The sequence below is a fragment of the Nocardia ninae NBRC 108245 genome (assembly GCF_007990755.1).
Lineage (GTDB): Bacteria > Actinomycetota > Actinomycetes > Mycobacteriales > Mycobacteriaceae > Nocardia > Nocardia ninae.
Map to the genome: position 1 here is coordinate 1 of NZ_BJXA01000004.1, position 198774 is coordinate 198774.

The window sequence follows — 198774 nt, forward strand, 5'->3', positions numbered from 1 at the left end:
GTACCCGGCGGGCCATACCCCGCACTTGTCGCGACTCGTCGTTTTTCCAGCATCCGCGCGGCGCACATGTCCGTACCGTGGTCCCATGCACGTCGCGCTGTTCACGGACTTCCATCCCGCGACTCTCGGCGGGATCCAGACCTCGGTACATGCCCAGCGTCGCGGGCTCGAGCGGCTCGGCCACCGCGTCACCGTGTTCACCGCGCCCACGCCGGAATCTACCGAACCGGACCCGGGCCTGGTGGTCCTTTCCGCACTCGGGGGCGTCGTGGTGAACGGTTTCGCCATGGTGCTGCCGACGCCGGCGAACAATCGGGCCATCGACGCGGCGTTCGCCGAGCGCGGCCCGATCGATGTCGTGCACACCCAGACCACCTACGGCGTCGCCATCGCCGGGCTGCGCGCGGCCCGGCGCCACGGCATTCCCGTGGTGCACACCGTGCACAGCCGCGACGACGTCTTCATCGCCAACACCTCGCCGGTCCCGTACCTGTCCGCGCTCACCATGCGGGCGTTGCACGGCCGCTTTGTCTCCCATCGCGGGCGCATGCCGCGCAACGACGAATCGCGGGCGGCGCGGCATGCCTGGCGCACCATGGTCGCCCAGGCCCAGGCCGCCGATCGGGTGATCGTGCCGACCGAGCATTTTGCCGAGCGCATCCTGGCGCACGGGCTGGCTCGGCCGATACGGGTGATCTCCAACGGAATCGATGACGAACTGCTCGACGCCGCACAGCCTTCGGTGCCGGAGTCCGGCCCGGTCAGCGGCCCACTGCGAATCCTGTGGTGCGCCAGGCTTTCCGGGGAGAAGCGGCTGCTCGAGGCAATCGATGCGGTGCGGCTCGTCGAGAACTGCGTGTTCGACGTCTATGGCACCGGCGAGCTGTGGGAGCGTGCGCGAGCGGCGATCGACGTCGGCGGGCTCAGTGGCCGGGTGCGGCTGCACGGTGCGGTCAGTCAGGCGGAGTGCCTGGCCGCGATGGCGACGCACGACGTATTGCTCTTCCCCTCTTCGGGTTTCGACACGCAGGGTATGGCGTTGCTGGAGGCGGTGGCCATGCGGCTGCCGGTGGTCTACTGCGATCCGGATCTGGCCGAGACGGTGCCCGAAGGCGGCGGTGTCTGTACCCACAATCCGTCGGTGGCGGCGATCGCCGACGCACTGCGCGAACTCGCCGACGACCCGGAACAATTGGCGCCGATGCGCAAGATCCTCGCCGATCATGCCGACTCCGCGCGGCAATCACGCCTCACCGAAGCGATTGCCGCGATATACACCGACCTGGTCGGAGGTGCGAAACAAACCATGCCGCAGCCTGTTCCGAATGTACCCACCGCGCCGGGGCGACTACCCCTGCTCGGCCACAGCGTGGTGGCGCTGCGCGACGGCCTGAAGTTCGTCACGTCACTGGCCGAGATCGCCCCGATCGTCCGGATCTATCTCGGCCCGCGACCGGCCTACGTGCTCACCACCCCGGACCTCATCCGTGCGGTGGGTTTCGGCGAGGCGGGCGAATTCCATCGCGAGGAGCTGCGCGACGCGATCCAGGAGGTCATTCGCGGCGCGTCCAACGTGCTCAGCGGCAAACCGCACGAGCTGCGCCGCCGGATGATCGCGCCCGCACTGCGGCAGCGCCGGTTGACCGAATACGCGGTGGTCGCCGCCGATCTCGCGAACGCATGGTCGGCGGCGCTGCCACCCGATCAACCGTTGAACCTGGTGGACGAGGCACACCGTCTCGTCCTCGACACGATCTCCTCGACGCTGTTCACTGCCGAGTTCGGCGCGGACGCGAAACATGAAGTCCAGCAGAACATCCCGTGGCTGCTCGGCCAGGTGATCCAACGCGCCGCGTTGCCGCCGCCGGTGCGCCGCCTGCGCCTCATCGCCAATCGCCGGTTCACCGCCAAGTCCCGTCGGTTGCGCGCCGAGATCGGCGCCGTGGTCGCCGAATACCGCCGCGCCGACCGCGATTTCCACGATGTGCTGTCCGCGCTGGTCCGGCACAGCGACCCGGAGACCGGCACCCGCCTGTCGGACGAGGAGATCATCGACGAGCTGTTGCTCATGCTCGCCGCGGGCGTCGGCTCGACCGCGTCCATCCTGGGCTGGGTCTGGCACGAGATCATGCGCAATCCGGACATCGCCGCCGAAGTACGCCGCGAGCTGGACGATTTCGTCGGCGCAGCCCAGGTCACCCCCGACCATGTCGCGGAACTGCCGTATCTGCGGCTGGTCATCCTGGAGACCCTGCGGTTCTGGGGCCCGTGGGTCAGCACGCACACCGCGGACGGACCGGTCACGCTGAGCGGCACCACGCTGCCCGACGGCGCCATGGTTGTGTTCAGCCCGTACATGATTCACCACAACCCGCACTACTACCCCAGCCCAGAGACCTTCGACCCGGACCGCTGGTTCCCCGGTCGCGTCGAGGAGATCGACAAGAAGGCGATCCTGCCGTTCGGCGTCGGCAGCAGGCACTGCCCGGGCAACAACTTCGCGCTGATGACCATCACCCTCGCCACCGCCGCCCTCTTCGCCCGCTGGCAGCCGGTCGCCGACCCCGGCTACCAAGTGAAACCGTCGAACCGCGATTTCGTCGCCGCCCCATCGCGGTTGCCGGTAGTCCTGCACGCCCGGACGTAGGGACGATGACTTTGGACCTCACCGTCAACGGCACGGCAGCCCAGGTCACCGACCCGGCGGCGGTGGCCGACGTCGCCGCGCGTTATGCCGCGGACGGCTGGCCTGCGCAGGTCGACGACACCGGTCTCGCGCTCACCGCCGAGTACAGCGCCCCGGCCGCGGGACCGCCGCCCTGGCACGTCTACCGCATCGCCGTCGAGACCGCGATGGCGCTCGCCACGGTGGAGCCCGGCGGCGCGACCCGCTGGCGATTCTGACCACGCCGACCGCGTCGATGGGCGGCCGTCGGTTCGGCCCATGACGAGCGGCAGGCCCGTACGCTGCTTGGTGGCATAGTGCCGGCCGTCGAGCGGATGGAGACTCCCATGGCACCCGACCACCCGAGAATGCCACCGCCAGCGCTGGTTCGAGCTGTCGAGCTGGTGCGCAACGGTCTGTCCGTCGCCTATCGCAAGCTGGTACCGGGGCAGCTCGCGGTGATGGAATTGCTGGCCGCCGGATGGTTGACACAGGCGATCCACGCGGCCGCCGAACTCGGCGTCGCCGACGCGCTGGCGGACGGACCGCGCAGCGGCGCTGAGCTGGCCGAGGCCATCGGAGCCGATGAGGACGCGCTGCACAGATTGCTGCGACTGCTCATCAGCCACGGCATATTCACCAGGCGCCGGGACGGTAGGTACGCCCTCACCTCGATGGCCAAGGCGCTGCAACGGGACACCGGCGTCACGCTGCGCGACGCCGCCCTGTTCTTCGGTTCGCCTATCCACCGGGACAATTGGTCGCATCTGGTCGACGCGGTCCGCACCGGCAAGCCGGTCGGCGAAGCGCTGCACGGCATGTCGTTCTTCGAGCACGCGCGGGTCGATCGTGAGCTCGGCACGCTGTTCGACAACGCGATGACCAGCATCGGCAGCCTGGCGCTCACCCCCTTGCTCGCGGCCTACGACTTCGGCGCATTCGACACCCTGGTCGATGTCGGCGGCGGCGAGGGTGCACTGATCACCGAAATCCTGCGCCGCGCACCACGATCCACGGGCATCCTGTTCGACCTGCCGGAGGTGCTCGAGTCGGCACCGAGCCGGCTGGCCGAGCTCGGACTGACCGACCGCTGCGCGATCGAGGCCGGTTCCTTCTTCGACGCTGTACCCCAGGGTGCCGACGCCTATCTGCTCAAGCACATCCTGCACGACTGGGCCGAGGACGACGCGGGGCGGATCCTCACGACGATCCGCGCGGCGATGAAACCCGATGCTCGCCTGCTGATCATCGAGCTCGTCGTCCCTGAGCACACTCGTCCGCATCCCGGCAAGTTCATCGATCTCGAGATGCTGGTGAATACCGGCGGGCGCGAGCGGACCGCCGCCGAGTACCGGGAGTTCCTGGCGCGCTTCGGTTTCAAGCTGACCCGAATTGTCCCGACGGTGTCACCGGACAACATTCTCGAGGCCGAGCCCGCCTAAGGTGCCAGTGCCGCCGCGATGACCGTGGTCACGACCTTACCGACGGCTTCGGCGGTCGGCGGTGTGCCTTTCCGGTCGGCGAACAGCAGGTGCCCGGCCCCGATCAGCGTGGGCGCCAACACTTCCACGTCGGCCTCGGCCAGGACGCGCCCCTGTTCACGCTCGGCGTCGAGGTAGTCGGCGATCATCGCGGTCGCTTCCGCCAGCAGCGGAATACCCGTCGGCCTGAACTGACGCAGCCTGGCACGCAACTCGTCCCGGAAGGTGACGAGGCTGACGATCGACACGGCGACCGTCCCGAACAGCTGGGTCAACGCGCCGCTGAGATTGCCGACGACGGTGCCGGTTCCCGCGGCTTCGCGCAACGCGGCCGCCTGCTGGTCGATCCGCGCGATGCGGTCGAGCACGAGCTCGGCCAGAAAGGCGTCGAAGTCGGTGAAATGCCGGTGCAGCACCCCCTTGGCGCAGCTTGCCTCGGTGGTGACCGCCCGGCTGGTCAGCGCGCTCGGCCCGTCCCGCAGCAGGATGCGTTCGGCGGCGTCGAACAACTGCTCGCGCACATCGCGCATGGCCACTCCGGTTGGCACCGTGTACTTCTCCCTTGTCTTCCAGCCCGAAACAGTTGAAGAGTGGGCATCCGCCCACTTATAGTGGGCACATGCCCACCATACCGTCGCCACCGCCCCCGGAGTCCCATCAGGCCCGCGAGATAGCCGAGTCGTTCGGCGTGGACACCGACCGCTACGACCGGTCCCGACCCCGCTATCCCGACGCGCTGATACAAGCGATCGTCGACGAAAGCCCGGGACGCGACTTCCTCGACGCCGGGGTCGGCACCGGCATCGTCGCCCGGCAATGCCGAGCCGCCGGTTGTGCCGTTCTCGGCGTCGAACCCGACGAACGGATGGCCGAATTCGCGCGCCGCCACGGCATCGAAGTCGAAGTGGCCACCTTCGAAGCATGGGACCCCGCGGGGCGAACCTTCGACACGGTCGTCTCCGGGCAGGCGTGGCACTGGGTGGACCCCGTCGCCGGCGCGGCCAAGGCGGCCGAGGCGCTACGGCCCGGCGGCCGACTTGCCTTGTTCTGGAACGTGAGTCAGCCACCGCCCGAACTCGGGGAGACCTTCGCCGAGGTCTACCGCCGTGCGGTTCCCGACTCCCCGTTCTCTCGGATGCCCGAGACCACTCCCGCTGCGATGTACGCGGCGATGTGCGACAAAGCCGCCGACGGCATGCGCGAGTCGGGCGCCTTCGGTGAGCCGCAGCGGCAGCAATTCGACTGGGAACAGCGATATACCCGCGATGAGTGGCTGGATTTCTCAGCGACCACCGGCGCCACCACCCGTCTGCCCCAGTCCGTGCTGGACGAGGTACTGGCCGGCCTCGGTGCCGCCGTCGACGCGGTGGGCGGCAGCTTCACCGTGCAGTACACGGCGATCATGGTCACCGCGGCGCGGATCGCCCCCTGAAGCTCGCGACCCGTCGGTCCATCGACCGAAGTTCCTAAGTGTCGGAAACGAAGGCGCGGGTGGTGATGCCGAGTGCGCTGCTCGTCATGCAGGAGGCGCGCATCGGCTGGCCGACCGCGGACGGCTCGGAATCGGTCCCGGAGTAGGGACCGAAGGTCGGGCCGTCAGGGCTCGAAGCGGCACTGATCCCGAGGCATTCGACCTGCAAGACCGAGGATCCGTGCCCCTCGTGGCACCGGGCGATGGCATCGGTCACCCCTCGATCGATGAAGCAGGCGCCCGGGTCGGCACCCGCGGCGTTCGCCGTGCCGATCACCATGCCACAGGTGAGCACGAGTAGGCAGCCGACCCCGATGGTTCGACGCAACAGGGTTCGTACGACTCGCCCTCGCTTACGCTCGCTCACATAGATCCCTTCCTCGCGGGTGTGCACAATCGTCCCGGTACCGGCCCGGTCGCCGCATCAGCGTGAAGCGTCCCCCGGCGTTATTCCACCAGACCCGAGGCGCATTCGCGCGGGACACGACGGTCGCATCGACCACCGTTTCCGCGTCAGGACAAGCTCAGAGCCTGGCCGATCAGGGTGAGGTAGAGCGCGAGGATGAAGACGACGGCGGGCAGGGCCGGATAGTCGACGCGGTCACCACGCAGGAACTTCAGCGCGCCGAAGGCCGGAATCAGCAGCAGCGGGACGGGGAGCCAGGCGAGCAGCGAGTGGTCCCACGGACGGACGAGAGCGATATCGCACAGCACCGCCGCGACCGCACACAGCAGCGACGCCGCGGTGCTTCCCTTGGCGCCCAGGGCATTCGAGTACAGCAGCTCGCCGGGGCGGCGTTCGCGCGAGGTCTTCCTGGCGAACTCGAACTGGAGGAACGCCCCGGCGAACACAACGGCGACCGCCGCGGCCTGCCACTGTGCGCGCACCTCGCCGGTATCGATCGCCGAGACGACCACGTAGCCGGTGACGAGTAGCTGCACCGGATAGGTGACGAACAGATTCACCATTATGTTGGTGCGCACTGTCGCGAAGAGCCACTCCAGCCCCCACAGGACCAGCCCGTAAGCCATTGCGACAGCGATCATTACGGCCGAACCCACCGACAGCGCCAGACTGCCCGCGATGGCTCCGAGCGCGATGAGCGCCATCGCCACGCGAAGTTCGACCGCACTCACCGCGCCGGTCACCAGCGGGCGGTCCGGGTTGTGCACGCGGTCGTACTCGAGATCCTTCTGCTCGTCGACCATGCGCAGATACAGCAGCACGAACGCGACGACCACTATCCGGACCAGCGTGTCGCCGGTTGGCCGCCAGGCTGATTCCGGCTGTGTCACAAGCGAAGCCGTGCCTTCGAGCGCCAGCACCCACAGCACGCCGTACAGCAGGTAGTGCGGCTTGTACATCACCGCGGTGAACCGGCCGATCCGCCCGGCGGACGCCAGCGGATTCCTCACGCCCACCGATCCCAGCTGGTCACCTCGGCCGCCGGTGTGCGCCGCCCCGGCCTGTCACTGCCCGGCAGCAGGTGCGCGACCGGGACCATGGCCACCTGGGTCACCTCGTCGAACGGGATGCCGAGCAGGTCGGCGACCTCGCGTTCGTAGGCCAGATGTGCCGTCGTCAGGCAGGATCCGAGTCCGCGCTCGCGCAGGGCGAGCATGAAGTTCCACACTGCGGGATAGATCGAGCCGTAGAAGCTCGCCGACCGCAGTGGCGGCGCGGACTCCGGCAGCCTGCCGAGCGAGCAGACAAGCACCAGCGCGGGCACCTCGGCCAGATGCTCCGCCAGGTACCGTCCGGAGGCGAGATCGCCGAGCTGATCCGGTCGCGGTGTGCGTCCGGACAGGTTGGTGGCGAAGCCTTTTCGGTAGTACTCCGCGATCTGTTGCTTGGCTTCCGGGTCCTGCACGACGAGGAAGCGCCATGGCTGCCGGTTGCTGCCGCTCGGTGCCTGAATCGCGATATCCAGGCACTGAAGCAGATCTCGACGCTCGACCGGCCGGGTGAGATCGAGGCGGCGGCGAAACGACCGGGTCGTGGTGAGCAGTTCGGTGCTCATCAGCGCTCGGCCGCAGGCAGTTCGGCGTCGAAACCCAGTTCGTCGTCGGCGAATTCGAGGTCGACCTCGGCCGCGACCGCGTCGCACTGCCGGATCTCGCAGTGGATCACCGTCCGGTCGGCCTGCTGCCCGGTGATCTCCGCAATGCATTCCGCAGGACGGTCCAGCTCCACGAATCGCTCGAAAGCGCTGCCGACGCACTGTAATCGGGGCGCCCGGTGCAGCACCATGGCCAGCGCGGTCTGCCTGCATGCCTCGATCAAAAGACTCCCCGGCGCATGATCGAGTTGGTGATCGAACAGAAACGGATGACCCAGGTCGGGCACCAGCGTGGCGCGGGCGGTGCTGCCGGACACCTGTGGCGCGGCGATCACGACATTGCGCCAGTTCTCCCGCCCCACCTCGGCCGCGACCGCGCGATCGGCGAGCGCCGACGCACCCAGATACTCGCCGAGGCCGAGGCTCTTGCGGAAGGCCGCGCGAAGCGAGGTCCACTGTCGCGACGTCATCCAGGAGAACGAGCCGTCGACGGTCATCATCGACTCCCCGCCGCAGTCGATTTCGAGCACCATGTCCAGACCCTGCACCCGCTCACCACGCACGTGCCGGCGCGGCACCCGCACCCGCATCACGAGATCGGCCGGCGCGGAGCCGATTTCCCACGCCGAGGTATCGGCGCCGGTGCCGTTGAAGGTCCGCACGATGAACGCCATATCGGCAGGGACGCCGTAGAACTCGTGGCTCAGCGCGATCGCCGCCTGCCTGGCAGCCTCCATCACCAGCAGCGGGTCGTGCCGCAGCGCAAGCGATCCGAGGTGGTCGCTGTAGTAGGCGTGCATCCTCGGTAATTGGGCGCCGACCACGAACTCGTCCTCGGCCACGGTGTCGAGCGAGGTGACGAACACCTCGGACACCGCGCACCGGTGCGCCAGTTCGCGCGAGATCGTGCGTAGATGAGTCGCGGTCTTCACCGTTTCCACGTTTGCCGTCACGGTTGTTCCTCCAGCCAATCTTTCGCGGACACCGGGCGCAGCGTCTGCGGCTGCGTGCCGATCCGCATCGGGAGTACATAGGACCCGAGCACGATCACCGACCACGGATCGAGGTCCCGGCCGTCGGCCCACGCGGCATACAGCAGCTGCGCGCAGTCCGGGTCGGCCGCGCGGTCGAATCCGGGTGCGACCGGGGCGCCGGCCGCTTCGAGGTCGCGCAGAATCCGCTCCACCGCGACCGCACGGTCGAAGCTGCGAGCGGGTGTCCACGCGTAGAGGTCGTTCGCGATCGCGAGGGCCTCGGACGAGCGGTCGATGCCCGCGCCCGCCTCCGCGATCACCGCCGCCCGGCGCTGTTCGTCCAGGTAGATGGCGAGCTCCCGCAGCACATCAGCGGGATCGTCGGGCGAATGCACCAGATTCAGCAGGTAGCTGTGCCGGCCGAGCAGATGGCGCAACTCGCCAGGCTGCCGTTTACGCGGGTCGGTCGGGCCCTTGGCCTCGGTGAGACGCACGGGGACCGGCAGTTCCGCGTCTTCACCGCGCACGACGAGCACCAGCACGTCGGAGATGCCGACGAGCAGGTCGGCCAGGCGGCGGCGTTCGGGTGAGGCGATGTTCCAGGCGAAGTACCACAGCGCGCGGGCGAAATGCCGGTCGACCGCAACCCGGAAGGCGGAGACGACTCGGAAGTCGTTGTCCGCCAGCCACTTCAGTGTCGGTTCGACGACTCTGGCAACGATGGCGTCCGGCTTGAGCAGCAGCATCGAGTGCGCCTTGGCGAACTTCGCGGCATCGACACCGAGGCGATCGAGTTGATCGACGGTCTCCTGCACATAGGTGTCGCCGACATAGGCCGCCACCTTTTCCCGCTGCGGCGTCAGCGCGGCGAGCAGCTCACCCAGCGGGGCCGTCACCGGTCGGCTCCGCCGAAGTCGTTGCCCGCCAGCACTTCTTCGATCGACGGCAAGGGCACGCCCAGGTATCCGGATTCCAGGCAGTAGTCCAGCAGCACCCGCAGATACTCCTTTCCGGTCGACGGCGACGATCTGCCGAGCAGCACTTCGGCATTCGATGTGACGAAGGCCAGCCGACGCTCGAAGTAGCTGGTGTACAGCGAGCCGATGCGCCGGTAGTACTCCCGCTCGATGGCGCCGAGATCGTCTTCGTGGAAGGTCGTCGCGGGCACGAAGGTCGCGACCTCGAACGACGGATACTCGGCGAACACGTCGGATACCTCGCGCAGCGACAGCGTGTCCCGGCCCAGCGCGTGAAAGGTGCGGCCGGTCGCCGAGTCGAAATCCAGCACGGCCGCGGCGATCACGTCGGCGACGTGGTCCACCGGCGCGAGCGAGAGCGTCGCGTCGTACCGGCCGGGCAGCGAGCGCAGTTTGCCCTCGACCATGAGCTTGACCACGGTGTAGAGGTTCTTGTACTCGCGGATCACGCCGGTGCCGCTCGCGCCGGTCACGATGCCGGGCCGCACGATCGCCCAGCGCAAGCCCTGCTCGCCCGCCGCACGCACCAGCTGTTCGGCGCGGAACTTGCTCTCCTCGTAGCCGTTTCCGAAGGATTGACCCGCGTCGAGTTCGTTCTCGGCGATGGTGCCGCCGCGTCTTCCGCACACGTACGCCGTGCTGACGTGTACGAGCGGAACGTCCCACGCCTGCGCGAGTGCGATCGCGTTGGCGGTGCCGCGGACATTGAGTTCGTCGTAGTCCTGCGCGGCGGCATCGAACGCCGTGGTGGCGGCGCAGTGCACGATCATGCCGACGCGTTCGGCCAGATCCGCCGAATCACGCTCGGACAGCCCGAATCCTGGGCTGCGGATGTCACCCGCGACCGGAGTGCCCGCGCCGAGCACCGTGCCGTCGTTACGGACGATGCACGAATTGCTGTGCAGCACAGCCGCGACCGGGCGGGTCGCGGCCGCCAGCCGGGCGACCACCTCCGCACCCACGAGGCCTGTTGCGCCGGTGACCAATACGGTGTCGCGCCCGCTCATGCCGCTGCCTCGCCGACGCTCGGTGCGGCTGTGCGCGAGAGTGCGCCGTGCCGCTGGTTCATTCGCGCGCTCATGACTGCTCCCCTGCGGCAAGCGCGGTAGCGACCAGCGCGATGACCTCACCGACCCGGCGCACGCCGACGAGTTGTTCCGGCTTGTAGCGCGGCAAACCGAACGACCGCTCCAGCACGACGGTCAGTTCCATCAACCGCAGCGAGTCGAAACCCAGGTCCTCGATGAGCCGTTGACTGTCCTCGGCCGGGCCCTGCGGGTCGGGCGCCATGGCGTACACCAGTTTGCGCACCCGCTCGGCCACTGCAGCATCGGCGGTCATGGCCGCACCGCCCCGTCGCCTAGGTCCTGTGTCGAAGTCCGGCCGGATCCAGCCCCCGGAGGCGCCGGATCGGACTTCGACACAGGGCCCAGGTGCGGTTGCTGCCCGCCGGAGGCCAGCAGGTCGCGGGCCTCGTCGAGCGGCAGGTCGGTGTCGAGATAGCCTGCGATGCGCAGCCAGTCGTAGCCGATGGCCAGGGTGCGCCGCCACTGTTCCCGCGAGTCGAATGAGGCCGGGAACCCCGTCGCGGACGGGTCGGCGGCGACGGAGCGCGCCAACGTCACGAAATCGTCAAGGACTGCGAGGCCGGCCACGGTGTCGCCGGATTCCGAGAAGCGCACCTGCCGAGCCGATTCCAGCCGCGCGAACAACTCCTCGCGGGACACGGCGTTGCCGGGCACGAGGCGGCGCAGGGTCGACGATGGCGCGACGTCCGCAGGCAATGGGTGAATGCCGAATGTGGACAACACCACCCGTACTCCCATAGCGATCATCCGATGCGCGGCGATGTCTGCGACAGCGCCCTGCCCGTTCTTGACCGCACCCGCCAAATCCTCGCGAGCGTTCTCCAGCACGATGTTCGACCACACCAAGTTCAGTGCGCACTCGGTGAACCGGCGGGCCGGCAGCGGTGAGAGTGTCGCGATCACGTCCTCGCGCGCAGCGCCGTTCACTCCGAGTGCCGGTGCCGAAGCGGACGGCACCGGCGTGTACGGCCGCACCGGCTTACACATGGCTAGGGCGGGTTTGAGGAGTTCGCCACGGCGCCACTGCAAGCCGACGAAGCCGAGCCGGACGAACTCGGCCAGCTCGGCGGTGTTGTCATGCGGTGCGCGAGCGAGAACCGCGGCGAGTGAATGGCGGAACACCACCGAACGCCAGGCGCGGGCACCGTTGTCCGAGAGCGCGAAAACCTCACTGTCGCCGCGCACTACGTGCACGCGCCCGCCGATGGTCCAGGTGGTGACGCCGGGCACCCTGGCGAACACGATCTGGTCGGGATCATCGACGACGCCCTCTACACCTAGTTCGGCGGCGAGTTCGAGCACCTGAATCCAGGTGGTCTGTTCGGACAACGCTCGCGCTGTCGCGTCGCCGAGCACGCCCTGCGGTGTGTCGCCGTAGCTCCGCTGCGTGTCGTCGCCCGCCCATGCGCCCGGATCGCTGAGATCGCGGTAGCGGTCAACGAGTTCGGCACTGCCGATCCGAACCAGTTGCTGCGGTAGCCATTTGGTCTCCAGGTAGCTCTCGCCCCGGCGGGCGGCCCACCCCTTCATGGCCTGGAGCAAGCCGTCGCGGGCCCAGTCGATCGCCTCGTCGCGCGCCTTCAGCGTGCGCAGCGCGACGGCGTAGCGCAGAGCCTGCACGGCGCGCGCGGTCCACCAGTCCGCGATCAGCGTCATGAACGTGGGGTGCGGCAACAGCGCCCGCAATCCGTCGACGTCGGGGCTACCCGGACGAATCACCGTCGCCCGCAGGAACCGCTGACACCGATTGAGCAGATCCTCGTCGAGCTCGGCCACGGTGGCGGCCTGCGCCACCTGGTCGAGCTGGCGGCGCAGCTGCGATTCCGAGCGCGTGCGCACCTCGACGCGACGGCCGTCGATGAACAGGACCGTCGGCAACGTGGGCAACTCCTCGTCGCCGGGCGCGAGCACCAGGAAGTCCACATCGGATCCCGCGTTCCCGAATCCTTCGGCGAGCGAACCCTCGAACAGGATGATCGAATCCACCGGCACCGCAACGATTTCCAGCGCTTGGTCGAGCAACTGGCGGACCCGCTCGGCCGCCAGGGTCGGCTCGGGGAGGTCGGTCGCGGGTGTGCTGCCCCGACTTTCCGGCGCGGCCTCGAGTCCGATCGCGCTGCTGGACGCATCGGTCGCCGCTCGCGCCAGGCCTTCGCCGGACTGCGGCGCCTCTCCGGCGTAACTACCGGCGTCGGAGTGGCGGGCAGCTTCCGGCTCGTGCACCACAGCGTCCGTCAGCGATCCGTCGCGGAACTGCTCCCACATATGACGTCTGCGCGGCTTACCGCTCGACGTGCGCCGAATGATGCCGCGCGGCCCGGTGACGATGACGACGGTCTGAGCAGGCCCGAGCTCGCTGCGAATGATCCTGCGCGCCTCGGCGATCCAGTCGCCCGCCTTGGCCTCGGCGAACAGCGAGATCCCTTGATCGCCGGGTCCGGTGATCGCGACGGCGGCGAGTTTGCCCTTGGTGATTCCGGTTTCCTGAGCGACGCGGGACTCGATGTCCTCCATGAACACCGAACGCCCGCGCACCTTCAGGCTCGACCCCATCCGGCCCAGCACGAATACCTCACCACGATGCAGGAATCCGGCGTCACCCGTATACAGCGCGCCGTCGATGATCCTGGTGGACGCGCCTTCGGACTCGTCGGAGTAGCCCAGCGCCACCGAATCGCCGACCACGACCATCTCGCCGAGCGTGCCGTCGGGTAGCTTGCGCCCGTCCTCGTCGACCACGGTGACGGTCGACTCCGGCGTCGAGTAACCGAGGCCCGTGATCCAGCCCGCGCCGTCCACGCGATGGGTGTCGTCGAGCAGTTCCCGGTCGAGGATGGTGACGGGTTCGCCGAAACGCAGCGTCGGGGTGTCGATGCGCAGGGCGGTGATCGGACGATGCCGCGCCGAGGAGGTCACCATCAGGGTCGACTCCGCCAACCCGTAGGCGAGCGTGTAGGCACTCATCGAAAAGCCGCGTGGCCCGGTGAGATTCGCGAACGACTGGAGATCGGCCACCTCGACGGGCTCGGAACCGACGGCGAGTGTGCGCCACCCGGATAGGTCGAGATCGGCGATCTCCTCGGGCGAAACCCGGTGCGCCACATAGCCGAGCGCGAACGACGGCGACGGCGAATGCTGGGCGTGCGCCATCGCGCGCAGCCAGCGCGCGGGGTCGCGGACGAACTGGTCCGGGCGCATCAGGTACAGATCGCCCTGGTTGGTGACGGTGGTGAGGAACGCGCCGACCAGCCCCATGTCGTGGTAGAGCGGCAGCCAGGACACCATCGCCTCGCCGCTGCGCCACTCGACCAGGGCGGAGATCATGGCGATGTTGTTCGCCAGGTTGTGCCAGCTCACCCGCACGCCACGCGGGGCGGCGGTGGAGCCGGAGGTGAATTGCAGCAGCGCGCACTCGTCGGGCTCGCCGAACACACGCTCCTCGGGGGCGCGCAGCGTGGCCGCGTCGATCACCACGGGTTCGTCGGTGCGCCCGGCCGCCGTCGCCGCCTGCCGCACCAACTGCTCGAACTCCGTCGAGGTGACCACCAACCGGGGTTTCGCCTGCGTCACAATGGCGGCGATGTGCGCGATGATCTGGTCGAGGTCGCCGAACATCGGCGGCGCAACCGGCGTGAACACGCCGCCGCACGCCCAGACCGCGTAGAACGCGGCGACGCAGGGAAATCCGGTGGGCATGATGACGCAGGCGCCGTCGCCGCTGCCCATCCCGTGCTGCCGCATCACCGCGGCGATCGACCAGGTCAGTTCGGCCAGTTCGGCGTAGCTCCGATACTCCCAGCCGTCGGCCTCGTCGGCCAGGTAGATTCCGGCCGCCTCGGCCGGGACGGCTAGCCAATCGCGGACGGCCGCAACGTCTTTGTCAGGATTCATCGCGGACATCTCCTTCGGCCAGCACCGTCACGGTCCCGTTCGTGCCATCGACCCGTATCCGCGCGCCGGTCCGCACCTTGGTGGTGACGTCCTTGACCTGGACCACCGTCGGCACCCCGAGTTCCCGCGCCACGATCGCGACATGGGTGAGCGGGCTGCCGCGCTCGATGACCAGCGCCGACGCCGAGGGCAGTGCGGCCACCCAGCCGGGATCGGTCCGATATGCCACCAGGATGCCACCCGCGACGTCGCGTGGCTCGTCCACCACGACGGCTGTCCCCTCGACGATCCCGGAGGCCGACGGTGTGCCCACGAGGACAGTCCCGGCTTCGGCCGCCGGGGTATCGGTGATGGGCACCCAACCCTGGGTTGCCAGTTCGGCTCGGCTGAAAGCCGACCCGGTGGTGACGAACCTGGCCGGAGCGACCAAGCCGGCGTCCCTGGCGCGCTGTGCCTTTCGCGCGCCGACGAGGTCACGCAGGTCGGTGGTGTCGGCCTCTTCGTAGCAGCCGCGCAGCTCCTGCACGGTCAGGTAGAACACGTCGGAGAACTCGTCGATGACGCCGCGCTCGGCCAGGTCGCGGCCCATCACCCGGATCATCCGCTTGACCATGCCGAAGGCTCTGGTTCGGCAGAACCGCAGCCGCTCACGATGCGCGGCGCAGCGGGAAACCTTGCCGCGCAAGCGTTCATAGATCTTGCGCCGGATTCCGTGCAGATGCGCGTCGAGGTATTCCTCGGCCTCGTCGCGGTGGCCGAGCGGCGCGTCCGGCAGGGCGCTGCGCAGCATGATGAACAGGCTCGCCGGATCTTCGCGCAGGTCAGGTGTTTCCAGTTTGAGTTCGTCCAGGCTTCGATAGCCGTAGCGGTCGATGTAGGCGTCGACCTCGGCGCGGAAGTCCGGATGGTTCGCCAGTGCCGGGTAGATCTGTTCCGGCGCAGTCGAATTCACCAGAGCGGTCAGTTCTGGGTCGGCGCGGGCCACGTCGGCGAGGGCCTTCATCGCGCGGGCGGGTTCGGCGGACTCGACGTCGGCGCCGGGGCCGACCACCGCGTACAGGAACCACTCCGGCGCTTTCGGCAGCAGCAGCTTGGTGAGCAGGAACATCAACCCGGTGCAGGTCAGCAGGATCGCGTCGAGCACCATCAGCGGGCCCCAGCGTTCGACCAGGTCGCGGTCCACCTTCCGGTACGCCGCATAGGCTTCGGCGCCGGATAGCCCGGTGTAGTCGATGGCTTCGTACTCGTCGTAGCCGCGGTAGAAGTCGGTCATGAACTGTTCGACGATGGTGTCGATGCCGAACAGCCGCCGCAGATAGGTCAGGGTGGTCACCGAGCGCGAGCGAAGCCGACTCAGCGGGTTCCCGAAGGTGAACGGGCGCAACGTCTTCGCGATGTCGTCGGGTAGCGGTTCGGCCACGCCGAGGGCAGCCTCCAGCACCTTGCGGTTCAGTGGGTAGCCCGGCGCGATGCCGACCATCCGATACCAGTGCAGCAGGTTGTAGTAGACGCGGCCGTGAAAGTAGCCGAGCAGCACCGGAGTCCAGCGCTCGGTCTGCCGCAGCTGCTTGTCGGGGACGCGGAGCGACTTCGCGTAGCCGTGGTACACCCGGCCGTAGATGTCGGCGGCGGTGGTGAAGGTCAGCGGCGAGGTGAGGCCGTTGAAGCTCTCGATGATGTTGGAGTTGTCCCAGATTCGCTGTTCGCCGTCGGGCACCACCTCGCCGGCGCCACGGATCAGCGCGCCGGGCGCGGCACCGAGCACCGTGGTGATGGGGCGCGACTGGAGGAACCAGAGTCCCGCGTCGTCGATCGCCCACTCCACATCCTGCGGGGCGCCGAACTCGACCTCCAGCTTGCGGCCCAGCTCGGTGATCTCGGTGATCTCGGCGTCGGTCAGTACGGGCAGCTCGCGTTGCCCCGCGTCGACCGGGCTGATCGCGTAACCCTGCTCGCCCTCGGCCACGTACGACCGGTCCTTATCCCCGAGCACGGTCTCCAGCACCGCGCCGGAGGACTTGTCGACCACGACGGAGTCGGCGTCCACCGCACCCGATACCAGGCCCTCACCGAGCCCGTAGACCGCGCTGATGACCAGTTCGTCGCGCGCACCGCTGATCGGATTCGCGGTGAACAGCACGCCGCTGGCTCGGGCCGCGACCAAACGTTGCAGCACCACGGCGATGGCGCCCGCTCGCGGCTGCTTGTTGGCGAAGGCGTAGCGCAGCGAACGCTCCGAGAAGGCCGACGCCCAGCAGTCGCGCACCCGGTCGAGCACCGCGTCGACCCCGTTGATGTTCAGAAAGGAGTCGAACTGGCCCGCGTACGAGTGCTCCGGCCCGTCCTCGGCGACCACCGACGACCGGACTGCGATGGGTCCGTCGCCGAGCCGCCCGCACGCCTCGGCGATCAGCTCGCGGAGCTCGCTGGGCAGCGGTGCCGCGGTGATCTCGGCCCGCAACGCGGCACCGGCGGCGAGCGCCGCGTCCAGATCCTCGAGAAGTGTGACCTCGGTCACTTTCCGTGCGAGGTCGGCTTCGACGGTGAACCGCGCGAAGACGTCGGTGCCGAGCACGGTCCAGTCGGGAACGCGAAAACCGCACTCCCCCAGACGGTGCAGACCGCGCGCTTTACCGCCACCGACGGCGGCGATCGTCGCGATATCGGTCCATGGTCCAAGCACCTGCACGGCATGCTCCCATCACCCCTGATCGTTACGCCGAGGCACCACGCACCGGCTCGTTCGGGCAGAGCACAACTAAGGGGTTGTATGGATATATCCGAGAATTCACCGCAGTGTTAGCCCACAATCCTAGGTGCTCGGTGCGGCGACCGCCGACGCGCGCGACGACCGTTAAGCTACAACCCAGTTTCGGTGGGTTCGGTGAGGATGTGATTCGGGCGGTGAGTTGGACGTTCACTCCGGACGGGTTCGCCCACCTTTGGCGCGAAACCGACCTCGATCGGCACCCGTATCCGCTGCGCATCCTGGAAACGCCGCGCACCGAGGACGAGGCCGACAAGCTGCGCGCGACGCTGGAGGAACGGCTGCCGCTCGGCGCAGACCCCGACCTGAGCGCCTGCCTGCGCATCCTGGCGGCACCGCACACCCGGATCGTGGCGATCGGCGGCACGCACACGCCGGGGAGTGAGATCCGGCTGCTCGCCGCGGCGATCTTCGATCGGGCCGTGCTCGCCGTGCAGGAACCCGGTTCGTCCCCCGATTTCGGCGGGCGCGTTCGACTGTCGATCGGGCACAGCGGCAAACTGGGCAATCGGATCGCCGGACTGCTGCCCGCCGCGCCGCCCGGCAAGGAGCCGGCCCGGGTGGCGCCGACCGACGCCGTCCGCGACGAGGAAGTGGTGGTCGCGCAGCAGCCGACCGCACCGCGCATCCGCAAACTGCTGCTGAAACCACATAGCGCCGAAGGCCATATCCGGATCGAGCCCGGTCTGGATCGGCCCGCTCCGCCGCCGCCGATTCACTACACCTGGTTCGACGTGAAGGGCGACGGACGGTATCTCCTGCGGGCGGGCAAAGAAGTTCACATCACTCCCGCCTCGGCCGAACAGATCGGCGCGCAACTGCAGAAGCGCATCGGAGCCTGACCCGGTTTGTCGATGCCGACGGATAACCACTGGTGCCCGCGAGCAGGGCTACGGGCTAGTCTGAGTCGGACCGACCATCTCAGGGGTGTGCGATGACGATCGAGACCAGCCGAGCCGATATCGTCCGGTTCAAGCAAGCGGCCCAGGCAGGCACCGTCCAATTCGATCCGGCGGCGGCCCGGCGCTGCGCCGAGATGTACGACCAGCAGGCCGAACGGCTCATTCATCTGCAACAACGCCTCGAAACCGCCTCGGAGCTGGGCGGATTCGGCGGATTCGTGTCGGCGCAGCAATTACAGGCTGGGTTCAATCACAAAGCGCGGGATGCCGCCACGTTGCTAGATCACTACATCGAGGCGGCGTACCGAATGAAAGAGGCGTTTCTCATCAGCGGTGGGTTACTGGAAGAAGCCGACGCCGCCAACGCCGCCGCCCTGCGCGCCGTCGCCTCGAGGATCCCGCGATGACCGGCACCGATCCCGACTACATCAGCTCGATGGAGCACTTCGAGTCGATGCGCCACGAAGAGATCTACGCCAAGACCCAGCAGATCGACGCCGCCGAGATACTGCGCGCCTCGGTCGCCTGGCTGGAAGCGGCGGGCACAGTCAGCACCTCGTTCCCGCTCACCCGCGGCAGCGTGGACCGGGTGATGAACTCGATGGAGTGGAAGGGTGCCGCCGCCGACGCCGCGTACGCCAGCATCCGCAGCTTCGCCGCCTCGGCCGACGAACTCGCCGCCGTCATGGGCCAGGTGGGTGCCCGGCTGGGCGGTGTCGCCGCCGCGGCCGAGGCCGTCAAGATCGCGGTCGCCCCGCCCGGCTCCTCCGGACCCATCGGCGCGGTGGCCCGACTACTCGAGGCGGCGCACGTCATCGACGCGAAGATGGCGGAGGAGGCGCTGCGCCAAGAAGCCGTGCTGGCCATGAACATGGTGTACAAGCCGGCCTACGGAATGGCAGGCAAAGCAGTTCCCGCACTCCCGCCGCCCCCGCAATTGCCCGCGGAAGTAGCGCCCGCGCCCACCATGCCGCAGCAGCGGCGGACGGTGCCGATCCAGCCGGAATACGTGCCGCCACAGCAGGATCAGCCGGACGGGCAGCGCCCCGACGGGCAGCAGCCGAACGGTCGTCCGTCGGCACCCGCGCCCTCGGTGCCGGAATCGCAAGCGCCGCCGAGTACTACGACACCCCCGCGGCCGGTGCCGGACCCGACACCGACGCCACCGCCGACAACGCAGGCACCACCGTCGACCCAACCTGCGCCACCGCCGACCACTGAGGCGCCGCCGACGCAGCAAGCGCCACCATCGACGCAATCGGCACCACCGACCACTCAGCAGGCACCTCCGCCGACCACCGAGGCACCACCGACCACGCAACCGGCGCCTGCCCCGTCAACTCAACAGGCACCCCCACCGGAGCCTCCCCCGACGCAACAGGCCCCACCCCCACCACCCCCCGCCCCGGCTCCGCCGAGCGAGCAAGCACCGCCGCCCCTACCCTCGCCACCACCCCAACAACAGATCCCAGACCCAGCCCAACCCCCCGTGCCGCTCCCGGATCCAGGTGGCCAGCCAGGTGTCACCGGCCCCATCCCCTCGGAAGACGAACAGCCACAACCCCCTTCGACCACCAACCAACCCGGCGTGGTCCCCTCCCAGAAGTAGCCCGCCTGGTTTCATGACCAACGGGACATGGTGGCGCGAACCCCGCCACCATGTCCCCGCTCTGCGCGCAGCCAGCCGACAAGGGGACATGTCGGCGGAGAAGTGCGAGTGGGAGCGCCACGATGCCCCGCTCGGCGCGCAGCCGGTCAACGAGGGGGACGTGGTGGCGAAGAAGTGCCAGCGGGAGCGCCATCACGTCCCGTTGACCATGAACGGCACCACAACTGGCAACTGCTGCACCATTTCTCGGGATCCGCACCGGCTATGACGCCCGCAGCGGGTGCAGATCCCGAGATACGGTGCGGATCTCGGCCCGCGCCGGACGGGCGGAGTCGGCGAGTGCGCGCCCGAAGTGTCGTCTAGCGGCGACCACCGCCCGGCCGCCGCGGTGTTGTCACCGTAGACCTCCGCTCGCCTGACGCAGAGTCGGGCACGGCGGCGAGCGCTCAGCCGCAGCGGTGTTGAGCGGCGGCAAGGGTTGCGGTAGGCCTGGGCGGGGTGCCTGGGTCAGACCTTGACGAGGTCGTCGGCGTGGATTACCGGGCGCTGCATGGTGTCCGGGAGTTCGGCGGTGGAGTGGCCGAGCATGGTGGACAGTTCGGTGCTGTCGTAGGCGACTACGCCGCGGGCCACGACGTGGTTGTCGGGGGCGACGAGGTCTACGACATCGCCGCCGTAGAAGCGGCCGCGTAGGCCGGTGATGCCTGCGGCGAGGAGGGAGCGGCGGGCTGCTACCGCGTGGGCCGCGCCTTCGTCGATGAGCAGGGCGCCGCGGCTGTCGGCGGCGTGCCGGACCCAGAACTTGCGTGCGGACAGGCGAACTGGGCGGGCGGCGAATGCGGTGCCGACCTTGCCGCTGGTCAAGGCCTCGTCCGCTGCGGTGGCGGCGGCCAGGAGCACGGGCACGCCCGCGTCGGCGGCGAGGCGGGCTGCGGACAACTTGGAGGCCATGCCGCCGGTGCCGAGTGCGCCTCCGCTGCCTGCGATCACGCCGTCCAGGTCGGCGCTGCTGCGCACCTCGGGGATGAAGCTGGCGGCACCTTTGCGCGGGTCGCCGTCGTAGAGGCCCTCCACATCCGAGAGCAGCACCAGCGCGTCGGCGCCGACGAGGTGGGCGACCAGCGCGGCCAGCCGGTCGTTGTCGCCGAAACGGATCTCTTCCGTTGCGACGGTGTCGTTTTCGTTCACCACGGCGACCGCGCCGAGTGAACGCAAGCGGTCGAGGGTGCGCTGCGCGTTGCGGTGATGCTCGCGGCGCGCGAAATCGTCCGCACTCAGCAGAACTTGGCCGACGGTGCGGCCGTAGCGCGCGAACGAAGTCCCCCACGCGTGCGCCAGCGCCAGCTGCCCGACACTCGCCGCAGCCTGCTTCGTCGCGAGATCACGTGGGCGCGTGGTCAATCCGAGCGGCGCGATGCCCGCGCCGATGGCGCCCGAGGACACCACCACCACATCAGATCCCGCGCGCATCCGCGCCTCCACCGCATCGGCGAGCCGATCGAGTCGTTCGGTATCCAACCCACCTTCCAGACTGGTGAGCGCCGACGAACCGATCTTCACCACCACCCGGCGCGCCGAAGCGATCGCCAGCCTGGCCTCACTCAACCCCGAATCCGCCGCCGCAGCACCCGAACTCACCGTCATCGCCCTCGAACTCCCTGCGCAACAACAACACTCGCCGACACCGAACCCACCATTACGAGCTCCCGCTCAACGACGCATCGAAACGCGGGCACGGCTACTCCTCGTCGTCCTGCACCAACCCGCGGCGCACGCGCGAGGCGTGCTTGCGCTCGGCGGCGCTGATCCGGTCGTCCTGCTCCAGTCGAATGTCGGTGCCTCGGCCGGTGGGCACCCTTTCGATGCCCGCGGTGATCTGCGGCTCCCATTCGAAGGTCACATTGCCGATGGTCACCGGAGCACCAGGTTCGGCACCCTGCTTGACCAGCTCGTCTTCGACGCCGAGGCGGGCCAGACGGTCCGCGAGGTAGCCGACGGCCTCGTCGTTGTCGAATTGCGTCTGCTTGACCCAGCGTTCCGGCTGTGCGCCGCGCACGATGAAGCCGCCCGGTTCGTGCGGATCCGCGATCACGCTGAAGCCGGACTCGTTGACCGCGATCGGCCGGATCACCGGACGTGCGGGCGCGGCCTTCGGATGCGCCGCGCGATACTGGAGCACCAGGTCGGCGAGCGCGAAGGTCAAGGGCCGCAAGCCTTCTCGGCTCACGGCCGAGATCTCGAAGACCGGCCAACCGCGTGCGGTGAATTCGGGGGTGACCATCTCGGCCAGCTCGGCGGCGTCCGGCACGTCGATCTTGTTCAGGATCACCACGCGCGGCCGGTCGGCCAGATCGCCGAGGTCGGCGTCGGCGCTCAGCGCGGGCTTGTAGGCGGCCAGTTCGGCTTCCAGCGCGTCCACATCGGAGACCGGGTCCCGGCCCGGCTCGAGGGTGGCGCAGTCCACCACGTGCGCGAGCACCGCGCAGCGTTCCAGGTGGCGCAGGAAGTCGAGGCCGAGGCCGCGCCCTTCGCTGGCACCCGGGATCAGACCGGGCACGTCGGCGACGGTGAAGGTGGTGTCGCCGCTGAGCACCACGCCGAGGTTGGGCACCAGGGTGGTGAACGGGTAGTCCGCGATCTTCGGCTTGGCCGCCGACAGCACCGACACCAGCGAGGACTTGCCCGCGGACGGGAAGCCGACCAGGCCGACATCGGCGACGGACTTGAGCTCGAGCACCAGATCGCACTCTTCGCCGTCCTCGCCGAGCAGCGCGAAGCCGGGGGCCTTGCGCGCCTTCGAGGCGAGTGCGGCATTGCCGAGTCCACCGCGGCCGCCGCGGGCGGCGATGAAGCGGTTGCCCGCGCCGACCAGGTCCATCAGGACCTTGCCGTCGCCGTCGAGCACCATGGTGCCGTCGGGCACCTTGAGCAGCAGGTCGATGCCCTGCTTGCCGTCGCGGTTGCTGCCCTCCCCCGGCTTGCCGTTGCCCGCCTTGGCGTGCGGGTGGAAGTGGAAGTCGAGCAGCGTGTGCACGTTGGGGTCGACCTCGAGGATCACATCCCCGCCGTGGCCACCGTTACCGCCGTTGGGTCCGCCGAGTGGCATGAACTTCTCACGAAGTACCGAAGCACACCCGTGTCCGCCTTTGCCGGCCCGCACATGCAGTACGACACGGTCGATGAACTTGGACATATGCCGAATCATCCTCCTTCAGGACTGGTCGATCGCAGAGGTACGTCTGGTGAAACGCGAAAACGGGCCAGGGTTGCGACCCTGACCCGCTCGGCTGTTGTCTGGAGAGGTAAGGCCTAAGCCTCCACCGGCTCCGGGACGACGATGTTGACGGTCTTGCGTCCGCGCTTGGTGCCGAACTCGACCGCGCCCGCCGCGAGGGCGAACAGGGTGTCGTCACCGCCACGGCCGACGTTCACGCCGGGGTGGAAGTGGGTTCCGCGCTGACGCACCAGGATCTCGCCTGCGTTGACCTTCTGGCCGCCGAACCGCTTGACGCCGAGGCGCTGGGCGTTGGAATCGCGACCGTTCCGGGAGCTGGACGCACCCTTCTTGTGTGCCATAGCTGAATCTCCTCGGGATGTCTTACTTGATGCCGGTGACCTTGATGACCGTCAGCGGCTGACGGTGACCCTGACGCTTGTGGTAGCCGGTCTTGTTCTTGAACTTGTGGATGCGGATCTTCGGGCCCTTGGTCTGCTCGACGACCTCTGCGGCCACGGAGACCTTGGCCAGCTTCGCGGCGTCGGTGGTCAGGTCGGCCCCGTCAACGACGAGAACCGGATCCAGGGCGACGGAAGTACCCGGCTTACCCTCGATCTTCTCGACCTTCACCAGGTCACCGACCGCGACCTTGTACTGCTTTCCGCCGGTCTTGACGATCGCGTACGTTGCCATCGGTCGGCTTCCTCCACTCGAATAAGTACAGTCATGTTTCTTCTCGCGACACAAGTGCGCGACGCGAGATGTGTTCTTGGCTGGCTTGCTGCGCGGGGCGTGGTATAACGCCCATCGCCAGGCAGCGACCGACCAAGGTTACCAGAGCACCCCTGCAACGACACAATCCGCCTGTCGGCAGCCTGCGAGCAACCTTTTGCCAGTGGGGTTTCGGGGCCTTCCGGCACTGCGGCGGACACCTCCGGTGCGCTCGTAAACGCCCCGTCCGTGGCCACCACCCGACGAAGCGGCCGACCGCACCAACAGGTGCGACCGGCCGCGTCGAAGCTGTCAGCGCAGCTGCTACGACTCCGCAGGCGGCGGGCCCGCCGGACGGCCCACAGCACGGCGCCGCGGCCGTCGCTGCGGCACCTCGACCGGGGCCGAGGCGGTGAAGTCGACAGCGGGGGCCGGAGCCTGGTCCGCGGTCGGCAGCACGAACACCGCACCGCTGCTGTCCGCGGCGGGGGCGGCGGCCGAACGGGCGACTCTGCGTCGCCGTCCGGTGCGGGCGGCCGGGGCCGGCGCACCGTTGGTTACCGCGCGATCGTCGGCAGCCGGTGCCGCCGATTCCGCAGGTGTTTCGGCGACCGGTGTCTCGGCGACCGGCACGGTCTCCGTGACGGTTTCGACCACCTCGACCACCTCGGCCGGTTCGGCGTCCACGTCATCGGCAGGCACGGCCACGGCAGCTTCGGTGACGACCTCGGTCTCCAGCGGCTCGATATCGGCCGACTCGTCCTCGGTGACGTCCGACTGGTGGCCGGTCACATCCGACTCGTCCTCGTCACCGTGGTGCGCGGCCATCGCCAAGGCGACCGGGTGCGCCCGCTTGACGGCGATGTCCTCCTCGGACTCGACCGGCGCGGTGCCGTTGCTCGCGGCAACAGGCGCAGCGGGGGCCGCGCTCTTGTCGCGGCCGCGACGCCGACGCGATCCGGTTTCCCGGGTCCCGCGTGCGGCACCGTCGTCGCCGGAGGACGGCTCCACCGGGTAGGCGTGCACCAGGATGCCGCGCCCATGGCAGTGCTCACAGGTGGTCGAGAAGGCCTCGACCAGACCGGTGCCCAGCTTCTTACGCGTCATCTGCACCAGGCCGAGCGAGGTCACCTCGGACACCTGATGGCGGGTGCGGTCGCGGCCGAGCGCCTCGGTCAGCCTGCGCAGCACCAGGTCACGGTTCGACTCGAGCACCATGTCGATGAAGTCGACCACGATCATGCCGCCGATATCGCGCAACCGCATCTGGCGCACGATCTCCTCGGCCGCCTCCAGGTTGTTGCGAGTGACCGTCTCTTCCAGGTTGCTGCCGCCGGAACCGGTGAACTTGCCGGTGTTCACGTCGACCACCGTCATCGCCTCGGTGCGGTCGATCACCAGGGTGCCGCCCGAGGGCAGCCACACCTTGCGATCGAGCGCCTTGGCCAGCTGTTCGTCGATCCGGTAGGCCTCGAACACGTCGACATTGTTGTTGTCGTGCCGGGAGACCCGGGCGAGCATCTCCGGTGCGACGGTGCCGATGTACTTCTCGACCGTGCTCCAGGCCCGGTCACCCTCGATGACGAGCTTGGAGAAGTCCTCGTTGAACAGGTCGCGGATGACCTTGACCAGCAGGTCGGGCTCTTCGTACAGGGTCTTGGGCTGACCGTCGTTCTTGCTTCCGGCGGCCTTCTCGATGGTGCGCCAGGTGGCCTGCAGCCGTTCCACGTCGCGGGCCAGCTCGTCCTCGGCGACACCCTCGGACGCGGTGCGGATGATCACACCGGCGTCGTTGGGGACGATGTCGCGCAGGATCTCCTTGAGCCGCTTGCGTTCGGTGTCGGGCAGCTTGCGGCTGATACCGGTGGAGGTGCCGCCCGGCACGTACACCAGGAAGCGTCCGGCCAGGCTGATCTGGGTGGTCAGCCGGGCGCCCTTGTGCCCGACCGGGTCCTTGGAGACCTGGACCAGCACCAGTTCGCCTGGCTTGAGCGCCTGTTCGATCTTGCGCTCTTTACCGCCGAGACCGGCGGCCTCCCAGTTCACCTCGCCTGCGTAGAGCACGCCGTTGCGGCCGCGGCCGATATCGACGAACGCCGCCTCCATGCTGGGCAGCACGTTCTGCACCTTGCCGAGGTAGACGTTGCCGACCATCGACGCGGACCCGGTGCTGGTGACGAAGTGCTCGACCAGGATGTTGTCCTCGAGCACGGCGACCTGGGTGGCGGTCGGGTGATCCGGGAACGCCTTCTCGCGCACCACCATCACCCGGTCCACCGCTTCGCGACGGGCCAGGAACTCCGACTCGGTCAGGATCGGCGGGCGACGCCGACCGGCCTCGCGGCCGTCGCGCCTGCGCTGCCGCTTGGCCTCGAGCCGGGTGGAGCCGGTGATGCCCTGCACCTCGTCGACCGTGGTGGCGCGGCTGCGGCTCTTGTTCCGCGGCTCGCGCTCGTGCACGACGGTGTTCGGCGGGTCGTCCTCGGTGGCGACGGCGGCCTCGGCCTCGGCGGGCTCGCCGGCCACCTTGCGACGGCGACGACGACGGCGGCGACGGCTCGCGCCCTCCGGCTCGTTCTCGTCGTCGTCGGAGTCGGTGTTGTCCTCGGCGGCGTCGGTCGAGTCCGTGGTGTCGGCGGTGGTGTCGCCGTTCTGCTCGTCCTCGGTGTCGTCCGAGTCGTTCTCGTCGTCGGCGTCGCTGTGCTGCTCGCCACGACCGCGGCCACGGCCACGACGACCCCGGCGCCTGCGACGCGGCTGACCGTCGGCATCGCTCTGGTCGGCCGATTCCTGGTCGTCCTCGACCGCCTCGGGCTCTTCCTCGGGCTCCGGCTCGACCACCGGCTCTTCGCGACGGACGTCGCGCTCGGTGCGGCGCTTACGGCGGGTCTGCTCGGCGGCCGCGGCATCCGGCGGCAGGAACAGCGGTGCCTGCACGACGGCGGCGGACTCGAAGACCACCGGCGCCGCGACGTGCGGCTCTTCCCGGACGGGATGGGTGAACAGCTGCACCGACGGCTGGTGCGCGACCTCGTTCGGGTTCTCCGACCCGGAGTGGCCGATCAGCGGTTCGGGTGCGGAAAAGACCAGTCCGCCATGGCCCCTGCTGGGCGCGGCGGCAGGCTCTTCCGGAGTCTCGGCCGGTCGCTCGGCCGCGGTCTCGGGCTGGTGTTCGACCGGCGTCGCGGCCTGCTGGGCGACCGGAGTCTCGGCCGCCTGCGCCGCCGGAGCGTCACCTTCCGGCGGGCCGAGCGCGTCGCGGACGGATTCCGCGATAGCCCGGTCGACATTCGATTGCGCGCTCCGCGCGTCGGACCCCAACTCGGTGAGCTTGGCCAGGATGCGCTTACTCGTTACCCCCAGCAGCTTGGCGAGTGCGTGAACTCGGATTCGCTCCGGCAATTGTTCGGCATCCTGTGGTGTTGTTTCCAATGGCTCTTTTTCGGCCACGAAGTCTCCTCGGACCCCCGGGCGCGTCCCTCCCGGTAAGGAGTGAAGCGGCCGACGCGGGGGCACTGTCCGTTCGCCTCACGCCGCTCAGCGCAAGGTCATATGGTCTCGCCCCGCATGTCCGGTTATCACCATGTTGTTCGTCGGTTTGGGCTAACTGGTCACGCGGCGCCTGGCTGTTGGCTGAACTCCGCAGTTGTGAGCGCTCATCCAGCGTGCCGACGCGAACAACAAGCCCAGCGACCGGGCCTTTTGTCCGTGGCAGCGATGATCGGCATCGAACCGCGGTGTGTCATCCGGCTGCGATGGCCCCGATAGTCCACGTACCTGCGCGAACAGTCGGCATCAAAAGCAGCCGATGTCAGTATCCCATACCGAGCGCCGCGGTCTCACCGCGGCGCACGACCGAGTCCAACTCGCAAACTATTTTCAGGCGGGAAACTCCGGGAACCACAGAGCAATCTCGCGCTTGGCCGATTCGGGCGAATCGGACCCGTGTACCAGGTTCTCTTGCGTCTCCAGGGCGAAGTCTCCGCGAATGCTGCCGGGCACCGCCTTTTCGACCGGATCGGTGCCGCCGGCGAGCTGCCGGAACGCCGCGATCGCGCGCGGCCCCTCCAGGATGGCCGCGACAACCGGGCCGGAGGTGATGAATTCGATCAGGGAGCCGAAGAACGGCTTCTCGGCGTGCTCGGCGTAGTGGCCCTTGGCCAGGTCCTCGGACACATGCTTCAGCTCGAGGGCCGCGATCTTCAGGCCCTTGCGCTCGATTCGTACCAGCACCTCGCCGACGAGGCCACGGGCCACACCGTCCGGCTTGATGAGTACCAACGTCTGCTCAGTCACGGCGCACACTCTAACCGGCACCCCCGCCGGGTACCGAACCAGCGTTCGTCTGGGGGTGCGTGCGTCATGGTTCGAGGGGCACGACGGTGCCCCGCCACCGTGAACGGGGCGGGGCACCGAGGTTGGATCAGGGGGTTCCGGTGCAGGTCAGCAGAGGAAGTTGCTGCCCGTCGGCGGCCTGCCACCGATTCCACAGTCCGCGGAACCCGAGAGCGTCGACAGCAGCTTGGTCAGCCCGGTCGCGGAACCGGTGTCACTCGCACCGACCGGCGCGGCAGGCGCCGGCCCAGCGGGCTCCAGGCGCAGGCCCTGTTCGGCGGTCGCCTGTCCCGCTCCGATCAACGTGCCCACCGCGATCGCCCCGAGCACAACACTATTCGCCACAATCCGCTTCATAAGCACTACTCCTTCGCTAGCCGTACGGCGCCCTCTTCGGCGCCGTATCAGCGGCCACGGTAGGGAGTAGCGGTGCAGTCGGGCAGACCGAAGTTGTCTCGACCCCAAGACTTTCGACCCCGACGACAGGGGCAGCGCGCGGGCGCAACGGAAGGCCGGTGCAGATAAGAATCAGGAGGAACGCTGGATCCGCTGACTCGGCAGCAGGCCCTTCTCCATCCGCCCGCGGACATCCGCGCGCAGCACCAGGATGAACCCCCACACCACCGCGAACACCACGCCGATGATCCCGATCGACAGATGGATGAAGGTACCGAGCAGCACGAAAACCTGCAGCCCGAGGTTGAACGACATTGCCCACGACCGGCGCTGCAATCCGGCACCGAGGAACATCACCACGGCGAGCACCACCAGATACGTCCCCGAAGCCCAGGTCACTCCGCCGCCGACCGAGCCGACGACCGGCAGCGCCAGCAGCACCACGATCGCCTCGAGGATCAGCGTGCCCGCCATCACCCCGCGGAAGCCCTTCCACGGATCGGTCGCGGGTTCGGGCACCGAATCGGGTTGTGCGGTGGGCTCTGTCATGCGGGGTCCTTTCCGAACAGCGCGCGCGTCGCGCCCGCCGTCACTACGGAGCCGGTCACCACGACCCCGGCGCCGGACACCATCTCGCCGGACTCGCCGACTTCCTCGGCGATGGCGATCGCGGTCTCCAGCGCGTCCGGCAGCGTCGGCGCCGTGATCACCCGCTCGTCGCCGAAGCGCTGCACGGCGAGGTCGGCGAGCAGGTCGACGTCCATCGCGCGCGGCGAACCGTTGGCGGTGACGACGATTTCGTCGAGCACCGGTTCCAGCGCGGTGAGGATGCCGTCGGCGTCCTTGTCGGCGAGCACGGAGACCACACCGACCAGCTTGCGGAAGTCGAACTCCGCGGTCAACGTCGAGGCCAGCGCCTGCGCGCCCGCCGGGTTGTGTGCAGCGTCGATGAAGATGGTCGGCGCGCTGCGCATCCGCTCGAGCCGGCCCGGGCTGGTCACGCTCGCGAAACCCGCACGGACGGCCTCGATGTCGAGCTGGCGGTCGGCGCCGGCGCCGAAGAACGCCTCGACCGCCGCGAGCGCCAGCACCGCGTTGCGCGCCTGATGCTCGCCGTGCAGCGGCAGGAAGATCTCGTCGTACACCCCGCCGAGGCCTTGCAGTTCGAGCTGCTGGCCGCCGATCGCGATCTGCCGGGCCAGCACCCGGAACTCGCCGCCTTCCCGCGCCACCGCGGCGTCTACTTCGACGGCGCGGCGCAGCAGCACCTCCATCGCCTCGGGGTCCTGTTCGGCGATCACCGCGACGGTGTCGCGCGGAATCAGGCTCTCCGGCGCGCGTTTGATGATCCCGGCCTTCTCCCCCGCGATGGAGGTGAGATCGGTGCCGAGGTAGTCGGTATGGTCCATCCCGATCGGGGTGATCACCGCGACCTGCCCGTCGATCACGTTGGTGGCGTCCCAGGTCCCACCGAGACCCGTCTCCACGACGGCCACATCGACCGGCGCTTCGGCGAAGGCCGCGAACGCCATTCCGGTGAGCACCTCGAACTTGCTCATCTTCGGCCCGCCCACCTCGGCCGACTGCGCGTCGATCATCTCGATGAACGGTTGCAGCTCGCGGTAGGTCTCCACATACCTGGCCGGCGTGATCGGCGCGTTGTCGATGCTGATCCGCTCGGTGGCCAGCTGCAGGTGCGGGCTGGTGATCCGGCCGGTGCGCCGGTGCAGCGCGGTGAGCAGGGCGTCGATCATCCTCGTCACCGAGGTCTTGCCGTTGGTGCCCGCGACGTGGATCGCGGGGTAGCTCTGCTGCGGCGAGCCGAGCAGATCCATCAGCGTGGCGATGCGGGTGAGCGACGGTTCGATCTTGGTTTCCGGCCAGCGGGTGTCGAGTTCGGCCTCCACCAGCGCCATTTCGGCCAGCTCGACCGGGGACGGCCCGGAGCTCAGCCGCGGCCCGGCGGCCGGGTGCCGGAGCTCGTCGCCGTACTGGGGTTCGGGTTCGTGGTTCATTTGCCGCTCAGTTCCGCGAGCCGGGCACCGATGCGCGCCACCTCGGCGGCGGCGACTTCCTGGCGGTCTTTGATCTTCACGACCACCGGCTCCGGCGCCTTGGCGAGGAAGGCCTCGTTGCCGAGTTTGGCGGTGGTGCCCGCCAATTCCTTCTCGGCGGCGGCCAGGTCCTTCTCCAAGCGGCGGCGTTCGGCGTCCAGGTCGACCGCGCCGGAGGTGTCCAGCTCGACGGTGACGGTGGCACCGCTCAGCCGGACCTCGACGGTCGCGGTCGCCGCGAAGTCGGCGCCGGGCTCGGTGAGCCGGGCCAGGTTCGCCACGGAGTCGTGCAGTTCGGTGAGGCCGGCGGTGTCGAGGCCGATGAGCTTGGCCGCGACCTTCTGCTTGTCGGCCAGGCCCTGATCGCCCCGGAACCGGCGGATCTCGGTGATTAACCGCTGGGTGTCCGCGATGCGCTGCGCCGACACCTGATCGGTCGGCACACCGGAGGCCTGCGGCCAAGCGGCGATCACGAGGGACTCGCCGCCCGTCAACGCCTGCCACAGCGACTCGGTGACGAACGGGATGACCGGATGCAGCAGCCGCAGCACCGCGTCGAGCACGGTGCCGAGCACCAGCTGGGTGTTGTCGGCGCGGGCGCCTTCCTCGGCGAACTGCACCTTGGTCAATTCCAGGTACCAGTCACACAATTCGTCCCAGGCGAAGTGGTACAGCGCCTCGCAGGCCTTACCGAACTCGTAGCCGTCCAGCGCCGAATCCACCTCGGCGCGCACCTCTTCGAGCCGATCCAGGATCCAGCGGTCGGCGTCGGTGAGCTGGGCGCGGTCGGGCAGCGCACCCGTGCGCGCGCCGTTCATCAGCGCGAACTTGGTGGCGTTGAACAGTTTCGTGACGAAGCTGCGTGAGGCCAGCGCGTGCTGCTCGCCGACCGAGAGGTCGCCGCCGGGCTGCGCGCCGCGGGCCAGGGTGAATCGCAGTGCGTCGGCACCGTATTCGTTGATCCAGCTCAGCGGGTCGATGCCGTTGCCGCGCGACTTCGACATCTTCTTGCCGTACTGGTCGCGAATCAGGCCGTGCAGGAACACATCCTTGAACGGAACCTGCGACCCTTCCTTGCCGGCGGGCCCACCCGTCGCCCGACCACCACCCCCCACGGAATCGCTTCGCGATGCGGTTAACACGGCGTCGTTGCCGACGTAGGTACCGAACATCATCATCCGGGCCACCCAGAAGAACAGGATGTCGTACCCGGTGACGAGAACGCTTGTCGGATAGAACTTCTCGAGTTCCGCGGTGGCGTCGGGCCAGCCCATGGTGGAGAACGGCCACAGGCCCGAGGAGAACCAGGTGTCGAGCACGTCCGGGTCCTGCACGTAACCCTCGGGCGCGGTCTCGCCGGGGCCGACGCAGATGACGTCGCCCTCGGGGCCGTACCAGATCGGAATGCGGTGACCCCACCAGAGCTGCCGGGAGATGCACCAGTCGTGCATGTTGTCGACCCAGTCGAACCAGCGCGGCTCCGAGCTGGCGGGGTGAATCACGGTGTCGCCGTTGCGCACCGCGTCGCCCGCCGCCTTGGCCAGCGTGTCCACCTTGACCCACCACTGCATGGACAGGCGAGGCTCGATCGGCTCACCGCTGCGCTCGGAATGCCCCACGCTGTGCACGTACGGGCGCTTCTCGGCGACCACGCGGCCCTCTGCGGCCAACCGCTCACGCACCGCGACGCGGGCCTCGAACCGGTCCATGCCGTCGAATTCGGTTCCGGTGTCGATGATCCGGCCGCGCTCGTCCATGATGTTGGGCATCGGCAGGTTGTGCCGCAGCCCCATCTCGAAGTCGTTCGGGTCGTGCGCGGGGGTGATCTTCACTGCGCCGGAACCGAACTCGGGGTCGACGTAGTCGTCGGCGATGATCGGGATCTGCCGCCCGGTGATCGGGTGCTCCAGGGTGGTGCCGATCAGCGCGCGGTAACGCGGGTCCTCCGGGTGCACGGCCACCGCGGTGTCGCCGAGCATTGTCTCCACCCGGGTGGTGGCCACGATCACGTGCGGCTCGTTGTCGTCGAGCGAGCCGTAGCGCAGCGAGACGAGCTCGCCGTCGACGTCCTCGTACTTGACCTCGATATCGGAGATGGCGGTGCGCAGCGCGGGCGACCAATTGACCAGTCGCTCGGCGCGGTAGATCAGCCCGGCGTCGTAGAGCCGCTTGAAGATCGTCTGCACGGCCTGGGAGAGGCCGTCGTCCATGGTGAACCGGTCGCGGCTCCAGTCGACGCCGTCGCCGAGCGCGCGCATCTGCCACTGGATGGCGCCGCCGGACTCACGCTTCCAGTCCCACACCTTGTCGATGAACAGCTCGCGGCCGAAGTCTTCCTTGGTCTTGCCGTCGACGGCGAGCTGCTTCTCCACGATGGTCTGGGTGGCGATGCCCGCGTGGTCCATGCCCGGCAGCCACAGCACCTCGTAGCCCTGCATGCGCTTGCGGCGGGTGAGGGCGTCCATGATCGTGTGGTCGAGGGCGTGGCCCATGTGCAGGTTGCCGGTGACGTTCGGCGGGGGCAGCACGATCGAGTAGGGCGGCTTGTCGCTGGTGGCGTCGGCCTCGAAATAGCCAGCGGCTACCCAGCGCTCGTACATCGAGGCCTCTACCTCGCCGGGGTTCCAGCTCTTGGGGAGGGCATCGGCACGATTACGCGAATTGTCAGGGGCTGCGCTGGTCACCCGACGATTCTAGTGGTCGGGCTCAACCGTTTTCCGCAGGGTGCGGGGCGACGCCGGAATCAATCCCGTCGTGCGGCGATTCGGTGCGCGGTGGCGGCCGGACGGCGGCTGAGCCCGGTGGCTCGCGGCGCGGTGGACAGGCCGAGCCCCGGGTCATGTGAAACTTGCCGACGTGAGTGAGCTCGGCGAATTCCTGAGGGGCAAGCGCGCGTCGATCGCGCCGGAGCAAGTCGGTCTGCCGCCCGTCGGCAATCCACGCCGGGTAAGCGGGCTGCGTCGCGAAGAGGTCGCCCAGTTGGCCGGGCTGAGCGTCGATCAGTACACCCGGCTCGAGCTCGGCCGGGTGACCCACGTCTCGGACGAGGTGCTCGCCGGGATCGCGCGGGCCCTGCTGCTGACCGAGGAGGAAGTGTCCTGCCTGCGGCGACTGGGGTCGCGGCATCGGTTGCCGCACAACGAGACTGCCCAGGATCCGGACAAAAAGTAAGGCGGAGTCTTCGGTGGATGAGGGACACCGAAGACTCCGCCTACACCAGAAAGCTTACCGTCCCAGCTGGAAGGGTTCTCGAATCCATAAGCAATTCTCAGCTTCCGGCATTTTCTACCCCTGATCTCCGGATTAACCGGTCGAAACGGGCATCTGGGCGGCCGCTTGCGCCAGGTCGACGTTGATCGCGACGGCCGCCGAATAGCCCGCCGACGCCGCGCCGACGACCTGGGCAGCTGGGTTCGCGACATTGCCCGCCGCCCAGACGCCCGGCACGCTGGTCCGCCCGGACGGGTCGCCGACCACCCAGCCCTTCTCGTCGAACTCACAATCCAGGGCGTGCAGCAGGTCGGCATTGGGCACGAAGGTAGGGGCGACGAACACGGCCGAGCAGGGCACCGCGCGCCCGTCGACCAGTTCCACGCCGCGCAAGGTGCCGTCGATGACGAGTCGAGCGACCTCGCCCTCGACGATCCGAACGCCGCGCGCCGTGAGCTGGGCCCGATCGGTGTCGGACAACTCCATCGTGTGCTGGAACAAGGTCACCTCGGCCGACCACTGCGGCAGCACCAGAGCCAGATGCGGCACCCGCGGGTCGACACCGCCGAGCAGACCGAGCGGCCGATTGCGCACCTCGTATCCGTGGCAGTACGGGCAGTGCAGCACGTCGATGCCCCACCGCTCGCGCACGCCGGGCAGGTCAGGCAGCTCATCACGCAGTCCCGTGGCGACCAGGATGCGCCGTGCGGTAAGGATCCGTCCGCTTGCCAGTCGAACGGTGAAATCATCTCCGGTGTCGGGGTTTTCGACGCCGGTCACTAAATCATCGATCAGCTCACCGCCGTATCCGGCGACCTCCGCCGCGCCTCGCTCCAGCAGCTCACCCGGCGGCATGCCGTCTCGGGTGAGGAATCCGTGCATGTGTTCGGCGGGCGCGTTGCGTGGCGCACCACCTCGCACTACCGCCACCGTGCGCATGGACCTGGTCAGCACCAGCGCCGCGGACAGTCCCGCCGCACCCCCACCGACGACCACTACGTCATATTTTTCGCTCATGCCTCCGCCTCGCTGACGCTCGGCTCCGGCACGAGCGAATGCTCGGCTGTGTCCATTGTTCGCTCGCTCATCTAGCGATCACCTCCGCTGAAGAGGTTGCCGGTCTCGTCGCGATTACAGCAACTTATATTGCCGTTTCCGGGAATTCGAGGTGCACTGGAGTCATGCAGAACCAGCCGACCATCGCCGCCGCGCTCGCCGATATCGGTCCGCGGCTCAAGGCGGCGCGCACGCACCGCAATGTCACGCTGACGGCCTTGGCGGAGTCCACCGGGATCTCCAAGAGCACCCTGTCCCGGCTGGAGTCCGGGCAGCGCCGCGCCAGTCTGGAATTACTGTTGCCGATCGCGCTCGCTCTACAGGTGCCGCTGGACGAACTCGTCGCCGCACCGAGGATCGCCGACCCCCGCGTGCATGCTCCGGCACGAAAGGTTAACGGTATCACCGTGTTTCCGCTCACTCGCCAGCCGGGACCGTTGCAAGCCTTCAAGATGGTGATGCCCGCCGATCGCACCGAGCCGGAGCCGCGGGTGCACGAAGGGTATGAGTGGCTGTACGTACTGTCCGGTCGGCTACGGATGGTGCTCGGCGAGCACGACATCGTCCTCGGACCTGGCGAAGCCGCCGAATTCGATACCCGGCAACCACATTGGTTCGGTTCCACCGGCCGTGGTCCGGTCGAAATTCTCAGCCTCTTCGGGAGTCAGGGCGAGCGCATGCACGTCCGCGCGCGCAGCCGCGGCGGCCGATCGGAATAGTCACGATTCGACCGCGCCCGTATTGTCCGTTGTTGCGATATCGGCCGCGGATGCGGAGGCTGGAGGATGTGAGTGAAAAATCAGGGTTTTCCCCGTTGCCGGAACAAGTCCGGCTAGGGACTCTGGAAGAGGTGAACCCTCCGCTCGTCGTGCTGCCACCACACTCCCCCGAGGCGATATCGTCTTTCCTCGCACCGGATGCCGTGCACGATCTGCGCGGCCGGGTCATCGATGAATTGCAGTATCCGCCCATGGCGGCGCTGGTCGTCGCCGGGATACCGGGGGCGGGCAAGAGCACGGTGCTGCGCCGGTTCTTCGGCGCCACCACCGAGGCGGAAGACCCGTCCGGCGGGCCGGAAGGATCGCTCGTGCTGGACTCGCTGCAAGCCCGGAATCGGTTGCGGCACCGGCTCGGCTGGCTGCCGTATTCGCTGTGGCGGCCGGTCGTCCACGTTGTGCACTTCGCGGGAATTCGTAGGGCACTGCGGGATACGGAGGGACCGGTGGTCATCCACGACTGTGCCACCACCGGCTGGGCGCGGTGGATCATCGCCCTCTGGGCCGCGGGGTACGGCAGGGAGCTGCACGTGATCCTGCTCGATGTGCCCGCCGCCGAGGCCCGCGCCGGGCAACAGTCGCGCGGACGGCGGTCCAATCGAATGACCTTCGTACTGCACTGCTTTCGCTGGCGGCGGTTGATGCAGCGACTGCGGGCGGGTGGCGGTCTGCGGCCCGCGCCGGAGTCACTGGTGATCGTCGACCGGAGCAACATCAATCAGATGAACCGGGTCACCTTCGCCGCTTAGGAAGTTCGCTCGCGCCATCCGAAAGAACGCCCGCACCGGTTCGCGCCGTGACGCCTTTGCCACTGAACGATTCCGTCAAGTGCCGTAACCGCGCGGCGTGGGCTCGTCCGGGGTCCGCCGGAATCGGGCGCATCCAGCAGTCACCGGAACTGGTAGGCGTGAGCAGGTCCGGCGGATACTGAACCGGCCGGCGTGGGGCGCCTCAGGGAACCAGCACCGTGAGCGCGCCGGGTACAGCGCGGATGGTGATCGGCAACGTGCCCGCAGGTTCACCGTCGGCAGTCGCCGGAGCGCCGGGCGCGGTCAGGGTGATCTCGGCGGCGCGATACTGCTTGACCTCAGGGTGATTCTGCCGTTTACCTGCGGACAGCGCGGGCAGCAGCCGCAGCATTTCTACCCGGGACAGTCCGCCGACCACGGTGAGATCGAGCAGGCCGTCGTCCAGCACCGCGTCCGGGCAGATCAGCATGCCGCCGCCGTAGGTGCGGGTATTGCCGACCGCGACCATCACCGCATTGGTGGCCACTTCCGAACCCGTCCCCGGGTTCGTCAGCCCTTCGGTGACCGCGCCGGCCAGCTCGACCCGATAGGGCACGGTGAACCGGCCGGAGATCTCGGCCAGCGCGGCGACGGTGTAGCGCAGCCGTCCCCTCGGCCAGCGCATAGCGTTGGCGCGCAAAGTAACTCGGGCGTCGAATCCGGTGCCGGTGACGGTGACGAACCACATCGGCGCCGATCCCGGTGCGGACGGTTCGATCCGGCCGAGGTCGATGGTCCGGATCTTCCCGTCGGCCACCAGGTCGGCCGCGGCGGCCGGATCCTCGCTGGGCACGCCCAGTTCCCTGGCGAGATCGTTGCCGGTACCCGCCGGAACCATGCCGAGCGGAACACCCGTGTGTGCGACGGCGTCGAGGGTCACGTTGATCAGTCCGTCGCCGCCGATGCAGACCACCGCGTCGCCGTTGCCCTGCGCGATCGAGTCCCGCACCAGCCGAACGGTTTCGGCGGCCGACGGCGCGCGCACCTCGGCGATCTCGACCCCGCGTGCCCGCAACCGTGCCATTGCCGCATCCGCGACGTCGTGTCCCGCGCGCGGGTTGGTCACCACGGTGACCGCACGCACGGTTCGAATCGAATTCTGCGTCACGGGATCAGCTTTCCAGGATTGAGGATGCCCGCCGGGTCCAATTCGGCTTTCACCGCGCGCAATACGCGGACCCCGAGTTCGCCGACCTCGGCGGGTAGCCACGGGCGGTGGTCGGTGCCGACCGCGTGATGGTGGGTGATGGTGCCGCCGTTGGCCACGATCGCGTCGCCGACAGCCTGCTTTGCCGTGTGCCACTGCGCGATCGGATCATCGAGCTGCTTGGCGACCACGGTGAAGTACAGCGACGCACCGGTCGGGTAGGTGTGCGAGATGTGGCACATGACCAGCGGCGGGGTGCCCTGCCCGGTGAGCGAATCGGTCAGCGCGGCAGTCACCTTCGCCTTGAGCACACCGAGGTTCGCCCAGGTAGTCGCGGTCTCCAGCGTTTCGCACAGCACGCCGACGTCCAGCAGCGCATCGCGCATGTAGGGCGCGCCGAACCGACCTTGTTCCCATTCCCTGGCCGGAGTTTCGCCGAGCGCGGTGCCACCCGCCGCGGTGAGCAAGGCGCTCGCCTCGGCGCTGCGTGCCGCGACATGCGCCGCAGTGCCCTCGAAGGTGGTGATGGCCAGGCAGCCGGCGATCGCGTTGCCGCCGATATCGCTGGCGCGGGCCAGATTGACCCCGGTCTCGGCCTCATCGGACAGGCGAAGCACCGTCGGTGCGGCACCGGCCTGCACGACCGAACGCAGTGCGGCGGCGCCGGTTTCGAAGTCGGGGAACGACCACCCTTGGTAGGCGGTGGTTTCCGGCATGGGGTGGACGCGCACGGTGACCTCGGTGATCACGCCGAGCGCGCCTTCCGAGCCGACGAACAGCTCACGCAGGTCCGGGCCCGCCGCCGAGGCGGGCGGACGGCCGAGTTCCAGTGTGCCGGTGGGGGTGGCGATCTTCAGCCGCTGCACCATGTCGTCGAACCGCCCGTACCCCGCCGAGGCCTGCCCGGACGACCGGGTGGCGGCGAACCCGCCGATGCTGGCGAATTCGAAGCTCTGCGGGAAATGTCCGAGCGAAAGCCCTTGCGCCCGAAGCAGTTCCTCCGCGCGCGGGCCGGTGAGCCCGGCACCGAGGGTGGCCATGCCGCTGACCGGGTCGATATCGGACACCCCGTCGAGCCTGCGCAGGTCCATCGCGACCACGGTGTCGAAGCGGCCGCGCACCGGATCGACGCCGCCGACCACGCTGGTGCCGCCGCCGAACGGCACGACCGCGATGGCGTGCTCGGCGCAGTAGGCCAGCACGGCGAGCACCTGCTCGTGATCGGCGGGGAAGACGATGGCGTCCGGGGCGTCCTGCGGGCCCTCGGCACGGCGACGCAGTAGGTCAGGGGTGCTCTTGCCGCCGGCATGCCGCAAGCGGTCGCGGTGGTCGGTCGAGACATTGTCCGGGCCGACCACCTCGACCAACCCGTCTCGTCGGGTAGGCGTCAGCGCCGACTCTCGAAGTGGCACTTCGCCCTCATCGCGGCGCGCCACCGGGTCGCCGGACACTCCGAACACCTGCGTGAGGAGGCCCCGGATCTGTGCCGACAACGGCTTGTGTCCGGCCGGAATGCCCCAGGCATCCCAGACCATACTCGCCACGGCCTCGGCTGCGCCCGAGTTTTCTGCCGGAGCCGATGCGTCGCCGGGGTACTTCTGCGTCTCGACCATGCGTTACAGTTTGACATAGAATGTCAAGCAGTAACGAGCCGACCTCACCGAGGTGAACCTTTGACCGCTCCCGACGACCCGCTCTCCGCCATCGATCTCGCGATCCTCGATGCCGCCCGCCGCTGCGTGGCGGAGTTCGGCGTGCGCCGCACCACGCTCACCGAGGTGGCCCGGCGTGCGGGCGTCAGCAGGCCGACCGTCTACCGACGCTGGTCCGACACCGGGGCGCTGGTCGCCGAGCTGCTGGTCCGTGAGCTGCGCGCGATCGTCGACGCCACCATGCCCACCGGAGGGCCCGGCCGCACCCGGCTGGTCACCGGCATCGTCGCGGGAGCCGCGAAGGTTCGCTCGAACCCGTTGTTCGGCAAGATCTTCCGTGCCGACACCGACCTGATGCTCACCTATGTCTTCGGCCGCCTCGGCCGCAACCAGCGTGCTTTGATCGAGCTGTTCGCTGCGGGCATTCGAGACGGCCAGCAGGACGGGTCAATTCGCGAAGGCGACCCCGAGCAGCTGGCCACCATGCTCCTGCTGATCGCGCAATCCGCGGTCCAGTCGGCAGGCACGGTCGAACCACTACTCGCCGGAGCCGGCCTGGACACGGAGCTGTCCCACGCACTCGACGGCTATCTCGTGCCGGCCGATCGGCACGGCACCGACCTCGGAAAGGCACTGCGATGAACCGGAATTCGGTTGTCACCGGAGACTCGGCCCTGAACGCGGAACGCCGCGCCAGGGAGCTGCGGCAGCTCGGTGACGGGGGCGAGATCGACGTCCTGGTGATCGGCGGCGGCGTCACCGGTGCCGGCGCCGCACTCGACGCGGTGGCCCGCGGACTGCGCACCGTGCTGGTGGAGCGGCACGACCTCGCGTTCGGTACCAGCCGGTGGAGTTCGAAGCTGGTGCACGGCGGGTTGCGGTATCTGGCCAGCGGCCAGGTGGGCATCGCGCACGAAAGTGCCGTGGAGCGCGGCATTCTGATCCGCACCACGGCACCGCATCTCGTCCGCCCGCTGCCGCAGCTGGTGCCGCTGCTGCCCGGCATCGGAGCCGCGCAGAGCGCGCTGGTACGGGTGGGTTTCCTGGCGGGTGACGCGCTGCGCCGCGGCGCGGGCACCCCGGGCGCGATCCTGCCCCGTTCCCGCCGGGTCGCGGCCGCCGAGGCATTGCGGCTCGCACCGACCGTGCGCCGCGACGGGCTGCGCGGCGGCCTCCAGTCGTGGGACGGTCAGCTCGTCGACGACGCCCGCCTGGTGGTCGCCTTGGCGCGCACCGCGGCCGCGCACGGCGCGACGGTGCTGACCCGCGTGGAAGCGCTTGACGTGAACGGCAATTCGGCACGCCTCCGGGACACCCTGACCGGTGAGACCCTGTCCGTGCGCGCCCGCGCCGTCGTCAACGCCACCGGTGTGTGGGCCGACGAGGTCGATCCCAGCATCGAGTTGCGCCCGAGCCGCGGCACCCACCTGGTGTTCGACGCCGCGTCGTTCGGCGGGCTCACCGCCTCGCTGACCGTCCCGGTGCCGGGCAGCACCAGCCGTTTCGTCTTCGCCTTCCCCGCCGCGCACGGCCGGGTGTACCTGGGCCTGACCGACGAGGACGCCCCCGGCCCGGTCCCGGACGAGCCGAAACCCACCGAGTCCGAGATCGATTTCCTGCTCGACACCATCAACACCGCGCTCCGTGAACCGTTGACCCGTGCCGACATTCGCGGCACCTACGCGGGCCTGCGTCCGCTGCTGAAGACCGCCGACGACAGCACCGCCGACATCTCCCGCAAGCATGCGGTCCTGCACTCCCCCACCGGAGTCATCACCATCGTCGGCGGCAAACTCACCACCTACCGTCAGATGGCCGAGGACGTCATCGACGCGGCCGTCACCCGCGCCGGACTGACCGCGGGCCCCTGCCGCACCAAACGACTTCCGTTGGTAGGCGCGGTTTCCGGCGCCGCGCGCGATCGCGTCGACGCGCCCCCGGTGCTGATCGACCGCTACGGCAGCGAAGCAGCGACCGTGCTCGCCGCCACCCAGCACAATCCGGCACTGGCCCAACCGGTGGCGCCCGGGATAGACGTCACCGCAGCGGAATTCCACTTCGCCGTCACCCACGAGGGCGCACTCGACGCCGACGACCTGCTCGACCGCCGCACCAGGATCGGCCTGATCGCCGAAGACCGCACGGCCGCCACCCCGGCCGCGATGGCCGCGCTCGCGCCGGCCACCTAGGTCCGGTCGCCCACGGAGGCGCCGGATGGGACTTTGGCGACAGCCCTAGGTTTCCGAGACGGACCCGTCGAACGTCCACGAGTCGATATCGGCGCACATGGTGGCCCGCGGCCAACCGTCGAGGCCGTGGGCGGCTTCGGCGGCGCGGATGGCGTGCAGACCCGGTGTCTGCTCCTCTTCGGACAGGTAGCGGAAGCCGAGGCGCTCGTAGTACGGGCCGTTCCAGGCGACGTCGACGAAGGTGGTGAGGGTGATCGACTGCATGCCATGGTCTTTGGCCCAGAACACGGCGTGGTCGATGAGCTGCTTGCCGATCCGGCGGCCCCGGTGGTCGGGGTGCACCGACACCTGATCGATGTGCGCCATCTGGTCGACGACGCCGAGGACCAGGTAACCGATCGGGTGGTCGCCGTCGTCGGTCCAGACCCACGCGCGTCCGGCGCGCTGGAATTCGCGCAATGTTTCTAACGGCGGCGGTTCATCCTCCGCCACGGCTGTCATACCGATTTCCGCGAACGGTCTACCCGCTGCGATCTCGATATCCTGCAGGACTGGCAAGTCGTCCTCGGTCGCCGGTCGGATCACGGACACCTTCGCATCATAGAGATCAGGTGGCGGGCGTGGCGAGAATGCCCTCGATCAACACCCGAAGTGCCCAGCGGGCACGCTGGTCTCCCTCGCCCGACATCATGGTGTCTCCCAGGGCCACGATCATCGGATAGCGCTCGGCCGGCAGCGCGGCGAAGCGCTCGCGGACCTCGGCGAGGTGCGCCTCGGCACGCATCCCTTTGGTGTTGTAGGCGCTCTGTTCGGCGGCGACCGCGGTGATGTGCAGGAACAGCAGGTCGACAGCCCACGAGTTGGTGCGCTCGTCCACGCCGCCCGCAGCGAGCAGCGCCAGCATCCGGTCGATGAGCACGAGTGCGTTCGTCCCGGTCGGGATCGCCCCGAGTGCGACGAGCGCCAGTCCCTCGTGCCGGCTCATCGCTACGACCGCCGCCTCGACCAGGGCGAACAGTCGTTCACGCCAGGTGCCGTCGGTCGGTTCCTCGATCGTGCCGAGCACGTGGTCGAGCATGGCGGCCATCAGGTCGTCGCGGTTGGCGACGTAGACGTAGAGCGAGGCCGCGCCGGTGTCGAGTTCCTGGGCGACGCGGCGCATGGTCAGCGCGGCCTGGCCGTCCTGATCGAGAACGCGCAGGCCGGTTTCGATGATCACGTCGCGGCTGAGCGGCGCCTTCGCGGGGCGAGCTCGGCGGCTGAGAGGTGCTGGGTTCATGACCACGCCTCGCTCGGCCGTGCCGAAACCACCTGGTCGCTTTCCGCGCTCGCTCATGGCGTCGAGCATACGCGTTGAACGAACACTGTTTGACACGAACAGCGTTCGTTTCGTACTGTCGCCCTCAACGAACAACGTTCGTAACGATCGAAGTTCGATCCCGCTCCACCTCGAAGGAGGTGTCCCATGTCCATCCCCACCTTGTCCACAGCGGCAAATCCGCAGGTCAACAGCCGCATGTGGGCAATACTCGCCGTCATCCTCGCGGCAGACATTCTCGACCTGTTAGACGCGACGATCACCAACATCGCCGCGCCGACGATCGCTGCGGACCTGCGCGGCGGCCAGGGCTTGATCCAGTGGCTCGGCGCGAGTTACGCCCTCGCCCTCGGCGTGCTGCTCGTCGTCGGCGGCCGGCTCGGCGATCGCTTCGGTAAGCGCCGCCTGTTCCTGATCGGGCTCGCCGGGTTCACCGTCGCCTCGGTCGCCTGCGGCCTGGCCTTCGATCCGGTCTCGATCATCGTGGCCCGCCTGGTCCAAGGCGCGTTCGGCGCGCTGCTCATCCCGCAGGGCTTCGGCATCCTCACCGCGGTGTTCCCGCGCGAACAACTGGGCAAGGCGTTCAGCGTCTTCGGACCTGCCCTTGGCCTGTCCGCGGTGGGCGGGCCGATCCTGGCCGGCTTGCTGATCGACGCCGATCTGTTCGACCTCGGTTGGCGCGCCATGTTCCTGATCAATATCGGGCTGGGCGGTGCCGCGTTCGCCGCCGCTTACCGCCTGCTGCCGCCCGACACCGGTGACCGCTCCGTCGCCATCGACGGGCTCGGCGCGGGACTGCTCGGTGTCGCCATGTTCGGTGCGCTGTTCGGGCTCATCGACGGTGCGGCCAGCGGCTGGACCGTGCTGCCCCTTGGCTGTCTCGTCGGCGGTCTGATCTGCTTCGGCCTGTTCATTCGGCGTCAGCTGACCGCCGCGGAACCGCTGGTCCGGCCGACGCTGTTCCAGAACCGGGGCTTCACCTCGGGACTGCTGCTCGGACTCGTGTTCTTCGCCGCGGTGTCCGGATTGCTCTACGTGCTGTCGCTGTTCCTGCAAACCGGGCTCGGCTACAGCCCGACCGGTGCCGCGCTCGGTCTCGCGCCGCTGGCCGTGGGGATCGTGCTCGCCTCGATCGCGGCGCATCAGTTCATCGCCCGGCTCGGTCGCGACCTCATCTTGATCGGCTTGCTGATCACACTGGTGGGCATCGGCTTGCTGCTCGTGCTCGCACTGACCGCCGGAACAACGGTCGGCCCCTGGGCGCTTGCGGTGCCCGTCTTGATCCTCGGGCTCGGCATGGGGACCTGCTTCGGCACCGTCTACCAGGTCACCGTCGGTGATATCGAGCAGGCTGAAACCGGCAGTGCCAGTGGGTCTCTCACTGCCGTGCAACAACTCGCGAATGCCATCGGCGCGGCCGCCGTCACCACGGTGTACTTCCACACCGTTGGCTCGGGGCAGGCGCACGCATTGATCGTCAGCCTGGTGCTGGTTGCCGTCAGCACCGTCGTCTGCTGCGCATTGGTTCGGCTGATGCCACGCAACGCACCGGCCGTGCACTGACCCGCCGCTGTGCCTGTCCGCCAGCGGCAGACCGGCACACCCCACCAATTCGCTACTCACCAAGGACTTCTCATGATTCTCGTTACCGGCGGCCGCGGCGCGGTCGCCACCAACCTGCTCGACCTGCTGCGCGCCGACGACCTTGCCGTCCGTGTCGGATCCGCCCACCCCGAGCAACTCCGAGTTCCCGCGGACGTGCCGACCGTCGCCTGTGACCTGACCGATCCGACCACTTTTCCCGCGGCCCTCGCCGATGTCACCTCGGTATTCCTATACGCGGAGGGCACAACCATCAGCGAATTCGTCACCGCCGCAACTGAAGCCGGTGTCGAGCACATCGTCCTGCTGTCCTCGTCCTCGGTGCTCGATCCCGACGCCGCGACCAACCCGGTCGCGAAATCGCACCTCGACGCCGAGCTCGGACTCGCCGACGCCCCGATGACCGTCAGCGTGCTGCGCCCGGGCGCCTTCGCCGGCAATGCCCGTGGTTGGGCCTGGGCGATCAAGGCGGGCCGGCCGATCAGCCTGCCGTACCCGAACGCCTACGGCGATCCGATCCACGAGCTCGATATCGCCGAGGCCGCGTATACCCTGCTCACCGAGCCGGGCTCGCGGGGCGGCCAGTACCACCTGACCGGACCCGAGACCCTCACCTTCACCGAGCAGCTCGGCCGCGTCGGCCAGGTCATCGGCCGCTCCATCGCCATCGACCACGTGACTCCCGAAGCATGGAAACAGCAGATGGCCGAGTACATTCCCGGCCACTTCGCCGACGGCCTGCTCGCGTACTGGCGCCGCTGCGACGGTGCGCCGAGTCCGATCACCGACGATGTCCGCACCCTGACCGGGCGACCGGCCCGTACCTTCACCAGCTGGCTCGTGGAGAATGCCGCCCTGTTCACCGGCTGAACTCGGGCACCTGATCCGTTTCCGACAGCCGCACATCCGGCTGTCGGAAACGTTTGCGCCGACCGGCGGCAAGGGCGACGCGCGGACCGGTACCCGAACCGGGTGTCGGCGAGACGGTCGCCACACTTGCGCTCTGGACCGAATAGGACGAACACCATCACCGCCTGTGGCGTGCCCGACGCCGACAGACCGACCAGAATCGTGGCGGCACTGGCGGATTCAGCGGTCGACAAATTCTTCCGATCGGTAGCGCCGATGTGCGCAGACGTAGCCCCGCAGCCCCTCGGCGCGCCGATCCACCCGGCGCACACGCTCTATGCTGGCTTCGAATGTCGGTAGTGCGCCGGGAAGGAGGGCGCGGATGCGCAGCAAATCATCCACCGTTGGTATCGCGCAGGGTGACGGCCTTGTCGCGCGCTTCGGTGGCGTAGTCGTCTATCTGGCGGGGGAAACCGCCTCCACGGACCGGATCCTCGGCGCGATCGAGGCGGTCGCGGAGGCGGCGCATCCCGGCGCGGCGCTCGCGCAGCGGCTGGCGGCCGTGGTTTTCGGCAGCACGTCCGAGACTCCGCCGTTCGGAGTGGTCGCCCCGACCGACGACGGCACCCTGATCCTGCTGCGCGGACCGGTCTTCGCTGAGATCAGCGGCGCGGAAGGGACCAGGCGGCTGGACGGTTCGCGCGCGTTCACCTGGGTGGACGAGATCGTGCGCGAACCACTGCGCCGGATCACCGTCGGCACGGACATCGGCAAACCGCTGAAAGCATTGCCGCGCACCGATCTGCGCGCCGGCGTGGTTCCCGGTGGTGGCTTCGTCCTGAATGTCGCGCTCAAGCGTGCGGGCAAAGCGGCCAAGAGTGCTGCGGCACCCCGCCCGCCGGCCGGCGGCTCGGCAGCCGAGCCGCCGCCGACCGCCGCCGCCGGATTCGCCGCGACACCCGAAACCACCGGTGCCGATGTGGCGGTCGACGCGTCGGCTGCCACGGTTTCTCCCTCCGATACCGCGGCGGCCGCGAGCGTGTCGTCGGTCGTCCGGGCATCGCCGGCCAACCGGACCCCCTCGGCTACCCGGTCCGGCGCGGCTCAGTCCTCGTCGGCACCCCCACCCACGTCCACCCGGGCCGCGACCTCCACCACGAGCCAGCCGTCGGAATCGGCGCGGCCACGCATGCGGCCACGGCCGCCGATCGGCAACCGTCCCGCGGCGGATCGTCCACTCGCCTGGTCGCAAACCCACCACCCCGGGCCACGACCCGAACCTGTTGCGCTGCACAAGACCTCGGCCGACCACGTGGCTCGCATCGTCCGCCCCGCCGCCGAGCAGGACCAGGCTGTCGGCAACCTGATCCTGGAGAACGGCGCGGCCTATCCCCTGGACCGCCCCTACGTCATCGGCCGCGGCCCGCAGGCCGACGACTCCGTCCGTTCCGCCACTGCAGCGCCCATCGTGATCCAACGCGACCGCCACGTCTCCCGTGTGCACGCCTACGTCTCGGTCGACCGCGGCAAGGTCTTCGTCCGCGATGCCACCGCCACCTCCGGCACCTTCATCGCCCCGCCCGGCACCGACCAGTGGACCCGAATCGGCACCTCCCCCACCGAACTCCGCCCCGGCTGGAGCGTCCGCATCAGCGATCGAGTGATCACCTACCGGGGCAGTGACGAGAAGGACGGCGACCGTCGAGAATCCGAGTGACGCACGCAGTGGCGTGAACCGCTGGGAATTATGTTCCGGCGCAATCGATTACGGCGACCAAGGCAGCTGACTCGGCGTTGATGGCGCACGGCGATCACCATCAGTCCACCAGCCGCCTCACCGTCGAGGGCGGGCGCAGCGACCTGCGACCGGCGACAGCCGACTCATCATTGGCAGCAGGCCCAGCGATCACGACCAATCCGGCAGCTCACTCATAGTCCACGGCGGGCGCAGCGACCTACGCCCGTCGGCAGCCGACGCATCATTGATAGGGGGCGTGGCGATCACCTCGACAGCCGACTGACCGTTGACAGCAGCCGCGGCGATTACGCCCCCTTCGGCAGCCGACTCGTCATCGACGCCCGGCGCGACGAATCCGACCCCCCGGCAGCCCACTCATCGTTGACGGCGGGCGCGGCGAAGATAGCGGCGGCGCTTGCCGATTCGGCGTGCGCCGACGGACGCTGCCAGGCCTGCGGCGGCGGCGAGGGCGGCGGCGCCTGCGGTGGTCGCTATTGCCGGTAGGTGGCCGAGGAGGATCCAGGCACCGCCGACGAGGGCGACGGCGAGCAGGGCAGCACTGATGATCAGGCCCACACTGTTGGCGAATCCACCGCGGCCCCTACGTAAGCGGCGCATGTTCGACTCGAGGTAGGCGAGGGAGAACAGGGCGAGCAGGACGACGCTCGCGGCGGTGACGGTGGTTGCCGGGCGCTGGACGGCCTGCATTTCCACTCGCTCGGTGGCGATTTCGCTGTTGTTCCGCAGCAGGACGAGCTCACCGGTGAGGTGCCCCGCCATCACGTACTGATTGATCGGCGCAGGCAGCGTGGCCCCTGGCTCACCCGGTATGAACGGCACGACTTCGCCGACGAGCGGCACACCGAGCAGCGTCACCTTCAGCGAAGCGGCGTCCGCGTCGATCCCATTGACGCGCAACGGGACCGGCTTCGTCAGATCGACTTCGACGGGCGTCGTGGCCGGATCGACCCCACCGAGGGTGACCGCGCCCGGTGCCAAGTCACCACCGATCGATGACTGACCGAACCCCGAGACCACCAGCGCCACCGCCGCAATCGCGAGGACCACCGCAACGGCGAACGGTACCCGTGGCGATTCGAAGGTGACGACCTCCTGGATGAGCACCAGGTCCCGTCGATCGATCTCGGCCAGCCGCGCCCCGTTGTCGGGCATCGGCTGCAACGGCCGCACCCGAGTCACCGGACCACGAAACGGCATCGCGCCCTGCGTCTGTGCCGGAGGCCGTATAGGTGGCCGAGTCCCAGCCGGAGGGTACGCACCTGGAGGCCGACCGCCCACTGGATGACCACCCACCGGTCGTGGATCAGTCGGCGGACGTGCACCACCCTCAGGCCGAGATCCGGCCGGATACCACTGCACGGTTGGCGGAGCATTCCCCGCCGACCCAGCCGTCGACCGCGGCGGCTCACTCTCCAGCGCAGGCCCGAACGGCGGCGCCACCCCCGATCCCTCGGACGGCGCAACGGATTTCGATGCCCCGCCAGGAAACCAGGGCGTGGTCGGCGGGGCGGCACCGAATGGCTGTGCCGCCGACAGGGACTCCGTGTCCGACGACGTACCTCGCTCCGAAGGTGTGTCAGACGCGGCCGATCCCGATGGAACGCTTGGCTCCTGTGGCCCGCTGGGCATTGCCGGTCGAAACGGCGGTGGGGTTCGATAGGCATTCGGAGGCACGTTATCGCCTGGGAGTGCGCCAGTCTTGCCAAAGGATGAGGCGGTTTCGCCAGTGGGCGAGCTGGTTCGACCAGAGACCGGGCCCGCTCCTCCAGGTGAGCCGGTTCCGCCCGAGGTCGGGCCAGTTCCGCCAGAAAGCGAGCCGATTGACCGAGTAGCTCCGCCGGCCTCGCCAGTTCCGCTGGGGGACAGCGCTGTTCCGCCCGCCGAATACGGTTGGATACCAGGTCGCGGCCCAGGGGTGACCGGTGGTGTGCGGCGGTGCCGAACAGATCCACGACTCGACATCCGCCCACTTCCAGTAGCGGCGGCAACAATCGTGTCCGCGCCGATCACCGGAATACCCACGGGTGTAAGCCAATCCTCGCCCCAGCAGTAGGCGGCGGGCTGGGCGAGCGCGATACCGAAGGACTCGGCGGTATCGAACCGATCCGCGGGATCGGTTGCCAACCCACGCATTACCACGGCGGCGATCGGTTCCGGCACGCCCGGAGCGACCGCACTCAGCGGGGTCGGCTCATCGAAGGCGTGCGCGAACAACATGGCCAGCGGTCCGTCACCCGGTGGAAACGGCAATACCCCCGACAGCAGCTGATAGAGCATCGTCGCCAGCGCGTACACATCGGTGGCGGGCGAAAGCTGTTGCCCTCGTGCCTGCTCAGGCGCGATGTAGGACGGCGTGCCGATGATGTCGCCCGCCTTGGTCACCCATGTCTCGTCGCCACCGACGATCTTGGCGATACCGAAGTCGGTGAGCTTGATCGCCCCGCCCGCCGCGAACATCAGATTCGCCGGCTTCACGTCACGGTGCAGCACCCGATGCCGGTGTGCGGCGGCCAATCCCGCCGCACAGGACAGCGCGATCGCGACGGCGGTCGCGGAATCGTAACCGTCCGTGGCGAATCGCTCGCCCACCGTGCCGCCCGGCAGATACTCCATCACCAGCAGGCAGAGCTCACCGTGCTCCAGATAGTCGAAAACCCGCACCACGTGCGGATGGTCGATCGCCGCGAGTACCCGAGCCTCCGCGACGAACCGGCGGCGGACCTGCTCGTCGTGCGCGAACTGCGGCGGAATCTGCTTGATCGCGACCGGCCTGCCCAGCCTCCGATGCGTGCCCGCGAGCACCACCCCGCAGCCGCCCCGACCGAGTTCGGCGCCGATGTCGTAGGCGGGCAAGGCAGCCCGCACCAGTTCGTCCTGCTCGGTCACGACGCCGATCCTTCGGCGGGCAGGCGGTAGGCAGGGGCGTCGGCGATCTCGTCGGTATCGACATCGGCATCCAGGTCGTCGTCCTCCTCCGGTTCCGGCGTCGGCGACGCGTAGCCGAGCAGGAAAGCCACGGCCGCTGTCGTTCCCGCGAACGCCAGCCACAAACTGGTATCCGGCACCCACCACCGCGCCACCGACGCGGTGAACGCGAACACCAGCCCGATCCCGAGTCCCGGCGCGAGCAACCGCAGCCCGCGCTGCCAGCGGTTGGCCGAGAGTCGGTGCCGGGCAATGGCCAACGCGGCGTCCGCAATGGCCAGTGCGGTCAAAACCGCCAATGCGATCCCGAACAACCCGTATACCGACCACAACGACCCGCGCACATCGGTGACCAAGGGAATCTCTGCCGCCGCAGCACCGCTCGCGCCGTACACCGCGAGTTCACCGCCGATCAGCCCGGTCGCCTGCCCAGCCAGCCCACGCAACTCCAGTCGATACCGCAGCGACTCGGATTTCCCTGGCGCAATGGTCAATTCGACAGCGGTAGAGTACGAGAAGAAGCTCAACCCGAGCACCCGCCCCGCGAGATCGACGTGCCGGATCTCCAACGGCTCACTCGTATTGTTCGTCAACTCGATCGCGACCCGAACCGTGCTGTCCGGCTCGAGCCGCAACGGCTTCTCCACCGACGTCCCCGCGATATCGCGCCCGTCGAAGTTCGCGGACATGTCGACCCCGTCGGGCTTCGCACCCGCCTGCGCCGCCGGCCACAGCAGCGCGATCAGCAACAGCACCGGCCAGACGACAGCCCGAATGCCTTGGAAACCACCGCTCATTCGCCCCTCCGAGCGGGTAGATGCGACACGAGGCGATGGCAGTAGTACCACCCGCCGAGCACAAGGAAGAACAGGATCACGGTCAGCGTCGACGTCCCCGACCCGACGGTGCCGACCAGCACCACATCCAACGGTGCCGCCAGGGTGCGCCCGCATTTCGCCGTCACCTGATGCCTGCCGATGTCCATCGCACCGGTGGCCAACGGCACCTCGAACGCACCGTCCACCCCGGCCACCGTCTTACCTACGGCGACATCACCGATCGCGACATCGACCGGTACCCCTGGCTCGCAGCCGTGACCACTGGCGGTGACACCGACCCCGGGGCCGACGGCCGACGGCGTGAGATCCATTGCGGCGGGAGGTAATCGAGGAGGTGGCGGGGGCAGCGGCTCGGGCACGGGCGGCACAACCGCCGGGGTACGGACCGGATTCCTCGGTGGCGCAACAACATCCGGCGTAGGCGGCGGATCGGCGACTTCCGGAGGCGGGGGCGGTGGGGGCGGCGGAGGAATCAAGACCTCGGGCAGCGGCGGGATCACCACCTCCGGCGGTGTGATCGGCGGCGTGGTGACCTCCGGCGGCGTGCTCGGCGGCGTCGTAATATCCGGCGGCCTCGGCCTACTCGACGGCGGCACCGGCGGACAGGTCGGCCCATCGGAGCCACCGCACGGATCGGGCGGCCGAGGCGGCGGCACCGCTCGGCCGGGCGAAACGGGCCCGTCATGCGTCCCACTGCCATCCTGTGGTGGCGGCGCGTCTCTGCCACCGCGGCCCTCCTGCCCCGGAGCGGGCGCACCCGTCCCGTCGCGGGTCCCACCGCCCTCATCCGTCGGCGGCGGTAGTGGGCTCGACGGCTGCCGCACCGGAACCACCGCCTGCGGCCGATCACCCGTCTCGACGCCCTCGTCTACCCCGCTATCCAGCAGCGCAGGCGCGTAACGCCCGACGAAGCCGTCCCACGGTCCCGATATCGGTGGCAGCCGTTGCGCGTCCCCTACCACCGCTACCGAATTCGAATCCCCCACCGCGGGCGCCCCCGGAAACCCGGCCAGCACACCCCCACACAGGATGGTCGCCAACAGCACCCGACCCGCACGCCGCTGTCTCACCTGCCGACGCGCTGCGCCGGCACGCGAAGCACCTGGTGCCAGCGTCCCCATCGGCCATGCTCTCGCTAGGCATACCGCCGCCGCGCGCCGACCCTGCCCGGTGCGCTGACGGACTCTGTACGACCGCGCCCATCGTGCGTGCGATCCCTAGCATCGTAAGGCCGTGTGCGCCAACGCGGAGCCAACTCCGACGAGCCGACCTCGGGGATTACCGTCCCGCGCCCGCTCGAGATCTGGGGATGCACGCGGACTCCGGACGCCCGTTATGGTCAGCGCGGGCAACCAGCGTGTTCCGCACCCGCATCGCCGCGAGTGCATACCATCGAAGTAGCTGGTCCCCTGCCCGACTCAGACACCGCGAAGAGGACAATACGAACTATGCACCGTAACGGTCCGACCGAGGACATCGACGAGTCCGCCCTGAGCGTGACCGCGCCGAAAGAGCAGGCTGCGGGTGTCACCGCGGTCGCGGTGTCGTTGCAGCGTGCGGTCGGCGAGATGGGCGTGATTCGCACCGCTCGCACCCTCGCGCGGGTCAATCAGGTGCACGGTTTCGACTGCCCCGGCTGTGCCTGGCCGGAGCCGACCGGTCATCGCCGCCCGGCAGAGTTCTGTGAGAACGGTGCGAAGGCGGTCGCCGAGGAGGCGACGCTGCGCACGGTCACCCCGGAGTTCTTCGCCGCGCACTCGATCGACGAGCTGGCGGACAAGTCGGGGTACTGGCTCGGCCAGCAGGGCAGGCTGACGCATCCGATGGTGCTGCGCCCCGGCGACAGCCACTACTCCCGCATCGCCTGGGACGACGCCTACCGCATCGTCGCGGATCACCTGGGCGCCTTGGCTTCTCCGGACGAGGCGGTCTTCTACACTTCCGGCCGCACCAGCAATGAAACCGCGTTCCTCTATCAGTTGCTGGTTCGTAGTTTCGGCACCAACAATCTGCCGGACTGTTCGAACATGTGCCACGAGTCCTCGGGCGCCGCGCTGACCAGCTCGATCGGCATCGGCAAGGGCTCGGTGTCGATCGACGACTTCGCCGCCGCGGACCTGATCATCGTCGCGGGTCAGAATCCGGGCACCAATCATCCACGCATGCTCAGCGCGCTGGCGAACGCCAAAACCGAAGGCGCCAAGATCATTGCGATCAACCCGCTGCCGGAGACCGGGCTGCTCGGCTTCCGTGATCCGCAGACGGTCAAGGGTTTCACCACCGGTGTCTCCATCGCCGACCACTTCCTGCAGATCCGCCTCGGCGGTGACATGGCGTTGTTCCAGGCCCTCGGCAGGCTGCTGTTCGAGGCCGAGGACCGCGCGCCGGGCACGGTGGTGGACCGGGAGTTCGTCGACGAGCATTGCGCCGGCTTCGCCGAGTACGAAAAGCAGGTTCGCGCGGTCGATTTCGACACCGTGCTGGCGGCGACGGGCCTGTCCCAGGCCGAATTGGACCGCACCGCAAAGCAAATGGCAGAGGCGAAAAGCATCATCATCTGCTGGGCCATGGGCCTCACCCAGCAGGCGCACGGCGTCGCCACCATCGAGGAGGCGACGAACCTGCTGCTGCTGCGCGGAATGATCGGCAAGCCGGGCGCGGGTGTCTGCCCGGTGCGCGGGCATTCGAACGTACAGGGCGACCGCACCATGGGCATCTGGGAGAAGATGCCGGATGCGTTCCTCGACGCCCTGGACCAGGAATTCGGCATCACCAGCCCGCGTAAGCACGGCCTCGACACGGTCGACGCCATCCGCGCCATGCGGGACGGACACGCGTCGGTGTTCGTCGGGATGGGTGGCAACTTCGTCTCGGCGACGCCGGATACCGCGGTGACCGAGGCCGCGTTGCGCAATTGCGCACTGACCGTGCAGATTTCCACCAAACTGAATCGCAGTCATGTCGTGCACGGCAAAACCGCGCTGATCCTGCCCACCCTCGGCCGCACCGATCAGGATCTGCGCGACGGCCGCAAACAGCAGGTGTCGGTGGAGGATTCGATGTCGATGGTGCACTTGTCGACCGGGCGGCTGACGCCGGTGAGCAAGCACCTGCGCAGCGAGGTCGCCATCGTCTGCGATCTGGCGCTGACCCTGTTCGGCGCGGACCACCCGGTCCCGTGGGCAAAGTTTCGGCGCGACTACGACACCATCCGCGACGCGATCTCCCGGGTCGTGCCCGGCTGCGCCGACTACAACACGCGGGTCCGCGCCCGCAACGGCTTCGTGCTACCGCACCCGCCCCGGGACAGCCGCGAATTCCGTACCAGCACCGGCAAAGCCAACTTCGCGGTGAACGAGCTCAGCTGGACCCCGGTTCCCGAGGGCAGGCTGGTCCTGCAGACGCTGCGCAGCCACGATCAGTACAACACCACTATCTACGGCCTGGACGACCGCTACCGCGGCGTACACGGCGGTCGCAAGGTGGTGCTCGTGCACCCCGAGGACATCACCGCGCTCGGTTTCGCGGAAGGCGAACTCGTCGATGTGATTTCGGAGTGGACCGACGGTACCGAGCGCAGCGTCAAGGGTTTCCGGCTCGTCGCGTACCCGACTCCGCGCGGTAATGCCGCGGCCTACTATCCCGAAACGAATCCCCTTGTCCCCCTTGACCATGTCGCGGCACGGTCGAACACCCCGGTGTCCAAGTCGGTCACCATCAGATTCGAGCGGACCACTGATGAGTAGAGTCACCGCCCGCCGCAGAACGCGCCGGATCTCCCCGTCGGGTGAGATCCAGCGCCCCGACACGCTCGCCGTGGAAGAGCCGCTGGAGATCCGGATCGGCGGCCAATCCCTGGCCGTCACCATGCGAACCCCCGGTAACGACGTCGACCTGGTGCACGGGTTCCTGTTGAGCGAGGGCATGATCGGCGTCGCCGAGGAGATCACGGCCGCCCGCTACTGCACGGGCACCGACGACGACGGCCGCCAAACCTACAACGTCCTCGACCTCACCCTGCGCACCGCGGTGCCGGTGCGCACCCGCGGTTTCCTGTCCACCGGTGCGTGCGGGCTGTGCGGCAAGACGGCGCTCGACGAGGTCCGCACGCTCTCCCGGTATCCGATCGCCGAGGGCGGACCGGTGGTGGACACCCAGGTGCTCGCGGGGATGCCGGATACGTTGCGCAGCAAGCAATCCCTGTTCGAGGCGACCGGCGGCCTGCACGCGGCCGGGCTGTTCACGCCGGACGGCACCGCGCTGGCGGTGCGCGAGGACATCGGCAGGCACAATGCCGTGGACAAGGTGATCGGCTGGGCGCTGCGCCAAAACCGGGTTCCCGCACGGGATCTGGTGCTCATCGTCAGCGGCCGCGCCTCCTTCGAGCTGGTGCAGAAGGCGGTGATGGCGGGCATCGGGATGCTCGGCGCCGTCTCCGCCCCCAGTTCACTCGCCGTCGATCTCGCCGCGGAGGCGGGACTGACACTGGCCGGTTTCCTGCGTGGCGAGACGATGAACGTCTACACCCACGGAGGCCGGATCACCGCCTCACCGAACAGGAAACCGCGGCTGGCCTGATCACCCCTTGCCCGGACCCGATGTCCGCTTTACCGTGACAGCACGTAGTCGGAGCAGTTCGGGCGGGAACGGAGAGACCGATGCGGTTCTCAGTGGAAGGTACCCAGGAGGGCCTACGCGTCCGGATGCGGTTCGAACAGCACCGCCGTCGCCTCCTGGCCACCCGGATCGTCTTGGCAGTCCTTGCCGTACAGGGTGCCGCCATCGGCCTGTGGGCGACCTTCGCGCCGCACTCCTGGTACACCAGCTTTCCAGGCTTCGGCATGCAGTGGATCTCCCCCGACGGCCCGTTCAACCATCATCTGGCGGCTGATGTCGGCGCGTTCTTCCTGGCACTCACCGCGGTGACCATCGGAGCGCTGGTCCTCAACAGCACCGCGGCGGCCCGCCTGGCTGGTATCGGCTGGCTGACCTTCAGCCTGCCGCACTTCGTCTACCACGCCTTCCACCGGCCCGAGGGGATGGGCGGGGTCAGTCTGACCCTCAGCCTGCTCGCCGCCGCGCTCTTGATCGCCCTCGGCCTCGCCTGCCTGGTACTACCGCCACGCGGCGATATCCCGATGACCGATCCCGCGCCCGTGCACGTCCGATTCCCGCGTCGCCGCCGCTGACCGACGACAACGCCCCACAACCCGGCTAGGCGTTGTGGGGCGTTTGCATTGTCTGTGCGGCTGGGGGCTGAGCTACGCCGTCCGGACCGCGAGCAGGCGGTCCTTCGCGAGGCAGAGCCGCGCCACCGACGTGAGTATTCGTTCCCCGGTTAGATCAACCGCGAACTGTTGCTGTTCAGTCCTTCAGTGCGTCGAGCAGCGCCGCACGCTGACGTGCGCCGAGCCCGCCGATCCGACGATCCTCCGGGATCTCCGCCTGATCCATCAGCTTGGCAGCCTTCACCGGTCCGACGCCGGGCAGAGCCTTGATCACCGCGGCGACCTTCGTCTTCTTGACCAGCTCATCAGAGTCGGCCTTCTTCAGCAGGTCGGCGACCGAAACCTTGCCCGCCTTCACCTTGCCGATCAGTTCGGAGCGCGCCTTGCGGACCGCTGCCGCTTTGGCCAACGCTTCAGTGCGCTGCTCCGCGGTCATGGTAGGCAGTGCCATGTCTCCTCCGCTTCCACTCGTCACTCGAACATCTGGTTGACCGGACCGAGTAAACAGCACTTCACCGGCAGCGCAAGGCCGACACACCGGGATCGGTTCGGCGGAGTTAGCGATGAGTTTCCTGGCTTCGCGCCGCCGAACGCAGTAATCAGCGGGCAAAAAGGACGAAATCCGACCCCGGTCCGCTGACCGGACCGAATGCGTCCAGTCGGTAACGCCCCGCCCGGTCAGAGCGACAGAATTAACGAAAGCATCAGCGCGGGATGAAGGTTCAACGGCGAGCCACGGGGGATCAAAGATGATCCCCGGCACCGGGCGCGAGCGGGTTTTCCGATCGTCACCGTGTCCTATTGCGCGGATGCTGACAACAGCACAGCGGAAACGGGGGCAGGTAACTTTCGGGGGGATTCCCCACGGCCCGAGCCACATCGATCGCCGTGGACAGCGCAACGAGAGCGCGGAACCGATCCTTGACCGCCCCCGCCGCTGTGCTGCTACGCTGCCGAACTAGAACAGGTTCCAATTCGGCAGGAGTTCCGATGGCCAAGCAGATCCGCGACGTGGTCGAGCAGTACGTGAAACTGGTCGGTTCCGGGCCGACCGAGGCCGTCGTCGAGCTCTACGCCCCCGACGCGACCGTCGAGGATCCCGTCGGCACCCCGGTCCGGCACGGGCACGCCGCCATCCGGGAGTTCTACGACGTGCTCGCCGCACTCGACCGGGAGACCGAACTGCGGCCCGAGACCATCCGCATCGCGGGCAACGAGGCGGCATTCATGTTCACCGTCGTCACCCGGGTCGGCGGTCAGCGCTTCACCCTCTCCCCCATCGACGTGATGGAATTCGACGACGAAGGCAAGATCGTGCGCATGCGCGCCTTCTGGAGTCAGGAAGACATGGCGATCGAACCCGAGTGACTCGCCGGGTTTTTCGGCGCAGATAGCGCTTCAGCGTGTCTTCGGCGCGCGGAATCGACTATGAAGAGTAGGTGTCGATGCCTCCTGTCCGCTACCCTCGCAGCGAGCTACTACCCAGCTCCCGGTGATCGGGCAGCCCGGCATCTCCCGATTTGTCGAGTTCCGTTCCGCCCATCCACTTTTGGAGCCGCATGCCCGAGGAACACCCCTTCGACGATGTCGCGCAGTTGGCCAGGCGGGTCGAGCGGGCCCGCGGCCGGCTGGCCTACCAGTTCGATCCCGCGCTCACCGAGGCCCTGGCCGAGGACGAGCTGGAGGCCGAGCGTGAACTGGCCGAACGCATCCGCACCCAGGACCGCGGGCAGCGCTGGAAGTACGCCGAAGCCGTCTCCGCCGCCGCCGACCGCGCCAGGCAGACCAAAGAAGCGATCGAAAAGGCCGACATCCGCGACCTGCTGATGGCCCGCAAAGCCATTGCCGCCCAGCGCCGCGAATCCAGCCCGCACGCCCAGCTCGCCTCGCTCTACCGGCATCGCGCCTGGTCGCTGCGCGCCCTCGCGGGCGTGGTGATCGCGGGCATGCTGTGGTCGGCCGTCAACGTGCAGCACAACATCGCGCCCGACGGCATCACCGACCCGCTGTACTGGTTCAGCTACCTGGTCGAGGCGATGATCAGCGTCTGCCTGGTCATCATCATGATCGGCACCACCAAACTCTCCGAATGGGGCGTGCTGAACAGCCGCCGCCAAGTCGTCTCCGCCGAAATCGTGCTGCTCGCACTGACTGTCGGGTTGAACACCTACCCGCACGTCAAGGACGCACGGTGGTTCGACGCCGGCGTGCACGCGGTCGCACCGATGATGATCGGTGTCGCGCTGCTGACACACAATGCGGCGAGTGCGCGGTACAGCCAAGCGATCACCCGGGCCACCGAGCACATCCGCGAGAATCCTGATCGGCCGCGGCCGATGCACGACAGCACGCTGCTCGGCGCTACGCGCGGGTAATCGTCAGGTAGACGGCGGTAGGGGGACCGCCGTGCCTGGTCGCTGTTATGAGGTACTGCCCCGGGTCGCCGAATCGGCACATGTTGTTGCGGGTCATGCGGGGTCGGCGGTACGGTTTGCGCAGGTAACGGGGGTGGGCACCGGGATACATCCACCTCGGATGGATTTCAGGCACCGGCGGTTAGGGGAACGGATGACCAGCAGGGGGAACAGACTGCGGGGGATCGCGCTGGTTGTGGGTGTCGGGTTGGTGTTGGCGGGGTGTGAGAAGTCGACGGATGGGGTGCCTACTAGTAGTGGGCAGAGTTCGGTGAGTTCCACTGCGAAGCCGTCGGGTTCCACAGATGCGGATGCTGCGATCTGGGATCCGTGTACCGCGTTGCCGGATGACGCGCTGCAGGCGAGCGGACTCAGCTTGGACACTCGGACCAAGGACGTCGCAGGTGTAGATCCAACTGGCTGGAAAGCTTGTAGTTGGCGATCTTCGGCCCGCTGGTACACCCTTGCTGTCCTCTCTGGTGATGTGCCTTTGGAACAGTTTCAGCAACGTCCCGACTACGAGGCGTTTACGCCAGTGACCGTCGGAAACCGCAAAGGGGTGCGTTTCCTGAAGGTCGGGGACGACAAGCGCCTGACTTGTAGCGTCGCTGTCGAGATACCGCAGGGCAGCAAGGCCGGCACCGTGAGTTTCCTCGTCAATACACGACTTTCGGTAGGCAAACTCGGCGAGCCGTGCGATGAGGCTCAGCGGCACGCCAATGATTTCGCAAAGTTCTTGCCTTGAGGAGGGGTTGACCATGGCTTCCGATGGAGCGCAGGAGTGGCAGAAGCTGCTAGAGCTTGCCAATGCGGGGGAACTTTCGCTCGACCCTGAAGTTGGCAAGAATCTCGACGCGCAATGCCAGACCTATCTCGACGGACTTGATGACCTCCGCGACATGAGGCTAGAAGTCGACCACGTCACTGGATTCGGTGCTATGCCGTCAGGCCCGGTCCTCGAGCAAAAGTTCTCGTTGAAAGCGGCCGGTGGCGGGACGTCCATCGAAGGATCACTCCAAACGCACATGGAGGAAGTCCAACTGATGCGCCAGGTCTTTGCCAAGGCCATCGCGAACTACCATGCCGTCGACGAAGCCACGGGCCAAAAGATCGCTGCAATCGACGTCCCTGGGGAGGGCGGCTCATGAGTCAGGACGACTACCGGGCCCGCATTATCGCGGCTCAACAGCAGTGGAACGACGAACGTACAGCCATCTACTCGCACCGCGGCAAACTCGCTCAGGATCTCGAGCAGGGCTACGATCCGCCGTCGATCACAAACCCTGGCGAGGACCTGTTCGCGATCGAGACTGGCACGCTGCAGGATCTCGTCAGCAAGGTCGAGGCGATGAAACCCGGGCAGGCGTGGGAAGCCTCGCGGATGTGGCAGAACATCAGCGCGTCATTCCGCGAGAAGTCGAATGCATTCGGTGACTCCATCAAGGCCACCGTCGCCAACGGCTGGCGAGGACAGGCTGCGAACCAGGCTGTGGAGTCCGTCGGCCGGTACGTCGACCAGTCCCGTCAGCTCACCCTCGCAACCGAACTCATCTCGGTGAAACTCAACGAGCTCTACACCGGTCTCCATCAAACGCAAGCGCTGATGCCTTGCGCCAGCGACAGCAGTCCCGACCTCCGCGGCAAGACACTGCCCAGCGAAGGCGTGCTGAAGGTCGACGACCACAACCAAACCGAGGCAACCGCGGAGGCGCGGCGAGTGCTGCGCACGGTGTACTGGCAGGTTGCGAACCAGACCGACAATGGTGTGCCGGTGGTGCCGAACTCGCCGACGCTGGTGAACAATCCGGATCAATCGGTGTCTCCCCCGTCGACTTCCTCCGGTCCGACGACGTCCTCTGCCACGGGCGATCCGTCGAAGCAGGAAAATCCGACGTCGGCCGAGAACCAGGCAGCGGATCCGAAGCAGGATCCGAACTCGTCCACCCAGCCCGCCGGCCAGAACTCACAGACCAATCCGGCCGGCACGACTACACCGCAATCCACCACGCAGGCAACCAATCCCACGTCGCCTTCGAATACCACTCCGGCCGGCACGCCGAACCCGAATACTCCGAGCACCACAACGACTCCGGGAACTCCAGTACCCAGCCGCAGCACCTCGCCCGGTAGCCCGGCAACTACGCGTTCGCCGGGCAGCCCCGGCAGCCCTGGAAGTCCCGGCACCCCAAGCACTCCCGGCACGCCCGCCCCTGGTCGCAGCGTCCCTGGCAGTCCCCAGCAGCCCGGGACCGTGGCCCCAGCAGCCGCCCGCACCGGGACAAGCACCGGCGCCGCCGGACGTCCCGGAATGAGCGGTATGCCGATGGCCGGTGCCGCCGGTAAGCAGGATGACGAGGAGAACACCCATCAGACCAAGGATTACTTGATCCGAGATTGGTCCGAAGAACTCCTCGGCGAACCGACCAAAGCTGTTCCCCCGGTGATCGGGGAAAACTGAGCGTGCGCAGTTGGAGATTCACCGGCCAGGAATTCGACATCCTCTGGTCGGCTTACGATCGCGATCGTCTGCCCTACCCGCTGGCCTTCCGCCCCACTACCGCAGTCGACTGGGACGACCTTGTGCGGCAACGAGAGTCGGCGGTCGAGGCGCTACTCGGCCAGTATTCGGAGAATCTGGAACTCGCCTTGTCGACGTTGCTGGAGCCCGAAGCACGCGTCGAATCCAAGGGTTTCGGCGGTTCCGGCCTCACCGCGGTGTTCCGATTCCACGGTGCGGTCCGAAACGGTTCCGGCGCCACTCTTGTTCAGCTGCCCGGCCCAGCCGAAGACACCGGCGGTGACGTGATCATGGGCTTGTGTGCACCGAGCGAGGTGGCCGCGGCGGCGGTGTCGGCATTGCCGAAGGCCCAGGCAGGCAAGCAACCTGCGGTCAGTTTTCGCAGGGACGAGATCGCCGCGGACCGTCAGCGCTACTCCCGTCGCGCGAACGAGGTGAGCATCAACGATCAGCTCAACCGGATGTTCAAGCGTGATCGTACCGCCGTCGGCGAGATCACCGTATTCCCCGGACCCGCAATGGATTCCAGACCGACAATCGACGGCCGCGGTTTCCTCTGGACCGACTACGCAGACGACGGTCGCTACTACATCAAATCCGGCGACCCGATTGTCGCCACTCCCATGAGCCCTACCTCGATGACCAACGAAATAGCCCGCCTCCTCGACCTGACCCGCCGCTATTACCGCATGGAAAACGAGCAGACCAAAGCCACGTGGTGAACGGGCTACGGTCCGCCAGGCAGGCGTCTGCGGCCAGCGCACACCTCAGCGGCCAAATCGTCGTAACCGACCGCTAATTCGGCTAGTTGCTCCCAAGCGTCGCCCAGCTCCCACTGCGATGCACTCGCCAAGGCTGCAAAGGCGCAGGCGGTGAATTGGGCAAGGCGGTCGATCACGGCTCCGACAGTCTCGGTATGGATGTATGCGGCACCGTGCGAGGGCGGTAGTTGCAGGGTGACCCAGCGATCGATGTCGCGCACCAATCTGGCGCGCCGCACGTCGATTTGATCGATATGCCTGCGGTCGGCAATGGTTTCCCGGGCGGCATACAACCGTTGTTCGTGTAGGTCCGATAGCTCGCGCGCCAAGCGCAGTAACGGGTGGTCCACCGCTTGATCACCCCGGCAAGCTTGTAGCAGTTGATGTTTCGGCGGCAACGGATCGGTCGGCATCGGGGGTTCCTTGTGGCACAGGAGCGCAGCGCGGTGAGGGTGCGCCCGGCCAACAACGAAACTGTTAGGTTTGAGGTGGACTCCCTAACCGCATCGACCGGGCGCACATCAACAAAACACCTGCCAGGGTGGCGATGTGTGCGGCTTCGGGCGGCCCGAATGAACTCCCCCGAATCCCCAGCAAACCTCCCGCGGCAGTTGCCATGATCTACCCGATGCGGGTCGAACGGCCCGCCCGAAGTGGGGAGGACTTCATGCCGGAAACCGGATCTACCCTGCCGCGAAGGCAACTCGGTCGATATCTGACGGAGTGGCGCAGTCGCGCGGGAATGAGCCAGCAGAAAGCCGCTGAGCTACTGGAGATGGGATCGAGCAGCCTGCAACGGCTGGAACGCGGACAGAACAGTCGGATCAAAGTCCGCGACATCCAGGCGGCGTGCGATCTGTACGGGGTGCCGAACGAACTGGCGGACGCGCTGACCGGGCTAGCCCGGCAGGCCAGCGTCAAAAGTTGGTGGCACGCGTACGGCGACCTCATTCCGAAAGACTTCGATGTGTATGTCGGACTGGAATCAGCGGCCGTCAAGTTGTGCTCACATCAGCCCGAATTGGTGCCTGGCCTCTTCCAAACAGCTGACTACGTTCGCGCCTTGTTTCGTCTCGTTCGCCCAGACGCCGTTCGGGCCGAAGAAGACCGATGGGTCGAGCTGAAGATGCAGCGGCAGAACATCGTCACCCGCAAAAACCGCCCCACCACCGTCGACGTGGTCATCGGCGAAGCAGTTGCACGCCGCATGAACGGCGGCCCGAACGTCATGGCCGCACAACTCCGGAGATTGGCCGACGTCAGCACGAGACCCAACGTCACGGTGCGTGTTCTCCCGTTCCGAGCGGGGTTCCCCGCCGGAATGTCGTTGGGACCATTCGTCATCCTGGACTTCGGCAAGACCGCAACCGGCGAGCCCACGGAGCCACCGGTCGTCTTCATCGAAGGCAGCTCTGTCGGCAACCTTTACCTCGAGGAGCCTGAAGACGTAGAACGCTACGATCGATCGTACGAGATCATTCGGCGGGCAGCGTTGGACGCTGAACACAGCAGGAATCTGCTCCGGCAGATAGCAAGGGAGTATCTAGCGTGAGTGCCGACCTTACTAGTACTCGCTGGTTCAAGAGCAGCCGCAGCGAGGCACAAGGCGAATGCGTAGAAGTCGCCTTCCTCGCCGACGGCATGGTCGGTGTCCGAGACTCCAAGAACCCCAACGGTTCCGCCCTGACCTTCACCCTCGGCGAGTGGAACGCTTTTACCACCGGAGTCGTCGATGGGGAGTTCGATCACCCTCAGCTCTGAACGCGTCCAGTGACCAGCCCTCGGATCGCTCAGTGAAATCTCCGAGGGCGCTTCACATTTGCGTCACTCTGCCACCCAAGTAGGCAGCGGCTCACGCGCCGCCAACCACTCCTCCGGCACCCCGCGCATCTCCCCTCGCCGCCCCACCCCCGTGTGTGCCGCCACAATCCCCCCAACGATCGCGGCCGTAGTGTCCACATCCCCACCAGCCGCCACACACGCGGTGACAGCCCCCGGATAGTCACCGAGAAAGCTAGCGGCCACCCACAACGTGAACGGCACCGTGTCCTGCGCACTGACCTCCGCACCATTCCCGAGCTCATACGCCGCTTCGGCCACCGACCGCCCCAACAGCTTCCGCGCGCGCCGCACACCATCCGCCGTCCGCCCGTCTACCAGATACGGCTCGACCGCCTCCAGCAATTCGTCTGGCGCACAACCTTTCCCACGAGTCACCGCAGCATGACCGGCCGCGACCGCAACCACCATCGCCCCCACGATCGCCTCCGGATGCCGATGCGTCACCTCCGCGGACAACGCCGCCTCCCCCGCCGCACGATCCAGATCTTCAGCGAAGTACACCCCGAGCGGAGCCACCCGCATCGCAGCCCCATTCCCCCAGGACCCGCGTCCACCGAAACCGGCCCCAGCCGCTTCCCGCCACGGCCGCCCATCCCGAATCTCATGCAGCACAACAACTGTGCCCCCACCGTAGCCCCGATACGGCTCACACCGATCAGCAAACACCGCTGCGAGCGCATCCTGATCAACCCGCCCAAGGCGACAGATTTCCGAGTACACCGAACAGGCCATCTCGGTATCGTCGGTCCATTCCCACGGCCCCGCCGGCGGTCGCCCGGCAATCAATTCACTGACAGACCGACCGGGCACAAAGAACTGCGCACCCAGCGCATCACCAACGGACAAACCCTCCAGGCTGTCCCGAACACAATCGAAATCCGGCATGCTGCCGCAATAGTGCCAACCCCGAACCCCCAACCGCAACTGTCGCGCGCGCCGGTACGTGCACCTCCGACGCGGCGTTCACCGCGACCCACAGGATGACGAGGGCGCACCTGTGCGCCCGCACGCATAGGGTTGTGCGCCAGCGCTGCCGCTACCGCACGATCGTTGGTCAGTTGATCACGAGGAAATCATGGTGGCATCGGCCGAGAGGCAACACCACCAGTTCCTCGTGATCGCTTGTCCAACAGAGCTTTTCGGGTGGTAGCGGGACTGACGCATCGCGGTAGGCGTTAGACGGAGGGCGCAGGCAAGCGGGAGGGCTGCCGGCCCGGCTATTCGGGATCGGTTGGCGGGTCGGGTTGTTCGTGCACGGTCAGGAGCAGGTGGTCGAACTGGGCACGCACCTTGACCGGTGCTCCATTGAACCCGTTGATGACGGCGATGAGTTTGGTGGCCAGGGTGCGGAGTTTGGTGTTGGTTTCCTGGGAGCGCCACTGCAGGACGCGGAAGGCTTGCTCGGCGTTGATGCCGTAGACGAACATCAGCACGCCCTTGGCCTGCTCGATCACCGCACGTGCTTCGACAACCTCGGGCAGACTGGTGTCGAGAGCTTCGCGGTGGTTCTGGTCGAGGCGGTCGGTCAGGTCGATGTAGTAGCCGATGGACCCGACGGTGGCGCCGGTGTCGTCGTGCAGGCGGTCGCCGACGACGAGGACGTGATGCATGGTCCCGGCGGTGTCGATGATGCGGTGCCGCGAGCAGAACGGGTCGCCGTGACGGACCGCGACGGCGAGGGTTTCCGCGACGGTGTCGCGGTCGTCTGGGTGTTTGTGTGCGAGCAGCAGTTCGGTGGTCGGGGTGACGGTGCCGGGTTCGTAGCCGTGGAGTTGGGCGACCTGGTCGGACCATTCCCAGCGTTGGTCGGCGAACCAGAATCGGAAGCTACCGATCAGGTACGGGCTGCTTGCGGCAATCTGCTCCAGACTCGGCTGGCCGTTGGTAGTAGATGCAACAGTCTCGGTCACTCGAAGATTATTACCCTTCACCAGCGGTGATGCCGAAATTTCGGCTCGATCGCCAGCGGGCCGGGTGCAGGACAGTTGTCGTCGCTGCGGCTCGCTACTTCTCCTGCCTGCGCACCATTTCCGTGATCCAGGTCGGCGCGAACGGGGACGTGCAGTTCGGTGGAGTCGGGTAGTCCTTCAACACCTGAAGGCGTTCGCCGATGTCGAGGGCGCGGGCCCGATACTCGGCGTGCTCGATGCCGATCTGCGCGAGGCAGTGGTTCATCGCCCACTGCAAGCGATCCGGGGCATCCTTCATCTCCGCATCGATGACGTCGAGCAGCCCAGCGAGGTCGATACCATCGGGTTGCTTGGCGACACGTTCGGTGGTGAGCGCCCAGCCCGCGCTCGCGACCACGGGCTCAGGGTCGGCGAGCCAGGCCAGGCGCAGTTCTTCGGCGTGTGGGTTCTTCTTCACGACGTAGTTCACAAGCCAGTCGTGCACCTTGGGTGTGCGCGCCTGGCGCACCATAGTGTCCAGCTCGGCGCGGTCGAAGGCTTTCGGGCGGCAGATCAAGGTCGCCAGTAGTTTTGCGGCCGTGTCGTCGGTCGCCCAGAGCTCGCGCGCCAGATCCTGCTGCGTTTTCAGCTGCTTCGCGAGCGCGCGCAGCTTGCTGAGATTCACACCGTGGTCGTCACCGTGCTTCTCGTTCACCGCGCGTGCTCGCGGATCCTCGAGCGCGGACAGCTCGGCCAGCACCTCGGCTACCGTCGTTTCGGCCACCGCCGCCTCCTGTCCGTCGCGTGGGAGGTTCAGCGTAGTTATCCGGTGGCGGTTTTGGTGTGCAGGTAGAGGTCGCGTAGCAAGCAGACCTCGGACAGGTGATGGATCAGTTCGCGGTGGACGTGCAGCACCAGAGCGGCCATGGGCAGCTCCGGGTAAGGCTCCTTCTCGCCGACCGGGACGCGGAGCCCGTCCGCACCGAGGCTGTGCACTCCGGTCAACCAGGTGTCGAGCTGGGTTTCGAGTTGGTCGAGCGCGGTGGCCGCGGTGCCCGCGTAGTCCCAGCTCTCGTAGGACGCCGCCGGTGCGCCGAAGTGTGCCGCGTTACGTGCGGCGAGCACGCCGACGATGACGTGACCGAGCCGCCAGGCGATCGCGGTGAACGGTGCGGGGGTCGGCTCGGGGAAGGCGTAGTCGATCGTGAAATCTCCGGCACCGGCCTGCACGGGCGCCGTCGAGGTGCCGCGCGGTCGCACGCTCCACGCGTTCGGGACCGGTGACCAGAAATACTCGTCATCGGTGAGGCCTTCGAGCCGGGCGCGGATCTGATGGTTCCAGTGGAACTCCCACTGCTCGCGCAGCGTCTGGTTCCAGTCGAGTTCGTCTGCGTTCATGCCGCCATCCTGACAGCGCTAGCGGACAGGATCGGTCCGCTGTCTTCGGTGTCGACTGCGCGTCTACTGGCTCAGGGATCGGGGGCTGTACCGCCACGCCCTGCCGGGACTGATGTCCGCCGGTTTCCCCACGCCCAGCGATTTGCGGACCTCGCCGATGAACCGGTCTCGGCACTCCTGCTGGTGTCGGCGCGCGACGTGCCACGTTTCGTCCGGTGGCACCGGGCCGTTGAACGCCACGGTCATCGCATCGACATCGGCAAAATGCAGTTGCTCGGCGGCGGCAACGACCTCGCGGGGTGCGATCAGACGCAGTCTGGTGAGGCTCGTCATCGCGCGCCTGCAGGCGGCGTCCGAACTCTCCTTCTGCTCGACCAGTCCGGCGTGGTCGTCCGCCGCACGTAGTTCCAGCGTCCGCGGGGAGCGCGTGGCGAAGCTCGCCTCGACGTACTCCACGTAGGCCTCCACCAGGGAGTCCCGCAGCCAGCGGCGATGTTCACGTCGACCGGTGACGTACAGCGTTCCGAACGACAGGATCGCCGCCAAGGTGGCGGCAATCGCACTGAGGATGGACGGAAGCTGTTCCATGAGGACCCTGCTGTCGGTCGAAACCGTTGCACTACAGCGTAATGCGAGCGTCGGGTTCTCGGAATTGCCAGTCGAGGCGACGATCACATGCCGGCCGAACTCGTGGGACCATCGGACGCGAGCCAGGCCGATCTCTGATTAGACTGGCGCCCGGCCCATTTGGGGCGGAGGGGGATACTATGCGCCGAACACGGCGACCTGTCATCATGCTGCCACTGCTGGCGGTTGTCCTGTCGCTCGCGGCCGGGCACACCTCGGCGGACAGCGGCTCATACAATCTCGAATTCCAACCGGCACCGGCACGATTTGCCGAATACCCCACTGGCGCACCACAGATCCCTGCGGCGATTGCCAATCAGCGCTTGGACTGGAAGCCGTGCACCGAGGCCGGGTTGATCGCCGCAGCGAACGGCAATCCGGAGGCCGGTGTTCGCGCTCCCCTGCTCGTCGGGCTCGATTGCGCGACGGTCCGCACCCCACTGGATTGGACGCAACCCGACGCCGGTCCGGTCGCGACCTTCGAGATCTCACGACTACCCGCCCGACAGCCAGCAGGCCGACCGCGTCAGTTGCTGACCAGCCCGGGCGGTCCGGGGGCCGGTTCGTTGATCAACCCGGCCGAGTGGGCGGCCGCGATTCCCGAACTGCTGGACACCTACGACCTGCTGGGCTTCGATCCGCGCGGCACCCGCCTGTCCAGCACCGACCAGGTCTGCGACGCAAACGTTTCGGGCGATCCCCTTTTGCTCGGCACCGGCCGCAACGACCGCACCGACATGCTGAACTTCTCGACCGAATCGGTGCGACTCCAACTGGGGCAGGCCCGCGATTGGGTGCGCTCATGTGTCGATCGCACCCCGGCCGGTACCTCCGGAACCATCACGTACTGGCAGACCGTCCGGGATCTGGACCTGGTACGCGAACTCTTGGGCACGCCGACCTGGAGCTACCTCGGCGTTTCCCAGGGCACCCTGCTCGGAGCCGAACTGGCCCGAACCTTCCCCGACCGCCTCGACCGCGTGGTCCTCGACTCGGTAGTCGACCCGACCGTGTCCAGCGCGGCAGCCTACGCCGAACGAGTCCTGCGCCAGCAGAACGTGATCGAGCAGCGGTTCGCACCGTGGCTAGCCGCACGCGGCACAGTATTCGGCGACAGCGCCGACGCAGTTCTCACGGCGCTGCGAAAGCTGCGCGGCGACCTCACCGCACACCCGATCCCGCTGCCGCTCGATCGAACCTTCAGCGGCAACGACCTCAACACCCTCTTTTTCGGCGTCGACAACAGCCCCTATGAGGCGCTGGAACGCAAACTCCTGACCTTGCGCACCGGCGTCGACAATCCCACGCCTGCCGCACAGCTCAACGCCGCCACGGCATTTCGGGTCCCGCGACTACTGGAGGAGCTCGCCCAGGACGTCTTGGCCGCCGGTTCACGCGTCGGCTGGTGGACCGCTCGCAACTGCAATATCGACGCATGGAGCCACGACCTCGACCACATCGTCGACACCGCACGACAACTCGCCGCTCGCGCGCCGTTGACCTACCTCGGGATGAACTTCACCGCCGCGTGCGCGTTCTGGCCCGAATCCCATACGGGCACAAGTCCGCTGGGCTACGACAAGATCGACTCCGCAGTGCTGATCGCCAATGAGAGGGACCCGGTGACGCCGATCTCGGGTGCCCACGCCGTCCGCGCGCTGATCCCCACCGCACGGCTGATCACGGTGGTCGGCACGCCCGGTCACCTCGTGCTGCCGCAACGACCCAAGGGATTTCCCGCCGCGATCCCCGGCACCAGTTCGTGCGCCCGCACCATCGCGGTGGACTATCTCGTCCACGGGCGAATCCCCGCGCTCGACACACCGTGCCAGCCGGGCTGACCGGGACATGAAACTGCCCCAAGGTTGCCGTCGAAGCCAACCTCGGGGCAGGGATCGCACGAACCGCGGATGCCTGCAGGTGTTGTCACCCGCGACCCTTTACCTACCGGAGGAAACCCGGAGCGCCCGCAACGCCGCCGACACAGTCGGAACCCGCGATATCCGCGGCAGCGAGGGACACCGAAAGAAACCCCACAACCAGTACATCGCCCCTCCCCCACAATCCGTTAACAAAATCTATCGGTGACTTTCCGCCGCCCCGCTGAACCCACTCGGCGCAGCTCACAGCAGGCGTTCCAGCAGGAGGAGGGTGCCGATGATGATCATGGCTATGCCGGAGATGCGCGTGACGAGGCGGGCTGCGGTGGGGCGGGCGCGGAGGACGGTGCGGGCGAGGGTGCCGACGCAGAGGTAGATGGCGGCGCAGCTGAGGGTGTGGATGAGGCCGAGGGTGCCGATTTGGGCGGCTAGCGGCCAGGAGCCGGTGCGGTCGGTGAACTGTGGGAGCAGGGCGAGGAAGAGGAGGATGGCTTTGGGGTTGAGGCCGCTGATGCCGATGCCGCGCAGTACGCTGGCGCCCCAGGGGGCGGGGTTCGTCTGCTCCGGGAGGGCGGCGGGAGTGCCGGCGGTGGCGAGGGTCGTTCCGCCGAGCCACATCAGGTAGAGGCCGCCGAAGACGGTAAGGGCGGTCAGCACCACGGGATTGCGGTCGACGACCGCGGCGACACCGGCCGCGACGACCGCGGTCAGTGCGACGTAACCGAGGAGCAGTCCCCCGACTGCGGGCAGCACCGAGCGTTCACGCAGACCTGCGGCGATCGCGTAGGCCCAGTCCGCGCCGGGCACGAGGATCAGCAGGACCGAGACGGTCCAGAACGCGGCGATGTACCCGACTGCCATGCGGAGCTGCTCCCTTCGATTGAATACCCGCAGGAAGAATAGGCGGGATCGACCGGGAGATGATTCCAAGTTTTCGCAGCTGAGCGGCTGTGTGTGGAAGGATCTTCTGCATGGATCGCGTGGACCGGAAGATTCTTGCCGAACTCCAGCAGAACGGGCGTTTGACGATCACCGAACTCGCCGCCCGGGTACGGCTGAGCCTGTCGCCGTGTCACCGTCGGCTGCGGGAGTTGGAACGAACGGGTGTGATCCGTGGTTACCGCGCACTGGTCGACGCGGCGGCCGTCGGGTTGACGTTCGAGGCGCTGGTTTTCGTCACCATGCGCCAGGAGGATCGCACGACGGTGGCCGCGTTCGAACAGGCCGTCGCGGAGATACCGCCTGTGTTGCAGGCGCAACGACTGTTCGGGGATCCGGATTTTCTGCTGCGCATCGTCGCGGCGGATCTGCCTGCGTTCCAACAGCTTTACGACGAGAAGCTGGCCACACTGCCCGGTGTACAGCATTTGACGTCGACACTGGTGATGAAACATGTGGTGCACGAGCGGCCGGTGCCGCTGTAGCGAGTATCACCGCGGCGGCCGTCGCCTGCGCGTCAGCTCAGTTCACTTGCGCGGCAGCTGAGTTAGCCTCCGCGCAGTCAGTACGGATAGCGCTGCTCGACAGCGTCCTTGGCTTCCTTGAGGCCACAGCCGGTCAGCTCTCGATACCGCTTGATCGCATGAATCTTCTTGCCATCAGCCAGAAGTGCGTCGATCTCAGCGAAGCTGAAGGATGCGGGTCGAGCATGAGTGGGCGCGACCCGCACTGGTTCGGCGGGCATGGGCGGCAGCCCCTGGATCCCCAGATGCTGGAGGATCAGGTCCGTTTTGAAGTGCAGCGCATCAATCTTCCGCTCGAGGCGGCGGCGGGCAAACATGATCGAATCGTAGTGACCGCCGCCGTGTCTCGATAGCTAGGCGGCGCCGAGCAGCGCTTCGGCGAGGTTGGCCGCGGTGTCGAAAGCGACGAAATCGCCGGCGACCGCCAGCAGTCGGTCAACGCAGCGCGGGCCGGTGACCAGGCGAACCCGGCGGTCGGTGTGCTCAGCCCAGGTACGCGCCTCGATCAGCACATGCAGGCCGACGATGCCGAAGAACGTCACCTGGGATAGATCGACGACCACCAGCGGTGCGGCCGTATTCAGCGAGCCGATCAGTTGGGACCGGAACTGGTCCGCAGTATAGAAATCCACTTCACCTGCGACGGCGCACAGCGTGACGGTATCGCTCGGCGCGGTCACGGAAACATGCAGTCGAGCTTCCGGTTCGGTACGACTCGGCAACACTGCTCGACTCGGTGCCACACCTCGACTCGCCATAGGGTCGGGTCTCGACGTGGTGGTTGCGGGGCTTGCAGGAGTAGCAAGAGTTGACGACATGCGGATCTCGGTCCTGTCGCGCACGGCAATTGACGTCTGTTGCCGGCAATGCGTTGCGTCCCGGGCTGACAATGAGCACCAGAACTAGGCTGTTCGCTCAACCCTGAACGTCGGTTACCCATTCCACACCCGATCTACACCTCATCGGTGCAGATTTATTTCCTGCTGGAACGAAAGAAGCCACCGCGCACTGCGCGATGGCTTCTCTCAGCTCTATCGAGCGGACTACGCCGACTTCTCCCGGCGTTCGGCCCGCTGCGCCTTGCGCGGCACGATGGTCGGCAGCACGTTCTCGGTGACGGTGTCGGAGTCGACGACCACCTTGGCGACGTCGTCGCGACTGGGGATGTCGTACATCACCGGCAGCAGGACTTCCTCCATGATGGCGCGCAGGCCACGAGCACCCGTGCCGCGCAGGATCGCCTGGTCGGCGATCGCCTCGAGGGCGTCGGTGGTGAACTCGAGGTCGACCCCGTCCATCTCGAACAGCCGGACGTACTGCTTGACCAGCGCGTTCTTCGGTTCGGAGAGGATCTTGACCAGCGATTCCTTGTCCAGGTTGGTCACCGAGGCGACGACCGGCAGCCGGCCGATGAACTCGGGGATCAGGCCGAACTTGATCAGATCCTCCGGCATCACCTCGGCGAAGTGATCGGCGGTGTCGATCTCGGACTTGGACCGGACCTCGGAGCCGAACCCGATGCCGCGATGGCCGGTGCGCTCGGAGACGATCCGCTCCAGACCCGCGAACGCGCCCGCCACTATGAACAGCACGTTGGTGGTGTCGATCTGGATGAACTCCTGGTGCGGGTGCTTGCGCCCACCCTGCGGCGGCACGCTCGCCTGGGTGCCCTCCAGGATCTTCAGCAGCGCCTGCTGCACGCCCTCGCCGGAGACATCGCGGGTGATCGACGGGTTCTCGCTCTTGCGGGCGATCTTGTCGACCTCGTCGATGTAGATGATGCCGGTCTCGGCGCGCTTCACGTCGTAATCCGCAGCCTGGATCAGCTTGAGCAGGATGTTCTCGACATCCTCGCCGACATACCCGGCCTCCGTCAGCGCTGTCGCGTCGGCGATGGCGAACGGGACGTTGAGCATCTTGGCCAGCGTCTGCGCGAGGTAGGTCTTGCCGCAGCCGGTGGGGCCGAGCATGAGGATGTTCGACTTGGTCAGCTCGACGACCTCGCCGCGGCTGTCGCGGCCCTTGTCGCCGGCCTGGATGCGCTTGTAATGGTTGTAGACGGCCACCGCGAGAGTGCGCTTGGCGGTGTCCTGCCCGATCACGTAGTTCTCCAGGAAGTCCCGGATCTCCGCGGGCTTGGGCAACTCATCGAGCTTGACCTCGCTGGACTCGGCGAGCTCCTCCTCGATGATCTCGTTGCATAGATCGATGCACTCGTCGCAGATGTACACCCCTGGTCCCGCAATGAGCTTCTTGACCTGCTTCTGGCTCTTTCCGCAGAACGAGCACTTGAGCAGATCGCCGCCATCTCCGATGCGCGCCATCTCGTGGGTCCCTACTTCCTTGTCCGCGTGCAACCGTCCGTCCAGGTTGCCAGCTATCTGCCGCCTTGCTTGTCCGCGCCACCGGCTGTGATCGCAAACGCATCGACCGATTCCGGTGGGTGAGGCAGTGCTGTCAACCGGGAGCAAAGGTCCCTAGGTTGACCGTACCTGGTGTGTGCGACGGAGGTCGACAACTCGAGCATGTTTCTCCGCCGGGTTGTGCGAGTTCTCACGACACCGGAGCACGTTACGTCCGTTCAGCAGCCATTTTGTGCGTCAGCCGCTTGTTTCATCGGGGCTGCGGACCCGAGTGTTTCCGGGCCTGCCGTGTCACTGGAGCAGTCCGGCCGGGTAGCACGCCACTTGGCGCACTTCCCGGCCGGAAATCCCTGGGGTACAGCAATTTACGAGCGAATCGCCGCCGGGGTCGGCGATTCGCACGACGCGATCACTTCTTCTGCGCGCTGAGCTTGCGGTAATCGAACACCTGGTCGATGATCCCGTATTCCTTGGCGTCTTCGGCCGTGAGGATCTTGTCGCGGTCGGTGTCCTTGCGGATCTGATCCGCGTCCTTACCGGTGTGGCGAGCCAGCGTGGTCTCCATCAGGCGACGCATGCGCTCGATCTCGGCGGCCTGGATCTCCAGATCCGACACCTGACCCTGGATGCCACCCTCGAGCGACGGCTGGTGGATCAGCACGCGGGCGTTGGGCAGGCAGGCGCGCTTGCCGGGGGTACCGGCGGCGAGCAGCACGGCGGCGGCCGAGGCGGCCTGGCCGAGGCAGACGGTCGCGACATCGGCACGCACGTACTGCATGGTGTCGTAGATGGCCATCAGCGAGGTGAACGAGCCACCGGGCGAGTTGATGTACATGGTGATGTCACGGTCGGGGTCGAGCGACTCCAGCACGAGCAGCTGCGCCATGACATCGTTCGCCGAGGCGTCGTCCACCTGCACGCCGAGGAAGATGATGCGCTCCTCGAACAGCTTGTTGTACGGGTTGGATTCCTTGACGCCGAAGCTCGAGTGCTCGATGAACGACGGCAGGATGTAGCGCGACTGGACGCCCTGCGGTGCCATACCGCCGAGGCCTGCGCGTGGGTCAAACTGGTTGGCCATCTTCGTCTCCAAAGTCTGTGTGGGAAAGCGGCTGATGCGCTGAACGGACGAAAGAGTCCGGATGGCGCCTAGTTGCCTGCGCCGTTGGCCTGGTTCGCATGGCCGATCACGTGATCGATGAAGCCGTACTCGAGCGCCTGCTTGGCGGTGAACCAGCGGTCGCGGTCGGCGTCGATGGTGACCTGTTCCACGGACTTGCCCGTGTGCAGCGCCTGCAGCTCGTTGAGCTCGCGCTTGGTGTGCGCGAACTGCTCGGCCATGATCGCGATGTCGGCGGCGGAACCACCGATGCCCGCCGACGGCTGGTGCATCATGATCCGCGCGTGCGGCAGTGCGTGGCGCTTGCCCTTGGTGCCTGCGGTGAGCAGGAACTGCCCCATCGACGCGGCCAGGCCCATGCCGAAGGTGGCGATATCGCACTCGGCGAACTGCATGGTGTCGTAGATGGCCATACCGGCGGTCACCGAACCACCGGGCGAGTTGATGTAGAGCTTGATGTCCTTGGACGCATCCTCCGCCGAGAGCAGCAGGATCTGCGCGCAGATCTTGTTCGCGATGTCGTCGTCGACCTGGGTGCCGAGGAAGATGATGCGCTCGCGAAGCAGTCGCTCGTACACCGAATCGCTGAGGTTGAGACCAGCAGTCGGGGATGTCATGACGACCCCTGCCTGATTGACTGTCACGGATACCTGCCTTTTCTTACCGGCTCGTTGGCCGACGGCCATCTCTGGTTCGTTGTCACAAACATTAACGAAGCAGGGCGGCACCGAACTCCCGGTACCGCCCTTCTTCGCTTACAGCGCAACTTCGCTAGCGCTCAGCTGCGCTTTCTGCACTTATTCAGCCTTCGCCGCGGCGGTCTCGGTCGACTCGACCTCGGCCACGCCTTCGGCCTCGACCTCGGGGGCGGAATCCTCAGGGGCACCGAACATTTCGGCGGTGTCCACCACGTTGCCCGCGGAGTCGGTGACCTTGACCTTGCCGACAACACCCGCAAGGGCCTTGCCGCGCCGGACGTCGGCGAAGATCGCGCCGAGCTGGCCGGCCTGCTGCACCTGCTGGATGAACTGCTCCGGCGCCAGGCCGTAGCGCTGCGACTGGAACAGGATCCGCTCGGTGAGCTCTTCCTGGCCGACCTGGGTGTTCTCTGCCTCGGCGATGGCGTCCAGCAGCAGCTGGGTGCGCACCGACTTCTCGGCGGACTCCTTGGCGTCCTTGTCGAACTCTTCACGGCTGGAGCCCTGGGCCTCCAGTGCCTCGGCGAGCTTGGCCTCGTCGTGGTCGAAGCCGTGCACCGCGTCGTGGGTGACGGCGTCGATCTCGGCCTGCACGACCGCCTCGGGGAGCGGCACCTCGACCTGCTCGAGCAGGGTCTCCAGCACCTTGTCCCGGATCTCGCCGGCCTGCTGCACCTTCTTGCTGCGCTCGACCCGGTTGCGCAGGTCTTCCTTCAGCTCGTCGAGGGTGTCGAATTCGCTTGCCAGCTGGGCGAAGTCGTCGTCGGCCTCGGGCAGCTCGCGCTCCTTGACCGACTGCACGGTGACCTTGATGACGGCTTCCTTGCCCGCGTGCTCGCCGGCCACCAGGGTCGAGGTGAAGTCCTTGGACTCACCGGCGGTCAGGCCGATCAGCGCCTCGTCGAGGCCCTCGATGAGCTGGCCGGAGCCGACCTCGTGGGACAGGCCGGTGGTGGCCGCCTCGGGCACGTCCTCGCCGTCGACGGTCGCCGACAGGTCGATCGAGACGAAGTCGCCGTCCTGGACCGGGCGCTCGACACCGGTGAGGGTGCCGAAGCGCTGGCGCAGCGACTGCAGCTGCTCCTCGATGTCCTCGTCGCCGATGGTGAAGGCGTCGACGGTCACCGCGATGTTCTCGTACTCCGGCAGCGTGATCTCCGGGCGCACGTCGACCTCGGCGGTGAACGCGAGCTCCTCGCCGTCCTCGATCTTCGTGATCTCGATCTCGGGCTGGCCGATGACCTTCACGTCGGCGGCGGTGACGGCCTCGCTGTAGCGGCCGGGCAGCACGTCGTTGACGACCTGCTCCAGCACCGCGCCGCGGCCCAGACGCGCCTCGAGCAACTTGGCCGGCGCCTTGCCCGGACGGAAGCCGGGGATCTTGACCTGCTTGGCGAGTGCCTTGTACGCGCGGTCGAAGTCCGGCTTCAGTTCCTCGAAGGGCACCTCGACATTGATCCGGACCCGGGTCGGGCTCAGCTGCTCGACGGTGCTCTTCACGGACATGCTCCTTGTTCGTCGTCTGTTCTGGTTGAGACGCGATCCCCCGTTGTCCCGGACTTCTACCGGGACCCCGGCACCCACCGGGCTGGCGAGGGACGCGGCGTACGCATCCCGACCAGGTTAGTTGACCGGCCGGGGCGGGCTGCACTCGGCCGCTTTTCGGGCCGCTACTTCCCCACCGATACCGCGTCGGTGACGAAGACCAGCGTCTCGTTCGGCGCGATACCGCGACCGCCCGCGCCGTAGCCGAGGTCCGGCGGCACGATCAGCAGCCTGCGGGTGCCCTCCTGCACGCCGACCAGTCCCTCGTCCCAGCCCTGGATGACCTGGCCGCCGCCGAGGGTGAGCTGGAAGGGGGTGCCGCGGTCGAACGAGCTGTCCTTCTTCTGCTTGTTCGACCAGGTGACGAGCGCGTAGTTCATGGTGAGCGGCTGGCCGGAGGCGGCGCCGGGGCCGCTGCCCTGGATCAAATCCTTGGTGATCAGCGTCTTGGGCGGATCGCAGTTGTCCGGGATGGTGATCTTCGGTGCGGAACCGAAGTCGCCGCTCACGCCGATGTCCTCCGCGGTGCATTCCCGGCCCTTGCTCTGGGTCGGCGCAGCCGGTGCCGTCGGGGAGAGGCTCTTCGCGGGGGCGGTAGTGGAAGGAGTAGAGGACGCCTTGTCGTCCGACCCACAGGCGACCAGAGTGAACGCTGCCGCGGCCATGGTGCCGATCCCGATGATCCTGCCGAGTGTGTGCATGCGGCGGACCCTAGACCATCCTCGCGGCGAATGTCCGAGTCGCCCGGCGCGCGTCGGACTGCCGTTACGCTGACAAGTGGAATCTCCCCCTACGACGAGGAGAGTCGGCGCATGACCCACATGGCGAGCGCGGGTGGCGATACCTCGGCCGACAATGTCGGCAGCGCGGGCGGCGAGAGCGTCGCCCCGCAGCCCTATCGGCTGACGGATATCGCGGGCCCGCTGGACCGCGACGAACTGACCTCGATCGACGCGTGGTGGCGAGCCGCGAACTACCTCGCCGTCGGGCAGATCTATCTGATGGCCAATCCGCTGCTGCGGGAGCCGCTACAGGCCGAACACATCAAACCGCGACTGCTCGGGCACTTCGGCACCGTGCCCGGTTTGAATCTGGTGTGGGTGCATGCCAATCGGGCGATCCGGCAGCGCGGGCTGAACGCGGTCTTCGTGGCGGGACCCGGGCACGGCGGGCCTGGGCCGAACGCCTGCGGCTGGTTGGAGGGCACGTACTCCGAGCTGTACAGCCATATTCCGCAGGACGCCGCGGGCATGGGCGCGCTGTTCGCACAGTTCTCCTTTCCCGGCGGAGTGCCCAGCCATTGCGCGCCGGAGACGCCCGGCTCGTTCCACGAGGGTGGCGAACTCGGCTACTCCCTGCTGCATGCCTTCGGCGCGGCGCTGGACAACCCGGACCTGACGGTGTTCTGCGTGATCGGTGACGGCGAGGCGGAGACCGGGCCGCTGGCCGGCAGCTGGCACGCCAACAAGTTCCTCAACCCGGCGCGCGACGGTGCGGTGCTGCCGATCCTCGCGCTGAACCAGTACAAGATCGCCAATCCGACCATCCTGGCGCGCATTCCGGAGCAGGAGCTGGTTTCGCTGATGCGCGGGTACGGCTACGAGGCGATCGTCGTCTCGGGCAGCGACCCCACCGCGGTGCACCAGGCGATGGCCGTCGCGGTGGACACCTGCATGGAACGCATCGCGCAGATCCAGCGTGCCGCGCGCGGCGGCAGCGATGGTGCGCGCCCGGTGTGGCCGATGATCGTGTTGCGCACCCCGAAGGGCTGGACCTGTCCGCCCGTGGTGGACGGCGATCCGGTCGAGGGCACGTTCCGCGCACATCAGGTGCCGCTGCCAGGGGCGCGTTCGGACGCGGGCCATCGAGCGGTGCTGGAGCAGTGGCTGCGGTCCTATCGCCCGGAGGAGTTGTTCGACGAGCTGGGCAGGCCGGTATCGGAGCTGCTCGACCAGGTGCCCGAGGGCGACCAGCGGATGAGCGCCAATCCGATTGCCAACGGCGGCATGCTCGTTCGTGATCTGAACCTGCCGGATTGGCGCGATTTCGGGGTCGAAGTCGCCACGCCGGGTGGGTCTTCGCACGAGGCGACCAGGGTGCTCGGCGCGTGGTTGCGCGAGGTCACCCGGAACAACCCGGACAATTTCATCACCTTCGCCCCCGACGAGCTGGCCAGCAACCGGCTCCAGGACATCCTGGAGGTGACCGGCCGCAACTGGCAGGCCGAGATCGGTGAGTACGACGAGAAACTCGACCGCACCGGACGGGTGATCGAGGTGCTGTCCGAGCACATGTGCCAGGGGCTGCTGGAGGGCTATCTGCTCACCGGCAGGCACGGGGTGTTCACCTGCTACGAGGCGTTCATCCACATTGTCGACGCCATGTTCAACCAGCATGCCAAGTGGCTCGACGCCAGCGCGGGGGTGCCGTGGCGGCGGCCCATCGCGAGCCTCAATTATCTACTGTCCTCACATGTTTGGCGGCAGGACCACAACGGGTTCACCCATCAGGACCCCGGCTTCCTCGACGTGGTGCTCAACAAGAAGCCCTCGATCGTGCGGGTCTATCTGCCGCCGGACGCCAACACGCTGTTGTCCTCCTACGACCACTGCCTGCGGTCCCGGCACTACGTCAACGTGGTGGTGGCGGGCAAACAGCCGCAGGCGGATTGGCTTTCGGTGACCGACGCGGCCGAGCACTGTGCCCGCGGCATCGGGATCTGGGACTGGGCGGGGCACAACGACGACCTCGGCACCGTCCCGGATGTCGTGCTGGCCTGCGCCGGTGACGTGCCGACACTGGAAACCCTTGCGGCGGCGGCGATTCTGCGGGATCGGCTGCCCGCCCTGCGGGTGCGGGTGGTCAACGTGGTCGATCTGATGCGGCTGCAACCGCAGGACGAACACCCACATGGGTTGCCCGACAGCGAGTTCGACACGTTGTTCACCCATGACCGGCCGGTGATCTTCGCGTTCCACGGCTACCCGTGGCTGGTGCACCGGCTCACCTACCGGCGGGCCAACCACGACGGGCTGCACGTGCGCGGCTACAAGGAACGCGGCACCACCACCACACCGTTCGACATGGTGATGCTCAACGATCTGGATCGATATCACCTGGTGATGGACGTCATCGATCGGGTGCCGAGCCTCGGCGAGCGGGCCGCCGGGTTGCGTCAGGAAATGGTGGACGCACGCTGGGAGGCGCGGGCCTGGACCCGCGAGCACGGCGAGGACATTCCCGAGGTCGCCGACTGGAGTTGGCCGTACTGACCCCAGCCTCGACCGCTGCGGAGTACGAACACTTTCGTATACTTCGCTGTCCGGGGGCGCCTTCAAAAGTATTGTGGTGAAGGATAGTTCGCGAAACGAGTCCGACGATGCGGTCGGGGCGGGACCGTCCACGTACTCGTTCCGCTCGATTGTGTCCTCGTCGAGGCCAAGGGGGAGTACCGATGTCGGCGTCAGCTGTACCTGCACGTAAGCCCGAGCTCGTCTCGGTCATCATCCCGGTGTTCAACGGACTGCCGGAATTGGACGAACAACTCGACGGCCTGGCCGAACAGGATTACCAGGGGCCCTACGAAGTGGTGATCAGCGACAACGGCTCCAGCGACGGCCTGGCCGAGCACATCGACGGACATCCGCTGACCGCGCGATTGCGGTTGCGCTACGTGGCCAGCTCCGCCACACCAGGTCCGTCGTACGCCCGCAACAATGGGGCGGCGCTGGCCCGCGGTGACTTCCTCGCCTTCGTCGACCAGGACGATCGCGTGCATCCCGGTTGGCTCAGCGCGATGGTGCGGACCGCCGCCGATTACGACGCGGTGAGCGGCGCCGTGGAGGTGACGACGCTCAACACCCCGGAGGTGGCCCGCTGGCGACCGATGCCCGCGCCGGAGGACGGCTTCCCCACTCATTACCTGCCCTATGCGCACGGCAACAACGCCGGATACTGGCGCGCCGCCTTCGACAAGATCGGCGGATACGACGAGAGCCTCTTCGGCGGCGACGACGTGGACATCAGCTGGCGTCTACAGGAAGCTGGGTTGCGCCTGGGCCATTCGGCGGATGCTCTCGTCGCATACCGGCTACGCACGACCTACCGCGACACCTGGCGGCAAGCGCTCAACTACGGGCGCGGCGCCGTCGAGGTGTACGTCAAGCATCGGGCCGCCGGCTGTCCCCGATTGCCGTTTCAGGCGACATGGTTCTCGATTGTGCTTGTGGTGCTGCACAATCCGTTTATCCCGCTCACCAGAAACCGCTTCCCTCGCGGTCTGTGGACCCTGCACGCGGGTGTGCTCGCCGGGCGGATCCAAGCCGGCCTGCGCCACCGCACCTACTACGGATAAACGGGAGCGAACTTGTCTGGGGCCTGCTACGGCAATGAAACTTCCTTGCGCAGGTCCCGGCACTGGGCGACGATCGCTGCATGCTCCTGACGATCACCTGCACACCACCGGAGGACGCCGACTGGCCGGCGACCGACCTGGGGTTCTTGCTGCACAAGAACCCCGACCGGGTGCAGGCGTTCGAACAGTCCTACGGCACAGCGCATGTCGTGTACCCCGAGGCGACCGCCGCCCGGTGCACGGTGGCACTGGTGCTGGAGATCGATCCGATCCGGCTGGTGCGCGGACGTTCGCGCGGGACACCGGATTTCAGTCTCGGCCAGTACGTCAACGATCGGCCGTACGCGGCGTCGTCGCTGCTGTCGGTCGCGATCGGGGCGGTGTTCCGCACCGCGCTGCACGGGCGCTGCACGCTGCGCCCGGAACTGGTGCAGACCGCGCTGCCGTTGCGCATCGAGCTGCCGACCGTACCGTGCCGAGGCGGCGCGGAGGTGGCGGAGCGGGTGTTCGCGCCGCTCGGCTGGGCGGTGACCGCCACTGCCCTGCCGTTGGATCCGGCGTTCCCGGAGTGGGGTGATTCGCACTACCTGCGGCTGCAGTTGTCCGGGACCGTGCGGTTGGCGGACGCGCTCTCACACCTGTACGTCTTGCTGCCTGTGCTGGATGGGGCGAAGCACTACTGGCTGGCCGCGGATGAGGTCGACAAGCTGATCCGGGCGGGTGGCGGATGGCTGGCCGAGCATCCGGAGCGTGGATGGATCACGCGACGTTATCTGGCGCGGCGGCAGTCGCTCGTACGGACGGCGTTGGCTCGGCTCGCCGAGTTGGACGAGGTGGAGCCGGAGTTGTTGGACGCGGTGGAGGAAGTGGACGACGCGGAGGAAGTCGGTTCCAGCGACCTTGCGGCGGGCGAGTCCGAACCCGGCTCCGCGCCAGCCCAAATGGCTGACGGCGATGGTGTTTCGGCCCAGGCACGGCCACCTTCGACCGAGATCGACGCTGCGGGAATGGCCGTAGCCGACGCGAGCAAGCAAGTCGATATGTCAGCGTCCGATCTGCCCGGTGGTGGCGAAATCGTCACAGGAGACGGGGCGGACCTCGCCTCAACAGTGGCCGGTGCGCACGACACGACCGTGGCTGATCCGATCGACGTGGCCGTGGCCGGTGCAGCCGCCACCGACGAGGCCGGTGTGCCAGACATCGCAGCCCCTGTTGTGCCTGACATGGCAGCGACAGGCGGGTCAGACCTGGCAGCGCCTCGTGCGTCCGAACTGGCTGAAACTCCCCCGGGCACAGTGTCGTTGGCAGTCACACGACGCGCTGCGGTGCGTGCCGCGCTGCACGAGGTCGGTGCTCGTCGAGTGCTCGACCTCGGTTGTGGCGAGGGCACGCTGCTGCGAGAGCTGTTGGCGGACAGAACATTCACCGAGATCGTCGGGGTGGACGTATCGATGCGGGCGCTGCATATCGCTGAACGCAAGTTGCGGCTCGAGCGCCTGCCAGAACCTGTGGCGCAGCGGCTGACCCTGCGGCAGGGCGCGCTCACCTACACCGACGCCCGGTTGCGCGGTTACGACGCCGCGGTGCTGATGGAGGTCATCGAGCACGTGGACCCGCCGCGTCTCGGTGCGCTGGAGCATGCGGTCTTCGCGGCGGCAGCGCCGAGGGCGGTGCTCGTCACGACGCCGAACGCGGAGGTCAATGTGCGCTTCGAGGGCTTGGCGGCCGGCGCTTTCCGGCATGCCGATCACCGGTTCGAGTGGACCCGTGCCGAATTCGCGGCGTGGGCCGACGGTGTGGCGGCCCGGCACGGGTATTCCGTGCGATTCGTGCCGATCGGCGTGGTGGACGCGGAGTTCGGCGCGCCCACCCAAATGGCAGTATTCAGCAAGATCGAATTCGACAACGCCACGGTAACCGTGGCTGCGGCCCGGGAAGGGGTGGCGTGATGGCAGAGCTCTCGGTGCCCGAGCTGTCCCTCGTGGTGTTGGTCGGCAGCACCGGCTCGGGTAAATCCACCTTCGCGCGCAAGCACTTTCGGTCGACCGCGGTGGTGTCCTCCGACGCGTGCCGCGGCATCGTCAGCGATGACGAGAACGATCAGTCGGCCACCGCAGAGGCGTTCGCGCTGCTGCACCACATCGCGGGCATCCGGTTGCGGCGTGGCCTGCGCACGGTGGTCGACGCGACCAACGTGCAGGCCAAGTCGCGGCAGGAACTGATCGCGGTGGCCCGCGCGCACGACGTACTGCCGGTGGCGATCGTGCTCGACGTGCCGGATTCGGTGTGCCTGGAACGCAATTCGGCGCGCCCGGACCGCGCCTCGCTCGGCGCGCACGTGGTGGTCCGGCAGCAGCGCGAGTTGCGGCGCAGCCTGCGCGGACTGGAGCGTGAGGGCTTCCGCAAGGTGTACGTGCTGCGCGGGGTGGCCGAGATCGAGGCGGCGACCATCGTCGACGAGAAGGCGTGGAACGACAAGCGTGAGCTCACCGGGCCGTTCGATGTGATCGGTGACGTGCACGGCTGCCGCAGCGAACTGGAAACGCTGCTCGGCGAGCTCGGCTATGTCCTCGAACGCGACGACGCGGGCCGGGCGATCGGCGCGCGGCACCCGGCGGGGCGCACCGCGGTGTTCGTCGGCGATCTGGTCGATCGCGGGCCGGACACCCCGGGCGTGCTGCGGCTCGTCATGGGCATGGTGGCGGCCGGAACGGCGCTGTGCGTCACCGGCAATCACGAGAACAAGCTCGTCCGCGCCCTCGACGGCAAGCAGGTGCGGGTGGCACACGGTCTCGCCGAGTCGCTGGCCCAGCTCGACGGCGAGGACGAGGTCTTCCGCAAGGCGGCCCACGAATTCTGTCGTGGGCTGGTCAGCCACTATGTGCTCGACGGCGGCAAGCTCGTCGTCGCGCACGCGGGGCTGAAGGAAGAGTTCCACGGGCGGGCATCGGGGCGAGTGCGGTCCTTCGCCATGTACGGCGAAACCACCGGGGAGACAGATGAATACGGCCTGCCGGTGCGTTATCCGTGGGCCAACGACTATCGCGGCCGGGCCACCGTGCTGTACGGGCACACTCCGGTGCTGGACCTGCAGTGGGTGAACAACACGCTGTGCCTGGACACCGGCGTGGTGTTCGGCGGCAGGCTGTCCGCGTTGCGCTATCCGGAGCGGGAGCCGGTTTCGGTTGCGGCGGAGACTGTTTGGTACGAGCCGACGCGGCCGCTGGAGCCCACCACAGCTGCGCCCGACGCGGTCGTGTCGGCCGCCACCGGGGGCGTGGTGCACCGGGATCCCGGTGTGCTCGACCTGGAAGATGTAATCGGCCGCCGCGTCGTGGAGACCCGTTATCACGGCCGGGTCGGCGTGCAGGAGGAAAACGCCTGCGCCGCACTGGAAGTGATGAGCCGATTCGCGATCGACCCGCGCTGGCTGGTGTACCTGCCGCCGACCATGTCGCCGTGTGCGACCTCGGAGCTGCCGGGCTATCTGGAACACCCTGCGGAGGCGTTCGCGTACTACCGCGCCGAAGGCGTCGACCGGCTGGTGTGCGAGGAGAAGCACATGGGGTCGCGGGCCGTGGTCCTGGTCGCCCGGTCGGCATCCGCCGCGCGGGACCGATTCGGCGTCGACGACGGCGGCACCGGCGTGATCTACACGCGCACCGGCCGGCCGTTCTTCGATGACCCGGTGCACACCGAGACACTGCTCGCCCGCGTGCGCGCGGCCGCCGAAACCGCGGGGCTCTTCGATGAGCTGCGCAGCGAGTGGCTACTGCTCGATACCGAGCTCATGCCGTGGTCGGCGAAGGCGATCGGCCTGCTGCGCAACCAGTACGCCGCCGTCGGCACGGCGGCCCGGGCGGCGCTCGGTGCCACCACCGAGGTGCTTTCGGCGGTGGCGGAACGCGGACTCGATGTCGCGGACCTGGCGGCACGCACAGGAGCGCGTAAGGACGATGCCGCGGCCTTCACCGACGCCTACGGCCGCTACTGCTGGCCGGTCGACGGCGTGGCCGGCCTGCGGCTCGCGCCGTTCCAGGTCCTCGCCGCCGAAGGATCGAATTACGCGGTGCGTGAGCATGATTGGCACCTTGCACTGATCGACCGGCTGGTCGCGGCCGACAGCGAGCTGTTCGCGCCGACCGGGCGGATGTTCGTCGATCTGACCGACGCGGACAGCGTGGCCGCCGCCACCGATTGGTGGACCGAGCTGACCGCAGCAGGCGGCGAAGGCATGGTGGTCAAGCCGCGGCAAGCGCTGGTGCGCGGGGCCAAGAAGGCCGAGGGTGCCAAGGGCGACGGCAGGCTCGTCCAGCCCGGCGTGAAATGCCGTGGCCCCGAATACCTTCGGATCATCTACGGACCGGAGTACCTGCGCGAGCACAACCTGGTTCGGCTGCGCACGCGCGGCCTCGGCCGTAAACGCTCGATGGCGTTGCGCGAGTACGCACTCGGACTGGAGGCATTGGACCGGCTGGCCGTGGGCGAACCACTATGGCGCGTGCACGAGGCCGTCTTCGCGGTGCTCGCACTGGAGTCCGAACCGGTGGATCCGCGCTTGTAAGACGCCGTGGGCGAATCATGGACCGGGACAGCTGGTAGTACGAATGCGCGCGGACGCCCCCGCCGCGCTGGGTGGTGTCAGCACTGTCCCCCCACACGGCAGACAGTCGTCATCGACAGCGCGGCGGCGATTGCGCGCGATCCATCGCTCGCCGGCGATGGTTGAAGCGCCGCCGAGTCGGGTAACCATCCTGTCGATGAGTCAGGATTCTGCCGCGGCATAGTTCCACGCCGCGATCTCTTCTGAATGTGTTCGGCGACCTGTTCCCGCTACGCAGAAGGACGAAGATCCATGGTGACTATTCGAAATTCCGTCCGCATCGCGACCGTCATCGGAGCCACCGCGCTGGCCATCGCCTCGGCCACTGCTGTGGCCGCAGCCGAGAACTCCATCGACGTCAGTGGTGTCGGGCCGGTCAATATCGGGGTCGACTATAGCTGTGAAGCCTCGGCCGGCGTGACCGCGATTCGGGCCATGGTGGGCGACCCGCAGGCCGACAGCCCCTCGGCCACCGGTACGCACACGGCGGTGACCTGCGACGGCAGCCGCCAAACCGCCGTTGTGCTGCTGACCGGAGCGAACGGCACGGACGCGCCGCTCTCGGCGGGGCAAACCGTCCAGGTTCGGGTTGCGCTGGTCGACAGCGCAGACACCGTCGTCACTGGTCAGGCCAAGGTGGTCTCGCTGGGCTAGTCCGAACTCGGGCTCCAACTGTCCCAGACCCATTGCACGCGGTAACTGATACACGTTACCGTGGGTGTTAGCAAGCTGCTTGCAACTGTTACCGCGGCGGCTTCGCAGGCGTACTGGACAAGGGAGTCTGACCATGCCGTTAGCGAGTTCCGACAGCACGCCCAGCACCGGGCACATGCTCATCGACGACCGCTTCACCGCCGTGGCCGCGAAGTTCTTCGCGATGTTCCGGCGCAAGCGGCAGGGTGGTGGTGCCCTCTCGGTATACCTGCACGGCGAACCCGTGCTGGACATCTGGGCGGGCTGGGCGGACCGGGACCGGCGGTGGCGCGCCGATACGATCGCGCTGTCGTACTCGACGGGCAAGGGCGTCGCCGCCACTATCGCGCACCGGCTGGCCGAGCGCGGCGTGCTCGACTTCGACGCACCGGTGGCGACGTACTGGCCGGAGTTCGCGGCAAATGGCAAGGAGGCCATCACCGTTCGCGACGTGCTCAACCATCGCGCGGGGCTGCAACGCACCCGAGGTCTGCTCGACGATCCGGCGGATCTGCTCGACCACGACGCCATGGCCGCCGCCATCGCCGCCTCCGCGCCGGATCCGTTGCGGCTGCGCGCATCCGGGTATCACGGGCTCACCTTCGGCACGATCGTCGCGGAGATCGCACAGCGGGCCACCGGGCGCGAGTTCCCCGAGCTGGTCCGAACCGAACTCGCGGAGCCCCTGGGCGACAACGACTTCTACTTCGGCGTCCCGCAGCACCAGCGGCACCGGCTAGCCAAGCTGTCACCGCGCCTCGGCATCGCACGCGTGCCGTTCGACCGGATGATCGCCCCGTTCGCCTCGATGCGGGCAGTGCACTCGGCGCGCGGCGCGGTGTACGACGGGTGGGCGGACATGACGCTCGGCGACCAGCCCTACGATGCGATGATGCCTGGCTGGAACGGGGTTTTCACGGCTCGGGCGCTCGGCAAGATGTACGGCGCGATCGCCAACGACGGCATGATCGGTCATCGGCGCCTGCTGCGGCCGGAGACCACCCGGCTGATCGCGCAGATGCCGCCGAACGGGCGGTTCGACTACGTGCTCGGCGCCGCACCACATTTCGCGCTCGGGTATCACCGTGGCATCGTCGGCACCAGACTGACCCGGCAAGCATTGGGGCACTTCGGTATCGGCGGCTCCGGCGGCATCGCCATGCCCGCGCTCGGGCTTTCGGTCGCCTTTGTCACCAATCACCTCGGCAACCACGCCATGTCACTGGGTGATGCGCGGCTGCCGGTGCTCGCCGCGCTCTCCCAGCGCGCCGCCAGAGGCGTGAAAGACACCAGCGGCCTGCCGGAGACCCTCGACGTCGCGGTCGGCTGAGACGTCAGCTCTCGCGTTTCAGCTTGCGCCAGCCGCCCGCGCGGTTGTTCGCGATGATCTGCTGGAACATCGCGAGCAGCGGTGCGGCAGGGACCTTTTCGCCCTCGCGCACGGCGACGGTTCGGGCGGTCTTGTTGTCGTGGCCCGCGGTGATGATGCCGTCGGGGTCGGCGACAATGGCTCCGTCGTAGAGGAAGATATTGACGTGGGTCTTCGCCGCGAGCAGGGCACAGATATTGCCGTCGAGCACGAAGTACGGCTGCACGGTGCGCTTGATGGTCTCGACGACTTCCGGATCGGCGGCGTGCACCAACTCGCGCACCTCCCGGCAGATTGCTTGCTGCCAGTTGGGTAGCGCGTCGATATAGGTGTCGACGCGCGGGTCGACCGCGTAGGACATGGGCCGATCCAAGCACAAATCCGGCGGTCCGATGACCGTTTCTCGCCAGCCTGAGTACGATCGACCGTATGGAAAGTGGCCCCGACTCTGCGCTCCTCACCCGGCGTGAGCCGGCCGAGATCACCGATAAACGCCTGCTCCGCGGTGCGAAGACGCGGCAGACCGTGCTACGGCATGCGGTGGACATCGCCTCGATCGATGGGCTCGCGGGTTTGAGTTTCGGCAGGCTCGCCACCGACGCGGGGCTGAGCAAAGCGGGCATCCAGACGCTGTTCAAGACCAAGGAAGCCTTGCAGCTGGCCGCCATCGACTACGCGCGCGACCTGTTCGTCGACGAGGTGATCGAACCGACCAGGTCAACACCGCACGGTATCGCCCGGCTGCGAGCGCTGATCGAGAGCTGGCTGGCCTACGCCGAGACTCCCCTGTTCCCGGGCGGCTGCTTCTGGGTCGCGAACATGCCGGAGCAGGACAGCAGGCCGGGACCGTTGCGCGACGCACTCCTGCGGGACCGGCGGGCGTGGGTGCGCATCCTCGAGCGGGAGTTGCGCGAGGCGGTGCGCACGGGCGACATCGTCGAGGTCGACCCGGAACTCGCCGCCTATCAGATCGATGCGGTGCTGTGCGCCACCAACACCGCGCTGCGCGTGGGCGAGCAGGACGCCATGAGCCGGGCTCGGCGCATCGTCGAGGGTTTCCTCACTTCGCCCTGACCGCAGGCAGTTGACGTACCAGCACCGAAATAACAATGGCGACAGCGAAATTCGCGATCGAAGACATCATGAAGGCGTGCCCCGACACAGCGGCGCCGGTGTCCGCGCCGGGTTGGAACGCGGCGAAGAAGACCGCGCCGATCACCGCGACGCCCAGCGCGCCACCAATCTGCTGGGCAGTCGACAGCGCCCCCGACGCCATGCCGACAGCCGCCGGGCCGACCCCGGACAGCACCGTGTTGAGCAGCGGCGTGATGAGCAGACCACCACCGGCGCATTGCAGCACGATAGTCGCAATCACCAGCGCCACAGGGAATCCCGAGCTCGACAGCAGCACCACCACGGTGCACAGATAACCGACCACCATCAAGATCGACCCGAGTTCCAATACGCGCCGACCATATTTCGGCACGACGCGGCTCGCGACCATGCCGAAGACGAAGAACGCCGCCGCACCGGGCGCGTACACCAGACCCGCGCGGAGGGCGGACATGCCGAGGCCCTCCTGTAGCGAAATCGACAGCGCCAGATAGTAAGACGTGAGCAGCGCATACACGCACAGCACGAGCAGGATGCCCACCGTGAACGAGCGCTGAGCGAACAGAGCGAGATCTACCAGCGGGTCGCCACCCGCCTCGGCGACGCGCCGTTCGATCACGGCGAACAGCACGAACGCGGCCGCGCTCGCCACGAAGCAGGCCCAGGTCCACCACGGCCAGCCCGCCTCGCGCCCTTGAATGAGCGGGAAGGTGAGCAGGAACAGCGCGGTACTCAATGCGAGTACGCCAGGAAGGTCCAGCCTGCGCGCCCCCGCCACGCGTGATTCCGGCACGAATTTCGCGGCGAGCAGGATCATCGCCACCCCGATCGGCACGTTCACCCAGAACACCGCGCGCCACTGCGCACCGAACAGATCCGCGCTGATCAGCAACCCGCCGATGAGCTGGCCGCCGATGCTGGCCATACCGATCACCACACCCAGCACGCCGAAGACCTGATGCCTGCCGCGTTCCGGCACCAGCACAGCGATCATCGCGAAGACCTGCGGAACCAGCAGCGCGGCACCGAGCCCCTGCACGACCCGCGCCGCGATCAACGTGCCAGGGCCCGGCGCGGCGGCACACACGATCGAGGACAGCGTGAACACCGCCGCGCCGAGCAGGAAGATCCGTTTGCGCCCATACATATCGGCGATGCGGCCGCCGGTGATCATCAGGACCGCGTAGCTCAGCTGGTAACCCGCCAGGATCCACTGGAGTTGCCCCTCGGTGGCACCGAGATCCGCGCGGATCGCGGGGCCGGCCACCACCACGATGTACGCGTCGAGGATGGCCATGAACATGCCGACCATGACCACCGACACCGCGGTCCACGGCACAACGGCCGGGCTGGTGCCGACAGATGGTTTCAACTCCGTCATGCTGGGAACAATACGGTCGACCGTATGTTTATTGCAACGGCCTCAGGACGAGGGCTTGTGCGCCACCGCGAAGATCCGGCGGAACGGGAACCACGTCGTGCCGTCGGACCTCGCCGGGTAGGCCATGCGCAGGCGGGCCGCCAGCTCGGTACGGAACTCGCGCCAATCTTCGTCGTCCAGCTCGGCGCGAATCGGTCGCAGCGCGGTGCCGGTTACCCACTCCAGCACGGGATCCGGGCCCGAAAGTCGTTGCAGGTAGGTGGTTTCCCAGACATCGACGATGGTGTCGTCGGTGGCCAGTGCCGTCGCATAGTCGGCGGGCGTGGACACCGCGTCGGCGCTGCGCAGCGCGATCTCGGCCAGCTGGGCTTGCCAGCGCGCCTCGGTCGCCAGCGCGCGGATCTCCCGGTGCGACGGCGCGTCGAAGTTGCCGGGCACCTGCATGGCGAACCAGGCGCCGGGCGACAGGGCGGGCAGCCACTCCGCGAGCAGGCTCAGGTGATCCGGAACCCATTGCAGGACAGCATTACTGACGACGACATCGGTCTCGGGGTCCGGCGCCCAGTCGTGCACGTCGAGGACCCTGGCGTTGATGCCACGCTCCTGCGCTTCTTGCACCATCTCCGGCGAGGAGTCGAGTGCGTCGAGTTCCGCGTCCGGCCATCGTGCGGCGAGCACACCGGTGAGGTTGCCCGGCCCGCAGCCCAAATCCACTACGCGGCGCGGCTTTTCGGCGTCGATCCGGCTGATCAACTCGAAGAACGGACGGGCACGGTGATCGGCGAAATCGAGGTACTTCTTCGGATCCCACATACGAAACCCTTCTCGTAAACAGTACGAGCGTACTTAGTACGATTGTACTGTAAGGCGGGTGCCTGGAGGTGGCACATCAGAAGCAAACCGACCAGTTTTGGCGTGTTATTTCCGGGTAGTCGATATATCAACACCTACCCCAGATGTCCGCTCTAATCTTCGTTGCCGCGCAGCAAACAGATGGCTGCCGACCCGATCGGCTTTGCGCCCCAGTCCCCGACTCCCCCGCCCGCCCCGACTCTCGTTCCTCAATGTTGTTGCACGCAAGACAGATACAGTGACCTGTATCGGAAAGGTGCGTGAATCATGACGGAAGCCAAATTCGCTGTCGGCGACCGAGTCCGCCACGTGTCCATCGGACGTCACGGTGTCGTCGTCGCAGTCGACACGGAGTACTCCCCCGCCCACGACGAAAACGACCTCAGCCTCAACCCCTCCGTCCGCGACAGCCCCTGGTACCGGGTGACGCTCGAGGACGAGAACGGCCAGCCCGTGGAGACCTACCTATCCGAGTCCCAGCTCGATTCCGAATAACCCCGACCCGCGCGAAACACAGCGGGATGGTTGGTGCCCGGTTTGTGTCGGTAGGTGCCGCTAGTCTGCTGAAGTGGTCGGACCGGATTCGGCGCTGCGCCGACTGATGCGCGAGGCAGGGAAGCTGCTGCAGCCCTATGGCTTCCAGGGCTCGGAAGACATGTGGGTGCGAGTCGTGCCCGGGGGTGTGGCGTCGGTCGGTCGCACCCGGGTACTGCGCACCTGGACCGAAGGGCAGCAGGTCCTGAAATTCGGCCTGACCCTCGACGCGACACCCGCCGCCTGGTGGGAATTCCGCAACTGGCGCAATACACAGCTCGGTCGCCCGCTCGTGCCGCTGGAGCAGGCGACCGGCCCCGGGCTGATCAGTGACCACGGCATGCCGGACGAGCTGACCCAGCCGTGGTCGCTGGGGGTCGACCCGGCAACGGCGGGCAGGCATGCGCTGGCGGCAGACGTCGACGCCATTCGTGCCGAGCTACCCAAGCGCGTGCACGCCTATGCGCGGCGCGCGCTACGACTACTGGAGCCGGACCGGTATCTGGACGAGTTGCTGGCCGACCCGGATCCGCAGGGTGAGGTTTGGGAGGTAATCGTCGTGCTGCTCGCTGATCGCGGACCTGGGCCCGAACTGGAAGACGCATGCACCCAATTGCGGGCGTACCTAGCGGCTCGAGACGAATCGGCCTACGCGGAGAGCCTCATCGAGTACGTGCAAGGCCGTGCCGCGCTCGTCTGAGCCCCCTGGTCGATGTGTGGTGCAGGACCGCAGCGCGGAGCTCGCTGAGCTGAACGGCCGAGATGAGCGCGCCGCCCAGCGTCGGCAGGAGCATCGCCGCATTCTCAACGCGTCGCGCCCAGTCGGACTCGTAGACCTTCCGCGAACGTGCGCGCCGCCTCGAGATCGGTGGCGTCGGGTCGCCCTTTCCGGATGCCGCCGACGAGCTTGAACGGTGCGTAGGTGTCGAACGCGCGGCACGAGAAGGTGTCGGCCACCTCGAATCCCTTCTGCTCGAGCAGGTGGATCATGGGGCGAGAGAAGCGCTGCATACCGGCATCCGGAAAGCCGCTGCTGGCGAAGACGAATGCGGCCCTTCGCGGCTCCTGCGGGAGCGACTCGACGAACTCCCGCAGCTCGGCGTGGAAGGAACCGAGGAAGATCCCCGAGCCGAACCCGACGAGGTCGTAGCCGGCCAGCTCGGCGGCATCGATGTGCTGCGGGTCGACAACCCGGGCTTGGAGCACCTGCCCCATGACGTCGGCGATCTTTTTCGTGTTGCCATGAGACACCGAGGTGCACACGATGATGGCTTTCATGACGACGCTCCCTTCAGGTTGCGTTGAACCGGACATGCTCTGAGCCACCACCCGATTCGCGACCGTGACATCTGGGCACCTGTGGTCTCCGCCACGCCGGGGGTTCTCTCAGACGTCCTGCGGCCGATCGAGCGGACGCAGCACGTCGGCGGAGCGCAACTTGTCCGGGTTGCGTACCGCGTACAGGCCGGTGATGCGGTCCCCGGCGATCTCGATCATCAGCACGGTGTCGAGCTGACCGCCCTCGGACCGGAGCAGGATCGCGGGCAGCGCGTTGAAGGTGCCGAACTCGGCGACCATGCCCGCCATGCTGTGCTGGGCGAGCTTGATGAGGAAGCCGGCCACTGCCGCGGCACCGGTGATCGGTCGACCGGCGACGATGGCTTTTCCGCCGCCGTCGGAGATCTGCACGACATCGGGGGCGAGCACGTCCATCAGATTCTGTACGTCACCGGTGCGCGCGGCGAGCAGGAACCGATCGAGTACTGCCCGATTGGTGTCCGCGTCGGGTTCGAAGCGTTTGCGGCGAGCCTGCACGTGTTCGCGGGCCCGGTGCGCGATCTGGCGCACGGTGGTGTCGGACTTGCCGATCATGTCGGCGATCTCGACGAGGCTGTGACCGAACACCTCCGACAGCAGGAACACCGCCCGCTCCGTCGGACTCAACGTCTCCAGGACGAGCAGCATCGCCATCGACACCGATTCGGCCAGCAGCACATCGTGACTGGCGTCGTGTTCGGTGCGGATCGGTTCGGGCAACCAGTTGCCCACATAGTCCTCGCGGCGGCGGCGCGCAGACCGCAGCTGGTTGAGCGATTGGCGCGTGACGATCTGCACGAGATAAGCGCGCGGGTGTTCCACCTCGTCCTGGTCGATGTCGCGCCAGCGAAGATAACTGTCCTGCAACACGTCTTCGGCGTCGGCCGCGCTGCCGAGGATCTCGTAGGCGATGGTGAACAGCAGCGGACGGAACCGGTCGAACACGTCCGGTTCGGTGGTGTCTTCGGTTCGCTCGATCATCGGGCCGCCGTCGGGGCCGGTGCGAGCACGGTCGGGCCGGGCAGCCACCGGTAGGCCCGCGGATACCGCATCGAAGTCAGCGTGCAGCGGCACACCCGTTCCTTGGCCATCGCCGCCACTCGTCCCGACAGCACGAACCCGCGAGCCGTGTCATCCAGGTGCGTCGCTTGAATGAACCCGTCGCGCCGCCCGAGACTGATCGCCTGTCCGACCATTCCGATAGACGACGGCTGCGGTCGTTCACCCCGAATCAACGCGAGCACCGTATCGGCGCCGTGCGCCCCCATCGGCATCGCCGCTTGGCAACTCATTCTCAGGTGCTCCCCCACATGTGCAGGCGGTGCGACAGCGTCCCCGACGCCGACGATCCGCCCATGATCGACACACACCAACGTATCGTCGGTGCGCAACCGCCCATCAGCGGCCACTGCCAGACCACTGCGCAACGCCAGGTCCGGCACCCCGAACGAGCCCGCCCACACCGTGCAATCGCTGGGCAGCACACCCGCATCGGTCACAACAGCGTCGGCACGGGTCGCGGTCACCCGCAACCCGGATCGCACCCGCACCCCAGCGTTCTCAAGCCTGTCCTCGATGCTCGCTCGGCTTGAATCGGGCAGGCACCCGGCCACCGACCCCGAAACCAGCTCGACCGCCAAAGCCGGATACCGGTAAGCGATTTCAGCGGACGTCTCGATCCCGGTCAGCCCGCCACCCACCACCACAACCCGAGCCCCCGCCGATAGTCGCCGCAGCCGCCCACGCAACAATTCGGCACCGTCGAGATCGGCGATATTGCACGCGTGTTCGGCACCGGCCAAGCCCGGCGCGGCGGTGCTGCCCACCGCGTACAGCAGATAGTCGAACTCGAGAACAGAACCATCATCGAGCGCTACCGACTCCGCACCGATCCGCGCCACCGTCGCCACCCGCAGCCGAACATCGCGATGCAACACACCCCGCCGAAGCTGCACCACCCTCGACACCCCAGCCGCCCGCTCATGCAACCGAATACGTTCCACGAACTGCGCCCGCGGGTTGACCACAGTGACACGGACATCCGACCCACCCACCGCCGCAAGCCGATTCGCAGCCATCACCCCCGCATAGCCCGCACCGACAACCACCACTCGACGCAACACAACCACCTCCGCTCAGCTCGACCCGATGTCTCGAAGACACCGCCGGAGTGGAGACCGTGACATCGGTGGAAGGTGGTAGCGATCACAACGGTTCGCCTGACTGCCCGGCGGCCGAAGGGCACGAAATGCCGACGGTGCCCCGACTAGTGGTGCGCGATGCAAGCCCGATGCCGGTTTGCTGCGTAGGCCGCACGCGCGGGAATCCGCCAGTTGAAACGGCACAGCCCCTGACCTTCGTACACAGGTCAGAGGCTGTTCGATGCTGTCGGGGTGACAGGATTTGAACCTGCGACCCTCCGCTCCCAAAGCGGATGCGCTACCAAGCTGCGCTACACCCCGTTGTTCCTCGCGGCGGTTGTCGGCCGCCGCCGAGGCTGAATTCCGTGTGGAGCGGGTGACGGGAATCGAACCCGCACCATCAGCTTGGAAGGCTGAGGTTCTACCATTGAACTACACCCGCAGGCATACGACATCGATGGGATCGCCACGATGTCGTGTGCGTTCCGACTGTACCGAACCCTGCTTCGTAATTGCCAATCAGCCCCCCGCGCAGCGGGTTAGCGCGGGGGTGTGTCCGGTTGTCGGCGCGATGCCGCTGATGCGTGCCGGATGGCAGCCGCCCCGGTCAGGGCGTGGCGCGCACAGCCCAGAACTAAATGAAATTAAAAGGCTTCTGTTCCTGGAAACTCGGGCGTGTCGGATGGGAAGCGGGGAGCATATGGGACGCGTGACGACTCCTGTCGGGGGGAGCCGTGGCCCACGGGGTGGCCAGCAGTCACGCCCGACCGGTCGCGGAGAGGATGCCACCCTTGGGGACATCACGACTCGCCGATATCGCACTAGCAGTAAATTGCGCTGTGCGACCGACCGCCGGGTGTGCTGTGGGCAGGAAAAACCGGCTCCACACCTCCAGTGGGCAGAAGACCCGCAGACTCTCGGCTACTCATACCGCTACTTCGGCACCACGACCAGGCGGGCGGCCCGGCAGGCCGAGCGCACGGCCACAGGGCGCCGAGGTATCGCGAGTGGCCGAGAGGACCCGCCTGACGCACCGCTACAGCGTGTCGTCAGCGTGTCACGGCGCGACTTCTCAGCGAACGAAATCCAGGTGTAACGCCGACGCGTCTGCAGCGATCACATACCCGATCGCCATTCGCGAGGCATCGAGAACACGTTGCAAAACAGCGTATTTTGATGCCGAGTGGCTTGCTAGGATCCTTTTTGCCGGACGGGGGTATCTGGAAAGGGGGCGGTGAGCGTGCGCCGAGCGAGGTGGACACAACCGCGTAGCAGTGCGAACGATCGGGGTGACGTCGGCACCTGTGTCAGCACAGGGCCTCTGGGTACCGACGCCACCTGCGTCGGGTGAGTTCGATGTCGATCGATATCGAGCCCCCCGTCGCCGCGATGGCCCGCGCCTGGGCCCGTGCGGTGTGCGCCGAGCCGGGTACCGGCGCGGCGCCCCAACAGCTGGAACCGGTACTGATCGACATCGTCGAGCGCCTGCTCAGGCTGGCCAGGTCCGAGCCGTTCCCGGTGCCGGAGGCCCGGGTGCTCGGGTCCAAGCTGGCCGAGGCACCGTTCGACCGGATACGCATGCTCGCGCAAGCCTCCCGGTGGCTACTCGGCTTCCCCTCCGGCGCGCCGGGCTCACTCGTCGCCACCCGCTGGCCGCTCGTCGCCAGCCAGGCCATCGACAGCTACGCCCAAGCGCTCCAGGAGCGCGCGCTGGCGCAGCAAGAACAAAACCTCTCGGCCAAGGTTTCGCTACGCGTACAGGAGATCGCCGCGCTGCAACACCGGCTGCGGCACGAGGCGACCCACGACGCCCTCACCGACCTGGCCAACCGGACGCTGCTGCAGGACCGGGTGCGGCTGATGGCGACCGACCCGAACCGCGGCGTCGGACTGCTGCTGATCGACCTGGACCGGTTCAAGCAGATCAACGACGGCTACGGCCACGCCATCGGCGACGAGGTACTGGTCGAACTGGCCAACCGCCTGCGCGAGGTGTGCCCGCCGGACACGGTCATCTGCCGCTACGGCGGCGACGAATTCGTGCTCGCCGTCAACCCGCCGCACAACACGCTCGGCGACCTCGCCCACCGGATCGTGTCCGCGCTACGCGACCCGGTGTGGTCGACCGCGGGCCCGGTGCCGGTCTCGGCGAGCGTCGGCACCGCGTTCTGTCCGCCCGGAAGTCCCTGCGACTTCAGCGATCTGCTGCGCCGGGCCGACCGTGCGATGTACTCGGCGAAGACGGCGGGCGGGCGGCGGTTCGCACTGGCCGACGAGCCGGTCATCGACGAGGCCGTCGCCGGTTGAGGGACTGATGCACCGCACAGCGCGGATACACCTGATCCCGCTGACCGCGACAGCCCGATCCGGCCGAACTGACCCCTGGACGCGCTATTCCGGCTGACAGGTGGGGCACCAGAAGAGGTTTCGCGCCTCCATGACGGCATGGGCGACCGGCGTGCCGCACACGCGGCACGGCGCACCCTGGCGGCGATAGACGTAGGTGCGCGGCCGGTCCGGAGCGTAGGACGGCTCCCCGTGGTCGTCCTCGGGCCGGACCACGACCATCTTGCCGACCCGCACGCCCACCTTCATCAACGCGACCAGATCGACCCACATCGCGTCCCACTCGCCGGCGGACAACGCGGTGCCCGGCCGGTACGGCGAAACATGGTGCCGGAACAGCAGTTCCGCCCGGTAGACGTTGCCGACACCGGCCACCACCTGCTGATCCATCAGCAACGCGCCGATCGGCCTGCGCGAGCGGTGGATGCGCTGCCAGGCGCGGTCACGGTCGGCGCCACGGCGCAGCGGATCGGGGCCGAGCCGATCGGTCAGCGCGGAAACCTCTGGGGCGAGCAGGACTTCGCACGCGGTCGGCCCACGCAGATCGGTGCCGAAGCCGGGCTGTCCGTCCGGCGCGCCGAGCATGCGCATCCGCACCTGCCCGATCGGCTCCCCCATCGGCAGCTCGGATTCGGTGAACTTCCCGTACAACCCGAGGTGCACGTGCACGACCAAGCCCGAGTCGTAGTGGTGCAGTAGATGTTTGCCCCACGCCTCGGCTCGCGTCAGCAGGTGACCGTCGACCCGGGCGGCCCCTGCCGCGAACTTGCCCTGCGGGCTCGACACGCGCACCACACCGCCCGCGAGGCGCTTCTGGTGCAGCCTCGCGAGCCGGTGCAGCGTATGACCTTCCGGCACAGCGTGTTCAGTACGCGGGAACCGCGGGGGCCTCGCCGGACTTCTCGTACTCGGCCAGGATGTCGATGCGCCGCTGGTGGCGATCCTCGCCCGACCACGGGGTGGTGACGAACGCGTCGACGATGGCCAGCGCCTCCTCGGTGGAGTGCATGCGGCCGCCGATGCCTGCCAGCTGGGCGTTGTTGTGCTGGCGGGCCAGCTGGGCGGTCTCCACGCTCCAGGTCAGCGCGCAGCGGGCGCCGGGCACCTTGTTGGCGGCGATCTGCTCGCCGTTGCCGCTGCCGCCGAAGACCAGCCCGAGGCTGCCCGGGTCGGCGACGGTGCGGCGGGCCGCCTCGATGCAGAAGGCCGGGTAGTCGTCGAGGGCGTCGTATTCGAGGGCGCCGCAGTCGACCACCTCGTGACCCGCCTTTTCCAGATGATCCTTGACGTGATTCTTGAGTTCGAAACCGGCATGGTCGGCACCGAGGTATACGCGCATGGCAGGCATTCTGTCAGGCCCGGCCGCGGCTAGTTGCGAAGGGGCACACGGCCCGATTAACACCGGAGATCGCACGCGCGAATCGAGATACGTCGGGAGCACCGCGGTCTCGCGACACCACGAGGTTCCGCTCCCGCTCCCAGCAACTGAATAGAGTTCATTCCATGCAGCCGCACGAACCCCAGCCCCCTCAGACGGGCCCGCACGCCGACCCGTATGCCCCGGCCGGGTGGGCGCAGGCGCAGGACGCGCCTTACGGCTCGCCGCCGCCCTACCCCGTTCCGCCCGCATACGGCCCGTACCCCGGCGTTCCCGTCCCGCCGAACCTGCCGCCACAGCAGCAGCCGCGTGGACTGTCGCCGTTCGGCATGCCTGCCCGGCACAGCTGGGAGATCCCGATGCTCATCGTGGTGGTCACCCTGACCGTCGTGGCCTACGCGATCGCGGTGCTGTTGCTGGTGACCGGCAGTGTCGATCAGTACGTGCTGCTGCTGGTGTTCGCGCCGCTGCTGATCTGGTTCGGCCGCGGCATTCTCTACTCGACCCAGCGCGTCAACGGCGTGAAGATGTCGCCGACTCAGTTCCCCGAAGGTCACCGGCTGGTGCTCGAGGCGGCCGCGCGATTCGGCATGGCCAAGGCGCCGGACGCCTACGTGGTGCTCGGCAACGGCCAGATCAACGCGTTCGCCAGCGGGCACGGGTTCCGCCGCTTCGTGGTGGTGTACAGCGACCTGTTCGAGATCGGCGGCGCCGCACGGGAACCCGACGCGTTGGCCTTCATCATCGGCCATGAGGTGGGCCATATCGCGGCGGGCCACGTCTCGTACTGGCGCCAGCTGGGCATGTTCCTGGTCCCGTTCCTGCCGATCATCGGCAACTCGCTGATCCGCGCGCAGGAGTTCACCGCCGACAATCACGGCTACTGCAACCGGCACGTCGGCGCGCCAGGGGCGATGAGCACGCTGGCCGCGGGCAAGTACCTGAACAAGCTGGTCGGCTTCGACGAGATGGCCGACCGGGCGGCGCTGGAGAAGGGCTTCTTCGTCTGGATGGTCAACGCCATGTCCTCGCACCCGGTGCTGACCTGGCGGATGTGGGCGCTGCGCGACCGGAGCCGGCACGGCAAGCTCTGGTTGCGGCCCACCCCGCCCGCGGGCGCCGTGCCTCCGGCATACCCGAGCTCCTTCGGCCAGACACCCGCGCTGCCGCCGAAACCCGTTCCGTAGCAAGCAGGTGCGAGTGCCGCACGTACGCGGCACTCGCACGATCGCTCAGTCGAACTCGGGATCTTCGGTGCGGGTGCGCTTGAGCTCGAAGAAGTGCGGGTAGTCCGCCAGCGTCACCGCGGCGTCCCACAGCTTGCCCGCCTGCTCACCGCGCGGGATCCGGGACAGCACTGGACCGAAGAACGCGGTGCCGTTGATGTGGATCGTCGGCGTGCCCACGTCGGTGCCGACCTTGTCCATGCCCTCGTGGTGGCTCTTGCGCAGCGCCTCGTCGTAGTCGGTGCTGTCGGCAGCCTTCGCCAGTTCGGCGGGCAGACCGACCTCGGCCAGCGAATCGGCGATCACCGCGGCGAGGGAGTCCTTGCGCGAGTCCCGCTCGTACTCGGCGCGACGGTTGTGGATGCGGGTGCCCATCGCGGTGTAGAGCGGCGACAGCATCTTGTCGCCGTGCTCCTGCGCGGCGGCGATAGCGACGCGGACCGGGCCCCAGCCGGAGGCGAGCAGTTCTTTGTACTGGTCGGGCAGGCCCTCCCGGTTCTCGTTCAGTACCGCCAGGCTCATCACGTGGAATCGCGCCTCGATGTCGCGCACCTGCTCGACCTCGAGGATCCAGCGCGAGGTGATCCAGCACCAGGGGCACAACGGGTCGAACCAGAAATCGGCAACGTCTTTCGCGGAGCCTTGATCACTCACGGCGGGTCCTCTCGACTCGGATATTCGACGGCGGTGGCGGTGGCGGATGATGTCGCTCGCTGCGCGCGCTGGTGCCCCGCCGCTATACCGAACCAACCACACCGGCTCCCGATTCGTTCCCATCCGGTGCCCGCGTTTTCGGGAGACGGCGCCGCCCACCCCAGTAGGGTCTATTCGCAGGAGTCCGGTTCCCTCTCGACAAGGAGTCCGAATGACCTCGGATGAGCATTTCGTCATCGTCGGCGGCGGACTGGCTGCGGCCAAGCTGGCGGAAGCATTGCGCGCCAACGACTTTCCCGGCTCGGTGACGCTCATCGGCGCGGAGGAGTGGCTGCCCTACGAGCGACCACCGCTGTCCAAGGACCATATGGCGGGCAAGAAACAGCTCGCCGAATTCACCTGCGAACCGCGTCAGTGGTACCGCGACCATCGCGTCGAGGTCCGGGTCGGCACGACCGTCGAAAGCCTCGATCGCGACGCGAAGACGGTCTCGCTGCCGGACGGTTCGACGGTGTCCTACGACAAGCTGGCGCTCGCCACCGGCTCGTCCCCGCGCACCCTGTCCATCCCGGGCGCCGACGCGCCCAACGTGTACACGCTGCGCACCATCGAGGACTCCGACACCCTGATCGAGCTCTTCGCGAGCGCCGCGCAGCGCATCGTGATCATCGGGGCAGGCTGGATCGGCTTGGAGGTCGCCGCGGCGGCCCGGGCCGCCGATCTCGAGGTGACCGTAGTCGAGAGCGCGGAGCAGCCACTGCTCGGGGCGCTCGGGCCGGAAATGGGCGAGGTGTTCGCCGACCTGCATCGGTCGCACGGGGTCGACCTACGCCTCGGGGTTCAGGTCAGCGAGATCACCACGAAGGAAGGGATCGGCACCAGGCTGGCGAGCGGGGTGAAACTCGCCGACGACACCGTGCTCGATGCCGAGGCCGTGCTGATCGCGGTGGGTGCCAAGCCGAATATCGAACTGGCCGCCGAGGCGGGGCTCGACGTCGACGGCGGCGTGCTCGTCGACGAACACCTGGCCACCAGCGACCCGGATATCGTCGCCGTCGGCGACATCGCCGAACAGCAGCATCCGGTGCTCAACCGCCGAATTCGCGTGGAGCACTGGGCCAACGCGCTCAACCAGCCCGCCGTGGCCGCCGCGACCATGCTCGGCAAGAAAGCCAGTTACGACCGACTGCCCTACTTCTTCACCGACCAGTACGACCTGGGCATGGAGTACACCGGCTACGCCGCCCCCGGCGACTACGACCGGGTGGTGACGCGCGGCGATGTCGGCAAACGCGAGTTCGTCGCGTTCTGGCTCGACTCGGACAACCGGATCCTCGCGGGCATGAATGTGAACGTCTGGGACGTGACCGACCGGATCAAGGAACTGATCCTCGCCGGCGAACCGGTCGACCCGGACGCGTTGGCCGACACCTCGAAACCCTTGTGATGCAGCTCACTTCGATGATCGGCGAGATGCGTCGAATCGATGGGCCAGGCTCCGACTACACCACGAGCGCGCCACACGGGCGCACCGCTCGGTAGCCGGAAAGAGGACCCGATGAAGTACATGCTGCTGAAGACCTACACCGCCCCCGCGTTCTGCGACACACCGATCAACGAATGGTCCCCCGAAGAAATCCAGGCGCACATAGACTTTCAGCGCGCCCTCGGCGAGCAATTGGCCAAGTCGGGTGAGCTGGTAGATGCGCAAGGGCTCGCCGGTCCGACCGAGGCCCGCATCGTCAGCTCCGACGGCCGCTCGGCGCCGGTGGTGACCGACGGACCGTTCCCGGAGACGAAGGAATTCCTGGCCGGGTACTGGATCGTCGACGTGGAAAGCCCGGAACGGGCCTACGAGATCGCCGCGAAAGCCTCGGCGGCACCGGGGCCGGGTGGCAAACCGATCGGCGAATACATCGAGGTGCGGCCGGTTATGAGCGTCCCGGCCAGCGACCTGTGACCAACCGGCGAGTGGTGCCCGACGACACACCGCTCCCGGCGAGGGCCGAGGACCTGTTGCGCGAGTTGGCGCCACAGGTCCTCGGTGCGTTGGTCCGCCGGTTCGGTGATTTCGATACTGCCGAGGACGCGCTGCAGGAGGCCATGCTCGCGGCCGCGACCCAGTGGCCGGTGGACGGTCTGCCGGACAACCCGCGCGGCTGGCTGATCCATGTGGCGCAGCGCCGAATGGCCGACGCGGTGCGCGCCGAGGTGGCCCGGCGGCGCAGGGAGACAACGGCCTTCGACCGCGACGTGCCCGACGCGATGCCGGTCGATCAGGACGACACCCTCGCGATGTTCTTCCTCTGCTGCCATCCCGCGCTGTCCTCGGCCAGCGCCATCGCGCTCACTCTGCGAGCGGTGGGCGGGCTCGGCACGGCGGAGATCGCGCATGCGTTCCTGCTGCCGGAAGCGACCATGGCGCAACGGATCACACGGGCGAAGAAGAAACTGGCGACGCTGGAGCGGCCGTTCGCCCAGCCGGGTGGTGCACCGACGGGCAGGAGCGAAGCGACCCGGGATTCGGCAGAATGGCATGCTCGGCTCGGAACGGTTCTGCATGTGCTGTATCTGATCTTCAACGAAGGCAATACCAGCACGACCGGCCCGGAATTACAGCGCGCGGACCTGTCGGCTGAAGCGATTCGGCTCACCCGCGCCGTGCATCGCATGCTGCCCGACGATACCGAGGTCACCGGCCTGCTCGCGCTCATGCTGCTCACCGATGCCCGGCGTGCGGCCCGCACCGGCGCCAAGGGCGAGCTGATTCCGCTCGCCGAGCAGAACCGTGCGCTGTGGGATCGCGCGCAGATCACCGAGGGCGTCACGTTGGCGACAAGCACACTCGCGCAGGGACTTTCCGGGCCGTATCAGATCCAAGCGGCCATTGCGGTGCTGCACGCGCAGGCCGGTAGCGCCGAGGAAACCGACTGGACCAAAATCCTCGCGCTGTACGACCTGCTCGAAAAGCTCTCGGACAACCCGATGGTCACGCTCAACCGGGCCGTCGCGATCGCGATGGTGCACGGGCCCGAGGCCGGGCTGGACCTCGCCGCGACCCTCGACGATCGGCTGGCAGGCAACCACCGGCTCGACGCTGTCCGCGGCCACCTGCACGAAATGGCAGGCAATCCCGACGCCGCCATCGCCTGCTACACCACCGCGGCGGGCCGCACCCCCAGCGCGCCGGAGAACCATTACCTCACCCTTCGCGCCGCCCAGCTCCGGCATCGCTGAGCGGCTCGCTCGACGGTTGCCGCGGTCGCTGCGACTCGTACGGCAGACTGCATGGGGTGACGGATAAGACCAGTGCGGGCGTTTTGGTGTTCCGGCGGCGCGACGGCGCGGACGTCGAGGTGCTGATCGGGCATATGGGTGGGCCGTTCTTCGCGCGCAAGGACAGCGGCGCGTGGTCCATTCCGAAGGGCGAGTACGAGCCGGAACTGGAGGACGCGCGGGCGGCGGCCAGTCGCGAGTTCCACGAGGAGCTCGGCCTGTTCGTGCCGCCCGGCGACTGGATTCCGCTCGGCGACGTGCGGTACGGCAGCGGTAAGGGCAAGAAGACGGTCACCGTCTGGGCGGTCGAGGGCGATCTGGACCCGGCCGACGTGGTACCGGGCACCTTCGAGATGGAGTGGCCGCCGCGGTCCGGCCGGATGGCGAGCTTTCCGGAGATCGACCGCGCCGACTGGTTCGACCTGGCCACCGCGCACGACAAGCTCGGCACCGGCCAGCGACCGTTCCTCGACCGGCTGCGGGACTACCTCGGCCAGGCCTGAGTTCGTCTACTGCGCGACACCCGTCCAGGCGCGGCCGGTGACGAGTTCGTAAGCCTCCCGGTACTTCTGGCGGGTGACCTCGACGATGTCGGCGGGGATCTCCGGGCCGGGCGGCTCCTTGTCCCAGCCGGTGGAGGTGGCCCAGTCGCGGACGAACTGCTTGTCGAAGGAGCGTTGCGCGCGGCCGGGTTCCCATTCGGCGGCGGGCCAGAAGCGCGACGAGTCGGAGGTCAAGACCTCGTCACCGAGGGTGAGAGTGTCACCGTCCCAGCCGAATTCGACCTTGGTGTCGGCGACGATGACGCCGCGATCGGCGGCGTGCGCCGCACCGCGGGAGTAGATGTGCAGGGTGAGGTCGCGGAGTTGCTCGGCGACCTCGCGGCCCTCCTGGTTCACCACATCCGCGAAGGTGATGGACTCGTCGTGCCCCTCGGACGCCTTGGTGGTCGGCGTGAAGATCGGCTCGGGCAGCTTGTCACCCTCGCGCAGTCCGGGCGGCAGCGCGACACCGGACACCGACCCTTCCCGCTGGTACTCCTTCAGCCCCGAGCCGACCAGGTAACCGCGGGCGATGCACTCGACCTGCACCATCTTCAACGGCTTGACCCGGATCGCGCGACCGGCGAACTCGGCGGGCACGTCGGTGGCGGAGACCACGTGGTTGGGCACGTCGGTGAAGTAGTCGAACCACCAGTTGGACAGCTGGGTCAGCAGCGCGCCCTTGTCCGGGATCGGCGTCGGCAGCACCACGTCGTAGACCGAGACCCGATCGGACGCGACGAGCAGCAGGGTGTCGCCGTCCTCGTAGAGGTCGCGCACCTTGCCGGCGTGCACATGCTTCACTCCGCAGCTCCGATCCTGGATAGGGTTCAGTAAAAAGTCCCGCGCGGGCAACCTTACCCAGGTGGCATCGTGGGGAACGCCCGAGCTAGTTCTTCGAACCCGAAGGAGCCCTATGTCCGCACCGAACCTGACTCGCGACCAGGCGATCGAACGCGCGTCGACAGTGACGGTCGATAACTACCGCATCGACCTGGACCTGACCGACGGTGCGGGCAAACCGGGCGAGCAGACCTTCTTCTCCCGGACCACGGTCACCTTCGCCGCGACGCCGGGCGCGAGCACCTTCATCGACCTGGTGGCCCGCGGCGTGCGGTCGGCGGTGCTCAACGGCACCCCGCTCGATGTCTCCGGCTACGACGAGTCCACCGGCATCACGCTGCCCGACCTGGCCGAGCGCAACGAGCTGGTGGTGGAGGCCGACTGCGAGTATTCGAACACCGGCGAGGGCCTGCACCGCTTCGTCGACCCGACCGACGACTCGGTCTACCTCTACTCACAGTTCGAAACCGCCGATGCCAAGCGGATGTTCGCGTGCTTCGACCAGCCGGACCTGAAGGCCACGTTCGACGTCAGCGTGACGGCGGCGCCGGAGTGGAAGGTCATCTCCAACGGCGCGGTCGTGGAAACCCTTGCGGCGGAACCGGGTAGGCATGTTTTCCGTACCACTCCGAAGATGAGCACCTACTTGGTCGCGCTCATCGCGGGCCCGTACGCGCAGTGGACCGACGTCTACACCGACGAGCACGGCAGCATCCCGCTCGGGATCTATTGCCGCGCTTCGCTGGCCGAGTTCATGGACGAACAGCGGCTGTTCACCGAGACCAAGCAGGGATTCGGCTTCTACCACAACAACTTCGGCGTTCCCTACGCGTTCGGCAAGTACGACCAGCTGTTCGTGCCGGAGTTCAACGCGGGCGCGATGGAGAACGCGGGGGCGGTGACCTTCCTGGAGGACTACGTCTTCCGCTCCAAGGTGACCCGCGCGTCCTACGAGCGGCGCGCCGAGACCGTGCTGCACGAGATGGCGCACATGTGGTTCGGCGACCTGGTCACCATGAAGTGGTGGGACGACCTGTGGCTGAACGAGTCGTTCGCCACCTTCGCGTCGGTGCTGTGCCAGGCCGAGGCGACCGAATACACCAGTGCCTGGACGACTTTCGCGAATGTGGAGAAGTCCTGGGCGTACCAGCAGGACCAGCTGCCCTCCACCCACCCGATCGCGGCGGACATCCCCGACCTGGCCGCCGTCGAGGTGAACTTCGACGGCATCACCTACGCCAAGGGCGCGAGCGTGCTGAAGCAGCTGGTCGCCTACGTGGGGCTGGAGCCGTTCCTGGCGGGTCTGCGGGCCTACTTCGCCGATCACGCCTACGGCAACGCCACCTTCGACGATCTGCTCGCGGCGCTGGAGAAGTCTTCCGGCCGTGACCTTTCCGGCTGGGGTGCGCAGTGGCTCAAGACCACCGGCCTGAACACTCTGCGCCCCGACTTCACGGTCGACGGCGACGGCAACTTCACCTCGTTCGCCGTCCTGCAGGGCGGCGCGGAGCCCGGCGCCGGTGAGCGCCGCGTACACCGGCTCGCCATCGGCGTCTACGACGACCAGGACGGAAAGCTGGTGCGCACCAAGCGCGTCGAGCTCGATGTCCAGGCGGCCGAGCGCACCGAGGTGCCCGAGTTGGTCGGCGTGGCGAGCGGGCAGTTCGTGCTGATCAACGACGACGACCTGACCTACTGCTCGGTGCGCCTCGACGCCGAATCGCTGGACGTGCTCGTCAACCGGATCGCCGATATCGCCGAGCCGTTGCCGCGCACCCTCGCCTGGTCGGCGGCTTGGGAGATGACCCGCCAGGCCGAGTTCCGGGCCCGCGACTTCCTCGCGCTGGTCCAGCGTGGCGTCGGCGCGGAATCGGAAATCGGTGTGGTGCAACGACTCCTGATGCAGGCGAACCTGGCGCTGCGCAGCTACGCCGACCCGGAATGGTCGGCGAGCACCGGCTGGACCGTGTACGCCGACCGGCTGCTCGAACTGGCTCGCGAGGCCGGGGGCGGCTCGGATCACCAGCTGGCCTTCGTCAACGCGCTCGCCGCGGCCAAGCTGTCCGCCTGGCACACCGAGGTGTTGCAGGAGCTGCTCGACGGCGACCCGGCGAAGGTCGGCCTGGCCGGGCTGGTCATCGATACCGACCTGCGCTGGCGCCTGGTGATCGCGCTGGCGGCGGCGGGCGAGATCGACGCCGACGGCCTCGATACCCCGTTCATCGACCAGGTGCTGGCCAAGGATCCGACCGCGGCGGGCAAGCGGCACGCAGCCACCGCGGCGACCGCGCGCCCCATCGCGGCGGTGAAGGAGCAGGCCTGGACCAAGGTGGTGGAGGACGACACCATCTCCAACATCACCGCCCGCGCGATCGCCGCGGGCTTCGCTCCGGCCGGTCAGGCCGAGCTGCTCGCGCCCTACGTGGATCGGTACTTCGCGGCGATCCCCGGCGTGTGGGAGCGGCGCTCCAGCGAGGTCGCCCAGACCGTGGTGGTCAACCTCTACCCGAGTTGGGCGATCAGTGACGACGCGGTCGCGGCGGCCGACAAGTTCCTGGCCGGTGAGCACCCGCCCGCCCTGCGCCGTTTGGTGATCGAGGGCAAGGCGGGCGTCGAACGTGCCCTGCGCGCACGGGTATTCGACAGCCGGTAGCGCACCATGATCAACGGGACATGACGGCTGATGTGGGCCGACATGTCCCGTTGATCATGAATGTCACTGGAAGAGAGCGGTATTGGCGGCGGCCCACTGGGCGAAGGTGGTGGCGGGGGCGCCGGTGAGGTCGGCGATGATGGTGTTCGCCTGCTGCGGGTGCTCGACCATGGTGGCGAGGCCGTCGACGTACCATTCGGCGTATTCGCCCATGGCCGGTGTCAGCTGTTGAATCGCCTCCTCCCGTGACACTTTCACCATCCTGAGGGGGCGGCCCAGTGCCGCGCCGAGCTGCTTGATCTTCTCGGCTCTGGTCAGCGTTTCCGGCCCGGTGAGTTCGTAAGCTTTGCCTGCGTGACCGTCGGACAGCAGGACGGCCGCGGCGACGCGGGCGATGTCGTCCATCACCAGCGGTGCGTTGGCGGCCTCCGGGTAGGCGTCCGGCAGCACGTCACCGGCCCGGATCTGGTCGGCCCAGATGGTGGCGTTCTCGGTGAATTCGCCGGCATAGAGATGCGTCCAGTCCAGCCCCGAGTTCTCCACGGCCCGCGCGATCGGTTGCCAGTCGGTGTACTCGTTGCCGGACAGATCGACGATGTGCCGGACGCCCGCGGCTTTCGCCGCCGCGACGACCTCGTCGATGGTTTCCAGGACCGGGGCGAGATACATCCGGTCCACCCCCTCGAACGCGGCGGGCAAAGACGACACCCGCTTCAGGTAACCCTTGACGACCTCCACTCCGGCCGGAAAGTTCGTCCGCTCCGGATGATTCGACAGCGCCCGTACGTCCTGTGCCCCCGCCGCGAGCAGGTGGTCGACCACCATCCGTCCGATATTTCCGGTAGCTCCGGTCACAAGAATTTTCATCCCACCACCCTGCGCGGCAGGCGCACCGAGCGGCAACCCCCAATTCTGGTACTAGCGAAGAGAAAATTTTCCGCGTCTGGACTTGTGACGACATAATCGCGATGCCACCGGCGCGCCCACGCGAGTAGGCCCGCAAACGCCACCGGCGCGCTCACCCAGTGGGTGAGCGCGCCGGAAGCAGCACTCGTGACTCCGCCGCAAGGGCGGGATGGTTCAGCGGCCGATCGCGGCGGCCATCACGCGAACCGCGGAAACCAGGCCGTCGATCAGCTGGCCCTGCCGGAACGAGCTCGATGCGGCGGTGACGCCGAGTTGGCAGACCCGGTCGTTCGCGCGGTCGGCGACGTCGCGGCCGGAGCGGACCTCGATCGCCTTGTCGTTGGGCGAGACCGCGATGAGCACCGAACGGGTCGCCTCGGGGGTCGAGGGGAAGATCGCGTCCGCACCCGCGGCCGGATCGGCGCCGAGATCGCCGATGTAGACGTTGAAGCGCACCTTGGTCGCGCGGGTCGCCTCGGTGAGCACGTTGTCCATGGCCAGCCGCTCTTCGTCGCTGAACGGGGCCTCCTTGAACACGTCACCCGCCTCGTGCACGCCGGAGACGCGTCCGCTGGTGGTGACCACATACCCGTGCGGCAGGTCGGACTCGACCACCGCGGGCCACTTAGAACTTGCCACTTGCCCGGCCTCCGATCAGCTCCGCCTTGGGGGCTTCGAGCGCCGCATGATGGCCATGCGACGACTCCGCGTGATGGCCGTGCGACTCCTCGGCCCTTTCGTGGTGAAATGCGTTCGTCACCTCGTCGGTCGCGCTCCACAGCACCGGCGCCGCCGTCCACTGCTGACCGAGGTCGTAGTGGGCAGGCTTCTCGCCGGGCAGTGGCTTACCGAGATACGACAATCCGGCAATCGCGCCGTAGACCACCAGCGGGATGCCGAGGAAGATCAGCACTGTCTCGAGAATGCTCACGGTCCAACGGTAGACGATGCTCTGTAGTAGTTCCTCTTCTGGTCGCACTGTGACTGTTTCGTGTCGGGTCGCGGCGACGACCCCGCCGGTCATGGGCGGGGAGGCCGAAACCGGACGCTGACTTGGATCTCTTCCGGCCCGCACCGCCGCCACAGGGCCCGGGCGGTCCGCCACCCGGTGCGGAGGGCGAACACGAGCGCGCAGCAGGCCAGTGTCCGATGCTCGACATCGTCAGGCCATCCGCTGCCGACCAGCTCGGCGAACGTCGCGGTCGTCATCACGCCGGCCACCGCAACCGGGATATCGAGCCGCAGCGTGCGACGGATCAGCCCGGCAGTCGCGGGGCGGGCACCGATCGGGCCTGCCGATACCGGGAACGACACAGGCAGCACAGGGCCGGACGGCACATCCGTCCGGACACTGTCGGCGGTGTCGTCCCGCGCGCTCGAGGTGACCGACCGGTCTCCGGTATCACCTGTGCGCGTGGCGTCCCCCGCGGGATCGCGGTGAGAATTCAGCATCTGCGTTTCGTCTTCCTAGGTGAGGAATCCGTGTTCGAGCACTGAATCAGCACGACGGAACACGAACTCAGGAATATTCAGGGAATGCGACCGACGCACGATTACGTGCAGTTCTTCTCTGGTATCCGCAGCGGGCCCGATTCGAGAGCCCGCCACCCTTCGCCAGCGAGAGGACGAATACGAGCATAGCCAAGACCGGCCGAGTTTCAACATTCCTTTTGCACCCTTGCAGCAGAAGCGACTCGGCCCATGGCGAAATCGGTCCGGTAGAGCGCAACTCTCGGCAGCTTCCAAAAAGCAGACACACCGATAGACGCGTTTGGAATTGGAATTCCAAATACGAATCGGCACCGTTCCAACCAAGCTCCGCCAGCCCTCGGAGGTCGTTCCAAACGGAGGGATTTGGACTCTGATGCATCGCTCTTACCTGTGCTTTTGGAAATTTGCACCAGAGGGAAGGCCGCACAAGGATGACGAACGACCGTCGAGGTTGCGTCGGCAACCAGTCCACCATGCACCGGGTTACGCGAGCACAGCAATCTGACTCCGGCCCTCCCGACTCGCGCACAGAGAATGCGCCCGAGAAGCAGTGTGAACCAGTGGACCGTCCCTGAACGCGATGGTCGGACCGCCGGGCAACGAGGCGTTATAGGCGCCACTACGAGAAAACTGCGCAGTACTCGACAACGGAAGTCTCGACAAACTGCATGCAGCAAAGTGTTTGAGCCGCCGATATACCTACCGCTCGAGATTGCAAATGCAAATACACCAGTGCAGATTGTACGGAAAAGCAGACGTTCGAGAATTTCGCGGCGCCGTAGTGGCGGCCAGCGAAAGCCCTGGTCCTACGCGACCCCCGGCCGATTCCGGGCAGACCACCGACCCGCGGCGGCCGTGGCCAACCGCGCCATCATCAACTCCGCGGCCGTCGCGGAGTCCGCGGGAGACACCGCTTGAATGTTGCGGAGCCGAGCGTCACGTGGATACACCGGTTCCCGCACCGGATCCCATGCGGTCGTCACCGAGGTGAACTCGACTCCGCCTCGAATCTTGGCCGCCGTGAACAACTCTCGTCCGCTCAACGGCACGGCGACCCCGCGCTGCTTCGCGCGCTCGACCACCTCGATCACCATGGCGACGACCTCGGCCGTTTCCGGAACCCGGCGATGACGGCCGCTACGTCGCTCACCGGCCCGGTAGATCCGCGCGAGGCGTCCGGTGCCGTCATGATCGACCACCGCCACCGAGCTCACCAGCCCATAGCCGGTCCGCGCAGGCACGGCGGTCACCCGCCACGCCGCCACATACAACGCGGGCTGCAGCACGCTGGTGGCCTTGGTGCCCGCCGGCCCCAGATATACGAGTTCACCTCGGCCACCGTAGATTCCGAGCACGCCGGATTCGGTGAACACGATATCGCCGGGGCGCAGGTCGACGTGGCGGACGGCGACCGCCATCACCGGCAACTCGAAGCGGATATCGGGTGGCAGCGGCAGGTCGATGGCCTTGAAGGCCTCGCGGACGAGCCATGCCTGCGATCCCGCGTACGGGAAGACCAGGCGGTCGATCGCCCGCAGCGCGGCCGGTCCCGGTTCGGCGGCCCGCGCCGCGGCCTCGACCCGTTCGGTCACCGCACCCATGACCGCCTCGTACTCCGATATGACGCGCTCGGTCGACGAGTCGGCCGGGCGCGACGGCATCGTTACCTGCTGCGCGGGTGCACCGTCTCGCGGGCCCGGCGGAATGTCGGTCGACGACGGCGGAACCGCATCGAAAACTGTTGGTGTGGGAGGACTCTGCGCAGGGCGGTCCGCCAGCAGTACAGACTCCCACGTGATGCGGCGTGTCGTCCGAACCTGATCCCGGGGGATCAGCCAGCCGTATGATCCGCCCACCGACGAGGCGAACAACAACGCGAGTCCATTGCCCGCATAAAGACATTCACGGCCATCGGCCAGGATGAGGATGTCGCCCGGCTCGGCGTTCTCGAACGGCACGTGCACGCCGGCCTCGGCCTGTTCGCCCGCGCGGGTCCGCAAGGTGATCCCCGCGGCACCATAAGCCTTGCGGATGAGCGACGCCGCGGTGAGATTCTCGAGGGAGCGCGGGTCAGCGAGTTCTTCGCGAACGAACCGCAATGCCATTCGACCTGGCGAGACCCGCACCCCCGAATCCCGCAGCACGCTGCCGACCCACCAACGGTGGCCCTGCGTTGCCGACTCTGCGCCTACTGCCCGCACCGCGGGATCGCGCGGCTGCCACGGTTCGTACGCGTGCGGCTCGTACTGTGTGGCCGGCAGGGGCGTGATGAACCGCGTGCCGACGGAGCCGTAGACATCAGCCGGCGAGAAGGTTCTTCTCGGCGAAAACCGTTGGGTAAGCCCACGCCACCACTCCGACCAGCCACCCGGCTGAGCAGACAACGGGGTGCCGGGACCGGCGTTCACGGTGTTCGGCAAAACGGTTTCCCGCTGCCCGGCAACCGGCCCGGAGCCGCTCACGTACCGTCCGGGAGAGTGCACACCGTCGGCCTGGGGCCGGGGCGACTCTTCTGTTCCGCGGAGCCCTGCCTTGCCCGCCTCCGGGAACCTGCGCCTGATCTCCGCGCAGCGGGCCACCGCGAACTCGATCTGCTCCGGTGGGAGTTCGCAGCTCTCCAAATACTTTTGGAGCAGCGCGGGCTTCGGGAAGCTCGTGTAGGTGGGGTTTCCGGCGTAGTTGTACACCGTCTGCCGTCCGGGCTTACCGGCGCAGCGTTTCGCGACAGCAGCCCTGGACAACCCCGATGAACGCTGCGCCTCGGTGGTCATCTCCAGGAACTCCGTGCGCAGTCGGTCGTAAGAGGCGCCGTCGAGATCGAGCGTGAGTTTCAGCTCGGTGCCTGCCTTCTCGGCCGCGGACACCTCGGCCCTCACCGCGGTGAACGGCAGTCAGCACCACCCGGAACCCGACGTAGTGCGCCATCGAGCCACGCGCCACAGCCAGCTCTCCGACGCCGCACGCACCTCGGCACTCCGGCGGACACGACAAAACCGGTCACGTCAACTCCTCAACCTGTGTAACGAAGGAGTCCGCGGGCCGCGATGCTGCGCGCCGACCACTGCGATCGGCGCTCGTGGTCCGGATCCACTATGAGGTGGGTACCAGCCGTTGAGCCTCGCGTGCCTCGCGAACCCCAAAGCATCGTGGGTGCAGCCGAATTCGGGACCATCGCGGCACTGCGCGCTACAGGCTGGTTAAGCCGAGCGCGGCCCCCCACTGCACTGGGGGCACCGACCAGTCTCCCATTCCGCGACCGCTCACGGCCAGTCCCCGCGAGCAAAAATCACAAATGTGTAACTTCGCTGAGAGCGAACCGCGTTCGGGTCGACGACAACCCCGTCGACCAGCGATTTGGACTAAAACGCAAGCCCCCTGAACGCCGATTTGGACCGCACGAACTAGTCCAATTGGAAAAATGCATCGCGCACATAGGCAAATTTCGGCGTGACGGGTGCGGCTTTCCGGCGGCATAGACGCGGCCGACTGGCTCGCAACGATCAATCGCTACGGGCGCAGCCCTCCCCACGCTGGGGTGTAGCCGCACACAGCAACACCCCAGCACAACTACGTGTACCTGTCCGAGTGGACGCCGCGGTCCCTATGCCTTCAGCATCGTTCTGCCGCAGCGGCTTCCGCAGTCTGCCCACCGAAAAGTTCCGCGGACAACCGCGCCCGCTAGACCAACCACGCGGCCGTGTTCGGCGGCAGCTGACCACCGTCGAGCGCGGCGCTGGCCAGCAGCACGTCACCGGGTGGCAGCTGGGTGGGTATGTTCGACGCGTTCAGCACACAGACCAGGCCACCTTCGCGGCGGAAGGCGAGGCACCCGGGCGGGCTGCCGTACCACTCGATCCGGTCACCGCTGAATTCCGGTCGCAGGCCGCGTAATTCGATGGCCATCCGGTAGAGCGAGAGAGTGGAGCCGAGTTCCTCGAGCTGCGCTTCCACGGTGCGTCCCGCCCAGTCGGCCGGCATCGGCAGCCACGGTGTGCCGGTGGTGAATCCGAACGGGGGTGTGGTGCCCTCCCACGGGATCGGCACCCGGCAGCCGTCGCGGCCGCGTTCGGTGTGCCCCGACCGTTCCCACGCCGGGTCTTGCAGTACCTCGTCGGGTAGGTCGTCCACGTTCGGCAAACCGAGTTCGGCGCCGTTGTAGATGAAGACCGTGCCGGGCAGCGCGAGCTCGACCAGCAGCATTGCGCGGGCCCGCGCCTCACCCACCGCACCGCCGCCGTAGCGGGTCACTTCCCGGGCGATGTCGTGGTTGGACAGCGTCCAGGTGGGTGCGGCCGCGACCGGCGCGACCGCGGCGAGCGAATTGTCGATCGCCGCACGGACGTGGTCGGCGTCGAAGTCGGTCTTGGCCAGCCGGAAATTGAAGGCCAGGTGTAGCTCGTCGGGGCGCAGGTACTCGCCGAATCGAGTGTTGTCGTTCACCCAGACCTCGCCGATCGACACCGCGTCCGGATAGTCGTCGAGCACCTTGCGGATGCGGCGGTGGATCTCGTGCACGGCGGGGTTGTTGAAGCGCGGATCATCGTCGTCGTTGGACAGCATGCTGGACTTGGCCACCGCCATATCGGGCAGCCCGGCCGGTTTCGCCATACCGTGCGCCACGTCGAGGCGGAAGCCGTCGACGCCGCGGTCGAGCCAGAACCGCAGGGTCTTCTCGAAATCGGCGGCAACCTCCGGGTTTTCCCAGTTCAGGTCGGGCTGTTCGGGCGCGAAGATGTGCAGGTACCACTGGCCCGGCGTGCCGTCGGGCTCGGTAATCCTGGTCCAGGCGGGGCCGCCGAAGATGCTCGGCCAGTTGTTCGGTGGGGCGTCGCCGCCGGGGCCACGTCCGTCCCGGAAGAGGTAGCGGGCCCGTTCCGGGCTGTCTGGTCCGGCTTCCAGCGCCGCGAGGAACCAGGGATGTTCGTTGCTGGTGTGGTTGGGCACCAGGTCCATCGTGATCTTGATGTGGCGCAGGTGCGCCTCGGCGATCAGCTCGTCCATGGCGGCGAGGCCACCGAACAGGGGGTCGATATCGCGCGGATCGGCCACGTCGTAGCCGCCGTCGGCCATCGGCGACGTCATCACCGGACACACCCAGAGTGCGTCGATGCCGAGCAGTTCGAGGTAGCCGAGTTTCTCCCGGACGCCACCGAGGTCACCGACCCCGTCGCCATCGAAGTCCGCGAATGATCGGGGATAAACCTGGTAGAAAACGGCCGACCGCCACCATGGTTGCTTGGCGCGATCCACCGGCACCAGCACGGCGGGTGTATCAGTCACACCTGCAATAGTGCCAAAGTTTTGCGGCAAAAACCCTTAGGCGGAGCAGTGATCTCAACTTCCGGCAAATCGCCAGCGTCCGCCGCGACGCGCCGAAAACCCTCGGCCCGTCTCGGCTCTGGCGCCAAACGCCCTCACCAGGGGGCGTTCATCAGCGAATTCGCCGCCATCTCCAGATAGTCCAGCAGCACCTTGCGGTGCTCGTCATCGAGTAGCTCGGGTTCTATCTCGGCTACGGCGATTCGCATGCAACGCAACCACGCGTCGCGCTCCAGCGGACCGATGGTGAACGGGTGATGCCGCATCCGCAGCCGAGGGTGCCCGCGCTCCTCGCCGTAGGTCCGCGGCCCACCCCAGTACTGCTCCAGGAACATGCGCAGTCGGCGCTCGGCCGGGCCGAGATCTTCCTCGGGATAGAGCGGGCGCAGCACCTCGTCGGTCGCCACCTCGCGGTAGAACGCCGCCACGATGCGCCGGAACGTCTCCGCCCCGCCGACCGCGTCATAGAACGACGTCGCCTGTTCTGCCGAAGCCGCTGCTGTCTGCTCGCCCGAAGTCATAGACCCTCTCGATTCGCTGGATGCGCCGACGTCCATTGTGCCCGCGCTCGGCATCGGCAGCCCACACCGCGGTTTCTCGGGACGGTAAATCGCGGGCCGGCGGCTCTTCAGCCACAGTTAACCGGACATTGTTGAAAATCACCGTGCAATAGCCGACGTTCCATGGTCAACTGGGTGGCAATCTCTGCCGAGCTAACAGCATGATCCTGCCAATCATGAAATTGAGGTCCAGATGAAGCAGCGGCACAGCGCCAGATCACACGAGGCGCGCACACACCGACAACTCCAGCCCGCCGACGTCCACAATCGTGGGTCGGGGGCTACTCCGCTGCACATCTTGTCCGATCATTATCCGGGCGCGCATCACGGTCACGCCGATCATGCGCACCGCTCCGCACCGCCGCACAGCGAGAGTCCGAGCTGGTTGAAGCGCCGGGTGCTGCTTCTGAACGCCACCTACGAGCCGCTCACCGCTCTGTCCGCGCGTCGCGCGATCGTCTTGCTCATCTGCGATAAAGCCGACACCGTCCATCACGACGTCGAAGGTCCGGTCGTCCATTCCGCCGAATCCGCCGTCACGATCCCCTCGGTGATCCGCCTGCGCACCTATGTCCACGTGCCGTATCGGGCCCGCGTCCCGATGACCCGCGCCGCACTCATGCACCGCGACCGCTATCGCTGCGGCTACTGCGGCGGCAAAGCCGAAACCATCGACCACGTCATCCCGCGCAGCCGGGGCGGGGAACACTCCTGGGAGAACTGCGTCGCCAGCTGTGCGCCGTGCAATCACCGCAAGGCCGACAAGATGCTGAGCGAACTGGGCTGGACCTTGCGCTCACCGCTGGTCTCGCCGAAGGGACCGCATTGGCGGCTGCTGTCCACGACAGCCGACCTGGACCCGGTGTGGTTGCAGTACCTGGGTGAAGGCGCCGCCTAGCCCCGGGTTCGATATAGGGGTTTAGGTGTATTCGATCACGAGGGTCGCCCAGGTGGCGGGCTCCAGTGCTTCGAAAACGTGTGGGAGATCGCCCGGGTAGGAGATGTAGTCGCCCGGGGATAGGTCGACGGGTTCGTCGATCAAGCCGACTTTGGCGCGACCGCTCGCGAGTAGTACGTGCTCGACCACACCTGGAATGTGCGGCTCGGAGCGGCGCGCGTGGCCTGGCTCGGCGGTGATCCGGAACAGGTCGCGGCGGGAGTTGGGTGGGCTCGCCGCCAGCAGGGTCGCGCGGTAGTCGGATTCCGCGGCAGCGACCACGGGGCCCTCCCCCGCGCGGATCACCTGAACGGTGGGGCGTGGCGGGTCGAGCAGGCCGGAGAAGGGCATGTCCAATGCGACGCACAATGCCCACAGGGTCTCCAGGCTCGGATTGCCGGTGCCCGATTCCAGTTGGGAGAGGGTGGATTTCGCGATGCCCGCGCGGTTCGCCACCTCGGTGAGGGACAAGCCGGCGCGGGTGCGTTCACGGCGCAAAGCGGCAGCGATCACCGCCTGGGGTGTCTGCGCCGGTGAGTCCCGCTGTGCCACTTGCCCTCCCATCGTGTGATCGAACACTCAACAGGAAACCATATTGACGGATCGGTTCGCTGTGTTCACTATAAGCTACATGCGTTCGATATGGCGAACACTCGGGCGGGATACGTTCTCCGGGATCGCGGCGGTGTGCCTTGCCGTCGCGGTGATCGGGGTGTCCTACGGCGCGACCGCGGTGACCACCGGCCTCCCTGCGTGGCTGCCCATTGCGCTCGGGATCGTGGTACTCGCCGGAGGTGCGGAGTTTCTGTTCATCGGGATCGTCGCGGCCGGCGGCAGTCCGATCGCGGCCGTGCTGGCCGGGCTGGTGGTCAATGCTCGGCATCTGCCGTACGGGTTGTCGGTGCCCGATGTGGTCGGCACCGGGTGGCGGCGGTTCCTCGGGGTGCACCTGATGAACGACGAGTCGGTGGCGATGTCGCTGGCCCAACCCGATGCCGAGCGGAAGCGGGCTGCCTACTGGGCGTGCGGTTTCGGCGTGCTGCTGGCCTGGCCAGTCGGTGCCGCGCTCGGTGCGCTGATCGGGTCCTTCGTACCGGATACCGCGGCGTTCGGGTTGGACGCGGTGTTCCCTGCTGTGCTGCTCGCGTTGATCATTCCGGCGTTGCGGGACATAGCGACACGGCGTGCGGCGTTGGTGGGAGCTGCGGCGGCGGTCGCCAGTGCGCCGTTCTTGCCTGCGGGAATGCCTGTGCTGGTGGCGCTTTCGGGGTTGTTCTTCGTGCGGCCTCGGGGTGGCAAAGGAACCACTGCCGAATCGGAAGCTGTTGCACCAGCGCCGAATTGCGAGCGGACCACATGCGAATCAGGTGTCGAATGATGCTGATCGCAGGCATGATCGCCCTCGCTCTCGGAACCTACGCCTTCCGCTGGTCCGGACCAGCGCTCCGCGACCGTATCCGCTTCCCCGCCCGCACAATTCAGCTCCTGGAGGTCGGCGCCGTCGTCCTGCTCGCCGCTCTGGTGGCAGTCACCGCGCTGCCCACCGCCTCCGGCCACTTCGGATTCGCGCTGCCCGCAGGCGTTCTCGTCGCCGCGTTGCTGGCCTGGCGCAAACAACCCATCCTGCTGGTAATCCTCGCCGCCGCAACAACCACCGCCCTCCTACGCCTACTCGGTCTCCCCTGACCCGCCCGTCCACCCTGCCCTGCTGAGCCGTCGGCGGTGGGTCAGCTCGGGGAGAGGGAGATGCCGCCGCCTCGGCGGCGGGCCACCGAACCGTAACGGGCGTCGATGCGCAGCCAGGTGTTGGTGGCGCGGACTCTGACGATTTCGGTGGGGAGGATGCGGGCGGGGTCGGCCTTGTCACCGGAGTGCGGGATGAAATCCATTGCGGTGAGGGCGAAGACGACACGCATCGGGACCTCCACCTCGATGTCGCCACCGGAGACGGTCAGTACGGGCTGGTCGAGCAGCGAGGCGGGCGGGCCGTGACTGCTGCCGTGTTCCTTGGCCAATCGCGCGCCTTGCTCGGCGAGTTCGACCAGGGTGCGCGCCGGGACGTCCTCGACGTGGGTGAAACCGTCCATCGGCGGCAAAGCGCCACGCCAGGCGGAGTCCATCGAAAAGCCGAGGTCGATGGGCAGGCCGGAGGCGAGGCCGGCCAGCACCATGTCGGCGCCCACGGTGACGTCGTCGACGCCGAGCTCGCCGACGATGGTGCGGACCGCGAGCGCCTCGAACCCCGTTGCCACCCAGGCCGAGACGTGCTGCTCCCCGCGGCGGCGGATGCGTACCACCACCGCGGGGTCCAGCCGCAGTGCCCGAGTCAGGAACGTCGCGAGATTCTCTCGCTCCGCCGGATCGGGCACGTGCAGCACACGTTGTTCCGGCATCACGGCTGTGCTGCCGTTCGCTTTACGTGACTACCGATGTGGATCAGTCCATCCACTCGGCGAGATAGTCGCGTTCGGCATCGGTGAGCCTGCGCAACCGCTGCGCGGACATGTCGAACGCGGCGATCTGGGTGGACGCGATCACCGCGGCCGGCGAGTCCGGCGCCGCACTCGCGGCACGCACCTCGTAGCCGATGGTGAAGTCGACCGCCCGCAGCTGCTCGATCCACATGGCGATATCGAGCGGCGTGTCCTCGTGCCGCAGCTGACCGCGGTAGCGCACCCGCAGGTCGGCCAGCACACAGCCGGTGCCGAGCGCGGCGGTCGGCCTACCGGGCTCGAGCAGCCACGGGATCCGCGCCTCCTCCAGCAGGGTCACCATCCGGGCATGGTTCACATGCTGGAAAGCATCCATGTCCGACCATCTGACCTCTACCTGGGTGTGGAAACGCTTGGGCAGCACGACATTGCCGCCGTGTGCCTTCCCGTTACCGTTCAACGAGCTCGTCAACGTGGTACCTCCGATTGGGCGCCCACCCCGCTCACCATGCTTCGCACTTGCCGCGCCGCAACCGACAGCGTGGCGAGATCGTGGGTTCCGGACTCGAACAACTCCGACAGTGCCGCTCGGGCGCGCCCGAGCCGGGACTGGTTCTTCGACTCCCAGTATGCAATCTTCTCGTCGGCGCTCTCTTCCGGGTCACCGGCGGAGAGCACATCGAGGGTCAGCGAGCGCAGCGACGAGTACATATCGTCGCGCAGCGCGAGCCGGGCCAGCGAGTGCCAGCGGTCACCGCGCTCGAGGTGGCTGACCGCCTGGAGCAACCAGTCGATCTTGAGGTGCTCGTTGAGCGCGTAGTAGAGCGCACCGACCTCGTCACCGTCACGATCGGTGATGTCGGCGATATCGACGATGTCGAGCAGCGGGAACAGGTTGAGCAGCCCGAACACCTCGGTGGCCAGGTCGGTCGGCGCACCGCGGGCGATGAGCTCGGCCGACTGATCGGTGAGCGTCGCGACGTGGTGTCCGCGCAGCCAGCCCGGCACCTTCGGCGCCAGCGCCTGCACGTCTTGGCAGTACCGGTTGATCTCCGCACCGACCGCGATCGGCTGCGGACGGTTGCTCAGGAACCAGCGCGACGCCCGGTCCAGCGTCCGCTTGGTTTCCAGTTCCAGCAGGTCCCGCACCGCGGTGGTGGCGTCGGCCGCCCGGATCCTGGCCCACATCTCCGGCAGGCCGAAGATCTCGGTGGCCGCGGCGAACGCGCGCACCGAATCGGTGGCCGTGGCGCCGGTCTCCTCGCTCAACCGGTGCGCATAGGTGATGCCGCCGTAGTCGACCATCTCGTTCACGATCATCGTGGTGAGGATCTCCCGGCGCAGCCGGTGCTTCTTGATCGCGGCACCGAACCGGTCGCGCAGCGGCGTCGGGAAGTAGTCCGGCAGCCGGGTGACGAAGAACGGGCTGTCCGGCAGATCCGTGTCGAGCAGGTCGGCCTTGAGCGAAAGCTTCACGTGCGCCATGAGATTGGCGAGTTCCGGCGACGTCAGGCCGGTGCCCTCCTCCAGCATGCGCTTGAGTTGCGCCTTCGACGGCAGCGCCTCCAGCTCGCGGTCGAGGCCGCGGCGCTCTTCGAGATCCTCGATCAGGCGCATGTGCACGTTCAGCATCTGCGATGCGTCGGTGCGCGACATGCCCATCAGGAAGTTCTGCGCCACATTGTCTTCCAGCACCATCCGCGCGACCTCGTCGGTCATCGAGGCGAGCAGCGGGTTGCGTTCCGGCGCGGGCAGCTGGCCCGCGCTGACCACACCGTCGAGCAGCACCTTGATGTTGACCTCGTGGTCGGAGCAGTCGACGCCGGCCGAGTTGTCGAGCGCGTCGGTGTTCATCTTGCCGCCGTGGCGGCAGAACTCGATGCGGCCGAGCGCCGTCGCACCCAGGTTGCCGCCCTCGCCGATCACCTTGACGCGCAACTCGTTTCCGTTGACGCGGACCAGATCGTTGGACTTGTCGCCCACGTCGGCGTTGGACTCGGTGCTCGCCTTGATGTAGGTGCCGATGCCGCCGTTCCACAGCAACTGGGCCGGCGCGAGCAGGATGGCGCGCACCAGCTCGGGCGGGGACAACGACTCCACCTCGTCGGCCAGCCCCAACGCCTTTCGCGCCTGCGGGCTGATCGGCACCGACTTCACCGTGCGGTCCCACACGCCGCCGCCCTTGCTGATGAGCGAGGCGTCGTAGTCGGCCCACGACGAGCGGGGCAGCTTGAACATCCGCTGCCGTTCGGCGTAAGACGCGGCGGTGTCCGGGTTCGGGTCCAGGAAGATGTGCCGGTGGTCGAACGCCGCGAGCAGGCGGATGTGCTCGGACAGCAGCATGCCGTTGCCGAAGACGTCACCACTCATGTCGCCGATGCCGACGACGGTGAAATCCTCGGTCTGGGTGTCGATGTCCATTTCCTGGAAGTGGCGTTTGACGCTCTCCCAAGCACCCTTGGCGGTGATGCCCATGGCTTTGTGGTCGTAGCCCACCGAGCCGCCCGAGGCGAACGCGTCGCCGAGCCAGAAACCGTAGCGCTTGGCCACATCGTTGGCGATGTCGGAGAAGGTGGCGGTGCCCTTGTCGGCGGCCACCACCAGGTAGGTGTCGTCGCCGTCGCGGCGCACCACCCGAGCGGGCGGCACTACATCGCCGGTCGCGCGATCCACGTTGTCGGTGACGTCGAGCAGGCCGGAGATGAAGGTGCGGTAGCAGCTGACGCCTTCGGCGCCGAGCGCCTGCCGGTCCGCGACGGGGTCACCGGTGGCGGCAGGCGGCTGCTTCACGACGAAGCCACCCTTGGCACCGACGGGGACGATCACCGCGTTCTTCACCGCCTGGGCCTTCACCAGGCCGAGCACCTCGGTACGGAAGTCCTCCAGCCGGTCCGACCAGCGCAACCCACCACGGGCCACCGAGCCGAACCGCAGGTGCACACCCTCGACCCGCGGCGAGTACACGAAGATCTCGAATTGCGGCCTGGGCTTGGGCAATTCGCTGATCTCGCGCGGCTCGACCTTCATCGAGATGTAGTCGCGCGCCATGCCCTCGGCGTCGGTGACGTAGTAGTTGGTGCGCAGCGTCGCCCTGATCAGGTTGAGGATGGCGCGCAGGATGCGGTCGGCGTCGAGGCTGACCACGTCGTCGATCCGGCCGCGGACCTGGATCTCCAGTTCGGCGGCGTGCTCGGCCGAGAAGTTGTCCGGGTCGAAACGCGCCCCGAACAGGTCCACGAACAGCCGCGCCACGTCCGGGTAGGTGAGCAGCACCCGGGAGATGTTGGCCTGGCTGTACGGGAAACCGGCCTGCTGCAAGTACTTCGCGTAAGCGCGCAGGATCGAAACCGCACGCCACGGCAGGCGTGCGCGCAGCACCAGTTCGTTGAGTCCGTCCGCTTCCGCGCGGCCGTACCAGGCCGCCTCGAAGGCCTCGGTGAACCGCTCGCGCAGGCCACGGACCTCCGCCTCCAGCACGGCGGCCCGCTTGGACGACTCGAGCAGTTCCGCATCCAGGTCGCGGTCGAGCGCGCTGCGCAGCAACTCGGCGCGGGCCAGCAGGCCGAAGTCATAGATCCAGCGTTCGCCGCCGGTGCTCGGGTCACCGCCGGGCTGCGGCTCCAATTCGAGCTGGTACGGACGCTCATCGACAACTTCCACACCGAGGCTCTGCAGGACCGGAAGCACCTGGCTCAGTGAGATGCCGGGGCCTGCGACGTAGAGCGAGAACCGCCAGGTGCCGGGATCGGAATCCGCGTTGCGGTACAGGTATTGGTCGATGCCACCCTCGCGCAGCCGCTCCAGGCGAACGATGTCGGCGAGCGCGCGGCCTGCCTCGAAGTCCTCCTTGTAGGCGTCGGGGAACGCCTCGGCGTAGCGCTGCACGACCGCCGGGTCGAGCATGGTGGAGGTGCTGACCTCGTCGTTCAGGTGGTCTTCCCAGGTCCGGCTCGCCTCGGCGAGCAGGCCCTGGATGCGCAACCGGTTCGCCTCGGAGGTGTCCGCGGGCGGTGCCGCGTAGCGCGGGGCACCGAACTCGACTTCGGGCATGCGGACCGTGAAATACACACTGGCCAGGTCGCTTTCGCCGACCCGCGCGGAGTAATCGATGGAGACGCCGCCCAGTTCGCGAACCAGTATCTCCTGCATCTCCAGCCGCACCCGGGTGGTGTAGCGGTCGCGCGGCAGGTAGACCATGCAGGCGACGAAGCGGCCGTAGCCGTCGGCCCGCAGGAACAGCCGGACCTGCCTGCGCAGCCCGATGTTCAGTACCGCGAGGGCGGTCCGGCGCATCGTCTCGGCGTCGGAGGAGAACAGCTCGGTGCGCGGGAAGGACTGGATGACCTCGAGCATCGCCTGCCCGGAGAACGACTCCAGGTCGAAGCCGCTCTCCTCGATCACCGAGCGCACCCGGCGCTCGATCACCGGGATGTCGAGCACGTTCTCGTGCACCGCGGTGACCGTGAAGACGCCGATGAACAGGTGCTCGCCGACGATGGTGCCTGCCTCGTCGAAGTCGGCGACACCGATGAAGTACGGGTACACCGAGCGGTGCACGGTGGCGGGCACCAGACCCTGGGTCAGCATCAGCAGCGGGCGGTCGGTGGCGTTGATCGGCACCCGGAAATCGGTGCCGACGTCGGGCCGGAGCACGCCGAGGCAGGTGCCAGGCATCGGGTTGGACGACTCGCGTCCCTGCTCGGAGCTCAGCTGGTAGCGGGCGTAGCCGAGCACGGTGAAGTTGCCGCTGGCCAGCCAGCGCAGCAGGTTCGCGGTGTCGGACAGGTCGGTTTCCGCGAACGGTGCCGTGCCCGACTTGGCGGCCAGCTCCAGGTCGTCGGCCAGCCTGCTCTGGACATCCTTGATCGCCTCGGTGTCACCGATGACCTGGCGGACATCGGCGATCACGTTCGGCATGCCGGATTCGATCCGGCTGAGCAGCGCCCGGCTGGTGGCCGGGTGCAGTTGCAGGTGCATCCATGATTCGCGCAGTGCGGTGGCACCGTTGGTGCCGTCCACTACTTCGTGCGGGGCGGCGTGCTGCAGGCGTCCCTCCGCATCGCGCTCGACTTCGAAGATCGGGTGGATTACCTCGCTCACACTGACGCCGAGCCTGTTCAGCGACGAGGTGATCGATTCGACAAGCAGGGGCATGTCGTCGGTGACCAGCTGCACCGCCGCGCCGAGGCCGGAGCCGTCGTCGGGGTGATACACCCGGACCAACGCCCGGCCCGCCGGGCGGTGCATGGCCAACTCCATGTGCCGCCGGAAGATCTGGGTGATGCCGGTGATCGCGCAGTCCACATCGCCAGCGTCGACGTGGCGGAAATACGCCTCCTCGAGGGTCGCCAGTTCGCCGCGCAGTACCTGCGGCAAACTCGCGGCCCACGCCGCACTGGACAATTCGGACGAGACCGTCATTTTTTCGCCAACTCCTCGGATTCGGTTCCGTAACAAAGCGACGCCGGTCCGAGAGTAGCTGTGCGTTGCAGGCGAGGGGGTGAAATCCCTTCCAATCCTGGGGTGTTCACCATCACCGCGGTGTTCGCCACGCGATTGCCCAGCTCGGATGAAGGATCCAGGCACAGCATCGTTCGGACTCGCGAACGTCAGGTGTGCGCGACAGGGTCTTTCTGCGGCGGCAGCGGGGCCGAAGCACCTCGGATCAGCTCGGCCACCATGTCGACGGTGGGAACCGCCGATTGCTCGAACTGTGCCTGCGCATTCACGTGTCCCACACTAGCGAGATTCGAACTGGCTGTGGGCGGCGGTGGGGTGCGGTTGTACCGGATCCGAGACATAACGGACGTCCTTCATCGTGGCGCGACGAACTCGTCGGTCCGGGCCCGACATTGTGGGCTCGGTGGAAGCCGGGATCGGGGCGTGACCGCGTGGCAACGGTACGGATGGATCCCGGAGCAAAGTCAGCTATGCCGAGGCACCGCGGGCCGACCCGAGGGGTCGGCCGGCCCGCGGTCTCGATCAGTCGCGGGTCAGCTTGCGGTGCGTAACCCGGTGCGGGCGGGCCGCTTCCAGGCCGAGGCGCTCGATCTTGTTGGCCTCGTAGGCCTCGAAGTTGCCCTCGAACCAGAACCACTTGGCGTCGTTGTCGGCGTCGCCTTCCCACGCCAGGATGTGGGTGCAGGTGCGGTCCAGGAACCAGCGATCGTGGGAGATGACCACGGCACAACCCGGGAACTGCTCGAGCGCGTTCTCCAGCGAACCCAGCGTCTCGACGTCGAGGTCGTTGGTCGGCTCGTCGAGCAGGATCAGGTTTCCACCCTGCTTGAGGGTGAGCGCCAGGTTCAGCCGGTTCCGCTCACCACCGGAGAGCACGCCGGCTGGTTTCTGCTGGTCCGGACCCTTGAAGCCGAACGCGCTGACGTACGCGCGCGACGGCATTTCCTGGTTACCGACCTGGATGAAGTCGAGCCCTTCGGACACGACCTGCCAGACGTTCTTCTTCGGGTCGATGCCTGCCCGGTTCTGGTCGACGTAGCTCAGCTTGACCGTCTCGCCGACCTTCACCTCGCCGCTGTCGGGGGATTCGAGCCCGACGATGGTCTTGAACAGCGTGGTCTTACCGACACCGTTCGGGCCGATGACGCCGACAATGCCGTTGCGCGGCAACGTGAACGACAGATCCTTGATGAGCTGGCGGTCGCCGTACCCCTTGTCCAGGTGCGAGACCTCGACCACCACGTTGCCGAGGCGCGGGCCGGCCGGAATCTGGATCTCCTCGAAATCCAACTTCCTGTGCTTGTCGGCCTCGGCCGCCATCTCCTCGTACCGACCGAGGCGGGCCTTGTTCTTGGCCTGGCGGGCCTTGGCGCCGGAGCGTACCCAGGCCAGCTCGTCCTTGAGGCGCTTCTGCAGCTTCTGGTCCTTCTTGCCCTGGACCTCGAGCCGCTGGGCCTTCTTCTCCAGGTAGGTGGAGTAGTTGCCCTCGTAGGGGTAGGCGCGGCCACGGTCGAGTTCGAGGATCCACTCGGCGACGTTGTCCAGGAAGTACCGGTCGTGGGTGACGGCGAGCACGGCGCCCGCGTACGCGGCCAGGTGCTGCTCGAGCCACAGCACGCTCTCGGCGTCGAGGTGGTTGGTCGGCTCGTCGAGCAGCAGCAGGTCGGGCTTGCTCAGCAGCAGCTTGCACAGCGCGACGCGGCGGCGCTCACCACCGGAGAGCTGGGTGACCGGCTCGTCCGGCGGCGGGCAGCGCAGCGCGTCCATGGCCTGCTCCAGTTGAGAGTCGACGTCCCACGCGTCGGCGTGGTCCAGGTCCTCCTGCAACTTGCCCATTTCTTCCATGAGCTCGTCGGAGTAGTCGGTGGCCATCAGTTCGGCGATCTCGTTGAAGCGGTCCAGCTTCACCTTGATCTCGCCGAGGCCCTCCTCGACATTGCCGCGAACCGTCTTCTCTTCGTTCAGCGGCGGCTCCTGCTGCAGGATGCCGACCGTCGCGCCGTTGGCGAGAAAGGCGTCGCCGTTGTTCGGCTGGTCCAGTCCGGCCATGATCTTGAGCACGCTGGATTTACCGGCGCCGTTCGGGCCGACGACACCGATCTTGGCGCCGGGAAGGAAGTTCAAGGTGACATCGTCGAGCACGACTTTGTCGCCGTGCGCCTTGCGAACCTTCTTCATCGTGTAGATGTACTCAGCCATAAGGAGGAAGCCTATCGGTGTCGGAAACGGTGAGTTGAACCGGCGGATACCCCTCGCAACGCGCGGCCGGAACTGCGCCGCGCCGGGGTCAGGCGTCGGCGTGCTCGGGGTGGGTTGTCCGGGGTGGCGCCGCAACTGCGGCAGCGACATTCTCCCCCGGCCCATCGCCTGCCGGCCCTGGTTGTTCAGCGCCGAAGCCATCTCCAGTATTCCGCATCTCCGACCACCGGGTCACCTGGGCGACGCAGCGCGCGAGGTCGGGGCCGACGGCGCTGGCCCGCATCTCCAGGTCGCGTCGTTCCGAGCCGTCCTTGCTGCGATATTCCAGCGAACGCAACTGACCGTGGGCGATCACCGGATCGCCGCGGCGCAACGAGCCCTCGACGCCCGCCGCCAGCCTGCGCCAGCAGTTCACGGTGAGAAACAAGGTGCCGTTGTCCACCCACTCCCCCGTCGCGCGGTCCAGCCGACGCGAGTTGCTCGCCATCCGGAAGCTCAGCACCTGCTCACCGTTGGACAGGTCCCGCTTCACCGGATTATTGACGATGGTGCCGATCACGGTCGCGTTCGCCTCGTACATGATGACGCCCCTTCGCATTCGACCCGTGGCGGTTGCCCGGGGACTTCCTCCCCGCGAGGAGTGCCTCCAGCCTCATCGATTCGGCGGGCGGCCGGACGCCTCGATCCGAGAATGTGGACAACTTTCTCGGATGTGGATATCCCGCGCTTCTTTCAGGGCAAAGGGATGCGAAAGTGACTACAGCACTGAGAGATCCGTGTTGGCACCGCAGAGGACGATGACCGGACGCTCATCGTCGGCCGGCACGTACGCGCCGCTCTGCACCGCCGCCAACGCCGCCGCACCCGCGAATTCCACCACGACGCGGAACTCGCGCCACAGGTAATCACGGGCCGTCGCGATCGCATCGTCGGTAACCAGCAGCGAGCGCACTTGGTAACGCCGCGCGATATCCATCGCGATATCGCCGATTCTGGTGGCACCCAAAGATTCCGCCGCAATGCTGGACACCCCGACCTCGACCGGCCGGTTCGCGGACAACGCCGCATGCAGGGTCGGAATGCCTTCCGGCTCGACGCCGATCACCTGCTGCCGACGGCCGATCGCAGCCGCAATGCCCGCCACCAGCCCACCGCCGCCCACCGCGGCGAGCACCGACGGCCGCCCGCGCACCTGTTCCTCGATCTCCAAGCCGACCACACCCGCGCCCGCGACGATCGCGGGCAGATCATAGGCATGCAGTTGCAGCGCATTACGTTCCGCGGCGAGCTCGTTCGCGTAATCCAGCGCCTCGGCGTATGTCGTTCCGTGCCAGAGCACCTCGGCACCGTGCGACCACATCGCGGCCACCTTGGTATGCGGCGCCGACTCCGGAACGACTACGGTGCAGGACTTTCCGAGCTGCGCGGCCGCCAGCGCGGCGGCGATACCCGCGTTGCCGCCGGACGCGATGACCACCTGGTCGATGCTCGCCGCGGATTCCAGCAGCGCGTTGAGGCTGCCCCGGACCTTGAAAGTGCCGCCGTGCTGCAGGTATTCGAGCTTCATGGTGACCGGTACCGGACCGTTCGGCCCGGTCACGGTGGTGTGGAAGACCGGTGTCTTGCGGATCCGTCCGGCCAGCCGCTTACGCGCGGCCCGCACATCGGATCGGTAGATCCGATCGATCGGTCTGTGTTCGGAGAAAACTACGGACCGTTCGTTCACAACCACACCTTGACCACGCTCGACTCCACCATGACCTGAGACCTCATGCCCGCAGGCATGGTCCTACCCCTACTTGTGTACCCCTCCATCGCGTTTGGCCAGCTCGGCGAACATCGCGTTGTGCGCGGAGAGGGCGGCGTCATGGTCGCGGTCGGCGGCTCGATCGGTGCGCTGCGCCAGCTTTCGATCGCTGCGCGACCACTGGATGAGCAGGGCGAGCATCACCACGACGAGCGGGACCTCGCCGCTGGCCCAGGCCAGGCTACCGCCGGTGCGCTGGTCGCCGAGCAGGTCGCCGTTCCAGTCGAGGCCGAGGCTGCGGTAGAACCAGCCGCCGAGCACCGTGGTCATGCTCATCAGCGCGATACCGAAGAAGGCGTGGAACGGCAGCGAACCGAACACCATGCCGAGTTTGGTCAGCGGTTCCACCTGGCGCGGTTTCGGATCGATGCCGATGACAACCCAGTAGAAGAGGTAGCCGCTGAGCAGGAAGTGCAGGTTCATCAGCAGGTGTGCTGCATGCGAATCCGCGTACGTATTGAAGATCCCGCCGAGGTACAGCGCGTAGAAGCCGCCTACGAAGATGACCGACGCCACGATCGGGTGGGTCAGGAAGCGCGACACCGGATTGTGCACCGCGGCCAGAATCCACTCGCGTGGTCCGGGAGCGCCGTTGCGTCCGGCGGGCGGCAGGGCTCGCAACGCCAGCGTCACCACCCCGCCCAGCGCGAACAGAATCGGCGCGAGCATGGACAGCGCCATGTGCGCGCCCATGTGCACGCTGAACATCGCGGGCGCATACCGCCCCACCCCGGACGAGGTGGCGATCAGTAGGACAACGCAGCCGGACAGCCAGGCGATGGTCCGCCCGACCGGCCACGCGTCGCCGCGGGCCCGAAGTCGGCGCACGCCGAGCAGGTACACCACCGCGAGCACGATGGCCAACGTCCCGAAGATCAGGTCGAAGCGCCAGTCGAACAGCAGTCGCCCGACGGTCGGCGGACCGGCCAGGTTGTAGCCGAGTTCCACCTCGGCGGCCGTCGGGATCGAGGTCGGCGGGGGTGGCGGGGTCCGGCCGAGGCCGACCGCGAGCCCCATGGTCGCCGCGAAGATCAGCACCTCGACACCCGCGAACCGGATCAGCGCGCCACGGTCCGCCGGGTTCGCGGCGAGCGCGGGCAGTGCGGCGCGGCGCTGCGCAAAGCCGATCAGACCGAGGATCAGCAGCGCGGCGGCTTTGGCGAGCACCAGCCTGCCGTAGGTGGTGGTGAACAGTTCGTCCCATGGCACCCGGACCCAGGAGTTGATCACGCCGCTGACCCCGATGGTGACGAACGCGAGGGTGGCGGTCAGCGAGAACCGCCGCGCGGCCAGATCGGTGTGCGCGCCGCCACGGCGTGCATGCGCCAGTAGCGCGAACAAGCCGCCGACCCAGACCGCGGCCGAAACCAGGTGCAGGATCAGGCTGTTGGTGGCGACGTCGTGCGCGCCGCCCGAAGACGAGTGCCCGGTCAACGCCAGCGGCATCATCGTCACGATCGACCCGGCCAACAGCACCGGCGTCCACCCCCAGCGCAACGCGAGCCGCGCACCGACCGCCACGATCAGCGCGAAGATCACCGTGGTCCGCCAGGCGCCCGCCAGCTCGATCTGATCGATGGCGCGCCACAGGCCGTCCGGTCGCAGCGTGTCACCGACTGGCTGCCCCGTGGTGTCCGACACCGTCAACGGAACGAGCAGGGCGGCGCACACAGCCCAGATGAGCGCGAAATTCGAGGCGCGCCGAATCGCGCGATAACCACCCACGTCGAGCAGGCCGCTCGCTTGCGGGGGCACCAGAAACGCGGCGAACAGCAGCGAGCCGACGGTCAGCGCCGCCGACAGATCGGCGAGCGCGCGCACCGCGGGCAGGCCGTACGTGGTCAGCGGACCCGGATCCGGAATGCCGAGCAGACTCAACGCGTGCGCCGCGGACATCGCGACCACCAGCGCCGCGACCACCGCCGCGATCGCCCCCGCCAGCGCGATGATCACCGCGTATGTCGCCGCCGACCGAGTGACCTCCGGACCTGATGAAGCGGACGGATCCTGCGCTGACGACATACGACACAGCGTAGTTCGATTGTTATCGCGTGGCCGCGTCGGGTTTGTGCCGATAGGGTGGTCGGCGAATCACGGAGGTGCAATGTCGATCGTGTCGATCGTGTTGATTGCCTTGGTGGCGTTGTTCTTCGCCGCCATGGGCGTCTACGGGCTACTGCGGCCCAGCCAACTCGTCGACCCACTCGGGCTGCTCGCCGACCGCGCGGACGCCCGCGCCGAGGTGCGAGCCGTCTACGGCGGTTTCGGCATCGCCATCGCCGTAGTTCTCGGGTTGGCCGCCGCCGATGTCGGCAACCTCAGATTCGGGGCCTGTGTCGCGGTCGCCGCCGCGCTCGGCGGTATGGCGGTCGGCCGGATCTGGTCGGGTTTCGTCGAAAGCCCGTCCGCTTTCTTCCCCGTCTGGTTCTACCTGGTGCTCGAGGTGATCATGGCCGCAATGCTTGTACTCGCCGTCACGGTCGACCCCTAGCCATCTGGTCGGTCGCTATAATTGGCGCGCTGGACAGCACGACCAATGTCGGCCATGGTGGAACCCACTGCCTCCGTAGCTCAGTTGGATAGAGCAAGGGCCTTCTAATCCCTAGGTCGCAGGTTCGATTCCTGCCGGGGGCGCCACACCCCCTGTGGTCTGCACAAACAGTGCGCCACAGGGGGATTACCCACCTAGCGCCGCGGTCAAACAGGTGGGATGTTTGCGAGCAGCCCTCTACGTGTCGCCTAACTGCCGACGCAATTCGGAGCCCGCGCCAACGGTGCGAGCTGAGCTAGCAGCAGGCCACCGCCGACACCATCAAAGGTGCCTCACTCGGCGCGACCCGGCGAGCTCTCACCACATCACCTATGCGGCGTTCCACCTGCGTATCCAGCCCTCACCGTCACACCGGGCCCAGTTGACGCAGCCAGCACCCGCACGAGCATCGACTCCGCCTTCCAGCCGCCGGAATCCAACGGCCCATCCAGGACGAAGTGAGTGATTACTCCAGCGCCGCAAGTCTGATCCGCCACCGCTCCGGCCGACGTCATCGTCGGGTTCGCGCCCCATGACGCCACCCGATGCGACTCAAAAGTCTTGCCTGGCAAGTGGTCCCACAGAGTTGTGGGCAGACGTCGTCCGATCCGAGTCGGCACGGCGTCGATCTCGGACAGAGCGTAAGCCCAGCGAAACCGCCGTGACGCGGTGAAGTAATCATCTCCAGGGGCGGATGAAAATCTGCACTGACGAAGGTAGACATTTGCCAACAGTCGGTATACAGTCGCTGTCGTTCGCATGAAGAAGTCCAGTGGCCGGGCAGGTGAACTGCCCGGAACAGCAAGTTCCACTGTCCCCCTCCGGCGGAGAAGAGAATCCGGTGCAGTTGGCCGGACCGCCGGAGGGGACGAGGAAGTCAGTGAAGTAGTAGCAAGACACGAACAACTCTGAAGTAAGACCGGCGATCTGGGAGGTGGTCACTGAGTAGTCACTTATCGGTTCCGCGTCCCAGGCAGTGTCGGGAGCGGTGTAAGACATCGGCCGACAGGGCCGGTGAAAGGAATTGAAGTCGATCAAACCCCCTCTTCTGTAAATCCCAGGCCCCGGCGCACCCGCGCCGGGGCCTGCCGACGTTGACGCCCGAGAGGTGCTGTGCAGCAACCGAACAACCATCCCGCCGACGGTCCCAGCCCCTCGGACAAACTCGATGACGACGACTACCCTGCCTACAGCATGGGGCGTGCCGCGGAAATCCTCGGCGTCACCCAATCGTTTCTGCGCGGACTCGACGCCGCGCGACTGTTGACCCCGCAACGCTCGGCCGGCGGGCACCGCCGCTACTCGCGCTACCAATTACGTATTGCCGGGCGCGTACGTGAACTCGTCGACGCGGGCAACCCGCTCGAGGCCGCCTGCCGCATCGTCATCCTCGAAGACCAACTCGCCGAAGCCCAACGGCTCAACACCGATCTGCAACACAGCCTCGACCAGCGCACCGACCGAGACTGAGTGCTCAGGTGACCGATGCGGGTCGGGTCGTGCAGTTGGCCATCGTCGGACAGCAGGTAGCGGACGTAATCGTAGGGTTCACGGCGACGATTCGGTTGGGTTCGCCGAACGGGTTCGAGTTGCAGATCGAGGGCGACGTGACCTTTGGGACGCATGCGGGCAACCGGCGACAGGCCACGGCCGGTGAGTACGCCGACATCAGTTCCGAACTGGAATCACTCGTTGGTTCTACCGTGACGAGGGCCGATGCCAGTGAAGTCGAAGGGTTGAGTCTCGGGTTCGATTCCGGCGCTACGATTCACGTTCCTGTCCACGACAGGTATGAATCCTGGGGAGTTGCGGGGCTGGATCACTCCCGGGTTATTTGTTTGCCGGGTGGGGAGTTCGCCATTTGGTCTGCCCGCAAAAGCAAGTGACGTAAACCGGTAGGCAGACCGCTCCACGTATGCCGCTCCGCTCACCGTGGCCGGGGGCCGAAGAGCGCTTCCCGAAGCGCGACGGCAAGCTTTCGCTGCACTCTCCGAAGAGTTTTTACCGTCGTCTCGTCGGAGAGCCCGGTGGTGATCGACCAGTCTTGTCCGGATCCGAAAACGTCACTGGCGAAGACGAACTCGGTTGCGACCAGAGTGCGCCGCCAATCTCGTGCAGTCAGCGGTTCCTCCGCAATCAGAGCCGTACGCAGTCGTCGACCTTCCTGGAAGAGGTCCGCTACGGTTTGAAAGCCCATAGCGACGGCGAGTGCATCGGTGCAGTTGGCCGGGCCACCCCATTCGCTCAACCCGCAGCGTAGAAGCTCACGCTCATCCTCCGATAGGTCTATAGCCACCAAGCAGTCAGGCTCCACGAACACATGATCACCTACGACATGCCCGGTCACATAGAAGTCGTATCTGCTTGCCAGACTTGGGAGTATGCGAGAGGTTCATCGGGATGTGGTCGCGGTCGAGGGTGCGAAGGCGCTGGTCTGGACTGACGAAGGGCTGTACGACGTCGCTGCGGGCTGGCGGTCGATTCCGTTGGACGGGTCCTCGAGTTCATCGAGGTTCAGCGGCTACGGTGCCGAGTTCGATGCCGCGACGGCGTCACCGCGCGGCGATGTTGTCGCACTGGTGGCGAGCACCGGCGACACGGGGCTGCTGCTGAGGCCCGACGGCGAGCTCATCCGCGAAATCAACCGCAGCGACTACTGCGCCGATGCGTATCGATATCCGTTGGCGCTGTATGCACTTCCGGACGGCCGTACCGGGCTGGTGCATTGTCCTGAGGACTACAACCGCCTGGAAGTCGAGGTCGCGGTGAGCGGTGAGCGGTGAGCGCATCACCGTCGACACGGATCGTGAGCCTGAGGATGTCTTCCATTCTCGTTTGGCGGTCTCGCCCAACGGGCGGTATCTGCTCAGCGCCGGATGGGTATGGCACCCCGTGGATTGGCTGGCTGTCTACGAGCTGTCTCGGGCATCGACCGAACCGGCCTTACTCGATTCTCTGCGCGGATTCGCGCCGACAAGCGCTGATGTCGCCGGCGCGTGCTTCCTCGACAACGACGACGTCGTCATCAGCACCTGCCCGGCTGCGGCTGTTCCTGAAGATCCCGAATCGCTGGGGCCCGATATGTTGGCGCGCTGGTCGCCCGCCACCAAGACTTTCGCGTGGCGCAAACAGCTTGATTCGACTGCGGGCGACGTCGTTGCGATGGCGGGGCACTTCCTGGCGCTCCACGAGTACCCCCGCCTATATGACGCCACGAGTGGCGCACTGATGGCCGAATGGCCCGACCTCTCGACTGGCCCGTCGACCAGCTCCATCGTGTGGGACGAATCCTTTTCCGGGACAGCGCGAGTGGCGATCGACCCCGCCGGTCAGCGGTTTGCAGTGACCGACGGCGAGCGGATCACGATCGTCCGGCTCGAATAGACCACCCATCGACATGACCGTCTTCGACCGCATCCACGACGACGCGCGGCAACCGCGTGCTCTCAATATTGCTGCACATAGGTTGTATCGACTCCCAACGCACCGACCACTGTCCCGCCGCCGGGATGCCCGAGCGGTGTCGTCCGTCCAGGCAGCGGCTCAGTGAAGAAGCGGGCGTTCTCGGTAACGAATTGCTCTTGCTCGGCGGGAATGTCGTCTTCGAAGTAAATCGCTTCGACCGGGCAGACCGGTTCACATGCCGCGCAATCGATGCATTCGTCGGGCTGGATGTAGGCCATCCGATTGCCGATGAAAATGCAGTCGATCGGGCACTCTTCGATGCAGGCCCTATCCAGTACGTCGACGCAGGCGGCGCCGATCACGAATGTCACGATGTTCCCCTCCACTGTCCTGTGCCCGCGACTCGGGACAGCTACGAGCTTGGTGCCCTTCCCCACCGCTGGGTAGCGGTCAATACTCACCGCCCCATAAGGTGACCTTATGACCCTGCCGCCGGGTACACCCGACCTAGAGGTACTCGATCTGCTTGTCTCGGTGGCAGAGCTGGGCAGCCTCGGCGCGGCCGCACGACGGCACGGCATCAGCCAGCCCGCCGCAGGCATGCGCATCAGCACGCTGGAACGTCGTCTGCGCCTACGGCTGCTCGATCGCGGACACACAGGTTCCGCGCTCACGGATGCCGGTCACACCCTCATCGAACTAAGCCGCCCTGTACTAGCGGCCGCAGCGACGCTGGCCGACGGAATCGCGGCCCTGCACCACACCGCACGCCCGAGCCTGCACATCGCGGCGTCGAAAACCATTGCCGACCATCGCATTCCGCACTGGCTATCAGCGCTACGCAAAATCCGGCCGGAACTGGCGGTGGCGTTGGAGGTGGCAAACTCCCAGCAGGTGACCGCGGCCGTACGCGAGCGCGACACCGAGCTCGGCTTTGTCGAAGGACCCCATTCACCGCCCGGATTGGGTAGCCGCGTACTCGTCGCCGATGACCTGGTGGTGGTCGTCGCACCGACCCACCCATGGGCCACTCGCCGCCGTGCGGTGACATTGCGCGAACTCGCCGATACCCCACTGCTGTGGCGAGAGAAGGGCTCGGGCACCCGCGATACGGTGTGGCAAGCCTCGAGATGCATGGCACACCGGCGCCACCGGCAGCCGAACTCGGCTCGGCCGCAGCGATTCTCGCCACTGCGCGCAGCGCCGCCGCACCCGCGGTGGTCAGCCGCCTCATCGTCGCCCACGAGCTACGCGCCCGCACGCTCCACGAAGTATCTCTGGACGACTCGATCGTCCTGACCCGAAAGTTCCGCGCCATCTGGCACCGCCGCACACCGCCCAACGGCCCCGCCCAAGACCTCGTCGAGCTCGCCATCCGCATAGAGGCGACACGCAGACGGCGCTCGCCGCAGTAGGCGCCATGCGTATAGCCCGATTGCGAAACGCTCAGGGCACAGCCGGAGTTCGCACTCGATCAGATCGCCAATCCACCGGCACTCCTCTGGCGACCAACGACTCACGGCGTTGATGGATCGATGCACCGCGTGCCGGTTTCGGCGCCGCAGAACGGCAGCGCCAAGCGAACCTTCCACGCGCCGATCGGCGCAATCATCGCCGTCATTGCCAATTCTTAAGGCCAACCTGGCCGAGCAACCGCGGCCGAGCGGTAGTTGTCATCGCGGGCGCCTCGAGCAGCTGTGCGACGCCCACACAGACAAGTGAGCAGGTTCTGGTCTGGCAAGTGAGCGCCGCACGGGCCGAATGTGGACAGCGGCCGGACGAGTGCCGCGCCGAGAGTCCGAAACAACTTTCAAGGATCCATCATGCGAACAAGCGATACAGATCAGACGAGGACCGTTGTGGTGCTCGGCGGCGGGCCGACCGGGTTGACGGCGGCGATGCTGTTGGCGGCGGAGGGCCTGCGCGTCACGGTGCTCGATCGAGACGTGGCGGACCCGGGTGGTGGCGCGGAAGGTGTGTGGGATCGGTGGCGGCGGCCGGGGGTCAATCAATTCCGGCATCCGCACATCATGTTGCCCGGCGCGTATCAGCTGCTAGTGCGGGAGTTGCCGCAGGCGGTGGTCGAGCTGAAGACGCTTGGTGCCGTATCGCACAACATGCTCGGTGGCGCGTTCGATCTGCCGACCATCGGGGGCCGCAGGCCCGGCGATGAGCGGTTCGAGACGCTGTCGGCTCGGCGACCGGTTATCGAGGCCGGGCTGGGTATAGCTGCGGCACAGACCGACGGGATCACCGTTCGCCGTGGCACTTCCGTGGCGGGTTTGCTGACCGAGGCCGGGCAGGGGACGCGCGTCATCGGCGTGCGCACGGGTGACGGCGAGGTGATCACCGCCGACCTGGTCGTCGACGCGCTCGGTCGTAACTCACCCATCGCCGCGATGCTCACCGATCTCGGGTTGCCCGCTCCGATTCAGCAGAAGGACGAGGTCGGGTTTCTGGCTTACAGCAGGTACTTCCGCTCCCCCGATGGGTCCATGCCTGCGCAGGCCCCGTGGCCGCTCGAGCATCACAACAGTCTCGGGATCACCTCCGTGCCGGGTGATGCCGGAACGTGGTCACTGGCGTTGTTCGTTTCCGGTCGCGACCGTGCGATGCGGGGGCTCAGTGATCCGGCGGCCTGGCAGCGGGCGGTAGCCCTGTATCCGGATATGGCGCACTGGGCCACTTACGGCGAACCGATCACCGGGGTGCTCGCCATGGCGGGCATGGAATCACGGTATCGCCGGTTCGTGGTCGATGGACGGCCGGTGGCGACCGGACTGCTCAGCATCGGAGATGCCTGGGCGACAACCAATCCGACGTTCGGCATGGGTATCACGATGGGGATGACGCATGCGGCGCTGCTTCGTGACGTGTTGCGGGAAGTGGGTTTCGAGGATCTGGAGAAGCTGGCACTGCGGTTCGACGAGATCACCGAGGCCACCCTCGCACCGGTGCAGCAGGCTTCGGCCGCGTGGGATCGGCACCGGCTCGCGCAGATCGACAGTGAAATCAATGGCGTGCCTTACGAAACCGACGACCAAGAATGGAATCTTCGGCAGGCGATCGAGGTGGCCAAACTGCTCGATCCGGGGGTATTGCGGGCGTTCGGTGAGGTCGGCTCGATGCTGAGCTCACCGGAACAGGCGTTGGCCACACCGGGTCTCGTTGATCGGATCATCGAACTGGGTGCGGGCGCAGCGCCTTATCCTTCGTCCGGCCCGTCCCGCACGGCGCTGCTGGCCGCGATCGGAGCCGAGTAATGCGTATCGAAACCAATGGCATCGAACTCCAGGTTCAGGTGAGCGGCTCTGGACCGGATGTCCTTCTGGTGCATGGCTTTCCGGACACACACGCCAGTTGGCGCTATCAGGTTCCCGCACTGAACGCCGCCGGGTACCGCACGATCGTGCCCGATCTGCGCGGCTTCGGTGCTTCGGACAAGCCGGTGGATCTGGCGCAGTACGAGCTCACGGAGTACCTCGCCGATCTCGTCGGAGTGCTCGACGAGCTCGGCGTCGAACGGGCGCATGTCGTCGGCCACGATTGGGGCGCCTCGCTGGCTTACCTGCTGGCCGCGAGCTACCCGGACCGGGTGGCCAGCCTCACCTGTTTGTCGGTCGCCAGCCCGGCAGCCGTCGTGGACGCGGGGTTGGCCCAACGCGAGAAGTCTTGGTACTTCCTGCTGTTCCAGTTCTCCGGGATCGCCGAAAGATGGTTGGCGCAGGACGATTTCGCCAATGCTCGGCAATGGCTGGCCACCCATCCCGACCTCTACGAGGTCATCGAGCGACTGCGTGATCCGCGAGCACTCAGTACCAGCCTCGGCCTGTACCGCACCGGCGCCGGACCGCAGTTGCTGGTGGAGCCGCCCGCGCTGCCGCCGGTACTCGCGCCGATGCTCGGGGTGTGGAGCAGCGAAGATCGGTACCTGACCGAGGAATCGATGACCGGAACCGAGAAGTATGTCGGCGGGTCGTGGCGCTACGAACGCCTCGACGGCGTCGGTCACTGGATGCAACTCGAAGCGCCGGAGCGGGTCAACGAGCTGTTGCTCGACTTCCTTTCCGGGCAATGAGCCCGGCCGGTCCCACCCTCGGGTGGGACCGCGGGAACCAACCAGGTCCCGGAGGCATCCCAATTACATCGTCCACGATGCAAGTCCGGGACACTGTCGATAGCGTTGTCACCACGACGGCCGCCGCGCCGGAAGGAGAGTTATGAGTGCGACCGAGGGCCGAGCGCTACTGGCCCAGAGCTTGGCCGCCGGGCGTGATCGGGCGTTCGTAGGGCGCGATCTCGAACTCGAGCTGTTCAGGGCGGCGCTGGCCGGAACCGCGACCGCCCGGCCGGTCCACTACCTACACGGACCCGGCGGCATCGGAAAGTCCGCTCTGCTCAGACGATTCGCGAGCGAAGCACGCCGAGCGGGCAGGTCGGTGGTCGAAGTAGACGGTCGCACCGTCACGCGCACACCGGAAGGCTTCACGACGGCCGCGGGGATCGCGGTCGAGCAGGCAGGCACGGTGCTGCTCGTCGATACCTTCGAAATGTGCCAGGGTCTCGAAGGCTGGCTGTGGGAACGGTTTCTCCCGCAGTTGCCGGTCGGTGCCATCGTGGTGATCGCCGGACGAGCCGCTCCGGACCCGCTGTGTGCCGCCGACCCGGGGTGGGCCGTTCTGCTCCAGGTCACCGCCTTGCGCAACCTCACCCCGAACGAAGCCGCCGAGTTCCTGCACGTGCGCCAGGTGCCCGCGAGTGCACAGCAAGCCCTGCTGGGCTTCACCGGCGGCAACCCGCTCGCGCTCGCGCTCGCCGCGGCGGTGGCCGTGAAAGACCGTGCGGTGGCGGCGGATTGGAAACCGAGCCAGGACACCATCGCCACGTTGCTGTACCAACTGGTCGGCGACACACCCAGCACCGAGCACCGCAAGGTCTTGGAGATGTGTGCGCACGCCTATGTCACCTCGGAATCGTTGCTGCGGGCGGTATTCGGCGACGCGGCCGCCGAGCTGTTCGCATGGTTGCGGGTGCAGCCGTTCATCGAGTCGACGGACACGGGACTGTTCCCGCACGACGTGGTGCGGGAGGCGCTCGAGGCGGACCTCAAATGGCGCGACCCCGAGGGTTTCGCCGAGATGCACCACCGGATGCGGGAACTGCATCTGGCACAGCTGCGTTCGGCGCCACACGCCCAGTTGGTCCAGTCCACCGGCGCGCTCATCTTCATCTACCGCACCGATCGGCAAATGTCGGAGTTCAATATCTGGCGCGAGACCGGACTCGTGCAAGACCATCCTTATCCGCCGAGCGAGCGGGAACGGGTGCTTGCTCTGGTCGAGCAGCACGAAGGGCCGGAGTCCGCAGCGATAGCGGCCTTCTGGCTCGACCACCAACCCCAGGCGTTTCGCGTCTACTACTCCACTCACACCGGAGAACTTGCCGGCTTCTCCGCCTGGCTCGAACTCGCCGAACCCGAAGGGCTGGAGATAGATCCGGTCGTCGCCGAGGCGTGGAACCACGCGCGGGCCAACGGACCGCTCCGGCCGGGTGAATATATGGCGTTGGCCCGCTTCACCATCGACGGTGTGGCGTATCAGCGGCCCGCCGCGTCAACCACTTTCGCGCAGTGGCGCGCGACCGGGGAAATGATCCGCGGCGAACGGCTGGCCTGGTCTTTCGTCGTGATGCGCGACGACGGGTACTGGAACGACCACCTCGGCGACATCAACATGCTGCCCACTGCCGCGCCGCCCACTGTCGGCGACCATCGGTACGCCCTGTTCGCCCACGATTGGCGCGCCCAACCCCCGGGCCCGTGGCTACAGCAGAAGTCCGAGTCCATGCTGTCGGGTGCCGCGATGGCTGGGGCCGTGCCCGCCCGCGGCGAACTGGTGGTGCTGTCCCGGCCGGAGTTCGACGCGGCGATCCGCGAGGCCCTGCGCACGCTGCGGCAACCGACGGCACTCGCCGACAATCCGCTCAACCGCAGCAGGCTCGTCGTCGAGAGCGGCAAGACATTGACCGAGATTCTCGCCGACGCCGCGCAGGGACTGCTCGGGCAGCGCGGCGGCGAGAAGCTGCACCGCGCGGTGACGATCGCGCACTTCCGTGGAGCGCCGACCCAGGAGGTGGCGGCCGAGCTGCTCGGATTGCCCTTCAGCACCTACCGTCGCCATCTCACCACCGCGGTGGAGCGGATGAGCGAGCTGCTCTGGCGACACGAATTGAACGGTGACCTTGTCTGACGTCGGCCTGACGATTCCGCTCATCTTCTTCCGCCTCGGCATCGTCGTCCCCGACCTCGATGCCGCCATCGCGCGTTTCGCCGACGGACTCGGCATCGGGTTCACGGACCCTGTTACCCAACGCATTCCACTGATGGAAGTCAGCGACCGTGCGACGCGCTCGTTCGAATTGACCACGGCCATGTCGCGCACGGAACCGCCCTACTACGAGCTGATCCAGGCCACCGGCGACAGCATCTTCGCCAGCCCGGCAACCAAGAAGGTTCTGTATTACGGCTGCTGGGAACAGGATACGGAGCGCCGCCTCACCCGATTGGCGAGCCGGGGCGTGCCGCCCGAAGTGATCTGGCGACCCGCGCCCAACGCGGCCCCGACCGCCCTTTTCACCCGACCCGACCGCACCGGCGGCCGGATCGGCTATCTGTCCGCGCAGACCAGGCCCGCCCTCGAGGAATGGGTACGGACGGGCAAGTCCCCCTAGGGATTCCGCTGACCGGGAAACAAGGACTCCCAGAAGTCGCGCAACGCCGTCGCGGCCGCCGCCGGTTGCTCCAGCATCCACCAGTGCCCGGCGTCCGGCATGATGTAGAACGTCGCACCGAGCTGGCCAGCGACTTCGGCGGCAAGCAGGTAATCGTCGAACCGGTCGTGCACCGGGTTGACGACGAGTCCCGGTGCGCACGTTCGCTTCAGCTGGTGCCCCCAATCGCGGTACGGGTTGACCGCGGAACGATAGAAGTCCAGCACCGCCCGGCCCATGCGCGCGTCGAACTGCTGATGCATCCGCCGCGCCTGCGCGTCGGGCGCGCCGAGCGAACGCAGCGCCGTCGCAACACCTTCCGGAGCATCGAGGTCGGCGACGACGGCCTGCCGGACGAATTCCTCACCGGCACCGACGGTCTGCCAGGTCTTGGCGAGCTCGTGCCACCCGTAGTCCGGATGCAGGGCACTCGCCCCGTCGGCAACCCAACTACGCAGCGCCACATCGGAACTAGTCGCAATCCGATAGACGAGCAGAGCGCCGACGTCGTGGCCGACCAGATCGATCGGGCCGGGAATGCGCCGCAGCTCGGCCTCCAACCACGCCGCGTACCCATCTTTGGTGGCAACGAACGAATCCGGCCTGCCCCGACCGAATCCCGGCAGCGCTAGAGCGACACTGTCGGTGCCGAGGTGTGCCCGCACGCCATCCCAGACGTCGGCAGTCTCCGGCATACCATGAACGAAGACGACAGTCATCAGCGATCCTCTCTGGTCGACAACACCTGCCCTGGCGGACGGGCCGCTGCCTACCTTCGGCGCCGAGCCAGCTCAGGTGCCAGACCAGAACCTGCTCAATTTCCGAGGTGGCAGGTATTGAGCACCGGATGACCTGTCGGCTGAGTATCGGTCGGCCGCATGGTTTTCGAATGGGACACAGCGAGCACGTCGACATCACCGCGCAACTCAGCGCCGACCGGGACCCGCGAACCTCGGCGCCGGTGTCCGGGCGCGTCCGTGTCGCTGTGCACACCACGGATCCGATCACCCGCATGGGCGTGCTGGCGTCGCTGCGTGGACGGGCAGAGGTGCAGGTCGTTTCCGGTGACGAGACGGCACGAGCGGCGGTACGGGTGGTCGCCGCAGACCGAGTCACCGCGGAAACGCTTGCGTTGCTGCGTGATTCAGCGGAACAGGCGGACTGCCCGGTGGTCCTGGTGGTCTCCGACGTCGATCCGGCCTACTTGCTGATGGTCGCCGAGTGCCGCGTCGTCGCGATACTCCCCCGCGCGGCCGCCACCCCGGACCGAGTGATCGCAGCGGTCGCAGCCGCAGCGGCCGGCGCCGGGCTCATCGCACCGGATCTACTCGGCGAACTGCTGCGCCAACTGGAACGACTGCATCGGGAGGTGCTCACCCCCAACGCGCTGACCGCCGCGAGCCTGACCGCGCGTGAGATCGAGGTGATCCGGCTGCTCGCCGACGGTTTCACCGCCGAGATAGCCAGACGGATCAACTACTCGGAACGCACGGTGAAAACGGTGATCTACGGCGTCACCAGGCGGATGAATCTGCGCAGCCGGGCCCAGCTGGTCGCCCACGCGGTACGCCACGGTGTGATTTGAGCCGCCTGCCGCGCCGTCATGTTTAGAACTGAAGTGACGGGGATTACCTGTATCGAAGCGTGACGACCGTAGGCTCGGGCGGGTCCACTGGGTGGTCGACAGATGTCGCGATGGAAGTAGCCGGCTGGAAGGGCTGTGAGCAATGCTGCGGAAGTTCCTTGATCAGGGTGTCGTCTCGTTGATCGACAAGTCGGCGCGGGCGCAGGCACCGCTGGTGCGCAAGTACACCGGCTTCGTCCGAGGCAGGCATCCGAGCGAATCCCCCGAGCAGATCGTCGACCGGCTCGGACGGCATTACTTGATCGCGGTGACCGCCAGCGGCGTGGTCGTCGGCCTCAGCGCGGCGGTGCCGGGTGTCGGCACCCTGGTCGGGTTGGCCGCGGCCGGAGCGGACACCGTGTTCTTCATCGAGGCCTCGACGGTGTATGCCGTTGGCGCTACCGAAGTTTCGGGCAGTAAGGCCACGGCCCCGCGGCCGCCGCTCGTCTCGGCGGTTGTACTCGGCCAAGCGGGAACCGAGGGCCTCGGCGCTGCGGGCCGCTCGGCCAAACAGTGGGATACCAAGCTGGCCAACAAGCTTCCGATCATCCGGCGGATGGACGACTCGCCGATCAAGCGGTTCCTCGTCCAATTCATCGTCAAGCGGGGCGCGCTCGCGTTCGGCAAGGTGATCCCCGCGGGCATCGGCGCCGTGGTCGGCGGCGTCGGTAACAACGCGCTGGCTCGCGGCGTCATCAAGAACCTGCACGAAGCTCTGGACGAGGCAGAGCCCGGCCGGGCGGTGTCCGCGTCATCCACCAAGGGCGCCTAACGGGCCACCGGTGCGCCGCGCAAGTGCGGGAACGCCGTCGCCGGTCAACTGTGCCAACCCGGCGGGACGGCCGGTGACCACCAGCAGCAGCGCCGCGATCGGACCTCGGACATCGATGCCTGCGCCGTAGGACCAGTCGATGTCGGTGGCGCGCAACGCGAATCCGTCGAGGCGGTGTTTCTTCCACACCGGCCAGCCGATCTCCGTCGCGGTGGTGGCGCCGGTCGCGGCCGCGTCGACCGGGAGCTCGATGGTGCGACCCAGCGGGATGGCGATGTCCTGGCCGTGCACCATGGTGTCGAAGAGGATGTTGCGATAGTTGGTGGGGCCCGGCAGTTTTCGGGACGACGCGTGCGTGCGCAGCATCCCGACCAGCTCAGCGGGTGGGCGTTCGGCGGCGCGCACGGTGAGGTCGTCGATGAGCCGGTTGTAGTTCCCGTTCGCGCGCAGACCGGCGACGAACAGGGCGCCGAGTGACGGCGGGTGCGGCGTCAGTGCGATGTGCGCGGCGACGTCGCGGATCCGCCAGCGGGCGCACAGCGACGGCAGCTCCCATTCCGCCGGTGTCAGCTCGGCGAGCACGTCGGCGATGGCGAGGCGCTGCTGTTCGATGACCCGCCAGCTGGCCTCGCGGTCGAGCAGCGGTGATGTGTTCGCCGACATCGGGCACCTCCGGTAGCATTAGTCAGCATCACTGACTAAATTAGTCAGCGGATCGTACTATTGTCAAGGAGTGGAATGGCCGACGCCGACCTGAACGCGGGCCTGCTGATGTTCATCGCGCACCGGTCGATGGAGGATCGGATCTTCGCCGAGCTGCATGCGGCCGGGTTCACCGACATCACCGTGGCGCAGGGCCGGGTCGCGCAGCGCATCAGCCGCGACGGCATCCGCCTCACCGAGTTGGCCGAGCAGGCGCAGATCACCAAGCAGACCGCGGGGTTCCTGGTCGACCAGCTCGAACGCGCCGGGTACGTGGAGCGGGTCGCCGACCCGACCGACGGTCGCGCGCGCTTGGTCCGGCTGTCCGAGCGGGGCAGGAAGGTGGCGGTGTTCGCGAACTCGATCGCCGACCGGATCGAAGCGGAGTGGGCCGCACACCTCGGGACCCGACGCATGCGCGAACTACGCGCCGCCCTCACCGCGCTGCGCGAGATCACCGACCCGTACGCCCATCCGGGAGGTGCGGCTGCCCGGCTCGGTAGCGGTCCCCGTTGAGCAGCGAGGAGACTGGGCGCGTGACGGACGGAATTCAGCTGATTGTGGTGGATGCCGCGAATGTCATCGGCTCGCGCCCGGATGGCTGGTGGCGCGATCGTGCGGGAGCGGCTCGAAGATTACTCGAGCAGCTGTCGGCTTCGGCGTTGCGGCGCGAGCAACCTGTCGAGTTGGTCGTCGTGCTCGAAGGCAAAGCGAAGGCGGCGGATCCGGAGGTGGATGACGTGCGGGTGGTGCAGGCAGCCAGCTCCGGAGACGACGCGATCGTCGACGTTGTCGCTGCAGCCGTCGAGCAGGACAGCACGCGGTCGATCACCGTCGTGACGGCCGACCGCGAACTGCGCGATCGCGTCGCAGCGCTCGGCGCGGACACCGTCGGACCCGGCTGGCTGTTGGACCGCCTCGGATAGCGAACCGACCAGTCCTCATCTCTTTTGTGAAGGTTGGCCAACGGCCCCATAACAATTGGTCCGCTGGGTAGTCCCCCGGTATGAGCGATGTATTCGAGGAACGTGGCCAGCCGTCCCTCGGGCGCGCCTCCCCCGAATTGCTGGCCGCCCGTGCGGTGATCGAACAGGCGAAGGGCGCGTTGATGCTGGTCTACGGGGTAGACGCGCAGCAGGCGTTCGGCATGCTGCGCCGCCGCTCGCAGGAGACCAACGTCAAACTGCGTGCGCTGGCCGCGCAATTGATCGCCGAACTCCCTTCGCTGGACCTCGCGCCACCGGAACTCCGAGCAAAAGTCGACTACTTGCTGCACATCGCCCACCCGGGGGGCACCAAATCTTCGGGCACACCACCCGCTGAGCTCTGACCAGCACCGGATCGGCGCGAATCCGTTGGGACGTATCGGACAATCCGTCCGTGGACACCGGGCGAATCCCGCCCCCGATGCGATCGGCGACGGCACGCCAGCTACGGTGCGCGGGTGATCCTGCTCACTGTCGGCTTGGTTCTGTTGGGTGTCTTCGCACTTCGGTTCCATCTGGATCGGCGGCGGCTGAGCAACGGAATCTATCTGCTGCTAGGGGTGGCGCTACTCGGCGCGTGGGCGCTCAGCTCGGGTAACGACATCGATCTGACGCGCGCCTTGGTCGGGCTGCTCGTGGTGCTGTCACCGCTGGTGGTGTTGGTGCTGGCCGGGCTGCTGCTCGCCAACGGCATGCAGATGGTGCGCCGCGAGGGGCTGCGGATCGCGAACCTGCTCTCGATCGGTCCGGGGATCGTCCTGCTGGTGCCCTATGTGCTGCTGGGCGTCGCCATCGCTACCGGCAGCCTGCGCTCGGTCCTGCTGGCGTCGCTGGCGATGGCGGTGAGCTACTTCGGGTTCGTCTTCACCGGCTTCGTGTTGTACTCGCTGCTCTACGGATCGATGCCGTACAAACCGGGAATGGACGCGATCGTCGTGCACGGCGCAGGCCTGGTCGGCGCGCGCGTGTCGCCGCTGCTCGCCAGCCGGTTGGACCGGGCGATCCAGATCTACTGGGCCGAACTCGCGGAGGGCCGCCGCCCGGTGATCATCGCCAGTGGCGGTAAAGGGTGCGACGAGGCGGTATCGGAGGCCGCCGCGATGGCGGACTATCTCCGGGCCCGCGGCATACCCGACGACAGCGTGGCCACGGAGGCCAGGTCGACCACCACCCGGGAGAACCTGCTCTTCATCAAACGGCTGCTCGGCGAGCGCGGCACGTCGACCCGAATGGTCTTGGTCACCAGCAACTTTCATGTGCTGCGCACGGCCATTCTGGCCCGCAGGCTGAAGCTGGACGCCGAGGTGACCGGCGCGCACACCGCCTTCTACTACCTGCCGAGCGCGATCCTGCGTGAGTTCGTCGCGATCGTGGTCGCCTACAAGTGGACCAACGCCATCACCTGCCTGACGCTCGTGGCGTTGCCGCTGGTGCTGGCCCTGGCCACCACCGGACACTGAATCAGGAGGCGTCGACGCGTTCGTGCACGGTCAGCAGCAGGTGATCGAAGCGATTGCGGAACCCCGCGCTGTCTTTGCTGAGCATCCGGAGTTCGTTCACGAACTGCGCGGCGAGGTCACGCAGCTTGGTGTTGGTCTCCTGGGAGCGCCAGCGCAGCACCCGGAACGCCTGATCCGCGTTCACCCCGTAGGCGAGGATCAACGCGCCCTTGGCCTGCTCGATCACGGCGCGCGCCTCGATCACCTCCGGCAGGATCTCCTCGAGCACCTCCTGCCGCTGTTCCTCGAGCCGTTCGGTCACGTCGACGTAGTAGCCGGAAGTGCCGACCGCGGTGCCGTCCTCGTCGACCATCAGGTCGCCGACCACGACGACCTCACGGACCTCGTCGTTGGTGTCGATGATCCGGTGCCTGCCACAGAACGGTTGCCCGGTTTCCGCCGCGGCGGCGATGCAGCTCGCGACATGCTCCCGATCGTCCGGGTGTTTGTGCGACAACAGCAGCTCGGTCGTCGGTTTCACGGTCCCCGGCTCGTACCCGTACATCGCCGCCAGCTCATCGGACCATTCCCACCGCTGGTCGGCAAACCAGAAGCGGAACCAGCCGGGCTCGGCGCACGCGTCGATGCCGATGGTCTCTTCCATCGCGCTCACCACTTCCGGTGAGACGTCGTCGCCAAGCGTCACCCGTTCAGTATCCGCCGAAACACTCGTGCTTCGGAACCCGACCCACAAATACGCCGAACCTGTGACACCGGGCCGAGGGCTGACAAGATCGTCCGGAATGCGTAAGTCGAGAAGCCTGTCCTGACCACCGGGGTTGTGCCATGCTCGTCACCGTCGGCGAATGTGGTTGCACCCCAGGCTGATCGCGAGGAGAAACATGAGCCTTGTTCCGTCGTTGCGGCGCCTCGGATCGGCGACACTGGCCGGTGTGCTGGTCATGGCCCTCGCAGCCTGCGGGGATGCCGGACCCGACGCGCCCGCGGAAACCAACGCTCCGGTCGCGACCACGCCGATGGCCGACGAGACCGCCTTCGTCTCCGTCACCGACGTCGAGCCGACGATCCTGGTCGACGCGCGTTATTACGGGGAGCACAACTTTCTCGGCACCCGGGTGGCCGGTTACGAGGCGCCCCGCTGTTTGCTGACCAAGCAGGCGGCCGCGGCGCTGGCGGCGGTGCAGCGGGAATTGCAGCCGATGAACCTCTCGCTCAAGACCTACGACTGCTACCGGCCGCAGCGCGCCGTCGATCATTTCGTCGCGTGGGCGAAGGATCTCGGCGATGTGAAGATGAAGAAAGAGTTCTATCCCGCCGTGGACAAGGCGAATCTGTTCCGCGACGGCTATATCGCCGAGAAATCCGGGCACAGCCGGGGCAGCACCGTGGACCTCGCCATCGTCGCCCTGCCCGCGGCCGACCCGGAACCGTATCGGGACGGGGATCCGCTGCGCGAATGCTTCCTGCCCACCGAGCAGCGGTTCCGCGACAACATCCTCGACTTCGGCACCGGCTACGACTGCTTCGACCCGGCCGCGCACACCGCGAATCCGGCGGTCGGCGGCACCCAGCGAGCCGTCCGCGCGCTGCTGACCGAGCTGATGGAAGAACACGGGTTCACCAATCTGGCCGAAGAATGGTGGCACTTCACCCTGAAGGACGAGCCGTTCCCGAAGACGTTCTTCGACTTTCCGGTGCGTTAGGCCGACACAGGGCCTCACCGTTCCTCTTCGCAGGTCGCGGCCTGCTCCTACACTGAAAAACAGCGGCACGGTCGACCGCAGGAGCGCCACGGCAATTCCGCGATCGGCATATCTCCCAGACCCGACCCGCCCAGGGCCGCAGCAGCAGGCCCGTTTCCCGGAGGAGGCGGCATGCCCGATCCATCGCACCTGAAGATCTGCCTATTCGGCCAGGGGTGCACCTGCCCCACCGTCACCCTGTTCCTCGCGCCCGAACCGCTGATCCCCGGCGGCAGCATTCTGCACCTGCTCGAACAGGCGCCGCTCGCCGCAGGCACCGCCGCGCCGACCCCGGATGCCGACCTGGTCGACCTGGTGCAGACCGACTCGACCCATGCCGATCCGGGCCCGCTGGTGCGCACCGAATTCCGGGCGTTCCGGTCCGGCCTGCCCGACCCGCACGAGATCCGCACCATCCTGCACGATCGGCACATCACCGACACCGCACCGGTCGGGCTCGATCTCGACGATCCCGCCGAAATGACCCGGCTCGCCCTGCTTCCCGAGCGCCCGATCGGATTCCGGCGCACCGAGGACTTCCAAGAGGAAGCCATCCGCCGCGCCATGCTCGCCGTGTATCGGCACTTCCAGGTGGACCAGCGAATTCGCCTGACCTATCACGGTTTCGCCGACCCGGCGACCGGCTGGTTTGCCCTGCGCACCGCGATCGCCTGACCGGGTCAGTCCTTGCGGGCGATCCCGCCGTACGCGCCGGACCGTTCGGGATGGTCGCCGACGTCGGCCGGATTGTCGGGACGCCACAGCGGCAGCTGCACCAGCCCAGGCTCGAGCATGGTCCAGCCCTGGAAGAATTCGGCGATCTCGGGCTTGGTACGCAGCACGATCTCGGTGGAGGTGCGCCCGGACAACTTCTGCGCTTCCAGGACTTCGTCGGGTTGCCCGTCGGCCGTGGCGTGGGTAATCGCCAGATAACTGCCGGGTGCGATCGCGTCCCGCAGCCGCGCGATACAGCCCGCGGGATCGGCCGCGTCGGGCACGAAATGCAGTACACCGAGCGCCAATACGGCCACCGGCTGCTCGAAGTCGAGCAGCCGCGCCACCTCCGGGTCGGCCAGAATGGCGTCGGGATCGCCGATGTCGGCTTGCACGACAGCGGCGGCGGGATTTCCCTCGAGGATGGCCCGGCTGTGCGCGACCGCGACCGGGTCGATGTCGACGTAAACCACACGGGCCGACGGGTTTACCGCCTGGGCCACCTCGTGCACATTACCGACGGTCGGGATGCCGGAGCCGATATCGAGGAACTGGTCGATGCCCGCCTCGACCAGGAATCGCACGCACCGACGCAGCAAATCCCGGTTGGCACGCATGGTCTCGGCGACATTGGGCGTGAATTCCTCGATCTGGCGGGCCAGCATTCGGTCGATCTCGAAGTTGTGCATGCCGCCGACGAAGTAGTCGTAAACGCGAGAGGCGCTGGGACGATCCAGATCGATACCCTCGGGTGCCCAACTCGGTCTGGTCATCAATCGCCAACCCTTCTCGAAACATCGCTTGCCAGCGACGAAAGCATCGCCATCGTAGCCGGGTTCGGGAGTGGCCGCAGTTGGGCGGAGCTCCGCAAATCGGACTACGATCAGACGTTATGGCGTGGGATGCCGGGAGCGGTTCTGATCCTGGCGGACCGCACGCCGAACTGGCCGGGAAATGGGCGGCCGCACTCGGTGGCGGGCCGCGCAATCACGTCGTGCCCATGAGCTCGGCGGAAACCCGTACCCTGCTGACCACGCTGGCCAAGGAATTCGTCGACATCGCGGCGAATCAGGGACCCACCGATCGAGTCGCCGGACTCGGCGGTGAGCTCGCCCGCTCGCATTTCGTCGGTGACGAGGTGCTCGGTCGCAGTCTCGCCGTACTGAATACCTACCTCGTCGACGAAGGCGCGATCGCCGTAGATCGAGCCGCCGAGTTGCTGGCCGCCTTTGCCACCGGTTATCTGCGCGCCTTCCGCTCCTGGCTGCTCGCCGAGCAGGAAAGCGTCCGGGCCGCCGACATCACCGCCCGCCGGCTGGTCGAGCAGCAACTACGTGCCAGCGAGGCGCGGCTGCGCGCGGTGTTCTCCCAGGCCGGGATCGGCACCGGGCTTTCGGACATGACCGGCCGGATCATCGAGGTCAACAACGCCTTCGCGGGCATGCTCGGCTACCAGCCCGAGGAGATGTGCCGGCTGTCGGTCACCGATCTGACCCACCCCGACGACGGTCCCGAGATGTGGCAGAAGTACGCCGGGGTGCTCTCGGGCAAGTACGACAACGTGCAGTTGGAGAAGGCCTACCGGCACCGCGACGGCGGCACGGTGTGGACCCACATCAACGTCTCGCTCATCCGCGACGAACACGGCAAGCCGCAGTACACGCTGGTGCTGGTGGAGGACGTGTCCGAGCGCCGCGCGCTGCGCGAACGGTTGCACTACCGGGCCCATCACGATCAACTGACCGGTCTGCCGAACCGGTCCCGCTTCTTCGACGCGCTCACCGCGGCCTACGCCGACAGTGTTCGGGTCGGGCTCTGCTACATCGATCTCGATCACTTCAAAACCGTCAACGACACCTTCGGTCACACGGTCGGTGACGAATTGCTCGCGCAGGTCGCCGCCCGGCTCAACGCGTGCGTCAACCGCTCCGATCAGCTCGTCGCGCGCATGGGCGGCGACGAATTCGTCGTGCTCATCCCGCATTCCACCGGTGTCGAGGAAGCGGCGGGGGTGGCCAGGACGGTGTTGCACGCGCTGGCGCAACCGTTCTATGTCCATGAGCATCAGCTGACCGTCACCGCGAGCATCGGCGTGATGGAGGAACGCGCCGACCGGATGTCGGCCACCGACTTCCTGAAGGCGGCCGACACCAGCATGTACTGGGCCAAGGCCGCGGGCCGCGGGCGGTACGCGATCTTCGACGCCGATCGCGGTCGTCGCGAACACACCAGCGCCGAACTGTCGGCGGCCATGCCGTCGGCGCTCCGGGACGGCGAGTTCTACCTCGACTATCAGCCGATCGTCTCGTTGGCCAGCGGGCAGACCGTGGCGGTCGAGGCGTTGGTGCGCTGGCGGCACCCGGATCTCGGCATTCTCAGCCCGGCCCGGTTCGTCGACCTCGCCGAGGACAACGGGCACATCGGCGCGCTCGGCTCCGTGGTGCTGGAGACGGCCTGCCGGGCCAGCCGCGAGTGGCACGATCGCTATCCGCAGACGCCGACGGTCAGCGTCAACGTGTCCGCCGCCGAAGTCGCCGATCCCGCCTGGCTGGACCACGTCCAACAGGTCATCGCGGAGACCGGGATGGACGCGAGCCTGCTGCAACTGGAGCTGACCGAGCGGGCGTTCATGCAGACCACCGGACGGCCGCTGCGCGCGCTGCACACCCTGGCCGACGCCGGTGTCCGCATCGCCATCGACGACTTCGGCACCGGCTACTCCAATCTGGCCTACCTCGGCCAACTCCCGCTGCACGTGGTCAAACTCGCCGGGCCGTTCATCCAACGCATCCGCACGCCGGACACCGCGAGCCCCACCGACCTATTGCTCCTCGAGACGATCATCGATCTCACGCACGCCCTCGGCTTCACCGTCACCGCCGAGTGCGTCGAAACCCGCCACCAGGCCGACCAATTACGCGACCTCGGCTGTGACACCGCCCAGGGCTGGCACTTCCACTATCCGATGCCCGCCGAGCAGGTGACGACGCTGCTGAGCATGTCCGATCTCCGGCTGAGCTGAAACGCCCACTGCCACAAGAATTCACACCTGGGCAGCGGTGTGCACGGTGCCGGTCGGATAGATCATCCGGTCCGGTGGGTTGCTGGTGCGGCGGGCGAGCGGGTAGTAGATGGCGGCGGTGAACACGATGCCGACGATCCAGGAAATGTCCGCGCCGAGCATTTCGGTGACCGGGCCGGTGTAGAGCTGCTGGGCCAGGAAGGGGATCTGGGCCAGCACGCCGAGGGTGTAGCAGGCCAGTGCGGTGCTGTTCCAGCGGCCGTATCGGCCGTCGGGGTCGTAGAGCGCGGGGATGTCGATGCGTTCGCGGGAGATCAGGTAGTAGTCGATCAGGTTGATCGCGCTCCACGGGGTGAACACCATCAGCAGGGTGAGCACGAAATTCTTGAAGTTGCCGAGGAAGTCGGCGCTGGCCCCGATCGCGACGAGCATCGACACGGCGGTGAAGCCGACGATGTAGGCGGCCCGTGCGAACGGCGTGGTGCGTGACTGACCGTTGAAGGCGGTCACCGAGGTCAGGATCGACATGAACCCGCCGTAGGCGTTGAGACAGTTCACCGTCAGCTTGCCGACCACGATCACCAGGTAGATCAGCAGCGCGAGCACGGCGGGCCCGGCCAGGTCGCCGATGAAGCCGACCTGGTTGCCCAGGAACGCCTTTCCCGCCACCGCAGCGACCAGCGCGCCGAAGGTCATCGACCACTGGGAGCCGAGCACGGTGCCCGCGAAGGTCGCCAGGAAGGTGGTCCGGTCGCTGGTCGAGCGCGGCAGGTAGCGCGAGTAGTCGGCCACGTAGGGCCCGAAGGTCAGTTGCCAGCCCGCGCCGAGCGAGATGGCGAGCACGAACGTCGCCATCTCGAACGGCTTTACGCCGACGTAGCTGCTCACGTCGTATTCAGTGAACAACCGGACGGCGAGGTAGCTGAAACCGACCACGCCCACCACCGTGGCGATCCGCCCGACCACGTGGATCAGCCGATAGCCGGTCACCGCCACCACCGCGGTGAGCGCGCCGAAGACGAGGATGCCGACCGTCGCGTTGTCGATGTGCAGGATCTTGTTCACCGCCTGACCGGCCAGCACCGTGCCGGTCGCGGCGAACCCGAGATACATCACGATGACGAGCAGCAGCGGCAGCACCGCCCCGAACACCCCGAATTGCGCTCGGCTGGAGATCATTTGGGGCAGCCCGAGCCGCGGACCCTGCGCCGAGTGCAGAGCCATCACGACGCCGCCGAGGATGTTGCCGATCAGCAGGCCGACGATCGCCCACAGCGCGTCGGCGCCGAACACCACCGCCAGCGCACCGTCGACGATCGCGGTGATCTGCATGTTCGCCCCGAACCAGAGAGTGAACTGGTTGACGGGCGTGCCGTGCCGTTCGGCGTCGGGGATCACCTCGATGGTGCGGCGCTCGATCGATGCGCCCGCGTCGAGTTGCTCGTGCGCCATGGGCCCGCCCTCCGTCATCCGGGAACAGCTGGAAACGCGGGAAAGCCCGGCGAGCTGTCACTGCGTCCGAGTATCGCGCACACTGGTCGGTCTCGTACTTCTTTGCACCACAGACCGACCGGGCGCAGTCCGCTACGGCGTAGACAGTTCGCGAGGCCGACCGGTCGGCGGTTCGGATCGAATGCGCCGGATCAGCCAGTAGACCGGCTCCGCGAGAATGCTCGCCAGACGGGTGTAAGGCCAGATCGCGACGAACAGCATCAGGACCAAACCGCGGGCCTGGTAGATGAACGGCGCGTGCACCATGGCTTCGGGATTCGGGTGCAGCGTCCACAGCGACCGGAACCAGGTGAACAGGGTTTCGGCGGTGCGATATCCGTTCTCGGAGGAGTTGGGGTCGAACTTGATCGCCACCCGCGTCAGCAGACCGGCCACCAGCATCGGGAAGGTGATGCTGTCCAACGGGCTGATCACGGGCCGGCCCGGGCTGCCGATCATATCCGGCACGAACAGCAGCACCGCGCCGACCGTCGCGACCGCGACGGCGCACACCTCGACGGCGACAACGACCACATAGAACGTGTTGTCGGGGTGCGAGTTCGGCCCGGAGACGAGCAGATCGGTGAGCCTAGCGGCGATCATGCCCGCCATTCCGACGCGAAATGCGGTGCCGCCGATCCGCTGCGCCCGGTCGGCTTCCGGACCGGTGCTGTACCAGCCGAATCGGTCGTGCCGATATCGCCAGAAATGGCCGATGATGAACGACAGCAGCGCACTGTAGGGCAGGACAATCCACAGCACCGACATCATGCCGTCCCCGCCTTCGTCATCGAATCGAGAAATAAAAACTATCCGAGGTACGCACCACCTTCGCAGAGAGCGGGCTGTCGAACAAGAGCCGGGCGGCCCTCGAGTTCAACGGCGATTGTCGTTGGGGCCGAACGGCATCGGGCAATACGGGGACTCCGCGCAGGTGGACAAGTCGGAGCAGCCCGCGACGAGCGCCGCTTGCAATGTTGTCTTGATCTCGGTCAGCTCGGCGAGTTTCGCGTCCACTTCGGCCAGTTTCGCGGCGGCACGGGTCGGTAGGTCGGCGCCGGTTCGGGTGCCCTCGAGCAGATCGGCGACCTCCTCGAGCCGGAAACCGAGCCGCTGGGCGGTCTTGATGATGCGCAGCGTCGTCACCGTCTCCGGTGGATACATTCGATGGCCGCCCAGCGATCGATCGGGATCGTGCAGCAATCCGCGGCGCTCGTAATAACGCAGGGTCTGCACATTCACTCCGGCCGCCGCGGCGACCTGCCCCGTTCGTAAAGCCTTGTCATTCATCTATTCGCGCCCTTGCCCGCTCCGTGAGCGCATCGAGGACCTCGACCTGGCTGTCGGGAACGCCGATCCGCATGACCACATCATCGCCCACCGTGGTGAACGCGAAGTCGAAAAACGAACAGCACTCGGATTCGCGGGCGGCCAGATCCCGGCCGAGTTCTTCGGCGTCGGAAACAATCAGCAGATCGAGCCGGGTGGGGCGTACCCGGCGCACCTCCCGCACCGATTCCGCGAAGAACCGATCGAACTCCGCGGTGCGCAAGGGCTGTTCGGCGGTCGGCAACGTGCACGACTCGGCGGCCCAGTTTTCTGAATTATCGATCATAAAGCCACGGTAAGTCCGTACCACGGTACCGATTGCCACCCTTGATATCGCGCCCGGACGAGTCAGCCCGAAGCGATCGCGGTGATGAGTGTGCGGGACGCGATGGTGCGGGTGGTGATGAGCTGAGTGAAGGTCTTGGGTTGCTCGCCGGGGTACTGCTGGGTGAGCTTGACCTCCCAGTGCGCCAAGCCGTCATCGCCGTCGCGAGTCCGGGTGATCTGCACGCAGTAGCGGGTACCGACCGGAATCTGGTTGATGCCGCGCTGGATCTGCTCGGCGGGCGACACGATGGCGTTGTCGGCGACCACCGCGCGCGCCCGGTAGCCGGAGCGTTCCACGTAGTAGGCGTATTCGAAGGCGAGGATGGCGTCCGGACCGTTGGCGGTGCCGCCGGGGTCGGTGCCGGAGACGGAGTCGGCGGTGCGCTTCTGCTCGCACCCCTGGGTCGCGATCGCCGCGGGCTGTGCGGGCACCGTTGTCGCTGTGGTGGTGGCGGTTCCGGTGGTACCGCGGGCGGGGATCGTACCGGTCTCCTCGGCCGCGGGCGTGTCGGTGCCGAACCCGTGCACGGCGGTGTACAGGATCGAGACGACCGCGATCGCGACACCGAGCACGATCAGGACCGCGAGCACCTTGTTGCCGCCACGCGGCTGCTCGCGACGCCGGGTGGGGTGGCGCAGCGGGACGCCGGGGTGGATGCCGGACCGGTTGATGATCGCGGGCGGCGGATTGACGTTGTCCGCCGGGCCTTCGGCGGTGAACTCGTCGACGCGTGTGCGCCGCCGGTCCGGCTCGACCGGCGGTGGCTGCGACGGCTCGACCACCGCGGGCTGCGGGTCGAGCCAGTGCTCCCAGTCGCCGGTTCGCCGGGGCCGCTCCGGGGTTGGTGGCTCGGACACGGCGACCTCCGGATCTCGGCGACGCACCGGTGCGCGGCGGCCGGACGGGCGCCGCCGCCGTCGCGCCTTACCGGTGGGTGTGCGCAGCATGGGCAAGCCCATGTCGAACGGATTGCCCTGCCCCTCTTGCCGACCCGGTGCGTTCGGGTCAGAGGGTGTCATCGTCGTAGTCGCCGAGGACCGGGGTCACGGCGACCGCGGCCGTCGGCACGGTGACGCCGAGCTGGCCGTCCTTGGGCTTGTGTTCCTGGTCGTCCGGGCGTGGCGGCGGCGGCAACGCCACGCCACCGCCGGTGCCCGGATGGCTCTGCTGATCCGGGTTGCCCGACCGCGACGGTGCATCCACCGGGGCCTGCGCTTGCGGCGCCGGAGCGGGCGCGGGCCTGGACTCCGGTGCCGGTGGTGGTGGCGCCTCGACCTTCGCCGACGGCGCGGAGCCGTGCTGCGCGGGCGGGATCACCGTGCCGGGGCCGGTCGGAGATGACGGAGTGGACGGGCGTGCGCCAGCGCCGAAGTCGAACAGCTTCGGCGAGGCGCTCGAGTTCGGCGTACCGCTCGACTGATCCGCAGCGGTGCTGCCCGGGCGGATCGCCTCCTGCACGGCCTTGTCCGCGCCGGCCGCCACGGTGTCGATGGCGTGCGTGCCGACCTCGGCGACCTTGTCGACGATGTGCGTGCCGACGCCGGCGATCTTGTCGATGATGTTCGTGCCGATGTCGACGCCCGCGTTGATGGCGGCGGTACCGAGTTGCACGCCCGCATTGATGAGTTGCTGTTGCAGCTGGAGTTGGGCGGCCAGCGCCGGATCCGCGGGCTGTGTGGTGCCGCCGATGCCGGGCGCCACGGCGCCCGGGACGGTGGTGCCGGGGACGAATTGGCTTGTGCCGCCAGGGATGAACTGGCTCGTGGTGCTCGGCTGCGCGGCGGTGACGCCGGACGGCTGGGTGACGGTGAGCGGTCCCATCCGGTCCAGTCGCCTGCTGTGGTCGTCCATCTCGGTTTGCGCGACGTTGACCGTGGTGAGCGCGTCGCGCAGCGCCTGGGTGGCCCGCGCGATCACGGCGTCGGTGTCCGGGGCGGCGGTGGCGTTGCCGAGGATCTGGCGTGCGTCGCGCCGGAAGTCGGCGATGATCTGGTCCACCGTCCGCGCGGCGCGGGCGCTGGTGGCGTGCGCGTCGCCGAGCACGCTGAGATACGCCGGTCCCCGGTCGGAGATTTCGCCGATCTCGGTCTGTGTGGTGCGCAGTGCGGGTACCGCGGCGTCGGCGCCGCGGGAGGTCCACGTCGATTCGAGCGCGTGCAGGCCGTCGCGGTGCGGGCCTTCCACATCGGCGGCCTGGGTGGAGGCGGCCGACAGCGCGCTCGTCGCGGTCTGATTCGGGGTACCGACACCCGTGCCGAGGCTGGCACGCAACTGGAGCAGCGGGCGCACCAGCGCGGCGACGATCGGCGGGTCCACGTTCGGATCCTGGTACGTGGTCACGGGCGCGACGGTATCGGCCGGGGCGGCTTGGGACCGCCTGCGTAGTCCGGTCAGGCTTCTCATGTCAGCGTCTCCCCGGTCCGGGTGATGGCACCCGCGGTGTCGGTATCGATGCCCTGCATGTCCGAGGTGTAGCCGCGCAGGATCTGACCGTAGGTGCCGACGAGTTGTCCTGCGGTGGACAGCGCCTGGGCGTGTTCGGATACCGCCGTGGCGAACCGCGCCGCGAAATCTGCGCCGACCAGCCCCAGGTCGGCGGCCAGCTGGTCTTGATTCACCGCCCCGGAGGCGACCGCGGCCGCCGAGGCCAACTGTTGGGAGACCGCGTCCGCGATCGCGGTGTAAGCGGCCACCGCCGCCGGATCCAGCTTCAGCGTGTCCACCGTTCCCCTCCCGGGTTCCCAGTCTTTCGCTACCGCGACATGATTCGATGACAAGCCTACTGCGCGACCTGGACACCCTGCGTCCGATCGTCGCTAGTCCGTTCCGCCTGAGTATGGCAACCAACGGGCACGCTGTCATGCGCTGGCGCAGCCGCCGACTCGACGGCGCGTCCGAATTCCCGCGCTATGTGCGATTCTTCCGGTGCGGGCGGCGCATCCGGACCTGCGCTGCGGAGTCGGCCGATGCAGCACTTTTACGGAAGAATCCGGAAGCTCTTCCACGCTGTCGTCGGCTGGCTTAGGCTTGACTCTTTGTGCGCGACAGAGCAGGCGGGGACGGAGGGCTCGGCGCGACCCGGCATCCATGGCGCGCCGTCGCGGTCTACACGCAGCTCGCGCGCGCGGGTTTCCGACGGCAGTCACAATACCGGCTGGCGATGTTCGCAGGCCTTTTCACCAACTGCGTGTTCGGCTTCGTGCGCGCGGCGGTGATGCTGGCGGCCGTGCGCGCCGCCGGCGATTTCGGCGGCTACGACGAAGGTTCCATCGGCGCGTACGTGTGGCTCTCGCAGGGGTTGCTCGGCGCGATGCAGTTCATGGGTCCACCCCTGGACCTGGCCGATCGGGTCCGCAACGGCGACATCGCGATCGATTTCCTGCGCCCGGTGGACGTCCAGTTCGGTTATCTCGCCGGCGATCTCGGCCGGGCGGCCGCCACCATGCTGCCGCGCGGAGTGCCGAGCGTGCTGATCGGCGTGCTCACCTTCGGGCTCGTCATGCCGAGCACACCCGGCCCGTATCTGCTCGGCGCGGTGAGCGTGCTGCTCGCCGTGGCCCTGTCGTTCCTCTGTCTGTTCGGCGTCGCGCTGATCGGATTCTGGGTGGTCGAGACCCGCGGCATCCGCGTGCTGTATCAGGTCGCCGGCACGTTTCTCGCCGGACTGTTTGTGCCGGTGCACATGTTCCCTGCGTGGCTGCGCACCGTCGCGCAGGCGACGCCGTTCCCCTCGATCCTGCAAGCGCCGATCGACGTGCTGTCCGGCCGGATCACCGGCATGGCGGCGGTGAGTGTGGTTGCCGTGCAAGTGTTCTGGGTGCTTGTCGTGGGCGGCACGGGCCGGGTACTGCTGGCGGCCGGGCGGCGCAAATTGGAGGTGCAGGGTGGTTGAGCCGAGCACCGTGCGGACCGGGACCTGGGCCACCCCGTACGCGGCGGTGTTGCGCTCGCGGATCCGCGCCCAGCAGTCCTACCGGCTGTCGTTCGCCAGCGAGGTTTTCAGCGCGTTCCTGATCGGTCTGGTCGAGTTCGCCGAGGTGTGGGTGATCTTCCACAACGTCAGAGTGCTCGGCGGCCTCGATCTGAACGCCGCCCTGCTGCTGTTCGGGTTCGGGCAGTCGACGTTCGCGTTGGCTCAGGTGGTCTTCGGTCATCTGGACACCCTCCCGACGCTGATTCGGATGGGTCAGCTCGACGCCTATCATCTGCGCCCGCAGCCGCTACTCCTTCAGCTCATCACCAGCGACATCTCACTGCGCCGCTTCGCCCGAGCCGCCGTCGCGCTCGTGGTGCTCGGATTCGGGCTGCTGCGCAACGACATCGACTGGAGCCCGGCCACCGTTCTCTTGGTGCTGCTCACCCTGGTCAGCGGTATCGCATTGTTCGGTGGCGTTTTCGTGTGCGCGGCCGGCTTGCAGTTCTTCCTGATCGACGGCGCCGAGCTCACCAACAGTTTCACCTACGGCGGCTCGTTCGCCGCGGTGCAACCCGCCACCGTCTTTCCGATCCCACTGCGGCTGCTGTTCGGCTTCGCCATTCCGGTCTGCTTCACCGCCTATCTTCCGACCATCGCCCTGCTGCGGCTGCCCGGTCCCGCGCTGTTGCCCGCGTGGCTGGCCTGGTGGTCCCCGCTGGCGGTGCTCTGGGTGTGGCTGCTGGCCCTGAGTTGCTGGCGGTTCGGTACTCGGCACTATCAGGGAGGCGGCGGATAACGTGGCGGATTCCGGCTTTTCGGACCCGATCATCGACATCGAGGACCTGACCAGACAATTCACCCTGTACCGCAAGGACGGCCGCCGTTGGCGCCGGCGGCGGGAGACGCTCACCGCGGTGGACCGGATGACCTTCCGGATCGAACGCGGCACGGCGGTCGGCTATATCGGTGCCAACGGCGCGGGCAAGTCCACCACCATCAAGATGCTCACCGGCATCCTGGTGCCGACCGCGGGCCGGGTACGCACCTGCGGGCTCGAACCCGTCCGGCAGCGGCGCGAACTCGCCGCCCGAATCGGGGTGGTGTTCGGGCAGCGCTCCCAGCTCTGGTGGGATCTGCCACTGCGCGAATCGTTTTCGATCCTCGCGGCGATCCACCGGCTCGACCCGGACGTCGCGCGCAAGCGCAAGCACGAGCTGATCGAGCAGCTGGAGATGGCCGACACGCTGGACACCCCGGTGCGCCAGCTCTCGCTCGGCCAGCGCATGCGCGCGGAAGTGGCTGCGGCGCTGTTGCACTCGCCCGAACTGGTGATCCTCGACGAGCCGACCATCGGCCTCGACGTGCTGTCCAAGCAGCGCCTGCGCGAGTTCCTGCGCGCCGAACGCGCCGACCGCGGCACCACGCTGCTGCTCACCACGCACGACATGGGCGACATCGAAAGGCTTTGCGGCCGTGTACTCGTGGTGGATCACGGCCGCCTGGTCTACGACGGATCGCTGACCGGGCTGGCCGCCACGGTGGGTGCCAGGCGCGTGCTCGTCGTCGACCTGGCCGAGCCCGCACCGGATATCGACGACCTACCCTGCGCGCAACTGCTGGGCTCCGAGGCCGGCGGGATGCGCCAGCGGCTGGCCTTCGATCCGGAGCAGACCACGGCCGCACAGCTGCTCGCGCTGGTGTCCGACCGGGCCGAGGTGCGCGATCTGTCCATCGAGGAACCGGAGATCGAGGACGTGGTCCGCCGGATATACGAATCCGCCCGCTGAGACAGCGGGCGGATTCGGAGTGGGACTTGTTGGTGTTCAGCCTATTTCGGGATCCCGGGCACCCTGATCGAGCCGGAACGGCGGGTACTCGTCGCGCATGAGGGTGGCGTAGGCCTGCACCCGGATGCTCCACCGGTTGATGCCGACGACGAAGTCGTACACACCCTGCGGGTAGCGCGCGGTGAACAACAGCCCGATCACCGCGACGAGCAGCAGGATGCTGATCAGCGTAACGCCGCTCGCGCCGGACCATCCGTCGTCGTCGCTATACATATAGAACGCCATGCCGCCCGTCGTCATCGCGGCGAGGATCAGATAATGGGGAATGGCGAGCAGCCACCACTTCACCAGCACCAGACCGCGATGCAGCCGCTCCGGATAATCGATCGCGAGATCCGCCGGGTATTCGTCGTTCGGCTGGAGGCTGAACGGCGGATACTTGTCGGTGCCCAGCACGGACAGTGCGTAGAACTCGACCCGCCAGGTCCAGCGCATGACCCCGACATTGAAGTCGAACATCGCCCGCGGATATTTCCCGGTGATCAGAATCGCGAAGAACGCGATCACCGTCACGACGAAGTAGGCGATGTGCAGAAACAACAGCACGATGTAATGCGGGATGGCCAGCAGCCACTTGACCAGCCACATCCACCGCGACAATGCGGGATCCAGATCTCCTCGGACGCGAATCGGATTGACCGGGGTGGCCGGCTTCGCAGTGTAGTCAGCGCTTTGAGGTTCCATGATCGATGCTCCTTTCAGGTGCTTTCGATCCACGCCACAAACCAGGTGCGGAATATCTGCGATTCTCGCGTATTCGACGGCTACCGACGCCACGATCGGGTACCGACACGCCAACAAATAGGTGCACACTAGTTCGGCGCGTCACAGATCCCGCCTTAAACGCCCGATAGGCGGGAACCCATTCTGCCCCTCGTTATCCCAGCGGGCTGCTCAACGGCACATTCACGAAGCTGGGCGCCGACGGGTCGAGCACGAGGTGTTGCGGGGCCACCGCATTCGAGATGCCACCGTCGAACAACATCGGCGGTGCGAGGAAACCACGGGGGAAATTGCTCGCGAAGACGTTGACGCGCAACCGATGTCCGGGCTGTAGCACGGCATCGACCGGGTTGACGGCGACGTCGAGGATGGTCGGCTGCCCCGGCACCAAGGTTTGCCGGTCGGCGAGCGTCAATTTGTACACGGTGTGCGTGTAGTCGCCGTCCGCGTCCTTCTCGCTCTTCGCCTCGTCCACCGCGCGCAGCGAGGCCGCGAGCTGCCCGCTCGCCAGCACCGTCGACTGACCGTTCGGCGCGACATCGTTCACGGTGACCGCCCAGTAGCCCTCGATGTTGTCGTACATCGTGTTGAGGTGCACGGTGATCGGGCCGGACAGCACGGTGGGCTGCTCGACCGGCGCCCCGGTGAAAGTGAGCCCACCGAGCTCGTGGATGCGGTCGTCGCGCCCGCAGAAATTGAGCAGGCCGATGACGCCTGCGGATTCGACCGCCGCGTCCCGCGAGCACAGCGAGGTGAGGCCGGCGACCGGTGAAACCGTCAAACGCGCTGTGCCCTCGGGCGTTCCGGCGGTGAGCGAGCCGTCGTGGACACTGGTCGCGGTCCCGCTGGGGGCGGGCGAGAGATACATGCGCTGGTAGTCCATGCCGGGCCTGGGGAAGGCCGGTGCCGTGGTCCAGCCGCCGCCCTGCTGCCACAGCGCCACCGGCCCGTACTCGTCGATGCCGTTGTCGATGCCCTTGAGCCACTTGTCGTACCAGGCCATCTGGAGCACGTCGAGCCGCGGTGGCCGACCCGGATTACCCAGACCCGAACCAGGATTGAAGTGGTAGGTGTCGCCCATGATCAGCTTCTTGCGTTCCGGCGGCAGCGGGATGTCGGCGAACGACCGAGCACTGGACGAGGCGAAGATGTCCTGCCAGCCGCCGTAGGCGAAGGTCGGTACCTGAATCCGCTCCGGATGGCTGTCGGTGAACGCCGAGCGCAACGAGCTGCCCGGCAGCAGTTGCTCTTTCAGCGGCGCGGGCACCGAATCCACGCTGAGCGACAGGGCCATCAGAATGTAGTCGAAGAACTCCAGCGGTGTGGCCACCCGATCCTGGAGCCATTTCAAGTCCAGGTGGCCGAGCGCTATGCCGACCGGGTCCGGGAAATTCGAGATCAGGTCGACGCCCGCGATGTACAGCGGGCCGAACAACCCCAATCCGCCGCCGGGGAAGGCGACATCGGTGAGGGTGTCGGTGCTGCCCTCGACCGGGAATATCGCTTTGAGCGCAGGCGGATTCTGTTCGGCCGCTTTGAATTGATTGATGCCGGAGTACGAGATGCCGGACATCCCGATATTACCGTCCGACCACGGCTGCTTGCTCGCCCAGTCGATCATTTCGAGGGTGTCCTGACCCTCCCTGCTCTGGAAGAACTGCCAGGCCCCCTGCGAATATCCGGTGCCGCGCACGTCGGCCACGATGTAGGTGTAGCCGTGCTGCACCAGCTTGCGATCGGCGCCGAAGGTCCGCGCGGCGCCGCCGCTGAGCGCCCTGGTCAGGTCGGTGATCGAGTCGAACGGCGTACCGGCGAAGTCGAACCGGTTGACCAGCTCGATCAGCGCGTCGGACAGCACCGGGATGTTGAGGGCGAGATCCGCGATCAGGGACACGAATTTCGTGTACGGGGTGAGGTTGAGGATGGTGGGCAGCGGCTCGGTCACGATGTTGCCCGCGGCATCGACCGGCCGATAGATATTGGCCTTCAACACCGTTCCGTCGCTCATGGTGATCGGCACGTCGAAGTCGATGTGCACCGGCCCGGGGTACTTCGCCGGACCGTCGTGCGCGGCCGTCCACTGCCTGCCGAGCTCACCCCCGTCCGGCGCGGATTCCGCGACCGCGGTGCTCGGCACGACCCACAACGCGGCCATGGTCGCGGCAACCACCAGGACCCCGACCCGACCCAACCCGCGACGAAATGTCCTCATCGACCTCGACCCTTCTGGCTGACCTGCTTAAAAACACTGCCGTACCTATGATGGGTGTGAGAGTAACCGGGACCACATCGAATGGACAAGTATGAGTCAGATCACTGGCACGAGGTGTCTATCCTCAGGGGATGGGACTCGAAGCCGGTGTCGACCGCGGCCGCCTACCACGTGGCACCCACGGCATGGCGCCGGAGGCGGTGGCCCACTCGCAACGCATGCGGATGTATCTGGGGGTGCTGGAGGCGGTCGCCGAACGGGGTTACGCCGCAACGACTGTCGGCGACATCGTGGCCCGCGCGAACGTCTCGCGGCGCACCTTCTACGAGCTGTTCCGCGGCCGGGACGACTGCTTCGCCGAGGCCTTCGAGGCGGCTGTCGGGCTGGTGCTCGGCGAACTCGCAAGCAGCGTGCAGGCCACGCCGCGCAGCGAGTGGCGCGCGCTCATCCGCACCACGCTGGAGACCTACCTGCGCGTCCTGGCCGAGAACGGTATCTACGCCCGCGCGCTGCATATCGAATGCCTGGTCGCCGGGCCGGTCGTCGCCGAGCAGCGCCGTCAGATGAAAACGTTACTGGCGCACCGCATGCACGCGGCTTTTCGCATCGGTCGGGCCGAGGGCGATATCCCGGTGGACATTCCGGCGGAAATATTCGACGCACTCATCGGCGCGGTCGACGATCGAATTCGCGACTGCCTGGAAGGCCCTGGCGCCCAGGCGCTGCCCACCCTGAGTGCACATCTGTACCAGATCACCATGGCGCTGTTCGGCGTTCCGGAGTGGGACGCCTAGCCGGGACCGCTCCCCTGCGCCGAATACAGGCTCACTTCGCCGTCCTCGCTGAGGAACGCGTTGACCAGCATGATGCGCTGGGCCTGCAGATCGTCGGTGGCCGGCGCCTCGGTGGTGATCGAAATCTGCGGTATAGCTGCCCAGTTCACCACGTAACGCTCGGGCGGTCCGTTGTCGTCGGAGAGCCTGGCGAGGCGGAAGACCGACACGGTCTTGCGAACGATGAGCGTGCGCACGACCTCTCCGATTCGCTCGGGGTCTTCCAGCGCGAACATGAACCCGAATGTGAGCTCGGGCGATGACACGTAGGCGGGCACGAACACCGAGGCTAGCGGATGGACCGAGACCGCGCAGCCGCCGCGCCGAACCGGTTGCTGATCGTGCGCCCGTCCATCCTTGTCGGAGATACCGACGGTGCACTCATGTGACCGATCCGTAACGGACCATAACGATTTACAAGCGGCTTTCGGTTTCGTACACCATACTATTGCGCCGATTCGGCAACCGCGCTTTCCTGAAAGAGTCCCGATTATTCGGGCCGTCTTCCTCATCGCATCGTCGCGGATTTCCCGGTTTCTTTGCCGTGCTGGTGGACTATGGGGGTGACGTCCGAGCTCGGGACTGCGCCGGAGCCGAGGGGTGCCCCTCCCCGAAATCCCCCTCGGCCCTGGCGCATCCAGATCGGGATAGATACCGCAGGGGTGTACGCACATGCCGACCGAATACGCACGCGTCCGTATCGGGACAGAAGAACTGCCGCCACCCGCTGAACTCTTGCGCGCCTTCCGCGAACCCGACGATCCGAACCGGCACCGGCACAGCGTGCTCAGCGTCGCCCGGCAACTCGTCGAGTGTCATGAGCGGCGGCACAAGGCAATCGAAGCGGCGCACGCGTCCGACGCCTCACCGGGGCGGGTCGCGGCGTGCACCCAGCGGGTGGAGGACATCGACGGGCAGCGCGCCGAGCTGGTCGGGCAGATCGACGTGTGGGTGGCCGACAATGTCGAGCACCGCGGCGGCGCCTCGCTGCATACCGAGACGCTCGGCGCGGTGATCGATCGAATGGCGGCGAAATGGGTTGCGGCACAACGAGCTCTGCGTCGAGCGCCGCAGCAACGGACCCGCCCGGTGCAGGTGGACGGGGAAGCCCACCTGCAGTGGTGCAGGCTCGCCGAATTGACCGACGGCTACCGCGATCTGGTCACCGACGTCACCGAACACCGGCGCAGGCTGCCGGTGTGGTGATCAGCGGGTCTCGTCGACTCCCGGCTCGACCACCTCGGCGTCGACGAACGGCGTCTCGGTAGCGACCGGCGGCTTCGGCGCCGCGGGTGCCGGATCGTCGGGCTCGAGATCCACCTCCCGCCGCGCCTCGGCGGCATCGCGCCGAGCCGCGGCGGCGGCCTCGTTCATCTCGATCGCGTCGGTCACCCACTCACCGATCTCCTTGGTGACCTCCGCGACGGTGCCCGCGATGATGCTCGCGATATTGCCGACATGTTTGGCGCCCGAGGACGTCAATTCTTGAATGAGGTCCTTGTTGCTTTCGAATTTCCCGATCATTCACACGCCCACTTCGGTTGCCTTTCGCTGACGCATCACGATAACACCGGGAGACGGTTCGCTCTTGACCAAGCTGGGCGGCAGTGCAAGCTTGAAAATTTTCAGCCAGACCGAGCCGATCTGCTTGCTGAACGAGCCGGTGTTGTACGGGAGTCCGTACTTTTCACACAATGCGCGAACCTCCGGCGCGATGTCCGGATAGCGGGCCGCCGGGATGTCCGGGAACAGGTGGTGTTCGATCTGGTGCGACAAATTGCCGGACATGATGTGGAACAGTTTGCTACCGGTGATGTTGGCCGAGCCGAGCATCTGCCGGATGTACCACTCGCCGCGGGTCTCGTCGGCGGTCTCTTCCTCGGTGAACGTCTGTACGCCGGTGGGGAAGTGACCGCAGAAGATGATCGAGTACGCCCAGACGTTGCGGACCAGGTTCGCCGTGACATTGCCGGCCAGCGTGCTGAGGAACAGCGGACCGGTCAGCGCCGGGAAGATCAGGTAGTCCTTCAGCGCCTGCTTGCCCGCCTTGCGGAACTGGCCCGTGACGAGCCGCTTGATGTCGGACCACTTCCGCTTGCCGCGCACGATGTTCTCGACCTCGAGGTCGTGAGCCATCACGCCCCACTCGAACAGCATCATCAGCGCGAAGGCGTACAGCGGCTGAGGGAGGCGCAGCACGTTCCAGGACTGGCTCTCGTCCATCCGCAGGATGGAGTAGCCGATGTCGCGGTCCTTGTTGTGGATGTTGGTGTAGGTGTGGTGGATGTAGTTGTGCGAGTGCTTCCACTGGTCCGCCGGGCAGACCGTATCCCATTCGAAGACACGGGAATTCAGGCCGGGCTCACGCATCCAGTCGTACTGGCCGTGCATGACGTTGTGGCCGATCTCCATGTTGTCCAGGATCTTCGACACGCTCAGCGCGGCGACGGCGGCCAACCAGACCGGCGGCAGGAAGCCGAGATACATCAGGCCGCGCCCGGCGATCTCGAAACCGCGCTGCGCCTTGATGATCGAGTAGAGGTATTCGCGGTCGCGGTCGCCGAGGTCGGCGACCACCTTGGCGCGCAGTTCGTCGAGCGCCTTGCCGAGTTCCTCGATCTGGTCCGGGCTCAGTACCAGCGGGCCGTCTTTGGTTTCGGTCAGGATTGTCATTCGATTAATCCTTTGCTCGGGTTCAGATGTCGATGTCGACGTCGCCCACGGGGGCGTTGATGCAGAGCTGGATGGGCTGATCCGGGTCACTGTCGGTCTCGCCGGTGCGCAGGTTGCGGGTGCAACCGGTGCGCCGAACCGCAGTGCAGGAGAAGCAAATTCCCATCCGGCAGCCGTACTCCGGGGTGAGTCCGGCGGCCTCGGCCTGCTCGAGCAGGGGCGCGCCGCTGTTGTCCGCGGCGACACCGCTGGCCGAGAAGCGCACCTGGCCGAAGGCCTCGTCCGCGTCGACCGGGGTGAGCGAGAGGGTGAATTCCTCGGTGTGCAGCCGATCGTCGAGCTGCTCGGCCTCATAGATCTTGCGCACCGAGTCCATCAGCGACTGCGGGCCGCAGACGTAGGTGTGCGCATCGGCGAACCACGGTGCCACCCGCTCCAATTCGTCGTAGTCGAAGTATCCGCTCGACTTCGCCGTCGCCACGTCGACCCACGGCGCCGAGGAGTCGACGCCGGTGGTGTCGGGACGCCACGGATGGCGCAGCTCGATCCGGAAGTTCGAGTGCCGCTTCGCGATCGCGTCGAGTTCCGCACGGTGCGGAACCACCTTGGGCGATTTCGCGTAGTGCAGGAAGACGACCTCACCCGGGTAGCCCTCGTCGGCCAGGGTGCGCAGCATCGACAGCACCGGCGTGATGCCGCTGCCACCGCTGATCAGCAGCACCCGCTCCGGGCGCGGGTCGGCCAACCGGAAGACACCGGCGGCCTGTTCGAGATCGACCACCATGCCGGGTGTCGCGTTGCGGGCGAGGTACTGCGAGACCAAGCCCTCGGGGTGCGCCTTGACGGTCAGCTGGATGTGCCTGCCTCGGCCGCCCGCCGGGTTCACCGGCGAATAGCAGCGCGTGTGGCGGACACCGTTGATCACCACGCCGATCTGGACGTACTGCCCGGCGGCGTGGCCTTTCCATTGCCGGGTCGGGCGCAGCGTCAGGGTCACCGACCCCGGGACCGAACGGTCGACCCGGATGATCTCGGCGCGCATCTCCCGCGCGGTGAGGGTCGGGCGCACGAGTTCCAGATACCGGTCCAGCGGATGCGGCGTGGTCAGGGTCTGCACCAGGTTGATGAGATCCACCATTCGTTACTCCGTGCCTCGATGTCGGGGCTGTTCGACTTGCAGGAGCCGCGACGTTGCGTTCCAATTTCAGTGCACGTATGTACACTCAACTAGTGTGACTGATGACCGGGGTCTGGTGTCAACCGGCAAAACATGTGACGCGAACAACATCTGGAGATAAGACGAATGGTGAACGGATGTATGCTCACCGTGATGACTGAGCAGGCAGAAACCCGAGGCGAGCGCAAGGAGCGCACGCGACAGGCCCTACTGGACGGCACCCTCGCACTGGCTGCCGACCGCGGCTTCGCGGCGCTGAGCCTGCGTGAGATCGCCCGCTCGGCAGGCATCGTGCCGACCGCTTTCTACCGGCACTTCGCGTCGCTGGACGACCTCGGCGCGCAGCTCGTCGACGACGGCATCACCGCGTTGCGCCTCGCGCTGCGCGAGGTACGGCGCAAACCGGATGCGAGCCTGTCCGACACGGTGCGGTTCGTGTTCGCTCAGGTGGAGCCGAAACGCGAACTGTTCGGCTTCCTCACCCGCGAACGGCACGGCGGGTCCGCGGCACTGCGCAAATCCATCGCGCTGGAACTCCAACTGATCGTCCGCGAACTCGTAGCGGACCTCTCCCGCATCCCGGCCCTGGATTCCTGGAGTCACGCGGACCTGGAGATCGCCGCCGACCTCCTGGTCTCAACAGTCACTGACGGCATCGTCGCCTACATCTCGGCACTGCCCCGCGAACGGGACGCCATCATCGATCGCACGGTGCAGCAGATGCGGTTGATCTCGCTGGGCATGGGCGCGTGGTGGCCGCCGAAGGAGCGGTAGCTGCCGCCTGGCCGCGGCATAGCGGGTTTCGACTTGCCTGATCAGCGGACCTTGCCGCACTGACCGACCAACCCGAATCGCACATGTATAGCCGCTGGCTCTGGGAACCCTTTCCCATGACAATGGCGGCCGAGGACATCGCGCGAGGTTCCCAGTTCGTCGACTACATCGGTCTGTTCGTGCCTGCGGGGGTCGTCACCGGAGCGCTGATCGCGGCGTTGGTCGCGTGGTGGAACGAGCGAAGATCGCCCCTGGACGAGCTCGAGTCCCTCATCGAGATCCGCAAAAGCTGGCCGGCGAGTCTCAGCGGCGTCGAAGCCGTCGACTACGAGATCGGCAGGCAACTGGCCAAGTTGCGCATCGCCGCCAATGCCGCCTACCTACCCAGCCACCGACTGAAGGTGGACACCGGCCTGGCGGCCGTGCAAGAAGCGTGGCGGCGCCGACGACGAACGACCCGCAGACTCGCCTTCTGGCTGACGATCGCCGTCATCGGCATCGGCACCAACATCTTTTGGTCCGACCGGGATCCCGAGGAGCCGCTGAACGAACGCATGATCATCGCCATGCTGGCCGGGGTGGTAGCCGGCTTCACCTTCACGTTGACCTACGAGATCTGGGATCGCCTGCGCGACAAGGCCGCCCGTGCAGAGTGGCGAAACGACATGAAGGTGCTCCGTGACACGCTGACCAATAAAGACCTATGACGCTGACCCCCACGCACAGCGCCATAGGTCCGTGCTATCGAGCCTCCGGGTCCGGCGCGAGCACTGACCGACCACCGTCGACCGGAAGTACCGCACCGTTGACGAAAGCTGCGTCGTCCGACAACAGAAATGCCGCCGCCGCGGCGATTTCCGCCGTAGTCGCGACGCGGCCGAGCGGATGGAGTTCCGCCATCTGCTGCTCGACCCGCTCGGCAGACGAACTGTCCAGTCCTGCGAGAAATTCCGCGTAGCGTTCGGTTGCAACGGACCCGGGCGCGACGGCATTCACTCGAATCCTTCGCGGCCCGTACTCCACTGCCAGCGCGCGAGTCAGCCCTTCGATCGCGGCCTTGGCGGTGCTGTACGGCAGCGCGCCCGGCACTGCTCGCTGCGCTTGATGCGACGTGATGTTGACTATCGCACCGGCGGTTTCGGCCCGCAGGAAGCGGCGCACGGCGGTTGTACAGCCGACCACCGCGGGAGCCAGATTCGCAGTGATCAGTTCCACGACACGCTCAGCTGAGTCGGAATGCACTGAGGCATCGCGAAATACGGCCGCATTGTTCACCCATCCGGTCAGCGTGCCGAACTGTTGAGCGAGATCAGCGGCTTGCTCAGCTATCTCCGCTGCGGCGGCATCGCCGGTAAGCGGAATCACCCGGTCGCCCGCCCATGCCAGAGCTTCATGGTCACGTTCGACGGCTACGACGATGTTGTCCGCGCCGAGCAGGCGTTCCACAATCCCGCGCCCTATCCCCCGGCCGCCCCCGGTCACCACATACGAAAGTGCCATGCGACCGATGCTAGACAGAGCTGACGGAAAGCTGTTCCCAGCTCGGCGGGTTCAAGCGTTCTCCCCCGGCGGCTTTTGGGCGCCGGGTCGTCGCTAGCCGAAGACCATGGTGTTGGCGCGGGCGGTGTCCATGTATTCGCGGACGCGGTGGATGCGGCCTTCGTGGAGTTCGAAGATGAAGCAGTAGTCGTTTTCGTAGGCGTTGCCGTTGGCGAGGGTGGCGCTCATGGTTTCTTCGACGATGACGCGGTCGCCTTCGGCGTAGAAGCCGTGGAAGGTGAGTACGACGTCCTTGGCGAACATTTTGGAGAAGCCGTAGGCGAGGAAGTCGGCGATCGCGTCGCGGCCGATGATGTGGCTGGGGCCCTTCATGAAGACCGCGGTGGCGTTCTGCGGGGGTGCGAGCCACTCCGCGTCCTCGGTGAAGAACGCGGATATTTGATCGAAATCGTGTGTGGCGAAGGCTTTCCAGGCGTTTTGGACGATGGTTTTGCTGTCCTGAGTCACCCCGTCAGCGTCGCGAAGATTCCGGCGCGACGCTGGCGGAAATCAGACGAGGTCACCCGGTGTCGCCCACCGGCGACACCGGGTGATCACTCAGAGTCGCGCGGCGAGGCGGGTGCCCTGATCGATGGCGCGCTTGGCGTCCAGCTCGGCGGCCAGTTCGGCGCCGCCGATGAGGTAGAGGTTCATGCCCGCGGCGCGCAGCTCGTCCTCCAGATCACGGACCGATTCCTGGCCCGCGCAGATGATCACGTTGTCGACCGGGATCAGTTGGGGGCGTTGGCGTTTCTCGCCGAAGCTGATGTGCAGGCCGTTGTCGTCGATGCGTTCGTAGTTGACGCCGCCGATGTGGTCGACACCCTTGGCTTTGAGTGCGGCGCGGTGCACCCAGCCGGTGGTCTTGCCGAGGTCCTTGCCGAACGGCGTCGTCTTGCGTTGCAGGAGAACGACTTCGCGGGCGGCGGGCGAAGGCTTCGGCTTGGTGAGCTGACCACGAACCTGCTCGTCGTCGGCGGTGACGCCCCACTCTTCCTTCCACTCGTCGAGCTTGAGCGTGGGATGTCCTTCGACGGTGAGGAATTCGCTCACGTCGTAGCCGATGCCGCCGGCCCCGATGACCGCGACGCGCTTGCCGACCGGGCGCTCCTCGCGGACCAGTTCGGCGTAGGACAGCACCATCGGGTGGTCGATGCCGGGGATGTTCGGGATGCGCGGCTTCACACCGGTGGCGAGCACCACCTCGTCGTAGCGGGCCGCGATGAGTTCGGCGGCGGTCACCCGCTTGTTCAAATGCACTGTCACGCCGGTGACTTCGAGCATCCGGCGGTAGTACCGGATCGACTCGTTGAACTCTTCCTTGCCCGGAATGCGGCGGGCGATGTCGAACTGGCCACCGATCTTGTCGTCGGCCTCGAACAGATCGACGTGGTGCCCGCGTTGGGCGAGGTTGACCGCTGCGGACAGCCCGGCCGGGCCCGCACCGACCACGGCGACGCGCTTGGTGCGCCGGGTGGGCAGCAGCTTCAGCTCGGTCTCGTGCCCGGCGCGCGGGTTCAGCAGGCAGGACACCGTCTTGTGCTGGAAAGCGTGGTCCAGGCAGGCCTGGTTGCAGGCGATGCAGGTGTTGATCTCGTCGACCCGGTCCTGCTTGGCCTTGTTGACCCACTCGGGATCGGTGAGGAACGGGCGCGCCAGCGAAACCAGTTGCGCGTCACCGCGAGTCAGGATCTCCTCGGCGATCTCCGGCATGTTGATCCGGTTGGACGCACACACCGGAATGTTCACCTGCTTGGTGATCTTCGCGGTGAACTCGACGAAAGCCGCACGCGGCACGGAGGTCACGATGGTCGGGACACGCGCCTCGTGCCAGCCGATGTCGGTGTTCAGGATGTCCGCGCCTGCGGCTTCGAGTTCCTTTGCCAGCGCGACGATTTCGTCGAACGTCTGACCCTTCTCGACCAGCTCGGCCATGGAGAGCCGGAACACGATGATGAAGTTCGGGCCGACCGCGGCGCGGGTGCGGCGCACGATCTCCACCGCGAGGCGGCGCCGGTTCTCCGGCGAGCCACCCCACTTGTCGGTGCGCTTGTTGGTGCGCGGCGCGAGGAACTGGTTGATGAAATAGCCCTCACCACCCATGATTTCGCAGCCGTCGTACCCGGCGAACTGGGCCAGTTTCGCACAGCGCGCGAAGTCGTCGATGGTCTGCTCGACGCCCTTGGCCGAGAGCTTGCGCGGCCGGAGCGGGTTGATCGGCGCCTTGATCGACGAGGCGGAGACGCTACCGGGCATGTAGGAGTAGCGACCCGCGTGCAGGATCTGGATGGCGATTTTACCGCCCTCCTTGTGCACCGCCTTGGTGATCACCCGGTGCCGGTACGCCTCGGTCTTGTTGGTCAGCTTGTTGCCGAACGGCAGCAGCCAACCGGTGCGGTTGGGTGCGTAGCCGCCGGTGATGATCAGGCCGACACCGCCGCGGGCCCGCTCGGCGAAGTAGGCCGCCAGCTTGTTGGTGTCCCAGGCGCGGTCCTCCAGGCCGGTGTGCATCGACCCCATCACCACGCGATTGCGCAGGGTGGTGAAGCCGAGGTCGAGCGGCTCGAACAAATGGGGGAAGGCACTCATGCCTGTCTCACCTTTCTCCGGTCAATCGCCGCGCGGGGCTGTCGCGGGCGGGTGCAGCGCGTGCAGAACTTCGTCGCACCATTCGATGAACCCCGACTCCACGCGGACGCCCGCGCGTAAGACGAGGTACTGGTGCAGAGCCGTACCGGAGAGCTGATCCGGTGCCGGAAAGTCGCGTTTCTCGATGAGGCGATAGACGTCGAGGCGTTGGGCGTGCTCGTCGCGGTGCCGCGCGACCTCGGTGCGCAGCGCACCGATATCGCCGTAGGCGGCGGCGCGGATCTTGACCGCGAGCTCGTTGCGCGGGGTGCCGGTGTCCGAGGGTTCGGCGATCCAGCGGGCCAGCTCGGCGCGGCCGGCCGCACTCACGGCGTAGACCTTCTTGTCCGGTCGGCCGTCCTGGGCCACCGACTCACTGCTCAGCCAGCCGGATTCCTCCATGCGCTTGAGCACGCGATAGATCTGCTGATGCGTCGCGCTCCAGAAGTACCCGATGGACTTGTCGAAGCGGCGCGCCAGCTCATACCCCGAGCCGGCCCGCTCGGTCAGCGATACCAGCAATGCGTGCTCGAGGGCCATGCGGTCAGAGTAACCGTGACACCCAGTACTATGCAACTGAGTGCATACCCTGGGTTTCGTGTCGGGCGTTGACCCGGTTGCGCGGGCCGAATCGCATTAGGCTGCGCCGCATGGGCGAGCGAATCGTGTCGGAGCGCGGGTCGCGCATGCCAAGGCCGATTGCCGGCGAGGTGCAGGCATGAGTGAGGTGGACGCGCGGGCGACTGTCGGGCAGGCCGCCGGGCGCGGGCAGGTGGCGGCATGGGGGCTGTGGGACTGGGGATCGTCGGCGTTCAACGCGGTGATTCTCACGTTCGTGTTCTCCGTGTACCTGACCGACAAGGTCGGTGATGATCTGCCGGGCGGGATTTCGCCGAGTGCGTGGCTGGGGTGGGCGCTGGGACTGGCCGGGCTGGTGGTGGCGGTGACCGCGCCGGTCAGCGGGCAGCGGTTCGACGCGACCGCGAAACGTAAACGCTCCCTTGCTGTTTTGACGGCGCTCTGCATCGCGTCGATGACGCTGATGTTCTTCGTGCACGACGATTACCACTACCTGTGGCTCGGGCTGGTGCTGCTCGGGTTGGGCTCCGCGTTCTTCGAACTGGCCAGCGTGCCGTACAACGCGATGCTGCGTCAGGTGTCCACGCCCGCAACGGTCGGCCGGGTGTCCGGATTCGGTTGGGCGATGGGCTATTTCGGTGGCATCTTCTTGCTGCTGATCTGCTACTTCGGTTTCATCGCCGGCGAGGGTGATACGCGCGGGCTGCTCGGTATACCGACCGATGACGGACTGAACATCCGGCTGGTCGCCATCGTGGCGGCGGTCTGGTTCGCCGCGTTCGCGCTGCCGGTGCTGTTCACCGTGCCCGAATTGCCGCGCACCGACGCCGATCCCGGCGCGGCCAACGCGGGATTCTTCGCGTCGTACCGGATCTTGGCGCGCGACCTGCGCGAGCTGTGGGTGACGGACCGGCGCACGGCCACGTTCCTGATCGCCAGTGCGATATTCCGCGACGGCCTGGTGGGCGTGTTCACCTTCGGTGCGGTGCTTGCGGTTCGGGTGTACGACATCGCGGACTCCGACGTGCTGTTGTTCGGCATCGCCGCCAATGTGGTTGCGGCGCTGGGCGCGATCGTCGCGGGCCGCTTCGACGACCGCGGCGGACCGAAGATCGTCATCGTGGTCTCGCTGGTCTCGATGATCATCTGCGGTCTCGCCCTGCTCGTCGTCTCCGGCCCGCTGATGTTCTGGATCTTCGGCCTGCTGCTCACCGTCTTCGTCGGCCCGGCCCAGTCGGCCGCCCGGTCGTTCCTCGCCCGGCTGGCCCCGCCCGGCCGCGAAGGTCAGTTCTTCGGCCTCTACACCACCACCGGCCGCGCCGTCTCCTTCTTGGCCCCCACCTTGTTCGGCCTCTTCGTCTGGCTTTTCGACGCCGACCGAGCCGGCATCATCGGCATCGTCCTCGTCCTCGTCCTCGGCCTGCTCGCCCTGCTCCCCGTCCGCTCCCCCGACCCCACTGAGATTGCCACCCCACCCAAGATCGACCGGCTCACCTGAGCGGTCCCTCGTTCCCAGTGCCGTATAGGAGGGGTGCGTGGGACGGAGGTGAATCGCATAGGCTCCTGGCGTGAGCTTGCCCTCCCCTACTTCTGAGAATCGCGCGGTGGTTACCGGCGCCTCCTCCGGCATCGGCATGGCGTTGGCCGCCGAACTCGCCGCGCGCGGGTATTCGTTGATTTTGGTCGCGCGGCGCGGTGAAGTGCTCACCGAGCTGGCGCAGCGGCTGACGTTGGCGCACGGGATCGCCGCCGAGGTGCGCGCGGTGGACCTCGCCGATCGGACGCAGCGTGCGGCGCTGGTCGAGGAGCTCTCGGCGCGCAATATCTCGATCCTGTGCAACAACGCGGGCATCGCGACGTTCGGGGCCGTTGCCGAGCTCGATCCGAGTTACGAGCGTGCGCAGATGGAACTGAATGCTGTTGCGGTGCATGATCTCACGCTTGCCGTGCTGCCCGGCATGATCGAACGCGGCAATGGCGGGATCCTGATCAGCGGCTCGGCGGCGGGGAACATGCCGATTCCCAATAACGCCACCTACGCCGCGAGCAAGGCGTTCGCCAACACGTTCTCCGAGTCGTTGCGCGGCGAGCTCAAGGGTTCCGGCGTCCATGTCACGCTGCTCGCACCGGGCCCGGTGCGCACCGACGCGCCCGACCCGGCCGACGCGTCGATCGTCGACCGGCTGGTGCCCGACTTCATGTGGGTGTCCTCGGAGTACACGGCCAAGGTGTCCATCGACGCGCTGGCCCGCAACAAGATGCGGGTGGTGCCCGGATTGATCAGCAAGGGGATGAGCGTGGCAGGCCAGTACGGTCCGCGCGCGGTCACCGCGCCGATCGCGGGTGCCTTCTACAAGAAGCTCGGCGGCTAGCGAGACGCACCTCACGACCGGGGTCAGGGATCCGTCAAGATCGGGCCTTCGGTCGTCAAGCAGCCGTAAGCTGGACGTTTGCCCCAGCGGAATCGGCGTAGTCCTGACAGCGGCCCCGCATACGGAATAGCGGGGGCGCACACAGGAGACACCGTGACGCTGCTGGAAATCTTCCCGTCGCTGAAGTCGGGAATGCCCTCTCGTCTCGACTCGGCCGTATGGCCGCGCGACACGCATTACGACGACGCGGGTCGCATCACCATCGGCGGGGTGGCACTGGCCGACATCGCCGACCAGTACGGCACTCCGACCTACGTCCTCGACGAGCGTGAGGTCAGGGAGCGCTGCCGCGCCTACCGCAAGGCCTTCCCGGAGGCCGAGATCATCTACGCGGGTAAGGCATTGATGATCCGCGCGGTCGCCAACTGGGTTTCCCAGGAGGGGCTGTCGGTGGACGTGTGCTCGTCCGGCGAGCTGGCCATCGCCTTGGCCGCCGGGGTCGCCCCGCGCCGAATCATCATGCACGGCAACGGAAAGTCGTTCGACGAACTGACCGCCGCGATCAAGGCGGGGGTCGGCCGGATCGTGGTCGACTCGCTGGCCGAGATCACGCTGCTCTCGGCGCTGGTCACCGACTCGCAGAATGTGTTGCTGCGCCTGTCCCCCGGCATCGACGTGCACGGACATCCCGCCGTGAAGACCGGCGTCACCGACCAGAAGTTCGGCTTCCCGCTCGGCGGCGACACGGCTGCGGAGGCGGTGGCGCGCATTCTGCGGCAGCCGAAACTGAATCTGGTCGGCTTCCACTGCCACCTCGGCTCGCAGATCTGTGACCCGGACTACTACGGCGAGGCCGTGCGCCGGGTGGTCGCCGAGATGGCGCGGGTCCGGCAGGACCACGGACACCTGCTGACCGAGCTCGACCTCGGCGGCGGGCACGCCGTCGCCTACCGCACCGGCGACCCCGAGATGAACCTCGGCGAACTCGCCGCGATCATCGAGGACGCGTTGGACGCGGCCTGCGCACGACAGCACTTCCCGCGCCCGCACATCTCGCTGGAGCCGGGCCGGGCCATCGTCGCGCACGCGGGCGTGACGCTGTATCGGGTGCTCTCGGTCAAGCACATCGAGGGCGGGCACACCTATGTGACCGTCGACGGCGGGATGAGCGACAACCCGCGCGTCGCGCTGTACGGCGCGCGCTACAGCGTTGTCGTCGCGAACCGGCACCCGACCTGCGCCAGCATGACCGCGACGGTGGCCGGCCGCTTCTGCGAGGCGGGCGACATCCTGGCGACCGACGTCCAACTGCCGGTCGACCTGCGGCCCGGCGAGGTGCTCGCGGTGCCGTCTACTGGCGCGTACCACCACAGCTTGGCCTCGTCCTACAACAGCGTCGGCCGGCCGCCGATCGTCGCGGTGCGGCACGGGCAGTGCCGGGAGCTGGTGCGCCGGGAGACCATCGCCGATCTGATGTGCCGCGACGTCGGCTGCTGAGTGTCCCCGCCGGACCGCGCGGCGTTTGCTCGCCGTGCGGTCCGGCGCGTCAGTGATCCGTCAAGATCGGGTCGCGGGTGGTCAACGTTGCGCTAAGCGACTGCTCCCTGGCGGTTCGGCGGCGTAAGTCTTGGTAGGCCCCGCAGATGGAGAAAGCGGGGAGCGGATCAGGAGAGCACCCGTGACGCTAGTGGACTTCTTCTCGCCGATGCGGTCGGGAACTGCCGCGCACCTGGATTCCGCGGTATGGCCCAGCGACGCGAGGTATGACGACGAGGGTCGGATTGTGGTCGGTGGGGTCGCGCTGGTCGACATCGCCGAAACGTACGGCACCGCCGCTCGGGTGCTCGACGAGCGGGAAGTGCGACAGCGCTGCCGCGCGTATCGCAATACCTTCGCCGAGGACGAGATCGCTTACGCCGCAACAGCGTTACTGCTGGGCGCGGTGGCCGACTGGGTCACCGGCGAGGGGCTGTCGGTGGTCGTGTGCTCGTCCGGCGAGCTGACCGCCGCGCTCACGGCCGGGGTCGATCCGAAGCGAATCATCCTGCACGCCAACGGTGTATCACGCGAGACGCTGGAGACCGCGGTGGCGCGGCAGGTCGGCCGGATCGTGCTGAGTTCGCTCGCCGAGATCGATCTGCTCACCACCGTTCTCGCGGCCCGCCCGCAGCGGGTGCTGTTGCGCGTAGCTCCTGGTATCGACGGAGACGCTGCCCACGAGGCGGACCGACCAGGGTTTCCGCTCGGTGCGGCCACCACCGAGGCCGTGGCACGGGTGCTGGGCGCGCCGATGCTCGAGCTGATCGGCTTCCACTGCCACCTCGGATCGCAGATCTACAACCCCGATCACTATGGCGAGGCGATCCGCCGGATGGTCGCCGAGATGGCGGTGGTCCGGCACGACCACGAGCGCATGCTCACCGATCTCGATCTCGGCGGCGGGCACGCCATCGCCTACCGCAACGGTGACGCGGAGATGAACCTCGCCGAACTCGCCGCGATCATCGAGGATGCCCTCGACGCGGCGTGCGCCCGGCAGCATTTTCCGCGGCCGAGGGTCGTCCTCGAACCGGGGCGCGGGATCGTGGCGCGGGCCGGGGTGACGCTGTACCGGGTGTTGTCGGTCAAGCACAGCGACGGCGGGCATGTCTCCGTCGTCATCGACAGCGAGACACGCACGCGGGTAGGAACTTTCGCGGGGACAGTCGTGGCGAATCGCCTGGTGACCGGTCCGCTGGTGAGCGCGACCGTCGCGGGGCGAGCGGGCGATGTCATCCTCGCCACCGAGGTGCGGCTGCCCGCCGACCTGCGGCCCGGTGAGTTGCTCGCGGTGCCGTGCACCGGTGCGTATCAGCATGGTTCGCCACGCACCCGCGTCATCGCCGTACGCGAGGGTCACTACGCACAACTCGTTCGCCGCGAACCGAGTCTGCTCGATCGTGACGCGAGCTGACGGGGCTCGATCGCGGTACACACTGACGGACTCATTGCGGCGCGCTTGGTCTGCTGAACCCCGACGGGGAACTCAACTACACCCTCACGGTTCGAGCTGCGTCTGCTCACGATTTCCCGCACACCACACTGTGCGCGGGAAATCGACTGGCTGTCAGCGCTTTCGGGTGCCGAAGATGCTGCGGCTGATCTCCCGGCCCGCAGCGGTGGCCGCCGAGCGCAGGAAGCTCTTGACCGCAGGGTTTTTCATGATGCGTTCGGCGGTGGAGTCCTCGTCGGTCTTCGACGCCCGACCGGGTGCCGGGGCGGATTCCGGGCTCTGGTCCGCCGCAGCGACTTTCGCGGCGAGCAGCTCGTAGGCCGATTCGCGGTCGATGGTCTGGCCGTACTTGCTGTGCAGCGAGCTGGACAGTGCGCGCGACTTGATCGCGTCGTCGCCGATGGTGTCCATGAGCGAGCGGGGCGGCTGAATCCTGGTCCATGCCACCGGGGTCGGTGCGCCCTTCTCCGAAAGCACCGTCACCACGGCCTCACCGGTGCCGAGCGAGGTGAGGGCCTTCTCCAAGTCGTAGGTGCTGGTCTTGGGATAGGTGCGCACCGTCTTCGACAGTGCCTTCTGATCGTCCGGGGTGAAGGCGCGCAGCGCGTGCTGGATGCGCGCACCCAGTTGGGAGAGCACCTGATTCGGGATGTCGGTGGGCAGCTGGGTGCAGAAGAACACGCCGACGCCCTTGGAGCGGATCAGCTTGACGGTCTGCTCCACCTGGTCCAGGAACGCCTTCGACGCGTCCGCGAACAACAGGTGCGCCTCGTCGAAGATGAAGACCAGCTTGGGCTTGTCCACGTCGCCCACCTCGGGCAGCGTCTGGAACAGATCCGCGAGCACCCACATCAGGAAGGTGGAGAACATCACCGGCCGCGCCGCCTGCGCGCCGAGCTCGAACAGCGTGATGACGCCCTGCCCGCCCGCGGTGCGCACCAGATCGCTCGGATCCAGTTCCGGCTCACCGAAGAACGTGTCGCCGCCGTCGGCCTCCAGATTGACCAGCGACCGCAGGATCACGCCCGCGGTGGCTGCCGAGACCCCACCGATGCCCTTGAGATCCTCCTTGCCCTCCGCGCTGGTGAGATGCGTGATCACCGCGCGCAAGTCCTTGAGGTCCAGCAGCGCGAGACCGTTCTTGTCCGCCCAGTGGAAGATCAGCCCGAGCGTGGATTCCTGAGTCTCGTTGAGCCCCAGCACTTTACTGAGCAACACCGGGCCGAACGAGGTGATGGTGGCGCGAATGGGGACACCGATGCCGTTGGTGCCGAGCGAGACGAACTCGGTCGGGAAGCCCGTCGGCTTCCAGTCCTCGGCGCCGGTCTCGGCAGCGCGAGCACTCAACTTGTCGTTGGCCGCCCCCGGCTGTGACAGGCCCGACAGGTCGCCCTTGATGTCGGCGAGCACCACGGGAACCCCTGCGGCCGACAGCTGTTCGGCGATGCCCTGCAAAGTCTTCGTCTTGCCGGTGCCGGTCGCGCCTGCCACGAGGCCGTGCCGGTTCATGGTGCGCATCGGAATGCGCACCCGCGCGGCCGGATCCACCTCGCCGTCGACCACCACGGTGCCGAGCTCCAGTGCCACCCCATCGAAGGCGTACCCGGCCGCGATCTCCTGTGCGGCCGCCGACCCCTTGCTGGCTGCGGTGTCCGCCTCGCCTGCCCCCGCAGCGTCCGCCTTCTGATCGGCTTTGCTCGCTGCTTCGGCGGCGGCAGCGGCAGTCTCGTCAGCCTTGGCCGCCGCGCTCTCCGCTTTGGCCTTCGTCTTGGCCTGCACGCCCTTCTCACCCGCCTCCTGCTCGGCAAGCTCACGCTCGGCGGCCTCCGCAGCCGCAGCCGCCTCCGCAGCAACCCGCGCCGCGTCCTCAGCAGCCTTACGCGCCGCAGCAGCTTTCTCCTGGGGGCTACTCATCGCACGTCCTCCGTCTGGTCTGACTCGAACTGCTAACGCAGTGTTTGCTGTCGTACCGAAAACGCCTGTGCCGATCTCGGGAAACTGTATCCCTGAGGGACCCTCCAGTGGTCTCGCCTCCCTGCGACGGCGCGGACTTCTCCCTCGAATGCGCCGTTCGCGCGCCGCCGCAGGCGCTGCAAAAACGACACAGCTAATGTTGCTGCCGTGTCAGATAAATACGTGGTGTGGATGGATTGCGAGATGACGGGCCTGCGCCTGGACAGCGACAAGCTGATCGAGGTGGCCGCGCTCGTGACCGATAGCGACCTCAACATCCTCGGCGAGGGTGTGGACGTGGTGATCCACGCCGACGACGCGGCGCTGGCCGCCATGCCCGCGGTGGTCGTCGACATGCATGCGCGCTCCGGGCTGACCGAGGAGGTGCGCCGCTCCACGGTCACCATGGCCGAGGCCGAGCAGCAGGTGCTGGACTACATCCGCCAGTACGTGCCCACTCCGCGCACTGTGCCGCTGGCCGGTAACTCGATCGCTACCGACCGCGGCTTCATCGCCCGGGACATGCCCACGCTCGACGCCCACCTGCACTACCGGATGATCGACGTGAGCTCGATCAAGGAGTTGTGCCGCCGCTGGTACCCGCGCATCTACTTCGGTCAGCCGGAGAAGGGCCTGGCCCACCGCGCGCTGGCCGACATCAAGGAATCCATCCGCGAGCTGGAGTACTACCGCCGGACCGCGTTCGTCGCACCCCCCGGACCGTCCACCACGGAGATCGCCGCGATCGCCGCCGAGATCGGCAACGCCGCGGGACCCGCCGAATCAGCCCAGGTCAACGCCTCGTCGGAAACCGATTAGGGAGACGAAGGGGTGACACGCTAATATCGACGGCGCCGGTGTTCATCCGGTGATGGTGACCGTAGTTCAGTTGGTAGAGCACCAGGTTGTGATCCTGGCTGTCGCGGGTTCGAGTCCCGTCGGTCACCCTGAGAGGCCCGGGCTGGAGAGAAATCTCCAGCCCGGGCCTTTTCTTTTGCCCGGCCCCGCCCCGCACGCCTGCTGACGAGTTGCACACCGACACGCGTGCAGATGTCACAACGTGTGCGACTACGGAGATGGGACCCGCAAACGACGAACGGGCCACCAGCTACTGCTGATGGCCCGTTGACGTCGCCGCTCAACGCGGGTCGGCGTTGCCCGCCTTCCACACCGGCCAGGGGATGTTCCAGTCCCCCAAACCGTCTACGCCGGACAACGTTCCGCCGACGGTGTTCTTGATGATGGTGATGTCACCACGCTTGGCGTTCTGATACACCCACTGCGCGTTCGCCGGGCTCAGGTTCAGACACCCATGGCTGGTGTTGCTGTAACCCTGCTGCCCGACCGACCACGGCGCCGAGTGGAAGAAGATGCCGCTGTAGGAGATTCGCGTCGCGAAGTCGACCGGCGTCTTGTACCCGTCCGGCGAGTTCACCGCCACACCGTAGGTCGAGGAATCCATGATGATTTTCTCGTGCCGGTCGCTGACGATATAGATGCCGTTGTCGGTGGGCGTGCTGTTCTTCCCCATCGAGGTCGGCATGGTCCGGACGACCTCACCGTTCTTCTCGACCACCACCTGCTTGGTGTTGTCGTCCGCGGTGAAGATCACCGCATCACCGATGGTGAAGTACGAGTGGATGTTGTCCTGGCCGTACAGACCGTCACCCAGATCACGGCCATACACGTTCACGTCGATGGTGACCTTCGTCCCCGGCGCCCAGAAATTCTCCGGACGCCACCGGACCTCGCGATTATTCACCCAGTAGAACGCGCCCTCCACCGGCGGCTCGGTAGTGATTTTGATCGCATCCTGGGCGGCCTTGCGATCCGGAATCGTCTCGTCGAACTGGATCGCCACCGGCTGGCCGACGCCGACCACCTCGCCCTCGCCGGGCAGCAGATACGGCTTGGTCTGGCTGTCCGGGGAGCTGGTGGTGAAACTGAGCGTGGTGGAGCTGGCGCCGCCGAGGCCGATCGCGTCCGCCTTCAGGCGGTAGACCTTGCCGTAACCGAGCACCTCGGTGGTCTCCCAGGACCGGCCATCCGCGGCCAGCCTGCCGTTCACCGGCTTACCCTGCGCATTCGCCAACGTCACGTTGGTGAGTTTCCCGTCCTCGACCTGGAAGGCCAGCGGTACACCCGGCGAGACCCCCATCTCGCCGTCCTTGATCGGCGACAACAGCTTCGGCTTGATCAGCTCGACCAGCGGGTTCCGGTCGATGGCGATCGACGACGAGTCCGCCGAGTCCGACGAAGAGCACCCCGATAACACCGACGCGGCCACCGCGAATGCGACGAGAGGTGCGGTGATATGTCGTATCCACCGACGCCGACCATGACCAACGCTCATTCCAACCCCGTTTCAAGTCTCGGTGCATCAGAAGCACACCGATGGCTTCGGATCCCAACCGCCTACAGCTCAACCCGCCGTGCCTGCGGAGCGGTCGAGACCACGTTCGGTCATTCTGCCAGTCCGAGACGCTCGCACCAACGCGAATCCCGCGCCGACACAGACGTGTTACACCGGATAGATCCGAACTGTCCGGTTCGGTGTTAACACCCGCGACCGAACCGTCATCACCCCCGCTCAGGAGGCGATTTCACATCTGCCGCCTCGGCCTGTTAAGGTTTGTCCCGCACCGGAACACGGAGCAAGCGCCATTAGCTCAATTGGCAGAGCAGCTGACTCTTAATCAGCGGGTTCGGGGTTCGAGTCCCTGATGGCGCACAATTTTGGTACTCCTGGACACCTTCCTCGTATCGCGTGTTCTAGCACGCTAGAACACGCTGCGGAGACGCCGGATATCGCTGGCCTCTTCCCCTTTGCCTTACCCACATCAGGCACGACACCCGATCCCGCCGATGCAGCACCGGACTCGGGCATCCCGACGGAGCGGTTGCGGGGCGGGCGCCTGGACCCGATGCAGCCGACCTCGCTGGACCGGACTCGTGTCGTCTACGGCTCCGTGCTGGTCAACCACGCCGGACGCCTGGCCGAGCGCGCGGTACTCGGCTCACTCGACTGGAACCCGGGCACCCCGGTCCGGATCCGGCCCGCCGCGCCCGGTGTACTGCTGGTCACCGACGGCGAGCCCGGCGGACACACGATCGCACGCAACGGCCAACTCTCCATCCCCGCCGACATCCGCAAGGCGATCCGCCTGCGCAAAGGCGACCGCGTGCTGCTGGCCGCCCATCCCGACCAGCGGCGGCTGATCATCATCTGTCAGGTCGCGCTCGCGGACCTGGTCACCGAGATCCGCGACCGTATCGACGGCGGTGAGCAGCCATGACAACCGCGACCCCCGCGATCACCTCCGCCGAACTCGACGCCGCACGCACCCTACTGGCCCGGATGGGCATCACCGCCGCCGATCTGCTCGACATCCGCCCACCCGCACCGACATTCGCCGATTACATCCCTCTCGTACGCGAGCGGGCGACCTCGGAAAGCACCCTGCGCACCTACAACACCCACTGGAAATACCTCGAACGGGAATGGGGCTCCCGCCGAATCGACGAACCCACCGCCGCGGAAATCACCGAGATGCGCGACACCGCTCGACGCAACGCCAAACAGGACCGTAACGCCCGCGACGGCCGCGGCGCCGCCGAGGCCATGATCAGCGCGTTGCGGTTCCTCTACAAACACGCCGAGAACGACGGACTTCTCCGGCCGGGCGACAACCCGGCCAAACGAGTCGCCAAACCGCGTCGCATCCCGTCCACCAGGCGTGGCCTCCCGCTCGAGCAGCTCACCGAGATCGCGCGGGTCGCCGCGACCACCGGCAACGACCCGGACCTGGACACGCTGCTGCTGCGCTTGCACGCCGAGACCGCGTGCCGCCGTGGCGGGGCCCTGGGCTTACGCCTCGACGACCTCGACCCCCAGCAATGCCTGATCTACCTCGTCGAGAAAGGCAAAATCCCTCGCTGGCAACCGATCTCGCCCACTCTGATGGCGAACCTGCTCCATCACGCCCGCGAGCGCGGCGTGCAACCCGGTGAACAACTGCTGCGCTACCGCAACGGCAAACCGATCACCCGCCGCCGCTACGACGGACTGTGGACCCGAATCGGGCTCGAATTGCCGTGGGTCGAAAAACAGCAGATCAGCACCCACTGGCTGCGGCACACGACCCTGAAGTGGGTGGAACGCAACTTCGGCTTCGCCGTGGCCCGCGCCTACGCCGGGCACGCCGAAGGAAAATCCGAGGGCTCGACCGTCATCTACACCCGCGCCAGCCTCGAGGAAGTCGCGTTGGCATTGGCCACATTGACCGGCGAGCCCCATCCACTCGCCGCAGCGGCGTGAACCGGCCGGATGGAGACACCACTATGACCATCGAAGCGACCTGTCCTACGACACGCCCCAGCAGTGAAGGCGCGGTGACACCGCTTTCCGAAGGTTTCAACCCGCTAGAGGAGGTGCCCGACGATGCCATGCTCCGAACAGCCCTCAAAAGCTGCTCGACCAAGAAGGACATGATGCAGCTCGTGTGCGAGCTGTTTGGAGACCCGAAGACCGACGACGTGCGCTCGGTGCTGGCGCGCTGCGGAGCACAGGTCTCGCGTCAGCACGCATCAAACGTGGTCAACGATTGGCGGCGAACGCACCACCGCCGGCCTCGGCCTGCCGACCCGGATCGGCACGCTACTGCCGGAGTCGCCGACGCCCTGCCCGCGTCGCCTGACGGCGTCGGTCTCGCGGATAGGGAGGACACGGTCACTGAGGTGACGACACTCGAGCTCGAACAGCAACCGGTGGACGCGTCAATTACAAAGTCTCGTACAAATGACGAGATCGACCCGTCGCCTGTCGATGTACTCATGCCGGAGCACCGCCGGGTCGACGCGTCACCCTTCAACGAGTTGACGGTTGATAGCGTCAAAGACGACGAATCCGGTCTCGACGCTCGAGCAGCTGAAGCGCCGCGGACGTCGTCTCGCCCGGTCAGGATCTGGCCCGTGCTGCTGATCGCGCTGCCCGCAGCGTTGGCGGTGTGGTCCGGTTGGGTCGGTCTGGGTGAGCTGACCGGGTTCGGTATCATCCATCCTTTGCCGGGCATCTGGGATTCCGGCCGCCTCAACACCGCGATCACGCTGCCGATCGGCGTCGAAGCGTACGCGTCCTACGCCTTGTATGTCTGGTTGTCGGGTCGCGTCCGGACCGCGAAGACCGTCAACTACGCCAAGTGGTCGGCCATCGGCAGCCTGACGCTAGGCGCTGTCGGGCAGATCGCCTACCACCTGTTGCAAGCCGCGGAAACCCGGATCGCACCGTGGCCGATCACGACAATGGTCGCGTGCCTGCCGGTTGTCGTGCTCGGAATGGGTGCTGCGCTCACGCACATGCTCCTGCGCGAGACCGACGCAGATTGAGGTAGACGAGAGGCCGGTCTTCGCGGGTCGGCGGGCCTTCTCAGTCTGCCTTGGCGGCGGGGGGTGTCAAGCCGCGAAAAGCGTGCGGCTTGACACCCCTTTTCCGCCGCCAAGGCGGACTGAACGGCCAGCCCGCCGACCCGCAAACCCGGCCCTCTGTTTGGAGAAGGCGCGTTTCTCGGCGGCGGGAATTTCCATTCACCCTGTCCCGTCCGAGATTTCCGAGATCCCAGTGTTCCTGGGAGGTGTTTGCCATCCGTGCTAATTCAGACTCCGATCAGCATCGCCCCGCAGCAATTCACGGCGGGAAAAGGTCATGGACGCGTTGCGTACCTGCGCCGAGCGTGTGGCGGCCGCCGATCCCGGTCTGTGGTCCGATCCCGTTCCACCGCAACCTATTCCACGCTCGCTGCGCCGGACCACAGCTACCGGTGCGTGCTCCGGCGTCCCGGCGTCCGGCCAGATTTCGCTGTTCGATCCGTTGCCCACCCCGCGCGGCGCATCGGCGCGATCCCACCCCATTCCCGGCCATCGGCAACCGAACCCTGAGCGAAGGAAGTTCGTATGTCTACGACATTGAGCAGGAGCCAAGCCAAGCTGCATCGTGAAGCGTGCCTGTTGATCGATGCCGACCGCGACCTCGACGACGATGAGAAGAGATTCGTCCTCGATCACTGGCACGAGGCCGCCAACCCCGAGCACTGTTTGGACGGAGCCTATTTCACGCCGTTGGGGCTGGCGGGCGACATGCGGATCGACGTCGTGGGAACCCGCATCGTCGACTTGTGCGCTGGGATCGGGCACTTGAGCTTCGCGTGCCGTAACCTGCTCGACCACCGTTGGAACGGTGAGCAGCTTCGCGAATTCGTCTGTGTGGAACGCAATCCCGAATACGTCCGAGTCGGCATGCGGATCATGCCCGAGGCCACCTGGGTCTGCGCCGACGTGCTGACCGTGCCCTCCATGCGCCTGCGCTCGTTTGACACCGCTATCGCCAACCCACCATTCGGACCCATTCGTCGCACAACGAACGCTCCGGGGTACCGCGGTCCGCGATTCGAGTACCACGTTATCGCTGTCGCGGCAAGCCTGGCCCGCCGTGGCGTGTTCCTGGTACCGCAACAGTCAGCCCCGTTCAGCCACAGCGGCAAACGCTGTTACACCGACGACCCGGACACCGAGTACCAGAAGTTCCACACGACGACCGGGATCTCCCTCGAGCCCGGCTGCAGCGTCGACACCACCTACTACACCGACGACTGGCATCAGCGACCGATAACCACCGAAGTCGTCGTGTGTGACTTCACCGAACGGCCCTCCGCAACCGTCGACACCGACCGCCGTCATCCAGCGAACGGTCGCCGGTTCAGCTTGCCCATCACGACAACGCCTGGGCCGGTCGGTTTGCCCGCCGCGTAGAACTGGAGGCCCGCACATGTTCCCATCGCCCCTCAACGCCAACGTGATTCGACGGTATCGGGCTGCCCGCGCCGACGGGATGTCTGCCGCTGCGGCCCACCGTCACGCGATCACGCCCGAACCCGTGCACACCTATGAATCCTATGGCGCTGACGCCGTTCGTTTCCTGCTTGACGATCCGGAGTTGACCGGCCTCGTCGTCACCGCCAGGACTACCCCGGACGACGATCCGGACCGGTCATGGTTGGGCGAGTACACCAATTCGTGGTCCCCCGACGTCATTGCCCACGATCACGCCACGCCCACCAACTATCCGCGGTACTTTCTGCCCTGCTACACCATCGGACATCGTCGGGCGGACCTATCGGTACTCGGGTATGCCCGCGGCCCGGCGCAGGTCGAGGCTGAGCGACAGGTCCGCCAGGATGCCCGGTTGTTCACCGAACTCGACGCCCGCATCATCACGGTGTCGGTACACAAGGCGGGTGTACTGCTCGGTGAGGCGTCCGTCGGTGCAGATTTCGACCCAAACGCCGACTTCGAAGACCAGCTCGTCACTTTCGCCTCCGACATTCTCGGCGAGGCGATCGCCGAGGCCCGCACCGCCCTGCCTCACCTGATCATCGCACTCACCGACGACCGTGAACCTCACCGCCGTTCGAGTGCAACCCCACCGCCAGATTCATCCGCCGCTGGCACGCCGATCGTCGTCGCCGACCCACGGTGGGGATCTCTTCGCGTGGAGCAGGACCGATCGGGACACACTGTGCTGCACATCGATCCGGTTGCCCCTGAGACGAAGGCGCGGGTTTTCCTGCGCGGCACCGAACTTGTCGATGACCGGATCACCCGCGACGACATCAATGTCACGGTGTGTATCGCGGTGAACACGACGATCGCCGGGTGGTGCATATCGATACCTTCGATCACACCGGACCGATCCGCATCAACCTCAACGATGGGCCAGCCGTCTATCACGGCGACCCCGCGACCGGCGAGCGGTTCACCGACTACACCGACTTCTGAATAGTCGCGTCGCCGGGCCCGTTGTGCGGGCGCTTGGAGATGGTGCCGGCGGCGGTCGGTCGTGTGTCAAGCCCGCGGGGAAAAGCGCCCGCGGGCTTGACACCCTTCCCGCCGCCGCGGCTGCCGACGCGCGCCCCGCACAACGGGCCCGGCGTCGAGACCGATTGCGCTCAAACACTTTCCGGCTCTGCACGGCACCGGTAGCTGCTTCACTTCCTGGAGGTTGTCGTGCCCACAGCAATGTTCAGCCAGCCCACCTTCGACCGCGATGGCGTACGCCTGGAATTGGCCGTCACCATCTCGCACACCTCACCGCCGACTCCCGACGCCCCTCTTAGTCGCGGCCGCCGAATCCTGATCACTGGCTCCCGCAGTTGGACCGACCGCGCCACCATCCGGGCGGCCCTAGCCGAGGTGTGGTCCCCGGACGTGGTGCTGGTGTCGGGGGCCTGCCCGCATGGCGCCGACGTCCAATGCGAGGCGTGCTGGCAAGCATGGGGCGGCCGGATTGAACGACATCCCGCCGACTGGGACCGGCTCGGACGCCGCGCCGGGTTCGTGCGCAACGAGCAGATGGTGCGAGCCGGCGCCGATCTGTGTATGGCGTTTATTCGCGACAACTCGCCCGGTGCCACCCACACTGCCCGCCTGGCCCAACAAGCGGGCATTCCAACGCGGATCTTCCGCACTGCCGATACCCCGGCCATGGCCGACCATCCTCGCAACTGACACCCTGTTCGACCTCCGGGGACCAGGCCACGACGCCGTCGAGCCAATCTGCTGATCGTTTGGCACGGCACCGCCCGGCAGAGGTCCGTGACCAGACTCGCGCGCCGCAAGCGGGCAGCCAGGCGACGCCCATCGCCCAACGACTCATTACGCGGTCTTGGGGTGGGTCAATTGCTCGCCGTCGGCGAGCGGCGACGAACCGAGGGATTCGGTTTGTTGTCTCCAATCCTGTTCTCTAGCAGAGGAGTTCCCGTGTCTTATGTTGATGATGCCGGTGATCTGATCGCCGCGATACCGACGATGCTCGGCTTCGTTCCTGAACGTTCCCTCCTGATCGCGGTGTTGACCGACTCGGAGTGTGATCCGCCTGCCGATGCGGGTCACGTGTTCGCGATTATGCGGTTCGATCTCGATCTGCCCGACGGGCTCATCCGGGGTCCTGCTGTACTTTTTGCCGAGGCTGTCGCCAAGGTCTGCGCTTCGGCTTACTCCACCGAGGTCTTGGCGGTGCTTGTCGATGACCGCCTCACCGGCCCTGCTCCACAGCGAGGCGGCCGTGACAGCGGAGCACACGCCACACTGATCAATTCTCTCGTCGAGCATCTCGCTGATTGCTTGATCGGTGTGGTCGGGGGGTGGGCGACTGCGGCGATCGAGCCAGGTGGGCTGTGGTGGAACATCCTCGGGCCCCCTCGCCAAGGGGTGATTCCGGACCCGACAACCTCTGACGAAACGTCCACTGAGCGCAAACCGGTCTACGCTTCGCGTTCGGAACTTCTTGCCTTGATCGAACCGGATCAGGAAACAATCGAACGTGTCGAACGGCGGTTGCCTGCCGCGAGGACAGCAGTCGTGCGCCGTTATGCCGCGAGCCGACGTGACGGGGATCCTGATGGCGGTACTCGATGGGGTTTCCAGCGTGTACTCGAACTTATCGCTGCGCTCGATTCCGGTCGCCAGCCAACGGTTTCGCAGATCGCCGAGGCGGCTGCGTTGCTGGCTGATCGTCGTACTCGCGATGGATTGCTGGCAACGGCGTTGAGCAATTTTGCGCGCCCTGCGGAATCGTTGTGGTCGTATTTGACCCGTACTTTGCCTGATCCAGAACGCGCTCAGGCAGCGACGCTGCTTGCTTACAGTGCCTATGTTCGTCGCGACGGCGCATTAGCGGGTGTCGCGGTGCAGGCGGCGCTGCAGGCTGATCCCGAGCATCAGTTCGCGGTCATGCTCGAGGTCGCGCTCGAGTTGGGTCTGGACCCGGATCGCATGCGTCGCCTCGGTCGTTCCGGTGCCGAGTTTGTCAACGGACTCGGTATCGACACCGACTGGCCGGAGCCTTCCTCATGAGTCGCATACCAACCCATGAACAGTGGCTTCACGCGATCACAGATCGCCAAGCCCACCTGCTGTGCTTCGCAGCCATCGGCTATGCGCGTGGGTACTGCAACGCCGCCTGCATCGACCCCGCCGATGCCATCGATTTCGGACATGCGTACGCGGTCCTGGTCGCATCGCAGCGGTCACGACCCACGATCGAGGGCGCGTGGCGCAATTGGCTAGCCGACCTCGACATCAGCACCCTTTCCACCAGCGTGCAGCGACGATCCCCGAACCTCCTCGAACGACGCGAAAGCGATTCAGCTCAAACATAATTCACGACGGCTGTTTCCGTGCCGGCGGCCGAGGGGGTCGGCGGCGCGCTCTACACCGGCGGACGCAAGGTCAAGCTTCGCTTGCCCCGGCTCCGAGGCCGCCGGTATCTGTTGAGTGCGCCCGCCCCACCGGACCGCACCTCGGCGGTTCATCCGCTGAGCTCGGCGCAGGCCACTTTGCCCAATACCCTTGCACACCAGCTTGTTTCGCTGGACACCGTTTCCGCCTTGCCGCGTCCTGCAGACCCGTCAGCCAGCAGCTCCCCTACTCACTTCCGTCCTCCCGGACCAATCCGAAGGAGCCATTTCATGAATCACCGTTTGTTCGTTCATTTTTCGATGGTGACCAAGATCGGTCTGACACGCACGCTCACCCGCCGCACGCCCACTGGTGGTAGCCGAGTCGGCCGCTGGCCCAATTTCCGGTTCAGCGCCGGGCAGCGTTGTCATGGCCGGTGGTCGTTGTTCGGCAAGGTCTGGCGGTGAGCGCCGATGAGCGGCGCCGTGCGTGGGCATTGTTGTCGCGCGGTCCGCGATGAGCCGGGCGGTGGCGTGGTCGGTCACGCTGGAAAGCCCGGTGGCGCAGCCATTCTCGGTGAACGCCACCCTCGGCATCCCTCCACCGACGGAAACCGGACACACGGACTTGGCCCCACAGTGTCGAGATCGGGTGCGGGCCACACTGCTCAACAGCGCTGAGCATTGGCCGCCGGTCGAGGTTCAGCTGTCAATATCAGGTGCGCCGCAGCCTACCGGCATCGCCGATCTCGCAGTAGCCGTATCGGTCCTCGCGGCCGTTGGAGAATTTCGTTCGACGCCGCTGGAAAAGATCCTGTTCGTCGCCGAGCTCGGACTCGATGGCGCACTGCGAGCGGTCGAGGGAACGTGGGCCGCTTTCGATGCCGCTCCGCTCCTGGGAATCACCTATGCAGTCGTGCCCCAATCCCTGCTACCCGAATTCGGCGCATCAACTGAATTCCTTGTCCTGGGCGCACCAACCCTGAGCGCGGTGCTTGCGTGGCTGCGGGGCACATCCGCGCTGCCGTGCGCTGGCACCCACCGGTGGAGCACGTAGAGCACATCCCCATCAGTGACACCAATCACGCTGCGATGCAATCACTCCAAAGGTATCTCACCTCCAGTACGGAAGCAGCGCCTCGGACGTACGACCAGCTACAGCCAAAATGGGCCCGACCCCGACCGCGCCGACTCCCTCCACGATCTCGCTATCCGCGCAATGGGCTTGGTCTGAGCTCCACCCCATCACCCATCCACCCCAGGAGGTAATTGCGATGACCGACACCATCACTCGCGACGAATTCGACCGCCGCCCTCATGAACCGGCCAACGTCACCTCCCGCCGCAAGGCGGAGCAATGATGTCCCGGCGTCTCCCGCTGGCACACGCCCGCGCAACAGCGCGCTGGTGGCTGCGCACACGTTCTCGCCAATCAAGACATCGGCTGCCTGCTTCGCCGCTGCTGGTCGCCGCGTGCTTTTCTGACACTCTCATCAACGGTAGCGATCCAGAAATGCTGGGTCTGGTAACGGATTTGGCGGCGATCAGCTGGCGCAGTCACAACCAGGAACATCCCGGATTCGACCCCGGCGACCAATCCACGGCCACCGAATCAGCGCTCACCCACGAGGTACTGCTCGCTGAGCTCGACCATCACATCCGCCAGCGGCTGCCGCATCGCCGTCACCGAAACGCCCGCGTGCACACCGAGCCGCTCGTCGCGGTGATCGACCGGCTTGTCGCGCTCACGATCACCCATGCCGTTCTCGCCCGTGCCGGGAGTGCGCGGATCCGCGAAATCGAGACCGCGCTAATCGATCTCGCTACCGGCTATGACCAACTCAGCGCCGATCTGATGCGTGGGCGGCGCCGCGAACCGCGCTTCGCCACCAGCCACGCCATCTGAACAACCCTCACACCGCGCCAGTCCCGACTGCGACCCCGGCGCCCCCCTGGTCCCGCATCCGGGATCGGCTTGCTCAAGCATCGCCCGACACCCCTTACGTCCGGCGAGCTCTCTGATTTTCGACTGCACCTTCGTCGGAAGGACGTAATCAGATGAGTCACATCACTATTCGCCACAATCGTCAACTTGGCACTCTAGTCTACGGAACCTACCGCGGCATCGCCGGAGTAGGGAAGGCCCTCACCGAGTGGCCCTGCAACTTCCGGGGGTCGGAGAACCTTCCCGAGTATGACGAGTTGGCTGATCCGTACTGGTATCTGCCGCATTCGCGTCGTCGCCGAGCCGACACCTACAAGATCGACGCTGCGGTCGCGCGGCTCCGCGAACTCGGTCACGACACCGATGTCGAGATCGACGACACGACGCCAGCAGTCGACTTCGCCGGGTTCATGGAGGAGAAATACGACCGCGCCAGCGATCGAGCCGCCTATCAGCAGTACATGGCGCGGCGCGAGTTCTGGACATCCGACACCATCCGAGCGGCCAACCAGCGCACCTACGACATGCTCAACGGTCAACCAATTCTCGTCGGTCATTACTCCGAGCATCGTCACCGTCGTTTGCTGGATCGGCTGTGGCAACGTGAGGGCAGGACGTGGGCCCTCTACGACAAGGCCAAACACCGTATCGACCGTGCGACGGCGGCAGCGAATTTCCGTGCCTACAAAGAGAACCCGGGCACCACCCAACGCCGCATCCTCGGCATCGAAACCGACCTCCGCCGTATCGGCAAGGCACTGGAAGAGCATGGCGACCGGTGGTCGGATCACGCCTTGGCGATCACGCGCGCCGAGATCGTGGAGAAACTCGAGGAAATCGACTACTGGTGGCAAGTTCTCGACGAGGCGGGTGTGCACGTCTGGAGTCCAGATGATTTCGTGGTCGGGGACTTCGTCGCGTGGGCTCACGGAAGCTGGCACGAGGTCGCTCGGGTCAACCCGAAGTCGTTGAGTGTGGCCGGTCTCTACGACAGCGTCGGCGGCCGAATTCAAACCGTGAGGGCCCTGACCCGCCGCAACTGCCGTCCGCAGCCGCTGCCGTATCACAAGGTGGTCGGCCATCTCACCGCCGCGCAGGCCCGTGAGCAGTTCCCCGAGGTGTTCGTGAACCTCGATGCCGCGCCGGTTCGTCCGCGTCCGAGCAAGAAGCGCGGCAGCGTCAAACTCGATCACCATCACACCGCCGAAGGTGAACGCTGGGAATGGCGGGTCGGCGACGTAGACTACCGCGCGTTCTGGCGTCATCCGCAGAACTGGTGGCGCGGCGAGCGCGAACCGGTGACCGAGCCCGGCGTCATCCACATCACGGCGTATCGAGCCGGGAAAACACCCACATTCGTGTCCCGCGGCGAACCTGTCGAGGTCGCGGTCTCCGAGGTCGCAATCGAGGGTGACATCGCGTGGGTCGAGGAGGTCCACAACCAACTACGCGAGCACGTCCAAACCTATTACGCCGAACACGCCGCCGCTTGACGCAGTGGGGTCGGGCGGTCCGGTACCGCCCGACCTCCTCGCCGAGACCACTCTCACGACCGTGCTTTCCCGCTTAGTCCACCAGCTCCCGAATCATCTGCCGCGAAGCCGATTCCGGCGACCTTCGACCGTGATCAACCCACACCGAATCGCCGCCACCGTGACCGGGCCACGTCTGCTCACCTCGTCGGCCGCCAAACAACACCCACGCAACGCCAATTGCCTTGCGCCCCAGTCGCTCCAACTTACCAGGAGTCTGTCATGCCCACCCCTGCGATAGAAGTTCGTCGTGCGTTGACCGACACCGAAATCGGTGCCCTCGCCGAGGGCATCGCCAACGCAACATCTATGCCGGAGTTGCTCTCCGCCGCGGTTCGCGGCCTGTTCGACACGCTGTTGGCCGACCACGGCCGCCGGTTCGACGACTTCGACCACGACCACCCACTCGATCCTCGACACTTCGCGATTCCCAGCATCCAGTGGCAGGCGCTCGCCGGCGCGGTCACCTCCCGCGCCGACCAATGGAGCGCTGCCACCACGATCGGATTGGAGTTGGTCAATATCTGGCCGAGTACCTTCGACGACCCGGCCGTGCCCGAACCCCAACTAACCGTCATCGACCATCGCCCGCACCAATTCCACATCCACGTCAGCCGGGATGCTGCCGACGAGATAGCCAAGTGTGAAGACCACCTCTCGTCGCTGGCCGACTACTACGGCCGCACATCGACGCACTACCTCGACGCTATGCGCAGTTGGCACGCCCTGCTGGTTGGATTGTTCGCCACCCGCCACGGCACCGACACCACCGTGACGCGTGACGGTCGTCTCTCGCTACTGGTCAACTGCGACCACCTGACCTACGCCGCGGTATTCCACGGATGGCACCGCAAATGCACCGACCCCGCCTGCCACGCGACCGCGTCCAACGACGGATCTTGGCGCAAGCCGTACGACAACGCGCCAATTCTCGACCACGCTCATACGCCCAGCCATCCGTTCGACGCACCCCAACCCGGCGATTGGTCGTTCCACTCGTAGATCGCCGACCACGAGGCCATCGACGGAGCACTCAGGCTCTCCCGGCCGGACTACCTGCCTGCTGGTGATCATCTCCGGCGGCGATTTCGAACAGCCGCGAACCGATTCCCGTCCTGCCTTAACGACAGACCCAGCAGCGCACCGCCAGACACGCACGACTCGACCGTCCCGACTGACGTGTCGGTGTTTGTGGACGGGTTCGCCCGTGTGGCGGGCGCTTGTGATGCTGCCGACGGCGCTCGGTCGTGTGTCAAGCCTGCGGGAAAAGCGCCCGCAGGCTTGACACCCTTCCCGACGCCGTGGCGAGGGGGACGCGCCCACCACACGGGCCGAGCCCCGCCTCTGCGAGTGCTCGCACTGTCCCTCGGCACAGGAGTGAACCATGAAACTTCTCTACACCGCGACGTGGACCGACCACGCCCAGCACGCACTCGCCTCCGCGATGACGGCGTTCACGACCTGGGTCGCCGCCGAAGCATCAGTCAACTCTTTTATCACAGCGCGCCAACAGTTTTCGCGCCCCGATCACGACGAGTACTCAGCGTCGCTGATCGAGCTGCGTGACGGAGGCGCCATTCAGCGAACACGGCTGTGGGCTGTGCAGGACCGCCCTTTGTCCGGCACGTCTTCCACGACCATCAGTGTCGAAGTACGGGGCGAGGGCCGATCGTATGCCGCGCCGTCGATCGTGGCATCGCTGCTCGATCAAGGCTTGCGGCCGGGAGTCGGCGAGGACCTGTTGACCACGGCACCCCGCTATGTCGCCGGGGCAGCCGACGGTGAGCAGCTCGCCGAGCTGGTATCGGCGTTCGATCGTCGCGTGCCGATCGTGGTCATGATGCACATGCCCGACCTGTTCACCCGCCTGCGCCGCAGCGCGTCCGGCTTCGACACGATCGCGAACCGCACCGCTGCCGCAGTCGCGGGCGTGGCCAATGTCGTGGTCGCCGACCCCAGCAGCGTCGCAGAGTTCAACGACGCGCTCGGCCCCCACCATGCTGTCGGTCCCGGCCACTTGCGGATCTTTCGACCGGGCGTGGATCCGGCGGTCGACGGCGAGCACGCCAATCACCCCCGGCTTTCACCGGGCCGCTGGTACGCAGACGAATATCTGGCACCCCGTTATGTAGCTCGCCGCACGACCGCCCCGCACGCGGTACTGGTCTGAGGACCCCGACCCAGCCAATCAGTGCCCGATTTCCGGCGGGCCAGCGACGAGCAGCGCCCGCCGGAACCTCAGGTGCGCACCACCGGATCCCGAATGCCTGCTCGTAGGAAGGGGACAAATCTTATGCCAGGAGCACGCAACCGCCGTGCCGACCGAATCGCCGCAGTGACTCCGCTCGTGAAAAACCTTCAAGCCCACAGCCGCGAATGCGACAGCGTCCGGTGGGCCCGCCGAACCGATCGGCAGGACTGGTTCTGGCTGACCACACCCTTGTCGGTCAACGCCCGCGGCGACACCGCGATTCAGGAATCCAATTACGCACTCGCGCAACAATATATCACCGCCGTCTCACCCTTCGGCACTGACTATCGCGTCGATCTCTGGCCGGGCGCACGGATCCACACCCTGACCGTGCGCGCCGACGACGCCGCCGCGCTGCGTGAGCTCGACCGGATCATCACCGCGTTGCAGGACTACCCGATCCTCGACGAGCAGGACGTCTCAGCACGGGAGTGGCACCACAATCATCCCGACGGCGGCGAACGCGAATACTACGCCGAATCGGGCTGTAGCTGCGTCTACCGCACACATCGCCACCATGTGGAGGTCACGGCCCGCGGCTCCGCTTATCCCGAGTGCGCGGTATGCGGGGCCGACGTCGAAGACTGGAATCCCGGCCGATACGACCCCACTGATCCGCGTCCCGATCGTCAGCCGACGGGCCCCCGATCATGACCGTCGAACACTGGGCGGACGCGGTCGGCGTGCAACTAGCCCACATCGCGCCGGGTGCCCCCTTCGCCGAACGGGTCGCGCCGATGATGCAGATGGCACTGGCCGCGGCGGCGGCCGGGAACTATGTGTTTCCTTTGCGCCCAGCGGACAAACGCCCGGCCATCAAAGGCTGGCAGGACGCGGCCACCCGAGAGCAGGCCGCTATACGCCGATTCTGGCGCACGGTGCCGTT

At 67.1% G+C, this 198774-nt stretch carries 184 protein-coding genes, 5 tRNA genes and 2 pseudogenes; 97 read left to right on the forward strand and 94 right to left on the reverse strand.

Annotated features, from left to right (window positions below):
• Positions 1–85: 85 nt before the first annotated feature.
• The 3 genes from NN4_RS05140 (at position 86) to NN4_RS05150 (ending at position 4107) form a co-directional block, all read left to right on the forward strand.
• Complete coding sequence (locus NN4_RS05140; protein WP_147128809.1) at positions 86–2647, forward strand: cytochrome P450; 2562 nt, start codon at positions 86–88, stop codon at positions 2645–2647.
• Positions 2648–2652: 5 nt separating this feature from the next.
• A complete protein-coding gene (locus NN4_RS05145; protein WP_147128810.1) occupies positions 2653–2904 on the forward strand; it encodes a pyridoxamine 5'-phosphate oxidase in 252 nt (83 codons plus the stop codon).
• A 108-nt stretch (positions 2905–3012) separates the two neighbouring features.
• Positions 3013–4107: a methyltransferase gene (locus tag NN4_RS05150; protein ID WP_147128811.1), complete on the forward strand. Its 1095-nt coding sequence runs from the start codon at positions 3013–3015 to the stop codon at positions 4105–4107.
• Here the strand turns inward: NN4_RS05150 and NN4_RS05155 are convergent.
• On the reverse strand, positions 4104–4694 hold the full coding sequence (locus tag NN4_RS05155; RefSeq protein WP_147128812.1) for a TetR/AcrR family transcriptional regulator: 591 nt from the start codon (positions 4692–4694) through the stop codon (positions 4104–4106). The two genes, NN4_RS05150 and NN4_RS05155, sit on opposite strands and share 4 nt — an antisense overlap.
• Before the next feature lie 71 nt (positions 4695–4765).
• Here NN4_RS05155 and NN4_RS05160 point away from each other — a divergent pair, with 71 nt between their 5' ends.
• Positions 4766–5578, forward strand: a complete 813-nt coding sequence (locus NN4_RS05160) for a class I SAM-dependent methyltransferase (protein WP_147128813.1) — start codon at positions 4766–4768, stop codon at positions 5576–5578.
• Between the two features lie 34 nt (positions 5579–5612).
• Here NN4_RS05160 and NN4_RS05165 read toward each other — a convergent pair whose 3' ends face one another.
• The 9 genes from NN4_RS05165 to NN4_RS05205 form a co-directional block, all read right to left on the reverse strand.
• Positions 5613–5984, reverse strand: coding sequence for a hypothetical protein (locus NN4_RS05165; RefSeq protein ID WP_147128814.1), 372 nt, complete (start codon positions 5982–5984; stop codon positions 5613–5615).
• A 146-nt stretch (positions 5985–6130) separates the two neighbouring features.
• Positions 6131–7033 (reverse strand): UbiA prenyltransferase family protein, encoded by a 903-nt coding sequence (locus NN4_RS05170; protein WP_246180715.1) that lies wholly within the window; start codon positions 7031–7033, stop codon positions 6131–6133.
• On the reverse strand, positions 7030–7638 hold the full coding sequence (locus NN4_RS05175) for a nitroreductase family protein (RefSeq protein ID WP_147128816.1): 609 nt from the start codon (positions 7636–7638) through the stop codon (positions 7030–7032). The genes NN4_RS05170 and NN4_RS05175 overlap by 4 nt, the downstream gene beginning before the upstream one ends.
• Positions 7638–8630, reverse strand: coding sequence for a ScbA/BarX family gamma-butyrolactone biosynthesis protein (locus tag NN4_RS05180; protein WP_246180716.1), 993 nt, complete (start codon positions 8628–8630; stop codon positions 7638–7640). Before NN4_RS05180 ends, NN4_RS05175 begins: the two co-directional genes overlap by 1 nt.
• A complete protein-coding gene (locus NN4_RS05185; RefSeq protein ID WP_147128817.1) occupies positions 8627–9547 on the reverse strand; it encodes a nucleoside-diphosphate kinase in 921 nt (306 codons plus the stop codon). Before NN4_RS05185 ends, NN4_RS05180 begins: the two co-directional genes overlap by 4 nt.
• Complete coding sequence (locus tag NN4_RS05190; RefSeq protein ID WP_147128818.1) at positions 9544–10635, reverse strand: SDR family oxidoreductase; 1092 nt, start codon at positions 10633–10635, stop codon at positions 9544–9546. The genes NN4_RS05185 and NN4_RS05190 overlap by 4 nt, the downstream gene beginning before the upstream one ends.
• A gap of 70 nt (positions 10636–10705) precedes the next feature.
• Positions 10706–10969 (reverse strand): acyl carrier protein, encoded by a 264-nt coding sequence (locus NN4_RS05195; RefSeq protein WP_147128819.1) that lies wholly within the window; start codon positions 10967–10969, stop codon positions 10706–10708.
• The gene (locus NN4_RS05200) at positions 10966–14607 is read right to left on the reverse strand and encodes an AMP-binding protein (protein ID WP_147128820.1); all 3642 of its coding nucleotides are present in this window, start codon (positions 14605–14607) and stop codon (positions 10966–10968) included. Before NN4_RS05200 ends, NN4_RS05195 begins: the two co-directional genes overlap by 4 nt.
• Positions 14597–17296 carry a phosphoenolpyruvate synthase gene (locus tag NN4_RS05205; protein WP_246180717.1) on the reverse strand — a complete coding sequence of 900 codons (2700 nt, stop codon included), beginning with the start codon at positions 17294–17296 and terminating at the stop codon, positions 14597–14599. Before NN4_RS05205 ends, NN4_RS05200 begins: the two co-directional genes overlap by 11 nt.
• Before the next feature lie 215 nt (positions 17297–17511).
• Here NN4_RS05205 and NN4_RS05210 point away from each other — a divergent pair, with 215 nt between their 5' ends.
• The 4 genes from NN4_RS05210 to NN4_RS05225 all read left to right on the forward strand — a co-directional run bounded on the left by NN4_RS05210 (position 17512) and on the right by NN4_RS05225 (position 20153).
• Positions 17512–18216 (forward strand): ESX secretion-associated protein EspG, encoded by a 705-nt coding sequence (locus NN4_RS05210; protein WP_147128821.1) that lies wholly within the window; start codon positions 17512–17514, stop codon positions 18214–18216.
• Positions 18217–18308: 92 nt separating this feature from the next.
• Complete coding sequence (locus tag NN4_RS05215) at positions 18309–18683, forward strand: hypothetical protein (protein WP_107654808.1); 375 nt, start codon at positions 18309–18311, stop codon at positions 18681–18683.
• A complete protein-coding gene (locus tag NN4_RS05220; RefSeq protein WP_147128822.1) occupies positions 18680–19885 on the forward strand; it encodes a hypothetical protein in 1206 nt (401 codons plus the stop codon). The genes NN4_RS05215 and NN4_RS05220 overlap by 4 nt, the downstream gene beginning before the upstream one ends.
• A 13-nt stretch (positions 19886–19898) precedes the next feature.
• On the forward strand, positions 19899–20153 hold the full coding sequence (locus tag NN4_RS05225; protein WP_147128823.1) for a hypothetical protein: 255 nt from the start codon (positions 19899–19901) through the stop codon (positions 20151–20153).
• Between the two features lie 239 nt (positions 20154–20392).
• Here the strand turns inward: NN4_RS05225 and proB are convergent, their stop codons facing one another.
• The 10 genes from proB to NN4_RS05275 all read right to left on the reverse strand — a co-directional run bounded on the left by proB (position 20393) and on the right by NN4_RS05275 (position 33282).
• A complete protein-coding gene (gene proB, locus NN4_RS05230; protein WP_147128824.1) occupies positions 20393–21529 on the reverse strand; it encodes a glutamate 5-kinase in 1137 nt (378 codons plus the stop codon).
• A 94-nt stretch (positions 21530–21623) separates the two neighbouring features.
• Positions 21624–23078 (reverse strand): GTPase ObgE, encoded by a 1455-nt coding sequence (gene obgE, locus NN4_RS05235; protein WP_147128825.1) that lies wholly within the window; start codon positions 23076–23078, stop codon positions 21624–21626.
• Between the two features lie 116 nt (positions 23079–23194).
• The gene (rpmA, locus tag NN4_RS05240) at positions 23195–23461 is read right to left on the reverse strand and encodes a 50S ribosomal protein L27 (protein WP_040732806.1); all 267 of its coding nucleotides are present in this window, start codon (positions 23459–23461) and stop codon (positions 23195–23197) included.
• Positions 23462–23483: 22 nt separating this feature from the next.
• Positions 23484–23795, reverse strand: coding sequence for a 50S ribosomal protein L21 (gene rplU / locus NN4_RS05245; RefSeq protein ID WP_040732804.1), 312 nt, complete (start codon positions 23793–23795; stop codon positions 23484–23486).
• 342 nt (positions 23796–24137) lie between these two features.
• Positions 24138–27263 carry a translation initiation factor IF-2 N-terminal domain-containing protein gene (locus NN4_RS05250; protein WP_147128826.1) on the reverse strand — a complete coding sequence of 1042 codons (3126 nt, stop codon included), beginning with the start codon at positions 27261–27263 and terminating at the stop codon, positions 24138–24140.
• Positions 27264–27692: 429 nt separating this feature from the next.
• Positions 27693–28109 (reverse strand): nucleoside-diphosphate kinase, encoded by a 417-nt coding sequence (ndk, locus tag NN4_RS05255; RefSeq protein ID WP_107654803.1) that lies wholly within the window; start codon positions 28107–28109, stop codon positions 27693–27695.
• Between the two features lie 147 nt (positions 28110–28256).
• Positions 28257–28493: a hypothetical protein gene (locus tag NN4_RS05260; RefSeq protein ID WP_147128827.1), complete on the reverse strand. Its 237-nt coding sequence runs from the start codon at positions 28491–28493 to the stop codon at positions 28257–28259.
• A 183-nt stretch (positions 28494–28676) separates the two neighbouring features.
• A complete protein-coding gene (locus NN4_RS05265) occupies positions 28677–29093 on the reverse strand; it encodes a DUF4233 domain-containing protein (RefSeq protein WP_147128828.1) in 417 nt (138 codons plus the stop codon).
• On the reverse strand, positions 29090–30559 hold the full coding sequence (gene folC / locus NN4_RS05270; protein ID WP_415842915.1) for a bifunctional tetrahydrofolate synthase/dihydrofolate synthase: 1470 nt from the start codon (positions 30557–30559) through the stop codon (positions 29090–29092). Before folC ends, NN4_RS05265 begins: the two co-directional genes overlap by 4 nt.
• The gene (locus tag NN4_RS05275; RefSeq protein WP_147128829.1) at positions 30556–33282 is read right to left on the reverse strand and encodes a valine--tRNA ligase; all 2727 of its coding nucleotides are present in this window, start codon (positions 33280–33282) and stop codon (positions 30556–30558) included. The genes folC and NN4_RS05275 overlap by 4 nt, the downstream gene beginning before the upstream one ends.
• Positions 33283–33454: 172 nt before the next feature.
• On the opposite strand from NN4_RS05275, the gene NN4_RS05280 reads away from it, so the two are divergent.
• Positions 33455–33769: a helix-turn-helix domain-containing protein gene (locus tag NN4_RS05280; RefSeq protein WP_246180718.1), complete on the forward strand. Its 315-nt coding sequence runs from the start codon at positions 33455–33457 to the stop codon at positions 33767–33769.
• A gap of 132 nt (positions 33770–33901) precedes the next feature.
• Here the strand turns inward: NN4_RS05280 and NN4_RS05285 are convergent, their stop codons facing one another.
• The gene (locus NN4_RS05285) at positions 33902–34825 is read right to left on the reverse strand and encodes an NAD(P)/FAD-dependent oxidoreductase (protein ID WP_147128831.1); all 924 of its coding nucleotides are present in this window, start codon (positions 34823–34825) and stop codon (positions 33902–33904) included.
• A gap of 164 nt (positions 34826–34989) precedes the next feature.
• On the opposite strand from NN4_RS05285, the gene NN4_RS05290 reads away from it, so the two are divergent.
• The gene (locus NN4_RS05290) at positions 34990–35583 is read left to right on the forward strand and encodes a helix-turn-helix domain-containing protein (RefSeq protein WP_147128832.1); all 594 of its coding nucleotides are present in this window, start codon (positions 34990–34992) and stop codon (positions 35581–35583) included.
• A 131-nt stretch (positions 35584–35714) separates the two neighbouring features.
• Positions 35715–36389: an AAA family ATPase gene (locus NN4_RS05295; protein WP_246180719.1), complete on the forward strand. Its 675-nt coding sequence runs from the start codon at positions 35715–35717 to the stop codon at positions 36387–36389.
• A gap of 202 nt (positions 36390–36591) precedes the next feature.
• Here the strand turns inward: NN4_RS05295 and NN4_RS05300 are convergent, their stop codons facing one another.
• Both NN4_RS05300 and NN4_RS05305 read right to left on the reverse strand, forming a co-directional pair.
• Positions 36592–37536: a diacylglycerol kinase gene (locus tag NN4_RS05300; protein WP_147128833.1), complete on the reverse strand. Its 945-nt coding sequence runs from the start codon at positions 37534–37536 to the stop codon at positions 36592–36594.
• Positions 37533–39110 carry an FAD-binding oxidoreductase gene (locus NN4_RS05305; RefSeq protein ID WP_147128951.1) on the reverse strand — a complete coding sequence of 526 codons (1578 nt, stop codon included), beginning with the start codon at positions 39108–39110 and terminating at the stop codon, positions 37533–37535. The genes NN4_RS05300 and NN4_RS05305 overlap by 4 nt, the downstream gene beginning before the upstream one ends.
• 138 nt (positions 39111–39248) lie before the next feature.
• On the opposite strand from NN4_RS05305, the gene NN4_RS05310 reads away from it, so the two are divergent.
• Both NN4_RS05310 and NN4_RS05315 read left to right on the forward strand, forming a co-directional pair.
• Entirely contained in the window at positions 39249–39869 is a 621-nt protein-coding gene (locus NN4_RS05310) for a TetR/AcrR family transcriptional regulator (protein ID WP_147128834.1), read from the forward strand.
• Positions 39866–41416, forward strand: coding sequence for a glycerol-3-phosphate dehydrogenase/oxidase (locus tag NN4_RS05315; RefSeq protein WP_147128835.1), 1551 nt, complete (start codon positions 39866–39868; stop codon positions 41414–41416). Before NN4_RS05310 ends, NN4_RS05315 begins: the two co-directional genes overlap by 4 nt.
• A 45-nt stretch (positions 41417–41461) precedes the next feature.
• Here the strand turns inward: NN4_RS05315 and NN4_RS05320 are convergent, their stop codons facing one another.
• On the reverse strand, positions 41462–41917 hold the full coding sequence (locus NN4_RS05320) for a GNAT family N-acetyltransferase (protein WP_107660132.1): 456 nt from the start codon (positions 41915–41917) through the stop codon (positions 41462–41464).
• Positions 41918–42023: 106 nt separating this feature from the next.
• Positions 42024–42695: a TetR/AcrR family transcriptional regulator gene (locus tag NN4_RS05325; protein WP_147128836.1), complete on the reverse strand. Its 672-nt coding sequence runs from the start codon at positions 42693–42695 to the stop codon at positions 42024–42026.
• A 186-nt stretch (positions 42696–42881) separates the two neighbouring features.
• On the opposite strand from NN4_RS05325, the gene NN4_RS05330 reads away from it, so the two are divergent.
• The 3 genes from NN4_RS05330 to NN4_RS05340 all read left to right on the forward strand — a co-directional run bounded on the left by NN4_RS05330 (position 42882) and on the right by NN4_RS05340 (position 46902).
• Positions 42882–44297: an MFS transporter gene (locus tag NN4_RS05330; RefSeq protein ID WP_222594989.1), complete on the forward strand. Its 1416-nt coding sequence runs from the start codon at positions 42882–42884 to the stop codon at positions 44295–44297.
• Positions 44298–44369: 72 nt separating this feature from the next.
• Positions 44370–45206, forward strand: coding sequence for an SDR family oxidoreductase (locus NN4_RS05335; protein ID WP_147128837.1), 837 nt, complete (start codon positions 44370–44372; stop codon positions 45204–45206).
• Positions 45207–45567: 361 nt separating this feature from the next.
• Positions 45568–46902: an FHA domain-containing protein gene (locus NN4_RS05340; RefSeq protein WP_147128838.1), complete on the forward strand. Its 1335-nt coding sequence runs from the start codon at positions 45568–45570 to the stop codon at positions 46900–46902.
• A 396-nt stretch (positions 46903–47298) separates the two neighbouring features.
• Here the strand turns inward: NN4_RS05340 and NN4_RS45980 are convergent, their stop codons facing one another.
• Genes NN4_RS45980 through NN4_RS05355 form a run of 3 tightly spaced genes read right to left on the reverse strand, consistent with a single transcriptional unit; the run spans position 47299 to position 51778 of the window.
• Positions 47299–49830 (reverse strand): serine/threonine-protein kinase, encoded by a 2532-nt coding sequence (locus tag NN4_RS45980; protein WP_246180720.1) that lies wholly within the window; start codon positions 49828–49830, stop codon positions 47299–47301.
• Positions 49827–50666, reverse strand: coding sequence for a hypothetical protein (locus NN4_RS05350; RefSeq protein WP_246180721.1), 840 nt, complete (start codon positions 50664–50666; stop codon positions 49827–49829). The genes NN4_RS45980 and NN4_RS05350 overlap by 4 nt, the downstream gene beginning before the upstream one ends.
• Complete coding sequence (locus NN4_RS05355; protein ID WP_147128839.1) at positions 50663–51778, reverse strand: hypothetical protein; 1116 nt, start codon at positions 51776–51778, stop codon at positions 50663–50665. Before NN4_RS05355 ends, NN4_RS05350 begins: the two co-directional genes overlap by 4 nt.
• Before the next feature lie 378 nt (positions 51779–52156).
• Between NN4_RS05355 and NN4_RS05360 the strand changes: the two genes are divergently transcribed.
• The 3 genes from NN4_RS05360 to NN4_RS05370 all read left to right on the forward strand — a co-directional run bounded on the left by NN4_RS05360 (position 52157) and on the right by NN4_RS05370 (position 55897).
• Positions 52157–54454 carry an FdhF/YdeP family oxidoreductase gene (locus NN4_RS05360; protein WP_147128840.1) on the forward strand — a complete coding sequence of 766 codons (2298 nt, stop codon included), beginning with the start codon at positions 52157–52159 and terminating at the stop codon, positions 54452–54454.
• On the forward strand, positions 54447–55286 hold the full coding sequence (gene fdhD / locus NN4_RS05365) for a formate dehydrogenase accessory sulfurtransferase FdhD (protein ID WP_147128841.1): 840 nt from the start codon (positions 54447–54449) through the stop codon (positions 55284–55286). Before NN4_RS05360 ends, fdhD begins: the two co-directional genes overlap by 8 nt.
• Before the next feature lie 80 nt (positions 55287–55366).
• Positions 55367–55897: a hypothetical protein gene (locus NN4_RS05370; protein ID WP_147128842.1), complete on the forward strand. Its 531-nt coding sequence runs from the start codon at positions 55367–55369 to the stop codon at positions 55895–55897.
• Between the two features lie 175 nt (positions 55898–56072).
• Here the strand turns inward: NN4_RS05370 and mihF are convergent, their stop codons facing one another.
• Positions 56073–56387 (reverse strand): integration host factor, actinobacterial type, encoded by a 315-nt coding sequence (gene mihF / locus NN4_RS05375; RefSeq protein WP_029895202.1) that lies wholly within the window; start codon positions 56385–56387, stop codon positions 56073–56075.
• Between the two features lie 539 nt (positions 56388–56926).
• Between mihF and NN4_RS05380 the strand changes: the two genes are divergently transcribed.
• From NN4_RS05380 to NN4_RS05405, 6 genes are all read left to right on the forward strand, one after another.
• Positions 56927–57304 (forward strand): nuclear transport factor 2 family protein, encoded by a 378-nt coding sequence (locus NN4_RS05380; RefSeq protein WP_135235480.1) that lies wholly within the window; start codon positions 56927–56929, stop codon positions 57302–57304.
• A gap of 191 nt (positions 57305–57495) precedes the next feature.
• Positions 57496–58311, forward strand: a complete 816-nt coding sequence (locus NN4_RS05385) for a hypothetical protein (protein ID WP_107654784.1) — start codon at positions 57496–57498, stop codon at positions 58309–58311.
• A gap of 193 nt (positions 58312–58504) precedes the next feature.
• The gene (locus tag NN4_RS05390) at positions 58505–59095 is read left to right on the forward strand and encodes a DUF3558 domain-containing protein (RefSeq protein WP_186818276.1); all 591 of its coding nucleotides are present in this window, start codon (positions 58505–58507) and stop codon (positions 59093–59095) included.
• A gap of 13 nt (positions 59096–59108) precedes the next feature.
• Positions 59109–59498, forward strand: a complete 390-nt coding sequence (locus NN4_RS05395) for a hypothetical protein (protein ID WP_147128844.1) — start codon at positions 59109–59111, stop codon at positions 59496–59498.
• Positions 59495–60808, forward strand: a complete 1314-nt coding sequence (locus NN4_RS05400; protein ID WP_147128845.1) for a hypothetical protein — start codon at positions 59495–59497, stop codon at positions 60806–60808. Before NN4_RS05395 ends, NN4_RS05400 begins: the two co-directional genes overlap by 4 nt.
• 2 nt (positions 60809–60810) lie before the next feature.
• Entirely contained in the window at positions 60811–61590 is a 780-nt protein-coding gene (locus tag NN4_RS05405) for an ESX secretion-associated protein EspG (protein WP_147128846.1), read from the forward strand.
• Between the two features lie 5 nt (positions 61591–61595).
• On the opposite strand, the gene NN4_RS05410 is transcribed toward NN4_RS05405, so the two are convergent.
• A complete protein-coding gene (locus tag NN4_RS05410; protein ID WP_147128847.1) occupies positions 61596–62042 on the reverse strand; it encodes a DUF4254 domain-containing protein in 447 nt (148 codons plus the stop codon).
• Between the two features lie 254 nt (positions 62043–62296).
• Here NN4_RS05410 and NN4_RS05415 point away from each other — a divergent pair, with 254 nt between their 5' ends.
• On the forward strand, positions 62297–63181 hold the full coding sequence (locus tag NN4_RS05415) for a helix-turn-helix domain-containing protein (RefSeq protein WP_147128848.1): 885 nt from the start codon (positions 62297–62299) through the stop codon (positions 63179–63181).
• Complete coding sequence (locus NN4_RS05420; protein ID WP_147128849.1) at positions 63178–63390, forward strand: DUF397 domain-containing protein; 213 nt, start codon at positions 63178–63180, stop codon at positions 63388–63390. Before NN4_RS05415 ends, NN4_RS05420 begins: the two co-directional genes overlap by 4 nt.
• A gap of 63 nt (positions 63391–63453) precedes the next feature.
• On the opposite strand, the gene NN4_RS05425 is transcribed toward NN4_RS05420, so the two are convergent.
• From NN4_RS05425 to NN4_RS05445, 5 genes are all read right to left on the reverse strand, one after another.
• Positions 63454–64356, reverse strand: coding sequence for an ADP-ribosylglycohydrolase family protein (locus tag NN4_RS05425; RefSeq protein WP_147128850.1), 903 nt, complete (start codon positions 64354–64356; stop codon positions 63454–63456).
• Positions 64357–64688: 332 nt separating this feature from the next.
• Positions 64689–65381 (reverse strand): PAS and ANTAR domain-containing protein, encoded by a 693-nt coding sequence (locus NN4_RS05430; protein WP_186818277.1) that lies wholly within the window; start codon positions 65379–65381, stop codon positions 64689–64691.
• Positions 65382–65475: 94 nt separating this feature from the next.
• Positions 65476–66144, reverse strand: coding sequence for a DNA alkylation repair protein (locus NN4_RS05435; protein WP_147128852.1), 669 nt, complete (start codon positions 66142–66144; stop codon positions 65476–65478).
• 38 nt (positions 66145–66182) lie between these two features.
• Positions 66183–66758, reverse strand: coding sequence for a DinB family protein (locus NN4_RS05440; protein WP_147128853.1), 576 nt, complete (start codon positions 66756–66758; stop codon positions 66183–66185).
• 63 nt (positions 66759–66821) lie between these two features.
• The gene (locus NN4_RS05445; RefSeq protein WP_147128854.1) at positions 66822–67346 is read right to left on the reverse strand and encodes a hypothetical protein; all 525 of its coding nucleotides are present in this window, start codon (positions 67344–67346) and stop codon (positions 66822–66824) included.
• Between the two features lie 179 nt (positions 67347–67525).
• On the opposite strand from NN4_RS05445, the gene NN4_RS05450 reads away from it, so the two are divergent.
• A complete protein-coding gene (locus NN4_RS05450) occupies positions 67526–69226 on the forward strand; it encodes an alpha/beta fold hydrolase (RefSeq protein WP_186818278.1) in 1701 nt (566 codons plus the stop codon).
• A 282-nt stretch (positions 69227–69508) separates the two neighbouring features.
• Here NN4_RS05450 and NN4_RS05455 read toward each other — a convergent pair whose 3' ends face one another.
• On the reverse strand, positions 69509–70126 hold the full coding sequence (locus NN4_RS05455) for a LysE family translocator (RefSeq protein WP_147128856.1): 618 nt from the start codon (positions 70124–70126) through the stop codon (positions 69509–69511).
• Between the two features lie 110 nt (positions 70127–70236).
• Between NN4_RS05455 and NN4_RS05460 the strand changes: the two genes are divergently transcribed.
• Positions 70237–70689 (forward strand): Lrp/AsnC family transcriptional regulator, encoded by a 453-nt coding sequence (locus tag NN4_RS05460; protein WP_147128857.1) that lies wholly within the window; start codon positions 70237–70239, stop codon positions 70687–70689.
• Positions 70690–70766: 77 nt separating this feature from the next.
• On the opposite strand, the gene NN4_RS05465 is transcribed toward NN4_RS05460, so the two are convergent.
• The 7 genes from NN4_RS05465 to NN4_RS05495 all read right to left on the reverse strand — a co-directional run bounded on the left by NN4_RS05465 (position 70767) and on the right by NN4_RS05495 (position 77155).
• The gene (locus NN4_RS05465) at positions 70767–71045 is read right to left on the reverse strand and encodes a ribosomal protein bL12 (RefSeq protein ID WP_147128858.1); all 279 of its coding nucleotides are present in this window, start codon (positions 71043–71045) and stop codon (positions 70767–70769) included.
• A gap of 36 nt (positions 71046–71081) precedes the next feature.
• Positions 71082–71408 (reverse strand): STAS domain-containing protein, encoded by a 327-nt coding sequence (locus NN4_RS05470; protein WP_246180722.1) that lies wholly within the window; start codon positions 71406–71408, stop codon positions 71082–71084.
• Between the two features lie 363 nt (positions 71409–71771).
• Entirely contained in the window at positions 71772–73052 is a 1281-nt protein-coding gene (gene clpX / locus NN4_RS05475; RefSeq protein ID WP_107654767.1) for an ATP-dependent Clp protease ATP-binding subunit ClpX, read from the reverse strand.
• Between the two features lie 448 nt (positions 73053–73500).
• On the reverse strand, positions 73501–74172 hold the full coding sequence (locus NN4_RS05480; protein ID WP_107654766.1) for an ATP-dependent Clp protease proteolytic subunit: 672 nt from the start codon (positions 74170–74172) through the stop codon (positions 73501–73503).
• 68 nt (positions 74173–74240) lie between these two features.
• The gene (locus tag NN4_RS05485) at positions 74241–74828 is read right to left on the reverse strand and encodes an ATP-dependent Clp protease proteolytic subunit (protein WP_107654765.1); all 588 of its coding nucleotides are present in this window, start codon (positions 74826–74828) and stop codon (positions 74241–74243) included.
• Positions 74829–75008: 180 nt separating this feature from the next.
• Positions 75009–76409: a trigger factor gene (gene tig / locus NN4_RS05490; protein ID WP_147128859.1), complete on the reverse strand. Its 1401-nt coding sequence runs from the start codon at positions 76407–76409 to the stop codon at positions 75009–75011.
• A gap of 170 nt (positions 76410–76579) precedes the next feature.
• Entirely contained in the window at positions 76580–77155 is a 576-nt protein-coding gene (locus tag NN4_RS05495) for an FKBP-type peptidyl-prolyl cis-trans isomerase (RefSeq protein WP_147128860.1), read from the reverse strand.
• Positions 77156–77266: 111 nt separating this feature from the next.
• Here NN4_RS05495 and NN4_RS05500 point away from each other — a divergent pair, with 111 nt between their 5' ends.
• The 6 genes from NN4_RS05500 (at position 77267) to NN4_RS05525 (ending at position 87434) form a co-directional block, all read left to right on the forward strand.
• The gene (locus tag NN4_RS05500; RefSeq protein ID WP_222594990.1) at positions 77267–79726 is read left to right on the forward strand and encodes a phosphoketolase family protein; all 2460 of its coding nucleotides are present in this window, start codon (positions 77267–77269) and stop codon (positions 79724–79726) included.
• Between the two features lie 182 nt (positions 79727–79908).
• Positions 79909–80808: a glycosyltransferase family 2 protein gene (locus tag NN4_RS05505; protein WP_186818279.1), complete on the forward strand. Its 900-nt coding sequence runs from the start codon at positions 79909–79911 to the stop codon at positions 80806–80808.
• Between the two features lie 80 nt (positions 80809–80888).
• On the forward strand, positions 80889–82757 hold the full coding sequence (locus NN4_RS05510) for a 3' terminal RNA ribose 2'-O-methyltransferase Hen1 (protein WP_147128862.1): 1869 nt from the start codon (positions 80889–80891) through the stop codon (positions 82755–82757).
• Positions 82757–85372 (forward strand): polynucleotide kinase-phosphatase, encoded by a 2616-nt coding sequence (locus tag NN4_RS05515; protein ID WP_147128863.1) that lies wholly within the window; start codon positions 82757–82759, stop codon positions 85370–85372. The genes NN4_RS05510 and NN4_RS05515 overlap by 1 nt, the downstream gene beginning before the upstream one ends.
• A gap of 291 nt (positions 85373–85663) precedes the next feature.
• On the forward strand, positions 85664–86065 hold the full coding sequence (locus NN4_RS05520) for a hypothetical protein (RefSeq protein ID WP_147128864.1): 402 nt from the start codon (positions 85664–85666) through the stop codon (positions 86063–86065).
• 133 nt (positions 86066–86198) lie between these two features.
• Complete coding sequence (locus tag NN4_RS05525; protein WP_147128865.1) at positions 86199–87434, forward strand: serine hydrolase domain-containing protein; 1236 nt, start codon at positions 86199–86201, stop codon at positions 87432–87434.
• A gap of 4 nt (positions 87435–87438) precedes the next feature.
• Here NN4_RS05525 and NN4_RS05530 read toward each other — a convergent pair whose 3' ends face one another.
• A complete protein-coding gene (locus NN4_RS05530; protein WP_147128866.1) occupies positions 87439–87834 on the reverse strand; it encodes a DUF1801 domain-containing protein in 396 nt (131 codons plus the stop codon).
• A 68-nt stretch (positions 87835–87902) separates the two neighbouring features.
• On the opposite strand from NN4_RS05530, the gene NN4_RS05535 reads away from it, so the two are divergent.
• Positions 87903–88547: a TetR/AcrR family transcriptional regulator gene (locus NN4_RS05535; protein ID WP_147128867.1), complete on the forward strand. Its 645-nt coding sequence runs from the start codon at positions 87903–87905 to the stop codon at positions 88545–88547.
• On the opposite strand, the gene NN4_RS05540 is transcribed toward NN4_RS05535, so the two are convergent.
• Together NN4_RS05540 and NN4_RS05545 are read right to left on the reverse strand one after the other, a co-directional pair.
• Positions 88534–89967: an MFS transporter gene (locus NN4_RS05540; protein ID WP_147128868.1), complete on the reverse strand. Its 1434-nt coding sequence runs from the start codon at positions 89965–89967 to the stop codon at positions 88534–88536. The genes NN4_RS05535 and NN4_RS05540 overlap by 14 nt on opposite strands.
• 42 nt (positions 89968–90009) lie before the next feature.
• Positions 90010–90780 carry a trans-aconitate 2-methyltransferase gene (locus NN4_RS05545; RefSeq protein WP_147128869.1) on the reverse strand — a complete coding sequence of 257 codons (771 nt, stop codon included), beginning with the start codon at positions 90778–90780 and terminating at the stop codon, positions 90010–90012.
• Between the two features lie 306 nt (positions 90781–91086).
• On the opposite strand from NN4_RS05545, the gene hspQ reads away from it, so the two are divergent.
• The gene (gene hspQ, locus NN4_RS05550) at positions 91087–91314 is read left to right on the forward strand and encodes a heat shock protein HspQ (RefSeq protein ID WP_107654754.1); all 228 of its coding nucleotides are present in this window, start codon (positions 91087–91089) and stop codon (positions 91312–91314) included.
• A gap of 73 nt (positions 91315–91387) precedes the next feature.
• Positions 91388–92053 carry a hypothetical protein gene (locus NN4_RS05555; RefSeq protein WP_147128870.1) on the forward strand — a complete coding sequence of 222 codons (666 nt, stop codon included), beginning with the start codon at positions 91388–91390 and terminating at the stop codon, positions 92051–92053.
• 104 nt (positions 92054–92157) lie between these two features.
• On the opposite strand, the gene NN4_RS05560 is transcribed toward NN4_RS05555, so the two are convergent.
• The 5 genes from NN4_RS05560 to NN4_RS05580 form a co-directional block, all read right to left on the reverse strand.
• A complete protein-coding gene (locus NN4_RS05560; RefSeq protein WP_147128871.1) occupies positions 92158–92631 on the reverse strand; it encodes a flavodoxin family protein in 474 nt (157 codons plus the stop codon).
• 108 nt (positions 92632–92739) lie between these two features.
• Positions 92740–93651, reverse strand: a complete 912-nt coding sequence (locus tag NN4_RS05565) for an RNA polymerase sigma-70 factor (protein ID WP_147128956.1) — start codon at positions 93649–93651, stop codon at positions 92740–92742.
• Positions 93648–94799: an NAD(P)/FAD-dependent oxidoreductase gene (locus NN4_RS05570; RefSeq protein WP_308633302.1), complete on the reverse strand. Its 1152-nt coding sequence runs from the start codon at positions 94797–94799 to the stop codon at positions 93648–93650. Before NN4_RS05570 ends, NN4_RS05565 begins: the two co-directional genes overlap by 4 nt.
• A gap of 259 nt (positions 94800–95058) precedes the next feature.
• Positions 95059–95132 (reverse strand) — tRNA-Pro (locus tag NN4_RS05575).
• 47 nt (positions 95133–95179) lie between these two features.
• Positions 95180–95253: transfer RNA gene (locus NN4_RS05580), tRNA-Gly, on the reverse strand.
• Positions 95254–96167: 914 nt separating this feature from the next.
• On the opposite strand from NN4_RS05580, the gene NN4_RS05585 reads away from it, so the two are divergent.
• Entirely contained in the window at positions 96168–97118 is a 951-nt protein-coding gene (locus NN4_RS05585) for a GGDEF domain-containing protein (protein WP_107654751.1), read from the forward strand.
• 84 nt (positions 97119–97202) lie between these two features.
• Here NN4_RS05585 and NN4_RS05590 read toward each other — a convergent pair whose 3' ends face one another.
• Positions 97203–98015: an Fpg/Nei family DNA glycosylase gene (locus tag NN4_RS05590; protein WP_147128872.1), complete on the reverse strand. Its 813-nt coding sequence runs from the start codon at positions 98013–98015 to the stop codon at positions 97203–97205.
• Positions 98016–98022: 7 nt separating this feature from the next.
• Positions 98023–98496: a ribose-5-phosphate isomerase gene (locus NN4_RS05595; RefSeq protein WP_107654749.1), complete on the reverse strand. Its 474-nt coding sequence runs from the start codon at positions 98494–98496 to the stop codon at positions 98023–98025.
• Positions 98497–98660: 164 nt separating this feature from the next.
• Here NN4_RS05595 and NN4_RS05600 point away from each other — a divergent pair, with 164 nt between their 5' ends.
• Positions 98661–99722 (forward strand): M48 family metallopeptidase, encoded by a 1062-nt coding sequence (locus tag NN4_RS05600; RefSeq protein ID WP_246180723.1) that lies wholly within the window; start codon positions 98661–98663, stop codon positions 99720–99722.
• Between the two features lie 45 nt (positions 99723–99767).
• On the opposite strand, the gene NN4_RS05605 is transcribed toward NN4_RS05600, so the two are convergent.
• A complete protein-coding gene (locus tag NN4_RS05605; protein WP_147128873.1) occupies positions 99768–100415 on the reverse strand; it encodes a mycothiol-dependent nitroreductase Rv2466c family protein in 648 nt (215 codons plus the stop codon).
• Between the two features lie 211 nt (positions 100416–100626).
• Here NN4_RS05605 and NN4_RS05610 point away from each other — a divergent pair, with 211 nt between their 5' ends.
• From NN4_RS05610 to NN4_RS05625, 4 genes are all read left to right on the forward strand, one after another.
• Positions 100627–101862, forward strand: a complete 1236-nt coding sequence (locus NN4_RS05610) for an NAD(P)/FAD-dependent oxidoreductase (protein WP_147128874.1) — start codon at positions 100627–100629, stop codon at positions 101860–101862.
• Between the two features lie 111 nt (positions 101863–101973).
• Positions 101974–102375, forward strand: coding sequence for a YciI family protein (locus tag NN4_RS05615; protein ID WP_147128875.1), 402 nt, complete (start codon positions 101974–101976; stop codon positions 102373–102375).
• On the forward strand, positions 102372–103652 hold the full coding sequence (locus NN4_RS05620) for an RNA polymerase sigma factor (protein ID WP_147128876.1): 1281 nt from the start codon (positions 102372–102374) through the stop codon (positions 103650–103652). The genes NN4_RS05615 and NN4_RS05620 overlap by 4 nt, the downstream gene beginning before the upstream one ends.
• Before the next feature lie 56 nt (positions 103653–103708).
• Positions 103709–104194 carry an NUDIX hydrolase gene (locus tag NN4_RS05625; protein WP_147128877.1) on the forward strand — a complete coding sequence of 162 codons (486 nt, stop codon included), beginning with the start codon at positions 103709–103711 and terminating at the stop codon, positions 104192–104194.
• A 6-nt stretch (positions 104195–104200) separates the two neighbouring features.
• On the opposite strand, the gene NN4_RS05630 is transcribed toward NN4_RS05625, so the two are convergent.
• The gene (locus tag NN4_RS05630) at positions 104201–105037 is read right to left on the reverse strand and encodes a phosphoribosylaminoimidazolesuccinocarboxamide synthase (protein ID WP_147128878.1); all 837 of its coding nucleotides are present in this window, start codon (positions 105035–105037) and stop codon (positions 104201–104203) included.
• A gap of 112 nt (positions 105038–105149) precedes the next feature.
• Between NN4_RS05630 and pepN the strand changes: the two genes are divergently transcribed.
• The gene (gene pepN / locus NN4_RS05635) at positions 105150–107729 is read left to right on the forward strand and encodes an aminopeptidase N (RefSeq protein WP_147128879.1); all 2580 of its coding nucleotides are present in this window, start codon (positions 105150–105152) and stop codon (positions 107727–107729) included.
• A 63-nt stretch (positions 107730–107792) separates the two neighbouring features.
• Here pepN and NN4_RS05640 read toward each other — a convergent pair whose 3' ends face one another.
• From NN4_RS05640 to NN4_RS05670, 7 genes are all read right to left on the reverse strand, one after another.
• The gene (locus NN4_RS05640; protein WP_147128880.1) at positions 107793–108596 is read right to left on the reverse strand and encodes an NAD(P)H-binding protein; all 804 of its coding nucleotides are present in this window, start codon (positions 108594–108596) and stop codon (positions 107793–107795) included.
• A 213-nt stretch (positions 108597–108809) separates the two neighbouring features.
• On the reverse strand, positions 108810–109274 hold the full coding sequence (locus NN4_RS05645) for a DUF5130 domain-containing protein (protein WP_147128881.1): 465 nt from the start codon (positions 109272–109274) through the stop codon (positions 108810–108812).
• On the reverse strand, positions 109261–109566 hold the full coding sequence (gene ctaJ / locus NN4_RS05650; RefSeq protein ID WP_135235428.1) for an aa3-type cytochrome oxidase subunit CtaJ: 306 nt from the start codon (positions 109564–109566) through the stop codon (positions 109261–109263). The genes NN4_RS05645 and ctaJ overlap by 14 nt, the downstream gene beginning before the upstream one ends.
• 89 nt (positions 109567–109655) lie before the next feature.
• Positions 109656–110087: a hypothetical protein gene (locus NN4_RS05655; protein WP_147128882.1), complete on the reverse strand. Its 432-nt coding sequence runs from the start codon at positions 110085–110087 to the stop codon at positions 109656–109658.
• A gap of 845 nt (positions 110088–110932) precedes the next feature.
• On the reverse strand, positions 110933–113002 hold the full coding sequence (locus tag NN4_RS05660; RefSeq protein ID WP_147128883.1) for a hypothetical protein: 2070 nt from the start codon (positions 113000–113002) through the stop codon (positions 110933–110935).
• Between the two features lie 802 nt (positions 113003–113804).
• Positions 113805–115406 (reverse strand): glycoside hydrolase family 13 protein, encoded by a 1602-nt coding sequence (locus NN4_RS05665; RefSeq protein WP_186818280.1) that lies wholly within the window; start codon positions 115404–115406, stop codon positions 113805–113807.
• A gap of 134 nt (positions 115407–115540) precedes the next feature.
• A complete protein-coding gene (locus NN4_RS05670) occupies positions 115541–115966 on the reverse strand; it encodes a globin (protein WP_147128884.1) in 426 nt (141 codons plus the stop codon).
• Between the two features lie 232 nt (positions 115967–116198).
• Between NN4_RS05670 and NN4_RS05675 the strand changes: the two genes are divergently transcribed.
• Positions 116199–116903 carry an HNH endonuclease gene (locus tag NN4_RS05675; protein ID WP_228542192.1) on the forward strand — a complete coding sequence of 235 codons (705 nt, stop codon included), beginning with the start codon at positions 116199–116201 and terminating at the stop codon, positions 116901–116903.
• A gap of 21 nt (positions 116904–116924) precedes the next feature.
• Here the strand turns inward: NN4_RS05675 and NN4_RS05680 are convergent, their stop codons facing one another.
• On the reverse strand, positions 116925–117494 hold the full coding sequence (locus tag NN4_RS05680) for a helix-turn-helix domain-containing protein (protein ID WP_234390759.1): 570 nt from the start codon (positions 117492–117494) through the stop codon (positions 116925–116927).
• 79 nt (positions 117495–117573) lie between these two features.
• Here NN4_RS05680 and NN4_RS05685 point away from each other — a divergent pair, with 79 nt between their 5' ends.
• Both NN4_RS05685 and NN4_RS05690 read left to right on the forward strand, forming a co-directional pair.
• Complete coding sequence (locus NN4_RS05685; RefSeq protein WP_147128885.1) at positions 117574–118320, forward strand: AzlC family ABC transporter permease; 747 nt, start codon at positions 117574–117576, stop codon at positions 118318–118320.
• Positions 118317–118628 (forward strand): AzlD domain-containing protein, encoded by a 312-nt coding sequence (locus NN4_RS05690; protein ID WP_147128886.1) that lies wholly within the window; start codon positions 118317–118319, stop codon positions 118626–118628. The genes NN4_RS05685 and NN4_RS05690 overlap by 4 nt, the downstream gene beginning before the upstream one ends.
• A 41-nt stretch (positions 118629–118669) precedes the next feature.
• Here NN4_RS05690 and NN4_RS05695 read toward each other — a convergent pair whose 3' ends face one another.
• The 7 genes from NN4_RS05695 to NN4_RS05725 all read right to left on the reverse strand — a co-directional run bounded on the left by NN4_RS05695 (position 118670) and on the right by NN4_RS05725 (position 130862).
• Positions 118670–119335: a DUF8185 domain-containing protein gene (locus NN4_RS05695; RefSeq protein ID WP_147128887.1), complete on the reverse strand. Its 666-nt coding sequence runs from the start codon at positions 119333–119335 to the stop codon at positions 118670–118672.
• Positions 119336–119378: 43 nt separating this feature from the next.
• On the reverse strand, positions 119379–119834 hold the full coding sequence (locus NN4_RS05700; RefSeq protein ID WP_135237886.1) for an acyl-CoA thioesterase: 456 nt from the start codon (positions 119832–119834) through the stop codon (positions 119379–119381).
• Positions 119835–119842: 8 nt separating this feature from the next.
• Positions 119843–124795 (reverse strand): NAD-glutamate dehydrogenase, encoded by a 4953-nt coding sequence (locus NN4_RS05705; protein WP_147128888.1) that lies wholly within the window; start codon positions 124793–124795, stop codon positions 119843–119845.
• Positions 124796–125356: 561 nt separating this feature from the next.
• Entirely contained in the window at positions 125357–127033 is a 1677-nt protein-coding gene (gene ettA, locus NN4_RS05710) for an energy-dependent translational throttle protein EttA (RefSeq protein ID WP_147128889.1), read from the reverse strand.
• 88 nt (positions 127034–127121) lie between these two features.
• On the reverse strand, positions 127122–127613 hold the full coding sequence (locus NN4_RS05715) for a single-stranded DNA-binding protein (RefSeq protein ID WP_147128890.1): 492 nt from the start codon (positions 127611–127613) through the stop codon (positions 127122–127124).
• Positions 127614–127790: 177 nt separating this feature from the next.
• On the reverse strand, positions 127791–128759 hold the full coding sequence (locus NN4_RS05720; RefSeq protein ID WP_147128891.1) for a threonine/serine dehydratase: 969 nt from the start codon (positions 128757–128759) through the stop codon (positions 127791–127793).
• A gap of 69 nt (positions 128760–128828) precedes the next feature.
• The gene (locus NN4_RS05725) at positions 128829–130862 is read right to left on the reverse strand and encodes a bifunctional copper resistance protein CopD/cytochrome c oxidase assembly protein (RefSeq protein ID WP_147128892.1); all 2034 of its coding nucleotides are present in this window, start codon (positions 130860–130862) and stop codon (positions 128829–128831) included.
• Between the two features lie 82 nt (positions 130863–130944).
• Between NN4_RS05725 and NN4_RS05730 the strand changes: the two genes are divergently transcribed.
• The 6 genes from NN4_RS05730 to NN4_RS05760 all read left to right on the forward strand — a co-directional run bounded on the left by NN4_RS05730 (position 130945) and on the right by NN4_RS05760 (position 134754).
• Complete coding sequence (locus NN4_RS05730) at positions 130945–131331, forward strand: DUF4345 family protein (RefSeq protein ID WP_222594991.1); 387 nt, start codon at positions 130945–130947, stop codon at positions 131329–131331.
• 69 nt (positions 131332–131400) lie between these two features.
• Positions 131401–131477: transfer RNA gene (locus tag NN4_RS05735), tRNA-Arg, on the forward strand.
• 1006 nt (positions 131478–132483) lie between these two features.
• A complete protein-coding gene (locus NN4_RS05740; RefSeq protein WP_147128893.1) occupies positions 132484–132840 on the forward strand; it encodes a helix-turn-helix domain-containing protein in 357 nt (118 codons plus the stop codon).
• Between the two features lie 8 nt (positions 132841–132848).
• Positions 132849–133256, forward strand: a complete 408-nt coding sequence (locus NN4_RS05745; RefSeq protein WP_147128894.1) for a DUF6188 family protein — start codon at positions 132849–132851, stop codon at positions 133254–133256.
• 495 nt (positions 133257–133751) lie between these two features.
• Complete coding sequence (locus tag NN4_RS05755) at positions 133752–134153, forward strand: hypothetical protein (protein ID WP_147128895.1); 402 nt, start codon at positions 133752–133754, stop codon at positions 134151–134153.
• Positions 134143–134754, forward strand: a complete 612-nt coding sequence (locus NN4_RS05760; RefSeq protein WP_147128896.1) for a hypothetical protein — start codon at positions 134143–134145, stop codon at positions 134752–134754. Before NN4_RS05755 ends, NN4_RS05760 begins: the two co-directional genes overlap by 11 nt.
• A gap of 62 nt (positions 134755–134816) precedes the next feature.
• Here the strand turns inward: NN4_RS05760 and fdxA are convergent, their stop codons facing one another.
• Positions 134817–135146, reverse strand: coding sequence for a ferredoxin (gene fdxA, locus NN4_RS05765; protein WP_135235381.1), 330 nt, complete (start codon positions 135144–135146; stop codon positions 134817–134819).
• A gap of 109 nt (positions 135147–135255) precedes the next feature.
• On the opposite strand from fdxA, the pseudogene NN4_RS46845 reads away from it, so the two are divergent.
• The 6 genes and pseudogenes from NN4_RS46845 to NN4_RS05790 form a co-directional block, all read left to right on the forward strand.
• A pseudogene (locus NN4_RS46845) lies at positions 135256–135402 on the forward strand (helix-turn-helix domain-containing protein); the annotation flags it as partial.
• Positions 135376–136190, forward strand: a pseudogene (locus NN4_RS05770) (LysR substrate-binding domain-containing protein). The pseudogenes NN4_RS46845 and NN4_RS05770, both read left to right, overlap by 27 nt.
• A 408-nt stretch (positions 136191–136598) precedes the next feature.
• Positions 136599–138038, forward strand: coding sequence for an NAD(P)/FAD-dependent oxidoreductase (locus tag NN4_RS05775; protein ID WP_147128897.1), 1440 nt, complete (start codon positions 136599–136601; stop codon positions 138036–138038).
• Positions 138038–138853 carry an alpha/beta fold hydrolase gene (locus tag NN4_RS05780; RefSeq protein ID WP_147128898.1) on the forward strand — a complete coding sequence of 272 codons (816 nt, stop codon included), beginning with the start codon at positions 138038–138040 and terminating at the stop codon, positions 138851–138853. Before NN4_RS05775 ends, NN4_RS05780 begins: the two co-directional genes overlap by 1 nt.
• 142 nt (positions 138854–138995) lie before the next feature.
• A complete protein-coding gene (locus NN4_RS05785; RefSeq protein WP_147128899.1) occupies positions 138996–141023 on the forward strand; it encodes an ATP-binding protein in 2028 nt (675 codons plus the stop codon).
• A complete protein-coding gene (locus tag NN4_RS05790; RefSeq protein ID WP_147128900.1) occupies positions 141010–141504 on the forward strand; it encodes a VOC family protein in 495 nt (164 codons plus the stop codon). Before NN4_RS05785 ends, NN4_RS05790 begins: the two co-directional genes overlap by 14 nt.
• Here NN4_RS05790 and NN4_RS05795 read toward each other — a convergent pair.
• The gene (locus NN4_RS05795; RefSeq protein WP_147128901.1) at positions 141501–142262 is read right to left on the reverse strand and encodes an alpha/beta fold hydrolase; all 762 of its coding nucleotides are present in this window, start codon (positions 142260–142262) and stop codon (positions 141501–141503) included. The genes NN4_RS05790 and NN4_RS05795 overlap by 4 nt on opposite strands.
• Before the next feature lie 170 nt (positions 142263–142432).
• Here NN4_RS05795 and NN4_RS05800 point away from each other — a divergent pair, with 170 nt between their 5' ends.
• Both NN4_RS05800 and NN4_RS05805 read left to right on the forward strand, forming a co-directional pair.
• Positions 142433–143128, forward strand: coding sequence for a helix-turn-helix transcriptional regulator (locus NN4_RS05800; RefSeq protein ID WP_147128902.1), 696 nt, complete (start codon positions 142433–142435; stop codon positions 143126–143128).
• A gap of 142 nt (positions 143129–143270) precedes the next feature.
• Complete coding sequence (locus tag NN4_RS05805; protein WP_147128903.1) at positions 143271–143939, forward strand: hypothetical protein; 669 nt, start codon at positions 143271–143273, stop codon at positions 143937–143939.
• Here NN4_RS05805 and NN4_RS05810 read toward each other — a convergent pair.
• Positions 143919–144602, reverse strand: coding sequence for a maleylpyruvate isomerase family mycothiol-dependent enzyme (locus NN4_RS05810; RefSeq protein ID WP_147128904.1), 684 nt, complete (start codon positions 144600–144602; stop codon positions 143919–143921). The genes NN4_RS05805 and NN4_RS05810 overlap by 21 nt on opposite strands.
• 75 nt (positions 144603–144677) lie before the next feature.
• Here NN4_RS05810 and NN4_RS05815 point away from each other — a divergent pair, with 75 nt between their 5' ends.
• From NN4_RS05815 to NN4_RS05830, 4 genes are all read left to right on the forward strand, one after another.
• The gene (locus NN4_RS05815) at positions 144678–145157 is read left to right on the forward strand and encodes a MarR family winged helix-turn-helix transcriptional regulator (RefSeq protein WP_147128905.1); all 480 of its coding nucleotides are present in this window, start codon (positions 144678–144680) and stop codon (positions 145155–145157) included.
• A 20-nt stretch (positions 145158–145177) separates the two neighbouring features.
• Complete coding sequence (locus NN4_RS05820) at positions 145178–145567, forward strand: NYN domain-containing protein (RefSeq protein ID WP_147128906.1); 390 nt, start codon at positions 145178–145180, stop codon at positions 145565–145567.
• An 80-nt stretch (positions 145568–145647) separates the two neighbouring features.
• A complete protein-coding gene (locus tag NN4_RS05825) occupies positions 145648–145971 on the forward strand; it encodes an ANTAR domain-containing protein (RefSeq protein ID WP_147128907.1) in 324 nt (107 codons plus the stop codon).
• Positions 145972–146085: 114 nt separating this feature from the next.
• Entirely contained in the window at positions 146086–147087 is a 1002-nt protein-coding gene (locus tag NN4_RS05830; protein ID WP_147128908.1) for a YdcF family protein, read from the forward strand.
• Position 147088: 1 nt separating this feature from the next.
• Here NN4_RS05830 and NN4_RS05835 read toward each other — a convergent pair whose 3' ends face one another.
• Positions 147089–147772: a PAS and ANTAR domain-containing protein gene (locus tag NN4_RS05835; RefSeq protein ID WP_147128909.1), complete on the reverse strand. Its 684-nt coding sequence runs from the start codon at positions 147770–147772 to the stop codon at positions 147089–147091.
• Between the two features lie 196 nt (positions 147773–147968).
• Between NN4_RS05835 and NN4_RS05840 the strand changes: the two genes are divergently transcribed.
• Together NN4_RS05840 and NN4_RS05845 are read left to right on the forward strand one after the other, a co-directional pair.
• The gene (locus tag NN4_RS05840) at positions 147969–148790 is read left to right on the forward strand and encodes a M15 family metallopeptidase (RefSeq protein WP_222594992.1); all 822 of its coding nucleotides are present in this window, start codon (positions 147969–147971) and stop codon (positions 148788–148790) included.
• Positions 148791–148961: 171 nt separating this feature from the next.
• Positions 148962–149504 (forward strand): hypothetical protein, encoded by a 543-nt coding sequence (locus NN4_RS05845; RefSeq protein WP_135235358.1) that lies wholly within the window; start codon positions 148962–148964, stop codon positions 149502–149504.
• Positions 149505–149509: 5 nt separating this feature from the next.
• On the opposite strand, the gene NN4_RS05850 is transcribed toward NN4_RS05845, so the two are convergent.
• Positions 149510–150316, reverse strand: a complete 807-nt coding sequence (locus NN4_RS05850; protein WP_147128910.1) for an SAM-dependent methyltransferase — start codon at positions 150314–150316, stop codon at positions 149510–149512.
• A gap of 119 nt (positions 150317–150435) precedes the next feature.
• Here NN4_RS05850 and NN4_RS05855 point away from each other — a divergent pair, with 119 nt between their 5' ends.
• Entirely contained in the window at positions 150436–152565 is a 2130-nt protein-coding gene (locus tag NN4_RS05855) for a putative bifunctional diguanylate cyclase/phosphodiesterase (protein ID WP_147128911.1), read from the forward strand.
• Positions 152566–152586: 21 nt separating this feature from the next.
• Here the strand turns inward: NN4_RS05855 and NN4_RS05860 are convergent, their stop codons facing one another.
• From NN4_RS05860 to NN4_RS05890, 7 genes are all read right to left on the reverse strand, one after another.
• Positions 152587–154017: a purine-cytosine permease family protein gene (locus NN4_RS05860; protein ID WP_147128912.1), complete on the reverse strand. Its 1431-nt coding sequence runs from the start codon at positions 154015–154017 to the stop codon at positions 152587–152589.
• Between the two features lie 132 nt (positions 154018–154149).
• Positions 154150–154827, reverse strand: coding sequence for a respiratory nitrate reductase subunit gamma (locus tag NN4_RS05865; protein WP_147128913.1), 678 nt, complete (start codon positions 154825–154827; stop codon positions 154150–154152).
• A gap of 105 nt (positions 154828–154932) precedes the next feature.
• Complete coding sequence (locus tag NN4_RS05870; protein WP_147128914.1) at positions 154933–155346, reverse strand: MerR family transcriptional regulator; 414 nt, start codon at positions 155344–155346, stop codon at positions 154933–154935.
• The gene (locus NN4_RS05875; RefSeq protein WP_147128915.1) at positions 155339–155671 is read right to left on the reverse strand and encodes a hypothetical protein; all 333 of its coding nucleotides are present in this window, start codon (positions 155669–155671) and stop codon (positions 155339–155341) included. Before NN4_RS05875 ends, NN4_RS05870 begins: the two co-directional genes overlap by 8 nt.
• A gap of 62 nt (positions 155672–155733) precedes the next feature.
• The gene (locus tag NN4_RS05880; RefSeq protein ID WP_147128916.1) at positions 155734–156732 is read right to left on the reverse strand and encodes a DUF8176 domain-containing protein; all 999 of its coding nucleotides are present in this window, start codon (positions 156730–156732) and stop codon (positions 155734–155736) included.
• The gene (locus tag NN4_RS05885) at positions 156719–158053 is read right to left on the reverse strand and encodes a hypothetical protein (RefSeq protein ID WP_246180724.1); all 1335 of its coding nucleotides are present in this window, start codon (positions 158051–158053) and stop codon (positions 156719–156721) included. Before NN4_RS05885 ends, NN4_RS05880 begins: the two co-directional genes overlap by 14 nt.
• Positions 158054–158112: 59 nt before the next feature.
• Positions 158113–158436: a hypothetical protein gene (locus NN4_RS05890; RefSeq protein ID WP_107654702.1), complete on the reverse strand. Its 324-nt coding sequence runs from the start codon at positions 158434–158436 to the stop codon at positions 158113–158115.
• Positions 158437–158873: 437 nt separating this feature from the next.
• Between NN4_RS05890 and NN4_RS05895 the strand changes: the two genes are divergently transcribed.
• From NN4_RS05895 to NN4_RS05905, 3 genes are all read left to right on the forward strand, one after another.
• Positions 158874–159605: an ABC transporter permease gene (locus tag NN4_RS05895; RefSeq protein ID WP_246180725.1), complete on the forward strand. Its 732-nt coding sequence runs from the start codon at positions 158874–158876 to the stop codon at positions 159603–159605.
• Positions 159598–160425 (forward strand): ABC transporter permease, encoded by an 828-nt coding sequence (locus tag NN4_RS05900; RefSeq protein ID WP_246180726.1) that lies wholly within the window; start codon positions 159598–159600, stop codon positions 160423–160425. Before NN4_RS05895 ends, NN4_RS05900 begins: the two co-directional genes overlap by 8 nt.
• A 127-nt stretch (positions 160426–160552) precedes the next feature.
• A complete protein-coding gene (locus tag NN4_RS05905) occupies positions 160553–161416 on the forward strand; it encodes an ABC transporter ATP-binding protein (RefSeq protein WP_371865623.1) in 864 nt (287 codons plus the stop codon).
• A 36-nt stretch (positions 161417–161452) separates the two neighbouring features.
• Here the strand turns inward: NN4_RS05905 and NN4_RS05910 are convergent, their stop codons facing one another.
• Positions 161453–162160, reverse strand: a complete 708-nt coding sequence (locus NN4_RS05910) for a DUF4389 domain-containing protein (protein WP_147128920.1) — start codon at positions 162158–162160, stop codon at positions 161453–161455.
• A gap of 193 nt (positions 162161–162353) precedes the next feature.
• On the reverse strand, positions 162354–164411 hold the full coding sequence (locus tag NN4_RS05915; protein ID WP_246180727.1) for a CocE/NonD family hydrolase: 2058 nt from the start codon (positions 164409–164411) through the stop codon (positions 162354–162356).
• Positions 164412–164542: 131 nt separating this feature from the next.
• Here NN4_RS05915 and NN4_RS05920 point away from each other — a divergent pair, with 131 nt between their 5' ends.
• Positions 164543–165205 carry a TetR/AcrR family transcriptional regulator gene (locus NN4_RS05920; RefSeq protein WP_147128921.1) on the forward strand — a complete coding sequence of 221 codons (663 nt, stop codon included), beginning with the start codon at positions 164543–164545 and terminating at the stop codon, positions 165203–165205.
• On the opposite strand, the gene NN4_RS05925 is transcribed toward NN4_RS05920, so the two are convergent.
• A complete protein-coding gene (locus tag NN4_RS05925; protein ID WP_228542196.1) occupies positions 165202–165528 on the reverse strand; it encodes a hypothetical protein in 327 nt (108 codons plus the stop codon). The two genes, NN4_RS05920 and NN4_RS05925, sit on opposite strands and share 4 nt — an antisense overlap.
• A 388-nt stretch (positions 165529–165916) precedes the next feature.
• Here NN4_RS05925 and NN4_RS05930 point away from each other — a divergent pair, with 388 nt between their 5' ends.
• Positions 165917–166450, forward strand: coding sequence for a DUF4254 domain-containing protein (locus NN4_RS05930; RefSeq protein WP_147128922.1), 534 nt, complete (start codon positions 165917–165919; stop codon positions 166448–166450).
• Here NN4_RS05930 and NN4_RS05935 read toward each other — a convergent pair whose 3' ends face one another.
• From NN4_RS05935 to NN4_RS05945, 3 genes are read right to left on the reverse strand one after another with little or no spacing between them, the layout of a single operon-like run.
• A complete protein-coding gene (locus NN4_RS05935; protein ID WP_147128923.1) occupies positions 166451–166768 on the reverse strand; it encodes a hypothetical protein in 318 nt (105 codons plus the stop codon).
• Complete coding sequence (locus NN4_RS05940) at positions 166769–167917, reverse strand: fatty acid desaturase family protein (protein ID WP_147128924.1); 1149 nt, start codon at positions 167915–167917, stop codon at positions 166769–166771.
• 22 nt (positions 167918–167939) lie between these two features.
• Entirely contained in the window at positions 167940–169055 is a 1116-nt protein-coding gene (locus NN4_RS05945) for a ferredoxin reductase (protein WP_147128925.1), read from the reverse strand.
• A gap of 192 nt (positions 169056–169247) precedes the next feature.
• On the opposite strand from NN4_RS05945, the gene NN4_RS05950 reads away from it, so the two are divergent.
• Positions 169248–169868, forward strand: coding sequence for a TetR family transcriptional regulator (locus tag NN4_RS05950; RefSeq protein ID WP_147128926.1), 621 nt, complete (start codon positions 169248–169250; stop codon positions 169866–169868).
• Between the two features lie 116 nt (positions 169869–169984).
• Positions 169985–170575, forward strand: coding sequence for a hypothetical protein (locus tag NN4_RS05955; RefSeq protein ID WP_147128927.1), 591 nt, complete (start codon positions 169985–169987; stop codon positions 170573–170575).
• Positions 170576–170609: 34 nt separating this feature from the next.
• Here the strand turns inward: NN4_RS05955 and NN4_RS05960 are convergent, their stop codons facing one another.
• The 4 genes from NN4_RS05960 to NN4_RS05975 all read right to left on the reverse strand — a co-directional run bounded on the left by NN4_RS05960 (position 170610) and on the right by NN4_RS05975 (position 174575).
• Complete coding sequence (locus NN4_RS05960) at positions 170610–171368, reverse strand: SDR family NAD(P)-dependent oxidoreductase (protein WP_147128928.1); 759 nt, start codon at positions 171366–171368, stop codon at positions 170610–170612.
• Positions 171369–171461: 93 nt separating this feature from the next.
• Positions 171462–171875, reverse strand: a complete 414-nt coding sequence (locus NN4_RS05965; RefSeq protein ID WP_147128929.1) for a nuclear transport factor 2 family protein — start codon at positions 171873–171875, stop codon at positions 171462–171464.
• 90 nt (positions 171876–171965) lie between these two features.
• On the reverse strand, positions 171966–173996 hold the full coding sequence (locus tag NN4_RS05970; protein WP_147128930.1) for an NADPH-dependent 2,4-dienoyl-CoA reductase: 2031 nt from the start codon (positions 173994–173996) through the stop codon (positions 171966–171968).
• 21 nt (positions 173997–174017) lie between these two features.
• A complete protein-coding gene (locus tag NN4_RS05975) occupies positions 174018–174575 on the reverse strand; it encodes a PadR family transcriptional regulator (protein ID WP_147128931.1) in 558 nt (185 codons plus the stop codon).
• 178 nt (positions 174576–174753) lie between these two features.
• Here NN4_RS05975 and NN4_RS05980 point away from each other — a divergent pair, with 178 nt between their 5' ends.
• The 4 genes from NN4_RS05980 (at position 174754) to NN4_RS05995 (ending at position 179939) form a co-directional block, all read left to right on the forward strand.
• A complete protein-coding gene (locus tag NN4_RS05980) occupies positions 174754–176112 on the forward strand; it encodes an MFS transporter (protein WP_147128932.1) in 1359 nt (452 codons plus the stop codon).
• 70 nt (positions 176113–176182) lie between these two features.
• Positions 176183–176986 carry a mycolate reductase gene (cmrA, locus tag NN4_RS05985; RefSeq protein WP_147128933.1) on the forward strand — a complete coding sequence of 268 codons (804 nt, stop codon included), beginning with the start codon at positions 176183–176185 and terminating at the stop codon, positions 176984–176986.
• Between the two features lie 153 nt (positions 176987–177139).
• Positions 177140–178483: a diaminopimelate decarboxylase gene (gene lysA / locus NN4_RS05990; protein WP_135235334.1), complete on the forward strand. Its 1344-nt coding sequence runs from the start codon at positions 177140–177142 to the stop codon at positions 178481–178483.
• Between the two features lie 181 nt (positions 178484–178664).
• Positions 178665–179939: a diaminopimelate decarboxylase family protein gene (locus NN4_RS05995; protein WP_371865622.1), complete on the forward strand. Its 1275-nt coding sequence runs from the start codon at positions 178665–178667 to the stop codon at positions 179937–179939.
• Between the two features lie 153 nt (positions 179940–180092).
• Here NN4_RS05995 and NN4_RS06000 read toward each other — a convergent pair whose 3' ends face one another.
• Positions 180093–181892, reverse strand: coding sequence for a helicase HerA-like domain-containing protein (locus tag NN4_RS06000; protein ID WP_147128934.1), 1800 nt, complete (start codon positions 181890–181892; stop codon positions 180093–180095).
• A 207-nt stretch (positions 181893–182099) separates the two neighbouring features.
• On the opposite strand from NN4_RS06000, the gene orn reads away from it, so the two are divergent.
• Both orn and NN4_RS06010 read left to right on the forward strand, forming a co-directional pair.
• A complete protein-coding gene (gene orn, locus NN4_RS06005) occupies positions 182100–182750 on the forward strand; it encodes an oligoribonuclease (protein ID WP_147128935.1) in 651 nt (216 codons plus the stop codon).
• A 55-nt stretch (positions 182751–182805) separates the two neighbouring features.
• Positions 182806–182878, forward strand: a tRNA-His gene (locus tag NN4_RS06010).
• Positions 182879–183069: 191 nt separating this feature from the next.
• Here NN4_RS06010 and NN4_RS06015 read toward each other — a convergent pair.
• The gene (locus NN4_RS06015) at positions 183070–184284 is read right to left on the reverse strand and encodes a L,D-transpeptidase (RefSeq protein ID WP_147128936.1); all 1215 of its coding nucleotides are present in this window, start codon (positions 184282–184284) and stop codon (positions 183070–183072) included.
• A gap of 305 nt (positions 184285–184589) precedes the next feature.
• On the opposite strand from NN4_RS06015, the gene NN4_RS06020 reads away from it, so the two are divergent.
• The 15 genes from NN4_RS06020 to NN4_RS06090 form a co-directional block, all read left to right on the forward strand.
• Positions 184590–184662: transfer RNA gene (locus NN4_RS06020), tRNA-Lys, on the forward strand.
• Between the two features lie 193 nt (positions 184663–184855).
• Entirely contained in the window at positions 184856–185227 is a 372-nt protein-coding gene (locus NN4_RS44790; protein WP_186818282.1) for an AbrB/MazE/SpoVT family DNA-binding domain-containing protein, read from the forward strand.
• Entirely contained in the window at positions 185224–186249 is a 1026-nt protein-coding gene (locus NN4_RS06030) for a tyrosine-type recombinase/integrase (RefSeq protein ID WP_147128938.1), read from the forward strand. Before NN4_RS44790 ends, NN4_RS06030 begins: the two co-directional genes overlap by 4 nt.
• 23 nt (positions 186250–186272) lie before the next feature.
• The gene (locus NN4_RS45660; protein ID WP_222594993.1) at positions 186273–187316 is read left to right on the forward strand and encodes a hypothetical protein; all 1044 of its coding nucleotides are present in this window, start codon (positions 186273–186275) and stop codon (positions 187314–187316) included.
• Between the two features lie 564 nt (positions 187317–187880).
• On the forward strand, positions 187881–188735 hold the full coding sequence (locus NN4_RS06040) for a class I SAM-dependent methyltransferase (protein ID WP_147128939.1): 855 nt from the start codon (positions 187881–187883) through the stop codon (positions 188733–188735).
• A 16-nt stretch (positions 188736–188751) separates the two neighbouring features.
• On the forward strand, positions 188752–189765 hold the full coding sequence (locus tag NN4_RS06045; protein ID WP_147128940.1) for a hypothetical protein: 1014 nt from the start codon (positions 188752–188754) through the stop codon (positions 189763–189765).
• 224 nt (positions 189766–189989) lie between these two features.
• Complete coding sequence (locus NN4_RS06050; protein WP_222594994.1) at positions 189990–190490, forward strand: SLOG family protein; 501 nt, start codon at positions 189990–189992, stop codon at positions 190488–190490.
• Positions 190491–190742: 252 nt separating this feature from the next.
• A complete protein-coding gene (locus NN4_RS06055; RefSeq protein WP_147128941.1) occupies positions 190743–191837 on the forward strand; it encodes a DUF4192 domain-containing protein in 1095 nt (364 codons plus the stop codon).
• Positions 191838–192689: 852 nt separating this feature from the next.
• Positions 192690–193217, forward strand: coding sequence for a magnesium chelatase domain-containing protein (locus NN4_RS06060; RefSeq protein ID WP_186818283.1), 528 nt, complete (start codon positions 192690–192692; stop codon positions 193215–193217).
• Between the two features lie 456 nt (positions 193218–193673).
• Positions 193674–194066 (forward strand): DUF4254 domain-containing protein, encoded by a 393-nt coding sequence (locus NN4_RS06065; RefSeq protein ID WP_147128943.1) that lies wholly within the window; start codon positions 193674–193676, stop codon positions 194064–194066.
• 152 nt (positions 194067–194218) lie between these two features.
• Positions 194219–195598: a DUF3560 domain-containing protein gene (locus NN4_RS06070; protein ID WP_147128944.1), complete on the forward strand. Its 1380-nt coding sequence runs from the start codon at positions 194219–194221 to the stop codon at positions 195596–195598.
• A 261-nt stretch (positions 195599–195859) separates the two neighbouring features.
• Positions 195860–196639, forward strand: coding sequence for a hypothetical protein (locus NN4_RS06075; protein WP_147128945.1), 780 nt, complete (start codon positions 195860–195862; stop codon positions 196637–196639).
• 382 nt (positions 196640–197021) lie between these two features.
• Positions 197022–197807, forward strand: a complete 786-nt coding sequence (locus tag NN4_RS06080; protein ID WP_147128946.1) for a hypothetical protein — start codon at positions 197022–197024, stop codon at positions 197805–197807.
• 177 nt (positions 197808–197984) lie between these two features.
• Positions 197985–198542, forward strand: a complete 558-nt coding sequence (locus NN4_RS06085; RefSeq protein ID WP_147128947.1) for a hypothetical protein — start codon at positions 197985–197987, stop codon at positions 198540–198542.
• The coding region (locus NN4_RS06090; protein ID WP_186818284.1) for a bifunctional DNA primase/polymerase at positions 198539–198774 on the forward strand (236 nt) is incomplete at its 3' end. The genes NN4_RS06085 and NN4_RS06090, both read left to right, overlap by 4 nt.

Coding starts and splice junctions, on each gene's coding strand:
- hspQ (WP_107654754.1), top strand. CDS start 91,087: ATGACGGAAGCCAAATTCGCTGTCGGCGACCGAGTCCGCCACGTGTCC.
- NN4_RS05855 (WP_147128911.1), top strand. CDS start 150,436: ATGGCGTGGGATGCCGGGAGCGGTTCTGATCCTGGCGGACCGCACGCC.
- NN4_RS05565 (WP_147128956.1), bottom strand. CDS start 93,651: ATGATCGAGCGAACCGAAGACACCACCGAACCGGACGTGTTCGACCGG.
- NN4_RS05215 (WP_107654808.1), top strand. CDS start 18,309: ATGACGATCGAGACCAGCCGAGCCGATATCGTCCGGTTCAAGCAAGCG.
- obgE (WP_147128825.1), bottom strand. CDS start 23,078: ATGTCCAAGTTCATCGACCGTGTCGTACTGCATGTGCGGGCCGGCAAA.
- NN4_RS05485 (WP_107654765.1), bottom strand. CDS start 74,828: ATGACATCCCCGACTGCTGGTCTCAACCTCAGCGATTCGGTGTACGAG.
- NN4_RS05915 (WP_246180727.1), bottom strand. CDS start 164,411: ATGAGGACATTTCGTCGCGGGTTGGGTCGGGTCGGGGTCCTGGTGGTT.
- NN4_RS05480 (WP_107654766.1), bottom strand. CDS start 74,172: ATGGCCAACCAGTTTGACCCACGCGCAGGCCTCGGCGGTATGGCACCG.
- NN4_RS05410 (WP_147128847.1), bottom strand. CDS start 62,042: ATGCCGACCGATCCGTTGCCGCCGAAACATCAACTGCTACAAGCTTGC.
- NN4_RS05445 (WP_147128854.1), bottom strand. CDS start 67,346: ATGGAACAGCTTCCGTCCATCCTCAGTGCGATTGCCGCCACCTTGGCG.
- NN4_RS05415 (WP_147128848.1), top strand. CDS start 62,297: ATGCCGGAAACCGGATCTACCCTGCCGCGAAGGCAACTCGGTCGATAT.
- NN4_RS06040 (WP_147128939.1), top strand. CDS start 187,881: ATGTCTACGACATTGAGCAGGAGCCAAGCCAAGCTGCATCGTGAAGCG.
- NN4_RS05540 (WP_147128868.1), bottom strand. CDS start 89,967: ATGACGGAGTTGAAACCATCTGTCGGCACCAGCCCGGCCGTTGTGCCG.
- folC (WP_415842915.1), bottom strand. CDS start 30,559: ATGAACCACGAACCCGAACCCCAGTACGGCGACGAGCTCCGGCACCCG.
- NN4_RS05335 (WP_147128837.1), top strand. CDS start 44,370: ATGATTCTCGTTACCGGCGGCCGCGGCGCGGTCGCCACCAACCTGCTC.
- NN4_RS05905 (WP_371865623.1), top strand. CDS start 160,553: ATGACCTTCCGGATCGAACGCGGCACGGCGGTCGGCTATATCGGTGCC.
- NN4_RS06015 (WP_147128936.1), bottom strand. CDS start 184,284: ATGAGCGTTGGTCATGGTCGGCGTCGGTGGATACGACATATCACCGCA.
- pepN (WP_147128879.1), top strand. CDS start 105,150: ATGTCCGCACCGAACCTGACTCGCGACCAGGCGATCGAACGCGCGTCG.
- NN4_RS05980 (WP_147128932.1), top strand. CDS start 174,754: ATGAGTGAGGTGGACGCGCGGGCGACTGTCGGGCAGGCCGCCGGGCGC.
- NN4_RS05515 (WP_147128863.1), top strand. CDS start 82,757: ATGGCAGAGCTCTCGGTGCCCGAGCTGTCCCTCGTGGTGTTGGTCGGC.
- NN4_RS06000 (WP_147128934.1), bottom strand. CDS start 181,892: ATGAGTAGCCCCCAGGAGAAAGCTGCTGCGGCGCGTAAGGCTGCTGAG.
- NN4_RS05615 (WP_147128875.1), top strand. CDS start 101,974: ATGAAGTACATGCTGCTGAAGACCTACACCGCCCCCGCGTTCTGCGAC.
- NN4_RS05525 (WP_147128865.1), top strand. CDS start 86,199: ATGCCGTTAGCGAGTTCCGACAGCACGCCCAGCACCGGGCACATGCTC.
- NN4_RS05870 (WP_147128914.1), bottom strand. CDS start 155,346: ATGAATGACAAGGCTTTACGAACGGGGCAGGTCGCCGCGGCGGCCGGA.
- NN4_RS05460 (WP_147128857.1), top strand. CDS start 70,237: ATGGATCGCGTGGACCGGAAGATTCTTGCCGAACTCCAGCAGAACGGG.
- NN4_RS05190 (WP_147128818.1), bottom strand. CDS start 10,635: ATGAGCGGGCGCGACACCGTATTGGTCACCGGCGCAACAGGCCTCGTG.
- NN4_RS05450 (WP_186818278.1), top strand. CDS start 67,526: ATGCGCCGAACACGGCGACCTGTCATCATGCTGCCACTGCTGGCGGTT.
- mihF (WP_029895202.1), bottom strand. CDS start 56,387: ATGGCACTGCCTACCATGACCGCGGAGCAGCGCACTGAAGCGTTGGCC.
- NN4_RS05725 (WP_147128892.1), bottom strand. CDS start 130,862: ATGTCGTCAGCGCAGGATCCGTCCGCTTCATCAGGTCCGGAGGTCACT.
- NN4_RS05610 (WP_147128874.1), top strand. CDS start 100,627: ATGACCTCGGATGAGCATTTCGTCATCGTCGGCGGCGGACTGGCTGCG.
- NN4_RS05655 (WP_147128882.1), bottom strand. CDS start 110,087: ATGCTGAATTCTCACCGCGATCCCGCGGGGGACGCCACGCGCACAGGT.
- clpX (WP_107654767.1), bottom strand. CDS start 73,052: ATGGCGCGCATCGGAGATGGCGGCGATCTGCTCAAGTGCTCGTTCTGC.
- NN4_RS05970 (WP_147128930.1), bottom strand. CDS start 173,996: ATGAGTGCCTTCCCCCATTTGTTCGAGCCGCTCGACCTCGGCTTCACC.
- NN4_RS05495 (WP_147128860.1), bottom strand. CDS start 77,155: ATGCACACACTCGGCAGGATCATCGGGATCGGCACCATGGCCGCGGCA.
- NN4_RS05950 (WP_147128926.1), top strand. CDS start 169,248: ATGACTGAGCAGGCAGAAACCCGAGGCGAGCGCAAGGAGCGCACGCGA.
- NN4_RS05920 (WP_147128921.1), top strand. CDS start 164,543: ATGGGACTCGAAGCCGGTGTCGACCGCGGCCGCCTACCACGTGGCACC.
- NN4_RS05455 (WP_147128856.1), bottom strand. CDS start 70,126: ATGGCAGTCGGGTACATCGCCGCGTTCTGGACCGTCTCGGTCCTGCTG.
- NN4_RS05800 (WP_147128902.1), top strand. CDS start 142,433: ATGGGACACAGCGAGCACGTCGACATCACCGCGCAACTCAGCGCCGAC.
- NN4_RS05560 (WP_147128871.1), bottom strand. CDS start 92,631: ATGAAAGCCATCATCGTGTGCACCTCGGTGTCTCATGGCAACACGAAA.
- NN4_RS05390 (WP_186818276.1), top strand. CDS start 58,505: ATGACCAGCAGGGGGAACAGACTGCGGGGGATCGCGCTGGTTGTGGGT.
- NN4_RS05810 (WP_147128904.1), bottom strand. CDS start 144,602: ATGTCGGCGAACACATCACCGCTGCTCGACCGCGAGGCCAGCTGGCGG.
- NN4_RS05640 (WP_147128880.1), bottom strand. CDS start 108,596: ATGAAAATTCTTGTGACCGGAGCTACCGGAAATATCGGACGGATGGTG.
- NN4_RS05400 (WP_147128845.1), top strand. CDS start 59,495: ATGAGTCAGGACGACTACCGGGCCCGCATTATCGCGGCTCAACAGCAG.
- NN4_RS05285 (WP_147128831.1), bottom strand. CDS start 34,825: ATGAGCGAAAAATATGACGTAGTGGTCGTCGGTGGGGGTGCGGCGGGA.
- NN4_RS05220 (WP_147128822.1), top strand. CDS start 18,680: ATGACCGGCACCGATCCCGACTACATCAGCTCGATGGAGCACTTCGAG.
- NN4_RS05930 (WP_147128922.1), top strand. CDS start 165,917: ATGCCGACCGAATACGCACGCGTCCGTATCGGGACAGAAGAACTGCCG.
- NN4_RS05895 (WP_246180725.1), top strand. CDS start 158,874: ATGTTCGCAGGCCTTTTCACCAACTGCGTGTTCGGCTTCGTGCGCGCG.
- NN4_RS05145 (WP_147128810.1), top strand. CDS start 2,653: ATGACTTTGGACCTCACCGTCAACGGCACGGCAGCCCAGGTCACCGAC.
- NN4_RS05840 (WP_222594992.1), top strand. CDS start 147,969: ATGAGCCTTGTTCCGTCGTTGCGGCGCCTCGGATCGGCGACACTGGCC.
- NN4_RS05510 (WP_147128862.1), top strand. CDS start 80,889: ATGCTCCTGACGATCACCTGCACACCACCGGAGGACGCCGACTGGCCG.
- NN4_RS05585 (WP_107654751.1), top strand. CDS start 96,168: ATGTCGATCGATATCGAGCCCCCCGTCGCCGCGATGGCCCGCGCCTGG.
- NN4_RS05705 (WP_147128888.1), bottom strand. CDS start 124,795: ATGACGGTCTCGTCCGAATTGTCCAGTGCGGCGTGGGCCGCGAGTTTG.
- NN4_RS05385 (WP_107654784.1), top strand. CDS start 57,496: ATGCCCGAGGAACACCCCTTCGACGATGTCGCGCAGTTGGCCAGGCGG.
- NN4_RS05290 (WP_147128832.1), top strand. CDS start 34,990: ATGCAGAACCAGCCGACCATCGCCGCCGCGCTCGCCGATATCGGTCCG.
- NN4_RS05880 (WP_147128916.1), bottom strand. CDS start 156,732: ATGACACCCTCTGACCCGAACGCACCGGGTCGGCAAGAGGGGCAGGGC.
- NN4_RS05340 (WP_147128838.1), top strand. CDS start 45,568: ATGCGCAGCAAATCATCCACCGTTGGTATCGCGCAGGGTGACGGCCTT.
- NN4_RS05330 (WP_222594989.1), top strand. CDS start 42,882: ATGTCCATCCCCACCTTGTCCACAGCGGCAAATCCGCAGGTCAACAGC.
- proB (WP_147128824.1), bottom strand. CDS start 21,529: ATGACGGTGAGTTCGGGTGCTGCGGCGGCGGATTCGGGGTTGAGTGAG.
- NN4_RS05715 (WP_147128890.1), bottom strand. CDS start 127,613: ATGTACGAGGCGAACGCGACCGTGATCGGCACCATCGTCAATAATCCG.
- NN4_RS05370 (WP_147128842.1), top strand. CDS start 55,367: ATGCGGTTCTCAGTGGAAGGTACCCAGGAGGGCCTACGCGTCCGGATG.
- NN4_RS06065 (WP_147128943.1), top strand. CDS start 193,674: ATGCTGGGTCTGGTAACGGATTTGGCGGCGATCAGCTGGCGCAGTCAC.
- NN4_RS05595 (WP_107654749.1), bottom strand. CDS start 98,496: ATGCGCGTATACCTCGGTGCCGACCATGCCGGTTTCGAACTCAAGAAT.
- fdhD (WP_147128841.1), top strand. CDS start 54,447: ATGAGTAGAGTCACCGCCCGCCGCAGAACGCGCCGGATCTCCCCGTCG.
- NN4_RS05505 (WP_186818279.1), top strand. CDS start 79,909: ATGTCGGCGTCAGCTGTACCTGCACGTAAGCCCGAGCTCGTCTCGGTC.
- NN4_RS06080 (WP_147128946.1), top strand. CDS start 197,022: ATGAAACTTCTCTACACCGCGACGTGGACCGACCACGCCCAGCACGCA.
- NN4_RS05315 (WP_147128835.1), top strand. CDS start 39,866: ATGAACCGGAATTCGGTTGTCACCGGAGACTCGGCCCTGAACGCGGAA.
- NN4_RS05795 (WP_147128901.1), bottom strand. CDS start 142,262: ATGACTGTCGTCTTCGTTCATGGTATGCCGGAGACTGCCGACGTCTGG.
- NN4_RS05175 (WP_147128816.1), bottom strand. CDS start 7,638: ATGAGCACCGAACTGCTCACCACGACCCGGTCGTTTCGCCGCCGCCTC.
- NN4_RS05535 (WP_147128867.1), top strand. CDS start 87,903: ATGGAAAGTGGCCCCGACTCTGCGCTCCTCACCCGGCGTGAGCCGGCC.
- NN4_RS05395 (WP_147128844.1), top strand. CDS start 59,109: ATGGCTTCCGATGGAGCGCAGGAGTGGCAGAAGCTGCTAGAGCTTGCC.
- NN4_RS05860 (WP_147128912.1), bottom strand. CDS start 154,017: ATGGCGCACGAGCAACTCGACGCGGGCGCATCGATCGAGCGCCGCACC.
- NN4_RS05865 (WP_147128913.1), bottom strand. CDS start 154,827: ATGATGTCGGTGCTGTGGATTGTCCTGCCCTACAGTGCGCTGCTGTCG.
- NN4_RS05945 (WP_147128925.1), bottom strand. CDS start 169,055: ATGGTGGATCTCATCAACCTGGTGCAGACCCTGACCACGCCGCATCCG.
- NN4_RS05520 (WP_147128864.1), top strand. CDS start 85,664: ATGGTGACTATTCGAAATTCCGTCCGCATCGCGACCGTCATCGGAGCC.
- NN4_RS05975 (WP_147128931.1), bottom strand. CDS start 174,575: ATGGCCCTCGAGCACGCATTGCTGGTATCGCTGACCGAGCGGGCCGGC.
- NN4_RS05150 (WP_147128811.1), top strand. CDS start 3,013: ATGGCACCCGACCACCCGAGAATGCCACCGCCAGCGCTGGTTCGAGCT.
- NN4_RS05815 (WP_147128905.1), top strand. CDS start 144,678: ATGGCCGACGCCGACCTGAACGCGGGCCTGCTGATGTTCATCGCGCAC.
- NN4_RS05380 (WP_135235480.1), top strand. CDS start 56,927: ATGGCCAAGCAGATCCGCGACGTGGTCGAGCAGTACGTGAAACTGGTC.
- NN4_RS05140 (WP_147128809.1), top strand. CDS start 86: ATGCACGTCGCGCTGTTCACGGACTTCCATCCCGCGACTCTCGGCGGG.
- NN4_RS05805 (WP_147128903.1), top strand. CDS start 143,271: ATGCTGCGGAAGTTCCTTGATCAGGGTGTCGTCTCGTTGATCGACAAG.
- NN4_RS05225 (WP_147128823.1), top strand. CDS start 19,899: ATGACCAACGGGACATGGTGGCGCGAACCCCGCCACCATGTCCCCGCT.
- NN4_RS45660 (WP_222594993.1), top strand. CDS start 186,273: ATGACCATCGAAGCGACCTGTCCTACGACACGCCCCAGCAGTGAAGGC.
- NN4_RS05960 (WP_147128928.1), bottom strand. CDS start 171,368: ATGGCACTTTCGTATGTGGTGACCGGGGGCGGCCGGGGGATAGGGCGC.
- NN4_RS05465 (WP_147128858.1), bottom strand. CDS start 71,045: ATGTTTGCCCGCCGCCGCCTCGAGCGGAAGATTGATGCGCTGCACTTC.
- NN4_RS05825 (WP_147128907.1), top strand. CDS start 145,648: ATGAGCGATGTATTCGAGGAACGTGGCCAGCCGTCCCTCGGGCGCGCC.
- NN4_RS05545 (WP_147128869.1), bottom strand. CDS start 90,780: ATGTGGGATCCGAAGAAGTACCTCGATTTCGCCGATCACCGTGCCCGT.
- NN4_RS05360 (WP_147128840.1), top strand. CDS start 52,157: ATGCACCGTAACGGTCCGACCGAGGACATCGACGAGTCCGCCCTGAGC.
- rpmA (WP_040732806.1), bottom strand. CDS start 23,461: ATGGCACACAAGAAGGGTGCGTCCAGCTCCCGGAACGGTCGCGATTCC.
- NN4_RS05440 (WP_147128853.1), bottom strand. CDS start 66,758: ATGAACGCAGACGAACTCGACTGGAACCAGACGCTGCGCGAGCAGTGG.
- NN4_RS06030 (WP_147128938.1), top strand. CDS start 185,224: ATGACAACCGCGACCCCCGCGATCACCTCCGCCGAACTCGACGCCGCA.
- NN4_RS06045 (WP_147128940.1), top strand. CDS start 188,752: ATGTTCCCATCGCCCCTCAACGCCAACGTGATTCGACGGTATCGGGCT.
- NN4_RS05780 (WP_147128898.1), top strand. CDS start 138,038: ATGCGTATCGAAACCAATGGCATCGAACTCCAGGTTCAGGTGAGCGGC.
- NN4_RS05500 (WP_222594990.1), top strand. CDS start 77,267: ATGACCCACATGGCGAGCGCGGGTGGCGATACCTCGGCCGACAATGTC.
- NN4_RS05305 (WP_147128951.1), bottom strand. CDS start 39,110: ATGGTCTGGGATGCCTGGGGCATTCCGGCCGGACACAAGCCGTTGTCG.
- NN4_RS05875 (WP_147128915.1), bottom strand. CDS start 155,671: ATGATCGATAATTCAGAAAACTGGGCCGCCGAGTCGTGCACGTTGCCG.
- NN4_RS05320 (WP_107660132.1), bottom strand. CDS start 41,917: ATGACAGCCGTGGCGGAGGATGAACCGCCGCCGTTAGAAACATTGCGC.
- NN4_RS05785 (WP_147128899.1), top strand. CDS start 138,996: ATGAGTGCGACCGAGGGCCGAGCGCTACTGGCCCAGAGCTTGGCCGCC.
- NN4_RS05935 (WP_147128923.1), bottom strand. CDS start 166,768: ATGATCGGGAAATTCGAAAGCAACAAGGACCTCATTCAAGAATTGACG.
- NN4_RS05955 (WP_147128927.1), top strand. CDS start 169,985: ATGACAATGGCGGCCGAGGACATCGCGCGAGGTTCCCAGTTCGTCGAC.
- NN4_RS05325 (WP_147128836.1), bottom strand. CDS start 42,695: ATGAACCCAGCACCTCTCAGCCGCCGAGCTCGCCCCGCGAAGGCGCCG.
- NN4_RS05195 (WP_147128819.1), bottom strand. CDS start 10,969: ATGACCGCCGATGCTGCAGTGGCCGAGCGGGTGCGCAAACTGGTGTAC.
- NN4_RS05910 (WP_147128920.1), bottom strand. CDS start 162,160: ATGGAACCTCAAAGCGCTGACTACACTGCGAAGCCGGCCACCCCGGTC.
- NN4_RS05850 (WP_147128910.1), bottom strand. CDS start 150,316: ATGACCAGACCGAGTTGGGCACCCGAGGGTATCGATCTGGATCGTCCC.
- NN4_RS05690 (WP_147128886.1), top strand. CDS start 118,317: ATGATGCTGATCGCAGGCATGATCGCCCTCGCTCTCGGAACCTACGCC.
- NN4_RS05755 (WP_147128895.1), top strand. CDS start 133,752: ATGCGAGAGGTTCATCGGGATGTGGTCGCGGTCGAGGGTGCGAAGGCG.
- ettA (WP_147128889.1), bottom strand. CDS start 127,033: ATGGCTGAGTACATCTACACGATGAAGAAGGTTCGCAAGGCGCACGGC.
- NN4_RS05685 (WP_147128885.1), top strand. CDS start 117,574: ATGCGTTCGATATGGCGAACACTCGGGCGGGATACGTTCTCCGGGATC.
- NN4_RS05350 (WP_246180721.1), bottom strand. CDS start 50,666: ATGAGCGGTGGTTTCCAAGGCATTCGGGCTGTCGTCTGGCCGGTGCTG.
- NN4_RS05845 (WP_135235358.1), top strand. CDS start 148,962: ATGCCCGATCCATCGCACCTGAAGATCTGCCTATTCGGCCAGGGGTGC.
- NN4_RS05530 (WP_147128866.1), bottom strand. CDS start 87,834: ATGTCCTACGCGGTCGACCCGCGCGTCGACACCTATATCGACGCGCTA.
- NN4_RS05940 (WP_147128924.1), bottom strand. CDS start 167,917: ATGACAATCCTGACCGAAACCAAAGACGGCCCGCTGGTACTGAGCCCG.
- NN4_RS06075 (WP_147128945.1), top strand. CDS start 195,860: ATGCCCACCCCTGCGATAGAAGTTCGTCGTGCGTTGACCGACACCGAA.
- NN4_RS05265 (WP_147128828.1), bottom strand. CDS start 29,093: ATGACAGAGCCCACCGCACAACCCGATTCGGTGCCCGAACCCGCGACC.
- NN4_RS06070 (WP_147128944.1), top strand. CDS start 194,219: ATGAGTCACATCACTATTCGCCACAATCGTCAACTTGGCACTCTAGTC.
- NN4_RS05600 (WP_246180723.1), top strand. CDS start 98,661: ATGCAGCCGCACGAACCCCAGCCCCCTCAGACGGGCCCGCACGCCGAC.
- NN4_RS05730 (WP_222594991.1), top strand. CDS start 130,945: ATGTCGATCGTGTCGATCGTGTTGATTGCCTTGGTGGCGTTGTTCTTC.
- NN4_RS05670 (WP_147128884.1), bottom strand. CDS start 115,966: ATGACTTCGGGCGAGCAGACAGCAGCGGCTTCGGCAGAACAGGCGACG.
- NN4_RS05425 (WP_147128850.1), bottom strand. CDS start 64,356: ATGCCGGATTTCGATTGTGTTCGGGACAGCCTGGAGGGTTTGTCCGTT.
- NN4_RS05675 (WP_228542192.1), top strand. CDS start 116,199: ATGAAGCAGCGGCACAGCGCCAGATCACACGAGGCGCGCACACACCGA.
- NN4_RS05200 (WP_147128820.1), bottom strand. CDS start 14,607: ATGAATCCTGACAAAGACGTTGCGGCCGTCCGCGATTGGCTAGCCGTC.
- NN4_RS05695 (WP_147128887.1), bottom strand. CDS start 119,335: ATGCCGGAACAACGTGTGCTGCACGTGCCCGATCCGGCGGAGCGAGAG.
- NN4_RS05775 (WP_147128897.1), top strand. CDS start 136,599: ATGCGAACAAGCGATACAGATCAGACGAGGACCGTTGTGGTGCTCGGC.
- NN4_RS44790 (WP_186818282.1), top strand. CDS start 184,856: ATGCAGCCGACCTCGCTGGACCGGACTCGTGTCGTCTACGGCTCCGTG.
- rplU (WP_040732804.1), bottom strand. CDS start 23,795: ATGGCAACGTACGCGATCGTCAAGACCGGCGGAAAGCAGTACAAGGTC.
- NN4_RS05160 (WP_147128813.1), top strand. CDS start 4,766: ATGCCCACCATACCGTCGCCACCGCCCCCGGAGTCCCATCAGGCCCGC.